The 227,454-nt window shown below is 55.7% G+C and carries 210 protein-coding genes and 1 riboswitch (1 of these 211 running past the window's edge); of the genes, 106 read left to right on the top strand and 104 right to left on the bottom strand.

Translation table 11 applies throughout. The annotated features are described in order from the left end of the window. From EUZ85_RS01575 to EUZ85_RS01560, 4 genes are all read right to left on the bottom strand, one after another. Positions 1-3,560, bottom strand: the 5' portion of a protein-coding gene (locus EUZ85_RS01575; protein WP_127974204.1) for an ATP-binding protein. 70 nt of this gene lie to the left of the window's left edge; 3,560 of the gene's 3,630 nt are visible here — the first part of the coding sequence; its start codon is at positions 3,558-3,560; the stop codon falls past the left edge of the window. A gap of 67 nt (positions 3,561-3,627) precedes the next feature. Continuing rightward, positions 3,628-4,299 (bottom strand): DUF4194 domain-containing protein, encoded by a 672-nt coding sequence (locus tag EUZ85_RS01570; protein WP_127974203.1) that lies wholly within the window; start codon positions 4,297-4,299, stop codon positions 3,628-3,630. Next, positions 4,296-5,771 carry a Wadjet anti-phage system protein JetA family protein gene (locus EUZ85_RS01565; RefSeq protein WP_127974202.1) on the bottom strand — a complete coding sequence of 492 codons (1,476 nt, stop codon included), beginning with the start codon at positions 5,769-5,771 and terminating at the stop codon, positions 4,296-4,298. The genes EUZ85_RS01570 and EUZ85_RS01565 overlap by 4 nt, the downstream gene beginning before the upstream one ends. A gap of 105 nt (positions 5,772-5,876) precedes the next feature. Continuing rightward, a complete protein-coding gene (locus EUZ85_RS01560) occupies positions 5,877-6,770 on the bottom strand; it encodes an FHA domain-containing protein (RefSeq protein WP_127974201.1) in 894 nt (297 codons plus the stop codon). Between the two features lie 179 nt (positions 6,771-6,949). On the opposite strand from EUZ85_RS01560, the gene EUZ85_RS01555 reads away from it, so the two are divergent. Next, entirely contained in the window at positions 6,950-7,807 is an 858-nt protein-coding gene (locus tag EUZ85_RS01555) for a PP2C family serine/threonine-protein phosphatase (RefSeq protein WP_241566927.1), read from the top strand. Between the two features lie 56 nt (positions 7,808-7,863). Further along, the gene (locus EUZ85_RS01550) at positions 7,864-9,678 is read left to right on the top strand and encodes a serine/threonine-protein kinase (protein WP_127974199.1); all 1,815 of its coding nucleotides are present in this window, start codon (positions 7,864-7,866) and stop codon (positions 9,676-9,678) included. Positions 9,679-9,681: 3 nt separating this feature from the next. Here EUZ85_RS01550 and EUZ85_RS01545 read toward each other — a convergent pair whose 3' ends face one another. Then, entirely contained in the window at positions 9,682-10,731 is a 1,050-nt protein-coding gene (locus EUZ85_RS01545) for a hypothetical protein (RefSeq protein WP_127974198.1), read from the bottom strand. A 281-nt stretch (positions 10,732-11,012) separates the two neighbouring features. On the opposite strand from EUZ85_RS01545, the gene EUZ85_RS01540 reads away from it, so the two are divergent. Continuing rightward, positions 11,013-12,125, top strand: a complete 1,113-nt coding sequence (locus tag EUZ85_RS01540) for a triacylglycerol lipase (protein WP_127974197.1) — start codon at positions 11,013-11,015, stop codon at positions 12,123-12,125. Positions 12,126-12,202: 77 nt separating this feature from the next. On the opposite strand, the gene EUZ85_RS01535 is transcribed toward EUZ85_RS01540, so the two are convergent. Further along, the gene (locus EUZ85_RS01535) at positions 12,203-12,484 is read right to left on the bottom strand and encodes an ACT domain-containing protein (RefSeq protein ID WP_127974196.1); all 282 of its coding nucleotides are present in this window, start codon (positions 12,482-12,484) and stop codon (positions 12,203-12,205) included. Further along, positions 12,481-14,190, bottom strand: a complete 1,710-nt coding sequence (gene ilvG / locus EUZ85_RS01530) for an acetolactate synthase 2 catalytic subunit (protein ID WP_127974195.1) — start codon at positions 14,188-14,190, stop codon at positions 12,481-12,483. The genes EUZ85_RS01535 and ilvG overlap by 4 nt, the downstream gene beginning before the upstream one ends. A 623-nt stretch (positions 14,191-14,813) precedes the next feature. On the opposite strand from ilvG, the gene EUZ85_RS01525 reads away from it, so the two are divergent. The 5 genes from EUZ85_RS01525 to bfr all read left to right on the top strand — a co-directional run bounded on the left by EUZ85_RS01525 (position 14,814) and on the right by bfr (position 18,629). After that, entirely contained in the window at positions 14,814-15,836 is a 1,023-nt protein-coding gene (locus tag EUZ85_RS01525; protein ID WP_127974194.1) for a phospholipase, read from the top strand. Between the two features lie 2 nt (positions 15,837-15,838). Further along, on the top strand, positions 15,839-17,086 hold the full coding sequence (locus EUZ85_RS01520; RefSeq protein WP_127974193.1) for a peptidyl-prolyl cis-trans isomerase: 1,248 nt from the start codon (positions 15,839-15,841) through the stop codon (positions 17,084-17,086). Then, complete coding sequence (locus EUZ85_RS01515; RefSeq protein WP_127974192.1) at positions 17,083-17,664, top strand: hypothetical protein; 582 nt, start codon at positions 17,083-17,085, stop codon at positions 17,662-17,664. Before EUZ85_RS01520 ends, EUZ85_RS01515 begins: the two co-directional genes overlap by 4 nt. A 142-nt stretch (positions 17,665-17,806) precedes the next feature. Next, positions 17,807-18,037, top strand: coding sequence for a (2Fe-2S)-binding protein (locus tag EUZ85_RS01510; RefSeq protein WP_241566926.1), 231 nt, complete (start codon positions 17,807-17,809; stop codon positions 18,035-18,037). A 112-nt stretch (positions 18,038-18,149) separates the two neighbouring features. Next, entirely contained in the window at positions 18,150-18,629 is a 480-nt protein-coding gene (bfr, locus tag EUZ85_RS01505; RefSeq protein WP_127974190.1) for a bacterioferritin, read from the top strand. Positions 18,630-18,719: 90 nt separating this feature from the next. On the opposite strand, the gene EUZ85_RS01500 is transcribed toward bfr, so the two are convergent. Then, positions 18,720-19,211, bottom strand: a complete 492-nt coding sequence (locus EUZ85_RS01500; protein WP_127974189.1) for a DUF2505 domain-containing protein — start codon at positions 19,209-19,211, stop codon at positions 18,720-18,722. A 319-nt stretch (positions 19,212-19,530) separates the two neighbouring features. Between EUZ85_RS01500 and EUZ85_RS01495 the strand changes: the two genes are divergently transcribed. Further along, positions 19,531-22,212 (top strand): site-2 protease family protein, encoded by a 2,682-nt coding sequence (locus EUZ85_RS01495; RefSeq protein WP_127974188.1) that lies wholly within the window; start codon positions 19,531-19,533, stop codon positions 22,210-22,212. 5 nt (positions 22,213-22,217) lie between these two features. Beyond that, positions 22,218-22,520 carry a peptidyl-tRNA hydrolase gene (locus EUZ85_RS01490; protein WP_127974187.1) on the top strand — a complete coding sequence of 101 codons (303 nt, stop codon included), beginning with the start codon at positions 22,218-22,220 and terminating at the stop codon, positions 22,518-22,520. A 66-nt stretch (positions 22,521-22,586) separates the two neighbouring features. Here the strand turns inward: EUZ85_RS01490 and EUZ85_RS01485 are convergent, their stop codons facing one another. Then, entirely contained in the window at positions 22,587-24,560 is a 1,974-nt protein-coding gene (locus tag EUZ85_RS01485; RefSeq protein ID WP_127974186.1) for a ribonuclease R family protein, read from the bottom strand. Positions 24,561-24,986: 426 nt separating this feature from the next. Between EUZ85_RS01485 and EUZ85_RS01480 the strand changes: the two genes are divergently transcribed. Next, positions 24,987-25,991, top strand: a complete 1,005-nt coding sequence (locus EUZ85_RS01480; RefSeq protein WP_127974185.1) for a putative solute-binding protein — start codon at positions 24,987-24,989, stop codon at positions 25,989-25,991. A gap of 1 nt (position 25,992) precedes the next feature. Here the strand turns inward: EUZ85_RS01480 and ilvE are convergent, their stop codons facing one another. Beyond that, entirely contained in the window at positions 25,993-26,877 is an 885-nt protein-coding gene (gene ilvE, locus EUZ85_RS01475; RefSeq protein WP_127974184.1) for a branched-chain-amino-acid transaminase, read from the bottom strand. A 179-nt stretch (positions 26,878-27,056) separates the two neighbouring features. Between ilvE and EUZ85_RS01470 the strand changes: the two genes are divergently transcribed. After that, complete coding sequence (locus tag EUZ85_RS01470; RefSeq protein ID WP_241566925.1) at positions 27,057-28,490, top strand: PLP-dependent aminotransferase family protein; 1,434 nt, start codon at positions 27,057-27,059, stop codon at positions 28,488-28,490. Between the two features lie 6 nt (positions 28,491-28,496). Here EUZ85_RS01470 and EUZ85_RS01465 read toward each other — a convergent pair whose 3' ends face one another. Beyond that, positions 28,497-29,102, bottom strand: coding sequence for a hypothetical protein (locus EUZ85_RS01465; protein ID WP_127974182.1), 606 nt, complete (start codon positions 29,100-29,102; stop codon positions 28,497-28,499). Positions 29,103-29,208: 106 nt separating this feature from the next. Continuing rightward, a riboswitch (cobalamin riboswitch) is annotated at positions 29,209-29,484 on the top strand. A 77-nt stretch (positions 29,485-29,561) separates the two neighbouring features. On the opposite strand from EUZ85_RS01465, the gene EUZ85_RS01460 reads away from it, so the two are divergent. The 6 genes from EUZ85_RS01460 to EUZ85_RS01435 all read left to right on the top strand — a co-directional run bounded on the left by EUZ85_RS01460 (position 29,562) and on the right by EUZ85_RS01435 (position 37,669). Then, positions 29,562-30,443, top strand: coding sequence for an ABC transporter substrate-binding protein (locus EUZ85_RS01460; RefSeq protein ID WP_241566924.1), 882 nt, complete (start codon positions 29,562-29,564; stop codon positions 30,441-30,443). After that, the gene (locus EUZ85_RS01455) at positions 30,433-31,404 is read left to right on the top strand and encodes an iron ABC transporter permease (protein ID WP_127974180.1); all 972 of its coding nucleotides are present in this window, start codon (positions 30,433-30,435) and stop codon (positions 31,402-31,404) included. Before EUZ85_RS01460 ends, EUZ85_RS01455 begins: the two co-directional genes overlap by 11 nt. Further along, on the top strand, positions 31,401-32,183 hold the full coding sequence (locus EUZ85_RS01450) for an ABC transporter ATP-binding protein (RefSeq protein WP_127974179.1): 783 nt from the start codon (positions 31,401-31,403) through the stop codon (positions 32,181-32,183). Before EUZ85_RS01455 ends, EUZ85_RS01450 begins: the two co-directional genes overlap by 4 nt. Then, positions 32,180-33,019, top strand: coding sequence for an energy transducer TonB (locus tag EUZ85_RS01445; protein ID WP_127974178.1), 840 nt, complete (start codon positions 32,180-32,182; stop codon positions 33,017-33,019). Before EUZ85_RS01450 ends, EUZ85_RS01445 begins: the two co-directional genes overlap by 4 nt. A 176-nt stretch (positions 33,020-33,195) precedes the next feature. After that, on the top strand, positions 33,196-34,212 hold the full coding sequence (locus EUZ85_RS01440) for a LacI family DNA-binding transcriptional regulator (protein ID WP_127974177.1): 1,017 nt from the start codon (positions 33,196-33,198) through the stop codon (positions 34,210-34,212). 286 nt (positions 34,213-34,498) lie between these two features. Continuing rightward, positions 34,499-37,669, top strand: a complete 3,171-nt coding sequence (locus EUZ85_RS01435) for a glycoside hydrolase family 3 protein (RefSeq protein ID WP_127974176.1) — start codon at positions 34,499-34,501, stop codon at positions 37,667-37,669. A gap of 111 nt (positions 37,670-37,780) precedes the next feature. On the opposite strand, the gene EUZ85_RS01430 is transcribed toward EUZ85_RS01435, so the two are convergent. Beyond that, positions 37,781-39,151, bottom strand: coding sequence for an MATE family efflux transporter (locus EUZ85_RS01430; protein ID WP_127974175.1), 1,371 nt, complete (start codon positions 39,149-39,151; stop codon positions 37,781-37,783). Between the two features lie 557 nt (positions 39,152-39,708). On the opposite strand from EUZ85_RS01430, the gene EUZ85_RS01425 reads away from it, so the two are divergent. The 3 genes from EUZ85_RS01425 (at position 39,709) to EUZ85_RS01415 (ending at position 43,399) form a co-directional block, all read left to right on the top strand. After that, entirely contained in the window at positions 39,709-41,934 is a 2,226-nt protein-coding gene (locus EUZ85_RS01425; protein ID WP_127974174.1) for a hypothetical protein, read from the top strand. A 100-nt stretch (positions 41,935-42,034) separates the two neighbouring features. Further along, entirely contained in the window at positions 42,035-43,153 is a 1,119-nt protein-coding gene (locus EUZ85_RS01420) for a hypothetical protein (RefSeq protein WP_127974173.1), read from the top strand. Positions 43,154-43,192: 39 nt separating this feature from the next. Beyond that, positions 43,193-43,399 (top strand): hypothetical protein, encoded by a 207-nt coding sequence (locus EUZ85_RS01415; RefSeq protein WP_127974172.1) that lies wholly within the window; start codon positions 43,193-43,195, stop codon positions 43,397-43,399. 1 nt (position 43,400) lies between these two features. Here EUZ85_RS01415 and EUZ85_RS01410 read toward each other — a convergent pair whose 3' ends face one another. The 3 genes from EUZ85_RS01410 to EUZ85_RS01400 form a co-directional block, all read right to left on the bottom strand. Next, positions 43,401-44,357, bottom strand: coding sequence for a substrate-binding domain-containing protein (locus EUZ85_RS01410; RefSeq protein WP_127974171.1), 957 nt, complete (start codon positions 44,355-44,357; stop codon positions 43,401-43,403). 106 nt (positions 44,358-44,463) lie between these two features. Beyond that, positions 44,464-45,480, bottom strand: coding sequence for a hypothetical protein (locus tag EUZ85_RS01405; protein WP_127974170.1), 1,017 nt, complete (start codon positions 45,478-45,480; stop codon positions 44,464-44,466). A gap of 62 nt (positions 45,481-45,542) precedes the next feature. After that, positions 45,543-46,526: a carbohydrate kinase family protein gene (locus EUZ85_RS01400; protein WP_127974169.1), complete on the bottom strand. Its 984-nt coding sequence runs from the start codon at positions 46,524-46,526 to the stop codon at positions 45,543-45,545. Between the two features lie 187 nt (positions 46,527-46,713). Here EUZ85_RS01400 and EUZ85_RS01395 point away from each other — a divergent pair, with 187 nt between their 5' ends. Continuing rightward, the gene (locus EUZ85_RS01395) at positions 46,714-47,001 is read left to right on the top strand and encodes a hypothetical protein (RefSeq protein WP_127974168.1); all 288 of its coding nucleotides are present in this window, start codon (positions 46,714-46,716) and stop codon (positions 46,999-47,001) included. Positions 47,002-47,087: 86 nt separating this feature from the next. Here the strand turns inward: EUZ85_RS01395 and EUZ85_RS01390 are convergent, their stop codons facing one another. Both EUZ85_RS01390 and EUZ85_RS01385 read right to left on the bottom strand, forming a co-directional pair. Beyond that, positions 47,088-47,849, bottom strand: a complete 762-nt coding sequence (locus EUZ85_RS01390; protein WP_127974167.1) for an SDR family NAD(P)-dependent oxidoreductase — start codon at positions 47,847-47,849, stop codon at positions 47,088-47,090. 11 nt (positions 47,850-47,860) lie between these two features. Beyond that, entirely contained in the window at positions 47,861-48,874 is a 1,014-nt protein-coding gene (locus tag EUZ85_RS01385) for an NADP-dependent oxidoreductase (RefSeq protein WP_127974166.1), read from the bottom strand. A 354-nt stretch (positions 48,875-49,228) separates the two neighbouring features. Between EUZ85_RS01385 and EUZ85_RS01380 the strand changes: the two genes are divergently transcribed. Continuing rightward, positions 49,229-50,002 carry an ABC transporter substrate-binding protein gene (locus EUZ85_RS01380; protein ID WP_127974165.1) on the top strand — a complete coding sequence of 258 codons (774 nt, stop codon included), beginning with the start codon at positions 49,229-49,231 and terminating at the stop codon, positions 50,000-50,002. A gap of 39 nt (positions 50,003-50,041) precedes the next feature. Here EUZ85_RS01380 and EUZ85_RS01375 read toward each other — a convergent pair whose 3' ends face one another. The 3 genes from EUZ85_RS01375 to EUZ85_RS01365 form a co-directional block, all read right to left on the bottom strand. Then, entirely contained in the window at positions 50,042-51,142 is a 1,101-nt protein-coding gene (locus EUZ85_RS01375; protein WP_127974164.1) for an acyltransferase family protein, read from the bottom strand. Positions 51,143-51,418: 276 nt separating this feature from the next. Next, entirely contained in the window at positions 51,419-52,309 is an 891-nt protein-coding gene (locus EUZ85_RS01370) for a glyoxylate/hydroxypyruvate reductase A (RefSeq protein WP_127974163.1), read from the bottom strand. A 30-nt stretch (positions 52,310-52,339) separates the two neighbouring features. Next, positions 52,340-52,753 carry a VOC family protein gene (locus tag EUZ85_RS01365; protein WP_129498704.1) on the bottom strand — a complete coding sequence of 138 codons (414 nt, stop codon included), beginning with the start codon at positions 52,751-52,753 and terminating at the stop codon, positions 52,340-52,342. Positions 52,754-52,863: 110 nt separating this feature from the next. On the opposite strand from EUZ85_RS01365, the gene EUZ85_RS01360 reads away from it, so the two are divergent. Further along, entirely contained in the window at positions 52,864-53,814 is a 951-nt protein-coding gene (locus tag EUZ85_RS01360) for a LysR substrate-binding domain-containing protein (RefSeq protein WP_168199893.1), read from the top strand. After that, a complete protein-coding gene (locus EUZ85_RS01355) occupies positions 53,814-54,290 on the top strand; it encodes a hypothetical protein (protein WP_127974160.1) in 477 nt (158 codons plus the stop codon). The genes EUZ85_RS01360 and EUZ85_RS01355 overlap by 1 nt, the downstream gene beginning before the upstream one ends. Here EUZ85_RS01355 and EUZ85_RS01350 read toward each other — a convergent pair. After that, positions 54,284-55,129, bottom strand: a complete 846-nt coding sequence (locus EUZ85_RS01350; protein WP_241566923.1) for an ABC transporter substrate-binding protein — start codon at positions 55,127-55,129, stop codon at positions 54,284-54,286. The two genes, EUZ85_RS01355 and EUZ85_RS01350, sit on opposite strands and share 7 nt — an antisense overlap. A gap of 200 nt (positions 55,130-55,329) precedes the next feature. Here EUZ85_RS01350 and EUZ85_RS01345 point away from each other — a divergent pair, with 200 nt between their 5' ends. After that, positions 55,330-55,785 (top strand): GNAT family N-acetyltransferase, encoded by a 456-nt coding sequence (locus EUZ85_RS01345; RefSeq protein ID WP_127974158.1) that lies wholly within the window; start codon positions 55,330-55,332, stop codon positions 55,783-55,785. 8 nt (positions 55,786-55,793) lie between these two features. Here the strand turns inward: EUZ85_RS01345 and EUZ85_RS01340 are convergent, their stop codons facing one another. Beyond that, complete coding sequence (locus tag EUZ85_RS01340) at positions 55,794-56,477, bottom strand: zinc ribbon domain-containing protein (protein WP_241566922.1); 684 nt, start codon at positions 56,475-56,477, stop codon at positions 55,794-55,796. A 224-nt stretch (positions 56,478-56,701) separates the two neighbouring features. Here EUZ85_RS01340 and EUZ85_RS01335 point away from each other — a divergent pair, with 224 nt between their 5' ends. Further along, on the top strand, positions 56,702-58,258 hold the full coding sequence (locus EUZ85_RS01335; RefSeq protein WP_127974156.1) for a cryptochrome/photolyase family protein: 1,557 nt from the start codon (positions 56,702-56,704) through the stop codon (positions 58,256-58,258). On the opposite strand, the gene EUZ85_RS01330 is transcribed toward EUZ85_RS01335, so the two are convergent. The 3 genes from EUZ85_RS01330 to EUZ85_RS01320 form a co-directional block, all read right to left on the bottom strand. Further along, complete coding sequence (locus EUZ85_RS01330; RefSeq protein ID WP_127974155.1) at positions 58,259-58,708, bottom strand: hypothetical protein; 450 nt, start codon at positions 58,706-58,708, stop codon at positions 58,259-58,261. 51 nt (positions 58,709-58,759) lie between these two features. Continuing rightward, positions 58,760-59,179 (bottom strand): MarR family winged helix-turn-helix transcriptional regulator, encoded by a 420-nt coding sequence (locus tag EUZ85_RS01325; protein WP_127974154.1) that lies wholly within the window; start codon positions 59,177-59,179, stop codon positions 58,760-58,762. A gap of 68 nt (positions 59,180-59,247) precedes the next feature. Continuing rightward, a complete protein-coding gene (locus EUZ85_RS01320) occupies positions 59,248-60,126 on the bottom strand; it encodes a metal-dependent hydrolase (RefSeq protein WP_127974153.1) in 879 nt (292 codons plus the stop codon). Between the two features lie 163 nt (positions 60,127-60,289). Between EUZ85_RS01320 and EUZ85_RS01315 the strand changes: the two genes are divergently transcribed. From EUZ85_RS01315 to EUZ85_RS01305, 3 genes are all read left to right on the top strand, one after another. After that, a complete protein-coding gene (locus tag EUZ85_RS01315; protein WP_127974152.1) occupies positions 60,290-61,273 on the top strand; it encodes an AraC family transcriptional regulator in 984 nt (327 codons plus the stop codon). A 72-nt stretch (positions 61,274-61,345) separates the two neighbouring features. Further along, complete coding sequence (ggt, locus tag EUZ85_RS01310; RefSeq protein ID WP_127974151.1) at positions 61,346-63,118, top strand: gamma-glutamyltransferase; 1,773 nt, start codon at positions 61,346-61,348, stop codon at positions 63,116-63,118. 178 nt (positions 63,119-63,296) lie between these two features. Continuing rightward, positions 63,297-64,913, top strand: coding sequence for an NINE protein (locus tag EUZ85_RS01305; RefSeq protein ID WP_127974150.1), 1,617 nt, complete (start codon positions 63,297-63,299; stop codon positions 64,911-64,913). A 19-nt stretch (positions 64,914-64,932) separates the two neighbouring features. Here the strand turns inward: EUZ85_RS01305 and EUZ85_RS01300 are convergent, their stop codons facing one another. Further along, positions 64,933-65,484, bottom strand: coding sequence for a TetR/AcrR family transcriptional regulator (locus EUZ85_RS01300; protein ID WP_127974149.1), 552 nt, complete (start codon positions 65,482-65,484; stop codon positions 64,933-64,935). A 131-nt stretch (positions 65,485-65,615) separates the two neighbouring features. Between EUZ85_RS01300 and EUZ85_RS01295 the strand changes: the two genes are divergently transcribed. Further along, positions 65,616-66,056 (top strand): nuclear transport factor 2 family protein, encoded by a 441-nt coding sequence (locus tag EUZ85_RS01295; protein WP_127974148.1) that lies wholly within the window; start codon positions 65,616-65,618, stop codon positions 66,054-66,056. Positions 66,057-66,059: 3 nt separating this feature from the next. Here the strand turns inward: EUZ85_RS01295 and EUZ85_RS01290 are convergent, their stop codons facing one another. After that, positions 66,060-66,986 carry an isopenicillin N synthase family oxygenase gene (locus EUZ85_RS01290; protein ID WP_127974147.1) on the bottom strand — a complete coding sequence of 309 codons (927 nt, stop codon included), beginning with the start codon at positions 66,984-66,986 and terminating at the stop codon, positions 66,060-66,062. Between the two features lie 404 nt (positions 66,987-67,390). On the opposite strand from EUZ85_RS01290, the gene EUZ85_RS01285 reads away from it, so the two are divergent. Next, a complete protein-coding gene (locus EUZ85_RS01285) occupies positions 67,391-68,185 on the top strand; it encodes a DUF4349 domain-containing protein (protein ID WP_164887413.1) in 795 nt (264 codons plus the stop codon). A 174-nt stretch (positions 68,186-68,359) separates the two neighbouring features. Further along, a complete protein-coding gene (locus EUZ85_RS01280) occupies positions 68,360-70,033 on the top strand; it encodes a glycosyl hydrolase family 8 (protein ID WP_127974145.1) in 1,674 nt (557 codons plus the stop codon). A gap of 15 nt (positions 70,034-70,048) precedes the next feature. Here the strand turns inward: EUZ85_RS01280 and EUZ85_RS01275 are convergent, their stop codons facing one another. Beyond that, positions 70,049-73,177 carry a transglycosylase domain-containing protein gene (locus EUZ85_RS01275; protein ID WP_127974144.1) on the bottom strand — a complete coding sequence of 1,043 codons (3,129 nt, stop codon included), beginning with the start codon at positions 73,175-73,177 and terminating at the stop codon, positions 70,049-70,051. Positions 73,178-73,527: 350 nt separating this feature from the next. On the opposite strand from EUZ85_RS01275, the gene EUZ85_RS01270 reads away from it, so the two are divergent. The 5 genes from EUZ85_RS01270 (at position 73,528) to EUZ85_RS01250 (ending at position 78,127) form a co-directional block, all read left to right on the top strand. Next, the gene (locus tag EUZ85_RS01270) at positions 73,528-74,691 is read left to right on the top strand and encodes a hypothetical protein (protein ID WP_127974143.1); all 1,164 of its coding nucleotides are present in this window, start codon (positions 73,528-73,530) and stop codon (positions 74,689-74,691) included. Continuing rightward, positions 74,685-75,428 carry a hypothetical protein gene (locus EUZ85_RS01265; protein ID WP_127974142.1) on the top strand — a complete coding sequence of 248 codons (744 nt, stop codon included), beginning with the start codon at positions 74,685-74,687 and terminating at the stop codon, positions 75,426-75,428. The genes EUZ85_RS01270 and EUZ85_RS01265 overlap by 7 nt, the downstream gene beginning before the upstream one ends. 124 nt (positions 75,429-75,552) lie before the next feature. Further along, entirely contained in the window at positions 75,553-76,320 is a 768-nt protein-coding gene (locus EUZ85_RS01260) for a hypothetical protein (RefSeq protein ID WP_127974141.1), read from the top strand. A gap of 166 nt (positions 76,321-76,486) precedes the next feature. Beyond that, the gene (locus EUZ85_RS01255; RefSeq protein WP_127974140.1) at positions 76,487-77,233 is read left to right on the top strand and encodes a hypothetical protein; all 747 of its coding nucleotides are present in this window, start codon (positions 76,487-76,489) and stop codon (positions 77,231-77,233) included. A 126-nt stretch (positions 77,234-77,359) separates the two neighbouring features. After that, on the top strand, positions 77,360-78,127 hold the full coding sequence (locus EUZ85_RS01250; RefSeq protein ID WP_127974139.1) for a hypothetical protein: 768 nt from the start codon (positions 77,360-77,362) through the stop codon (positions 78,125-78,127). Positions 78,128-78,226: 99 nt separating this feature from the next. Here the strand turns inward: EUZ85_RS01250 and EUZ85_RS01245 are convergent, their stop codons facing one another. Next, a complete protein-coding gene (locus tag EUZ85_RS01245) occupies positions 78,227-79,102 on the bottom strand; it encodes a LysR family transcriptional regulator (RefSeq protein WP_127974138.1) in 876 nt (291 codons plus the stop codon). 113 nt (positions 79,103-79,215) lie between these two features. Here EUZ85_RS01245 and EUZ85_RS01240 point away from each other — a divergent pair, with 113 nt between their 5' ends. From EUZ85_RS01240 to EUZ85_RS01230, 3 genes are all read left to right on the top strand, one after another. Further along, a complete protein-coding gene (locus EUZ85_RS01240; protein ID WP_127974137.1) occupies positions 79,216-80,421 on the top strand; it encodes an MFS transporter in 1,206 nt (401 codons plus the stop codon). A 65-nt stretch (positions 80,422-80,486) separates the two neighbouring features. Beyond that, positions 80,487-81,362: an ABC transporter substrate-binding protein gene (locus tag EUZ85_RS01235; RefSeq protein ID WP_127974136.1), complete on the top strand. Its 876-nt coding sequence runs from the start codon at positions 80,487-80,489 to the stop codon at positions 81,360-81,362. A gap of 271 nt (positions 81,363-81,633) precedes the next feature. Further along, entirely contained in the window at positions 81,634-82,968 is a 1,335-nt protein-coding gene (locus tag EUZ85_RS01230) for a reverse transcriptase family protein (RefSeq protein ID WP_127974135.1), read from the top strand. 22 nt (positions 82,969-82,990) lie between these two features. On the opposite strand, the gene EUZ85_RS01225 is transcribed toward EUZ85_RS01230, so the two are convergent. Together EUZ85_RS01225 and EUZ85_RS01220 are read right to left on the bottom strand one after the other, a co-directional pair. Then, on the bottom strand, positions 82,991-83,356 hold the full coding sequence (locus EUZ85_RS01225) for a thiol-disulfide oxidoreductase DCC family protein (protein WP_127974134.1): 366 nt from the start codon (positions 83,354-83,356) through the stop codon (positions 82,991-82,993). A gap of 18 nt (positions 83,357-83,374) precedes the next feature. Next, positions 83,375-83,824 (bottom strand): TerB family tellurite resistance protein, encoded by a 450-nt coding sequence (locus tag EUZ85_RS01220; RefSeq protein WP_127974133.1) that lies wholly within the window; start codon positions 83,822-83,824, stop codon positions 83,375-83,377. Positions 83,825-83,940: 116 nt separating this feature from the next. Between EUZ85_RS01220 and EUZ85_RS01215 the strand changes: the two genes are divergently transcribed. Then, entirely contained in the window at positions 83,941-84,876 is a 936-nt protein-coding gene (locus EUZ85_RS01215) for a hypothetical protein (RefSeq protein WP_127974132.1), read from the top strand. A 6-nt stretch (positions 84,877-84,882) separates the two neighbouring features. Here the strand turns inward: EUZ85_RS01215 and EUZ85_RS01210 are convergent, their stop codons facing one another. Genes EUZ85_RS01210 through EUZ85_RS01195 form a run of 4 tightly spaced genes read right to left on the bottom strand, consistent with a single transcriptional unit; the run spans position 84,883 to position 88,808 of the window. Then, positions 84,883-85,353 carry a DUF411 domain-containing protein gene (locus EUZ85_RS01210; protein WP_206617981.1) on the bottom strand — a complete coding sequence of 157 codons (471 nt, stop codon included), beginning with the start codon at positions 85,351-85,353 and terminating at the stop codon, positions 84,883-84,885. 39 nt (positions 85,354-85,392) lie between these two features. After that, positions 85,393-85,752: a cupredoxin domain-containing protein gene (locus EUZ85_RS01205; protein WP_127974131.1), complete on the bottom strand. Its 360-nt coding sequence runs from the start codon at positions 85,750-85,752 to the stop codon at positions 85,393-85,395. Beyond that, positions 85,749-88,349 carry a heavy metal translocating P-type ATPase gene (locus tag EUZ85_RS01200; RefSeq protein ID WP_127974130.1) on the bottom strand — a complete coding sequence of 867 codons (2,601 nt, stop codon included), beginning with the start codon at positions 88,347-88,349 and terminating at the stop codon, positions 85,749-85,751. Before EUZ85_RS01200 ends, EUZ85_RS01205 begins: the two co-directional genes overlap by 4 nt. Positions 88,350-88,376: 27 nt before the next feature. Further along, positions 88,377-88,808: a MerR family transcriptional regulator gene (locus EUZ85_RS01195; protein ID WP_206617980.1), complete on the bottom strand. Its 432-nt coding sequence runs from the start codon at positions 88,806-88,808 to the stop codon at positions 88,377-88,379. Between the two features lie 181 nt (positions 88,809-88,989). Here EUZ85_RS01195 and EUZ85_RS01190 point away from each other — a divergent pair, with 181 nt between their 5' ends. The 4 genes from EUZ85_RS01190 to EUZ85_RS01175 all read left to right on the top strand — a co-directional run bounded on the left by EUZ85_RS01190 (position 88,990) and on the right by EUZ85_RS01175 (position 93,116). Beyond that, entirely contained in the window at positions 88,990-89,334 is a 345-nt protein-coding gene (locus EUZ85_RS01190; protein ID WP_164887412.1) for a helix-turn-helix domain-containing protein, read from the top strand. A gap of 268 nt (positions 89,335-89,602) precedes the next feature. Continuing rightward, positions 89,603-90,118, top strand: coding sequence for a lactoylglutathione lyase family protein (locus tag EUZ85_RS01185; protein WP_127974128.1), 516 nt, complete (start codon positions 89,603-89,605; stop codon positions 90,116-90,118). A gap of 287 nt (positions 90,119-90,405) precedes the next feature. Beyond that, on the top strand, positions 90,406-92,349 hold the full coding sequence (locus tag EUZ85_RS01180) for an AGE family epimerase/isomerase (RefSeq protein WP_127974127.1): 1,944 nt from the start codon (positions 90,406-90,408) through the stop codon (positions 92,347-92,349). 65 nt (positions 92,350-92,414) lie between these two features. After that, positions 92,415-93,116, top strand: coding sequence for a DJ-1/PfpI family protein (locus EUZ85_RS01175; RefSeq protein WP_127974126.1), 702 nt, complete (start codon positions 92,415-92,417; stop codon positions 93,114-93,116). A gap of 102 nt (positions 93,117-93,218) precedes the next feature. Here the strand turns inward: EUZ85_RS01175 and EUZ85_RS01170 are convergent, their stop codons facing one another. After that, positions 93,219-94,202 (bottom strand): lipin/Ned1/Smp2 family protein, encoded by a 984-nt coding sequence (locus EUZ85_RS01170; protein WP_127974125.1) that lies wholly within the window; start codon positions 94,200-94,202, stop codon positions 93,219-93,221. A 440-nt stretch (positions 94,203-94,642) separates the two neighbouring features. On the opposite strand from EUZ85_RS01170, the gene EUZ85_RS01165 reads away from it, so the two are divergent. Together EUZ85_RS01165 and EUZ85_RS01160 are read left to right on the top strand one after the other, a co-directional pair. Then, entirely contained in the window at positions 94,643-94,969 is a 327-nt protein-coding gene (locus EUZ85_RS01165; protein WP_164887411.1) for a copper-binding protein, read from the top strand. A gap of 281 nt (positions 94,970-95,250) precedes the next feature. Next, positions 95,251-95,703 carry a hypothetical protein gene (locus EUZ85_RS01160; protein WP_127974123.1) on the top strand — a complete coding sequence of 151 codons (453 nt, stop codon included), beginning with the start codon at positions 95,251-95,253 and terminating at the stop codon, positions 95,701-95,703. A 19-nt stretch (positions 95,704-95,722) separates the two neighbouring features. On the opposite strand, the gene EUZ85_RS01155 is transcribed toward EUZ85_RS01160, so the two are convergent. Then, positions 95,723-96,700 (bottom strand): YafY family protein, encoded by a 978-nt coding sequence (locus EUZ85_RS01155; protein ID WP_127974122.1) that lies wholly within the window; start codon positions 96,698-96,700, stop codon positions 95,723-95,725. A 104-nt stretch (positions 96,701-96,804) separates the two neighbouring features. Here EUZ85_RS01155 and EUZ85_RS01150 point away from each other — a divergent pair, with 104 nt between their 5' ends. From EUZ85_RS01150 to EUZ85_RS01130, 5 genes are all read left to right on the top strand, one after another. Beyond that, positions 96,805-97,458, top strand: coding sequence for a glutathione S-transferase family protein (locus EUZ85_RS01150; RefSeq protein ID WP_127974121.1), 654 nt, complete (start codon positions 96,805-96,807; stop codon positions 97,456-97,458). Positions 97,459-97,600: 142 nt separating this feature from the next. Further along, positions 97,601-98,149, top strand: coding sequence for a 2OG-Fe(II) oxygenase (locus tag EUZ85_RS01145; protein ID WP_127974120.1), 549 nt, complete (start codon positions 97,601-97,603; stop codon positions 98,147-98,149). 33 nt (positions 98,150-98,182) lie between these two features. Next, complete coding sequence (locus tag EUZ85_RS01140; RefSeq protein WP_127974119.1) at positions 98,183-98,404, top strand: hypothetical protein; 222 nt, start codon at positions 98,183-98,185, stop codon at positions 98,402-98,404. Positions 98,405-98,426: 22 nt separating this feature from the next. After that, positions 98,427-99,242 (top strand): DUF2310 family Zn-ribbon-containing protein, encoded by an 816-nt coding sequence (locus EUZ85_RS01135; protein ID WP_127974118.1) that lies wholly within the window; start codon positions 98,427-98,429, stop codon positions 99,240-99,242. 119 nt (positions 99,243-99,361) lie between these two features. Continuing rightward, entirely contained in the window at positions 99,362-99,817 is a 456-nt protein-coding gene (locus EUZ85_RS01130) for a DUF4124 domain-containing protein (RefSeq protein WP_127974117.1), read from the top strand. A gap of 21 nt (positions 99,818-99,838) precedes the next feature. On the opposite strand, the gene EUZ85_RS01125 is transcribed toward EUZ85_RS01130, so the two are convergent. Further along, entirely contained in the window at positions 99,839-101,782 is a 1,944-nt protein-coding gene (locus tag EUZ85_RS01125) for a methyl-accepting chemotaxis protein (RefSeq protein WP_127974116.1), read from the bottom strand. Positions 101,783-101,931: 149 nt separating this feature from the next. After that, positions 101,932-102,894, bottom strand: coding sequence for an isoaspartyl peptidase/L-asparaginase family protein (locus EUZ85_RS01120; protein WP_127974115.1), 963 nt, complete (start codon positions 102,892-102,894; stop codon positions 101,932-101,934). 140 nt (positions 102,895-103,034) lie between these two features. On the opposite strand from EUZ85_RS01120, the gene EUZ85_RS01115 reads away from it, so the two are divergent. Then, positions 103,035-104,228 carry a hypothetical protein gene (locus tag EUZ85_RS01115; RefSeq protein WP_127974114.1) on the top strand — a complete coding sequence of 398 codons (1,194 nt, stop codon included), beginning with the start codon at positions 103,035-103,037 and terminating at the stop codon, positions 104,226-104,228. A gap of 136 nt (positions 104,229-104,364) precedes the next feature. On the opposite strand, the gene EUZ85_RS01110 is transcribed toward EUZ85_RS01115, so the two are convergent. Further along, positions 104,365-105,480, bottom strand: a complete 1,116-nt coding sequence (locus tag EUZ85_RS01110) for an ABC transporter substrate-binding protein (RefSeq protein WP_127974113.1) — start codon at positions 105,478-105,480, stop codon at positions 104,365-104,367. A 325-nt stretch (positions 105,481-105,805) separates the two neighbouring features. Here EUZ85_RS01110 and EUZ85_RS01105 point away from each other — a divergent pair, with 325 nt between their 5' ends. From EUZ85_RS01105 to oadA, 5 genes are all read left to right on the top strand, one after another. After that, on the top strand, positions 105,806-107,167 hold the full coding sequence (locus tag EUZ85_RS01105) for a CmpA/NrtA family ABC transporter substrate-binding protein (RefSeq protein WP_127974112.1): 1,362 nt from the start codon (positions 105,806-105,808) through the stop codon (positions 107,165-107,167). Between the two features lie 48 nt (positions 107,168-107,215). Next, positions 107,216-108,232 carry an ABC transporter permease gene (locus tag EUZ85_RS01100; RefSeq protein WP_127974111.1) on the top strand — a complete coding sequence of 339 codons (1,017 nt, stop codon included), beginning with the start codon at positions 107,216-107,218 and terminating at the stop codon, positions 108,230-108,232. A gap of 40 nt (positions 108,233-108,272) precedes the next feature. Continuing rightward, positions 108,273-109,154 (top strand): ABC transporter ATP-binding protein, encoded by an 882-nt coding sequence (locus tag EUZ85_RS01095; protein ID WP_127974110.1) that lies wholly within the window; start codon positions 108,273-108,275, stop codon positions 109,152-109,154. A gap of 202 nt (positions 109,155-109,356) precedes the next feature. Then, positions 109,357-110,772, top strand: a complete 1,416-nt coding sequence (locus EUZ85_RS01090) for an acetyl-CoA carboxylase biotin carboxylase subunit (RefSeq protein WP_206618173.1) — start codon at positions 109,357-109,359, stop codon at positions 110,770-110,772. Between the two features lie 15 nt (positions 110,773-110,787). Continuing rightward, a complete protein-coding gene (gene oadA / locus EUZ85_RS01085; protein WP_127974109.1) occupies positions 110,788-112,584 on the top strand; it encodes a sodium-extruding oxaloacetate decarboxylase subunit alpha in 1,797 nt (598 codons plus the stop codon). A gap of 103 nt (positions 112,585-112,687) precedes the next feature. Here the strand turns inward: oadA and EUZ85_RS01080 are convergent, their stop codons facing one another. After that, positions 112,688-113,749: a patatin-like phospholipase family protein gene (locus tag EUZ85_RS01080; RefSeq protein WP_127974108.1), complete on the bottom strand. Its 1,062-nt coding sequence runs from the start codon at positions 113,747-113,749 to the stop codon at positions 112,688-112,690. Between the two features lie 19 nt (positions 113,750-113,768). Beyond that, the gene (locus tag EUZ85_RS01075) at positions 113,769-114,083 is read right to left on the bottom strand and encodes a hypothetical protein (protein ID WP_127974107.1); all 315 of its coding nucleotides are present in this window, start codon (positions 114,081-114,083) and stop codon (positions 113,769-113,771) included. A 188-nt stretch (positions 114,084-114,271) separates the two neighbouring features. Between EUZ85_RS01075 and EUZ85_RS01070 the strand changes: the two genes are divergently transcribed. Beyond that, on the top strand, positions 114,272-115,324 hold the full coding sequence (locus EUZ85_RS01070; RefSeq protein WP_127974106.1) for a PLP-dependent cysteine synthase family protein: 1,053 nt from the start codon (positions 114,272-114,274) through the stop codon (positions 115,322-115,324). A 44-nt stretch (positions 115,325-115,368) separates the two neighbouring features. On the opposite strand, the gene EUZ85_RS01065 is transcribed toward EUZ85_RS01070, so the two are convergent. From EUZ85_RS01065 to EUZ85_RS01055, 3 genes are all read right to left on the bottom strand, one after another. Then, positions 115,369-116,169, bottom strand: a complete 801-nt coding sequence (locus tag EUZ85_RS01065) for a class I SAM-dependent methyltransferase (RefSeq protein ID WP_241566920.1) — start codon at positions 116,167-116,169, stop codon at positions 115,369-115,371. 269 nt (positions 116,170-116,438) lie between these two features. Beyond that, on the bottom strand, positions 116,439-118,238 hold the full coding sequence (locus tag EUZ85_RS01060) for an ATP-binding protein (protein WP_127974104.1): 1,800 nt from the start codon (positions 118,236-118,238) through the stop codon (positions 116,439-116,441). A 34-nt stretch (positions 118,239-118,272) separates the two neighbouring features. Further along, complete coding sequence (locus EUZ85_RS01055; RefSeq protein ID WP_127974103.1) at positions 118,273-118,779, bottom strand: hypothetical protein; 507 nt, start codon at positions 118,777-118,779, stop codon at positions 118,273-118,275. A gap of 368 nt (positions 118,780-119,147) precedes the next feature. Between EUZ85_RS01055 and EUZ85_RS01050 the strand changes: the two genes are divergently transcribed. The 3 genes from EUZ85_RS01050 to EUZ85_RS01040 are packed head-to-tail and all read left to right on the top strand — an operon-like array spanning position 119,148 to position 123,675. After that, positions 119,148-119,801 carry a glutathione S-transferase family protein gene (locus EUZ85_RS01050; RefSeq protein WP_127974102.1) on the top strand — a complete coding sequence of 218 codons (654 nt, stop codon included), beginning with the start codon at positions 119,148-119,150 and terminating at the stop codon, positions 119,799-119,801. A 33-nt stretch (positions 119,802-119,834) separates the two neighbouring features. Continuing rightward, positions 119,835-122,783, top strand: a complete 2,949-nt coding sequence (locus tag EUZ85_RS01045; RefSeq protein WP_127974101.1) for a hypothetical protein — start codon at positions 119,835-119,837, stop codon at positions 122,781-122,783. After that, complete coding sequence (locus EUZ85_RS01040) at positions 122,776-123,675, top strand: mechanosensitive ion channel family protein (protein WP_127974100.1); 900 nt, start codon at positions 122,776-122,778, stop codon at positions 123,673-123,675. Before EUZ85_RS01045 ends, EUZ85_RS01040 begins: the two co-directional genes overlap by 8 nt. Positions 123,676-123,900: 225 nt before the next feature. On the opposite strand, the gene EUZ85_RS01035 is transcribed toward EUZ85_RS01040, so the two are convergent. Further along, the gene (locus tag EUZ85_RS01035; protein WP_011400375.1) at positions 123,901-124,503 is read right to left on the bottom strand and encodes a hypothetical protein; all 603 of its coding nucleotides are present in this window, start codon (positions 124,501-124,503) and stop codon (positions 123,901-123,903) included. A gap of 494 nt (positions 124,504-124,997) precedes the next feature. Between EUZ85_RS01035 and EUZ85_RS01030 the strand changes: the two genes are divergently transcribed. After that, positions 124,998-126,401 carry a sodium:proline symporter gene (locus EUZ85_RS01030; protein ID WP_127974099.1) on the top strand — a complete coding sequence of 468 codons (1,404 nt, stop codon included), beginning with the start codon at positions 124,998-125,000 and terminating at the stop codon, positions 126,399-126,401. An 11-nt stretch (positions 126,402-126,412) separates the two neighbouring features. Continuing rightward, positions 126,413-127,315: a metallophosphoesterase gene (locus EUZ85_RS01025; RefSeq protein WP_127974098.1), complete on the top strand. Its 903-nt coding sequence runs from the start codon at positions 126,413-126,415 to the stop codon at positions 127,313-127,315. Here EUZ85_RS01025 and EUZ85_RS01020 read toward each other — a convergent pair. The 3 genes from EUZ85_RS01020 to EUZ85_RS01010 form a co-directional block, all read right to left on the bottom strand. Continuing rightward, entirely contained in the window at positions 127,264-128,247 is a 984-nt protein-coding gene (locus EUZ85_RS01020) for a calcium/sodium antiporter (protein WP_127974097.1), read from the bottom strand. The genes EUZ85_RS01025 and EUZ85_RS01020 overlap by 52 nt on opposite strands. A gap of 73 nt (positions 128,248-128,320) precedes the next feature. Next, positions 128,321-130,819: an EAL domain-containing protein gene (locus tag EUZ85_RS01015; RefSeq protein ID WP_127974096.1), complete on the bottom strand. Its 2,499-nt coding sequence runs from the start codon at positions 130,817-130,819 to the stop codon at positions 128,321-128,323. A gap of 3 nt (positions 130,820-130,822) precedes the next feature. Beyond that, on the bottom strand, positions 130,823-131,893 hold the full coding sequence (locus EUZ85_RS01010) for a spermidine/putrescine ABC transporter substrate-binding protein (RefSeq protein WP_127974095.1): 1,071 nt from the start codon (positions 131,891-131,893) through the stop codon (positions 130,823-130,825). A 315-nt stretch (positions 131,894-132,208) separates the two neighbouring features. On the opposite strand from EUZ85_RS01010, the gene EUZ85_RS01005 reads away from it, so the two are divergent. The 3 genes from EUZ85_RS01005 to EUZ85_RS00995 all read left to right on the top strand — a co-directional run bounded on the left by EUZ85_RS01005 (position 132,209) and on the right by EUZ85_RS00995 (position 134,387). After that, positions 132,209-132,655, top strand: a complete 447-nt coding sequence (locus EUZ85_RS01005; protein WP_127974094.1) for an AAA family ATPase — start codon at positions 132,209-132,211, stop codon at positions 132,653-132,655. Continuing rightward, positions 132,645-133,406 (top strand): tRNA(His) guanylyltransferase Thg1 family protein, encoded by a 762-nt coding sequence (locus EUZ85_RS01000; protein WP_127974093.1) that lies wholly within the window; start codon positions 132,645-132,647, stop codon positions 133,404-133,406. The genes EUZ85_RS01005 and EUZ85_RS01000 overlap by 11 nt, the downstream gene beginning before the upstream one ends. Positions 133,407-134,099: 693 nt before the next feature. Further along, entirely contained in the window at positions 134,100-134,387 is a 288-nt protein-coding gene (locus EUZ85_RS00995) for a GIY-YIG nuclease family protein (RefSeq protein WP_127974092.1), read from the top strand. 1,005 nt (positions 134,388-135,392) lie between these two features. On the opposite strand, the gene EUZ85_RS00990 is transcribed toward EUZ85_RS00995, so the two are convergent. Both EUZ85_RS00990 and EUZ85_RS00985 read right to left on the bottom strand, forming a co-directional pair. Beyond that, positions 135,393-137,018, bottom strand: a complete 1,626-nt coding sequence (locus EUZ85_RS00990) for a PKD domain-containing protein (protein WP_127974091.1) — start codon at positions 137,016-137,018, stop codon at positions 135,393-135,395. Positions 137,019-137,109: 91 nt separating this feature from the next. Then, positions 137,110-137,916 (bottom strand): hypothetical protein, encoded by an 807-nt coding sequence (locus EUZ85_RS00985; RefSeq protein ID WP_127974090.1) that lies wholly within the window; start codon positions 137,914-137,916, stop codon positions 137,110-137,112. Positions 137,917-138,272: 356 nt separating this feature from the next. On the opposite strand from EUZ85_RS00985, the gene EUZ85_RS00980 reads away from it, so the two are divergent. From EUZ85_RS00980 to EUZ85_RS00965, 4 genes are all read left to right on the top strand, one after another. Then, positions 138,273-140,435, top strand: a complete 2,163-nt coding sequence (locus EUZ85_RS00980) for a winged helix-turn-helix domain-containing protein (protein WP_127974089.1) — start codon at positions 138,273-138,275, stop codon at positions 140,433-140,435. A gap of 193 nt (positions 140,436-140,628) precedes the next feature. Then, entirely contained in the window at positions 140,629-143,286 is a 2,658-nt protein-coding gene (locus tag EUZ85_RS00975; RefSeq protein ID WP_127974088.1) for a fibronectin type III domain-containing protein, read from the top strand. Positions 143,287-143,342: 56 nt separating this feature from the next. Then, entirely contained in the window at positions 143,343-143,906 is a 564-nt protein-coding gene (locus EUZ85_RS00970) for a cohesin domain-containing protein (RefSeq protein ID WP_127974087.1), read from the top strand. 125 nt (positions 143,907-144,031) lie between these two features. After that, complete coding sequence (locus EUZ85_RS00965) at positions 144,032-145,153, top strand: HupE/UreJ family protein (RefSeq protein WP_164887410.1); 1,122 nt, start codon at positions 144,032-144,034, stop codon at positions 145,151-145,153. 108 nt (positions 145,154-145,261) lie between these two features. Here EUZ85_RS00965 and EUZ85_RS00960 read toward each other — a convergent pair whose 3' ends face one another. The 4 genes from EUZ85_RS00960 to EUZ85_RS00945 form a co-directional block, all read right to left on the bottom strand. Continuing rightward, positions 145,262-145,885, bottom strand: a complete 624-nt coding sequence (locus EUZ85_RS00960; RefSeq protein WP_127974085.1) for a DUF2799 domain-containing protein — start codon at positions 145,883-145,885, stop codon at positions 145,262-145,264. Positions 145,886-146,023: 138 nt separating this feature from the next. Then, complete coding sequence (locus tag EUZ85_RS00955; RefSeq protein ID WP_127974084.1) at positions 146,024-146,335, bottom strand: hypothetical protein; 312 nt, start codon at positions 146,333-146,335, stop codon at positions 146,024-146,026. A gap of 34 nt (positions 146,336-146,369) precedes the next feature. After that, positions 146,370-147,194: an SUMF1/EgtB/PvdO family nonheme iron enzyme gene (locus EUZ85_RS00950; RefSeq protein WP_127974083.1), complete on the bottom strand. Its 825-nt coding sequence runs from the start codon at positions 147,192-147,194 to the stop codon at positions 146,370-146,372. A 19-nt stretch (positions 147,195-147,213) separates the two neighbouring features. After that, the gene (locus EUZ85_RS00945; RefSeq protein ID WP_127974082.1) at positions 147,214-148,203 is read right to left on the bottom strand and encodes a hypothetical protein; all 990 of its coding nucleotides are present in this window, start codon (positions 148,201-148,203) and stop codon (positions 147,214-147,216) included. A gap of 225 nt (positions 148,204-148,428) precedes the next feature. Between EUZ85_RS00945 and EUZ85_RS00940 the strand changes: the two genes are divergently transcribed. The 4 genes from EUZ85_RS00940 (at position 148,429) to EUZ85_RS00925 (ending at position 152,235) form a co-directional block, all read left to right on the top strand. Further along, positions 148,429-148,917, top strand: coding sequence for a GNAT family N-acetyltransferase (locus EUZ85_RS00940; protein WP_127974081.1), 489 nt, complete (start codon positions 148,429-148,431; stop codon positions 148,915-148,917). 326 nt (positions 148,918-149,243) lie between these two features. After that, positions 149,244-150,293 (top strand): hypothetical protein, encoded by a 1,050-nt coding sequence (locus EUZ85_RS31315; protein ID WP_206617979.1) that lies wholly within the window; start codon positions 149,244-149,246, stop codon positions 150,291-150,293. A gap of 156 nt (positions 150,294-150,449) precedes the next feature. Then, positions 150,450-151,307: a hypothetical protein gene (locus tag EUZ85_RS00930; RefSeq protein WP_127974080.1), complete on the top strand. Its 858-nt coding sequence runs from the start codon at positions 150,450-150,452 to the stop codon at positions 151,305-151,307. Between the two features lie 169 nt (positions 151,308-151,476). After that, positions 151,477-152,235, top strand: a complete 759-nt coding sequence (locus tag EUZ85_RS00925) for an AraC family transcriptional regulator (protein ID WP_127974079.1) — start codon at positions 151,477-151,479, stop codon at positions 152,233-152,235. Positions 152,236-152,259: 24 nt separating this feature from the next. On the opposite strand, the gene EUZ85_RS00920 is transcribed toward EUZ85_RS00925, so the two are convergent. Continuing rightward, on the bottom strand, positions 152,260-153,135 hold the full coding sequence (locus EUZ85_RS00920) for an ABC transporter substrate-binding protein (RefSeq protein ID WP_127974078.1): 876 nt from the start codon (positions 153,133-153,135) through the stop codon (positions 152,260-152,262). A 208-nt stretch (positions 153,136-153,343) separates the two neighbouring features. Beyond that, a complete protein-coding gene (locus EUZ85_RS00915; protein ID WP_127974077.1) occupies positions 153,344-153,862 on the bottom strand; it encodes a MarR family winged helix-turn-helix transcriptional regulator in 519 nt (172 codons plus the stop codon). A gap of 98 nt (positions 153,863-153,960) precedes the next feature. On the opposite strand from EUZ85_RS00915, the gene EUZ85_RS00910 reads away from it, so the two are divergent. Then, entirely contained in the window at positions 153,961-154,827 is an 867-nt protein-coding gene (locus EUZ85_RS00910; protein WP_127974076.1) for a DMT family transporter, read from the top strand. A gap of 7 nt (positions 154,828-154,834) precedes the next feature. On the opposite strand, the gene EUZ85_RS00905 is transcribed toward EUZ85_RS00910, so the two are convergent. Beyond that, entirely contained in the window at positions 154,835-155,422 is a 588-nt protein-coding gene (locus EUZ85_RS00905; protein ID WP_127974075.1) for a GNAT family N-acetyltransferase, read from the bottom strand. A gap of 149 nt (positions 155,423-155,571) precedes the next feature. Here EUZ85_RS00905 and EUZ85_RS00900 point away from each other — a divergent pair, with 149 nt between their 5' ends. The 3 genes from EUZ85_RS00900 to EUZ85_RS00890 all read left to right on the top strand — a co-directional run bounded on the left by EUZ85_RS00900 (position 155,572) and on the right by EUZ85_RS00890 (position 157,961). Further along, entirely contained in the window at positions 155,572-156,117 is a 546-nt protein-coding gene (locus EUZ85_RS00900; protein ID WP_127974074.1) for a hypothetical protein, read from the top strand. 103 nt (positions 156,118-156,220) lie between these two features. After that, positions 156,221-157,330 carry a PQQ-dependent sugar dehydrogenase gene (locus tag EUZ85_RS00895; RefSeq protein ID WP_241566919.1) on the top strand — a complete coding sequence of 370 codons (1,110 nt, stop codon included), beginning with the start codon at positions 156,221-156,223 and terminating at the stop codon, positions 157,328-157,330. Positions 157,331-157,694: 364 nt separating this feature from the next. Continuing rightward, positions 157,695-157,961, top strand: a complete 267-nt coding sequence (locus EUZ85_RS00890; protein ID WP_011400347.1) for a hypothetical protein — start codon at positions 157,695-157,697, stop codon at positions 157,959-157,961. A gap of 134 nt (positions 157,962-158,095) precedes the next feature. Here the strand turns inward: EUZ85_RS00890 and EUZ85_RS00885 are convergent, their stop codons facing one another. The 4 genes from EUZ85_RS00885 to EUZ85_RS00870 form a co-directional block, all read right to left on the bottom strand. Beyond that, positions 158,096-159,436, bottom strand: a complete 1,341-nt coding sequence (locus tag EUZ85_RS00885) for a sigma 54-interacting transcriptional regulator (RefSeq protein ID WP_127974072.1) — start codon at positions 159,434-159,436, stop codon at positions 158,096-158,098. A 24-nt stretch (positions 159,437-159,460) separates the two neighbouring features. Continuing rightward, entirely contained in the window at positions 159,461-160,078 is a 618-nt protein-coding gene (locus EUZ85_RS00880; RefSeq protein WP_127974071.1) for a hypothetical protein, read from the bottom strand. Positions 160,079-160,093: 15 nt separating this feature from the next. Then, positions 160,094-161,533 carry a HAMP domain-containing sensor histidine kinase gene (locus tag EUZ85_RS00875; RefSeq protein WP_127974070.1) on the bottom strand — a complete coding sequence of 480 codons (1,440 nt, stop codon included), beginning with the start codon at positions 161,531-161,533 and terminating at the stop codon, positions 160,094-160,096. 115 nt (positions 161,534-161,648) lie between these two features. Then, positions 161,649-162,407, bottom strand: coding sequence for a sulfite exporter TauE/SafE family protein (locus EUZ85_RS00870; protein WP_127974069.1), 759 nt, complete (start codon positions 162,405-162,407; stop codon positions 161,649-161,651). Between the two features lie 367 nt (positions 162,408-162,774). On the opposite strand from EUZ85_RS00870, the gene EUZ85_RS00865 reads away from it, so the two are divergent. Further along, positions 162,775-163,107, top strand: a complete 333-nt coding sequence (locus EUZ85_RS00865; protein ID WP_127974068.1) for a hypothetical protein — start codon at positions 162,775-162,777, stop codon at positions 163,105-163,107. A gap of 11 nt (positions 163,108-163,118) precedes the next feature. On the opposite strand, the gene EUZ85_RS00860 is transcribed toward EUZ85_RS00865, so the two are convergent. Together EUZ85_RS00860 and EUZ85_RS00855 are read right to left on the bottom strand one after the other, a co-directional pair. After that, positions 163,119-163,865 (bottom strand): TerC family protein, encoded by a 747-nt coding sequence (locus tag EUZ85_RS00860; RefSeq protein WP_127974067.1) that lies wholly within the window; start codon positions 163,863-163,865, stop codon positions 163,119-163,121. 23 nt (positions 163,866-163,888) lie between these two features. After that, a complete protein-coding gene (locus EUZ85_RS00855) occupies positions 163,889-164,770 on the bottom strand; it encodes a DUF4922 domain-containing protein (protein ID WP_127974066.1) in 882 nt (293 codons plus the stop codon). 293 nt (positions 164,771-165,063) lie between these two features. On the opposite strand from EUZ85_RS00855, the gene EUZ85_RS00850 reads away from it, so the two are divergent. From EUZ85_RS00850 to EUZ85_RS00835, 4 genes are all read left to right on the top strand, one after another. Then, on the top strand, positions 165,064-166,278 hold the full coding sequence (locus EUZ85_RS00850; protein WP_127974065.1) for a DNA cytosine methyltransferase: 1,215 nt from the start codon (positions 165,064-165,066) through the stop codon (positions 166,276-166,278). A gap of 43 nt (positions 166,279-166,321) precedes the next feature. Continuing rightward, on the top strand, positions 166,322-166,714 hold the full coding sequence (locus EUZ85_RS00845; protein WP_127974064.1) for a very short patch repair endonuclease: 393 nt from the start codon (positions 166,322-166,324) through the stop codon (positions 166,712-166,714). Between the two features lie 142 nt (positions 166,715-166,856). Continuing rightward, a complete protein-coding gene (locus tag EUZ85_RS00840) occupies positions 166,857-168,017 on the top strand; it encodes a hypothetical protein (protein ID WP_127974063.1) in 1,161 nt (386 codons plus the stop codon). Then, complete coding sequence (locus tag EUZ85_RS00835; protein WP_127974062.1) at positions 168,011-168,745, top strand: hypothetical protein; 735 nt, start codon at positions 168,011-168,013, stop codon at positions 168,743-168,745. The genes EUZ85_RS00840 and EUZ85_RS00835 overlap by 7 nt, the downstream gene beginning before the upstream one ends. Before the next feature lie 131 nt (positions 168,746-168,876). Here EUZ85_RS00835 and EUZ85_RS00830 read toward each other — a convergent pair whose 3' ends face one another. From EUZ85_RS00830 to EUZ85_RS00815, 4 genes are all read right to left on the bottom strand, one after another. After that, entirely contained in the window at positions 168,877-169,422 is a 546-nt protein-coding gene (locus tag EUZ85_RS00830; RefSeq protein WP_127974061.1) for a hypothetical protein, read from the bottom strand. Between the two features lie 167 nt (positions 169,423-169,589). Next, on the bottom strand, positions 169,590-170,612 hold the full coding sequence (gene ansA, locus EUZ85_RS00825) for an asparaginase (protein ID WP_127974060.1): 1,023 nt from the start codon (positions 170,610-170,612) through the stop codon (positions 169,590-169,592). Beyond that, positions 170,609-171,409 (bottom strand): alpha/beta fold hydrolase, encoded by an 801-nt coding sequence (locus EUZ85_RS00820; RefSeq protein WP_127974059.1) that lies wholly within the window; start codon positions 171,407-171,409, stop codon positions 170,609-170,611. Before EUZ85_RS00820 ends, ansA begins: the two co-directional genes overlap by 4 nt. After that, the gene (locus EUZ85_RS00815) at positions 171,409-172,086 is read right to left on the bottom strand and encodes a DUF1722 domain-containing protein (protein WP_164887409.1); all 678 of its coding nucleotides are present in this window, start codon (positions 172,084-172,086) and stop codon (positions 171,409-171,411) included. Before EUZ85_RS00815 ends, EUZ85_RS00820 begins: the two co-directional genes overlap by 1 nt. 435 nt (positions 172,087-172,521) lie before the next feature. On the opposite strand from EUZ85_RS00815, the gene EUZ85_RS00810 reads away from it, so the two are divergent. Beyond that, entirely contained in the window at positions 172,522-174,870 is a 2,349-nt protein-coding gene (locus EUZ85_RS00810; RefSeq protein ID WP_127974057.1) for a molybdopterin oxidoreductase family protein, read from the top strand. A 10-nt stretch (positions 174,871-174,880) separates the two neighbouring features. On the opposite strand, the gene EUZ85_RS00805 is transcribed toward EUZ85_RS00810, so the two are convergent. The 3 genes from EUZ85_RS00805 to queC all read right to left on the bottom strand — a co-directional run bounded on the left by EUZ85_RS00805 (position 174,881) and on the right by queC (position 177,230). Next, entirely contained in the window at positions 174,881-175,804 is a 924-nt protein-coding gene (locus tag EUZ85_RS00805; RefSeq protein WP_127974056.1) for an AEC family transporter, read from the bottom strand. Positions 175,805-175,893: 89 nt separating this feature from the next. Beyond that, positions 175,894-176,547 (bottom strand): 7-carboxy-7-deazaguanine synthase, encoded by a 654-nt coding sequence (queE, locus tag EUZ85_RS00800; protein ID WP_127974055.1) that lies wholly within the window; start codon positions 176,545-176,547, stop codon positions 175,894-175,896. Continuing rightward, positions 176,535-177,230 carry a 7-cyano-7-deazaguanine synthase QueC gene (gene queC / locus EUZ85_RS00795; protein ID WP_206617978.1) on the bottom strand — a complete coding sequence of 232 codons (696 nt, stop codon included), beginning with the start codon at positions 177,228-177,230 and terminating at the stop codon, positions 176,535-176,537. The genes queE and queC overlap by 13 nt, the downstream gene beginning before the upstream one ends. Before the next feature lie 216 nt (positions 177,231-177,446). On the opposite strand from queC, the gene EUZ85_RS00790 reads away from it, so the two are divergent. Both EUZ85_RS00790 and EUZ85_RS00785 read left to right on the top strand, forming a co-directional pair. Then, entirely contained in the window at positions 177,447-178,151 is a 705-nt protein-coding gene (locus EUZ85_RS00790) for a hypothetical protein (protein WP_127974054.1), read from the top strand. A gap of 165 nt (positions 178,152-178,316) precedes the next feature. Next, positions 178,317-178,847, top strand: a complete 531-nt coding sequence (locus EUZ85_RS00785) for a hypothetical protein (RefSeq protein WP_241566918.1) — start codon at positions 178,317-178,319, stop codon at positions 178,845-178,847. A 236-nt stretch (positions 178,848-179,083) separates the two neighbouring features. Here the strand turns inward: EUZ85_RS00785 and EUZ85_RS00780 are convergent, their stop codons facing one another. After that, positions 179,084-180,010, bottom strand: coding sequence for a LysR family transcriptional regulator (locus tag EUZ85_RS00780; protein WP_127974053.1), 927 nt, complete (start codon positions 180,008-180,010; stop codon positions 179,084-179,086). Positions 180,011-180,165: 155 nt separating this feature from the next. On the opposite strand from EUZ85_RS00780, the gene EUZ85_RS00775 reads away from it, so the two are divergent. From EUZ85_RS00775 to EUZ85_RS00755, 5 genes are read left to right on the top strand one after another with little or no spacing between them, the layout of a single operon-like run. Next, a complete protein-coding gene (locus tag EUZ85_RS00775; protein ID WP_127974052.1) occupies positions 180,166-181,374 on the top strand; it encodes an acyl-CoA dehydrogenase family protein in 1,209 nt (402 codons plus the stop codon). A 15-nt stretch (positions 181,375-181,389) separates the two neighbouring features. Further along, positions 181,390-182,256 carry an SDR family oxidoreductase gene (locus EUZ85_RS00770; RefSeq protein ID WP_127974051.1) on the top strand — a complete coding sequence of 289 codons (867 nt, stop codon included), beginning with the start codon at positions 181,390-181,392 and terminating at the stop codon, positions 182,254-182,256. Positions 182,257-182,261: 5 nt separating this feature from the next. Then, positions 182,262-183,329, top strand: coding sequence for a phosphotransferase family protein (locus EUZ85_RS00765; RefSeq protein WP_127974050.1), 1,068 nt, complete (start codon positions 182,262-182,264; stop codon positions 183,327-183,329). A gap of 57 nt (positions 183,330-183,386) precedes the next feature. Beyond that, complete coding sequence (locus tag EUZ85_RS00760; RefSeq protein ID WP_127974049.1) at positions 183,387-184,085, top strand: histidine phosphatase family protein; 699 nt, start codon at positions 183,387-183,389, stop codon at positions 184,083-184,085. 27 nt (positions 184,086-184,112) lie between these two features. Next, positions 184,113-184,880, top strand: a complete 768-nt coding sequence (locus tag EUZ85_RS00755; RefSeq protein WP_127974048.1) for an SDR family oxidoreductase — start codon at positions 184,113-184,115, stop codon at positions 184,878-184,880. A 48-nt stretch (positions 184,881-184,928) separates the two neighbouring features. Here the strand turns inward: EUZ85_RS00755 and EUZ85_RS00750 are convergent, their stop codons facing one another. Together EUZ85_RS00750 and EUZ85_RS00745 are read right to left on the bottom strand one after the other, a co-directional pair. Next, complete coding sequence (locus tag EUZ85_RS00750) at positions 184,929-185,540, bottom strand: glutathione S-transferase (RefSeq protein ID WP_127974047.1); 612 nt, start codon at positions 185,538-185,540, stop codon at positions 184,929-184,931. 159 nt (positions 185,541-185,699) lie between these two features. After that, complete coding sequence (locus EUZ85_RS00745) at positions 185,700-186,410, bottom strand: choice-of-anchor N protein (protein ID WP_127974046.1); 711 nt, start codon at positions 186,408-186,410, stop codon at positions 185,700-185,702. Between the two features lie 350 nt (positions 186,411-186,760). Between EUZ85_RS00745 and EUZ85_RS00740 the strand changes: the two genes are divergently transcribed. Continuing rightward, positions 186,761-187,255: a TIGR00645 family protein gene (locus tag EUZ85_RS00740; protein WP_127974045.1), complete on the top strand. Its 495-nt coding sequence runs from the start codon at positions 186,761-186,763 to the stop codon at positions 187,253-187,255. Between the two features lie 98 nt (positions 187,256-187,353). On the opposite strand, the gene EUZ85_RS00735 is transcribed toward EUZ85_RS00740, so the two are convergent. Next, the gene (locus EUZ85_RS00735) at positions 187,354-188,655 is read right to left on the bottom strand and encodes an NAD(P)/FAD-dependent oxidoreductase (RefSeq protein ID WP_127974044.1); all 1,302 of its coding nucleotides are present in this window, start codon (positions 188,653-188,655) and stop codon (positions 187,354-187,356) included. A 520-nt stretch (positions 188,656-189,175) separates the two neighbouring features. Then, positions 189,176-189,538: a LuxR C-terminal-related transcriptional regulator gene (locus EUZ85_RS00730; RefSeq protein WP_127974043.1), complete on the bottom strand. Its 363-nt coding sequence runs from the start codon at positions 189,536-189,538 to the stop codon at positions 189,176-189,178. A 206-nt stretch (positions 189,539-189,744) separates the two neighbouring features. On the opposite strand from EUZ85_RS00730, the gene EUZ85_RS00725 reads away from it, so the two are divergent. From EUZ85_RS00725 to EUZ85_RS00715, 3 genes are all read left to right on the top strand, one after another. Further along, the gene (locus EUZ85_RS00725; RefSeq protein ID WP_127974042.1) at positions 189,745-190,659 is read left to right on the top strand and encodes a LysR family transcriptional regulator; all 915 of its coding nucleotides are present in this window, start codon (positions 189,745-189,747) and stop codon (positions 190,657-190,659) included. Between the two features lie 347 nt (positions 190,660-191,006). Further along, positions 191,007-192,509, top strand: coding sequence for an AMP-binding protein (locus EUZ85_RS00720; protein ID WP_127974041.1), 1,503 nt, complete (start codon positions 191,007-191,009; stop codon positions 192,507-192,509). Next, the gene (locus tag EUZ85_RS00715) at positions 192,506-194,050 is read left to right on the top strand and encodes an amidase (protein ID WP_127974040.1); all 1,545 of its coding nucleotides are present in this window, start codon (positions 192,506-192,508) and stop codon (positions 194,048-194,050) included. Before EUZ85_RS00720 ends, EUZ85_RS00715 begins: the two co-directional genes overlap by 4 nt. Before the next feature lie 25 nt (positions 194,051-194,075). Here the strand turns inward: EUZ85_RS00715 and EUZ85_RS00710 are convergent, their stop codons facing one another. From EUZ85_RS00710 to EUZ85_RS00660, 11 genes are all read right to left on the bottom strand, one after another. Continuing rightward, entirely contained in the window at positions 194,076-194,741 is a 666-nt protein-coding gene (locus tag EUZ85_RS00710; RefSeq protein ID WP_127974039.1) for a ChrR family anti-sigma-E factor, read from the bottom strand. Continuing rightward, the gene (locus EUZ85_RS00705) at positions 194,738-195,391 is read right to left on the bottom strand and encodes a sigma-70 family RNA polymerase sigma factor (protein ID WP_210408475.1); all 654 of its coding nucleotides are present in this window, start codon (positions 195,389-195,391) and stop codon (positions 194,738-194,740) included. The genes EUZ85_RS00710 and EUZ85_RS00705 overlap by 4 nt, the downstream gene beginning before the upstream one ends. A 92-nt stretch (positions 195,392-195,483) precedes the next feature. Continuing rightward, a complete protein-coding gene (locus tag EUZ85_RS00700) occupies positions 195,484-196,320 on the bottom strand; it encodes a LysR family transcriptional regulator (protein WP_127974038.1) in 837 nt (278 codons plus the stop codon). Positions 196,321-196,358: 38 nt separating this feature from the next. After that, a complete protein-coding gene (locus tag EUZ85_RS00695) occupies positions 196,359-197,291 on the bottom strand; it encodes an MBL fold metallo-hydrolase (protein WP_127974037.1) in 933 nt (310 codons plus the stop codon). A 118-nt stretch (positions 197,292-197,409) separates the two neighbouring features. Continuing rightward, a complete protein-coding gene (locus EUZ85_RS00690) occupies positions 197,410-198,798 on the bottom strand; it encodes an ATP-binding protein (protein ID WP_127974036.1) in 1,389 nt (462 codons plus the stop codon). Beyond that, positions 198,798-199,457: a response regulator gene (locus tag EUZ85_RS00685; protein ID WP_127974035.1), complete on the bottom strand. Its 660-nt coding sequence runs from the start codon at positions 199,455-199,457 to the stop codon at positions 198,798-198,800. Before EUZ85_RS00685 ends, EUZ85_RS00690 begins: the two co-directional genes overlap by 1 nt. Before the next feature lie 22 nt (positions 199,458-199,479). Beyond that, entirely contained in the window at positions 199,480-200,124 is a 645-nt protein-coding gene (locus EUZ85_RS00680; protein ID WP_127974034.1) for a hypothetical protein, read from the bottom strand. Positions 200,125-200,173: 49 nt separating this feature from the next. Continuing rightward, positions 200,174-200,974, bottom strand: coding sequence for an SDR family oxidoreductase (locus EUZ85_RS00675; protein WP_127974033.1), 801 nt, complete (start codon positions 200,972-200,974; stop codon positions 200,174-200,176). Continuing rightward, the gene (locus tag EUZ85_RS00670) at positions 200,964-201,656 is read right to left on the bottom strand and encodes a TenA family transcriptional regulator (protein ID WP_127974032.1); all 693 of its coding nucleotides are present in this window, start codon (positions 201,654-201,656) and stop codon (positions 200,964-200,966) included. The genes EUZ85_RS00675 and EUZ85_RS00670 overlap by 11 nt, the downstream gene beginning before the upstream one ends. After that, a complete protein-coding gene (locus tag EUZ85_RS00665) occupies positions 201,653-203,152 on the bottom strand; it encodes an AMP-binding protein (protein WP_127974031.1) in 1,500 nt (499 codons plus the stop codon). The genes EUZ85_RS00670 and EUZ85_RS00665 overlap by 4 nt, the downstream gene beginning before the upstream one ends. A 20-nt stretch (positions 203,153-203,172) precedes the next feature. Then, positions 203,173-203,829 (bottom strand): thermostable hemolysin, encoded by a 657-nt coding sequence (locus tag EUZ85_RS00660; RefSeq protein ID WP_127974030.1) that lies wholly within the window; start codon positions 203,827-203,829, stop codon positions 203,173-203,175. Positions 203,830-204,019: 190 nt separating this feature from the next. Between EUZ85_RS00660 and EUZ85_RS00655 the strand changes: the two genes are divergently transcribed. The 3 genes from EUZ85_RS00655 to EUZ85_RS00645 all read left to right on the top strand — a co-directional run bounded on the left by EUZ85_RS00655 (position 204,020) and on the right by EUZ85_RS00645 (position 206,040). After that, entirely contained in the window at positions 204,020-204,280 is a 261-nt protein-coding gene (locus EUZ85_RS00655; RefSeq protein ID WP_127974029.1) for a hypothetical protein, read from the top strand. A gap of 121 nt (positions 204,281-204,401) precedes the next feature. Continuing rightward, a complete protein-coding gene (locus EUZ85_RS00650) occupies positions 204,402-205,265 on the top strand; it encodes a DUF692 domain-containing protein (RefSeq protein ID WP_127974028.1) in 864 nt (287 codons plus the stop codon). Beyond that, the gene (locus EUZ85_RS00645; RefSeq protein WP_127974027.1) at positions 205,258-206,040 is read left to right on the top strand and encodes a DNA-binding domain-containing protein; all 783 of its coding nucleotides are present in this window, start codon (positions 205,258-205,260) and stop codon (positions 206,038-206,040) included. Before EUZ85_RS00650 ends, EUZ85_RS00645 begins: the two co-directional genes overlap by 8 nt. 65 nt (positions 206,041-206,105) lie before the next feature. Here EUZ85_RS00645 and EUZ85_RS00640 read toward each other — a convergent pair whose 3' ends face one another. The 13 genes from EUZ85_RS00640 to EUZ85_RS00580 form a co-directional block, all read right to left on the bottom strand. Continuing rightward, the gene (locus EUZ85_RS00640) at positions 206,106-206,588 is read right to left on the bottom strand and encodes a peptidylprolyl isomerase (RefSeq protein ID WP_127974026.1); all 483 of its coding nucleotides are present in this window, start codon (positions 206,586-206,588) and stop codon (positions 206,106-206,108) included. Positions 206,589-206,885: 297 nt separating this feature from the next. Beyond that, positions 206,886-207,635, bottom strand: coding sequence for an ABC transporter substrate-binding protein (locus tag EUZ85_RS00635; RefSeq protein ID WP_127974025.1), 750 nt, complete (start codon positions 207,633-207,635; stop codon positions 206,886-206,888). Positions 207,636-207,852: 217 nt separating this feature from the next. Continuing rightward, entirely contained in the window at positions 207,853-209,256 is a 1,404-nt protein-coding gene (locus EUZ85_RS00630; RefSeq protein WP_127974024.1) for a TRAP transporter large permease, read from the bottom strand. Then, on the bottom strand, positions 209,253-209,813 hold the full coding sequence (locus EUZ85_RS00625; RefSeq protein WP_127974023.1) for a TRAP transporter small permease: 561 nt from the start codon (positions 209,811-209,813) through the stop codon (positions 209,253-209,255). Before EUZ85_RS00625 ends, EUZ85_RS00630 begins: the two co-directional genes overlap by 4 nt. Positions 209,814-209,916: 103 nt before the next feature. After that, positions 209,917-210,897 carry a TRAP transporter substrate-binding protein gene (locus EUZ85_RS00620; RefSeq protein ID WP_127974022.1) on the bottom strand — a complete coding sequence of 327 codons (981 nt, stop codon included), beginning with the start codon at positions 210,895-210,897 and terminating at the stop codon, positions 209,917-209,919. A 400-nt stretch (positions 210,898-211,297) separates the two neighbouring features. Beyond that, a complete protein-coding gene (locus EUZ85_RS00615; RefSeq protein ID WP_127974021.1) occupies positions 211,298-211,486 on the bottom strand; it encodes a DUF6316 family protein in 189 nt (62 codons plus the stop codon). Positions 211,487-211,597: 111 nt separating this feature from the next. After that, on the bottom strand, positions 211,598-212,761 hold the full coding sequence (locus tag EUZ85_RS00610) for a glutathionylspermidine synthase family protein (RefSeq protein WP_127974020.1): 1,164 nt from the start codon (positions 212,759-212,761) through the stop codon (positions 211,598-211,600). 3 nt (positions 212,762-212,764) lie between these two features. Continuing rightward, on the bottom strand, positions 212,765-213,394 hold the full coding sequence (locus tag EUZ85_RS00605; protein ID WP_127974019.1) for a DUF1190 family protein: 630 nt from the start codon (positions 213,392-213,394) through the stop codon (positions 212,765-212,767). 11 nt (positions 213,395-213,405) lie between these two features. Further along, the gene (locus EUZ85_RS00600; protein WP_127974018.1) at positions 213,406-213,822 is read right to left on the bottom strand and encodes a DUF350 domain-containing protein; all 417 of its coding nucleotides are present in this window, start codon (positions 213,820-213,822) and stop codon (positions 213,406-213,408) included. A 68-nt stretch (positions 213,823-213,890) separates the two neighbouring features. Then, entirely contained in the window at positions 213,891-214,535 is a 645-nt protein-coding gene (locus tag EUZ85_RS00595) for a YjfK family protein (protein ID WP_127974017.1), read from the bottom strand. Beyond that, positions 214,528-215,574 carry a potassium channel family protein gene (locus EUZ85_RS00590; protein WP_127974016.1) on the bottom strand — a complete coding sequence of 349 codons (1,047 nt, stop codon included), beginning with the start codon at positions 215,572-215,574 and terminating at the stop codon, positions 214,528-214,530. The genes EUZ85_RS00595 and EUZ85_RS00590 overlap by 8 nt, the downstream gene beginning before the upstream one ends. Before the next feature lie 17 nt (positions 215,575-215,591). After that, positions 215,592-216,275 carry a PspA/IM30 family protein gene (locus EUZ85_RS00585; RefSeq protein WP_127974015.1) on the bottom strand — a complete coding sequence of 228 codons (684 nt, stop codon included), beginning with the start codon at positions 216,273-216,275 and terminating at the stop codon, positions 215,592-215,594. Continuing rightward, positions 216,272-216,676, bottom strand: a complete 405-nt coding sequence (locus tag EUZ85_RS00580; RefSeq protein ID WP_127974014.1) for a YjfI family protein — start codon at positions 216,674-216,676, stop codon at positions 216,272-216,274. Before EUZ85_RS00580 ends, EUZ85_RS00585 begins: the two co-directional genes overlap by 4 nt. A gap of 148 nt (positions 216,677-216,824) precedes the next feature. Between EUZ85_RS00580 and EUZ85_RS00575 the strand changes: the two genes are divergently transcribed. Further along, positions 216,825-217,115, top strand: a complete 291-nt coding sequence (locus tag EUZ85_RS00575; protein WP_241566917.1) for a DUF6471 domain-containing protein — start codon at positions 216,825-216,827, stop codon at positions 217,113-217,115. Between the two features lie 20 nt (positions 217,116-217,135). On the opposite strand, the gene EUZ85_RS00570 is transcribed toward EUZ85_RS00575, so the two are convergent. Then, entirely contained in the window at positions 217,136-217,969 is an 834-nt protein-coding gene (locus EUZ85_RS00570) for an AraC family transcriptional regulator (protein WP_127974012.1), read from the bottom strand. A gap of 150 nt (positions 217,970-218,119) precedes the next feature. Between EUZ85_RS00570 and EUZ85_RS00565 the strand changes: the two genes are divergently transcribed. Together EUZ85_RS00565 and EUZ85_RS00560 are read left to right on the top strand one after the other, a co-directional pair. Continuing rightward, positions 218,120-218,845: a class I SAM-dependent methyltransferase gene (locus EUZ85_RS00565; RefSeq protein WP_127974011.1), complete on the top strand. Its 726-nt coding sequence runs from the start codon at positions 218,120-218,122 to the stop codon at positions 218,843-218,845. A 38-nt stretch (positions 218,846-218,883) separates the two neighbouring features. Beyond that, positions 218,884-219,981 carry an EAL domain-containing protein gene (locus EUZ85_RS00560; RefSeq protein ID WP_127974010.1) on the top strand — a complete coding sequence of 366 codons (1,098 nt, stop codon included), beginning with the start codon at positions 218,884-218,886 and terminating at the stop codon, positions 219,979-219,981. Here the strand turns inward: EUZ85_RS00560 and EUZ85_RS00555 are convergent. After that, positions 219,959-223,075, bottom strand: a complete 3,117-nt coding sequence (locus tag EUZ85_RS00555; protein ID WP_127974009.1) for an efflux RND transporter permease subunit — start codon at positions 223,073-223,075, stop codon at positions 219,959-219,961. The two genes, EUZ85_RS00560 and EUZ85_RS00555, sit on opposite strands and share 23 nt — an antisense overlap. 24 nt (positions 223,076-223,099) lie before the next feature. Then, complete coding sequence (locus EUZ85_RS00550; protein ID WP_127974008.1) at positions 223,100-224,137, bottom strand: efflux RND transporter periplasmic adaptor subunit; 1,038 nt, start codon at positions 224,135-224,137, stop codon at positions 223,100-223,102. A 236-nt stretch (positions 224,138-224,373) separates the two neighbouring features. Between EUZ85_RS00550 and EUZ85_RS00545 the strand changes: the two genes are divergently transcribed. The 3 genes from EUZ85_RS00545 (at position 224,374) to EUZ85_RS00535 (ending at position 226,465) form a co-directional block, all read left to right on the top strand. Then, the gene (locus EUZ85_RS00545) at positions 224,374-224,646 is read left to right on the top strand and encodes a YiaA/YiaB family inner membrane protein (protein ID WP_127974007.1); all 273 of its coding nucleotides are present in this window, start codon (positions 224,374-224,376) and stop codon (positions 224,644-224,646) included. 63 nt (positions 224,647-224,709) lie between these two features. Next, positions 224,710-225,396: a PspA/IM30 family protein gene (locus EUZ85_RS00540; RefSeq protein WP_241566916.1), complete on the top strand. Its 687-nt coding sequence runs from the start codon at positions 224,710-224,712 to the stop codon at positions 225,394-225,396. A gap of 151 nt (positions 225,397-225,547) precedes the next feature. Then, positions 225,548-226,465: an alpha/beta fold hydrolase gene (locus EUZ85_RS00535; RefSeq protein WP_127974005.1), complete on the top strand. Its 918-nt coding sequence runs from the start codon at positions 225,548-225,550 to the stop codon at positions 226,463-226,465. Here EUZ85_RS00535 and EUZ85_RS00530 read toward each other — a convergent pair. Beyond that, positions 226,462-227,439 (bottom strand): zinc transporter ZntB, encoded by a 978-nt coding sequence (locus EUZ85_RS00530; protein ID WP_127974004.1) that lies wholly within the window; start codon positions 227,437-227,439, stop codon positions 226,462-226,464. The genes EUZ85_RS00535 and EUZ85_RS00530 overlap by 4 nt on opposite strands. Positions 227,440-227,454 lie beyond the last annotated feature (15 nt).

Here is a 227,454-nt window from a genome sequence, read left to right as displayed (position 1 = left end):
TCGGCGATTTTTTCCTGATTGCATTTTTGCCTGTCCACCAGAACGCGGGTTTGTAGTTCACCAACCGGGCGGGTGGTGGGGCATTTGGTGAACACGAATTGGTTGCTGATCAGGTCCATGAAGGGGCCGGATTTGCTGGTTGGCATAATGAATACCAGCTGCAGGCCCAGGGTCTGGGTCAGATAATTGATGACCTCGCGGGAGCGTGTTTCGTCCATTTTCGAGAAGGCTTCGTCCACCAGCACCATGCGCAGATGGCTGTCGCCCTCGTTGAAGCGGAATGCGGAGGTGATCGCCGCTGAGCGGATGATGTAAGCCGGGGTCTCCAACTGGCCGCCGCTGCCGGTGCCATACTGAGACAGCGGAATCGGCTGCTTGCCCTGCGGCTCCTTGTAGATCTCGTAATTGCGGTAGTTGCGATAATCCGAGATGCGTTCAAGTTCCCGCATCGCTTTTTGCTCGTCGTCGGACAGCAACATCGCCATCATGCGATCGCGCACTTGCGAGGCTTTCTTCGACAACTCTGCGTCAAACAGCGTCGCGCCTTCGCCGAGATTGGGCAGGGCGATGATTTCCTTGAAGAAATCCCAGTATTCCTTGAATTCCGGCACCCAGGTCCAGTCGAAGCGGAAGGATTCGCGATCGGCGCCGAAACGATGGTGCTCCAGCTCGCGGTTCATGTCCTCCAGGATCTTCTTGCCGTCATTGATGGCCTGATAGATGGCGTGGCAGAGATGGGTGACGAAAGTGTTGTTGAACGCCAGTTTCAACTGCGTCAGCTTCTCTTGTTTCTCCACCAGAATGTTGTTTTTCAGGCGGTTGCGAATTTTGTCGATTTCCCGGCTGACTTCACAAATGCGGCTGAAGAAGGCGCGGTTGTGCATCTGGTCATAGTCAGGCAGATAGGCGATCTGATCCAGCGGATTGCTCGTCTGGTTGTGCTCAATCAGTTTGTTCTCGAACTGTCGCGCCAGGCTTTCGATATTGGATTGAGTATCCTGCAACTCCAGATGCAGCTGATCGGAACGGATGCTTTCCGCACATTGATCCGCTTCCTGCAGACGCGCTTCGCTATCGAAATTCGGCCACAGGGACACAATTGAGCGCAGAGACTCTTCTTTCTCGTCCTGCTTGGTTTCCGAAGCGTCTTTACGTTCGCTGAGCGCTTTACAGAGATCCGCCTTCTGCGCCAGCTCGGTTTGCAGACTGCCTTCCCGCTTAAGAAGGACTTCAATACGCTGCTTGAGTTCTTTGTCCTGTTGCTTGAGCTGCTCCAGCTCTTGCTCCAGTTGTTCGAAGTCGGCCAGGTCGAGATGGGCCAAGCGATCTTCCGCTTCGCGCAGCTCCCGGTGAATGTCGAGCATGGCTTTCAGGCGATCGGCGTAGGACAGCGGCTTGATCTGATCCGCGGCGCGCAACAGATTGGACAATTCCTGCCACTGCTCGCTGGCGCGTTGGTGTTCGATGCGGATTTGCTGCAGCTCTTCTCTCTTTGCATCCAGAGCGCGTTCCCGCGCCTCCTGGCCAAATACCAGCTCACTGTCGGCCACATCGCAACGGAACATGCTGTAAGAGCCGGAGCCCAGGCCGTTAGCGGTGACGCCGCGACGGGTCATCCGCAACTCTTCCTCCGAACGCACCCGCAGTACGTTGCCGTAGCTGGCGGTAATGTAGTAGCGCGCGGTGGCGTGGCTGAACTCCATGACGTGGATAATGGAATCTTTGTCCAGATTCATGCGCTCGCAATCGCGGCGGGCTTTCTCGCCCTGGATCACGCGCGCCTGTCCGCCGCCTTTCAGGGAGCGCAGGATGCGGGTGGCGCGAGCTTCGTATTCCGGCTCCACCAGAATCGAGAAGCGGCCGCCGCCGACATAGCCTTCGATGGCGTTTTGCCATTTGGGGTCTTTGATCTCAACGTAATCGCAGAGCACTCGGGGGTCAGCCTCGGGGCATTCCCTGCGAATTGCTTCTAACGCTGTCTTCACGTGGTAAGGATAAGTGACCTGACGCGTCTCCAGGCTTTCGATTTCCGCCTGTTTCTGATGGCGCTGCTGCTCCAGTTTCTGATTCAGGCTTTCGCGCCGGTGCAGGGCGCGACTGACCTGGTCGCGCAAGCTGACGCCGTCGGCGCTGATTTCTCCATCGTGCCACTGGCGCTGCCATTGATTGGCTTTCTGCTGAATTAATAACGCCTGATCGAGGTGGCTTTCGAGTGGGGATATATCCACCCAGTCGCGTCCCAGCAGGGCGGCGAAATCCACCTGTCCGTGCTGTTTCAGTTGGCTGAACTCCAGGGCCCCCGCCCAGACATCCTTGTGCCCCAGACGCGGTACGTCATCCAGGATATTCTGGTTTTTCATCAGGCTGATGATGTTATTGGTCGCCTGGAAGATGGAATCCAGACGATGATTCTGCTCCAGCAGCCCCGGCGCCTGTTCATGCAGGGCGCGGCCATTGGCGGCGATCAGTTTCTCCAGCTCATCTTTCTGCTGTAGCGGCTGATGGCCCATGCGTTTGGCGGTCAGCTCCAGCAAACGGCCCTCGATTTGATCATGCCGGGCTTCCAGCGTATCACGTTCCTGCTGGTTGGAGACTTTCTCATCCTGCAAGGACTTTTGCTGCTTCTTGGCGGTGAGATAGGCTTCCTGGTCCGTCAGATACTGGTGGCGCGCGGCGACATATTGCCAGACGTTCAAATCGATCCAGCGTTGAATATAGCTCTCGCCATAGCCCGTAACGTCGCTGAGAATGCGAATGGCGTTCTTGAGGCGGGACGCGTCGCTCTCCATACCGTGGATGGTTTTGAGCAGATCGGAGACGGAGCGGATCGCTTCGCCTAAGTCTTTCTTTTCCAGGATTTCATTGGCGACGAAATCATTGATGCTTTTCACCGGCTTATAGGCCATGAAACGGGAGAATGCGCGTGCGGCGTTCATCGCCTCCCGCTCGGGCACCTCATGGGATTTGCCGCGCAGAATGCCGTAAAGGCGTTTTAGATAACCTTTCTTGGTATCGTATTTCTCCACTTCAAATTTCTTGCGCAGGCGCGCCACGATCTTGTCCATGGGCATGACGAATTTGTCGCCGCTGGCGTCTTCGCCCTGCAGATCGGACAGGCTGATTTCCGCCCCGGGTAATATCAGGAAGAACAGGTCGTCCTGGCGCGCCACCCGCTGGGAGCCGGCCTGATCGATGTGGGCGCGGCAACAGATAATGGCGGTGAAGGGCTCGGCGGACTCGCCCGTCGTTGGGTGAAAACAGGCGGCGATATAGCCTTCGGTAGGCTCCAGACGGGCGAAACTGCCATCGTCGCAACCGAGCACATAGGAAGACAGCGTACGCACCTGCTTGCCGCCGCGACCCCGTTGCGTGGTTTCATCCTGGCCCGGGTTATAGGTGAACAGGTAATCGTGGGCGGCGGTCATCACTGTTTGAATGGCGTCCGCCGACGTGGTTTTACCGGACCCGTTGCCCCCGGAAAGCAGGTTGATAGGGCCGAAATCGAATTCGCTGTTGGGGATGTTGCCCCAGTTAACGTAGATGCATTTCTTTAGAAACATGGTGCTCTCAAATCACTGATGATGGACGCCGCCTTATTTATACCGTCCCGGTGTCAACTTCCGCCTGTTAGCTTTCTTCCGGGGACGCCGCTGCGTCTTCCTGTTGCGCCTCTTCTCCCCGCAACGCAGACAGCGCTTCATCGCTGACGAAGTTGACGATTTGCGGGCGGATGCGGACCCAGCTTTCGCCGCTTTCCAGGGTGTCTTCCTGGCTGAATTGCAACAGACGCAACTGGCGCAGACGCTTCAGCAGCTGGCGGCGTTCCGTCAGATTCTCTGGCAGGGAGCGTTGCAGCAGGTTCTTCATGGCGATGGACAGCGCCTCAAAGCTGAGCGTGACGCCGCCCTGGTCGTCCACCTGGCCCTCTCGCAGGGCTTTGTCATACTGGCTGCGTAATACCAGAATCAAGGCGATTTCCTGCTGGTTCAGGCGCGCGCGCAGGCCAGTGTTGAACGGCTGATCCACCTCATCGTCGAGACCTGGCGCCTCCGCTCCTGGCGGATATGCGCGGATATATTGAAACTGACGGTCATGCAGCAGACGCACGCCGAGCACGGACAGATAATCGTCCACCAGCTTGTCGATACGCAGGTAACGATCATACAAAGTTTGTTCTATGAGGCTTTCATCGCGGCAGATGATGCTGTAATCCAGCAGACGCAGCACCAGCTCGCTGAAGTCCGTTAACTGAAGTCCTTCAGAGGACAGTTCATTTTCAAGGCATTGACTCAGAATCATAAGGTGTCTTGCATCGCTTTTTTCGGTCGTACTTCGATGATGAAATCATCCGCCTGCAGTAAATATTCATTGCTGACCAGATCGCCAGTCGGCTCTACCACGAACTCATATTCGCTGGAGAGTCCTGACACGGAGCCCAGCTCCACGGCATGCATCGCCGCCAACAGATCGGGAGCGGCGTTAATGGGCAGATGTTTGGTCTGGATGCGCTGGCCGCCCCGTAGCGCCTGAATCAGATACTGGCGGGTACGGTCGTCATTGATGACGAATGCCTGATCCAGCGCGTGCTGTATAAACAACTCTTTGCGAGCGCCCTGATCCAGCGGCTCATCGTTAAGCACCCGGCTGTCCACGGTAATTTTACGGCGACCTTCGCGCAGGCTGATCTGTTTGGGGTCAATCAAGCCGACATTGAGGTTAGCCATCAGGGCTCCTGCGCGCTCCAGACGCGCCTGTTGCTCCTCCGCCGGCAGCTCGGTCAGCTCCTGGCAAATCTGCACCATGTCATTATGGCGCTGGCTGGCCAGATAGCTCATTTGACGAATAATGATGTCCGCGCGTCGTGTGAAGTTACGCAGCGCGCTGCGCAGGGCCGGCAACATGATGTCGCAAGCGTTGGTGAGTCGGATTTCTATATTGTCCAACAACAGCCAGAGCAGGGATTGCCCCTCCACCACGCGGTCCGGAAGCAGTCGACGCAGCTCGCTTTCCGCGTGCGCTTTGGTCTCTTTGGGAAGTCTGCGAATCTGACGCACCTGGGACATGATCTCGTCCCGGTGTTTCTCCACGGAGTCCGCCGACAGACGCACGGATAGATCCGGCTGGAAGCGTTTGTCCATGAAGTCGAAGAATTCATCGCTGGCCCGTTTGATCAGCGCGGTGATCTCTATTTCTTTCACCAATTGGCGCTTGCGATCTTCCAACTCGGTAATAATGTCGGTGAAGTCGCTGATGATACGCTCGGAATATTCATAGGCGTCCAGCAGATCGTGGACTTCGCCAGCTTCAATAAACGCCCGCAGCGCATTACGGGTATTGCGGGTGTTGCGGTGACGAGTGCGCACCGAGGCTCCGCTGAGCTCTACAAAGGGCTGGGTGAACAAACGCCCTTTACGGCTGAAGTGGTAGCTGGACTGTAGCGTGACCTCGTCCACCTGTACTTCCAGCCAGCCGTAGTCGATCAACGTATTGAGAATCCACAAGGCCTTGTCGCGATCCGTACGGAAACGCCCTTCGGTTTCGCTGTCTTCATCGGTTTCCAGCTCCGGTGCGCGAGTCAGGGCGGTTTGGAAGATCTCCACCATCTGCTCACGCTTAAGGGCGTGTCCATAGTCCGCCATGCTGCTGTAGAAACGTTGATACAGCAAACGCAGGCATTCCACGATCATTTCGCGGTATTTGCTGGTCAGCGGACGAAAGAACTGCGGGCAGTCTGTGGAAAAGAACTGCTGAAAATGGTCTGGATTCGACATCAGTAACGGCTGTGCAGGTTGTTCTGGGGCGACCGCCTATTATAGGGACAAGGTGGAGGAAATCCCATGAGCAAAATGTAACAGGGAATCCCCCGACCGGTATCCTTACCGGAGCAGGAAAAAGGCTGACAGAGCGCCGAACACCACGGCGAAACCAATGACGGTGTAAAGCAGATAGCCGCTTTTGGACTCCGCCTTAACCGCGACTTCATGAGCGGGAGCGGGTTTCTCTTGCGCCGGTTTTCTGGCGGCTTTGGGGGGCGCGGCGGGGCGCATTGGGCGTGGCTGCGGATTATTGGCGATGGTTTCTTCGCCGGTTGGCGCGGGAGAGGGCGTCTGCGCGACGGCGTCTGGACGCACGATGGTGCGGTCGCCGTCATCCTCGGGTCCGGTCACGGTAAAGGTGACGACGTCAAATCGCAGGCGATCGCCTCGTTTGGCGCGCCCCTGGGTAATGCGCTCGCCGTTCAGGTAAGTACCGTTGGTGGAACCTAAATCCTTGACCAACATATAATTTCCCGCCACAGTCAACTGGGCGTGCTGACGCGACAAATGGGAAACCGGCACGGTGATGTCGCACTGTTCGTCACGGCCGATGATGACCGTATCTTCGATTGGATAAAACGACTGCTTGGCCCAACTGGCGTTGGTTTGCAGGCCCCATTCATTATGGGCGATGCTTTGCGGCGCTTCGTGTTTCGGTTTATGCTCGGCTCCGGGATGCACCACTTTAAAGTGAGCTTTTCCCAGTTGGATGGTATCGTTTTCGTTGATTTTTACGGCTTTTTGCACCTTTTTACCGTTAACGCCCACGATATAGTCGGGGCTGAGGTTCAGCAGATACAGCTGTTCCTCCTGCAAACGTATCTCGGCATGAAAGTCCTGGATGTCCGGCTGGTTGAGAATCAGGTTGTTGGAAGAATGCTTACCTATTTTCAGGCGCGGTTCTACCAGCCAGATGCTCTCCCGGCTTCCATCGGTGAATTGCAGTTTCAGCATGCTGCTAGGGGCCTCGTTAAGCTCACACTTGTGGAAATGACTACTGAATTAAGGTTCTGCCGGTCAGAAGGCGCTTTAACACTTTAGAGTATAGTCAAGGAAACTAAACTGAAAACCCATCTATACTAAAGAAATATACTTTTTTAATCCCCATGAATCAGGGACTTGGAAATCTTTTAATGCAAGTAGGTTTCGCAACTCATACCGGCCGGCGGCAGCAAAATCAGGATAATGGATTAGTAGACGAATCGACAAGTCTCTATGCCGTCGCCGACGGCGTTGGAGGGGGCGACAGTGGGGAAGTCGCCAGCGCGAGCGTGTGCCAGTCCATGCAAAGAGCGGTGCACGCCGGACATCCATTGGAGCAGGCGATTCTGCTCGCTCATCAATCCCTGTTAGGCGACGACATCAGTGGCGAGCGCGGCTACGCGGCCTCCACCGTTGTGGCGTTGCATGCGCATTCCGATGAAATGGAAGTCGCCTGGGTGGGCGACAGTCGCGTGTATCTGTTGCGGGACGACCTCATCATGCAGATGACGGAAGATCATTCCGTCGCACAGCGCAGCACCGGACTATCGGAAGAAGAAGCGGCGCGCATTCGGCATGTGCTCACCCAGGCGGTGGGCGCGGCGGGTGAGAGTGGGTTGCATGTTGACGCCTATCGCGTGCCCCGTCAGGCGGGGGATGTCTGGCTGATGTGCAGTGATGGTCTGCATGGCGTGGTGTCCGAGGAGCGGATACAGGAGGTGTTGGCGCGTCGCGGTAACTCGCAGAGTAAAGCAGATGAGCTGGTGGAAATCGCACTGACCAATGGCGCTGATGACAACGTTACCGTGCTGGTGGTGACCGATAAAGACGGCGCGCCGCATAGCAAGGCCACTCCCAAACGCGACTTGTCCGGTGAAAAAACCCGACCCATGCCGCCTTTCGCCGAGCCGAACGCATCACAATCCGCCTCGGGACGGCCTTGGCGTTACATGGCTTTAGGCGGCATACTGGCCGCATTACTGTTTTTGGCGCTGGCGTTCGCTCTTTAACGCACAGGAGAAATCCGGCGACGGATTAATGCATCTAATTCGGAAAAGATAACTACATGGCGTGGCAGGGATACAAAGTTCTCAGCAAGCTGGGCGAGGGCGGCATGGCGACTGTATACAAAGCCTTGCAAGAGTCGCTGCAACGTCCTGTCGCCATAAAAATACTGTCCGCCAACCTGAAAGATCACCCTGAGATTCTGGAGCGCTTCGAAAAAGAATCTCTCATCATTGCGCAACTGAATCATCCTCATATCATCCATGTCATCGATAAGGGCGTTACCGGCAAGGGGCGTCCTTATTTCGTCATGGAGTATGTGGAAGGCATGACCCTTGAGGATGCAATCAACCGCGGCAAGCTCGACTTTTCCCGCAAAATGGATGTGCTGGTGCAGTTGTGCAAGGCGTTGGCGTACGCGCACAAGAACGGCGTAATCCACCGCGATATCAAGCCCTCCAATATTCTCATCGACAATGATTGGCAGGCGCGGGTGCTGGATTTTGGCATCGCGCATTTCTACGACTCGTCCAGTAAACAGAAAACCCTGCATACCGAAACCAGCAACATTATGGGCACGTCCGCCTATATGGCGCCGGAACAGCATAAGTCGGCGGACGCCGCCTCGGTGCAGAGCGATATCTATGCGCTGGGCATCCTCATGTATGAGTTGTTCACAGGAGTCTGTCCGCAGGGAGAAATTCCGCCGCCGCGCAAATTTGAGCCGGAATTGGCGCCGGCCTTGAACTCGCTAATCATGCGCTGTCTGGAAAAAGATCCATCGGAGCGGCCGGCTTCCGCAGACGAGGTGAAAAACGGGTTGCTGCATATTCTGCAAGGCGGCCATCTCAGCAAGGCCCAGAAGGCGCGGGCGCTATCCAACAGCGAAGCGATAGAGTCCAAGTTTTCCCTGTTGGACGTGCTGAAGGAAGATCGTCATAGCTCCGTCTATCTATACGAAGATCAGGGCAAGCAGAAGCTGCTGATCATGAAGAAGCTGCCGGGGGACACGCCAGGAATCAAGGAGCACAAGCTACTGGCGCGGCTCAATCATCCCAATATCTGCAAGATTCTTGCGGTATCGAAGGTGGATAAAGGTTACGTTATCGTGACGGAGTATCTTCCTGGCGGCTCCATGGCGGAACAAATGCTGGCTCCATTACCGGCGGTGAAGGTGGTGGAGTGGGCGGAGCAAATCGCGGAAGGGCTGGCGTTCGCCCACCGCAACCGAATTGTGCACGGCAATTTGCGCCCCAGTAATCTGTTATTGGATGAAGAAGGCGTCATCAAGCTCACGGATTTTGGCTTGCGGGCTCACTATACCGATTCAGACGAGCCGAACTGGTATGAAAATGCCGACGCCCAGGGCATTCTCGGCGACATGTTCGCGCTGGGCGCTATCTGCTATCACGCGTTGACCGGGCAACCGCCGGTGATTCGCGGACAGCGTCTGGTGCGCAGTAAGAGATTTACCGAGCTCCATAACCGGCTACAGGAATTGATTACCCGGCTGTTGGAAACGCGTCCGGAAAAACGCTATCCCTCGCTGGAAGTGGCCATGGCGGATATTCGCGGGGTGTTGAAAAGCCTGCGCGCGCAAACGGCGGCCAAGCAGACGGAGGCGATCAAAAAACATGTGTCTCAGGTCGCCAAGAAAGAGCGTCGCTATCGTCCGCCGGTTCGCTGGGGGCGAGTGATTTTCTTTATGCTGGTGGTTGGCGTCGCGGTGGAAGAATACTTCTGGGGGTACGGGTATCGTTATCTCAAACCTTACATTGACCCCTATCTGCAGCAGATGCAGGAATCCGACGCCTGGATCGAATGGTCGGAGAAAGCCAAGGAAGTCGGCCGCAAAACCAATCAGATTGATTGGTGATTCTTAGTTGATTCCGTATTGTTGTGAGCTCTCGAAACGAAAGTAGCCGCTGGCTTCTTCCGCGGCGATGATATCCGCTTCGTTGCCGAAGTACCTACGCTGTAACGCTTGAATGCGCGCAGGGTCTTCAGTCAGCGCCTGCCGTTGCGTCATATAGGCGTCGCCGTTCGCTCTCCGTGCGTCCCGGGTTTTATCCAAATCCTCCCAACGGGTCAGCGCCGCCTCATCCATTCCCAGTTCTTTGCGTAAATGGCGTAGCTGCGAATAGCGTTGCTCTGGGGGCATGGCCCGCAATTGTTTCTGCACAGAGGATAGACTCAGAAAGCGGTCGGTCAACTCCTGCTTCTTATTGGTGATGAGGTGTTCGGCTTTTTCGGGGAAGCTGGCCAGGATTTGTTGTTTATATTGCGCAATTTTCTCTTCCACAGGAGCGGAAGACTGCTCCAGGTCGGCCAGGCGATCTTGAAACTGCTCGGCCTGCCACTGATCTTTCCAGATCTCGTAGGCTCGCTCGCCAAACAGCGCTTCACGTTTTTGCCAGAGGCGCGTGCGCTTTTCCGCGTCGCTCAGGGACATCAGAGCGTAGCGTTCTGTATTCATCCACTCGGTATACGTTTCCAGAGCGGCGAAGGTCTGCATCAACGTATCCTGCAGGTCAGGAAAGGCGGCGCCGATCAGAATAGCCAGTTGTTCACGCCAGTTATCCGGATAGCGGCTTTGTACGAAACGCATCAACTTTTCCAGCACCTGGACCTGAACTTTCGGATGCTGGATATGCGCCCCGAAGGTGCGTTGTAAATATCCGATTAGTTCCTCTTCTTCCAGATTACGTTGGGCGAGGGCGTCCAGAGTTGACGTCGCAGTCTGAGCGGCAGGCGTGGGTTGCTGCGCTGGAGTCAAAGCAGAGATTGGCGCAGGCGGCGTTTGTTGTATCGCGTCGTCGCTGGAGTACCGGCCATGCCAAAACACGACGGCGGATATGAGAACTAATGCGAAGCCGCCGGTTATCAGGACAGCGTTTCGACGTGAAGGAGTGGTTGTTATTTTTGTCATGCTTGGGATTGTTATTGTTTACTCGGAGCGAATGCAAGCCTGTCGGCGCCGCAACAATTGCGGGTTAAGTTTTAATGGGAAAAATTGTCGGCGCCATCACACATTCGGGGGATGGTACAACTGAACTGTGCTTCATATTATGATTTACTCTAATGTCGCTGAGCGGAGTTCCTCCACGTAACCTGCATTGGCGCCGGCGTAGAACAAAAATAAAAAACCGAATTACGATCAAAAGAGTCGTATTACCTCGTTACAACAAAAACAAAATGAGGACTGAAAACATGAAACCAATGCTCAAGGCCGTTCCGGCGGCGCTTGTCTGCGCTTCGTTGGTCTGCGCGCCGGCTGCTCAGGCCCGGGACGCAGATAAAACCAAGTACCCCATCGTCTTCGCTCACGGCATGGCCGGGTTCAACAATATCCTGGGACTGGATTACTGGGGCGACGATTTCGGCACTTATGTGCTCGATCCCTGCGATAAATTTCTAGAAATCGCCTGCAACGGCGACATCAACGACAATCAACAAAGTTACGTTTCCGCCGTCCAGCCTTTCCATAGCTCCGAAGTTCGCGGCAAGCAACTCGCGGATAATATTGAAAGCTATATGGCCACCACTGGAAACCGTTACGTCAATCTGGTGTCCCATTCTCAAGGCGGGGTAGACAGTCGTAAGGCGGCGCGCGTTCTATACGAACGTAAAGGCTACCGGGTGGTGAAGACCCACGTCAGCGTTTCTTCTCCACACAGGGGCTCTCCCGTCGCCAAATTTATACTCGACAATTTCCGCGACTCCATCGTGGAAGTGCTGGCCAACTTCTACGGCAACGTAGTATACGCGTCCGGCAACGACGCGGTGGCGGGCGCCAAGCAGCTGGTGTATGACGATTATGAAGCGGATGGCGTCACCACTGGCATGAAGGCGTTCAACCAGAATTATCCCGCCAGCGGCGCTTATATCGAACATGCGGCGTCGGTGATGACGGCGCAAAGCGGACTTAACGTGAACCCGGCGTTATGGCTGGTGTCGGAAGGCCTGTTCAATATTGACGGCAACGGCTATTGCCTGGACGATTGTAATAACGACGGCGCCGCCGGGCAGGGCGACGGCAACGCTAATCAACGGGATGACGATGGTCTGGTTGGCATCAACTCTCAGCAACAAGGGGAGCGGTTGCAATATTACGAGCGTTGGGGATCGTTGGACTCCATTTATGCGCAGCCGGCGTTCGGCTATGTCAGCGACCTGAACCGACCCAGCGAATTGCAGTCCACGTCTCTCTCATACGTGCTGAATCAGGATCATATCGACGTCATTGGCGTCGGCCCTGACACCTTCGATGAAATGGAGTTCTACGCGGCGATCACGGACTACATCGCCGATCGCGGGCATTAAGCCTATTAAGGAAGGAGCGGCGGGACGCCGCGGCGATGGGGGAGCGGGAAACTCCACCCATCGCCTGCCGGGACGCCTCAGGCGCAAGCTAATTCAGGCGTTGAGGCCTGAGTGGATGGATTGAGCGCCTTTAGCGTTTTCACATCCAGTAGCTTTTGCAATTGTCGCAGTAGCGTTTCCGGTGGACGCGAACCGGAAACGATCAGTTGCGCCTCGTAGACATCCGCCAATCGCTGCAGTCGCAGATCCTCCACCTGAAATCCGCGTACGCGCACCACTCGCATAACGCGTTCAAGAGCGCCAGGCTGACTGGATATTTGGCATTCAAAAATAGTTTGCGGATGTCGTGGGGAGGTCATGCGGCTCTTCCTTTTTGCTGATTGGCGATAGTGGGCGCCGGAGCGTTCTCCAGCATATTGGCGTTTGCTTCGCCGGGTTTAACGATCGGCCATACGTTGGTCTCTTCTTCGATGTGTACGTGCAGCAACATTGGTCCTGGGTAGGCGAGCAGCGTTTCGATACTGCGACGCATCTGGCAGCGCTTGCTGATGGTCATGGCGGGAATGCCAAAGGCTTTGGCGATAGCGCTGAAATCCGGGTTATCAGAGAGGTCCACCTCACTGTAACGACCGGCGTAGAACAGCTCTTGTTGCTGGCGCACCATGCCCAGGCGTTGGTTGTCCAGAATGATGAGCTTAATCGGCAGCCCATAACGCTGGATGGTGGCGAGCTCCTGCATATTCATCATGAAAGAGCCGTCGCCGGACACGTTGATGACCGGTGCGCCAGGTTTTGCGAATTGCGCTCCCATGGCGGCGGGAAGACCGTATCCCATGGTTCCGAGTCCGCCACTGGACAGATGCTGGCGCGGGTGGTTGAAGTCGAAATATTGCGCCACCCACATCTGATGTTGCCCTACGTCGCAGCTGATAATGGCTTCGGGTGGCGTTACTTTGTCCATGGTGGCGATAAAATCCGGACCCTGAATTGGTGCCGGATCATCCTCATTTGAAGCGGCGGCGAACCCATTGCTGCTCTTGCTCGCCATACATTGCTCGCGCCACTCCGCTATCTCCAAAGGTTGGCGCAGCCCGCGCAGAATTTCCCGCATATCGCCCAGCAGCACACAGTCGGCGCGTTTTATTTTGCCGATCTCGCTGTGATCGCAGTCAATGTGAATAATGCGCGCATTGGGCGCGAAGGCTCCGGGCTTGCCTGTCGCACGGTCGTCAAAGCGGGCGCCGATAACGATGAGCAGGTCGCACTGCTCCACTGCCTCGTTGGCGGCTCTGGAGCCGTGCATGCCCAGCATTCCCAGATTGAGCGGATTACGTTTGCCGGGATTGCCGATGCCTTTCAATGTCACCACCTGCGGAATACCAGTGGCGTCCGCGAAATGACGGTAGCTGGTCACTGCTTTGGCGAGCATGACGCCGCCGCCGCTATAAATCAGCGGACGTTTGGCGGCCTTGATCATTTTACGGGCCTGTCCCAACGGATTGTCCCAGTCCGTCAGTTCTCCTGCGCTGCTTTCTGTGGGCAGGGATGCTGGCGCGGGCGTAGAGTCCAGCTCTTCCAGCAATACGTCTTTGGGGATATCCAGCCATACTGGGCCGGGACGGCCGGACATGGCCAATGCAATGGCCTCGTCCATGATACGCGGCAGGTCGTTGGCGTCTTCCACCAGATATGAGTGTTTTACTACGCCTAAAGTCATACCCAGAATGTCGCTCTCCTGGAAGGCGTCTGTGCCGATCAGAGCGCGCGGCACTTGCCCGGTTATCACCAGCATGGGAATGGAGTCCATGTAAGCGTTAGCCACCCCAGTGATCAGGTTGGTGGCGCCGGGACCGGAGGTGGCGAGACAGACGCCAAGGCGGCCTGAGGAGCGGGCGTAGCCGTCGGCGGCGAGGGCGGCGGCTTGTTCGTGACGGCAGAGGACATGTTTGACATCGGCGTCGAGGAGTGCGTCATACAGGGGCATGATGCAGCCCCCTGGATACCCGAAAATGGTGTCAACGGAGTGCTTCGTCAACTTCTCGATAATACATTGTGCGCCGTTCATATCCTCTTTTCCCGTCAGTGGCCGCTTGCTGCGGGGGCCATAAAAAAACCCCCGGTTCTTGCGAAGCGGGGGTTTTTCGAAGTCTTACTTTGCTAGTTCCGACTCGTAAACGCCAACCCCCGCGAAGGTACGACGACCACCGCGACGACAATTAGGTTGACGATTAGAATCAGGGCTTGCTTCATATGTTTGCTAAATTCGTACTTTAAATTTGACTGTTGTCAGAAATCTTGAATGCTTTTTGACCTGGAGATCAGGTCTGAAAAATATAGACGCTGCCTTTTCAGAAGGCAACCCCCTTTTTGCAAGTTATTTTTTTCACCTTCCATTGGCGCCCTTAACGAACCCAGTCAGTTGCTGGCGCGGCTTAGGTTTTTCGATACGTACTTTTTGTCGCGTTCACCTGTTTGGGTGATTGTAACCCTGGTCATATTTTATTCTCCTAACGGCGTTCAGAGAATGCCGCAGAAAATGTCCTGGTTAAGCGGGTCGGTCCCTTACGCCAGGATTGACGGGCGATGACGAAAAAGCGCTCTCATCTTTTTCGTTACAACCTTTCTGTAACACGCAGTAGTTAGAGTTTCCTTGCACAAACACGATAAAAAATAAGGAGATGACTGTTCATGGGAAATAAAAATCTGATTTTGGCCGGCGTTATCCTTGCTTCTCTTGGGGTTCAACCTGCTCTGGCTTTCAAACAGGAAACCCACAAGCGCTTCGTTATCGACGCCGTCGAATTCATGCGGACGCATCCTGACATCACCAACTACGCCAAACTGGAAGCGGTGGCCGCTGCAGCGGGAATCAGCGTCACCCAGATGGCGGATATGATTGGTCAGGGCGCCTACGACGTGGATGACTTCGAAGACACCTTTCTATGTGGCGCGGTGACCGGCGATTGCGTGCTGGCGCCGGTATGGGGTCTAGGCTCCAGCATCGTCAACTACACCTCTTACTGGCACTTCCAGAACCACACCCGTGGCGCGGACGCCCATGGCAACGACATTGGGGGCTATGACTATTCCAAGCTGAGCGTGAAGGGGGATGTCGATAACATGGCGGCGTCCTGGCTGAAGGGCGATCACCTTGATGACGGCGCGGGCGGTCAGACTGGATGGTTCGGGGCGGAAGACTCCGAATACAAGAGCTATCAGGTTACCGAGGCCAACTATCGGCAGGGCAGTTACTCCACCTACAGCATGTACAAGGATTTTGAGAACATTCCCTTTCAGCCCATCGATAATCTGGGGCAATACTGGTACAGCGCATTCTGGGCGCAGCCTACGATTCAGACGCTGGGATTCACCCTGCACACCACGGATTTATTGCAGCCGCACCATACCTGGACCACCTCCGCATTGAACCATTCTGGCTGGGAGGCCTGGGTGCGAGATTACTACGACTCGGAGAACCTGAATGATGACGCCTTAGTGGAGCAGGCTCTGGCTGACTTCCCCACATTAAGCGCTAACTCTGCGGAAATTCGTCCCTTGCTGACCAAGGGCGGTGAAATTTCTTACTCCATGGGCGGCGTGGTGTTGTCTTCCACAGACCACTCGGATCGGCTGGCTGTGGCGAAAATCGTGGTGCCCCACGCTATCGCCATGACCGTGCACATTCTCAATCACGCCATGAACCGGTTCTGATCATGCGCGGGGCATTCCAGGTCCTGGCGTTGGCCCTTTGCCTGCTGTGCGCAGGCGGGGCCTCCGCTTCCGTCTACTTGTCGGTGGATGACACCAGCCTGTCGCGCGAGGCATTTGATGCGTTGTATCAGCAGGCGAGCCAGCTTCGCAAAATGGATAGCAAAACCTTTGCTGACGAGTTAGTCGACGCCTTGCTGATGTATCGTTGGGCACAAGGAGAACTCCCTGAAGAGCAATGGCGGGGGACTGAAATTGGCTACGCCTATGGATGGCACATCCGTCGCCAGTTGGATCGGACGTTGGCCAAGCTGTATCCCAAGTGGCCAGCATCGGAATTGATGCGGCAGTACTCCAAACCCGGCGTGCAGGCGCAGGAGGCGTTGACCTCGATCGCCGCCCAGTCGATTCTGGGTTACCAACTGACGCCGGCGCAACGGGACAGGGCCGCCTCTCTGGTGCTTGCCCGTATGGCCTTTCCAGACCAGCAGGACGTGACGCTGACATTGCTGGAAGTATACGAGGGACAGTCCATACAGGGTAAAAAGGCGCTGATGGAAGGCGACGTCAAACTCTTGAGTATGGAAATGCTTTCCTGGAAGCAGCATCAACTGCGCCTATGGTGGCTGAGTCACGAAGGTGGCGTTAAGAAGGATGCGATTGACGATCTTAGGCGGACAATCGAGGCGCATTACTTTTATCCCAAGATCCTCAACGCATTGGGCGTGATTAAACGTAATCATGGCGATAATCCCGGGCTGATCAAGTTCAGAGAGCAGGTCAGCGCAGCGCAGATCAAAAGTTACTATCAGCGACATCAGGAAGACTTTCGTTTTCTGGCGAAGGTCAAGGTGCGCGGCGTGATTTATGGCGATGAGACCGCAGCGCGGCTCGCCCGCCAACAGATTGTGAAAGGCGCTTCCTGGACGGACCTAAAAGCGCCATCCCATCCCGCCAACTTGCCGTTAGACGCGGAAGGCTGGCTGCATAAGGATGCGGTTAAACCCACAGACTGGCTGGCGTCATTGGCTTTCGCCACCCCGCCGGGAGACGTCAGCGAAGTCATTCGTTCTCCGGCAGGCGATTGGGTGATCCTGCAAGTGAGCGGCCGCAAGTACGACTATTATCCCGCCGACAGCGAGACGGTGCGTTACCTTGCCACCGATGTGCTGGCGATTCAGCAGGCGGTGGCGGCCTACAGTGAGCTGATCAACCATCTGCGTCGGCAGGCGAGTCTGCAAAGTAAGGTATGAACCGGAAGTTGTGGCGACGTGGCTGGATCGTGTCGGCGGTCTTCTGCGCCGGCTGTGTTGCGATAGGATATTTCTTTCTCACCAGCACTGACGCGCTTAAGGACGCGGTCCCGCTTTCATCCAGTCCTGTCGCGGCTCCGACTGCTGAGCTTCCGTCGCCTACATCTGCGGCGCCAGCAGGTTCGTCAAAGCAAGCCGTCACTCAGGAAGAAAACCTCCCTCAATTAGATGAAGACGAGGCATACCCGGAGCTGCCTACGGATATTGAGGCGTTGGCGTCGTTGTCCGCCTCCATTGAAAACGGGGATCGGCGCGCTCCTCCCATCACCAGGCGTGCGCCGGAAAAAATGCCGGATGCGGAAACCCTGGCGGATCATGAAGCCTATGCCCGCCTGGAAGCGCAGCAGCATCAGCGAGTGCTCAATAACTTCCGCTCCGCCGCCCGGGACAAGGCGGATGAATTGGAGCGCTTGATCGCCGAAGGCCGCGCCCGCGGCGTCGCCCCCGAACTGTTACAAGAGGCGGAAGCCAAGCGCGACGCGCTATTGGGAGCTATCCATATGATTAATCAGGAATAATTTTTCATAACGATTTTGCTGCGCTACAGCTCAGGAAATTTTGGTTACAGTTCGACAAAGAAACTATTAAAAACATTATTGACAATCATTCTCATTAGCATTAACTTTCTTCACAGACTGCTAATAAATGAGAGAGATTTTCATGTACGTATGTCTTTGCAACGGAATTACCGATCACTCCATTCGCGAAGAAGTCGCGAAAGGCGCTCAACATCTGCGTGATGTGGTGCGTTCGTTGGGATTGGCGAAAGACTGCGCCCGCTGTGTGGAAGCCGCTCGTGAAGTATTTGACGAGGCTAAATCTCAATACGATCTCTCTATGGCGGAGCAACTGGCCTACGCAGCTGATATTCCTACCCTGACCGCCGCCTGAAAATTCGATTGTACTTTCCTTCCCGTTACAACTAACCTTAAGGGTTGAGTTGGTAACCCCTTGTTTTTATGGGGTTATTGCAATTGAGAATCATTCTGACGGGAGCGCTGTGATGAAGGGCGATAAGAAGGTTATCGAACACCTCAACCAGATTTTGGCTAATGAACTGATTGCGATTAATCAGTATTTTCTACATGCGCGCATGTATAAAAACTGGGGCCTGACGGCTCTGGGCAAGAAAGAATATGAAGAATCCATTGATGAAATGAAGCATGCCGATCAATTGATCGAGCGGATTCTGTTTCTGGACGGCATTCCCAATCTGCAAAAACTGGGCAAGCTGATGATCGGCGAAACCCCGAAAGAGATGTTGGAATGCGACCTCAAGCTGGAATTGAAAGCCATTCCGGATTTGCGTGAAGCGATCGCCTATTGCGAGCAAGTGCGCGATTACATCAGTCGCGAGGTTCTGGAAAACATTTTGGAATCGGAAGAAGAGCACGTCGATTGGCTGGAGACTCAGCTGGATCTGATGGAGCGTGTGGGGATGGAAAACTATCTGCAAAAGCAGATGTCCGACGCCGAATCCTGACAGACCTTCTTTTGCATCGCTCCGGCGCCGGCCGCCCTTGGGCTGGCCGGCTGCCTGAAACCTCCCTGTTTCTCTTCGCTTTTCAGCTTTTTACAGGTTAGCCCTTAGATAATCCGCCACAAAAGCGAATTCGTTCTGCATGGCTTCCTGGGATTTTGCGGCGACAAATTCCGCTAATTTCTTGCCTACCAGCGGCACACGACACTCGAAGTTCAGCGTGACTTCATGAACGCTGCCTTCCCCTTCCGCATACAAACGCATTTCGCCATTGATGGAAACAGGGACGCCCTGGATATCCACCTTCACCTGCGCATGGTATTCGCCGGCATTCTCTCGCCAGTGCTCCTCCTGCGTCACCCGGTTCCATTCGGAGATGAACTTTTTCAACATTGCCGGGGCTTCTGCGGGCACCTCGCGAACTATTTTCAAGTCCAGCGCTGAGTCAGTCTGTTCGCATTGTCGGATATCAATATTGCGGGAACCGAGAAAGCGTTGCTTTTCTTCAATGTGGTGGGGAGCGCCAATAGCGCTGAAAACGTTGGCTGCTTTGTAAGGGAAATGCTGCTGCCCTTTTACGATCATCCCTAGCTCCTGTTGTGATTATGATTATGAGGGTCGGTCTTGTCTTTATTGTTAATCGCGTCAGCCGCACAGCGAAGCGCGGCAAGGCCCGGAAACCATAGCAGCATGGCGGAAAAGCTGGCAATAAGCGGCGGCGCTGAATGTAGTCTGAGTCTCAAATTGGACATTTGTCCGGGTATTGACGGAATTTAAGTGTAATAGCGGCCAATTTGGGTATAATTGCGCGATTTTTAAGCGTTCAGCCGTTGATTTTACTGCGTTGCTGGCGACACCTTCCGACTTAAGAGCGTACTGGTAGTTTTTGTAGCGGTTGCGGTAAATGTCCTATCTGTTTGGTTTCCTGTTATTTGTCATTTTCATCCGGGTTCTGGCGCGCAGCTCCGCCATACTTCAGATAATGAAACGCAGGGTGAGGCTGGAAACTTCATATGTTGCTGTCGCCAAGGGGGAAGTAGAGGAGGCTTATCAGCGTATTCTAGCGCCTGCGTTCAAGGAACTGTCCGAGCTTGGATTTGTGGATTTTTGTTGGTTCCGCGGTTGTGAGGCGTCCCGTAAAGATGACCTGGAAGCCTTTTTTTGCTTCATGTATCACCCAGAGCAGCGGACTTACGCCAAGCTTGTCTCACATACTGAACTGACCGCAGTACGGGAGACCCAATGCTCTTTTATGACGTTCTTCAATAATGGCGAAACATTCGAGACGGTAAATGGCTACAAGCATCGCATCTTGTCGGATGTCGCCAACTACCACATTGAAGATCCTTATGTAGCAGACCTTGCAGAACACTGGAACTTGCACTTGCAACGCTTAGGGCGTACTTCCGCCGAGCGACTGGAAAAGACGCCGGAAGCCATCGGCGCATCCGGCAACGCCTATTTTGCCGGTTATAGAGAGGCGTTATTGGCGCAGGGGGTCTTGAAACCAGTTGTGACGGATGCGCAGCGGGCGCAATTTACTCTTAAAGGCGCGTTGCGCTTGCAGAAGGCGGCGCAGGCAGGTTCAGTGCGGATGGCGGAAGTCGTGAATAAGGCGTCAGCATCAACGCCTACGCTGGACTACCAAGTACTTTCCCACCTTCGTAATGACGCTATGTCGGCCAGCAGGGAGTCAATGGGAAGGTTGGGGAAGGCGCTGCTTCTATTGGTTTCATTGGGCGTACTTACGCTGAGCTTTGGCTTCAAACTGGATATTTTCCCTCTGCTCATACTGGTCGGCGTAGTGTTTCTGCACGAGCTGGGACACCTGCTGGCGATGATGGTCTGCGGCTATCGCGATTTGCAGATACTGTTCATTCCCTTTGTCGGCGGTGTCCGAGTCGATAAGGGGCGCATTTCGAGTTGGCGAAAAATCATTGTGTACCTAATGGGTCCGGCGCCGGGACTCATACTGGGGATTGGCCTCTGTTTTCACCTGCCGTCAGACGCTCCTGTCTGGATGACCTCGGCGGCATTTATTTTGATTGTGTTGAACTACTTTAATCTGGCGCCGATTCAACCGTTGGACGGTGGGCATCTTTGGAGTCTGCTTTTGTTCCGGCGCAGGCCTGTGATACAGCTTACTTTTTTCTGCCTCAGCATTCTGGCGATTGCAGCCTTCTCCTGGTGGGCGAAAGAGGCAGTGTTTGGCGTCATCGCCTTGCTTTGGGTGTTTCTGTTACCGAATCAATGGCGACAGGCGAGACTTTTTTCTCATCTCCGTCGACACTACCCGAGGCTGCTGGAAAGCAATCGCGCTGAGCAGCTGGCGGCCGTCTATGAGGGAATGAAAACGCTAAAGCTGCCTTGGCGCAAAACAGTCGCTTATCAGCAGGTGAATACCCTGATGCGGAGCTTCCGGGACCGGCCGCCGCGAGCCTGGGAGTTTCTGTTTGGAATGACGCTTTATCTGGCCTTGGTGATTGGCGCCCCCGCAGCGCTGACGCAGACCCGGTATGGCGACGCCCTGCAGGATATTGTCGCACCCTGGCTGGCCAAGAAAGGCATGAACTGGGACGGACAGATCGCCAACGCCAAGAATCCCCGAGAACGTCTGAGTCTGTTGATCGCCGCCGGGGACTACTACTTCTATTCCGGCGATGACGCCATGGCCGAGAAATATTATGACCTGGCGCTGAAAGAGACGGAAAGAAAGGGCATCAGCCCGGAAGAGAAAATAAAAGTTCTTTATCAATTGGCGCAGGCCCTGTTCATGAACACCAATGATAAAGAATCCGTATCCATCGCCTATTTGCAGGAAGCCTTGCGGCTCTACCAAAAAGAGCGCATCCAGAACGGCGAGTTGATTCCTGATATTTATGAGCTGCTGGTGGAATGTTATTTATTCCAATCTGATTACATGTCAGCCCTTAAGAACATTGACGGCGCCTTCGCCAACAGCGATATCCGTCGTAACGAGCAGCGAGTGGCGCAACTGTACATGTTGAAGGGCAATGCGCTTTCGGAACTGCATCGTGTGGTGGAAGCGGAGCGCGCCTATATTCAGGGCATTAAGGCGTCCAAGTCCGTGGATTTCAAGCGCACGGTGGAATTGCGGTTATTGGAGTTCTACCTGAATGAGGACCTGAACGACGCCGCCATCAAGCGTCTGGAATCTCTTTTATATGGTCCCAAGGCCTTTACCGGGTATACCGACGGGATCAGCTACAACCTTAATCTGCGTCTGGCCTGGGCCTACTACAGCAAAGAACGCTATATCGACGCGGAGATTACGCTGCGGTCGTTGCTGGTGGACATGACTGACGCCGGTTTGGGGGATGTCTCATTGCTGCCCGCGCTGGAGCTGCTGCATATCGTACAAAGCGCCCATGACCCCTGGCAGGCCGCCGGCACCCGCATCTGGATAGAGCAAATCGCGGAAAACACGCTGGATCTGGCGCCGGACGCCTATATCGATTCGTTGCGCGAACAGCTTCACTTTATTCCTAAAAGCAGTCGCTACCGTCGCAAACTGGCGGAGGCGGGGCTAACCAGCTTTGGCGTGAAAAACGCCTCGGAAACCTGATCGCCATGAAAATGTATATCCTGATTAAAGACACAATTCCTTCCGGGTATGCAATGGTGGCTGCGGCCCATGCCTCGCTCGCCGCCTATTTGAAGTTTCAGGATACGGCTGAAGTAAGAGAGTGGTTATCGGGCCCTTTCTATAAAACCCTCTGCAAGGTGAACGAAAAGCAGTTCGAGAAAGCCAAAACTTTCGCAGAGCATGTGGTGATTACGGAGTCCGCTCTGGAAGGTCAGGAAGTGGCGCTTGCGTTTAAACCGAGGGAAGAGTGGCCAAAGGACTTTAAGTTTTATCCTCTGTACCGATAAGCCATTGCTTTGAACAGATGAGGCGGGAACCGCCGCAACGCCAACTGGCGCTGCGGCGATGTACGATTATTGCTCGGCTTGCGGTTCTTCCGCCGTAACGGGCTGCGCTACCGGGGCAGGCTCCGCCAGTTCCATCTGAATCAGTTTTTTCTCCATGTCGACCGCAGTGATGGTGACCTTCACCGGCTGCTCCAGACGGAATTGGCGATGCTCGCCAGTGTGCTGGAAGTAAGTGCCGTCGAAGCGGAACTTCTCTTGTAAGGCGCCCAGATTCACCATGCCTTCAATGCCATTCTCATCCAGACGCGCCTGGAATCCAGAGCCAGTCGTGTGCTGCACCACGCCATCAAAGGTCTTGCCGATCAGCGTCTGAGCGTATTCGCATTTCAGCCAGGTCTCAGACTCGTTCACGGCGCTACGGCCGGCGCGCAGAGACTCCTGCAATTGCTGGATGGCTTTGTCGTTCAATGTGTGCGGCTTCTGACTCTTCAGTACGCCTTTGATCTGGCGATGAATGCTCAGGTCCACATACTTGCGAATCGGGGACGTGAAAGTTGTGTAGTGAGGCAGTCCCATGCCGAAATGAGGGCAGGGCTGGTCAGACAGCGCGCCACGCGCCAGCAGGCGGTTAGCGATAGCTTTCACGGGTACTTCCGGCGGATTGGCGTCCAGGAAGTCCATGAATTTCTTGAAGCCTTCCCACGTATGCAGGTTGCTGCAATCGTAGTCGGAGATCTGCTCGGAGACGATTTGTTTGATCTGATCCAGACGCTCAGGACGGAATCCACTGTGAGAAGTGTACAGAGAACGCTCGGTATTCTGCTTCAGGAAATCCGCCGCACAGCGATTGGAGGCGACCATCGCTTCTTCTACGATGGAGTGAGCCACGCTGTTGATCTTGCGATAGATGTTTTTGACCTTGCCGTTCTCATCCAGCTCCAACTGATAGTCCGGGCGGTCTTCATTCACCAGCGCATGCTCGCGGCGATGGCTGGCCAGGGCCGTTCTGACGTCATTCAGAGCCTGCAAGGTCGCGCCCTGGGCATGGGCGCTGGCGTCGCCGGAGGTTAACGCGGCGGCGACGTCTTCATAAGCCAGATTGGCGGCGCAACGAATGGCGGCTTCTTCAATGGTGTAAGAGGAAATAGCGCCATCAGCGTCGATCTGCATAGTGCAAACCAGAGCCAGACGGTCTTCGCCGGACTTTAGTGAACAGAAGTGATTGGCCAGTTTGGCCGGCAACATGGGCAATGTGCGATCGGCGAAGTAGAAAGAACTGCCCAGACGTTGCGCATATTTGTCGATGTCGCCGCCTTCCGGGATCAGTGAAGACGGGTCGGCGATGGCAGCCAGCAACTCCCAGCCTCCTTCAGGCTTGGCGGTGGCGAACAGGGCGTCGTCCATATCCTGAGTGCTGGCGGCGTCGATCGTGACGAACGGCGTTTCCCGCAGATCTTTACGCTTTTCCAGCTCAGCGGCGACTTGCTTCTGCAGTTCCGCTTCATTGATGGAGGCGCGGTTGTGGGCCTGCAGATTGTACTTGGCCAGCATGTAATTAACTTCCAGGCCGGATGCGCCGGGCTTGCCGATGATTTTCACCACCTCGGCCTGTGGCTTACCTTCAGGGAAGGGATGCTGCAAGACGCGACACAGAACCAGATCGTTGACGTGCGCTTGCTGGCGCTTCTTCGGAGGGATGAAAATCCAACGGTTCATGCCCATCAGGTCGGGCTCTACGAAGTGCCCTTGGCCACGGGTGAAATAACGGCCGACGAAATACTTCAGCTCACTTCTCATGTGTTGCACGACTTTGGCGACGTCGCGGCCTTTGTCGTCCTGGCTGACTTCCACCAGAATTCGGTCGCCCGGAAATACTTTCTGCATTTCGTCCGGGTTCAGGAAGCACTCTCTGCCGTCATCCAACACAGCAAACCCAAAACGCCCCGGACTGCCTTTCACCGTTCCTTCAAAACGGTTATTGGCGATACGCAGGTCTTGTTTGAACTGTTTCAATTGGGTTAAGGCATCGGAATTTAACATGGAAAAGTGGTCACTCGTGATGATTGCTGAAAGGGAAAGCTGATCGTTACCGCTGGTTGTCCGGGCTTACATCGAAGGAGGGTCATATTACCCCGAATGCCCGCGTGGTTCTAGCCGCGATAGCGCATAAATCATGCTTTCAGCCGGGCGGAATAAGGCCTGGGGCCGGTTTTACAAGTAAATTTTGACGCGGCTCACGGGATATTGCCCCAAACTGGGGCGAAACTTTGCTTCTCCCTGAATATCGCGGAAACGTGCTCTCTGAGGCATTAAGACGCGTTAGTTTGTCATATATTCCGCGATAGTCGGACCGGACTGGAAACCCATCGACGCTGCGGCGGGTGGGCCTTTTCGGCTGACTCAGACAGGGACGACCGATGTACAAGGAAAACCTCAATACCAATAACAATAATGGAGATTCACACCATGACAGCATGCCTTCGTCGTGCGTTGCTGGGGCTATTCCTGGGCGTCGCCGCACTCACCGCGCAAGCGGCTGAGCAACGCAGCTATTGCGTTTTTGACCCTCTCGGGGCCGCCGGCCCTGTGTATAACCTGATGAAAGCCACTCGTATCCAGGCCCTGAACTGGGGCTATGATCTGGAATTGAATGCTTACACCGACGAAAAAATCGCAGCTGACGACTTTCGCGCGGGCCAATGTGACGCGGTATTACTGACGGACGTCAGGGCGCGGGACTTCAACCGCTTTACGGGAACCCTGGTGGCGCTGGGCGCGATTCCGGGATACGGTGAGCTGAAGACGATTCTGCAGACGCTGGCGCAGCCGAAGGCCGCCAAACTGATGACCAGTGGCGATTTTGAAGTCGCCGGGCTGCTGCCCGCGGGCGCAGTGTATGTGCTGGTGCGGGATCGCCGCGTTAACAGCGTGCAGACGATTCAGGGCAAGAAAATCGCTGCCTTTGATTATGATCCTGCGGCGGTGACCATGGTGCGCCATGTGGGCGGCTCCGTAGTGGGCGCCACGCCCTCCAGCTTCGCCGGTAAGTTCAATAACGGCAGCGTCGATGTCGCCTATGCTCCCGCGATCGCCTATCAGCCTTTGGAGCTATATAAGGGCGTAGAGCCGGATGGGGGCGTGTATTCATATAGTTTTGCGCAGATGACCTATCAGGTGCTGGTGCGGAAAGATCGCTTCAAGGCGGATTTCGCCCAGAAAGCGCGAGAGCATTTCCAGGGACGCTTTGATGAGCTGATGGAGATGGTGCGTAAGGCGGAGGCGGAAATACCCGCGAAAGTATGGATACATCCCAATCAGGAGGAGGCCACCGGGTTTAACAATATGCTCAAAGAAGTGCGCATTGCATTGAAGCAGGATGGGGCTTATGACCCCAAGGCCCTGCAACTCATGCTGAAGGTGCGGTGTCATAGTGACCCCGCCAACGCCGAATGCGTTGACGGGCGCGAGTGATTTAAGCGCCGCACTCCTGAGCAATCAAGGCGGCGAAAGCCTGGCGCAGGCGTTGTAGAACCTCGCCGGGCGATGTGCGGAGGGGACGTCCGTCCACCTCCGCGACGGATAAGAGCCCTGCGCCGCTGCCGGTCAGGAAGCATTCATCCGCCGTATACAGATCGTAAGGGGTGAGCGTGCGCTCACTGACAGGAATGTTGCTGGCCTGAGCCAGCTCCATGATTACCGAGCGGGTTACTCCCGCCAGCGCGCCGTCGCTGGTTGGAGGCGTCAGCAAGCGTCCATGGCGGACGATAAACAGGTTTTCCGCTGAGGCTTCCGCCACCTGACCGCGTTCGTTCAGCAACAAGGCTTCATCAGCGCCGGCGACATTGGCTTCCATGCGCGCCAGGATCGAGGTCAGGTAGTTGAGGCTTTTCACTCTGGGGTCCAGTCCCGCCCCTACGGTGCGACGTACGCTGGCGATGATCAGTTTGAGCCCTTTCTCCTGCGCCTCGCTGGAGGCCATGCTGAGCTGATCCGCCAGAATGAACACATTCGGCGTGGCGCAGTTACGCGGATTCAAGCCCAGGTTGCCGGGGCCACGGGTGACCACCAGCCGCAGATAACCGCTCTCGCCGCCATAACGGCTTATCAACGCGCTGACTCCCTCGCGTAAGGCGTTGGCGTCATAAGGAAGGGTGATTCCCAGGGCGGCGGCGGAGTCCTGCAGACGCTGCAGATGTCGCTCTATGCGAAAGGGCGTACGTTGATAGAAGCGCAGCCCCTCAAAGACCCCGTCCCCATACAACAGACCGTGATCGTAGACGGAAATCGCCGCTTCCGCTGCGGGAACAATGGCTCCGTTCAGCCAGCAATACGGGATAGGGGAGGCGGCGGCTTGCATAGTCTTTCTCCTGCTTTATCAGGTTGAGGGGGAAAACAGCAACAATAAACAGACAGAGGATTGCGATATAGGCCAAGAAAAATTTATATATATCGATACAGTTTCGCCTTTTGGCTTGCTGTACTGGTATATCGATGAAGAACTGTACTTGTTTGCGTATGAGTGAGGCGGCGACCGGCATGAGCAAAAAGCGATACGAGGAAGTGGCTGACGCTGTGGCGGGACGTATCCGTCAGGGTATGTACGCGGTGGGAGAGCGTATACCGGGCACCCGGGATTTGGTGGAGCACTTCAGCGTCAGCGTGTCCACCATCATGGCGGCGCAACGTCTGCTAGAGAGGCAGGGTTGGGTGGAGGCGCGGCCGCGATCCGGTTATTACGTGCGCCGTCGCAATCAGAATGGTTTGGCCGAACTGGAGGCGGCGTTGCCCAAGGTGACCGGATTTGAAGGCGCGCCCACCCTGGTGGACACGCAGCAGACCATCATGAGTCTGGTGCAGGCGACCCAATCGTCCAAGGGTATGAATTTCGCCATGGCGGCGCCGGCGACGCAGTTTTTGCCGGCGGCGGCGATGGAAAAAGCGTTCCGGGCCGCGTTGCGCGGGCCCAGTGAAGACATTGAAGCGTATAGTTTTCCTCCTGGCGCGTTGCGTTTGCGTGAGGCCATTGCGCAACGCATGAAGGACGCCTGGTGCGATCTGGAGCCAGACGACATTCTCATCACTAATGGATGCCATGAAGCACTGACTCTGGCGTTGAGGGCGGTGACGCAGCCCGGAGATGTGGTGGCGGTGGAGTCGCCTACTTACTTTGGGTTGTTGCAAGTCATTGATGCGCTTGGACTAAAGGCGCTGGAAATTCCCGCCGACCCGAAAAGCGGGCTCAGCCTGGAGGCGCTGCAACTGGCGTTGGAGCTGTGGCCGGTCAAAGCCTGCGTGGCCATGCCCAACTTTAGCAATCCTCTTGGATGTCTGATGCCGGATGAGCGCAAGGAACAGTTGGTGCGCTTGCTGGAAGTCCGAGGCGTTCCTTTGATCGAAAATGATATCTACGGCGAGCTGGGCTTTTCCGGCCTGCGTCCGCGCGCGGCGAAGAGTTATGACCGTGCCGGCGGCGTGCTGTATTGCTCGTCGTTTTCCAAATCAATCGCCCCCGGTTTGCGGGTGGGATGGATGGCTCCAGGGCGCTGGCGGACGCGGGTCGGTTACCTGAAATTCGCCAGCACCCTGGCCTGCCCAAGCTTGCCGCAGATGGCGGTGGCGCATTATCTGGCGCAAGCGGATTTCGACCGCCATCTGCGGCGTATGCGCCATGAGTTCGCGGTGCATGTGGAGCGCATGACGACGGCGGTGCTGCGGTATTTTCCCGCAGGCGTACGGGTATCGCAGCCGGCGGGTGGGTTTGTATTGTGGGTGGAGCTGGAGGAGGACTGCGATACGGTTGCGTTGTATCGCAAAGCGCTGGCCGCTGGCGTGAGCATTGCGCCGGGAACTCTGTTCAGCGGCGACGGCGACAAGTACAGACATTGCCTGCGGCTCAATTGCGCGGCGCCCTGGACGGCGGAGGCGGAAGACGCGATCCGCCAGTTGGGCGTTTGGCTGCGCGCGGGCTAAGCGAGATTACCAGCCGAAGCTGAACGTGGGATCAATGAAGAACATGACGCCGCTATAACAGGCGAGCATCAGAAAGCTGCTGATAAAGCCGTGAAAAGCGGTCTTGTAGCCGGCTTCTTCGTCCTTCTTGAAAAGAAAGCGATAACCTGCGAAACAGCTCAAACCAATCACAAACAGCGCTACCAGGGCGAAGCCGCCGTTGATCACCTGCATATTGATGATGAAATTCTCTCGCGCCGTAACAGCCGCCGGCGCTTCGTCCGGATACAGGATAAAAGAGCCCGGCAGCAATGGGTGGGCGGTGGCTTCAATGGTGTAACGATAGAAAGGCCAGAAGCGTCCGCAGCGGGCGAGCAGGCGATCGCCTTCCTGAGCGCTGACCACGGCGCTGGCGGCGAATAGCGGGCCGCCGCAAAGATCGAACTCCTTTTTCACCTCTTCCCGGCTGTGCAGTTCGACACTGCGTTCGATGCTCACCGGCGACCAGCCGGTCAGATTGAAGACGGTATATTCCAACAGGCTCAAGCCATAGGCCAGTCCAGCATACATGAACACGAGGAACAGCAGACGTTTCAGAATGAGTCCATGGCGGGACAAGGGCGCGTCGGTCATACAGTCTTATTCTTGTCGGTAATTACGGGAGCGTAAAACTGACACAATCTTGCAGACAGGTCCAGCGCCCCTCAGCGGCTTTCTGGACTTAAAATGACCAATTCACGATAATGTGGGCCGCAATGGTTCCAGTTGCTCAAAGTTCGATCATTTTCGATGAGAGCAGGATTAAATGGGAATCCGGTGAGCGCGACTTTATGCGCGTTCGATCAGCCGGAGCTGTCCCCGCAACTGTGAGCGAAGAGTTCGTCCCGGATAACGCCGCCCCTCCTTATCGCGACGTTATCAAAGGCCACTGGGTGGAGATCGTCTCCATGTTGGGAAGGCGGGACAGGACTACGAAACGCAAGCCAGGAGACCTGCCATTGTTTGACTCCCATTCGGAGCCTGTTTTATCCGACCGTAAACGGGGAATTTACGCCGGATTCGCACCTCGCATCGATTCAAGGCGGCATCTGCATGTTGGTTAAGGCTTTTCGGGCCCTGGGATTGCTATCAGCGTTTACTTTCACACTTTCCGTCAACGCGGGCGATGTTCGCGCGGCTGAGCCGACGGTCATGTCGGTCAACCAGTGCGTTGATCAAATGATGGGGTATCTCGCCCCGGAAAATCTGGTGTCGGTCACCTGGCTCAGTCATCAGCCCTCTGAGCTGGAAATTGCGTCGACGTTGCGTGAGATTCCCGCCAATTTTGGTTTTATCGAGCAAGTGCTGGAACTCCGGCCGGATATCGTGATGGCGGGTCAGTATGGCGCGTCTTCGCTTAAGCCGCTGGTGCGGAAGTTCAATATGCGTTGGGTGGAGATTCCCTTACCGCAATCCCTCGATGATTTGGCGTCAAGCTGGAGCCTTATGGGGGAAGCCGTTCGCAAACCCGGGCAGGCTGCGGCGATTGTAAGCGAGCTGAGGGCCTATTTCGCCAGGGTTCACGAACGTATAGCGGACAAGCAAGTCAGGGCGCTGATTCTGAACGCCAATGGCTGGATAGCTGGCGAGGGTAATTTCCAGGACGCCTTTCTGGACGCCATCGGCGTGATTAATGTGGCGAGCGAGCAGGGCGTGCAAGGTTGGGGGCAAGTGGATCTGGAGACGCTGGTGCGCTGGCGGCCGGATTTATTGCTCATGGTCAGCAACAGCTATGACAGCGAGGCGTTGGCGACGAATTGGGTGGAGCATCCTTTATTGAAGCGCCGTCCTTCCCGTTTCGAACCTTTGTATATCCCCGCTGACTGGCTCTCCTGTGGAACGCCCGCCATGACGCTGGCGGCCCAAAAAGTAGCGGATCATATACTGACGCAAGAGCGTAAAGCGTCCGGGTCGGAGACTGCGGATGACTTATAACCGTTTGCTCCTGATTCTGAGTGTGACGCTGGCCTTTTTGATCGGTTTGTCTCTTTGCACCGGCCGGGTCACCGGGGTGAGCTGGCCGGGGTGGGATCTGGAAACCCAATTGATTCTATGGGAAATCCGGCTGCCGCGGACACTATTGGCGCTGCTATGTGGAACGGTATTGGCGCTATCCGGCGCCGTGTTGCAGGGACTGCTACGCAATCCGCTGGCGGACGCCGGCGTACTGGGGGTTTCCTCCACGGCGGCCCTAAGTTCGGTGTGCGCCATCTACTTTGGCTTTTCAGCGAGCGGACTGTTTACGCCAGTGGCGGGCATTATCGGCGCCATGCTGGGACTGCTGGCGCTGGTAATGATCGTGGGATCGGAAGCGGGCATCGTGATGATCATTCTCGCCGGCGCCGCCATTAATTCGTTCAGTTCAGCGCTGACGGCGCTGGCTTTGAATATGGCGCCGAATCCTTTCGCGGTGCAGGACATTCTATTCTGGCTGATGGGGTCATTCGAACACCGCACCCTGCAGCACTTTTACTTGGCGGCGCCGCCTGCGTTGTTGGGGATGGCGTTGCTGTTCAGTGTGTCGCGCTCACTGGATGTTCTGTCGCTGGGAGAAAACACCGCCCGCTCCATGGGCGTACGTCTGCAGAAAGTACAATGGGTGGCCGGCCTGGGGGTGGCGTTGGCGGTGGGCGCCAGCGTGGCGGTGAGCGGCGTAATTGGCTTCGTGGGGCTGGTGGTGCCTCACATGCTGCGACCGTTTACCGAGTGGCGGCCCGGCCGATTACTGCTTCCCAGCGCCTTGGCGGGCGGGAGCCTGATGTTGTTGACTGATATTGCCGTGCGCTGTCTGCCGCCAGGGCCGGAGTTGCGAGTCGGCGTCATTACGGCGTTGTTGGGCGGGCCGTTTTTCCTGTGGCTGCTGCGCCATCTGCGTAAAGCGGAGGCGTTGGTATGAGCGCCGCGCTGAGCCTGGAGCTAAGCGGATTGCAGGTAGGCTATCCCGGCGCTCCGGTCCTATCTGATGTCAGCTTTCACCTGCCATCCGGACAACTGACGGCGATACTGGGCAGCAACGGCGCCGGCAAGTCCACCCTGTTGAAAACCATTGTTGGACTGATTCCCAAGCTATCCGGCGCTATGCGGCTGCAGGATCAGGATCTGTGCGAGATGGCGCCGAAGCAGCGGGCGCAGCATATTTCATATCTGGATCAGGACACCGATTGTCATTGGCCTTTGAGCGTGGAAACCCTGGTCGGTCTGGGTCGCTTTCCAGCGCAGACCCATCGCAGCAAATTAAGCGCGCAAGATCAGGCTCTGATTCAGAACGCCATGCGGCAAGCGGATGTCACGCATCTGGCGCAGCGCACGGTCACCCGTCTATCCGGCGGCGAGCGCGCCAGGGTGATGCTGGCGCGGGCGCTGGCGGTGGACGCTCCCGTATTGATGGCGGATGAGCCGGTGGCGGGTCTGGACCCTCAGCACCAGATTCAGGTGATGAGCCATTTGCAGGATTGGGCTGGAAGTGGCCGGATCGGCGTTGTAGTGCTGCACGATTTGACCCTGGCGCTACGGTTTTGCGGACAAGCGATGCTGGCGATGCCGGATGGAACCCTGGTGGCGGGCGACACAAACGAGGTCTTGAGCGATGAGCGCATCCAGCAGGCGTTCGGCGTCTCGGTGGTGCGGGGGCGCCATGAGGAACAGCCTTATCTGTTGCCCTGGAGTCTGAAGTGAGCACGGACGTCGCCAGCGCTAAATACCCGCCATTATTATGGATGGCCTTGGTCGCTTCCCTGGCGGCGCATGTAGCGTTGATGCTGTATTTCAATTCGCCCCAACCCACTAAAAATCGACTTACATCGACCACAATGACCGTAGCCATCCAGGCTCCGGCGGCGCCAACGCCAGTTTCCACGGCGCCGGCGCAGGCTCAACCTGCGGTATCGAAGCCGACCCCGCAGCCGGTTCTACAACCTGCGCCGCAACCTCAACCCGTTGATACTCCAGAACCCGTTTCTCCGCAGCCCAAAATGGCGGCCAAGCGGGTGGAGACGCCGGTCCCCAAGCCCAAACCGGTTCCGGCAAGCAAGCCTGTCGTACAGGAGAAGACGCCTAAACCAACGCAGGCGGCGCACAAAACTGTTCCGCAATCTATCCCACAAACCACAACGGCGAAGCCGCAGGTCACGCCTGCTGTGAACAAGCCGGCTCAGGCGACTCCGCCGACGCCAGCGTCGCTGGAGCCCGCGCCAGTCCTGGCTGTTGCGCCTGTGTCTGCGCCAGTGGCGGTCAGTGCGCCATCGGTATCCAGATATCAGTTGGGCGAAGCCAATACGCCCAAACCCGAATACCCCGGCCTCGCCACCCGCCGCGGCTGGCAGGGCACCGTCATGGTGGAGCTGTTGGTGGACGCCTTTGGCAATCCCGTGAAAGTCTCCCTCAAGCGCTCCAGCGGCTACACCGTGCTCGACAAGCAGGCGCTGAAAACCCTCTCCGGCTGGCGTCTGGCGGCGGCGGATGGCGTCGATCGGGAGACCATCGTGGTGCCGGTGGTGTTTCGTCTGAATTGACAAATTTCCCATACTGTCGCATAACTTCCTGCAGACTCCCGTTGTGGCTATGCCTGCAGGCGCGGGCTGCAAGGGAGCTTGTTAGGCTTATCGCCTAGTTGACATGCATTGCCCGCTTCTCCCATGATGGCCGGCTCTGAAAGCGTTTCCCCTTAAGCAAGGTGCCCGTCCTCCGAATGATTACAATAAAAGAAGTCTCCGACCGTGCGAAGGTCTCGATATCCACAGTCTCCCGTGTGATTAACAACACGGCTCCCGTTAAGGAAAGCACCCGTAAGCGGGTATTTAAAGCCATGAAGGATCTGGGGTATCGGCCCAATTCATTCGCTCAGGGACTGGTCACCAACCGTTCCAATAATATCGGTCTGGTGGTGACGGATCTGCTTGGCGTATTCTTCGGCCCGCTGATTTCAAGTCTGGAGCGCGCTTTGCGCGAATCCGGCTATAACCTCATCATTTCCGTAGAGAATTACTCGTCCGACGAGATCAAGGAAACCATCGACATGCTGGCTGGCCGCCGTTGCGACGCCATCATTTTGTTTCCGTACTGCCTGACGGATGAAGAGTTGATCGCTCTGAAAGAGAAGTCGCCGCCGTTGGTGCTGCTGAACCGCTATGTACCTGAACTGGCGGGTGAATGCGTCATCGTCGATAACGAGCAGGGCAGTCATCTGGTGGTGGAGTATCTGGCGTCCATAGGACACCGTCGCATTGCCTGTATCAGTGGACCGTTAGGAAATGAGGAAGGACGCGCGCGTCTTTCCGGCTATCGTCGTTCGCTGGAAAACCTGGGGATGCGCTATGACAAGGATCTGGTGGTGGAAGGCGACTTCACTGTGGAAGGCGGTTATGTGGCGACTCAACGCCTGCTGAAGCGCAGCCGTGACTTCACCGCCATATTCGCCTGCAACGATCAGATGGCTGCTGGCGCTATGAAGGCGTTGCGCGAAGCCAAGCTGAGCGTTCCTGAAGAGATATCCCTGGTTGGCTTCGATGACGTGGAATACGCATCGCTGCTGTATCCGGCCCTGACCACGGTGCGTCAGCCGGTGAACGCCATGGGTAAACGCGCTGCGGCGTTGGCGATTCAATCCATTCAGGGCGAACGCCGGACGCAGCCGGCTCCCATGTTTGAGCCGGAACTGGTGTTGCGCGACTCCGTCGCCCCTCCCAAAAACACCTCAGCAACTTAAAACCTCCCTTCGGCGTTATTGCGTTCTATTGACAATAACGCCCGAATTAGGGCAATTTATGAAATCGCTTTCATCATGGCGCAAGCTGTTTTGCGGTGAATTTATCGCATAGCGTCGAAAAAGCCGGCCAATACCCTGGTTTTCGTTAGTAATCGTCCGTTGTTCAGGTCGGGATACTCAGCAAACTATCACGTATCGGGAAATTTAGTCGGGTTTATTAGTTTTAAAATGAAAGCGCTTTCATAATGTTTCGGTCCACTATCGCTAAATATAAAAAGGTGACCACATGTACGTATCCAGACGCCTCAAGTTGAAGGCGCTGTCGACCATGATGATTGTCGCGGCGCTGACGGCATGCAGCAGTGATTCCAACGATAACGACGGTAAAGATGGGCCGGGAACGCCTGATCCGGTAGCCGGCGTTGATTACATCAATACCTTCAGCGACTGGCCTGCTATCCAAAGCGCCATCGCCAAAGACCCGCAAATAGAAGCCAGGATCGCCGACATCATGGCGACCATGTCCCTGGAAGAAAAAGTCGGACAGATGATTCAGCCGGAGCTGCAGCATCTGACCCCGGAAGAAGTAAAGCAATACCATATTGGCTCCGTGCTGAACGGCGGCGGTTCCTGGCCGGGAACGAAGAAACACGCGACGGTGCAGGAATGGCTGGATATCGCCGATGCGTTGTGGGAAGCCTCCATGGATGAGAGCGACGGCAACGCCGCTATTCCCATTATCTGGGGGACGGACGCGGTGCACGGTCACAGCAACCTGGTGGGCGCGACCCTGTTTCCCCATAACATTGGCCTGGGCGCGGCGCGAGACTCAGATCTGATTCGCAGAATCGGCGCGGCGACGGCGGAAGAAGTGGCGGTGACCGGCATTGACTGGACTTTTGCTCCTACTCTGGCGGTGGTGCGGGATGATCGCTGGGGACGCACCTACGAAGGTTACTCCGAGGACGGCGAGATTATCTTTAATTACGGCGCCGCTATGGTGGAAGGCCTGCAGGGTAATTTCGATCAGTCGCACGTGGTGGCCACCGCCAAGCACTTTATTGGCGATGGCGGCACGGACAAGGGGAATGATCAAGGCGACAATCTGGCGGACCAGAACACGCTGATCAACCTGCATGGGCAGGGCTACTATTCAGCGCTGCGCGCCGGCGCTCAGACCGTGATGGCGTCTTTCAACAGCTGGCAGGGCGAAAAGCTGCACGGCAGAAAGGACCTGCTGACCGATGTGCTGAAAGGCAAGATGGGTTTTGATGGCCTGATTGTGTCCGACTGGAACGGCATTGGACAGGTCGACGGCTGTACGGAAAGCAACTGTCCGCAAGCGGTCAACGCGGGCATTGATTTGTTCATGGTTCCATACAAAACCGATTGGAAGGCGTTCTACCAAAACACCATCGATTCCGTAAACGCCGGCGCTATCGAGATGTCGCGCATCGATGACGCCGTGGTGCGTATCCTGCGGGTTAAACTGCGCGCAGGCCTGTTTGATAAGCCCAAGCCTTCCCAGCGCGCTCTGGCGGGGAAAGTGGAAGTACTGGGCTCCGACGGGCACAGGGAGCTGGCGCGGGAAGCAGTGCGTAAGTCGCTGGTGCTGTTGAAGAATAAAAACGGCATCCTGCCTCTGAGCCGGGACGCCCGGATTCTGGTGGCGGGCAAATCCGCGGACAGCCTGTCCAATCAAAGCGGCGGCTGGACCATCTCCTGGCAGGGAACCGGTCTCAATGAAGCGGAGGACTTTCCCGGCGCGACGACAATCCTGAAAGGTATCCAGGGCGTCGCATCCAATGTGACTTATGACGCTGACGGCGGCGACGCTAACCCGAACCTGCATGACGTGGCGATTGTGGTGATTGGAGAAACGCCCTATGCGGAAGGCGTCGGCGATCTTGAAGGCGCCAAGACGCTGGAGCACGCACGCAATTATGCGCAGGATCTGGCGGTGTTGGAAACCATCCGTAACGCGGGTGTGCCGGTGGTGACGGTCTTCCTGTCCGGGCGTCCGTTGTATGTGAATAAAGAGCTGAACCGCTCCAACGCCTTTGTCGCCGCCTGGTTGCCGGGCAGCGAAGGTGAGGGCGTAGCGGATGTGCTGTTCGCCAAAGCGGATGGCGGCGTCAACAACGACTTCGTTGGTAAGCTGTCTTACTCCTGGCCAAACTCACCCTGTCATGCGCCGCTGAATAAAGGCGACGCCAGTGACGCGCTGTTCGCCTATGGTTATGGGCTGAGCTATCAGGATACCGACAGTCTGGGCGACGATCTGAGCGAGGCAAGCCAGGCCTTTGGCTGCGATCAGAGCGATCCCGGCGACGGTGGAACCACCAACGTGAATCTTGATCTGTTCACCAGCGGACAGAATCAGGGCGACTGGATTATGCGCATCGGCGGTCCCTCCAACTGGGGCGGAACGCCTGTCAGCATGGACCCGGCGGTGACCACGGCGCTGGAAGGAAATGAAGTGAGCGTCTCCACCGAAGACGGCGCTATTCAGTTCAGCGCCAAGCGGGTGAAATGGACGGATGTGGGCCAGATCTACATGCAGGCGTCGGAGGACAACAAAGGCAAGGATCTGACGCCTTATTACAATTCCAAAACGTCGGTGAAGTTCCGGGTGAAAGTGAATGAAGCGCCTGCTGGCGACGTCAATCTCTCGCTGCATTGCGTCTACCCCTGTCTGGGCGAAGTCGCGGTTGGCGACTTCATGCGCGGTCTGCCGGTGGGTGAGTGGACGGAAGTAAGCATTCCATTCCAGTGCTTTGTGGACGACGGCCTCGACTTCAGCAACGTTAATACGCCCTTCCTGCTTTACTCTGGCGGCGCGATGGATCTGTCTTTGGAAAATATCCGCTGGGAGCCGAACACCGCCGCGGACACGCCGGATTGCAGCAGCTTCGCTCAGGAAAATGTCGCGCTGACGGACACCACGGACGTTTATACAGATGGCGTGACGGATACGGAGTTGTTCGCCCAACCCGGCGTGTGGGCGGTCTCCTCCTGGGACCCCTACCAGGAAGACGCCAGCTTCGTGACTCTCGACGCGGCGCTTGCTGACGGCGCGGGAACTGTGGTGGACGCGCAATACGGCGCTCCGGCGGCGGAGCATGTGGCGAAAGGCGTGGTGCTGTTCAAGTCCGCCAAGCCACTCAACGTTTCCGCCCTGAGCAAGCTCACCTTTGATGTCAAAGTCATCGATTTCGCCGCTTCTACCGGGTTGATGGCGAAAGTGAATTGCGGCGCCGACTGCGGCACGGGCGATATCGCGATTCTGGACAGTTCCGCCGCGCTGAATGTCTGGCATCCGGTGGAGATCAACTTTGCGGACTATGATGGCCTTAACACCGCAGAAGTGACGTCGGTTCTGGAGATTCTGCCAGTGTGGGACTCAGAAATGCGCAATGTGCATTTCCAGGTGGATAACGTACGACTGGTGAAGTAAGCCCTGCGCAGTCATTTACTTGATATGACTGTCTGAGCAAGACGCGACAGGGATGCGCGCGCCATGAAAAAAGCCCGGTTTCCCGGGCTTTTCTTTATCAAGAGAGGCGCATCAGGCTGGAGCTTCCGCCAGGCCGCCTTCGTCAGCGTCGTGGCGGATGCCTTTGCTGCGCCACTTGCCGGTGCGCCAGCGCCACAGATTGATGATCGCCCGCAGGGATTCATCCACGACAAAGCACATCCACACGCCCAGCATGCCGTAGCCCATATCGAGCCCGACCCAGAACACGAAAGGGATCACCGCCCACATGAAGATCATGCTGTTGACGGCGGAGAAGCGGGCGTCGCCCACCCCTTTCAGGCCCATGCCGGCGATAATGTTCACCGCTCTGGCCGGTTCCATGATGATGCAGGCCGCCAGCATCCACTTGCTCAGTTCGATAATCTGCTGGTTATCTGTGAACAGGGTCAACAGGCTGTCGTAGATCCATACAAACATCAGCATGTTGATGAAAGCGAAGCCGGAGGCGTAGGCCACTGATTTCCAGAAGATGCGGTTCACCTCTTTGAAGTTTTCAGCGCCCATGAAGTGCGCCATCAGAATCTGGCTGCCGGCGCCCAGGGCGAAGGCGAAGGTGATTTCCACCACCAGCACCCGCAACACATAGGTGTTGGCGCCCATGGCCTCCAGCCCCAGACTGATTACCGCCATGGATACAACTATCTGCTGCACGGTGTAGCTGAACGGCTCCATCGCCGACGGAATGCCGATTTTCAGAATCGGACGCATTACGCGGCGAATCGGGCCGGACATACCTTTGAAGCGGAAACGGATCTTCATCGGGCCATGCACTACCCACATCACCAGCAGCGCGCCCACGGCGAAGGAAATCGACGTCGCCATGGCGATGCCCAATAACCCCATCTTGGGCAGCCCGAACCATCCCAGGAAGAACGCTGCGTTCAAAACCACATTGAGCGCGTTGGTGACCAGCGCGGTGGCCATGTTCCAGTGTGTCATGCCCCGGGACGCCAGAATGGAGGCGTAGGAGAAACGCACAGCGATGCAGAAGAAGCTGAACGACACTGCCAGAAGATAAGTCTCTGAATGTGCGTTCAACTCCGGCGTCATGCCCAGCCACAAGCCGACGCGGTCGGCGTAAATGAAGCTGACGATAAACATCAGCAGCCCAAGCAGACTGCTGATGCCGATATTCGCCATATAGGCCGGCAGGATATGCTGCGTTTGCTTCGCGCCCATGTATTGCGAAGCGACGCTGGTGCCTGCGGTGGTGAACATCGGGATGATGAAGAACCCCAGCAATAACACTGGCAATAGCACGCCAACCGTGGCGGCGACTTCATCTGAGATACGACTGAGGAAATAGGCGTCGGCGAGAAACACCAGACCGCCGGTTATTTCTTCAATAAAGATTGGCCATGAAAGCACCCACAGGTTGTGGGACCTTAATTCGTGGTTCATTGATTGTATACCCTGGCTATAAGCCTACAACTGGCCTGCGGCGCATAAAGAGCGCAATCCCGGTGCTAAACGGGAATATTCGAAGACCTATTTGTTTCTGTCAGAAAAATATCAGTAAGGGCGTCGCTGATGATGCGCGTTACACGCAATGCGCCTGAGCGCGATCAATATCAGCCGGCCTGGAGCGTTCTTCGTCAGGCGACGAGAGGAATGTTTTCAGTTTGCATGGTCACCAGGCCTCCATTGGGGTTGGAGTTGAAGAGGGCTGGTCAATATACACCCGAGATCAAAAAATGCCAATAGCGCTAAACACTTACGCAGGGGCTTAAAAACTGGTAACAACTGGGTCTCAAAAACTGGTAACAAATAGTCACGAATTATCCCGCCAGCCGGGCGTTCCGTCAGGTCTGCTGTGCTTTACTTAAATACTGCGCCCTATGCGAATTTGGCTCGGAGACAGATTCGACCTGGTCAATTGGAAGGGGGATTCCGGCGCTGGCGCAGGCGGAAGTTAAACGAAAAAATTCACAGGCTACGGCTATCGCTAGGAGGAAAGCATGTCCAAATTCGATAGGTTCAAAAACAATCTGACGCCTCTCATGCTGGCGATCGCTCTGACTGCATGTGGCGGCGGCGGAGGCGGCGGTGATGACGACGGCGGCGGCTCGCCAAGCGTCACACTGAGCGGCGCGGCTTCCAAAGGCATTATCATCGGCGGCCTTGTGCGCGCTTATCCGGTGATCAATGGCGCGGTGGACACCTCCAACGTCTTGGGTCAAACCACGACAGGATCAGATGGAACTTACAATTTGACATTGAGTTCCGGTTACAGCGGGCCTGTGGTCGTGCGCATAACGCCAACGACCGGCACGCTGATGCGTTGTGACCTCAGCGGAGGATGCGGAAGCGGCGTGGCCTTTGGGCAGGATTATGCTCTGACGGACAGCGGCTTTGCGCTGAATGCAGTCGTTCCCTCGGGTTCGTCGAATATATCGGTCAATATAACGGTGCTGACTGATGTCGCTACCCAGGTGGCGCTGAAAGATATCACCATGGGCGGCGCCACCAGCGCGTCTGAAATCCAGGCGGCGGTGACGGCGGCGAATTCGAAGGTGGCGAATCGTTTTGGCGTGGCGGGTGATCTGACCCAAATCGATGTGGTGGACATCACCAATCCGACGGCGGTGGCCGCCGCCGGCCAGGGCGGGGTCAAATACAACACGTTGAGCGCGGCCATCGTGCAGGCGGTGCAGGGAGACTCTCCTGGACTCAGTATTGAGCAGGCGGTAGCGGCCTTTGCGTCAGACTACGCTGATGGCGGCATCGCGGACAAAGCGGACACTGATGGAACAAATACGACGCTACAGGAAATTCTGGCGAGTACCCTGGATATTCTGAACGCCGCCGTGGCGGCGGATACATCTGGACAATTGGACCTGGGCGGTCTCATTACTATCATCGCCGCCGAAGAGAGCGATGCACAGACCAACGGCTCCACTGATGAATCCGAAGGCGAGCCCAGCGATACCGCTAACGCGACGGAATTGGCGCAGGCCAAGGCCATGGTGCAGGAGATTCGCAAACTGGGAACCGGCATGCTGTTGAGCAGTGAAGATCGGGTGTCAATGGAGGCGTTCGCAGACCAGATCGCCGCCGCTACCTTCGCTACGGATGACAATCTGGCGGAAGTGCTGGACGTCATGGCGATCGCACTGGAGCAAATCGCGGCGTCATACATGGCCTTTGCGGAAGATGGCTCAACCGATGGCTCTCCAATCGTGACCGTCAATATTGTGAGCGGCGGCGCGTCATTTACGGTAAACACCACGATTGAAGGCGTCGCCGTGTCGCTGACCGCCACGGACCTCTCCACCATCAATGTGGGCGATGAAGTGGAAACGCCGATTTCCGGCGGCACAAACACCACCCAGGCAATCAGCGCGCAAGTGAATTTCTCTATTCAGGGCGCTGTGGAGTCCAGCGCGGTGTCTCTTAGCGTGAACAACGACAGTAACGTAATGGCCACTTTGTCCTACACCAGTGACGAAGACGAAACCACTAATAGCGGTACATCTACTACCGTGCAGGATGAGGACTTCGATCTCAGCAACCTGTCATTGGGGCTGAATGTAACCTTGGCTGAGAAGGGAGTAGGGAATCCGGTTTCTTTCACTGGGGTGATGAGTGCGACCTTATCGGCGTTCTCTGCGGATATCGACGAGACCGATACCCAGACCAGCAGCACCTATGAAGAGACCTGGATGGAAAGTTACACAGCGGGAATGTTCGCGATGACGTTGAGCGGTCAGTTCAGTAACGCCACAGACTCATTTTTCGCATCGCTGGCGCTGAATGCGAACGCCACGGGCGTGACTCTTAACTGCGAGGGCTCTATGTCAGGCGGAACATCCTCAGAAACCTGCACGGATGAGAACGGATCAGCCTACGTGGACGCTGACGCCACCCTCATATTCAACGTGACGGTCAATGGCGTTGCAGACACCATCAGCGTGAAATTGATCGTGGATCGCACCGGCCTGGAATCCGGGCAGGCGACACTGGAACTGAAGTATGGCGGCGTAACGTTGAATGCGGCTATCGACTCCGTCGCGCAGACACTTACCGTCACCAACCAGGACGGCGTCACACTGTCCGTGGCGGAAGACTCCGATGGCAAGGCCATCGGATCCATCACTAACAACGGAACCCAATACGCCACCATTTCCGAAGTCAGCGGCGTGGTGTTGGTGCGTTTCAGCGATGGTGACTTTGAATCGTTTTAAACTAAGCTGAATACAGTATGCGAAACCTAAAGGGAGGCTTGTCCTCCCTTTTTAACGCATGGCGCTTGCGAAACGAATCACTAAAAACGGAATCTGGCTTTTGTCTGATTATGGAAAACAGGTAAGGCGTATTACGCAGATTGGCGCGCTAGGCTGCTCGATTGTCTGTGCGGAGATAGCTGCGGCGAGCGATGACGGATGGCGGCTGTATACGGAGGTGGAAAGCTTTTCCTACAGCAATGCAGCGCCGATTTATCAGATCGCCCATGACCTGAAAGGCGATCCCGTAGCGCGGGGCGATGTAGCGTACACGCATGATCATATCGAGATTGGCGCCGAATATCGCAACCTCAGCCTGTCCATTGTCGAACGTTACGACTATCACCTTGAATTCAGTCCCGACGCGGCGGAGCTGATATACCTCTATAACAATGACCTGCCTCATGAAAGCGACGCCCACTATGACCTTTACCTGGCGGCGAACCAGATGCGTGCGAAAGGCGTTAAGCTGGGTTACCGGTTTGCATTGACGGAGGCCTTCAACGTCAAGTTGGCCTTTTCCTACTTGCGCGCAGATGAGCTGACTGAGGGCTATTTGCGCGGCTATCTGGATACGCCGGACGCCTCGCCCACAGGCGAATTGGAGCTGGATTACGCCTATACGGAAGACCACCTGCTGGACCGACCGCCGGAAAACGTCAGCGGCGATGGGTTTGCGGTAGATCTATATCTGCATTGGCGACCTCATCCGCAATGGGAGGCGCGACTGGCGCTGGAGGATGCTGTCAATCGCATATACTGGGATCGCGCGACGGCGACGGTCGCCCGCGCCACCTCCGACACGATTGATTATGATGAAGACGGCGCTTTGGACGTGTCACCGGCGTTGAGCGGTAATGAAGGCTATCGCGATCATGTGCAGGCGTTGCCGTTGCGAGGGTTTTTATGGAGTGAATACCATCTGAACGATGCAGTCAGTCTGGGCGCCGGCTGGCGGCGTTACGATAAGACTGACCTGGGGCTTGTAGGGGCAGACTACCGTTTCAATGATAGGCTGACGCTGGGAGGTCGCTATTATTGCAACGCGGACGCCCTCAATCTCAACCTGCAGATCTACGACCTGTATCTTGGCGTGACTATGGATCGTCTGCAGTGGAAGCAGGCCAAGACCTTAGGGCTGAGTCTGTGGTGGAGTTATCGTTTCGGTGGCGCCAGATAGGATTTAATGAGAGCTTTGAGTTGTGATCAGGAGTGGTTCATGCTTTCCAGACTGGTCAGCCGCGCCTATCGGCTCAGGCTGTGCGGCGTGTTGCTGTTTTTATTGTATCTACTTAATCTTGCGTTGCCTGAGGAGGCGACTCAGTCGCCGCCAGGATGGTTGATTGCGCTGTATATTTTCGGTTGCTCGATATCAATGGTGTTCGCCATGGATCTGTTTCGCTGGTTTCAGGGCGACCGTGATTAATTCAGGGCTTGGGCAGCGGCTGCAGCAGTTTGACGCCAGTGTCGGTGAACGCTGGGATGGGCTTTCCTTTGATCAGATCCAATGCCCTCTGCACCGCCAGATAGCCCATGTATTCTGGATTCTGCACCACCAGATTACTGATTTCTCCCGCATACATGGCCGCTTCCAATTCTTCCGTCTGATCGAAACCGATGAAGCCAAACCGCTTTGATGCGCCCGATTGCCGAATCGCCACCAGGGCGCCAATAGTGGTGGATTCATTGGGCGTAAACAGGCCGTCGATGGTTGGCAATTCTTTCAGCAACCGCAACATTTCGCTGCGTGAGGCGCCGCGATCATCGCCTACATACGGAGCGGCGGCGATGCGGATCATGTCGTACTCCATGAGTACGTCCAGAAACCCCTGTTCCCGCTGATCCGTTGAGGAGTTGCCCGCTCGCAGGCGGAGCAGGACCACATTGCGCTTTTCGCTCAAATCGAGGGTGCTGAGCAGCGCGCGGGCGGCCAGTTGGCCGGCGGCGTAATTGTCGGTGGCCACCAGTCCTTGATGGGCGTCGCCGGCGAGATCAGAGTCCACCACCAGCACGGGAATATTCTTGGCGCGGTACTGAGCCACACTGGACCCCAGATCCTCGGCGGAGTTGGGCGCCAGAATCAGGGCGTCCGGCGGCGCTTGGCTGAGGTGGTAAGACAGGATCTGTATTTGCCCTGCAATGTCGCCATCATCCTTGGTGCTACGGTGAAGCAGAGTGACCCCAGCCTCGTCCGCGGCTTTTTGAGCGCCTTGGTAAACCTGTCGCCAGTAGGCGTTGCTCTCGCCTTTTAGCACAAGCAAAAGTTTGGGTTGGTGGACGTCAGCCTGGGATAACGGACAGGCGATGAGCCACACTAACGCCAGCAGAGCGGCGCAAACACGGAAATATCGGACAGCTCCGGGCGAACGGAGTACGGAAGGCATAAATCTGGTCGGTTTGCTGGATTTATTTACTTTAAGTTTAGACGGGCTTTCGCAATAGCCAATGAAAAAGGGCGGCAGCGCCGCCCTTAACCGTCGGCAAATGGAATTATCTGCGGCTCATTTGCTCAGTAAAGGCGTATTCCCGGGACTGGGTTTCAATCAGATCCTGCACCAGGGCCAGAACCACCGCGATGGCTTTTTCCACGCCGGAATTGTGTTGGGACAGCTGCTGTTTGATCTCTTCGTCGGCGTCGTGATAACCCAGAGTGGGTCGACGCACCGGATGCTCGCCGAGAAACAGGGCGTGACGCAGGCGATACAGTTCTTTGAAGCAATCCGCCGACTCCGGCGGGCGACCCAGCACCAGACTGACCCGTTCGCGCAGATGCTGCATGTCCTCGTCGTTGCGGGCGCCTATCAGCATTTCCAGCTGGTTTGCGACCAGCATGGCGGTGCGGGCGCCGTAACGATAGCGTTGCTGGGCGATTTTCAGCATATCCACCAGTACTTTGTTGGCGGTGGAAATCGCTGTATTACGGTGGCTGGTTCCCAGCATTTCGAACCAGTCCCAGACCTTCTCGAAATTTAACTGGCCGATGCGCGGCCAGCCGTGATCCACGGCGCTTTGATTGGCGTCATAGAACGCTTTGGAATCAAAGTCCTGCGCCTCGAAACGGTGCGCCTGCTCGCCGAGGAATCGGGTCGCCAGGAGCTGACAAGAGCCCGGCAAGGCGATGTTCATACCCAGCATCAGTTGTTGAATGAATACGCTGGCGGTGTGATAAATGGAGTAGGGCGCGGTCAGGTCGTTACGGGCCGCCACCTTCAGGCTCAGCGTGGCGCTCAGGCTGACGCTGCTGTCTTCGGCGTGCTTGCGGCGATAGTGATTGAAACTGCCGGAGCTGTCCTTGGCTTGTTGCAGGGCGCGAACCATGTCTGACGCATCCAGAGAAATATCGTATTCGCCGAGCTTGCCGCGATAGGGGTCTTCCACTTTGAAAGGACGATCCTTGAAGAAACCGTCAATCTGACGCCATAAGTCGATGCACAACGCCGTCTCTTGTTCGCCGCCGCTGGGAACCGCGTTTTTGACTTCCAATTGAATCGTTTCTGTGCTTTGCATTAAAGAGGCTCCACTGTCGTGCTGTGCGCTGTCGGGCGCGTCATTCGGACGCCGCCGGCGAGTTATAAATTCAGTGTTTCAATATCTCTACGGGTTCTGGCTGCAATATCCCGTAGCTCCGCTAATGGTAACAGCTTTTCCTTGGCGCCTTTATGTTGCAGGACAGATTCCGAATTGGTCATGGCGTAGTGGAGAGCTGTGGCGGTATTCTCGCCGAGAATAATAGCTGCGGTAAAGGTTGCGGCGAAGGCGTCGCCGGCGCCGGTGGTCTCCACTACCTGCAGGTCGGGCAGGGGGCGCGCATAATACAAATGCTCGCGATCATAGACATATGCCCCTTCTGCGCCGTCAGTGATGGCGAAAATGGCCGGCGGCAGCTTCGCCAGTTCTGGAATCAGGTCGGGAACCGATGGCGACTTGAAGAAGTTGAGACCGAGGAATTTACAGGCCTCTTCTTTATTCATGACCAGAATTTCCACCCGATCGATCAACTTCGACAACTTGGCGTAACCCAGCTCCGCCTGATAGTTACTGGGATTGAAGGCCAGTTTGAAGCCGTTGCCGGCGACCAGATCGCAGACGGTCTGGAAACTTTGCTCCAGCATGCTTGAAAGATATACCCAGCGGGTCTGAAAAGGCTGAATATCCGCCGCCTCAAGATGATCGTTAGCGCCTTTGTAAGCGAGAATGGAGCGATCATCCTTGATGCTGTTAAGGATGACGGAAAAGCCGGTCTGTCCGCCCCGGGCGCCTAAGAAACTGATATGTTCCTCGTGCAGTTTATTCAGTACGAAATCGCCATTGGCGTCATCGCCGATTTTGCCCAGGAAGCCGGTATTCAGTCCCAGTCTGGAGAACGCCACCGCGGTATTGGTGCCGCCGCCGCCAGTAGTGGTTCTGAGCTCTTTGATTAAAAGTTTACTACCTAACGGAAAAGCGATGAGTTCGGAATGTGTGGTGCGCGTGTCGATGCGGATCAGCTCGGAATCCGTGTCGGCGAAGTGATCTACGGTGGCGCTGCCGATGGTGACAACATCAAATGTCATAGGCAATATCCTTAATTATTGTTAGCGGAGTTTCGGAATATTACTAGGATAGCTCTAGCTAACGCTATCTTGCTGACCCAAGTCAAGTGCATGGACGACATCGTTTTTCTGCCTTGGATCAAACTCCCTGTGATACCAAAGAGTATAGTATTTCCGCATGTGGAATAACCTTCGGAGGAGCGGAGCGATGCATGAATTTGAACTGGCGTGCGGGGTCGATGGACTGAGCGATTTTCTCGACGCTTTGGGCGGGCAACTGGATGAACCGCTGGCGCAGGATAAGATCGCGCTGGCGTTAGCGGCCCTGGCGCAACTGGGCGATGGGGAAGAAGAGGACATCGAGTTTGATCTGCGCTATCAGGACGCTGTCACCCCGGTCATCATTAAAGCGGCGGTGACCCATAATGTCGGTCCGCGGCTGGTGTTCGCCACGCCCTCTGAGCCCCTATTCGAGGCGGCGCGCCGATTGGCGTAACCGCCTTCGTCAATATCTGTCAACCTCCGGCGTCGCTCGTCACGCTGACGAACGACGCCGGAATAATCGTGGAGGAGCATGAAGCTTCAGGCGGTCAATCCGCCATCCAGCGCCACCGCCTGTCCAGTCATGAAACTGGATTCATCTGAACATAGCCAGGCGATCATACGTCCTATTTCCGCTGGCTCGCCCAACCGTTGCATCGGATTGGCGCGCACAACCTTAAGCGCCTTCTTCTCATCCATCGCCTGCAGCGCGCGTTGCACCATCGGCGTGTTGATAAAGCTGGGACAGACCGCGTTGATGCGAATGCCGGAGCTGGCGTATTCGACCGCGGCGGACTTGCTCAACCCCACCACGCCGAACTTGCTGGCGGAGTACGGCGCGAGCGACGGCGCGCTGCGCAGACCGGCGATAGAGGCGAGGTTGATGATGCGCCCGTCGCGGCGGGGCAGCATGCATTTGATCTGCTCACGCATACACAGGAACACGCCCTTCAGGTTGATGTCGATCACCTGATCCCAGGTAGCCTCGTCGATATCCGCCAACCTAGCGTTGACGTGCTCCACGCCAGCGCTGTTGACGGCGCAATCGAGCCTGCCGCAGACTTCGATCACGAAAGCGTGTAAATGGGCGACCTGCTCCGCCTGAGTCACATCGGCGGGACAGAAATGCGCCCGACCGCCCTGGTCGCGAATCAACGCGGCGACGGCGTCGCCTTGTTCCGCATTGATGTCGGACAAAACCACTTCCGCCCCCAACTGCGCCAGCAGGAGAGCGGTCTCCTTACCAATACCGGAAGCGGCGCCGGTGATCAGAATCACCTTGTCCTGCAGATCGTAAGCCATATCCGCGCTCCTTAGTTATCCGCTACCTTCAGCACCAGCTTGCCGAAGTTGTCGCCGCTGAACAGCATCATCAGCGTGTTGGGGAAGTTCTCAATGCCTTCCACCACATGCTCTTTGGCTTTTAGTTTGCCGGCGGACATCCATCCAGCCATTTCCATCGCCGCCTTGCCGTAATGTTTGCTGTTGTCGAACACCACAATGCCTTCCATGCGGGCGCGGTTGACCAGTAAGGACAGATAGTTGGATGGACCTTTCACCGGTTTGGTGTTGTTGTATTGGGAAATGGCGCCGCAAATGACAATGCGCGCATGCAGATTGATGCGGGCGAGCACGGCATCCAGGATATCGCCGCCGACATTATCGAAGAAAACGTCGACGCCGTTGGGACATTCCCGCTTCAGGCCGGCCATGACGTCTTCGTTTTTGTAATCCACCACGCCGTCAAAACCGAGTTCCTCGGTCAGATAGCGGCACTTTTCAGCACCGCCGGCGATGCCCACCACTCGACAGCCTTTGATCTTGGCTATCTGACCGACGACGCCGCCCACCGCGCCTGCGGCGCCGGACACTACTACGGTCTCGCCCTCTTGCGGCTTGCCGGTGTCCAACAGGCCGAAATAGGCGGTCATGCCGGGCATGCCGAGCACGCCCAGATAGCGTGGAGCCGGAGCGATGCGCGTATCGACTTTGTGCAGTTCTTTGCCGTTGCAAATAGCGTATTGCTGGACGCCCAGTGTTCCCACCACCATGTCTCCCGGACTGAAGCCATCGTGGTTGGAGGCGATAACTTCGCCGACGGCGCCGGCGCGCATAACGTCGCCAATTTGCACCGGCGCGATGTAGGACTTGCCTTCGTTGAGCCAGCCGCGCATGGCGGGATCAAGAGACACGTATTGAATTTTCACCAGTACTTCATCAGCGCCTGGCTGCGCGACAGGTTTCTCGCAGAATTCCCAGGTATCGTCGCCGGGTTCGCCCACTGGTCGCTTGGCCAGACGATATTGCTTATTAAGCAGTTCGCTCATGGATGTATTACCTTTATTGTTGATTGCGTCTACTGTGTTTCAGATAGCCTTTTGGATTTTTCAGCGTCGCACATGGCGTTGAGGAATAACACTGGCGTATATGACATAAAATAGGTTGTTTTAGCCATATCTTTGCCTGTAAACGGCGTCCTGGGGATAGGGCGTCGACGTTTGTTCGCTTCTGGTCTGGCAAGCCGTGAAGGCTGCGGAACCTTAATCCATAAGGGGTTAAAAAGCGGCGCGCAGGGGCATAGAATGGGTCAGGTTCAGGTCTAACACTCCCGGTCCGGATACCGCTTCAAACAAGACAATCCCACGCCGGGGCAGCGCTTTCAGCTACAAGGGATACCGCTGATGATGACGAAAATTTCTGCTCTGATCAGACTTTCCGTTCGCCTCGCTTTGCTGTGTTTCGCTTTGGCGGGCGCCTGCCGCGCCGCGGACGACTTAAATATGATGACGGAGGACTACGCTCCGCTGAACTTTGCTGAGAACGGGCGTCTGCAAGGCGTATCTGTGGATCTGATGGAAGAAATGCTGCAGATCGCCGGCTATTCGCAAACCCGCGCCGACATATTGTTGATGCCCTGGGCGCGGGCCTACACCCACGTGCAGCAAAGCCGCAATGCGGTGCTGTTCGCCATGACCCGTACAGAGCATCGCGATGGTCTGTTCAAGTGGGTTGGTCCGATTATCCCTTCTCATATCGTGATTACCGCTCGTCGCGACAAATCCCTGCGCGTCTCCTCCCTGCAGGATTTGAAGACGCTGCGCATTGCCACTGTGCGCGATGATATCGGCGAGCAGTTGTTACTCAATAACGGCGTGCCTGACAGCGCGTTACGGCGCACTTCCAGCCCTCAGGTGGCCTTGGCCATGCTGAGCCTTGGACAGGTGGACGCCTGGGCATACGGCAGGCTTGGCGCAGCCTGGTATATCAAGCAGATGAAACTGAAACCGACTGACTACGAAGAGATCTTTACCCTGAAAGATTCAGATCAGTATTTCGCGTTCAGCCTGCAGACGCCGGATGACGTGGTGCAGCGTTTTCAGCAGGCGCTGGATCAGCTGAAAAACAACGGACGTCATCAGGCCATTGTGAACCAATATGTGGAAGGGGCGTTGTAAGTCGGCCCGATGCGTTCGCCGCACCGGGCCTATTCGTTTTTAACGCTTCAACACCAGAGTGGAGAGGCGCGCCGCCCGCACATGGAAATCCGGTGCGGTATAAAGGAAGACGCCTGGGCCGCGATTGGTGAGACGCCAGACGAACAGAGACAGCGCGGTGACGCCCAGGGTCGCCAGGGTGGGGTACAGCGCGTACCAGCCGGTGACTGCTGCACTGCTGTCGAATACGCCGGCTTTGATCAGCGCCGGCGCCAGCCAGACCCCCGCCATTTCAATAAATATCCGATGCAGCACATAAATCTGCAGCGTGTTCTTGCCCATCCAGCGCAACATTTTGAAATCCGCAATGGACTGTGTGAACGCGAACCCCATGACGCTGATGCTCACTAGCAGCAAGCTGGTGAACAGGAAGTGCTCCCAATGCAGCAGTTTCAAACTCAAGGCAGCCAGTCCAAACACCGCCAGAAGGCCGATGCTGCGCAGACTGATGCGGCTGAGCAGGGAAAACAGATGGCGTCCGTAGAAACAGCCCAGCCCGTAAAATACGCCATTGGCGATGATGCTTTTGGTGGGCCAGTCATGGACAAAGGTTTGCCCGATAAAATGCCCCATCAGCAAAACCAGCATCGCCAGCGGCCAGCGACTGGACAACAGTTTGCAGATGGCGAAATACCAGGGCAGGGCGTAGAGATACCAAAGGCTGCTGGAGCCGGTCAGGGTCAGGGAGATGAACTCCGCCGGATTGGAGGAGTACAGTGCGTTGGTGACTTCCGTCAGTTGTTTTTCAGATCCCCCGGCCCAGTTGACCAGAGTGACGCCCAGCCATTGCAGCGCGCCCCAAAGCACAAAAAGGTAGGCTAGATTATAGATACGCTTCTGCGCCACATCGCTCCAACGATACTGGGTGACAGCGCGATGCACCAGAAAGCCGGAGATCATAAAAAACAGCGGCATGCGCAACGGCGCCAGATAGATGCTCACCAAATGGTGAAAATGTTCAAACTTGACGGCGGCGGAGCTTAACTCAACTCCGGGCAAAGCATAGGAAGTAATAATGACGTGGTGAAGCACCACCAGCAAAATACAAACGCCCTTCGCCGTATCAATCCAGTCGATGTTGGTTTTGGCTTGGTTCGCCATGGTCTAACCCTTATCCATTGGTGGCGGTAAAAGTGTAAAGTCCCGGAAGATAACAAAAAACTTTTACCCTGCATACCGCGTACCAACAGGCGCTGTCTGGCAAGTGAGTGAGCGCACGCTTTTTGTTGTTTTAACAAGACAAAAAGTCGTGTTTTGATGGTGAAAAATAGCCCTGAAATGAAGCGGACTAACCAAGCGGCGCTTCGTTATGAAGCGCGAAGTGAAAGCAGTGAAGAGGCGGCAGGAAGAATGACTGCGAGAGCGCCAATACGAAGCTCAGGCAAGTTCTCGCTCCCGCAGAATATCCATAACTTCCCGCAACGCCGGTTCGATTTGGGTGGGCGCGCTTTGATGGGGCGTCACCCAGACTTTCGGATGGCTCCATAATGGGTGAGCGGCGGGCAGAGGTTCCTGTTGGAATACATCCATCATGGCCCCGCGTAAATGGCCGCTGTCCAGGTGCTCCAGAAGCGCGCTTTCATCCGTCACCGCGCCGCGGGACAGGCAAACTACGGCGGCCCCTTGCGGCAGGCGGGAGAGACGATCCATGTTCAGGAAGCCCTCCGTCGCTGCATTATGAGGCAGCATGTTGATCAGAATGTCGCATTGCCCCAGAAACTCATTCAACGCGTCTTCGCCGGCATAGGCGTTCACACCGGACAGGGTTTTGCGGCTGCGCGACCAGCCTGACGTCGGATAACCCAGACTATGCAGATATTGCGCGACTGCGCCGCCTAGGCTGCCCTGTCCCAGTACGCCTATTCGCGTGTCCTGGTTTGAGCGGTAAGAGCTGTGCGTCAGCCAGTTTTTTTCCTGTTGCGCCTGACGAAACTGGTCGAAATTACGTTGAAAGTGCAGGACGGCGTAGGTGGCGTACTCTGACATCGCCTGACGCATGCCGGCGTCCCGCATACGCTCTACGGGGGTTCCCGCTGGCAGGCGTAATTGTCGAGCCAGGCCGTCAATGCCCGCCCCCAGACCGATGACCAGTTTCAGGTTACTTGCCTGTGTCCAGTCCGTCAGGGCAGGACGCCAGATAAGCAGAACATCGATTTCTTCTATAGCGACGTCTTCCGGCGCCAGCAGCCGGAATTCCGGGCTGATGGTTTGCGCGGCTCGCCGCCACTCCTGCAGGTCGAACGCGCCGCTGTGAAACACGATGTTCATGAGAGTCTCCGGGGTCGTTTGGAAACGGGATCAGGTTCTGAAAATATCTGCGTCGCTGTTGAAGTATTTAAACTCCAGCACATTGCCGGACGGGTCGCTAACGAAAAACGTGCCTTGTTCACCCGGTTCGCCGACGAAGCGGACCTTGGGCGGCAGCAGAAAGGTGTCGCAGCGTTCGGTGATGCGATCGCGCACTTTTTCCCATTCGCTTTTATCCAGAATAACGCCGAAATGCGGTACGCGAATGCTGTCTCCGTCCACCGCGTTGCGGCCGGCGTCTTCCTGGGGGCTTTCCACGAGATGGGCGGTAATCTGATGGCCGAAGAAGTCAAAATCGATCCAGCGTTCCGCAGTGCGACCGATAGCGCAGCCGAAACGATCCACATAAAAGGCGCGGGCGGCGTCCAGATTCGTCACGGGAAAGGCCAGATGAAACGGCCGCATACATACCTCCTGAAATAAGTGATAATTGAGCTGTGTGCAATTATCACTGTGAAATTAACGATTAAAAAGCGATATTAACTCAATTTGGTTGAGATTTTCTCATTATGCGAATGCTGCCTCCCCTAAACGCGGTGCGCACGTTTGAATGCGCCGCCCGGCACCTCAGTTTCACCAAGGCCGCAGAAGAACTCTGTGTGACGCCCGGCGCCGTGAGCCGCGCTATCGCCGGGTTGGAGGAGCGTCTGCAGACGCCGTTGTTCAGTCAGCACAAACGCCGTCTGCAACTCACCGCCGCCGGACGCGCCTATCTGTTTCATGTCACACAAGCGCTGGACCGCCTGTCTCTGGGTACGGATGAGTTGCTGCAACATCGGGGCGAGGGCGGTTTGCTGACGATCGGCGCGTTGCCGACGTTAGGCTCCCGCTGGTTGATTCCCAAGCTGCAGGACTTTCAGCAGCGTTATCCCAATATCTCCGTCGAAGTGAAGACGACGCCCTCTGATTTCTCCAAGGCGTTCACCGAACTGGACCTGAATGAGCATGGGCTGGATGTGGCGCTGTATATCGGTCAGGGCGACTGGTCCGGCGTGCGGCGGCATAAACTGTTCCAGGAGCGGTTGCTGCCGGTGGCGGCGCCATCGCTAAGGGAGGAGCTGGAGGCCTTGGGGCGGGGCGAAGCTGATCCTGGTCGCCTGCTGTTGCACTCCACTCGGCCTCATGTGTGGGCGCACTGGTTCGAGGCGCAGGGATTTGATTTCACTACGCCGACTTGGCGCGCCCGCTTTGAACATTACTACATGGTGATCGAGGCGGCTGTGCATGGACTGGGCGTCGCTTTGCTGCCGGAAGTGCTGGTGGCGCAGGAACTGTGCTCCGGCGCACTGTTGGCGTTGAATGAAAGGGACTTGCCGCAAGCGGAAAATTACTATTTATTGCATCACCCGGCGCGCAGTGAAGAAAATAAAATCCGCGCGTTCCGGGACTGGTTGATGCGGACGGAAGGCGTGAGAGAAACCCCCGTCTTAAAGGGCAAGCCTGCCGATGTGGAAAAGGATAATTGATGAAAAACATAGCGCTAAAAGTATTTAAGGTGTTGCTGGGCTTACTGTGTATTCTCCCTACGACGATGATGTATATCTTTGGGGTTTCATTAGTGTTCTGGCATTCGGCACGGGGTGAACAGGGGCTGGATTTCGGCATTATGATCTTTTTCGCAGCGACCGGTCTCGCGTTACTGTCATTAGCATGGTTATGGATACGGCGCCCAGGTTATGTTCTGAGAAGTGTTCCGATATGGATATGGCTGGGTTTGATTGCTGGAAATGGTGTTGTTATTTATATGCTTGGCGACACTGGCGGGCGGTCTTATCAACACTCCCCGGTTGGTCGGCTCATGATGGGTGACTTTGACGTGCTGGTAGGGTTCTGGGTCGTGGGCGGCGGACCCGCACTGTTCTCATGGTATTTGCTGTATAAGGTATACAGGCAAGGCGTGCGTCTATCTTCACAGGGGAATCCGGCGACCCCTTCTCAATGAGCGGGAATCAGTCGGCGGCTTTCCAGTTCCCCTTCGTACTCCAGGACTTCCCGGAAGCCGTGACGGGTATAAATATCCTGTAGGGTTCCGTCTTTTTTGAGCTGCTTCAAACCAGCGTTAAAGGCGGCCTGTTGGTCTTCATAGTCGCGCGCTTTTTTGGAAAACACCACATACAGGAATTTGACCTCCAGGGGCGGCTCCAGAAAACGGAGGTCGCGCAGGTATTGCGGGTAGTTTTTTTCCAGCAGGTAGCGGGCGACGAATTTGTCGATGAAGATAAGCTGCACCCGATTGTAGTAGAGGCGCTGCAAATTAGTGAGGTCGTCGACGACGTCTTCCTTGTACAGAAAGGACGCGCTGTCAAAGGCGTCAGTATTGATATAGCCGCGCACCACGCCGAATTTATACTGAGACAGCGCCTGTAGCGCCTCAAGCTGATTTCTTCTGGGGTCTACGCTGAACTGAATGTCGCTATCGTTGCGCACATAAAAGCCTACCGGGCCGCCGAGAAAGGGATCGGAATAAACGAAATCCTCCAGACGGGAGGAGGAATAATATTCCGGGAACAGCGCGTCCATTTCCCCTCGTTCGGTCATATCCAGCGCCCGCGCCCAGGGCAGAAATTTGACGCTGGGCGTGTAGCCGCCGCGTTTGAACGCTTCCGTCACCAGTTCGTAGACGAATCCAAAATTACGCATCTCCTCGCCGACATAGGGCTCCCAGTTGAGTGTGGCCAATATAGTCGTCGGTCGCTGCGCCGTCATGGCGGAAGGGGAAGGGAACAGCAGGAGGGACAGCGTCAGCACGGCGATCGCGCGGCGCGCTGATCCTGATTGCAAAGGGAGCCGTATCCAGTGAAAACGCCGTATCATCGGATATCCGTCATGGTGTTTTGATTTACGGGTGCGTGTTAAAGCTTAGGTGAGTCCGCCGTATTTGGCCAAAATCAGCGTTTCCCGTCGTCTGCGTCGGTGTGAGAAGACCGGACGGCGAGCAGCGGCCATCCGATCGGCTATGCTTGTTTGAGAGGTAGTAAACGATGAATGTAGTATTGCGACCGGCCACGGCGGCTGACGCCGATACCGTGACTGATATCATGCTGGCGTCGCGAAAGAAGTTTCTGGCTTATGCTCCTATGGCCCACTCGGAACGGGAAGTTCGTGGTTGGGTGCGATATCTCCTGCTTCCCCGCGAGTCGGTGACGCTCGCCGTGGCGGATGAGCGCATCGCTGGATTTCTCTCGTTGGACAAAAGCGACCGCCTGACCTGGCTGACTCAGTTTTATCTCGCCCCTGACTATGTCGGACGCGGCATCGGCTCCCAGCTGTTGACCCATGCGTTGTCGCTGGCGTCGAAGCCGGTCAGACTGCATTGTTTTCAGCAAAATCAGGACGCCCGGCGCTTCTACGAACGCCATGGGTTTGTCCCGGTGCGCTTTACTGACGGCTCCGGCAATGAAGAACGCTGTCCAGACGTACTTTATGAATTGGCGTAGCTGCGGCGTTATTCCTGTTCGCGCATCAGAAGAAACTGGCTGTACAGCACCACGCCGCCCCAGATGATCGCCGCAATCATGATCAATGAACCCAATAAGTGGGCGCCTTGGGCGATGCCATGATCGAAGCGCAGCAGTCCGGTTTCCGTGAGCAGGTATTCCCAGTCATGGAAACCGTAAGGGGAAGAATGGCCGAAGTTGCCGCCCAGCAATGGCAGTTGGCCCGCCCGCGCGTCGTTGATGTAGGGCGCCAGGTCGAGAAAGTTTTCTCCGAACCACCAGGCGCACACGGCGGCTCCAAAGGTGTTGTGATGTTTGAACAGCAGGACGCCAAAACAGATGGCGGGCATGATCAACTGGCCCAGACTGCCTCCCAGGGAAGCGATGAACTGTCCCAAGGGGCGAAAAATCACATGCCCGGCTTCGTGAAAAGGCAGATTAATCAGGTGAAGAAAGGATTCGCCCGCTGCATTGGATGCGATGGAGGAAGTCATCAACCACAGTCCCCAGAGCGCCAGCGCCGCCAGCAGCAACGCGCGTCCGCCGACGGAAATGGGATCGGGAGAGGCGTCGCCGGGATATAGCAAAATTTCCCGCCAGGAAACTTTCTCTTCAACTTCTTCTGTTTCCTGCTCGGGTTCCTGCGCTGGATGTGGGCTGTCATGGGCCTGTTGCGGCGGGTGATATTTCAAATATTTTGCGAAAACAATGCCGCAGCTTTCGCAGTCGACGTTGCTATCCCTCTGTTCAAAACCGCATTTGGGACATTTCATATACTGGCGTGATCTTTTCGTAAATAGGTTTTGAGATTCTAGGTCAGCAGAGATCCGAAGCAAGCGCCAGGGCGTAATCATGACAACCCGTTCGCAACACATTGGCGAAGGGGAATTATCGTCCAAGACAAGTAGAGTGCATCATGCCCGCCCATGTTCATACGCTGAGGTTGTTGCTCGGCGATCAGCTCAACGCCGCCCACCGTTGGTTCCGGGAAACAGATCCGGGCGTACTTTACGTGATCGCGGAGCTGCCTCAGGAAGTCGGTTATGTCGTGCATCATGTGCAGAAAGTCTGCGCCTTCTTCGCCGCCATGAAATCGTTCGCCGACGCGTTACGGAAAGCCGGTCATGAAGTGTTACATCTGACCCTGGATGACACGCAGGAGTTCGCCGACCTGCCAGCGTTGTTAAATCATCTGTGCGAACGCCATCAAGTACGCCGCTTCGAATACCAGCGTCCAGATGAATACCGCCTGTTGCAGCAGATGGAACAGCTTAAGTTAGGGGAGAGAATTGACATCGCGCAGGTCGATACGGAGCATTTTCTGCTGCCTTTTGCGGAGATATCCGACCACTTTGTGCGCGGCGAGCACCTCACCATGGAGAACTTCTATCGGCGTATGCGCAAGCGCTTCGACATTCTGATGCTGGACGGGGCGCCCTTAGGTGGAAAGTGGAATTTCGACAGCGAAAATCGCAACAAAATCAAAGCAGAGCAGTTGGCGGAAATTCCCGATCCCCTGTGCTTCGACAACGATGTCAGCGTTATTCTCGAACGTCTGCGGCGACATGGGGTGAAGGCCTTCGGCGTCGCCCATGAGCGCTTGCTGTGGCCGGTGACGCGACGCCAGGCGCTGCAATTGCTGCAACACTTTTGCGAACGATGTCTGCCCCAGTTTGGTCGCTTTCAGGACGCCATGACTGACGCCGTGGAGACGCAATGGAGTTTGTATCACTCCCGGCTGTCATTTGCCTTGAATACCAAAATGCTGCATCCCATGCAGGTGATCCGCGCGGCGCTGGAGCGCTATGAACAGTCCGACGGGGCCATTACATTGCCGCAGATTGAAGGCTTTGTGCGGCAGATTCTCGGTTGGCGTGAATATGTGCGCGGCGTGTACTGGGCGAATATGCCGGAATACATGCAGAGCAACGCGCTTGGCGCAGGAAGACGCCTTCCCGGTTACTTCTGGGACGGCGACACCCAGATGCGCTGCGTCAGCAAGGTGGTGGGACAGTCGCTGCAATACGCCTACGCCCATCATATTCAACGTCTGATGGTGACAGGCAACTTCTGTCTGTTGACCGGGATCGATCCGGACCAGGTGGATCAGTGGTATCTGGGCGTCTACGTGGACGCCATCGAATGGGTGGAAGCCCCCAACACCCGAGGCATGAGCCAGTTCGACGACGGCGGTCTGATCGCCACCAAGCCCTACGTCAGCGGCGGCGCCTATATTCAGCGCATGAGCGATTACTGCAAGGGTTGCCGCTACGACGTCAAAGCCAAGACCGGCGCTAACCCCTGTCCGTTCAACAGCCTGTATTGGCGCTTTATTGAGCGACATCGGGAACGGCTTCAGCACAACCCCCGGCTCGCCATGATCTACCGGACCTGGGAGCGTTTCACGCAGGAGCAGAGACATGAGATCCTGGCGCAGGCGGAGGATTATCTGGAGCGGATCGAATCCCTCTGATCAGGCGGCGGGTCGGCTGCGGCGGAACGGTTTCTTAACGGCCACCACTACCAGGGCCAGTATCAGCAGCACGTTGAACGCGCCGAACACCGCTTCCCGCAGCATGGCGTGGTCGAAGACCTGATTGGCGCCGTTGACGGTCTCAAGTGATAGCAGAATGGCCGGGTACACCATCAGCTGAGCGTTCAGCGCAATCAGAACGAAGCCGCCGACTTTGATCCACAACCAGGTCGCTTTGGGCTTTCCTGATAACAGAATGCCGCTGAGGCCAGCGAGCCACATCGCCGGCAGAGTCAGCCAGGCCGTGCCGGCGGCGACCCACTCACGGTTCAGCGTCAGAGCGTGTAAGTCATTTTCCGGCAGGACTGCCCCGAAGAAGATATAGGCGGCGATGCTGCCAAAGAACACGGCGATCGACAGTAGATGAACGGTTTTTAGTAAAGTTCTCACAAACAGACTTCTTTTTTGTTAGTGCGCTAACTATATGGATAAAAAAACGCCCTACGACATGTTTTTCAAAACGCGCCGCAAGTAGTCTTTGAATTGGGAAGCTTCTTCGGGGGTGAACGTATGCAACGCTCGCGCATTGATGTCCTGGGCCAGAATCGGCAACTCGCCCATTAACTCAACGCCCTTGGCGCTGATATGTATCCGATAAGCGCGTTGATCGCTTGCGTCAGGGACTTTCAGAATCAGCCCCTTGGCGTCCAGCCGACGGATGATGCCCGACATGGTGGGGCGATCGAAAAACAGCGATTTTCCCAGCTCGCTGATTTTCTGCCCGTCGTTTTGTCGCAATCGGGCCAGCACTGACCACTGGCCCGGTGTCAGATCATAGGGACGCAACGCCGTCTCCAGAGCGAATTTCATCTCCCCGGCGGCCTTGTTGAGCAGAAAACCCAGGCTGTCATCTAATTTCATAGCGCAGTATGTTAGTGCGCTAACAGTATCTCTGCAAGTAGAAGTTTAAATAGAGCCTTGCAGAGAGCTCAGGCCGCCTCCGTCGGGCGCTCATTATTGTTGAGCCAGCGCGCCACTTCCTCTCTGTCATCCACTTCCCAGGGATGGAAATCGCGACGTAAATAGCGCAGAAACTGAGGCAATGACTGGCGTAGCACGCCGGGTTTGCCCCACAGAAAATTCAGTCCGTGCAGCCAGGTTTTCAGATCCCAGAATTTACCCTCTGTTTTCAGCATGGAGCAGGTGTTGAGAAAGGTGAAGCGGAAGAACTGGAAGGTGACGATCCAGAACGCCACGAAGCGCATGCGATAGAGGCCGACCTGACTTTGATACACATCGAAAGCCACGGATTTATGCTCGATTTCCTCCACCGCATGCCAGCGCCATAACGCCTGCATGGTGGGGCTGGCGCCCGCCATCCAATCAGGATTCTTCAATACGCCGTGAGCTAATACGGCGGTGTAATGTTCGGCGGCGCAGGTTCCCGCCAGACGGCGACTGCGTTTGAATCCGCCGACAAACTCCATGTGTTTGTGAAAGCGGGCGTTCATTTTGTCCAGGTTATAGCCGCGTTGCGCCAGCGCGTCGTTGTAGCGGGCGTGTTCCCGGCTATGCATGCCTTCCTGACCGATAAACCCCCGAATGTGCTGCTGTAGCTGGGGATCTTTCACATTTTTGCGGTAGTCGCGCACGGCCTTGATAAACAAATGCTCGCCCTCGGGAAATTGCAGGGAGAGCGCATTGAAAAAAGCGGTTTTAAATGCGTCGCCGCCATGCCAGAGCGTGCTGAGTTCGGCGTCCACGTCGAAGCTCAGATTGCGCGGCTCTACGTTAATCTCCGGCGGCGTGCGGCTGTCGCCCTCTCCTGCGGCGGGGTGGCGTTCTGCGGTGCTGTGTTCCATTGTCATGACGGCGTCTCCCGTTGACCCAAGTGATCTGATTACAATCTATAACTAGGCGCGGCTCGCAAACAGGTTGCGGCCCATCGAATAGCGGGTCATTCTTTGTCACAACGACAGACTCGGCGCCGGACGCCGCCAACAACAATAAACCTGAGCGGATAAAGCTGTCATGAGAGGTCATTACGTTGCAGCGTTGATCGACTTGTTAGTGGAGCGAGGCGTCGATCGCGCGGAGTTTTTGCAGGATTGCCAGTTACAGGAAGACGAACTCAATGCGGACACCCTGATCGACCAACGGCGCCTGGAGCGGGTGACCCGCCTGGCGGCGGAGCGGGTGCAGGAGACCGGCATTGGTCTGCTGGTGGGGCGACGTCTGAATATCAACACCCATGGCGCGCTCGGTTACGCCGCCATGGCCAGCGCCAGCTATGAACAGGCGTTGCAGCTACTGGTGAAGTTCTACAGCGTGCAGGCGCCCAAAGCGTATTTTGAATTGCGGACTTGCGACGGCTGTTACGAGCTGGCCTGCGAGTCCAGTTTTACGCTGCCGGAGCGGCCCTGGGTGACTACGGAATTTCTGATCAGCAGCATCTACACTTCCACGGAATTTCTCCTGAGCGGACGCATGCAGGGTGTGGAAATTCACCTCAGTTACGCAGAGCCGCCTCACGTGGCGTTGTATCGTGAGATCTTTCAGGCGCCGGTGCGTTTTCAGCAGGCGTTTACCGGTATCCTCATTCCGTTCAGCGTGGCGCGGCAGCCGCTGCCCTCGGCGGACCCCATGGCGGCGAGCCTGTTCACCAAACGCTGTGAGTCCATCCAGCATGACGAGCGGGATGAACAACTGCCGCGACGGGTGAAGGAAATGCTGTACGCCGGCGCAGGAGAATTTCCTAGCCAGACCGAGCTCGCCTCGCGATTGCACATGAGCGTGAGCACCTTGCACCGTAAATTGGCTGAGCAGGGCGCAACCTACAAAGCGCTGTTGGCGGAGGTGAAAAAAGAACTGGCGCTGCAGCACCTGCGGGACAGCCGTCTGACGGTGGATGAAATCGCGCAGTTACTGGGCTTCAGCGACGCTTCCAATTTCCGCCGCGCCTTCGTCGGCTGGACCGGCGAGACGCCCAGTGAATTTCGCAAACGATGCTTGTAGGCGCTTGTTATTACTGGCATGTTATTGGCGTACAAGAACGGCATTGTCCATTCACCAATAAGGAATGTTGTTATGCTAAGCGAAACAAAAAAAATAACTGACGCTCGACCTTTTTGCTTCAAGTCTCTCGTATCCATTCTTTCGAAACCTTTCCTACTCACCCTGACCCTGGCGGTCGCGGCGCCCACCAACGCCGAATTCATTCTGGAGGGAGACCGTAGCGTTCCCACAGAAGCGCATCACGGCATGGTGGCCACCAGCCATACTCTGGCGACGGAAGAAGCATTGAAGGTGCTGAAAAACGGCGGCAACGCCATCGACGCAGCAGTGACCGCCGCCTTCGCTCTGGCGGTGACGCAACCCCGTTCCGGCAATATTGGCGGCGGCGGCTTCATGCTGATCTCCTCGGAAAGCCGCAATGAAGTAATCGCCATCGATTACCGGGAGAAAGCGCCAGCGGCCGCCTCCAGAGATATGTACCTGGACAAGAACGGTGAGGCGGACAGCAATCTGAGTCGCTTCTCACACAAAGCCGCGGGCGTGCCCGGCACGGTGGCGGGATTGGCGTTGGCCCTGGAAAAATACGGTACGATCTCGCTGCAGGATGCGTTGGCTCCAGCAATCCGACTGGCGGAAGAAGGTTTTATCGTCACGCCCCGCTTCAGTCATGGCGTGAAAGACAGCGCGGAAAGACTGCGTAAATGGGACTCCTCCCGTAAAGTGTTTTTCAAACAGGACGGTTCTTTTTATGAACCCGGCGACCGCTTTATTCAGAAAGATCTGGCGGCGACCCTGAAGCGCATTTCCGAGAAAGGCGTTAAAGGTTTCTATGAGGGCGAAACCGCCAAACTGATTGTGGAAGAAATGAAGCGCGGCGGCGGACTGATTACGCTGGAAGACCTGAAGAGCTATCAGCCGGTCATGCGCGAGCCCGTTCACGGGACCTACCGGGGCTTTGATATTTATTCCATGAGCCCGCCCAGCTCCGGCGGCATTCATGTGATTCAGATTCTGAACATTCTGGAAGGCTACCCAATCGGCTATCTCGGACACAATTCCGCACAAACGATTCACCTGATGGCGGAAGCCATGAAGCGCGCCTATGCAGACCGCTCCAAGTACCTGGGCGACCCCGATTTTGTGGAAGTGCCGCAGAAAGGGCTGATGTCCAAAGACTACGCGGCGAAACAGCGCAAGGACATTCCCATGAACCGCGCCACGCCCAGCGCTACGCTGGCGCCGGACAACCCCTTGCCTTATGAAAGCAATGAGACCACCCATTTCTCCGTCGCCGACAACAAGGGCAATGCGGTGTCCACCACCTACACCATCAACTTCAGCTACGGATCGCATATCGTGGTCGATGGCGCGGGCTTCCTGTTGAACAACGAAATGGACGACTTCAGCGCCAAACCGGGCGTGCCCAACGCGTATGGTCTGCTGGGCGGCGAGGCTAACAAGATCGAAGGCAAGAAGCGCATGCTCAGCTCTATGTCGCCCACAATCGTGAAAAACAAAGGCAAGAACTTCCTGATTACCGGCAGCCCCGGCGGCTCCCGCATCATCACCACGACCTTGCAGGTGATCATGAATGTCATCGACCACCACCTGAATATTCAGGCGGCGGTGAATGCGCCCCGTATTCACCACCAGTGGTCGCCGGATGAGATTCGCGTGGAGGAAGGCCTCAGCCCCGATACCGTGAAGCTGCTGGAAGGAATGGGGCATGCGGTGAATCAGAAGGCGGCGATGGGCGCCAGCCAGAGCATTCTCATTGACGAAAACGGCGTGTTTTTCGGCGCCGCCGACCCTCGTCGCAGCACCTCATCCGCCATGGGTTTTTGACCCTTCGGGCTTTTAAACTATCCTTACATCCTAGTACTATGCGCCGCTTTTTCTTAACGGAGAAGCGGACGCTTCTCCCATCTCAGTTTTGACCACCACGTCGTAGAACGAACTCAGGATGGTCGTATAATAGCGTAGTATCAATCACTTAGCGGCTGTAAGGCTGACAGGAATAGTCGTGTCTGAATTAAAATTCGATGTTGTTTTATTGGGGCAGTGCCAACAGGGCATGAACCCAGATGATGTAATAAACAAACTGGCCGCCTTGTTCAGGACGGATGTGGACAAGGTGGAAAAAATGATGGTGAAGAGCCGTCATGTGATCAAGAAAGGCGTTGATGGCGCAACCGCCAAAAAATATAAAACGGCGATAGAGCAAGCCGGCGGCGTGTGTGAACTGGTCAAAAGCGCTGCGGCGCCGGTGCAGAAAGAGCCGTCCGTGCGCGCAGCGCCTGCGCCGAAGCCTGCCGCCGCCAAGTCCGTTGAACCGATAAGAGCGACGGCCAATGATGCGGTGGCCAACGCCTACCGTGCGCCTGTTGCGCCGGTAGTGAAAGATCAAATCGTTTATTGTCGTCAGTGCGGCGCGCATATAGCCGCTTCCTTGACGGAGTGTCCTCATTGTCACGCCAAACAGGCGTCCACCAGCGCCAAGAGCAAGGTGACGGCGGGGCTGCTGGCGTTTTTCCTGGGTGGACTGGGCGTGCACCGGTTCTATCTGGGTCAATGGTGGGGCATCTTCTATATGTTGTTCTGGTTTACCTGGATTCCCAGCATAGTGTCGTTGATTGAGGCGATCGTCTTTTTTACGTCGTCGGAAGACAGATGGCAGGAAAAATACGGTCAGGTTCGCGGCGGCGGTGCGGCTATGATTGTCGCGGCGGTTGTCGGGTTATTTGTAATGGTGGCCTTTATCGGCATCCTGGCGGCGGTAGCGATCCCCGCTTATCAAGACTACATAGCGCGGTCTCAAGTCCAGACCTCTATGCCGTTTGTGAAGGAAAACCAGGACAAAGTCAGCGCTTTTATCCAGCGTACGGGCTTTTATCCCAACCAGAACCTGGATGCGGGGTTGCCTGAGGATCTGCGCGATAAAGTCGCCAGTATTCAGCTGCAACAAAACGCCCGCATGGTAGTGACCTACGACATCAAGAGCCTGCGTGAAAACAACACCATCGACTGGATTCCCGCAGAAAGAAACGGTCAGATTGAATGGTCCTGTATGGAAGGCTCCATGCCGGATCAATACCGCCCGACTATATGTCGGGGCGGAAGCCACACCAGCAGCGGAGACCGGCGCGTCTCCGCCGCGTCGGAGGCATTGGACACTGTGCTGCGCAGCGCTGACGGACGTGTGTCCCTCAGCGTGCCCGGACGCTGGAAGAAAATGGATGACCTGAATGAAGAAGCGTCTCTGGGAGTCGGCAATTTGTTTGATGACGCCTATGCGCTGATTCTGGAAGAGTCCCGCGTTGATTTTGAAGACGGCTATACATTGACGGACTATTCCGAACTCATTGTGTCCCTGATGCAGGAATCTCTGGAAAATCCCCGCACGCTGGGAGAGTGGAGCCCGGTTGAAATCAATGGCCTGCCTGCGCGCCAAGTGGCGCTGACCGGCTCGACCGGAGGCGTCAAAGTGACCTACCTGATCACCACTGTGATGGGCGACGCGCACTTTTACCAAGTGCTGGGCTGGACGCTGGCGTCCCGCTACGACAGCAAAAGCGAGGTGCTGCAAGCCGTCGCGGCCAGCTTCAAGGAGCGCAAGAATAGCGGCCCGGTGGCCAACTGACGCAGTCGGACTTCTCGACTCAGGCGCGCAATATTGCCGCGCACAAAGCCCGCGCCGTCTGGGCGTAATCCGCGTCGCCAAAGCACTGGGCGCGAATAATAGCGCCGTCGATCAGCACACCAATCTGCCGCGCCAGACTTTCATCCTCCACGCCTGCCTCTTTCAGCCACTGGGCGACTTTCTCATCCATATCCTGCTTATGTCGCCGCGCCAGCTCCCGTTCCGGTTCCTGAGCGTCATAGATTTCCGCCGTCACATTTAAAAACGCGCAGCCGCGAAACTCAGGATCGTCGAACCATTCCCGTAAGGCATCGAAGATGCCCAGCACCCGCTCTTTACCTGGAGCGTTGAGCGCTTCCACTCTGTTGGTGAACCATTGCATCCAGCGTTGGTGACGCTCCTGCAATGCATCCATCACCACATCCTGCTTGCTAGGGAAATGCTTGTAGAAGGTGCGTTTGGCCACCTCGGATTCCTGAATCACCTGATCCACCTGAGTGGCGCGAAGCCCTTGCCGATAAAACAGGCGGTAGGCGCTTTCGATAATTTTTTCTCGTGCTGAAACTTTCATAATCAATCACTTAGACAATAGGTAGACGATACTGTCTACTTTCTGATTGCAAAGGTAGACTGGTTTGTCTACTCTCTTCTGCGTAAGTAGACAATATAGTCTACTTTTGGACGAAAATAGAGAGGCAATTCATGTTTATTGAAAGAGACGGCAAGCAGATTCCAGTTCCACCTTTTACCGAAGCGTCCGCTCGCGCCAAGGTCAAAATGGCGGAAGACGCTTGGAATACCTGTAGTCCAGAGGTTGTTGCATTGGGATATACGGAGGATTCGCAGTGGCGTAATCGCGCAGAATTTTTCCAGGGGCGCGAGCGCATACGGGAGTTCTTGACCCATAAATGGGAGCGGGAAACCCGTTACAAACTGATGAAGGAGTTATGGTGCTATCAGGACAACCGCATTTCCGTGCGGTTTGAGTATGAATGGTATGACGCGGACGCGGAGCAATGGATGCGCACCCATGGGAATGAGCATTGGGAGTTCAACGAAGAAGGACTGATGGCGCGGCGCGATATGAGCGCCAATGATTACGTCATCAATCCTTCAGAGCTGCGTTACGCAGTGGCTGGCTGAGAGTTACTTCTTCAGCAGACCGATCTGGCGCAGACGCTCAACCAGATAGTCGTGAGACAGAATAGGTTCGTCGCGCACCGGATTCTCTTCGGTGACGCACTGCGGCAGAGCGGTCAGCCACACATCCGGGTTGGGATGCACGAAGAATGGAATCGAGTAACGGCTGTGTCTGGAGGCTTCGCCTTTGGGATTCACCACACGGTGAGTGGTGGAAGGCAGTACGTGGTTGGTCATGCGCTGCAGCATGTCGCCGACGTTACAGATGATAGTGCCTTCGATCATGGAGATCGGCGTCCATTCGCCCTTTTTGCTCAACACTTCCAGACCTTCCTGCTCGGAACCGACCAGCAGGGTGATCAGGTTGATGTCTTCGTGAGCGGCGGCGCGCACGTTAGGCAGGGAATCATCATTGATCGGCGGATAGTGCAGGGGACGCAGAATGCTGTTGCCGAAGTTGATTTTCTCACGGAAGAAGCTTTCGTCTTCGCCCAGGAATAACGCGAAGGCGGACAACATGCGGTTGGACAGGTTATCCAGGGCTTGATACAGCTCCAGCATAGCGGACTTGAAGTCCGGCAGTTCTTCCGGCCATACGTTGGGGATCAATTGCTCATAAGGCGGCTCGCCTTGCACTTCCCGGCCCACATGCCAGAACTCTTTCAGGTCGACAACGGCGGCGTCTTTGGCGATTTCTGTGCCGAACGGGGTGTAACCGCGTGCGCCGTAGTTATCCAGGAAGTATTTTTTCTTCACCTCTTCCGGCAATGCGAAGAATTTCTCCGCGGCGCGCAGGGCGTTGAAGATAGTTTCTTTAGGTACGCCGTGTCCGGTAATTCCCGCAAAGCCCCATTCTTTATATGCGGCCCCTAGATCGGCCAAAAACGCCTGCCGGTCTGAGTCAAACCGGGAAATATCGAGAACTGGTATCATAAAAAAACCCTTCTGTTTAACTGTTATTGTTAGCGGGAGTGTAATAGAAAACTCGACCATTTGGTTAAGAAATTTAAAACTGCCGCTTAAAACTTGCGATGCGTCAAACCCGGCGCGCAGGAATGCGGCGGCGGTGAAAACACCCGCCCCACTGGAGCGGGCCGCCAGGGTGACGGACAAATCGGGGGCGCAATTTTAAGCGTCCGCCTGTGGATTTACTAACACTTCTTGAGCAATTGTCCTTAAGATAACCGCGGCCGTTAAGATTCAAACATCAGGGAGGATTCGGTTATCGTGGAACGCCACGCCCTCCCTGCTGATCAGGCATGCGCAGAAATTAGCGCTATCCGCCGAGCGGCCTTTGTTTTCGTCCGTCCTCCCTGTTCCAGAAGGAAATGATTTCCATGCAGAAACCAATTTTGCGCCGCTTTATGTGGGCGATACTCATGCTGACCCTGGCCGCCTGTAGCCCCACTGATTACCCGGGGCGGATGCAAGGCGATGCGTCTTTGCGGGCGGAGTCCGCCCAGCGTGAATCCAACCCCTACCTGGCTTATGAACACTCTGTTCGCGCGCGTCTGCAAGAAGACAAGATCGCCGCTACGCATCAACAAATCATGGACGCCTGCGCGGCGGACCGGGAAAACCACTGCACGCTGCTCGACGCCGATCTGAACCGGGAATACGCTCGCGCCAGTCTGCGTTTACGCATCAAACCCGCCGGCGTGAAGCCGATTCTGCAACAACTGGCGCAGGCGGGTGATGTGACGCAGGTGAATACCCATGTGGAGGATCTGGCGGCGGCCATTGTCGATGCGGAAAAGCAGGTTGAGATGCTGACCAGCTATCGCGATCGTCTGCTGGAACTGGAGAAGCGTTCCGCCGACAACATCGATTCACTGATCAAAATCGCCTCGCAACTGGCGCAGACCCAGGCGGAACTGGAGCAGGCCATGGGCGATAACGCCTACCTGCTGCAGCGGGTGAACATGGATATCCTCAACATCTCTTTCGATGCGGAACATAATGAGTCGTTCTGGAATCCCATCAGTCGCTCGTTGTCCTCCTTCTCGGAAGACCTGTCGGAAGCCATCTCCGAAGTTATCACCGCCTGCGCCTACCTGCTGCCATGGCTGGTGATGCTGAGCCTTCTGTTCTTCCCTCTGCGGTTTATCTGGCGCAAGTTGCGTCGGCGTTAGCCGGGCTGAGAAATAGCGTTCAGTTCAATTTTGGCGCTCTTTAATGCAAGAGCGCCTACTCCGAATCCCCTGTCGGAATACGCCGGTATTTACTCCATTCGGGTGATCGTTTGGGAACGATTCCCATCCTAGACTCGGGCGATAACCTGAAAAAACGAGTAAAGGAAGCGGACCATGATGCCTGATACATTTCGAATCGCGCCTTTGGCGGCGCGGGTGATTCTTCTCTCTGGATTAGCCTTGAGCGCGCAGACGGCGCTCGCCAGTTGCGCGGACTCGACGGCGAAAACAACCATCGCTGCGGCGGATGCGGTTTGTCAGGAATCTCTGGCGCAGCAGGCGCAGGCGGCGCGGCCATTTCCTCAGGCGCTTGAGTTCGCCGGCAAAATCAAACCCGATCATGTCTCTCAGACGCAGATGAATGCGAAGGTCGCCCAGTTTTATGACTACTGGAAAAGCGCCTATGTGAAGCCGTCCAACGGCAATACGCCTGGCGGCGGCTATTACGTCAATATGAAAGGCACCGGCGGAGACGGCAACGAGATCACCACCTCGGAGGCGCATGGCTACGGCATGATGCTGTTTGCTCTCATGGCTGGACATGACAGCGAGGCGAAGCAGTATTTCGACGGCATGTACAACATGTACGACAAGCATCGCTCCACGCTCAACAACCATTTAATGTCATGGGTCATCGACGCCAGCGAGAACACGAGCAAGGATTCTGACTCCGCCTCCGATGGAGATATGGACATCGCCTATGCGCTATTGCTGGCGCATTATCAATGGGGCTCTGACGGCGCCATTAATTATCTGCAACAGGCCAAGCGCATCATTAATAACGGTTTGAAAGGGGATGACGTGCATAGCTCCTCCAAGCGCACCATGCTGGGGGACTGGGATGACAATCAGTGGACCACCCGTTCGTCGGACTGGATGACGGACCACATGCACGCCTATCAGCAGGCCACTGGCGACGCCTTCTGGGGGGAAGCGGCGGACACCGTCTATGGGATTATCGACAAGATGACCAAGAACTACGCCAGCGCCACCGGGCTGATGTCGGACTTTGTTATCGACAGCAATCCCCGGCCGGCGCCGCCCAACTTTCTGGAAGCGGATACGGACGACGACTTCTCCTGGAACGCCTGTCGCTATCCCTTGCGCATCGCCATTGACGCAGCGCACTTTGGCGACAGCCGCGCCAGCGCCGCCATGAACAAACTAATGCAATGGGCGATCAACGCCACTGGCGGTAACCCGGGGAGCGTCATGGCCGGTTACAAGCTCAATGGCGAGCCTTTAGTGGGATATTCCGCTATGGCCTTCACTGCGCCGATGGTGGCGGCGGCTTCCGTTACCGGGCATCAGAGCTTCCTCAATCAGGGCTGGGATCTGATCAGCGGCAATCGCTCCGACTATTACTCCGACTCCATCAATCTGCTGTCCATGCTGTTTATCTCCGGTAACTGGTGGTCGCCAGTAGAAGGCGGCGGAGATGACGGTGGCGACGATGGAGGCGATGACGGGGATGATGGCGATAATGGCGGAGACGATGGTGGGGATGATGGAAGCGACGATGGCGGCGATCAGGACAACCCTGCGCAAACCACCTTGCGTAAAACCGATGATTGGGGCGACGGCTACTGCGCAGATGTACGCGTCTTTAATACCAGCGACAGCGACTTGATCTGGTCCGTGTCCGTTCCTATCGAAGGTCAGGCCTACACCGTGTGGAGCGCGAACTGGAGCCAGCAGGGCGATGCGCTGAACGCGTCCGGCGTGCATTGGAACCGGGAGTTGGGGCCACAGGAAAGCACGGCGTTTGGTTTCTGCGCCAATCGTTGATCGACCGCCTGAAGGCTATAACGGCGGAAGCATATCCACTTCCGCCTGCGCCAGTTCCTGATGCGGCTTGACGGTGTCGATGCACAGGGTCACGTCGCCAGGGGTGAGATAGGGCTCCAGAATCGGCGCCATGCCGCGCAGTACCTGCACCGGCAGCGCGGAGGTGAAATGAAAGTCGCTGGAAGCCTTGCCCGGCACATAGGCGGTAAGCGTGCCGAAATGATTACTTCCCAGATAGAACACAAAGGTGGCGGTGCGATTGAGCGCTGTGCCGCCGCTGCGACGTCCGTTATCAGAGATAGTGAAGATGCGGTTGTCGCCGGTGCCGGTCTTGCCGCCCAACGCCAGCATGCGACCATCGGGCAGCACGAAACCGCCTTGCAGGCGCCGCGCCGTGCCAGCCTCAACCACGTCTGACAACGCATCTCGCAATGCCGCCGCGACATACGGGTCCATAACTCGATCAGCGGTGGTGCGATAGTGCCGCAATTTCACCTCATAAGGCGTGTCCGCAGCGAAATGCAACTGATCCAGACGGAAGGTGGGCAGGCGCAGGCCATCGTTGAGGATGATGCCCATCAATTCCGACAGGGCGGCGGGACGGTCGCCGGAACTGCCCAGCGCGGAGGCCAGCGAGGGCACAAGATGGTCGAAAGGATACCCCAGACGACGCCAGCGCTGATGCAGGTTGGCGAAAGCTTCCACTTCGAGCATGGTGCGGATGCGCGAGTCCTGCGCATTCTTGGCGCGGGTGCGGAATAGCCAGCCATACACTTCCTGGCGACGTTCGCGACTGGCGGCGGAGAGTTCGGCGAACTCCGCCTGCGGATGTTTTTGTAAATACGCCAGCAACCACAATTCCAACGGATGCGCTTCGGCGATATAGGCCTGATCCGGAAGGCTGAAGGCGCCGGGGGCATAGCGTTCGAACAGCGTTTCCATGCGTTCATCGCTGATTCTGTCCTGAGGTAGTCGCTGCGCCAGAAAACTCTCGAAAGTACGCAGGTCCGAATAAGGGAAGATATAGCGATGCGCGGCCGCCAGCCGCACTGGATTCAAGCGCAGACGATCCAGAAATATATCCAGTTGTTCCTCGCTGCTTTTGCCCTGATAAGCGCTCCAGAAACGTTGCAGAAAGATCAGTCCCTCGCGGTCGGCGAAGCGCGCCAGATATTCATGGCGACGGGGATCGTTGGGGTCTCCCAGTAATTGCCGGCTGTCCTGCTGGTTGGCGTTGACTTCATGGCGCACCAGATCCTGCAACAGACGCACGAAGGGCAGGTTGATGGACTCTCGCAGGGACTCTCGCACGGTGGGAAAGCGGTGATTATCCTGGCGGCTGAAGTTGCGAAAGGTATGAACTCCGCCGCCAGTAAAGAAGATCTCTTCCGGATTGGCGGAGTAACGTCTGTCCAGCGCCGCCTGCAGCATGGGCGGCAGAGATTTGTCTTCCGCCTGGATCAGATACTCCAGCGCCCAGGCGGTAATGGGATCGTGGGATGCCTTGGCGGTCCGGCGCAGGACTTCTTCGTCCTCGGCGGCGTAAGTCAGGTGCAAAGTGGCGACCAATTCCAGATAGCTGGCCAGCACTCTCAGCTTGGCGGTGGAGCCCAGCTCCAGCTTGCTGCCTTCGTTAATGTCGAAGGGCTGTCCGGTGTTGTCGGTTTGCACCCGCACCCGGTTACCGGTGGCGGAGCGCTCGAACAGGGTGAAACTGTAGTACACCTCTCGCGCTTGACCCTCAGACAGCAAACGCGGTCCAACCAGCCCGGTAGCCTTGGCGAACTCAGGATCGCTAAGACCGCGCAGGTAGGCGGACACCTGATGCTGCAGACTGCCCTGCAAGGTCGAGGAGGCGGTGAGATCGGTGCGATCCAGGTCGTACAGGGATAGATTGAACATGCGCGCCAGACGCAGGCGCGCCACATTGACGCCTTTGTCCGCATCCACAGGCGTCACCACTCGGGCTTCCGTGAAGTCGCGGTAGCGCGTGCGCTGTCCCAGGGCTGCGTCCCGCAACGGCGCGCCGATCTCGCCGCCATTGGTCATCAGGCGCAGATAGCTGTCAGTGAGATTCTCCAGGTCAGCGCGGCCCTGCATCAGATAATAAGAAGGGCGTCGGTGTGCGATCATCAGCGACAATATGCGGCGCAGCGTCTGCGCCTGCTTTTCCAGCAGCTCGCCTTCCGCGCCGTTCATGTTGAGCAGATGGTTGACCTCTACAAAATCCGCTCCGAACCAGACCCACAAACCGTCGCCGACGCCGTGTACTTCACCCTGTCCGGGCGCGGCGGCCAGCGGAACAGTATTAAGGTAGGACAGCACCAGATTCTTGCGCGCGGACAGCGTCTCCGGCCCGGCCTGATAAGCGCGCACGCTGGCGGACAGCATCTGCAGCAGCTTGTCGCGAGGGGAGGAGGTCAGTCCTTCGGCGGAATGGCGATACTTTTCCATCTGCGTGGCCAGAGTACTACCCCCCATGGAAGCGAAATCCCCGCCCAATGTGTTGCCAATACGCACAACGGCGGCCTTGCTGAAGCGCCCCCAGTCCACTGCGGGATTGATCAGCGGGTGCTCCGTATCCAGCAGGTTGCGATTCTCAATAAACAACAACGTGCTCGCCACCAGCGGCGGCACGGATTCGAAGTCGTCATAAATGCGTTGCGGGTAACGGTTGCGGTACATCACGTCCCCGCGACAGTCGAGAATATCCAGTCCCGCCTGTGATTTCTCCCGATAGGGTGGGAACAGCCCGTGTGAGGTGTACTCCATCAAGGCGGGAGAGAAACTGGCCTGGGATTTTACCTCCCAGCTTTGCTGATTCAGTTGCTGCAGAAAGTCCGGCAGAGCTACATACCCCAAACGCTTATCAAACGGTCCCTGGTCCGGATAGCGCACCGCCTCCGCAGGCCCCGCAGTGAGGCTGTAGTTCAGTTGACCGGCGTAACGCGAAAACAAGCGCGCCTGAAACCGGGAAGTGTGACTTTCAAAGTAAAAAAGGAGGGTTCCCACGACCAGAATAAGCGCGGTAATGCGCAGCAACACCCTCTTCAACCCCGCCCCTTGCTCATTTTCGTCAAAAGAGGGCAGAGAATCCGGCTGGGACTCGGAATCAGGGAGATGAATATGCGAAAACACGCCCATCTTTGAACCGAACGCAAGTGCTGTTGCTGATTGTGACGACGACAAGGACTGTCATAGATCTGCGCCGTATTACTACTCCCCGGCGGGCCTACGCCTTCACTCTCAGTATAGTCCACCGCCCCCCGGCGCGTAGGGGCGGTAACGAAATTTTACGGATTGGGATTTGGGGATGGCGATAGTGTTTCAGTGGATATTCGCGAACAGCTAATTGTGGGAGATAATTCGCTTTTTGTTGTATGACTGTGCTGGGTATTACTCTGTCAGCTTATTGGCCTCGGCCAAGTGGATAATGGTTTGGCGGGGGAATATTGCTAGGATTGTTGCTTTTATAGCCAGCTCAGGAAAGCGCCATGCAAGAAAGCAACATCCCCGAACACCACCAGCTAATTCCATTGGAAAACCCTACCAATGGCTGGGGGCCCCGCCAAAATACTACGGGAAAAAGACTCTTCATTACTAAAGAGGCCAATATCTTTCTAAGAAACCTTAACACCTACCAACAAACGGAAGTTTACCGGGCCATATCAAAGCTTGTTTCAGACGGTGGATATGGGCAGGCCAGCAGTGGATTTAAGTTAAAGCCAATGTTCATGCGCTCAAAAACCGACGGCATTGCGGCGGCGGGCAACCTTAATCTGGTTTACAGCGTCAACTCAGACAAGATCATAATTAGCTCTATCGGGATCAACGAAAAGGTAGTCGGTAGCAGGCGTTTTAGGTGGCAGGAAAAGCCTGGGTTGTACGAAATTCCAAGGGTATCTAATACTCGATATCATGAACATTCGGATAGTGCCGATATACTGGCATTACCAAGGTCGTGGGGAGGTCCAACTCCTGTAGTGGAGGTCAAAACTGACCATGCTGCTGTGAACGGGATGCTTAATGACTTGGAAAAGGCCACTTGGTTAATGGGGGTGCATCTTGATACGGCATACTGGGATGACCAGTTTCAAGACTACACTCTATTCCATAACCCATCGCAAGGAGTGGTTCTGGATTTGTTTGAGTGCATGAAAGATAAAATAGGCTCATCTAAAGTCTGTGATCAATTGGTGGCAGTGTTGTTGGACTGTCAGAGAAAAGGCCGGAAAATCAAGTGGGTCTGCCATAGCCAAGGCGGAATAATTTTTACTCGTGCAGTTGAAAAGATAAATAACATGGGGATTCGCTTGGATGGACAGCAAGTAGCTGTTCATTCTGGCGGAAACAATAAGGACCGGGCGAAAGAAGCTTTTGCACAAGCTGGGATTAACGTTGTTGATATGGACCGAGACAGCCCATTTGACTTGGTCCCAAACCTGGCGGGAAATAATGATTGGTCATGGTCTACGACTAAGCGCTGCTTGAGATTTAGTTTATATGTGTTTGGTATTGGCGACCGGCCAATGCAGACCAGTCCCCACACGTTGCCATATTTAAGTCAGGAATGCAGTATTAGACATTTACAGTTGTGCGGCCGCGATAGAGCGGCGGCTCGAGTTATTAAAGAACAGAGCAGGTTAAGTGGATGCTAAAAAATTTGTTAGCCCCTGCGCTTACAGGGAAGGGCCCTGATTACTCTCGCCTCTCCGAAAAGGAGTGTCGAATAGGCGACTATGTATTAGGCTATAAGTTGCCAGGAAACCTTGGGTTAAAAGGCGTAAGAAGACCAAATTTTCCTTTAATGGTAAATCTTCAGCCAGAGCTTTTTGATCAATCGTCATATAAACAGACATTCAATAGATCATATATCCAGGTTCAATGCGAGTCATGGGAGTACCGTGGGTTTATTCTTCAAGGAAATTTTGGACGTTTATGTAGTTTGGCGTTAAACATAGACGTTAATCGTGCTGAACCTCATACGACAATAAAGACAGGAAATTTAGAAAGCCTGAAAAGCTACTTAGAAAATGACTTTTCTCGCTACTATGAATCAGAGGGCGGAATAAACTGGAAAGCTAGGCAAAAGTTTAAAGACGATGCCTTCACGAAAGGGGAAGTGCCGGATCACTATCTAGTAACCCTGCCTGAAAGCTATGATATCGAAAATATTAATGACGCTTCATGGCTGTCTTATCAGATAGGTCCAGAAGGTCGTGCGGGATACCGTTACACATATTATTGGGCGTATCCAGTAAGTGAAAATTTTTACCTTACTGTGTCTTTCTGGATGCTCTTTGAACATGGTGATATCAAGGAATTAAGACGAGAACGTATGGTTGAAGATGCAGGCCGTATCATGTCCATGGTGAAGCTGAGTAAAGGGCGATGATGCCCACTCCAAATGCCTGATTATCGCTGAAGAGATTGCTCTTGTGCTGTCAGGTGATCCTATCTGTAATCAATGTTTGCACTCTACTCAAGTACGTATCTCCTATACAGGAACCCGCCATATTATGATCAGGCAATTGGTGAGGCCCCTATTAACAGGAAAAGGGCCGAACTTTTCAAAGCTAACTACTAAGGAGTGTGGCATTGGTGACTACAGATTGCGATATAAGCTTCCCGGCAACATCATAAAAATTGGAACTGCCGATACTCAGACTCCATCAAGAGTTAACTTGCAAGCTGATCTATTTGAGTCATATAGCCCAAAGAAGCTTTTTAACCGTACCTTTGTGCGAATGGATTTCGAGTGGTGGGCTTATAGAGGAATTTTCTTGCAGGGCGATTCAGGGCTGATTAGTAAGATGAGTTTGCATCTTGACGTCAATCAAGCAGAATCTCACACGCCACTTTTTAAAGAGAAACTTGATAGTTTGGAGTCGTATCTTAAAAAGGACTACTGGGAATATTACGAAACAGAAGAAAATAAGGATGGAGAGCCTGGGGCTAATTGGCAGCAGCGTTATAATTTTGAAAATCCTGACGAAGTTAGAGCTAAGGGATATATACCCCTTGGGAGGTTAGAGTTAGTGACGCACTTGCCAGAAATATACCACAGAGAGGCTATTAATGGACTTGAATGGCTTCACTATTGCATTAGAGGTGAAGGCGTCGGGCGGGGACAAAGTTATTATTGGGCTTATCCACTGAGCGATAACTATTACTTAACACTCAACTTTCGGGTTTCTTCAGAGATTGGCAACAAAGAACTGAGATATCAGCGTATGTACGAAGATGCTAAACGTATTATGTCAATGGTTGAGCTACATAAAGAGTAACAACAGTACCGACCCCACACCCAATCAGAAGGTGTGCGGGGCTTTATTATTGATTTGCTCTTCTTCTGGAAAGTTAATGACTGCATAGGCGATCGCCATAATTACAGTTGTGCGGTCGCGATAGAGCGGCGGCTCGAGTTATTAAAGAACAGAGCAGGTTAAGTGGATGCTAAAAAATTTGTTAGCCCCCGCACTGACAGGGAAGGGGCCAGACTATGCAAGCTTGACTAAAAAGGAGTGTGGCGTAGGCAACTACTGGCTGAGTTTCAAGTTGCCTGGAAATATGTATATGCCGGGAAAACAAGACTCCCCATTTCCGGCTCAACTAAATTTAAGAGCGGATATGTTTGATCCCCACAGCAAGCAAACGTTTAACAGAACGTATGTTACTGTAGGGTTTGGATGGTGGTGCTATAAAGGCTTTATTTTACAGGGGGCTTTTGGAAAGCTTTGCCAATTAAGCATGCGTGTGGAAGTCAATAAGGCTGAAAATCATACTGTAATTAGGGCCAGCGATCTTGATAGCTTGGAATCCTATCTAATAAAAGACTTCTGGGATTTCTACGAGTCAGAGGAACGGGCGGGGATTAATTGGAAAGCGCGACAGAGGTTTAAGGGGGACGCGTTTACAAAGGGTGAAGTTCCGCCCCAATACCTTGTTCATCTACCAGAGAAGTATGACAGGGAAACTATTAATGGCGTTGATTGGCTAGCATACCATCTCGGTCCTGAAGGTCGTGCAGGCCATCGCTACAGTTATTATTGGGCATATCCTTTAAATGACTCATATTACTTAACCATTGGCTTTAAAATGAGCTTTGAAGTTGGAGATCCGAAAGAACTAAGGCGGGAGCGTATGGCTGAAGACGCCTGCCGCATCATGTCCATGGTGGAGCTGAGTAAAGGGCGATGATGCCCACTCCGAATATGTCGCAAATGCCTGATTGGTGCTGGAGAGATTGCTCTTGTGCTATCAGGTGATCCTATCTGTTTACACTCTACTTAGAGACGTATTTCCGATAAATGAACCCGCCTTATTATGATTAAACAAATGGCGAGGCCGCTTTTTACTGGTAAAGGGCCGAACTTTTCAGAGCTGAGCGCAAAGGAGTGCGGAGTTGGTGACTACCAATTACGGTATAAGCTGCCGGGGAATACTATTGATATTGGTATGCCTGACGCTCCAGTTCCATCTAGGGTTAATTTAAACGCAGATCTATTTGATTCGTATGACCCCAAGAAGCTATATAACCGTACTTTCGTTCAAATGGAGTTCGAGTGGTGGGCTTACAGAGGGCTATTTTTCCAGGGAGATTCTGGGCTGCTAAGCAAGATGAGCTTGCATGTCGACGTTAACCGAATAAATCATCATTCACCACTTCGTGGAAGTGATCTCGAAAGTCTGGAGACTTATCTGAGAGAGGACTATTGGGATTACTATGAAGCAGAAAAAAATATCGATGGAGTACCAGGAAGCAACTGGCAGAAGCGATATGATTTCGATAACCCTGACGAGGTAAGAGCTAAGGGTTACATCCCTGTCAGGAGATTGGTGTTAGTCCTTTTACCAGAAATCTACGTTAAGGAACGGATCAATGGTATTGAGTGGTTACACTACTGCATTGATGGAGAGGGTATTGCTGGCGCCAGCATTACATATTACTGGGCCTATCCATTGACCGATGGCTATTACCTTACATTTAGCTTTCGGACGACGACTGAGTTGGGCCGCAATGAACAGAGATATCAGCGAATGCTCGAAGACGCTAAGCAAATCATGTCCATGGTGGAGCTACATAAAGAGTAACAACAGTACCGACCCCACATCCAATCAGAAGGTGTGCGGGGCTTTATTATTGATTTGCTTCTCTTTTGAGAAGTTAATGACTGCATAGACCATCTCTACTCAACGCCCACTATGCTCCAATAAAAACTCCACAAAGGCCTGGTTGGCTCGGGAGAGGTAGCCGTTGCGGCGCCAGGCGATGCTGAGGTCGAGCCAGATGGGGGTATCGAAGGGGATGGTGACGAGGCTTTCGTTTTCCTCCACTACCATTCCCAGCAGGGTGGAGATGCCGAAGCCTTGTTTGATGATGGATTTGATCAATGGCAGCAGGTTGGTTTCGAAACCGATGTTGGGGGTGACGCCGGCGGCTTTGGCGAGTCTGTCGACTACTTTGCGGTGAAAATAGCCTTCCTTGAACATCACCAGCTCCTCCTGGAAAAACTGTTCCGGCGTAACGCTTTCCTGTTTAGCGAACGGGTGTTCCTGGGACACGGTCACCAGCATTTGCTCTCTTAGAAAAGGGCGCGCTTCCAACTCCTCCGGCACAAATTCCGCCACGATGACGCCCAAATCCAGTTCCCCTTGCTCCAGCATTTGCTGCAAGCGCCAAGTGCCGCCTTCGATCACCGATAGATTCAGCGTGGGATAACGATGGCGAAAAGCCATCAGTATCGGTGGGAAGTAAAAAGACCCCAACATGCTGGGCACTCCCACGCGCACCTCGCCGCGGGTCAGGCCTTTCAACTCGCTCATCTCCAGCGCGGCGTCGTCCGCGGCTCTTAGTATCTTTTCCGCATGGCGATACAGAATCGCGCCCTCGTCAGTGAGGGATATGCGGCGGTCGTTACGGTGCAGTAGCGTTAGCGTCAGCTCCGTCTCCAGTTTACGCAGCGCCATACTGACCGCCGGTTGCGCGACTCCAAGGGATTCGGCGGCGCGGGTGAAACTGCCGAGGCGGGCGACTTCGTAAAAGTAGCGCAGGCTTTTAATATCCATAAGGGATCGTTATTAACTGTATAAGCAGCATATATTTTATTGATGATAACTGTAGCTCTATAGTGATCCTGCATCCAGCTTCATTTCAGGAAAGGCGGTTGAGGAGCAGTAGTATGATCGAATCGGGCGGCAGACAATTCTGGTTGGCGACATTGGCGCTGTGTATCGGTTCCTTCATGACGTTCGCCAACGTCTACATTACCCAGCCACTGCTGCCGATGATCGCCGACGCTTTCGATCTGACCGTGTTGGAAGCCAACGGCAGCTTCACTATCACCACGCTGATGTTGGGGTTGTCACTACTCATATACGGGCCGCTTTCTGACGCTGTTGGCCGCAAGCCCATCATGCTCATTTCTTTAGTCGGCGCTACAGCGTGCACCTTGCTGCTGACGCAGGTTGAATCCTATTCCGCCCTGGTCGCGCTACGCGCCGCGCAGGGGTTTTTCCTCGGTGGCTTACCGGCGGTGGCCATCGCTTACATGGGCGATGAGTTTTCTCCCAAGGCGTTGCTGTTCGCCGTGGGTTTGTATATCGGCGGCAACAGCCTGGGCGGCATCGGGGGACGTTTGATAGGCGGTTTTGTCGGTGAAGCGTTTTCCTGGCGGTCCGCCTTTGTGGCGATGACCATTGTCAGCGTTCTGTGTCTGATCGTATTCGCTCTGATGCTGCCCAACTCACGCGGCTTCAACCGTAAACCGCTGCGGCCGCGGCAGATGCTGGCGGATCTGGGCGGACATCTGCGCAATCCCATATTGCTCACCTGTTACCTGATCGGCGGTCTGAACTTCTTCATTTTCATCAACCAGTACAGCTACATTATTTTCGTGCTGGAAGACGCCCCATTTAACCTGTCCGCCCAGTATCTGGGGCTGTTGTTTCTGACTTATCTGGCCGGTACGGTGGGATCGTCTCTATCTGGCAAGATCGCGTTAAAAATCCCGCAGCCCCTGTGCATTGCTCTGGGTGTGGCTATTTTGATGAGCGGAACCCTGCTGACGTTGGCGCAAACGCTGCCGACGATCATTGTGGGGCTGTTGATTAACAGCTTCGGTTTTTTCCTGGCGCATTCCTCCGCCAGCAGTCTGGTTAATCGTAGCGCCCGCGGCGCCAAAGCCAGCGCCTCTTCTCTGTATCTGGTGTTTTATTACCTCGGCGCCAGCAGCGGCGGTTTTTACCTGCATCCATTCTGGAGCGCCATGGGCTGGGACGGCGTGGTGCTGGGGTCCATGCTGGTGCTGACCGGCGTATTGGGCGCCGCCATCTGGTTATATCGTCGGGAATGCGAACCAGTTGGAGAACCTGACGTCTGCGTGTGATGCCTTCCTCTTTTGTCTATGCTTAACTATGGGGATTTTTAGTCTAGCCGGACGGGGAAAAGTTTGTGCGTACATTACGTTGGGCGGTGGCGTCCGCGTTACTGTTGATGACGCTCGCGGCGGCGGCGGAGACCTTAGTGGTGCGATATCCGCGGCCAGAGGCGGATGTGGATAAGCGGACTGAGTATCCGCTGAAGCTGCTTGAGCTCGCGTTTCAGAAAATGAAAGTCGACTACAGCCTGGTTCCCACCGATCAGTTGATGAATCAGGGGCGCGCTCTGCAATTGCTGCGCTCCGGCTCCAACCTGGACGTGGTCTGGAGTATGACTTCGGAGGAACGCGAGAAGGAATTGCTGCCAGTGCGCATTCCTATCTACAAAGGCCTGATCGGCTGGCGTATCTTTCTGATCAACGAAAGCGACGTGGAGCGCCTCAGCCGTCCTATGACGGCCCAGGATATGAAACAGTTTCTGATGGTGCAGGGCCACGACTGGCCGGATGCGAAAATCCTGCAGATGAACGGCTACAAAGTGCTGGGCACACCCAACTACGAAACCATCTTCGATATGCTGGCGCGCCGCCGTGTGGACCTGTTTCCCCGCTCCATCGTGGAAATCTGGGCGGAACTGGAGAATCATCGGGATATAGGGCTCGCCATCGAGCAAACCAAGTTACTGCGCTATCCCACCGCCTTTTACTACTTTGTCGCCCCGGATAACAAAGAACTGGAGGCGCTGATCGAAGAAGGTCTGTTGCGCGCCCTGGCGGACGGCTCCTTCGATGATATGTTTTTCTACTATCACGGCGAGCTGCTTAACAAAGCCAAGCTGGCGCACCGCCAAGTATATATGCTGACCAACCCTATTCTGCCTGAACGAACCCCTCTGCATCGCGAAGGACTCTGGTATCAGGGCTACGAGGACTCGCCACGGGTGCGCTGACTCCTGGCCTCGCGCTTCCGGCGTTGACAAGGGCGTTTGTTGTCCTCTACCTTGCACTGCGACGACGCTTCAAGCGAGCGTGATCCGGAACCGGCGCGACCGGGCCTGATCCGTTGCTCCGGGGCTACCCCGGGGTTACATGTTGACTACGCATATCGCCGTCCATACCGCCCTACGCCAAGGCGTAGAACGGTATCGACCACGGGAGGAGGGTTGGAGCGTCGTCCCCTTTCTATTTTTCTGCCTCTGACATTCTCCAGGGATATTGGCGATGAGATATGACCGCTGGCTGGCCGCCCGTCTCGCCGACGCCTACCAATCCGGCGCGCCGATAGCGCGGGAGATGCAACAGCGCGCTGCTATGGCGCTGGGAGAGCAGCCGGCCTGGTTGGCGCCGTTGACGCGTCGTATGTGGAGGCGATTTCAGCAAGTCTGGGAAACTACCTCCGCCCATACTCTGACTGAAGCTATTCTGGCTGACCGGGGCTTTCAACGAGGCCTTGCATTGTCTTCCCGCCCGATTCAAGTGCGACGCATATTTTTGCCTCCGCCTCAGGAGCTTGCGCCGGACAGTCTGGCGGCGCGATATCGTTTACCAGCGCTGCGTTGCGCTGGCGACCTCATGCACTGGCTGCGGCTGACTCCAGAGGATCTGGACTGGCTGACGCAAGCTCGCGGCGCTCCAAGCGGGGCGTCTTCCGCGTTAGGGCATTACATCTATCGCTGGCTGGATAAACCCCGTGGCGGAGCCAGATTGCTGGAAGCGCCCAAGCCTTGGTTGAAGACCATACAGCGTCGTATTCATCAGGAGATTCTCGCTCCGTTACCCCTGCACGAGGCCGTTCACGGCTTTCGCGCGCAACGCTCCAGCCTGACTCACGCTCGCATCCATATCGGTCAGACATTGTTGCTCAAGTTTGATCTCAAGGACTTCTTTCCGTCGGTGAGTTATGCGCAGATTTATCGCGCGTTCCGGCGGCTGGGATACGGTCATCAGGTTGCGCGTCTGCTCAGTAAGCTGTGCTCACATGTCACGCCTGATGAGATATTGCGGCAGCCCTTGGCCGGCTATCTGGAGCGCGGCAATGAGTTATTCCGTCGCGCCCATTTGCCTCAGGGCGCGCCTACGTCACCAGCGTTGGCCAACCTCGCCGCCGCTCACCTGGATCGGCGCCTGAGTGCGCTGGCTGACAGTATGGGGCGGCGTTACAGTCGATACGCCGATGATGTCGTTTTATCGGGACCGAGGATGAGTCCCGGCGCGATAGCGCGCTTACAAGCCTTGGTCGGCGCTATCGCATTGGAAGAAGGCTTCGTTTTGAACACGCGCAAAAGCGCGGTGATCGGGCAGGGTGCGCGTCAGCAGGTAGGAGGCTTGGTGGTGAACGCCAAGGCCAATATCCCGCGCAAGGACTACGATGAGCTGAAAGCGGTGCTGCACAATTGCCTGCGCTTCGGCCCCGACGGGCAAAACCGCCAGGGACATGGGGATTGGGCGGCGCATCTGAGAGGGAAAATCGCCTATATGGCAGGGATCAATCCAGAAAAAGGGCGTAAGTTGCTGGCGCTGTATCAACGTATTGTCTGGCCGCAGGAATCCGTCTGAGCGTTGTCTCTAGCGCCAAAGTTTAAGCACGTCCGCTTTTCTGCAGGCGTTGCATAACGCTGCGGCGATACCAGCGGGACAGCCAGCCTTTCAAGCCGGGCAGGCTCAACAGCCAGGCCAGAGGGCGCAGCAGCAGGGTGCGGCGCATGAGCAGGATATAGGCGTCCAATTCCCGATGCACGTCACCGTTCTCATCACGCACGTGTAGTTCCGTCAGGGCGGCGTGAGGGTCGATGCCTTCCTGGCGCAGATCGTCATCGCGGCCGGTGATATCGAGCCAGCACACCTCGGCGGCGCGACCTCCCGCCAGCTTCTCGTAATTGCGACGGTCGCGAACGCAGCGGGGGCAGGCTCCGTCGTAGTAAACCGTCAATTTAGGTTGGGTCATATTTCCCTCCCGTGCGGCTCAGGCTTGCTCTTGCGCCTCCATTTTAGCGCGAATGAACTCCGCATGAGGTACGTAGATCAACTCCGACGCCCGCCGGACGAAATGCTCCTCGTACTTGTCCAGCTGTCCATCGGCGAAGGCGACGCGCCACAGGTTAAGAATGATGCTGTATTTATCCTGAGGCGAGCAGATTTCGTTGATGTGCGAGGTGAACTCATACAGGGAGGTGGCGCTCTCCGCCTCTTTGGCGGCGGCTTCCATCAACTCCGTTAACTCGGCGCCGTCCACGTTGAAGGTCTGGCGCACGTATTTCTCCACCACCTGCAGCTCCGCGTTATCCACTTGCTGATCGACTCTGGCCAGCTGAATCAACAGGGCGGCGGTGACCCGCTCCAACGCGGGCTGCTTGATTGGCGTGCGCGCATCAGCGGCCAGTTCCTGAAAGATCGCCTGTAACTTTTTCAGCATGAATACTCCCATGATATGATGTGACGTTTTCAGCCGTCGGGCGTCTCTCGACTTGCTCCTGACGGAATTCATACCATCATTAACTGATGGATTCTCCGCTAACAACAGGCAAGGCTATGAGTTCAGGGATACTACGCGGAGCTGTCATCGTCGCGGCCATATCTATGATGTATGGTTGCGGAGGCGATGAATCAACCGCGCAGCCGCCGAAGATTCCGGAAAAAGGAATTGCGGCGCTGGTGCAGGCGAACTTACCGGCTTCCGGCGCGCAGGCGCAGGTGGGGGCGGTAATTTTCAAGGATAGCGTACGGCAGCCCTTGGTGGGCGGCGATGTGATTGTCGCCGAGAGCGCCATCGACAAGGTGCGCCTGAATGCGCTGGAAAACCTCAGCGGCGACTACCAGGGGCTCCTGGATGTGGCGTCTGAGTTCGACACCGTTTATTTCAGCGTGGAATATGATGTAGCTGCGGCGCAGGACAAGAGCTGGTTCACCTCCGGTCTGCCTGATGTCAGCGCTCGCCCCGGTGAGTTAGTGGGCCTGACCACTTCGATCGAATTTCCTCCCGCGATTCATTTGGCTTCTCCCGCCGCGCAGATGGATTACGCCTCGCGCAGCGACCGTATTGCGTTGCAGTGGGCGCCGCTGGGCGAAGACGATCAGATCCGTTACACCGTGCGCGGCCGCTGCGACTATAGCAACGGCCGTCGGCAGTATTACACCCGCTCGGAAGTACTGGGACGCGAAGACGGCGCTGGCGCGGCGGAAGGCTATGCGGAAATCAAAGTAGGGGACATCATCGCTTCACAGGACGGCGCCGAAAGCGGCTTCCTCGCCGATATGAGCGCGCGTCTGGTCGGCGCGGTGGTGGATGCGCTGACGTTTGGCTCCCCCGAAGTGGACATGCGCAACGGCGAGCTGCAGTCCTGCGAGTTTGATTTGTCGCTGTTGCGCGAACGTATTTCCACGCCCGCGCAGCCTTTCGACGGCGGGCGCATCATCGCCAGCCGCAGCGACACCGTGCGGCTGTATTATCATCCCGTCGGCGAGTGACGCGGTTTATTCGTAGTGACTGTAAGGGACGGCGCCGCCGTCTTTGCTCACCAGCAATACGTCAAACTTGGCTTTAACGCCGGGAACCTCCATGCCGGGTACGTTTTCCCCGGCTGGCATCCCTGGAACGCTGAGGCCTAAGGCGTCGGGCTTTTCCTGCAATAAGCGCTGAATGTCCGCCGCCGGCACATGGCCCTCGATCAGATAGCCGTTGACGAACGCGGTATGACAGGAGGCGAGCTGCGGCGCCAGCCCCGCCTGTTGTTTCACTGGCGACACATCACGGGTTTCATGCACAGTGACATCGAAGCCAGCGGCTTTGACGTGATCGACCCATACCTTGCAACACCCGCAGGTCGGCGACTTGTATACCGTCATTTCTTCCGCTGTGGCCTGTTGCGCGCCGGCGAATCCAGCGCTCAGCGCCAGCAGGACGCCGCTCAGGCGGCGCGGCAAGGCGGCTATGTTTGAGATCATGATTGGCTCCTTGTGGCTCATGCTATTTATCGCTGGCGATCAGACAACTTTCAGCGATCCCTGGTACATATTCATCTGACAATTAAATTTATAGACGCCTTTTTCCTGCGTTTGGATGCGGATGTCCTTGGCGTGCCCGACCGGCAGCTCCTCGCTGATATTCAGGCCGTCGAAAATCACCATGGCGGCGCAGGGGCTGGGGTCTTTGCGCAGGAAGCGCAGCGTGACGCTTTCCCCGGCGGGTATCTCTATATGATTGGGGCTGTAGACGCCGTCCGCGACCGTGATTTCAATGGCGCCGCCGGCGCTGCGCGCCGCGTTTTGCGGCCGCCACAGCCAGAACCAGTAGATCACGAAAGCAATGGCCCCCAGGCCGAGCAGATTGACTAGAATACTCATGCCGCTTTCTCCTCTTGTTTATGCTGTGCGCTGCTTTTGAACAGGCGCAGGCGATTGGCGTTGCTGACGACAGTGACGGATGACATGGACATGGCGGCGCCGGCCAGCACCGGGCTCATCAGCACGCCCAGTACGGGGTAAAGCAACCCGGCTGCGACAGGAATGCCCAGCGCGTTATAGACAAATGCGCCGAACAGGTTCTGTTTGATATTGCGCACGGTGGCGCGGGAAACCTCAATGGCGTCGGCGAGACCATGCAGGGAGCCGCGCATCAGGGTGATGTCAGCGCTCTCTATGGCCACGTCCGTACCGGTGCCGATAGCGAAGCCCACGTCCGCCTCGGCCAGCGCCGGAGCGTCGTTGACGCCGTCGCCCACCATGCCCACCAGTTCGCCCTGCGCGGCTTTCTGGCGCAGGTCGCGAATCACTCGCGCTTTATCTTCCGGCAACACTTCGGCGATAACTTCATCGACGCCCACCTGTTTGGCGATAGCCTCGGCGGAGCGTTTTACGTCGCCGGTCAGCATGATGACGCGCAGGCCGCGTTCGCGCAGCCGGGCGATGGCCTCACGGGAATCGGACTTGATCTTGTCCGCCACGGCGATGACCCCCGCCAGTGCGCCATCTGTCGCCATAAACAGCGGCGTGGCCGCCTGTTCCGCCAGTTTGTCCGCCGCCTCTGTGAGAGGACCGGCGTCAATGTGATTGGTCTCCATCCAGCGGCGATTGCCGAGCAGCACGGTGACGCCATCAATAACGCCGGTCACACCCTGACCGGACTCGCTTTGGAAGTCGACGGGGTCGCTCAAGGTCAGGGACTGTTCGCGAGCAGATTCCACAATGGCCATACCCAGGGGGTGCTCGGAGGCTTTCTCCAGACTGGCGGCCAGGCGCAACAGTTCAGTTTGATCGCGTCCGTCGACCGCCTGAATCTCCAATACGGAGGGTTTGCCTTCAGTAATGGTGCCGGTTTTATCCAGCACCAGAGTGGCCAGCTCACCCGCCTGTTGCAGCGCCCCGCCGTTGCGGATCAACACGCCAGCCTCCGCCGCCTTGCCGACGCCGACCATCACCGACATGGGCGTCGCCAGTCCCAGTGCGCAGGGACAGGCGATGATCAACACGGTGGTCGCCGCCACCAGCATATGCGCGATTCGTGGATCGGGACCAAAGTTAAACCAGGCAAGGGCGGCGATGACGGCGATGATCAGCACCACCGGTACGAATACGGCGGAAATTTTGTCCGCCAGTCGCCCCAGCGGCGGTTTGGCGTTCTGAGCTTTCTTCACCATGGCGATGATCTGCGCCAGCGCTGTGTCCTTGCCGACTTTCACCGCGACATAGGTCATCGAGCCGGTTTTGTTGAGCGCGCCGGCGGATACCTTGTCCCCCTGTTTTTTCTCTACGGGAATGGGTTCGCCGGTCAGCATGGATTCATCCACCAGACTTTTACCGTCGCGCACTTCGCCGTCCACCGCGATTTTTTCGCCGGGGCGCACGCGCAGGAGGTCGCCTTTACGGACGTTCTCAATGGGAATGTCTTTCTCGTCGCCGTCGCGAATGACGCGGGCGGTTTTTGGCTGTAAATCCAGCAGGCGTTTGATGGCCTGGGAGGTTTTGCCGCGTGCGCGAACTTCCAGCGCCAGACCCAGGTTGATCAACCCGATGATCATGGCGGACGCCTCAAAGTAGACATGCCGCGCCATTTCCGGCACAGCCTGGGGCAAAGCCGCCACCGCCATGGAGTATAGCCAGGCGGCGCCAGTGCCGGTGGCGATCAGGGTGTCCATGTTGGCCGAATGATTCTTGAAGGCTTTCCAGGCGCCGGTGTAGAAGTGGCCGCCGGATTTCGCCATCACTGCCAAGGTGATCAGGCCGACCGCCAGCCAGGCGAACTGGCTGAGTCCCGTCTGCACCATCATTTCCCCACCTAACAGTCCCCAGGCCATCAAGGGGACGCCCAGGCCCAGAGCCAGCCACATATTTTGCAGCAACTGTTTGTAGTAGACCTGTTCCGCCTTCTCCTTGGCTTCCTGATCGGCGGCGTCATCCGTCGCCAGGGTGGCGCCGTATCCGGCCTGCTCTACCGCCTGGATCAACGCGTCCGTGTCCGCATCGCCTTCCACGGCGGCGGTGCGGTCGGCGAAGTTCATGGCGGCGCTGGCGACGCCGGGGACGTTCTGCAACGCCTGTTCGATTTTACTGACGCAGGCGGCGCACTTGGCGCCGGTGATATTTAATTGGATGGCGCCAGTCTGACTTTTCGATGGCTGTGAAGCGTCTTGAGGCGCGGCGTCCTGTTCAGACACGGTGTCTGGTTCCGCTGCGCTGAGTTCGCAATGGCCGCCAGCGGCGTTCTCTTCGTTCTGTTTGTCTTCTTTGAGTTCCGCCGGATAGCCCAATTGGCGAATCGCCTCCAACGCAGCGGGGATATCCACGGCGGCGTCGATAGAAACCGTTTGTTGTTGCAGATCCACCGACACCTTGTCGGCATCGGTCAGAGGAGCCAGCGCGTGCTTGATTTTTTTCACGCAGCTTTGGCAACCGGCGCCTTGGATCGCGATAAGAGCGCCTTGTTCCGATAGTGCCTGGTTCATGTCAGCCTCCGTTATCAGAGTCTCGTGTTATAAGTTGGATTCTTGTTCCCAATATTCGATCAGTCGGCAGATGGTATGGCCGTTGGGATCGCCGTCAGGCATGTGCTCCCAGGCGCTCATCGCCTCCTGCATGCGGACTTTGAGCTGAGAGAGTTCGGCGATCTGGCGTTCCACTTCAGCGAACTTTTCCTCAAATAAGCGTCGCACCATGGGACAGGGAGAATGATGGTCCTCCGCCTGCGCCATGATCTGATTGATCTCTTTCACGCTGAAACCCAATTGCCGCGCCTTTTTGGCGAAGATCAGCTTTTGCAGGTCGTCCCGGTCATAGAGCTGGTAACCATTGTCCGGATCGCGCTTGGGCTTTAACAGGCCCTGCTTGGTGTAGAAGCGCACGGTGTCTGCGGTTACGCCGCTGCGTTTCGCCATCTCGCTGACTTTCAGTTGTAAACCCGTCATGTCCGGCATCTCCTCTTGTCTGCGTCGATGAATTTAAGCTTAGTGTAAAACCTGGGAGTAACACATAGGTCAAGGGGGAGGAGAAAATGAATGAAAAGCGCCTGCTCTGGGAGGATGTGATCGCGCTAACCCTGTATTACCATTCAGCTTTTGGTTACCGACAGAGTTCGCCGAGGGGCGCATGTATACCTGGAATGACAAACCCTATCGATGCCCGGTGGAGATCGCCTTTGCGGCGGTGGGCGGTAAATGGAAGTGCCTGATACTGTGGCATCTGCATTTGGGCAAAATGCGGTTCAAGGAACTGGAGCGGATTGTGCCCGGAGTCAGTCAGAAAATGTTGACGCAACAACTCAAGGAAATGGAGCGCGACGGCCTCATTGTGAAGACGGTGTTCCCGGAAATTCCCCCCAAGGTGGAGTATGAGCTGACGGAGCGTGGTCACAGCATCTTTCCCATTCTGGAGCAGATGCATGAATGGGCCATTGCGCAGTTTGACCTGAAAAAATCTGCGGAAGAGGAATAGTTCTCTCCCGTTTGCGCATAAGCCAGCAGGGACCTGGGCTTAACGGCGATACTGCCCGTTCTGTGCAGTGAAAAAGCATGCGAAAGCGGGGGTGCTTACCAAAAAGTGCCTACTTGATCAGCCACTTACCCCTCCCTATGATGCTTTCAGATCACAGTCGCTCTGTGATAATGCAAAGAGAAAAAGTTCGGCCGACTTGTTTTTCTGCTTCTCATTTCTATGTGAAATGCGCCTGCTGGCGCGAGCAACAAAACATTGAGGTCAACAGATGGAAAAAAGATATCCAAGAGCCTTTTCCCACATCGGAATATCCGTTCCCGACATTGCCAAAGCCCTGGACTTCTATCAAAAAGCGCTGGGCTGGTACGTCATCATGGACGTCACGGAAGTAAAGGAAGAGAAGGACACCGCTATTGGCGCCATGTGCATTGATGTATTTGGCGAAGGCTGGGGCTCCTTCAAAATCGCCCACCTGTCCACCAGCGACAGCATTGGCGTCGAGCTGTTCGAATTCCCGCAGAACAAGACGACCCGACACGAGTTCAATCCCTACCAGACTGGCGTATTCCACTTCTGCGTGCAGGACCCGGATGTAGAAGGGCTGGCGCAACGCATCGTCGAATTGGGCGGCAAGCAAAGAATGCCAATCCGGGAATATTTTCCGGGTGAAAAGCCTTACCGGATGGTCTACATGGAAGACCCGTTCGGCAACATCGTGGAAATTTATTCGCACTCCTACGAGCTGCACTACAGCGCGGGAGCCTATCAGAATAAATCCGCGTAACGGGCCACGGCTCTGACGCCCGGGTGTAAGCCCGGAAGAACAATAGCGACGCGTTGCGCCGGTCGGTGGCGAAGCGCGTTGTCCTCACAGACTTATTTCTGCGTTGTAAGCAATTCATATCTTCAGACAAGCGCCTGCGTGGGTGCGCAGACAGGGGGATAAAGCCGGTTAAGCCGGCGAAAACAGGCAGTTTTCAGGCGCTTCCAGGGAGATGGAGCGATAGGGATTTTTGTTTATAACACATTGGTAGTTGTTGACGTTAAACGAAAAGAAAACGAAAGAATAATATGTTTAAGAAGAAGATACTGGCCTGCGTTGTTACTGCTTCACTCTCTACATTAGTCTCCATCTCCGGTTCCGTCGCGGCGGCGAATGAGCCGCAGGCTGCAAACGCAGCAGCCCCGACGGCGTCTATGGCGGAACGTACTGGATTCACCTTTTCCGATCTGGTCGCCGGTTATGTGACCGGATATGACCGCGCTCACAGGACCTTCACTCTAAAAACCCGCAATGGTCATGAGCTGTCTGTGAAAATCGGCGATAACGCTTATGCGGAGTTTGTGCATAATCTGGGCGAAGAATTCAGGAACGCCACGGATAAGCTGGACGTCATGCTGACCCAGGGGCGCTATGTGTACGCTTATGGCGTGTTCTACCCTCAGGACGGCCAATACGGCCTGGAGACGATCCATCTGGTTTTCCCCACAACTCAGGATAACCAGTACGTCTTTGAACAAAGCGACTGGTGGAGCCGTCAAATCAGTGAGTTGGCGGACTTCTACCTGCAGGCGGAGTTCGGCGACGGTCCGATCGATTACACACGCTATCGCACCAACCTGTCTCTTGAAGGGGATAAACTGGGTGACGGCATTCAGGAAGCCGCTACCTTATCGCGCCTGATATACGGTTTCGCCACCGCGTACATGATGACGGGGGAGGACCGCTACTGGGAGGCGGCGCAGAAGGGAACAGCGTACCTGCGCGCCAACTTTCAGGTGAACAAGGGCGAGCAGTTCTATTGGCTGCATGCGTTGGACGTTAATGGCAAAAGCGGCGTTGAAACCTTTGCGGGCTCGCGTTTTTCCGACGATTACAACGCCATTCCCTGTTACGAGCAGATCTATGATCTGGCCGGACTGGTGCAGACCTATCGTATTACTGGCGACAGCGCCATTCTGCAGGATGTAGAGAAAACCCTGGCGTTATTTGAAAACCGCTATCGCGACCAGAGCGCCCAAGGCGGGTATTTCTCCCACATCGACGCCTCTACTTTGAGTCCTAATGCGGAGTCATTGGGCGATAACCGCAGTAAGAAGAATTGGAACTCTGTGGGCGACCACGCGCCGGCCTATCTGATTAATCTGTGGCTGGCCACGGGTAAGACGGAATATGCGGACTTTCTGGAAGATACCTTCGACACTATCGCTGCTCGGTTCCCCAGCGATACAGAGAGTCCCTTCGTCAACGAGCGATTCTTCGCGGACTGGTCCGTGGACGCCGGTTACAAATGGCAGCAGGACCGGGCGGTTATTGGGCATGACCTGAAAATCGCCTGGAACCTGATGCGCATGAACAATCTGCGTCCGAAGGTGGCCTATTCCGAGCTGGCGCAAACTCTGGGCGACGCCATGCCGAAATACGGCGCGGATTTACAGCGCGGAGGCTGGTACGACGTGGTGGAGCGCAAGCTCAGCGATGGTCAGAGTCAGCACCGCTTCGCTTTCCATGATCGCAAGGCGTGGTGGCAGCAGGAACAGGGCATCCTGGCCTATCAGATTCTGGCGGGCGTGACCGGCAATCCTGACTATCTGCAACTGGCGCGGGAATCCTCCGCTTTCTACAACGCCTGGTTTCTGGATCGCGCGGACGGCGGGGTTTACTTCAACGTGCTGGCTGGCGGCCAGCCCTATGTGGAAGGCATGGAGCGCAGCAAAGGCAGCCACTCCATGGCGGGATATCACGCCTTTGAATTGGCCTATCTGTCGGCGGTTTACAACAAGCTGCTGATCCTAAAGCAACCCATGGATCTTTACTTCAAGCCGCAGGCGAACGGTTTTTCCGGTAACTTGTTGCGAGTGGAGCCGGACATTCTGCCCAAAGGCAGTGTGAAGATCGACAAAGTATGGGTGAATGGCGAGCTTTATCAGGACTTCGATCCGGAGAACCTGACGGTGACGCTGCCCCGCGAACGTCAGGAGCTGAAAGTCAAAGTCAGACTGACCCCTGCCTGATTGTCTATGCGGACGCCCTGATGAGAGGGCGTCCGCTACCAGATTGGATGTAAAGGAATTAACCCATGTATTTAAGATCGATGACCCTACTACTGGCGGCGCTGACGCTGCTCGCCTCGCTTTTTTCTTCCGCTTCTTCTGTGAAAATCCCGCAAGTCACGGTACAGACGCCGCCGGTGACGGGGGAGTACAAGGGCAAAATCGGGGTGCTGGTGGAAGAACATTTCGATGAAACCGAGTTGGTGGCGTTTCAGCAGTATTTCCCCGCTCATGGCTATGAAGTGGTGTTCATGTCCTACCTGTGGGGACAGCCTGAGCTGACCTTCAATGGCAATGATCATCAACGTCAGGTAGTAGTGAAGACCGATATCACTCAGGTGGATCTGTCGCAATATGCGGGCGTTATCCTCATTGGCGGTTATGCCATGGATCGCCTGCGCTACGAAACCGAGTTGAGCGACGATGGCGTTTCCCGCGCCCCGGCGGTGGCGTTTTTGCGTCAAGTCATTGCCACCAATCGCATAAAAATTGGCGCTATTTGTCATTCGCTATGGCTGTTCACGGCGGACCCGACTTTACTGCAGGGACGCAAGGTCACCGCTGCGCATAATATTGTCGCCGATGTCCGTAACGCTGGCGGGATATTGCAGGTAGAGAATAACCAGGCGGTGGACACCTTCGTGGACGGCAATCTGATTACCGGCAAGCATCCGGCGGTGGTGGACGCTTTTATGGAAACGTTTTTGCGGGAGCTGGACAAGTCCTGACGTTGCCTGTGGTAGAGGGAGAAGAATTTCCGTTTCCACCCTGATCAGATGAAAACAGGGAAACAAAGGCTTCCCTGTTTATTGCCGCTTTAGCAGTGTTGATTATCGCCACTCGCAGCCGGCGGCGGGAGTTTCCGTCACAACGGTGGAGTAGTGATAGGTGTAATCGCCATCAACCGCCTGCGTCCCTTCTTGACCAGCTTCCGGCCCGATGATGTAAGTCTCGGACTTGGACAGGCCGGCGTCGGCGTAGGCTGCGATATCGGAGGCGGCGTTGCCGTAGGCGCGTACGATATCCAATTGCACGTCGTTCAGCAGGTGACGAATGTAGGCGGTTTTATAAGCCTGAGTCTGCGGGCTGGCCGGGTTTTCCGCGTTGCTGTCCGTGCGCAGATGCCATTGGAACAGGCCTTTGGTGTTGAACCAGTTGCGGGTGGTTTTGGCCATCCAGTACTGGCGACCGGTGAGATACACTACCTGATAGCCTTTCTCCACATAGTCCCATACTACCTCCGCCGCGTAGTTGTGCATTTCCGCGGTATCCGTGCCCAGGTAGTCGTCGATGGCTTCGAAGTCGTTCAGGGTCAGCGTGCCGTCGATATCGAAGAGTACGGTTTTACGGCCGGGTTGCACCACGGTCAGGTAACCGGATGCTTCAGTATGATCGCCTTCCACCACCATACGTACGACATAGTCGCCCTCAGGCTTGTTGAGGTTGACGTAAATCTTGCCATCGCTATTGGTGCGATGTTCTCCCAGATACTCCCAACCGGACATACCGGTTCCGTAGACGTAGACATGTATGTCCTCGTCCTCAAGGTCTTTATGGAACAGGGCGGAGTAGTCGAATTTCCCCACCATGGTGGCGGAATCGCCGGCTTTGACGATCTGGTCGTGGACCATATGGAACGGCTTATTCAAAGAAGCGAGCAGACGGTTACCCCAATGGTGAAACGACTTCTGCGCCGGCTTCTGCAGTCCTGGAGCATGCAGCACGCTGTCGTAGTCAGGGCAATATTCAGCGTTAGCGGTCAGACTGAGTGAGGCGGCGAGCAACCCGCCAGCCAGAAAAGAGAGTTTATGCATGATTTTAAAGAGTCCTTTTTTAATTATTGTTCAATGAGGCGTCCCCATTTCATCCTGTTCAGTAAACGGGGTGTGAACGCGGCCTTAATTATTCACAGCAATATGAAAAACTGGTTAAAACCGTCAGGAAATTGTGCATGTGGAAGAGGGAGGGGAGTATCCCTAATAAAGCCTATATCTGACGGGGTTTGGGATATATTGTGGGGCAGGGGAGATTGATAAAGGAATTATGAAAGAGCTATCTGATTGGAGGCTTCTCTGTCGGCTCGGACTTATGCCCGATTGCAACCGACTGTGGGACTTTTGTAGAGTTTGTTGCATATGCGCATCAGGTCGCGATTTCTTCCAGGAATTCAACTAGAGTTGGATGTTGAGAAGGTATATATTCACAGCTACATGATATGGGAAAGCCGGAATACACTTCCCGGAGGGTATTAAAGATGTCAACAACGCGAACTGTTAAAACTGCCATAGGTGCTATGTTTTTTGCATTATCTGGAGCAGTGTTCTCAGCAGATAAGGCGCATTTCGCTGAAGGTAGCGGCTATGTGAAAAGCGTCAACGCTGTGGATAGCAGGGTGTCTATTTCGCATAACTCTATGCCTGAGATTGGTTTGCGCACTCAAACGTCTTCCTTCCACGTTACCAGCAACGTACCTCTGGATGGCATTTTTGAAGGAAAAAAAGTCTTCTTTAAATTAAATATCAGAGAAGACGGTGACTACGAAGTTGTTGAAATGAACGATGGCAGTGGTAAAGGTACATAATTATTAACATGGCAATGATATTGGCATGTTAATCACCAGGCGCATGGACGCGCCTGCGCGGCGTTAAGCCGCGGGAGACAGGGCCTGACCTGTGCAGGCCCTGTCGTTGCAGACAAATAGAAGGAAGCTATTTGTCTGCCGGATTAATAATACGGAACATTAGCGCCTCGCTAGGTTCTTCTTAATGTGTAGCGAGGCGTTTTGTCTGGTTTCTTCATTCCGCAATTAGTTAGGCGATAGGCCTTTGGAAGGGCTATCGGTAATATCTCTTCTTTCCCTTCATGATCACAATAGGCTCTATTCCCAGAGAAAAGGCCTGTGAGGACTTTCCTTTTCTCGCGCAACATTATCGTGGACGACGGAAGGCGATTAAGGCCTTCACTCATCTGGCGCCGGATTATGTATTCTGGATTTATCCGGATGGGGATTTATTCGACGCCAAAGACTCACACAAGAACAACACGCCGAAGGGCTTCAAACATATTTTGTTGGATGAGCCGGATTACGGCGGTTTTTTACGTGGTCGAGTGGCCAGTAATTACGGTCCGCAGATTATTGTGGTGTATTGCAGAGAGGAAGCTCTGGCGAGCGATCCGATCAAGATTCGCCAGTTCCTTAACGGTGTGGCGCAGCTTCCCATTCCGCTGCAGCAGACTATCTTAGTCGTTAGCGACAATGCGGCTATTTACGGGACGCTGGCTGATATTCACCAACGCGCCCGTGACCTTGGATAACGCTAAGCAGGTGCGAGACCTATTGGCGCTTCTTCGCCGCATACAACTGCGCCATCTCTTCCGCGATACTCGCCATCTTTTCCCGTAACTCCGGTGGCCCCAGCACTTCCAGCTCAGCGCCGAACCGCAAGAGTTCCACACAAGCCTGACGCAGAGCGCCGACGGGCAGCGTGGCTTTGCGCCAGCCTTGAGCGTCTGGAGTCGGGTCTAACGTGGTGGCGGCGCGTACATAGGGTGAGTTGAGCGCGTCCATCATCCAGACGCCTTTTTCGGACAGGCGCACTTCAGCGACGTAGGTGTGCAGCTCCTCTTCCAGTCGGAGAGTATTGGCGCGCCAATAATCGGCCAGATCGAATTCAGCTGGGCGTTCAAAACGGGTCTCCGAAATGGCCAGATCCAGTATGCGAGAAATGCGATAGGTGCGGAGATCGCCATCGACTTGCGCCACCAGATACCAGGAACCGCTTTTCAGGACGACCCCAAGGGGCTCCGCGTGACGTTGCTTTTCTCCTTTCCAGCTCTGGTAGCGCATTTCGATCGCTCGATGTTCCCAGACTGCCTGGGTGATGTCCCGGAGGTGATCCGGGTGTTCTGACTCCGCGAACCAGGCGGGGGCGTCAAGATGAAACCGGGATTGCATGCGCTCCGCGCCGGAACGCATTTCCTGGGGCAGGGCAGCCAGCAGTTTCGTCTGTGCGGCGGAAACGGCGGCGCCCAGGCCCATATCGGTGGCGGGGCCGGATAATCCGGTCAGGAACAGGGCTTCCGCCTCTTGCGACGACAGTCCGTTGAGCCGGGTGCGGTAGCCGTCCAAAAGACGGTATCCGCCTTCGGCGCCCCGTTCGCTATAAACGGGAATGCCCAGTGCGCTCAAGGTCTCTATGTCGCGGTAGACCGTGCGCAGGGACACGCCGCACTCCTTCGCCAGCACCGGCGCCGTGGTCTGTCCGCGGGCTTGAAGGGTCATAAGGATGTTCAGGAGACGGCTGGCGCGCATAAATAACCTGCTGCGAACTTTTTATTTTAAACCTGACAAAAGTTGACAGGTATGAGGTCGTATTATGCCACTGAGTTTATTTTCCAACCAAAAGGATATGCGTCATGGCTTCTGATTTGAAAATCACGTTGTTTCACTGTCCCCAAACCCGCTCCACCGGCTCCATGGTATTGTTGGAGGAGCTGGAGGCGGATTATGAGGTGAAACTGATCAACATCCGCAATGGCGATAACCGCCGAGAAGACTATTTGCGGGTGAATCCCTTGGGCAAAGTGCCTGCACTGCAGCATGGCGATGCGCTGATCACGGAACAGGTGGCGATTTTTCTTTATCTGGCGGACTTGTTTCCTCAGGCGGGTCTGGCCCCGGCGTTGACTGATCCGCTGCGCGGGCCTTATTTGCGCTGGATGGTGTATTACGCCAGTTGTTTTGAGCCGGCGGTGGTGGACAAAGCGCTGCAAAGAGAGCCCGCGCCTCGGGACACCAGTCCCTATGCGGATTATGACGTCATGTTGAACGCTGTCGTCGAGCGTATCGCCAGTGGCCCCTATATTCTGGGCGAAAAGTTCTCGGCGGCGGATGTATTGTGGGGAATGGCTTTCCATTGGTGTACCCAGTTTGGATTGGTTGCGCGCACGGAGGTGATCGACGCTTATATCAAACGCGTCACCAGTCGCCGCAGTTTCAGTGAAGTGCTGGCCAAAGACGCAGAGATAGCGGCGCAATTGCAGGCGAAAGTGGAAGCATCAGCAGACTGATTTCCCCTTCTTATTTCTCATCCTATCGCCGCCCCTCGTGGGCGGCTTATGCGTATGGCTTTCCCTGTCCGCCAAAGGATAATACAGACTCCTACCGCCCATTTGGGCATTCGCCGCGTAGTCATAGGAGTGAGTTGGCGACATGAAAAAAATCGAATACGGCGCAGGCGTTTTCGCCATCCAAGGGTTTCTAACAAGCCAGGAATGCGACGCTTATATTTCTGACAGTGAAGCGATGGGATACGACGAAGCGGAAATTCAAACCGCGCGCGGATCGCAGATGTACAAAGATATTCGCAATAATGATCGCGTGATTTTTGACGACGCTGTCATGGCGAATAATATCTTCAATCGAATCAAAGCCATGCTGCCGCAGGAAGTTGACGGCTGGGAACTGATCGGCTTGAACGAGCGCCTGCGCTTCTATCGCTATGAACCTGGCCAGTACTTTAAATGGCATCGCGACGGCTCCTACGCCCGCAACGAAAAAGAAGCGAGTCTGCTGTCATTCCTGATCTTTCTGAATGAAGACTACGAAGGCGGAGAAATCGCTTTCCGCTGGGACAAAATCAAACCCGAAAAAGGCTCCGTGGTAGTATTTCCCCATGCCACGATGCATCAAGGCTCCACCGTTGAAAGCGGCGTTAAATATGTGCTGCGCACGGATGTGATGTACCGGGAAATGGCGTAGCCTTCTTACTCTCTAAATTTATGCGGTATTCAGATGGAAGATCTGTTAGTCCTTTTCCTTAAGCTGCTGGGCTTCATAGCGCAAGGCGTGTTCTTTTTCGTGATGGAATTTCTGATCAAAGGCCCCGGGTATCTGATTCATCGACTGTTCGCCGGTAAACATGCCGACCTGGACGGATTATTTGCGATCGTGTTTGGGATATTGTTCTGGGTTGTCGTGGGATTTGGGGCGTATTTTATATACAGCTTGGTCTGAGTTCAGGGATTGGGGATAAGCATTGATTCTACATAAAGTAACCTTTGGTTCGCTGGTTAATGATGATAAAGATGAGGCGCTGGAGTTGGCGTTCAGCTTTCTCTCTACGCTTGCGCATAATGGGCAAGTAAATGTAGATGATTATGTCTGCGCAGTTCAGCAGGGGCTTGTTTGCGCATATGTTAATACGCTTGGACCCAGCGCCACGGAGCTGAGGTTCTATAACCGTTATGGCTTGAGGTCATTGGAAGAGCTTAAAGGGTATTTCGGCGGTGAACCGGTTTGGGAAACGTTGGAGGATAACGCGGCAAAGACAGAAGCCTCATGGAAAGGCGCCCCATTCCTGTACCTGCATACGCTCGAAAATGACGGCGAGTCGCCGTTATATCGGGGCGACAATGGAGAAAATATCACCCTGTATACCGTTCCTTGTGACGCAGATGAGCGTGAGCAGGCTTATTTCTGGCAACGGGATTGCCGTCAGTGCGATTCAATGTGGATGAGGTCCGCCGTGCTTGAGTCAGAAACCTATAAGGAACTTGCTGACGCCAAAAGCGCGCTGACCATAGCTGGGAAAGAGGTGTGTCGGATCATTGAAGCCGCCACTGGCGTACCTACATACTACTTTCTCTTTCGGTATTGGGGCCGGCGCAAAAATGAGGAAAAACGTCGGTGTCCAGGGTGCGGTGGAGATTGGCGGACAGGTCATTCTATTGAGGGGGGCAGCGACCTCTGGTTATTCCCCTACCAATGCGAACCCTGCAGACTGGTCGCCAGCCATGCATTAGCGGACGATGATGAGCGGCGCGCCTCAATTGGCGAGTGGAAAGGCGATTAGTAGCCGCCGGCTGGCGTGAATTTCCGCCTTTATTTGTATCCTGGGATTGATGGTCTATTCTGGTTATTTTGTAAGGCTGCTCGTTAGGAGTGGCGTGGGCTGAGTATTTGGAGTTGGAAATGCGGAAGTTGGCGGTGGTTTTCTTGTTATTGCCAGGGATGGCTGAAGCGGGTATTTACAAGTGTACGGATGCGTCGGGCAATATGACGTTTTCGGATCGTCCCTGCCCGGGGCAGAAGCAGGAGCAAATCAAAAAGGATGCGGCGCCCGTCGCTACGGACGATGAAGGTTCGGCGTCAGGGGAAGCGCTGGGATCGGATTTCTGCTCTAAATCCATCAGCAATGGCAAGGACTGGCTGTCGAGCATGCGAGATGTCGCCAGGAAAAACCTGAACTCCGGCCACATGACGCAGGCGCAATACGATGAGGGCATGCCTGAGTTGAAGCGCATTGAAGGCAAGCTAACCCAGCGCGAGTGTTCGCAGGCGCAAGGCAAACAACGTCAGTTCTTCGAGTGTCTCAATGACGCGTCCAATCACATCGCCCAGTGCATGAGCACGTATCGGCCCTATTAGTCCCTTAGAAAACGTCGGGCGCTACACCACAAATTCAGATACCTGCCGTCGCAAATCCGACACGGACTGCTGAATGCTGGCTCCGGCTTGGGCGGATTCGGCGGCGGACTGCTGTGTGCGCTCCGACGCGTCGGCGATATTGACGATATTGCGGTTGATCTCCTCCGCGACGCCGCTTTGCTCCTCCGCCATGGAAGCGATCTCAGTGGTGCGATCGTACAGACCAATCACTAACTGGTTGATGTTCTCCAGACTGCTGTCAGACTCGGTGAACGCCTCGCTGGAGCGCTTGGCCCGTTCTGACGCGGCGCTGATGGAACGTACGGCGCTTTGACTGCCGGTTTGCAGGCTGTCTATGCGGTTTTGAATCTCTGTGGTGGACTGCTGGGTTTTATTGGCGAGAGTGCGCACTTCATCCGCCACCACCGCGAAACCGCGCCCGCTGTCTCCCGCCCGCGCAGCCTCGATGGCGGCGTTAAGCGCGAGCAGGTTGGTTTGTTCGGCGATGGTGCGTATCACCAGCAATACGGAGCCGATTTCTTTGCTGTGAGAGTCGAGTTGATTGACGACTTCTTCCGCATTGCTCATCTCCGTTTGCAGCGAATGCAACATATTGCGCAGATTATGCGAGATAGAGCCGGACTTCTTGGTTTCCGACTTGATGTGGTCGACATCATTGGCCACCAGCTGCACATGCTCCGCCACATGATGAATGCTGCTGGACATTTCTGAGATGGCGGAAGAGATCTGTTCAATTTCCTGCTTTTGATGCGCCACGGCTTCATCGGCGTGCTGGGTGTTCTGCTTTAATTCATCAGATTGCGACGAAGCCAGTTCCGCGGATTTATTGACGTTCAACACGATTTTCTGTATCCGCTCGATAAAGACGTTGAGGCCTTTGCCCACATCGGCGATTTCGTCATTGCCCTGAATCCTCACCCGTTGCGTCAGGTCCGCTTCACCTTCGGCGATGTTCCAGATGGCTTTGCTCAGCACATCCACCTTCAACACTACCCGTACGCCCAGCACCAGGGATATCAGCACGACCAAAATAACTCCTGCTGCAAGAGAGGCCGTGGTCAGACTGCCAATTAACGACTCCGCTCCCTCGCGAATTTGTAGAACGGCAGAGGAAATGGACTCGTCCGTTTGCGTTTCGGTGTTTTTCAGAGACAGTCGCAGCGCCTCTGACACGCGTGACAATTCACTGCCGAGGACATTGGCCACCGCCACTTTGCTCTGGTTGGTAAGATCTGAGAACTGGCCTTTCAGGCGCTCCATCTGACCGTCGATGCGGGAAGTGCTGACGCCAACCACGAACTGGCCGATCACCGCTCCCTGTGGCGCAATGTCCGTACGAATGACAACGATGCCGGGATCTTTCTCCGCCGCATCGATGACTTTGGCCAGCGAGCCTTTGCCTTCGCCCTGTTTGATCAACTCCTGCACTTTCTCATCGGTGCGGTCGACATAGCGGGTCAACTGCTCGGGTTCCTGACCGAAGAAGCCATAAAAGCCGGCGAACACGATAGAGTCGCTGTTATCCACCAACTGCGCCAGGCGCGTCAATTCAGGCGTGTCCCGGTCCCAGATAGCGGGCGGGGCGATAGCGGCGACGATGCCGGTGAGGTTTTTAACCCCTTCATCCAGGGTCTGTCGCAGATTCTGGGCGATATCCTTGCGCTGATTCTCCAACTGCGCGCCCAGCTTACTCTGTAGCTGCTGCTGGGCGTTGTCGGACATGGTCTGTAATTGTGTGGCGACGGTGCTTTCAGCCGCGCTCAATTCAGTGCTGACCTTCTGGCGGCTGTCACGCAGGCCGGACTCGACCTCTTTGACCAGATTGTTTAACTGAAATTGTCCGAGCAGAATATTGGCGACAATCTGCAGCGCCACCGCAACGCACAACACGATAAGCACCGGCCGCAACAGCCGGGTGGTGAAAAAACGCAGCAATTTAGGCATAGACATCCCCAGAAAGTACTGACAAACGGCGCAAAGCCCCCTCGCGTCCTGACGGAAGAGAAGAGGGCTTTTGTCAAAAACCTTCTTTAAGAATAGTCTATCCCACTGTTTTGGCTAAAAATAATGCTAAATCTTAGCGGCTATGGCCGTTAAGCCTTACTGGGGCGCACCGCGTCGTCACCGTAGATGCCGGTGAAAACCTCGCCATCGCCTTCGCTCCAGCCCCGATACATGCCTTCCGTATTAAAATTCAACACCACTGCGCCGGTATGGTCGATGGCGATCAGTCCGCCTTCGCCGCCTCTGGGCTGTAACTCCTCGAACAATACCTGGTGCGCGCACTGCTGTAGCGATTCGCCCAGATAACGATAACGGGCGCACACCTCATGCGCCACCACATGGCGGATAAAATATTCGCCATGTCCGGTGGTGGAGACGGCGCAACTGCGATTGTCGGCGTAAGCGCCGCAGCCGATCAGTGGAGAGTCGCCCACACGGCCGTACTTTTTATTGGTCATGCCGCCAGTGGACGTGGCGGCGGCCAGGTTGCCGGCCTGATCAAAGGCGACAGCGCCCACGGTGCCGAATTTATAGTCCTCTGCGCCCGGCTCCAGGCTGGGCTTGGCTTTATCCTGGGCCTGACGCCACTGGCTATGGCGCATGGGGGTGCCGAACCAGGAGTTTTCCACCTGGGGCAATCCCATGGCCTTGGCGAAACGGTCAGCGCCTTCACCCGCCAACAGGACATGTTCGGACTTATTCATGACCGCGCGGGCCACGGTCACAGGATTTGGGCTGTTGCGGATGCCCGCCACGGCGCCGGCTTTCAGGGTGGCTCCGTCCATGATGGAGGCGTCCAGTTCATGGTCGCCATCGTAGTTGTAGACGGAGCCTTTGCCGGCGTTGAACCACTCGCTGTTCTCCAACTCGCGCACCGCCGCCTCGACGGCGTCCAGGCTGGTTCCTCCCTGGGCTAATATCTGTTTGCCCGCCATGACCGCTTGCCGCAGGGCGGCGTGTACTTCGTTCTCCTGGTCCTCTGTGAGCATTCCTTTGGACAGGGTCCCCGCTCCTCCATGAATGGCGATCGCGTATCGATTCGGCTGCGTCATAAAAGTTTCCTGGTTTTCTTGATGAAATACTGCTGGCGCCTGGGGTTTTCCCCAGTTATCGCCCCAGGCGGGGCTTGTTTAACTGGAGCGTTTCAACAGCAGATCAATATTCCAATTTTCCAGTCAGGGGATCAATCATCATGTTATGCGTTTGTCGGTCGACCCTATTTATTCACGCCTGGCGCAGCACGCCGATTTTGGCGCTGGCGATTATCGCCGTCTCTGTATTGGCGTCGTCGCCTGCACGCGCCGCCGACGGGCTGGCGGATGTTTATCAACGTATCGAGGCCATACGCATCAGCCGGGCGCTCTGTAACGAGGCGAAGTTGTCTGTGGTGAGCGAAGTGACTTACCAGCAGTGGGCGGAGCGCAATCAGGTTGCGCAGGTGGAGGCCGTGGTGCGTCGTCGCGCTGAGGACAACCCGAAAGCGGGCTATCTTCTGGAGACCGCCAAACTCAAAATGCGCCGCTCTCTGGAAAGTAAGATGCCGCGACTATGTAAGGCGATGGCGGAAGCCATCGCCAGCGATGAATTCAATCCGGTCCGCAATAATCCGGATTTTTATCGAACGTTGAAGACTTCTCCACACCATGCCGACGCTGCAAAGGCGGCTCCCAGTTCATCCCGGAACCAAGGCGATAAACCTGCGGTGAAGGTGTCCCTTATTTCCGCTGAGATGGATAAGTACCTGAAACAGGGGAGCGGCCCGGATTGGGATGAGGTGGAGAAGGTAGTGCTGATCTCCTCGACAAACGGCTTCAGCCTGATATTTAAACCTCAGATTCTGTTCAGTAACGGCGATCTGTATCGTGATTTCGACCTGGCGTTGGAAGACCTGGATGTAACAGCTTCCCGGCGCGTCCGGCCCAGAGCCTGGGGTACTTGGAAGGAGCAGGGCGATACCTACATTTTTAGTATTCCCGGAGACGATCCCAGGGAGGTTCCCCAAGTTTATCCAGTATGGCCTGCAGACAAGAACGCGAAACTGGATGGAACCTGGAAAGCCGGTTCAACCATGATCATGCCCAGCGCTGAAATGGGCATGATGGATGTCATCGCCTCAGCGCAAACCATCACTTTCACCCGTGACGGACGTTTTGAACTGAACCGGTCTTCCGGCGGCTCTGTGGCGTCTGCAGGCGCGGGCGTCTCCACCTACGCCAACGCTGGCGCCGCCGGGAAATATCGCCTGAGCGAATACGCGCTCACCCTGCAGTTCGATGATGGGCGCACCGAGCGCGTCAGCTTCTATCATTTCGACAGCAAGGGAGGCAAATCCTCCACCGTGGCGGGTATCGCTGGCGTCACCTTTATCAAACAGGATGACGATTAATCAGGCAGACAAATAGCTTCCTTCTATTTGTCTGCAACGACAGGGCCTGCACATGTCAGGCCCTGTCTCCCGCGGCTTAACGCCGCGCAGGCGCGTCCATGCGCCTGATGATCAACATGCCAATATCATTGCCATGTTAATAATTGCTCGTTAGCGCCATTTGTTCAATTACGGATTCAAGGGAAAAGTTGTAGGCCGAGATGGTTGGGTTCAAGGCAAGGGAATAGCGGGAGAAGTCGACTTTGCGCAGGGTCTGTGGATAGTCTTCCAGGCGCTTCAGCACGGCGATGATCTTGCCGGCGTTGCGGTGATTGGCCAGCAGCAGAGGGGTATGAAACACGCTGGTGGCCACCGGGCGGGGCTTACCCTGTAAATGATCGAAGGCCAGGATGACCGCCCAGGCCCCTTCGACATAGTGGCCGCCGGCGGTGATCGTGAGCGCGCCTTCGCTTACCTGGCGCAGAGAGGTCGGGTTGATGTCATAGGAATTGACCCAGACATCCCGGCCCGGCGTGCGCTGGTATTTCTCTAACGCGGCCAGGACGCCTACAGTCGTGCGATAGTTGGCGGACCAAATGGCGTTGGTGTCAGGAAAGCGCTCCAGCAGCCCCATCGTGCGACTTTCCGCATCTTCGGCGCTCCAGTCTGTGTACACCACCTGATTAAGCGTGACGTCGTCGAATAAGCCTACCGCCGTGCGCAACCCTTTCTCCCGGGCGATGGCCGGGCCATCGGCGGCGAAGCCATTGATGGCGATCATATTGACCCGGCGTCCGGGAGCGTTGGCTCTGACATTACGAATCAGCGCGACAGTGACGGCGGTGGCGGAGCCGATATCGTCCGGCAGCAGTTGGGCGATCCAGTGTTCGAAGCGCTGCTTGGGACTCCCCAGCGTGTCGGCGGCCTCTCCTTCGAGGCCGCTGTTATAGAGCACGCAAATCACCGGCGAGCTTTCACAGAGGGGGATGAAGGCTTCCGCCGTCTGCAGAAAGTTCGGAAAAATAATGGCGTCGAACTTACGCCGCTCTTTCAGCAAGCGTTCGAACTGCCGCAGCATCAAATGGCGGTCGGCGTCGCCGTCCAGCACATGCAGCTCCACATCCAGGTCTTCCGCAGCGCTTTGCGCAAACAACGCCACCCGGTTCCAAAACGGAGTGTCGTTGGGAATCAACAGGGCGAAGCGATATTGCGCAGCATTTGCTGCGCAGCAATAAAACAGCAGAGCGACCCATAACGACGCGCCTCTGACCACAGATGCCTCTCAGTTTATGTAATTCATGCAGTTCTTGCCGTTCAAGCAGTTCGAGAAAGGAATATGACAAAGTATCGCTTACCTGTGAGGAAAAGCCAAAGTGATGGGGCGAGCGGGGTGGTCAATGTTCACTCAAATGGTGCGATACGCGCCGGACATAGTGCATGGTGTTGGGATAACTTGGTGCGTCAGGTGATTTTCGCCAGCGCCAAAAAAGTGCGTCGTTAAGATGACTGAATGTCAACATAATGATTTAAAAGATAAAAATCCGCCAATGGTATGAATGTTGGATTGATGTGGTCAGTTCTTAACCTCGGAGCGGACCATGAAAGTCACGATAACGCTAAAGAATCTGGTGAAGGGGATTGTCCTGTCCTGTTGCGTAAGCGGCGCTTTTGCAGCGGAGCCGGAGAAGGAAGATTTGAAGTTTGGTTTCATCAAGTTAACCGATATGGCGCCATTGGCGATTGCGCGGGAAAAGGGATTTTTTGAAGACGAAGGTTTGTACGTGGAACTGGAGGCTCAGGCCAACTGGAAAGTACTGCTGGACCGGGTGATCACCGGAGAGTTGGACGGCGCGCACATGCTGGCGGGGCAACCGCTGGGCGCCACTATCGGCTTTGGCACTCAGGCGCACATTATTACCGCGTTCAGCATGGACCTGAACGGCAATGGCATCACCATGTCCAACGATGTCTGGCGGGAGATGAAAAAGCATATCCCGATGGAGAACGGCAAGCCGGTGCATCCTATCAAGGCGGATTACCTCAAGCCGGTTCTGGAGAAGTACCGGAACGAAGGCAAATCCTTCAAGATGGGCATGGTGTTTCCCGTCTCCACCCATAACTATGAACTGCGATACTGGCTGGCGGCGGGCGGAATTCATCCCGGTTACTACGCGCCGCATAAGGGCGACATCACTGGTCAGATCAAAGCCGACGCTTTTCTATCCGTGACGCCGCCGCCGCAGATGCCGTCCACTTTGGAGGCGGGCACGATCTTCGGCTACTGCGTGGGAGAACCCTGGAATCAGCAGGCGGTCTTCAAAGGCATTGGCGTGCCGGTCATCACCGATTACGAGCTGTGGAAAAATAATCCTGAGAAAGTGTTTGGCGTTTCCAAAGCCTGGGCGGATAAATATCCCAATACCCATATCGCCGTGGTGAAAGCGATGATTCGCGCCGCCAAATGGCTGGATGAAAACAACAACGCCAATCGCCCCGAGGCGGTGAAAATCCTGTCCCAGTCCAATTACGTCGGCGCGGACTATGAGGTAATCGCCAACTCCATGACCGGCGCGTTTGAGTACGAAAAAGGCGATAAGCGCGCTCTGCCGGACTTCAACGTGTTCTTCCGCTATCACGCCACTTATCCCTACTACTCCGACGCCATCTGGTATCTCACCCAGATGCGTCGTTGGGGGCAGATTCCCGCAGCCAAGCCTGACAGCTGGTATATGGAAACCGCGAAGCAGGTCTATCGCCCGGATATATACCGCAAAGCGGCGGAAGCATTGATCGCGGAAGGCAAGATGGCGAAATCCGACTTTCCCGACTTCGCCAGTGAAGACGGGTTCCGTCCGCCGCAGTCCGAGTTTATTGATGGCGTCACCTACGATGGTCGCCAACCTAATGCTTATCTCGCGCGCTTCAGCATCGGTCTGAAAGGCGACGAGACAGTGGAATAACGGCTCTGCGTCGGGCGCGCCCGACGCCTTTGGCGTGAGGACGGATAAATGATGGCTCAACTCTCTCAACGGCTGGAAAGCGCGGCTTGGCTGGCGCCCTGGGTGCGGTTGCTGAAAGGGGAAAATCCCCGTGAGCAGCTCTCTGCAATTGTGCGGGGCGTTGGCGTGCCGCTACTGGCTTTTCTATTGTTTCTGGGCGTCTGGGACGCGGCGGCGTCGCGCATTCAGACCTCGTTGGGGGCTGTGCCGGGGCCGGCGCAAGTCTGGGAACAGGCGCAGGGACTATGGCTGGAGCACCGACAAGAGCGGGCAAAGGCGAAAGCGTTCTATCAACGTCAGGAAGAGCGCAACGCGAAAAAGCTGGCGCAGGACCCTGCCGCGGAAGTGAAGTGGCGTTCCTACAACGGACGTCCGACCTATCTGGATCAGATTGTCACCAGCCTCTATACCGTCTTCGTGGGCTTCAGTCTGGCGGTGCTGATCGCCGTGCCGGTTGGCGTCGTGTGTGGGTTAAGCAAGACCATGTACGCGGCGGTGAATCCACTGATTCAGATCTTCAAGCCGGTGTCGCCACTGGCCTGGCTGCCGTTGGTGACCATGGTGGTGAGCGCGGTGTACGTCACCGATGATCCGTTGCTGGAGAAATCGTTCATCAACTCCGCCATCACCGTCACCCTGTGCTGCATGTGGCCGACCTTGGTCAACACCATCGTGGGCGTGTCCGGATTGGACAAGGACCTGAACAATGTCAGTCTGGTGCTGCGCCTGTCCTGGATGACCAAGGTGCGCAAAGTGGTGCTGCCGTTCGCCGTGCCGATGATCTTCACCGGCATGCGCTTGTCATTGGGTGTGGGCTGGATGGTGCTGATCGCCGCCGAAATGCTGGCGCAGAATCCGGGGCTCGGCAAATTCGTGTGGGATGAGTTTCAGAACGGCAGCTCCAATTCCTTGGGGCGCATCATGGTGGAGGTGTTCACCATCGGCTTTATCGGCTTTGCGCTGGACCGCGTCATGCTGGCCATACAGCGTCGCATCGCCTGGGATAAAACAGCGGACATACGCTGAACAAATTGAACCTGTGAGCTTTAATCAAGAGGAGTCGCCTATGTCCGCTGAACATTTGTTGATCGACCATGTCAGCATAGAATTCGATACGCCAAAAGGGAAATTCAAAGCCCTGGATCGGGTCAATCTGCGCATTGCGAAAGGGGAATTTGTTTCCCTGATTGGGCATTCGGGATGCGGTAAGTCCACGGTGCTCAATATCATCGCTGGGCTGTTGCAGGCCACGGAAGGCGGCATCGTGCTGGACGGCAGGGAAGTAAACGAGCCGGGGCCGGAGAGGGCGGTGGTGTTTCAGAACCATTCCCTGTTGCCCTGGCTGACCGCTTATGAAAACGTGGAGCTGGCGGTGCGTCAGGTATTTCGCGGCAAAAAGAACAAGCGGGAAATGAAGGAGTGGATCGAGCACAATCTGCGTCTGGCGCATATGGATCACGCCATGCACAAGAAGCCGTCAGAAATTTCCGGCGGCATGAAGCAGCGGGTCGGCATCGCCCGCGCTTTGGCGATGGAGCCCTCGGTGCTGCTGATGGATGAGCCTTTCGGCGCGCTGGACGCGTTAACCCGGGCGCATTTGCAGGACTCTTTGATGGAAATCCAGAATGCGCTTAACAACACGGTCGTCATGATCACTCACGACGTGGATGAAGCGGTGCTGCTGTCCGATCGCATCGTTATGATGACCAACGGGCCGGCGGCGACCATTGGCGAAGTGCTGCCTGTAGACCTGCCGCGTCCGCGCGATCGGCTGGCGCTGGCGGATGACAGCCGCTATAACCACTTAAGGGCCGAAGTGTTGCGTTTCCTGCATGAGCGGCGCGGGGATAAAACAGCGCCCTCTGTGGAAGAGGACTCCAGTACAGTGATTGAAAACGGCGCGAAAAAGCCTTCTCAATCGCCGCGAAAGGCGCAAGAAGCGGCCTGATCAGGCCGCTCAGAGAGTCGATTAATAAACTTTATCGACACAATGACGTTACTTTTCTTCACAGACATACGTATTTCCCGCTAGACTTATCGCCGGCTAAATGACTCTCATTTAGTCACTAAAGAAAAGAAGAGGGATAATTCCAGTGCCTGTAACTTCTACATCATCACAACCACAATCATCATCGAGACCCAGGCTGTCGATCAAAAAAGTATTGATAGCCAACCGCGGCGAGATCGCGGTGCGGGTCGCCCGCGCCTGTCGCGAACTGGGCATTCGATCTGTTGCGATCTATTCGGAAGCAGACCGTTACGCCTTGCACGTGAAGAAAGCGGACGAGTCCCATTGCCTGGGGTCCGATCCGTTGCAGGGCTATCTCAACCCGCATCAGATCGTGAATCTGGCGGTGGAGACAGGCTGTGACGCGCTGCATCCGGGCTATGGATTTCTCTCCGAAAACGCTGAGCTGGCGGAAATCTGCGCCCAGCGGGGGGTGAAATTTATTGGTCCGAGCGCCGACGTCATTCGACAAATGGGCGATAAAACCGAGGCTCGCAACAGCGCCAAGCGCGCCAGCGTGCCTGTGACTCCCGGCAGCGAAGGCAACCTGAGGGATCTGGAGCACGCGGTGGAAGTCGCCGCGGGCTTAGGCTACCCGGTCATGCTGAAAGCCACCTCCGGCGGCGGCGGACGCGGCATTCGCCGCTGTAACGACGAGAAAGACCTGCGCAGCAACTATCAACGGGTTATTTCTGAAGCCACCAAGGCGTTTGGCCGTGCGGAAGTGTTCCTGGAAAAGTGCATCGTCGACCCGCGTCATATCGAGGTGCAGGTGTTGGCGGACGCTCATGGCGGCGTCGTGCATCTGTACGAGCGGGATTGCTCCATTCAGCGCCGTAATCAGAAACTGATCGAATTGGCGCCCTCGCCGCAGCTCTCCAACGAACAGCGCCACTATGTGGGCGAACTGGCGGTGAAAGTCGCCAGGGAAGTGGGTTACGAAAATGCGGGGACGGTGGAGTTTCTGCTCGATCATGACGGCAGCTTCTACTTCATGGAGATGAACACCCGGGTGCAGGTGGAGCACACTATCACCGAGCAAATCACCGGCATCGACATTGTCAAAACCCAGATCCGCATCGCCGCAGGCGAGCCCCTGCCTTTCCTGCAGGCGGACATCAGCTATCGCGGTTTCGCCGCCCAGTTCCGCATCAACGCGGAAGACCCGAAAAACGGCTTTCTGCCCAGCTTCGGACGCATCAGCCGCTACTACTCTCCCGGCGGCCCGGGCGTACGGACCGATGCGGCGATTTATACCGGTTACACCATTCCTCCTTACTACGATTCCATGTGCGCCAAGCTTATCGTCTGGAATCTGACCTGGGAGGACATGCTGGAGCGCGCCGAGCGGGCGTTGGAGGATATGCAGATTTACGGGATTCGTACGACGATCCCCTATTATCGCGAGATTCTCCGGCATCCCGAGTTCCGCGCGGGAGACTTCAATACCGGTTTCGTCGAAGCCCATCCTGAACTGATCAACTATTCCATCAAACGTCGGCCGGAATCGCTGGCCGCCGCGCTCGCAGCGGCGGTCGCCGCGCAGGCGGGCATGTAAGGGAGCGAATTAAGTATGAGTAAGAAAATAAACATCACTGACGTCATCCTGCGCGACGGCCACCAGTCGCTGATCGCCACCCGCATGCGCACGGAAGATATGCTGCCGGTGGCGGAAAAACTCGACAAAGCCGGTTACTGGTCTCTGGAAGTATGGGGCGGCGCCACGTTCGACGCCTGCGTGCGCTTCCTGAAGGAAGACCCCTGGGAGAGACTGCGTCAACTGCGTAAAGCCATTCCCAACACGCGTCTGCAGATGCTGCTGCGCGGTCAGAACCTGTTGGGCTACCGACACTACTCCGATGACGTGGTGACGGCGTTTGTGGAAAAGGCCGCCAGCAATGGCATCGACGTATTCCGCATCTTCGACGCCCTCAATGACGTGCGCAACCTGGAAACCGCCATTGCGGCGGTGAAGAAAACCGGCAAGCACGCTCAAGGCACGATCTGCTACACCACCAGCCCGGTGCATACTGTCGAGGCGTTCGTGGACCAGGCCAAGCGTATGGCGGATATGGGCGCGGACAGCATCGCCATCAAAGACATGGCGGGTCTGCTGACGCCGCAAGTGACTTTCGATCTGGTCAGCGCGCTTAAGCAGTCCTTGAAACTGCCGATCTTCCTGCATTCCCACTACACCTCGGGTATGGCGTCCATGTGCCAGTTGAAGGCGGTGGAAGCGGGCGTGGATCATCTCGACACCTGTATTTCCTCCTTCGCCGGCGGCACCAGCCATCCGCCCACGGAAACCATTGCGGCGACCTTGAAAGCGGCGGGCTACGAAACCGGTCTGGATATGAAAATTCTGGGCGAGGTGGCGGCGCATTTCCGTGAAGTGCGCAAGAAGTACCATCAGTTTGAAAGCGAATACAACGGCGTCGACACCAGTGTGCTGATCAATCAGGTGCCTGGCGGCATGATGTCCAACCTGGCCAACCAGTTGAAAGAGCAGGGCGCGCTGGATCGCATTCGCGACGTGTTCGCCGAAATTCCACGGGTGCGCGAAGACCTCGGCTATCCGCCGCTGGTGACGCCGACCTCCCAGATCGTGGGAACTCAGGCGGTGCTTAACGTCATTACCGGCAAGCGTTACGAAACCATCACCAACGAAGTGAAGCGCTATCTGCAGGGCTGGTACGGTCAGGCGCCGGCGCCGGTGAATCAGGAGTTGCAGAAGCAGGCAATTGGCAAGGAAGACGTGATCGACTGTCGTCCCGCAGACCTGTTGCAGCCGGAGTTGCACAAGCTGAAAGAAGAAGTGGGCGATCTGGCGGAGTCGGATGAAGACATGCTGACATACGCTATGTTCCCGGAAGTGGCCAAGCCCTTCCTGCAAGGGCGCAAAGCGGGCACTCTCAAGCCGGAGCCGTTGCAGCCGAAGGCGGACGCCAAGGCGGCGGGCGTGGCGACCGAGTTCAAGATCACTGTTCACGGCGAAACCTACGACATTCATGTCACGGGCGTCAGCCCCGGCAGCGAGAGCGAGCGTCGTTTCTACATGACGGTGGACGGCGAGCCGGAAGAGATCATGATCGAATCCACCGGCGCTTATACGCCGGCTGAAGGCGGCGGCAAGCGTCAGCGTGCTTCCGCGCCCGGTCATATCACTACCGCCATGCCCGGCAACATTGTCGATGTGCTGGTCAAGGAAGGTCAGACCGTGGCCGTTGGCGACGCAGTGTTGATTATCGAAGCCATGAAGATGGAAACCGAGATCAAAGTCGGCGTCGCAGGCGTGGTGAAAGGCGTTTTCGCCAAGAAAGGCGACCGCGTCACGCCGGGAGAAATCCTGGTGGATATCGAGACCGCCTGATCCCGCCTGTCAGGCATTCACCATCGTCGTCCCTGAGGGGGCGGCGGTGGTTTCCCCTCGTTTAGCCTATCCTCTCCGTTTCCTTGCAATTAAGTTCCTGTGGTCAGGGCTGGAAGGGCTGAATGTCGTCCAGGCCTTTGCCGGTGGCGACCATTTCGTGCAGGGCGTCCGCCATGCGCTCGCCTTCCTGCAACACTGTGCGCCAGTATTTGAGGCGGCTGTCCGCATCCAGATGCTTGAAATCATTACGATCGGATATTTTGCCGTAGGGGAGTTTCGCCACCAGATCCCTGGACGGCGCCAGCATCAACACGTTGTCATAATGGCGGGGATCGACGCGTCGATAAGGCAGCTTTTTATCCAGCCATCCTGGCGTTACCTGCTGACTGAAGTGCGGGTAAAGGACCAGCCCCTGGCTTTGGTTAAAAGGCAGATCAAAGTGGTAATCCAGAATGCCGCCGTCACGGTAAACGCCTTTGGGGGCGTCCGTAATGCCGGATACGCCGGAGAGTACCAGCGGTATTGCGCCTGACGCCATTAGCGCCTGCTCCAGATTCTGCGCATGGAGAGGAGCGGTGCGGGTCGGCAGATCCTTTAACTGCAACGCCGGTTCGGCGCCGGTGTGGAACAGCACACGCTCGAAGAACAATCCCAGCGCTCGCCGACTCAGCGTATTGGCCCCGGCCGCCAGCGCCAGACCGAATAACTGCAGCCAGACTTTTTCCGAAGCGGCGGGACCGCGGCAACGGTCCGCCAGAATATGCGTGCGTATACTAGGGTGAGCGGCGACTTCCGCTGCGCCATTGGCGCCCAGCGTGGTTTGCACCATCAGCCTGGCTTTGGCGGTGATCTCCGCCACGTCGGGTTTGTCGGAGTAGCGTTCCTGGGAATAATGCTCCGCCAGCCGGGTGATCGCCGCCACCGGATCGTTCTGGGCGAAGCAGGCCATGCGCCAGGCGCCGGCGGAAGAGCCGAGGGTGTGCAGCGGCGTACTGCGATCTTTGAAAAACTCACCGGACAGATACTTGTCCAGCCCGAACAGGATGAACCATTTGGGTCCGCCGGATGCTCCGGCCAGCAGATTGAAGTCATTCGCTTTCAGACCGCGATTGCGGATGTGTTGCAAGGCCTTTGGGCCGGCGATCAGAGTGAGGGCGGATGACATGGCGGGCTCCCGTGAAACGTCAGTGGGGCATCATGCCAAAGCAGAGGAAGAGCGACAAGCGTATAGACGCCAGGAAAAAGGGTGGGAGACCGGCGTTGCGACCGGCTCCCGGGTTGGCGGTTAAGCCGATGCCGTCCCTGGCGACGAAATACTTTTCGCTCCACAGCGCCTGAGCACACGACTTTCCGGTTCCCGACGACATCTGGGGATAACGCGCGCGCTGCCAATCGCCACGCACGTAGGCGCGCAACGGGAACTGGCCGGAAAATTGCTGCAGGATTTGGGAGGGCGCGAATGCTACAGAAAGCCCCCGGTATTTACAAGGAAATCCCATCCGTCGCAGCGGTTAAAATGTCAGCGTTTGTAACCGAATGTAAGATAACGGAACGACTCACCTGCTCTGGTATATGTTTAATAAGGTCTGGACAAAAAGACCCGACAAATTGAGTAGTGGGTTTAATAGCTGAAGGCTATATACTTATAACTCTGAAAACTAACCATAGAACTAAGAGGTAATCGGGCATGAGTTGGGTCAGTGAGGCGATTCAGAAGATTGAGGCGGATTTCCAACGTTCGGCGGACACGCATTTGATCAAGGTCGATCTGCCCTGCATTCCAGATATTCATCTCTATTTGAAAGACGAGTCCACCCATCCCACCGGCAGCCTGAAACATCGTCTGGCGCGCTCCCTGTTTTTATATGGGCTGTGCAACGGCTGGATTCGCGAGGGAACGACAATCATAGAAGCGTCTTCCGGTAGCACGGCAGTGTCCGAAGCCTATTTCGCCCGCTTGCTGGGACTGCCTTTCATCGCGGTGGTGCCGGCGTCCACCTCGCAGCAGAAGCTGGATCAGATCACGTTTTACGGCGGCAAATGCCATAAGGTCAGCACCGGCAGTATTTATGACGAAGCGGAGCGACTGGCGCGGGAAGTCGATGGCCATTATATGGATCAGTTCACTTACGCGGAGCGGGCGACGGACTGGCGCGGCAACAACAATATCGCCGAATCCATCTTCCAGCAGATGCGGGCGGAGCCTTTTCCTATTCCCACCTGGATTGTGATGAGCGCGGGCACTGGCGGCACCTCCGCCACCATCGGGCGCTATCTGCGCTATCAGCAGCATGCGACGCAGCTGTGTGTGGCGGACCCGGAAAACTCGGTGTTCTACGATTACTACCAGACCCGCGATGCCTCCCTGACCCTGGCGCAGCCCTCCTGCATTGAAGGCATCGGCCGTCCGCGGGTGGAGCCGTCCTTTATCGCCGGTATTGTGGACCGCATGATCAAAGTGCCGGATGCGGCCTCCATGGCGTCGCTGCGCTGGCTGCAGCATTTATTGAATCGCCGCTGCGGCGGCTCCACGGGGACCAATCTATACGCCACCGTGCAGTTGCTGGCGGAAATGCGCGCCCGGGGCGAATCCGGTTCAGTCGTCAGTATGATCTGCGACGGCGGCGAGCGTTACCTGGATACTTACTACAATCCTCAATGGCTGCAGGACAAAGGCTTCAACACGGCGCCCTATGAAGAGCAACTCAAGCGTTTTGAATGCAGCGGTGAGTTGAACTGAGCGTCGTCCGCCGCAGTGAGTGCGGCGGTTCTCGACATCATCGACTAGTTCGTGCAGACGGTGTCGTTGACCTGCACAGACGCGGCTCCCAGACTGAGGAACTTGTCGCTGATCACGTTCGGGCGGCGGAATGCGATGTGCAATTCTTCGCTGAGCGATTCCAGATAAAAGCCGTGAGTCTGCAGTACGTGCTGCAGACTGCGTCGGGTATGAAACGCCATGTGCGCGTTGCGCGGACAGGCGTACCACCAATCCACCCCCTGCATTTCAATATCTCTGGGCTGCAACAGCGTGCTCAGTAACAGCGCGCCGTTCGGCGCCACCAACGAACATAACTCTTTAAACAGATGATGCTGATCGCTGACATGCTCCACCACTTCGAAGGTGGTGACCAAGTTGTAAATCCGGGAAGGCTTTTTACAGTTGGCGTGATGGTGAGGGTCGTACGTGGCGCAATCACTGAAGCCCTGATGACGCAACAGACGCTCCAGATGCCCTTCGCCACCGCCGAAGTCCAGCAGGGATTCATCCCTTAGATCATCGCCCAAAGCGCGGGTCAGGAATTGCGACAGGCGGGCTGCTCGCTCGCCGGCGAAGGGCGGATCGGCTTTCAGGTATTCGCTGTTGTACACCTGCCGCTCGAAGTCCGCATCGCTCCAATCGTCGAAATAGGGCGTGAACATGAAGCCGCACTCGCGGCAACGGTAGTAATCGACTTGAATGAGGGACGGGGGGAAGACCCGGCGGCCTTCAAAATGATCACTGCCGGATTTGTTGAAGTCCGTGGCGCCCATATATTTCACACCGCCCAGGCAGATCCTGCAGGCGTGTACTGCTTTGTCCATAATCGCATCCATTTCTATGCTTATTAGTATCGTCGGCGCTGCCGGAGCGCATCCGACCGACGCCGTCCTGAACCCTTTTTCTTTTTTGATGGCCTACCCGCACAGCAAGCGTCGCCGCGCGCACGCCAGCCGTGCGGGGCTGCGCCAGCGTGAATAGACCTATGCTGTTAATATAAAACGAAAAGCCGTGAAATATCCAAGTTTCGTTGGACACAGAGCGACGCGATGACGAAAAGCAGGTGGGAATGTAGCTGGAGGGCCAGGCGCGTCTAGTGCGCCTGTGGTCGACCGAGGTATTTGAAGATAGTGGATTTCATCTGCTCCACGTCGATGGGCTTAAGGATGAACTCCTGAAATTTAAGGCCGAGCCGACTGGCTTCCTGGCTGCCGTTCACATTGGCGGTGACGGCGACGATAGGGATGTCGGCGAGTTCCGGATCTTCCTGAAAGCGGGAGCAGACATCCAGTCCGGAAGTGGTGGGCAGGTTGAGATCCAACAGCACCAGTTGCGGACGGTAAGTGCGGGCCATGGCGATGCCTTGCTCGCCATTGTTGGTGGTCAGCAACTGGATGTTGCGCATACTGGCGAACAGACTCTCCATCAAGCGGATGTTGGAGTAGTTGTCTTCGATATAGAGCACCGTGGCTTTGGGCGCGGCGAGGATTTCCAAATCCGGCGGACGCGGCGACACGGCTTTGACGGCGCTGCGGTCCTGGGCTTTGACCACATCGAGAATCGGGAATTTCACCCAGAACAGACTGCCTTGGCCTTCTTTTGATTTGAAGCCGATTTGCCCGTTCATCAATAACACCAGTTGCTGACTGAGGGCGAGACCAATGCCGGTGCCTTCGATGGCCATATCCTGAGCCAGGCGCTCGAAGGGTTTGAATACTTTATGGTGATCTTTCTTGTGAATGCCGATGCCGTTGTCCGCCACGCTCAGGCACAGCATGCCGCTGCGGCTTTCGTGCTCCAGCTCGATCTTGACCCAGCCGCCTTTGCGATTGTACTTGATGGCGTTGGTAAGGAAGTTGGTCAACACCTGAACCATGCGGGTGCGATCCACCTTGATCAGATAATCCAGACGCACTTCCGGTTCATAGACGCTGATGTTGTTCATCATCGCCATGGAGCGGATCATGGACACGGACTCATTGACCAGAGACTGTACCGAACAGGGCTCGATACTGATGCTGAGCTGGCCGCTCTCGATCTTGGACAGATCCATGATGTCGTTGATGAGCGATAGCAGGTGTTCACTGGCTTTGTAGATTTCGTCAATGTTCTGCATCTGTTCCCGGGACAGATTGCGGCTTTCCATCTGCATGAGCTGGGCGAATCCCATGACCGCATTCAGCGGCGTGCGCAGTTCGTGGCTCATGTTGGATAGGAAACGGCTCTTGGCGTCGCTGTTGGCTTCCGCCCGACGGCGATGGAAATCCGCTTCGACCTTGGCCTGCTTGGCCAGATACATCAGCCAGTACAGAGAAATGAAACCGATCAATACGGTCACCGCCAACACAGACAGCAGTACTTCCGCATAGAAGAAGATATTGGCCAGTTCGTCTCGTTTGGCTACACGCAGCGTCACCTGTTCCTGATGGGCGATCAGCGTCAGTTCATGGGCGATGCGGCGGGTTTCGTCGAGCTTGTCGATCAGTTCGGGGAGTATCGGGTCGGGGTCATTGACGGCGTTGTCGAATAAAGGCGACAGGGCTTCGATCTGGTAAGTGACGGAGGTCATCAAAGCCTGAGTTTTTGGCAGGAGGCTGATGGCCTCGCGAAACTCGCCTTTCTTGAACAGGTCGGTGCGGCTGAGCAGCACCGAGTAACGGATATCCAGATCTTCCGGCAGGTGGTCGCCATGCTGCAGCGCATGGGCGATGATCAGCATATTCATCACTTCCACTTCGATCTGATGAATAGACCAATACAAATCGTCCTTCGCGACTCGCACCTCCAACGCACCTTCGCGTAACGTGACTATGGTGGCGGTAACGGCGATGGCGAGTATGACTGTGGCGGCGGCTAATACAACACCGAGAATCGACCGAATTCGCTTTACCAAAAATATCTACTCTGAAAATGACGCGTTATGCGGGTTACTCAACTTTTATCTGAACAAGTTGCCATATACAACGTTGAAAGAAAATTTCATTTTTGGTTTCGGGGACAAGGTCGAAGGGATAGATGACGAAAACCGGACCTTTTTCCCTGATGTTTAACGTTTCTCCATCTATACGCGTGGCCAGCACGACATCATAGGTTTGAAAATCCTGAATCGGGATGTTGGTGGCGTAGTCGTTCAGAGCGATGGCTTTGACCTTGCCGCCCTGCGCTCCCACCAGTTTCATCAGATCACGCGCCAGCGGGCCGGAAAATGTCTTCGGCGCATCAAACCAGGGCGTACTGGTCTTGATACTGTGCTGGGGCAGTTGATCGAGCATAGCCAGATCGAATTTCGCTACGTTCCTACCGTTAGTGTTGGCGATTTTACCGCTGACGGTAAGCACGGCCCTTCCCTGTGGCGCATTGAGTCCCTCTGCGAGGGCGGGGGCGCAAATCAATCCCAGCCCGAATACTACCAAAATAAGACGCAGTGCTTTCATGACGCCCTCAAATGACCATTTCCTTCATAAAAATAACCGACAAGCATGAGCTTTGAATGACGGACAGGCAAATTTTTTTCGGGCTTTGGACCTCGAATTCTCCCTGCGGAAACGCCTCGGAAGCATGCTGCAGCCGTTCAAGGAACAGTTGTAATTAAATAATAATAGACGGATTCGCATTAAATGCTGAGTCAGTTTCTTATCCGGCCCCATAAATTGACAGAAAAGCGGCCGTTTTCATAGTTCGCCTGCGTAAAAAGATTTTTCCGGCCAAACACGCGCAACTCTATGAAATTAATACTTCTTTCACTCGCCATCTAGGATTGCCGGATAATTTGATCTAAAGTTGTCCAGTCAAAGGAGGACTTATGCAAACTGAACTTACTCTCGTTATTGGCAATAAGAATTACTCGTCGTGGTCTTTACGCGCGTGGCTGCCATTGAAGCGCAGCGGGCTGGCGTTTTCAGAGGTGTTTGTCCCCCTGATGACGCCGGGTTACAAAGAAAAACTGTTGGAATACTCACCGGCTGGAAAAGTGCCGGCGCTGTTGCTTGATGGTCGTCCGATATGGGACTCGTTGGCCATCGCCGAATGGGTGGCGGAACAGAAGCCTGAATTCTGGCCCCGGGACTCCCTGGATCGGGCGTGGGCCCGCGCTGTGACCGCGGAAATGCACTCTGGTTTTCCTGGTGTGCGCGGCGCCATGCCGATGAACTGTCGCGCAAGCGGCCGTCGGGTGGAATTGGATGAGGCGACTCGGGAAGAAGTCGCGCGTATTTGCGAAATCTGGACCCAGTGTCGGGAGGCCTTCGCGAACCGCGGTCCCTGGTTGTTTGGAGAATGGAGTATTGCTGACGCCTTCTACGCGCCGGTGACGTCCCGTTTCCGTACCTATGGAGTTGAAGTCAACGCGGTTTGCGCAGGCTATATTGAAACGACCTGGAGCGATTCGTTAATGCAGGAGTGGCTGACCCATGCCCAGCAGGAAACGCAAGTCATCGAAAAAGGGGAAGTGGGATAACCCCCTCCTGTCTGCGGACGTAATCGAAATTTGATGTCTTCGATGCGCACCTTTCTTTCCGTAGCGTGCGGCGCCAGCCGCCGCTGCGGCGTTCCTGTTCCTGCCGTCTTATTGTCGCGATGGCGCTGGGCCCTGATTGGGCTTTTTGCGTTGTTGGCGATGCATCAACCTGCTCTCGCCCGCGATCCCTGCGACGCCATTTCCCTGTTGGAGCAACAATGGCGCGTGCGTCTGGCGGAGTCGCAACGTGATCTGGCCTCTTTCGCCGCTTTGCGACGGGGCGAGGTGGAGCCTGGATTTCAACTATCGCATTTAACGCCGGTGGCGCTGGATGATGATTCCGCCGTAGCGGATTACCTGCAAGTGCTGCGCTCCGACGGCTATCTGCCTATCTCACCGTCGGGGCTGGATCAGTGCGCGCGCCTGCTCAAACCGATGCAGGCGCTGCAGGCGGAGCTGATCGCTCAATTAGCCCAATTGCGGGAAGCGCGGCTGACGTTGCTTACTCAATCCGCGGATATCCGATGGGCGTTGCAGCGCCTGCTGTTGAAGCTAGAGCGCCTGCAACCGTTGACGGCGGAACTGGCGCAACGCCAGGCGGCGTCGCAAAACGTTGGTCCTGACGCGGCGGTAGCGAGCCCGACACCCTCTGCGCCGGAGACCGGTAAAACCACAACCGACGCGGAAGCCCAGGCCGAAGCGGTGCGACGCACCGCCGCCGTGGAGCGTCTGGCGGTGATAAGTCAGCGCACGCAGACATTGCTGGCGGAATTGGCTGCGCATTTATATGTAGACGCTGCGTCCGGGAGCCTGGACGACTTGTGGCCGCAGATCCTGGCGCTGAGCGGCAATCCCGTGCGGGAGCTGGCGATGCGGCTTCCGGATTTGCAAGCGCGGCCCCAGGCGCTGGCTGAAGCTATAGAGTCTCTGCGGGTGCAGGCGACTTATCTGCGCAATCACCGCATTGCGGACGATGGCGTGAGAGCGGCGTTGCGTACCTGGCGTGAACCGCAGCGGGAATGGACAGGATTGCGGCAGGAGTTGGTCATGCTGCCGGAAATGACCCTGAATGCGTTGATCGGCCCCGTGATGGAAGAATACACACTGGCCCGTGAACGCCAGGAACAAATAACGCTGTTGTCGCTGTGGTCGTTGCAGGTGATTCTGCTGGCCCTGGCCGCCTGGTTGATGGCGCGCGCGGCGGCCTGGTCAACGCAGGCGTTGTCGCAGTTGCAGCGACGACTGTTGCGACTGCTGGGGCAGACCGCCGCCATGCGGCTGGTCAACGGTCTGTTTTGGGTGCTGAAGCCCAATGCGCCCTGGCTGATGATCTGGTGGCTGTCCGTCACTCTCAGCAATTTGTCTCCTTCTCATTGGTATCTGTTTCATCTGCTGCGCCCCCTGGGTGTGGCTTACGCGCTGTTTCGCGGCATCCGGGTCATGAGCGAGTGGCTGTTTTCCCGCATGTATGGGCAAAGCGGCGTTTTCGTTACTCAGCAAACCGGCGAACTGCTGCGGGCTGAGGCGGGACGTCTGGCGGTCAGCGCTGTGGTGTGCTGGGCGTTGCGGGAAATGGCGTTAGCCACAGGAGGCGGATACGTTTATTTCATCGTACAGAGCGCCGTGATTCTGTATCTGTGGTGTCTGGCGGTACTGTCGTTGCGTCGTCATGGCGACGTCTGCCACAAGTTTATCTGCCGGTTGAGTACAGTGAACTCGCGCGAGTCCTGCTCCCTTCTGCTGGATCGTCTCTGGATCATTCCCTGGTGGCCGCTGCTGTTCATCGTCGCGCAGGGTTGGGATCTGTTACTGCGCTTGCATCAACTGCTGGGACAGTTCGACGCCTACCGCTCTCTCAGCGTACGCATTCTGCGCCTGCATCTGGAAACCGCCACCAGCGCGGAGACGGAGGAAGAAAATGCGGAAACGGATGAATATCAGGCCCGCTCTTATCGTTACTGGATGTTGGACCGCCCTCGCGAGGAGCAGGCGGTGATTGCTCATGACGCGCTATTGGCGACATTGACCAAACCAGCGGCCGACTGGGCGGAGAAGCCGGGCGAGGACAATATGCTGTTGCTGGTGGGCGAGCACGGCAGCGGCAAGACTTCTCTGGTTAGCCAGTTTGAGAAAAATTGGGATAAGACGCCGGTGCGTTTTCTCAGCGCGCCGCCGAAGCTGACATCCGTGGAGGCGGTGACGGCCTTTCTCGCCGAGTCTGCGGCCGCCGGCGCCGAGCGAAAGGAGGAGGACGCGCCGGCTGCGCAGAAAAAAGTCGTGATTGTCGATCAGGCGGAAAACTTTTTACTGGCGCAGGTCGGGACATTGGATGGCGTCAAAGTCTTCCTGCAGCATCTCAATGACGCTTCTCCAGACACATTCTGGATTGTCGTCATGCATGCGCCGACCTGGCGTTATCTCAGCCGAGTCTTCCAGCGTCATCATCAGTTTTCCACGATCATCGCTATGCCCAAGTGGAGTCCTACAGATATTCGTAAGCTGCTGTTGTCCCGTCATCATGCCTCACACCGACGCTTGCGTTACGATGAATTGTTACTGTCGGCGCTGGCGGGAACGGAGTCTGCGTCCTTCAAAGCCGCTGACACCCGCGTCTTCAACCTGATGTGGGAACTGAGCGCGGGCAATCCATTGACCGCGTTGCATCTGTGGCTGGAATCCGCCCGTTTCGATCACCGCACGGTGGAGATCGGCATTCCCCAGCGTGTGGCGACCTCCGTGTTGAACGCTTTGCAGGACGATGAGTGCTTTATGCTGGCGGCGGTGATCCAGCATGAGAATCTCACCCCGCAGGAAATCGCCGCGGCCACCACCCTGCCGTTGGCGATGGTGCGGCAGACGCTGAAATCCGGCTGCGCGGCGGGTATTTTGTGGGGGGATGAGAAAGACAGATATCGCGTGCATGCGCTCTGGTATCCGGCTTTAACCACTTACCTGGGCAGGAAGAATATTCTGCATGGATAACCAATCAGTCGAAAACCTGTTGCAACTGGGTGGGCTGTTCGAGCCCGGCAAAATCGCGCTGCTGGCCCTGGGTATTTTCATCCTCTGGGGCGTTAACCGGGCGGCCCGGCATCTCTCCGACAGCCTGATGGACAAGCTGCCCAGCCAGCGTTTCCTGACCTTGCAGGTGATCACCTTATTCAGCTTTATCTGGTACATCGGCGGAACCTATTGGTTGCTGGTCACAGTAATCGAACCGCCGAAAGAATTTCTGCTGGCCATAGGCGGCAGCGCCGTGGTGGCCATTGGCTTTGCGCTGAAGGACATCGCCGCGTCCATGATCGCCGGCATTATGTTGTTGTTTGACCGACCTTTTCAGGTTGGGGACCGGGTGGCGTTCGGCGACGACTACGGTGAGATTGTCAGCATTGGACTGCGTTCCGTGCGTCTGCGCACGCTGGACGACAACATGGTGACGATTCCCAACTCCCGCTTTATTACTGAGACGGTTTCCAGCGGCAACACTGGCGCGTTGGACATGATGGTGGTGACGGAGTTTTATCTGTCGCTTGATGCGGACCTGGAGCTGGCGCAAAACCTGGTTTATGAAGTGCTGGCCACCAGCCGCTTCATTTTTCTGAAGAAGCCGATTAGTTGCGTCATGACGGAAGTGGCGCTGGCGGATCGTCTGGCGGTGCGCCTGACGGCCAAGGCTTATGTATTGGACGTTCGCTTCGAGAAGGCGTTCCAAAGCGATGTGGTGATGCGGGTTGAGCGCCAGTTCCGCGCCCATCATATCGCCCGTCCACAGCGGGACGGCGCACGTGAAAGCGAAGCCGGGCGTAACGCCGTCGCATCCGCGCCAATACCGAACACGTCTTATCAACCGCCTGAGGCGCCCGTCGCAGACTAAGCGCAATGGCCGCAACGAGGCGACCAGCGTTAAGCTTTGTCACTGGCGGTGATAAAGAGGTTGGTGCGGAGCAAAGCCCGGCGTGTTTCCAACCGCCGGTCAGGCTTGGCTGCGTGTCGGGCGCAAAGGTCCTCCTGGACGGCTGCCCCGCCTGTGCCTGGCGGTATGTGCGGGAAACGCCGCAATGCAGTTGCGGCGCGCCACATCAGTTACGGAAAACTGGGATCAGCGTTTGAACCAGCCTGAAATCTGATCCAGCCAACCTTTTTCGTTGGCGGCTTTCTCAGGCGAATCCTCTCGGTCCAAATGCATGGCGGTCGCTTCCGACAGACCCGGGGGAAGGTCATATTTCTCCTTGTAGGCGTCGATGCACATCAGCATCTTGCCATAAGCCTCCGAATCCTCGGTTATGCCCCGTAATTCGCAGATGCGTTTCACGGATAGCTCGAACGCTTTCTCAAAGCCATGCTTGTCCACCGATACCGATTTAAACAACGGCTTCCGCCCAGGAAGCTTCACCCGTAGTTTAAATTCCGTGGCGGGCTTGCGGCCCTCCCGATGCCGGGTTTGCAATTGCAACCCGAGGATGGTGCCATCCTCGTGGATCAATGTATCGCCTTTCAACATCATGAGCTGACGAACGGCGGACTGCCATTGTTCCAACCGCTGATCGATTTCCTTCGCCTCTTTCATCGCCCTTTTCATGGCTGATTTCGAGGCCCCTTCAACCCGCACGTAGCGTTGTTGCTCGCGCCCGTTGATGGCGCGGGTAATTCGCAGGTAGGTACGAGTGCTGTCGCTGCTGTCTTTGAAAACGGTAATGCCCATATCAATTCACTTTGCTTGAGGAATGAGGAGCTTTATCAAGCTGATTTCGTATAACGAATTCAGAACTGGATAGTTTTCGAAGAATTGAATATCAATACGCTAAAGCGGTGGTATTGGATCAACCTTGGCAACTATCTATCAGATAACGCTTCCCAGTCCATACAATCTCCCTAAAGATGTTGATACCAAACCGAGGGGCGCCACAAATGATACCGCTCCGATAAGTCCTTGTTCGGATCTTCATTCATAACGCACGATTACTGCTGGTGATCGGCGGCGCGGAATGCGCCTGACCCACTATAAGAGACGACTACAATAACGTCACACCTATCAATATAACCACACTCCGTGATTTTTCAAATAGGCTTCATGAGTACATATGTAAATAATGTCTATTCGTTCGAAATCAAGCTAATTTTAGAAAGTTAAGGAAACTTTAATGCAAATAATTGGTCCTATATTCGCATGTAATTACAGGCCTGTAGGGGTGTTTCATGGCAGCGACGTTTTTGCCAGCGTTTGTGGCGATCATCGCCATTTTCAGTATTTTTCTCTCGCCGCGCGCAAAAAGTGACGGCGCTTTCTTCAAAGGCCTCTCACCGGATGGCCGCCAACCCAGCTTAATAACGCTGATATTTTCACAGGTCACCACCTGGATATTCGCCAGATCCCTGATGAATGCGGCGATCCTGGGATATTACTATGGCCTGTGGGGCGCATTGGCCTACGCGGCCTATTACCTTTCTTTTCTGACTGGCGCGGCCATTATCGACAGTCTGCGATTTCGTCACGGTTGCGACAGCGTTCAGGAATTTTTACGGTTGCGCTTCGGTGGCGCAGGCGCCTCTTGTTATAACCTGGTGATTGCAATTCGTTTGGTCAGCGAAGTATTCGCCAATTTATTAGTGATCGGCATTCTCTTCGGCTCCGATGGCAGCCATGCCTATGTGATCGCCATTCTCGGATTTTCCGCCATTACGCTTCTGTATTCAGCATTGGGCGGCCTGCACGCCTCTTTGCGTACGGATGTCTTTCAGATGGGCGTCTTTTTGGTTGTGCTTGCTGCGCTGATAGCGATAGCCCTCACTGCGGACGACTTTAGTTTCGCGACCCTGTTGTTCAAACCCTTCGTCATTGACGACCCTGGTCCTGTCCTGCTGGCGGTGGCGCTGTTGCAGATATGGAGTTATCCCATGCATGACCCGGTCATGATGGACCGCGGCTTTCTGGCGGACCGGCAAACCACGCGGAAGAGCTTTGTTCATGCCGCCTGGATCAGCAGTCTGTGCATTACCTTGTTCGGGTGTCTGGGCGTATTCGCCGGCGCGCAGGCGCTGCAGGGCGAAGACATGAACGCGGCGCTGACCCGATTGCTGGGGGAAACGCCGATGCTGATATTCAGCGCCGCGCTGGTGGTGTCCGCGATGTCTACATTGGATTCCACGCTGGCCAGCTCCGCCAAGCTGGCGGCGGTGGATATGGCTTTGTTGCGGCCAACGCTGGCTAACGGCCGCGTCGCGATGGCGTTGTTCATGGCGGCCGGTTTGCTGTGCGTCTTCTTCGGCGGCAAGGACCTGTTCGCCGCCGTGGCGGTGAGCGGAACCGCTTCCATGTATCTGACTCCCGTGGTGTTTTTCTCTTTGTGGCGCGATTGGCGTGATGTGCCGCTATGGAGCTATTTAACCAGCTTCTGCGTGGCGGTAGGGGGCGCGGCGCTGTATTTCACCGAGTCGTCCGGATATAGCAACCTGATTGAGCCGCTTTTCGGCGTTAGTCACAAATACAGCAAACTGTTGCTGATTTCCCTGGTCGTGATGGCGGTGGGATGCGCCGCTTTTTGGGTGGGGGCGCGCTTTCCGTTTCGTTCGCCCCGGACGCCGCAACCGGTGCTGGAGTGAAGGCGGATCTCATGACCTTGATGCAAAAGACGCTTGATCTCGGAACCTTCGATGACGCTGTCATGGTGTTTGGCGGTCCCTACGGCAACCTTCAGGCGACCCTGGCGTTGCGCAAGCAGGCGGAGGCGTTGGGCCTCACCCCGGATCGAATCATTTGCACCGGGGATGTCGCCGCCTATTGCGCAGAGCCGCAGGAGGTGGTGGAGGCTTTGCGCGACTGGGGCGTGCAGGTGTTGATGGGAAACTGCGAGGAGTCGCTGGCTGAAGACGCCGCCGATTGCGGGTGCGGATTCACCGCCGGCAGTCAGTGCGCGGTGCTGTCGGAAGACTGGTACAGCTACTGTCGACAGGCTTTGTCCGCGGAGGCCAGGGCCTGGATGGGGGCTTTGCCCCGTCGTATCCGGTTTCAATTTGGGCCCTGGCGCGCAGCGGTGATACATGGCGGCGCCGAGGTTCTGAATCGATTTATCTTCGCCTCCACCGCCATTGGGACCAAGCGGGAGGAAGTGGCGCACTGCAATGCGGATCTGATGATCGCCGGCCATTGCGGCATTCCCTTCACCCAGGCGATTAATGGCGCGATCTGGCATAACCCGGGCGTCATCGGCATGCCCGCCAATGATGGCTCCCCGGATGTGTGGTGGGCGTTGCTGAGGTTGGATAGCGAGGGACGCCTGCGTATTCGCCACCATCGCCTGAGTTACGATTATCGCCTCGCTCAGGAGAGGATGCGCCGCAGCGGTCTCGATAATGGCTACGCCAGCGCGCTGTCCAGCGGATTATGGCCCAGTATGGACGTGCTGCCTCCTGCGGAGCGCGCGCAGCAAGGCGCACTTCTCTCTTTTCCCGAGGAACTGGTGTTTCAGGCGAGAGACGCCTGCGACAGCGCCGACTGCACTAACCAGATTGTGTAGGCGGCGTAACAGGCGATCAGCAAACCGCCTTTGGTGCGGTTGATCAGCCCCTGGTTAGCGCGGCTATAACAGAATGCGAACAGGGTGATAGTGAGGAACCCCATGACAGGGAAATCCCGATAGAGAATATCCGACTCCGTGGTCAATGGGTGGATAGCGCCGGCGATGCCGATAACCGTCAATGTGTTGAACAGGTTGGAGCCGATGACGTTGCCCAGGGCGATATCGTGCTCTCCCTTGCGGGTGGCGGCGATGGCGGAGGCCAGCTCCGGCAGCGAGGTGCCGATGGCGACGATGGTCAGGCCGATAATCAGATCGCTGACGCCGAAGAATGAGGCGGTCTCCACCGCGCCCCACACCAACATGCGGGAACTGGCGGTGAGCAGCACCAGACCCACCACGAGCCAGAACAGCGCCATTTTCAGGCTCATATGATCCTGTTCGTATTCCGATTCCAGCTCGCCCACCAGCGCGTCCCCATCTCCCTTTAGCCCGGTCATGATCGACCAGCCCATCACTACCACGAAAATACCGAGCAGGATGAAGGCGTCGGTTCTGCTCAGGTGTTTATCCAGCAACAGCAAGATAGCGACAGCGCTGACGCCGATCAGGATGGGTAGCTCTCGTCGTACGATGCCGGACTTAACGGCGATAGGGCTTAACAGGGCGGTGACGCCGAGGATCAGAGCGATATTGGTGATGTTGGAGCCGACGGCGTTACCCAGCGCCAGACCGGGACTGCCCTCCAGCGCCGCCAGGGCGGACACCACCATTTCCGGCGCCGAGGTGCCGAAGCCGACGACGACCATGCCGATCAACAGCGCGGGCATGCCGGCGTGTTTGGCGGTGGCGGCGGCGCCGTCCACAAAACGGTCCGCGCTCCAGAGCAGGACGATTAACCCGACGAAAATAGCGGCTGCGGCGATCAGCATAGGCTCCTCAATGCGGCGTTAACGTTGAGGGCCGTAATCTATCAGATACTTAGCGCCAGCCCAAGGGGAGGCGTCAGGGGCGCCAGCTCGACTCCACTTGGGTATGTTGGCGCAGAAAATCGCGCATGCCGTCTGCTGGTAGCGGCTTGGCGACATAGTAGCCCTGGATCAGATCGCAGCGATGCAGACTGAGGAAATCCAGTTGCGTGCGTTCTTCCACGCCTTCCGCCACCACCTCGATACTGAGCTCTTTGGCCAGCGCCAGAATCGCCTTGATGATCGCCCGACCCTGGCTGTCGTGATTGATTTTGTCGACGAAGGATTTGTCGATTTTGAGCTGGTCGATGGGCAGGTCGCGCAGAGACGCGAGCGAGGAGTAGCCGGTGCCGAAGTCGTCCATAGAGATGCTTACTCCCAGGTTCTTCAGCGCGTTCAGTTTGTCTACGCCCACTTTGCCGGACTGCATCATGGCGGTCTCGGTGATTTCCATGTCCAGGCAGTCCGGGTTCAGGCCGCTTCGGGCCAGCGCCTCCCGGGTGACAGCGACGATATCGGTGGCGCTGCCGAACTGCAGCGCGGAAATATTTACTGACATGCGGATTTCATCCAGGCCCTCGGCCTGCCATTGCCGGCACTGGCGGCAGGCCTCCTTCAACACCCAACTGCCGATTTCTATGATCTGTCCGGTTTCCTCCGCAATAGGAATAAATTCCGCCGGGGAGACAAAGCCGCGCTCAGGATGACGCCAGCGCAACAGCGCTTCGCAGCCAGTCACGTTACCCGCCAGCGCGGACACCTGAGGTTGATAGTACAGCTCGAACTGTCCTTTCTGCAGGGCGCTGCGAATGTCGGTGATAATCTGGTGGCGCTCCACCGCCATCTGGTTCATTTTCGTGTCGAAATACTCGAACCCATTACGGCCCTGGCGCTTGGAGTGGTACATGGCGATATCCGCACACTTCAGCAACTCATGGGCGTCTTTGCCATCTTCCGGATAGACGGCGATGCCCACGGAAGCCCCCAGCAGGAAGCTGTGGGATTCAATGATAAACGGCGCCTGCATGGCGTCCAGCAACCGCTTGACAATGTTGGAGATATCCATGGGTGAGTGGAGATGGTTGACCACGATAGCGAATTCGTCGCCGCCGATGCGCGACATCTTGGTCGCCTCCATGGCCTCATGTTGCGCGGACATATCCGCCACCAGATCCTCGGCGCGCAAGACGTTGTGCAGGCGTTGGGAAATTTCCTTCAGCACCAGGTCGCCGGCTTCATGGCCAAGTGAGTCATTAACGTCCTTGAAACCGTCGATGTCGATGTACAGCAGGCCAAGGCGGAAATTATGCCGCGCCGCTTCGGTAATGGCGCGATGCAGGAACGCGCCGAACGTATGCCGGTTGGCCAGCCCGGTCAGGCTGTCGTGATAGGCGATGAAAGTCAGTTTGGACGCCGTGGCGCGCAGGTTGCCGTCCATGTTCTTGAAGGCTCTGGCCAGTTCGCCGATTTCATCCCGCCGTCGCAGGGTGGACTGAAAATCCCGCGCGGCTTCCGGCGGGGTTTCCGCATGGCTTTCGCCCAGTATCTGCGCCAGCTGGGTGACCCGGGAAATCGGCTTGATTAGCTGTCCGTGCACTACGCTGAATATCAGCGCACTGGTAATTACTATGAGCACCAGGGTCAGCCAGGCGACTTGATTAGCCAGATAGAAGGCGTTTTCCTTGAGCTCGCTCATCGGCCAGACGCCGACAATACGCAAGTCGGGCAGCACTTCCTTTTGTAAGGTCAGATAGTAATTGCCGGGCTCGCCAATAACGACCGCCGCCCCGTCTTCAGAGGGAGGGGGCAGATGCTTGAATATTTCGCGGTAGCCAGAATGATGCGCTCCATCTTCCGGCAGATAAGGCGTTCCTGATGCGTCGACCAGCATTACGTGGCCGTGCTTGCCGATATGGGTGGACTGAATGTTTCTGGCGATATCGTCCAGGCGGCTGGCGATCACCAGACTGCCGGCGCGATCGCTTTCATCAATGGTTCTCCAGTCCGTGAAAGTGGATAGCGAAATAGACGCCCCCACCAGAAGCAACGGCGCCCCTGAGACAGCGCGAATGACGCAGGTCTTTTCTTTTTCAGGCTGACCCCTGTCCGCGTTGATCCAGGCCTGCGTTATGGCGTCGGCGTTGTCTTTGAATGCGGCCTGGGGAAGGCTGGTTTGCGGCTTGCCGTCAGTATCCAGTATCCGCATATCAATGTATTCAGGGAAAATTTCCTGATAAGAACGAAACAGCTCCAGCACGGGGCGATAAAACAGGAAGAAGCGCTGTTCCTCGTCGTCAGTCATGAAGTACTGACGGATCAGATTTGATTTGGAGATCAGGCGCAGATTGCCCTGTGCGACATCGACCCGGCGTTGCAGGTTCGCCTGGGCTACATTCAGCTGGTCCACCAGTTGATCATTCACCTGCTCCAGAAAGTTTTCCGACTGGCGGTGATACAGCAGCAGTCCCGCGACGATCAGTGGCAACATGATCAATGGCAGCAGCATCAATGTAATTCGGGTTTTCAGTTTGAACATGCGTTACTGAGACGTGATGGTGACGAAGTCTGCGATCACTCTCCGCATCGTCGAGGCGGGAAGGCGCTCTAATTGCTCAAAGCGCGCAAGGCTCTTGGCGGAGGGATAAATCACGGGGTTATTAAGAAAACTTTTGGGCAGTCGCTGCTCCGCTCCGATATTGGCGGTGGCGAAAAAGATGCTCTGTGTATTGCGGGCGTTGATCTCCGGATCGTGAATAAAGTTGATGAGCTGCAACGCGAGATTCTTGTTGTTGGATTTAGTCAGGACGGCGATGGAATCCAGCCACAGGCCGCTGCCTTCCATGGGGTAGACAAAGTCGATGTTGGCGTTGCGCTGCATCAGGTTCAAAGCGTCGCCGTTGTAGGCCATCGCCATCCACACTTCGCCGCTGAACAAGTCTGCGCCTTCGCCGGCCAGGGGGTTGCGGTAGGCGCGAACGTAAGGACGCTGTTTGCGCAACAGTTCCGCGGCGGCGCTCAGTTCGTCTTCGTCAACGGAGTTGACGGAATACCCCAACGACTTCAACGCCATACTGAAAGCCGTCGTGGCGGTGTTGATGACCAGGATTTTGCCCTTCAGCGCCTCCACTGGGCGAAACAGGTCCATCCATGAGGTCGGCGGTCGCGGCGCCAGATCCTTGCGATAGATAATGCCGATGCTGCCCCAGGCGTAGGGAACGGTCTGCAGCTCCTGCGGGAGATCCTGTTTTTTCAGGGGGTAGCGTACGTATCTCAGGTTGGGCAGGTCGGATTTGCGGAAAGTTTCCAGCCAGCCTTTGGCGTGATAGGGCTCGCGCATCAACTCATCAAAGACCAGCAGGTCGAACCCGGCCCCGCCGGTGTTGGCCATGATCAGATCGCGTTCGTCATCGTCCTCATAATAGACCTGTCGCACTTTGACCTTGTATTTGGCCTCAAAGGCCTCGATCACCTCGGGAGCCATGTAATCTTCCCAGGTGAGAATCACCAAAGTATCCTCCGCAACGGCCGTCGCACTGGCCGCAATGCCTGATAACACGAGGCATAAAGTGAGCGCGAGGCCGCCTCTTAACAAGGGCGTGAAAATACGCATGCTGATTCCTGAAAGTCCCCGTCAGGTCCGCCGTAAACCCGGGAATGGCGGGCGCTGGTGTTTTTCTTGGTTATAGTGAGTATAGATGAGTCCGTGAAGATGGCGTCGGCGTGCGATCTTTTTTCATGGAAGGGCGAAGGCATTCTGGCTGACATGTCTCACCAAATCAGTAAGATAGGCGCTTTGTGATGGCGGTTTGAGGTGTTAAGGGAGGGACATGATCGCGAAGCGATGCCGCGGCGGATGAAGAATCGTAAGTCTTGCCGATGCGATCACGATATGTCCGCCTGATGCGGACAAAAAACAGGAGGAAGCGTGCAGGGTGTGATTTTTATTGGGTTGCAGGCGAGTGGAAAGTCCTCGTTTTATCTGCAGCAGTTTTACAGGACGCATCTGCGTCTGAATATGGATATGTTGAAGACCCGGCGACGGGAGAACATCCTGCTTAGCGCATGCATTGAAGCCAAACAGTCGGTGGTCATCGACAATACCAACCCGACCCGGGAAGGGCGCGGCAAGTATATCGACCTGTTTCGGCGTGGACGTTTCAGCGTGGCGGGTTATTACTTCAGCTCCTCTTTGGCGGACTGTATGGCTCGCAATAGCGGCAGAGAAGGCAAGGAGCGAATTCCCGATGCCGGACTGCGCAGCGTTTACGCAAAGATGGAATTGCCGGAATACGCGGAAGGGTTTGACGCGCTGTATTACGTCCGGCTCGACGATGGTGAATTTATAGTGGAAGAGTGGCGCAGTGAAATTTAACGATCTCGATAAAAAGATGCGGGTATATGAGACCGCCCATGATTTTTGCGTGTTGCCTGGCATGTACATAGTGGCGCGCATTGACGGCAGGGGATTCACCAAGCTGACCAAGGAAGCGCACGACTTTGAAGCGCCTTTTGATGTGCGTTTTCGGGACATGATGGTGGCGACAGTGGACCATCTGATGAACAGCGGATTCAACATTGTTTATGGCTACACGCAAAGCGATGAAATTTCGCTTTTGTTTCACCCTGACGACAACAGCTTCAACCGCAAGGAGCGCAAACTCAACTCCCTGCTGGCCGGAGAAGCCAGCGCTAAATTCAGTCTGATGCTGGGAGACATCGGCGCGTTTGACTGCCGTATCTGCCAACTGCCGAATCCGCGTCTGGTGGTGGATTACTTTCGCTGGCGTAACGAAGACGCCCATCGCAATGCGTTGAACGCCCACTGCTACTGGGCCATGCGCAAAGAGGGCGTAGACCCGGAAACCGCCACGGCGAGATTGAGCAAAGTCTCCATCGCCAATAAAAACGAACACCTGTTTCAAAAAGGCGTTAACTTCAATGAACTGCCCAATTGGCAAAAGCGCGGCGTGGGAATGTACTGGGAACAATACGAGAAGGAAGCCCTCAACCCAAAGACCGGCGAGACCGTAACGGCTATGCGTAAGCGACTCAAAGTCGACTACGAACTGCCTATGAAAGATAAGTACAGCGCATTTATCGAAACGGTGATCCTGCAACAATAGAGAACCCGGACGTGCTGCTTGCTCGCAGTGATCCGGACAAGCCTGGGACGAGCTGGGATATTGGGTAGTGCTGGGATATTGGGTAGTGCTTGTTTGTTGGAGGGTGACGCTCTGGGAAGTCCTTCGACAGGCTCAGGACGAACGGGGTATGGCAGGTGAGTTTGGAATTTTGCGGTGGTTTGTGAATTTATGGTGAGACGCTCTGGGAAGTCCTTCGACAGGCTCAGGACGAACGGGGTATGGCAGGTGAGTTTGGAATTTTGCGGTGGTTTGTGAATTTATGGTGAGACGCTCAGGGAAGTCCTTCGACAGGCTCAGGACGAACGGGGTATGGCAGGTGAGTTTGGAATTTTGCGGTGGTTTGTGAATTTATGGTGTGACGCTCAGGGAAGTCCTCCGACGGGTTCAGGACGAACGGGATATGGCAGGTGAGTTTGGGATTATGTGGTGGTTTGTGAATTTATGGTGTGGCGCTTTGGGAGGTCCTTAGACAGGCTCAGGACGAACGGGGTATGGCAGAGCAAGAGGGATAGATATGATGAAAGGATACCATTCGGAATGTTGTGAGGCGCTTCCCCCTAGAACCCCGCCCATTTTATTAGTAATACTTGCTGTCGCCCTAATGATCCACCGTTCGTCCTGAGCTTGTCGAAGGACTTTCCAGAGCGATGAATATCAAAAAGGAGTTTGAGATTGAGTTTTTTCACCTACATCCTGAAGTGTGCGGATAACAGTTATTACACCGGACACACGGAGAATCTTGAAGCGCGTATTTACCAACATAATCAGGGTGTGTTTCCTGATTGCTATACGTTTAACCGTAGACCTTTGACGCTGGTTTATTCTCAAATGTTTGCGACGCGTGAAGAAGCCTTGGCCTCAGAGAGACAGATCAAGGGATGGGGTCGGGCGAAGAAGGAAGCGTTGATTAATGGTGATTGGGAGGCGGTGGTGCGTTTGTCCAAGTCCAGGGATAAATAGTATTGGTGGTCGCTCTGGAAAGTCCTTCGACAGGCTCAGGACGAACGGGGTGTGGCTGGGAGTGTAGGATTATTCTTTTGGGCCTTGGAATTGTATTTGTGGTGCTCTGGGAGGTCCTTCGACAAGCTCAGGACGAACGGTGCATCATGAGGATTCAACAGTGTATTGCTATGACGAAAGGGATTGGGATCTTCAAAAGGAGTGCGTCGGGATATTTGGAGGTTACTCCGCTCCTCCAGACTTTACCCAATATAACTCCGTCCACACCAATATCCAGCTTGTCGACCTCACAGAGCCCTCCAGTATCCACCGTTCATCCTGAGCCTGTCGAAGGACCTCACAGAGCCATACTATCCAGTATCCTGAGCCGTTCATGGACCTCACAGAGCCTGTCGTTCATCCCGAGCCTGTCAAGGGGCCCACTGAGGCATGTTATCCAGTATCCGCCGTTCATCCTGAGCTGTCGAAGGACCTCACAGAGCAATGCTATCCAGTACCCACCGTTCATCCCGAGCCTGTCGAAGGGGCCCACTGAGCCATGCTATCCAGTACCCACCGTTCATCCCGAGCCTGTCGAAGGACCTCACAGAGCCATGCTATCCAGTATCCACCGTTCGTCCTGAGCTATCGAAGGACCTCACTGAGCCATGTTATCCAGTATCCGCCGTTCGTCCTGAGCTTGTCGAAGGACCTCACAGAGCAATGCTATCCAGTATCCACCGCTCGCCCTGAGCCTGTCGAAGGACCTCACAGAGCCATACTATCCAATATCCACCGTTCGTCCTGAGCCTGTCGAAGGACCTCATAGAGCCATGTTATCCAGTATCCGCCGTTCATCCTGAGCCTGTCGAAGGGTCCCACTGAGCCATGTTATCCAGTATCCGCCGTTCGCCCTGAGCCTGTCGAAGGACTTTCCAGAGCGTCTCATTAAAAGAACGCCGCCAGCGCTGTATCGAACAGACTGGCGGTGTTGTTACGAGTGGTACGAGCTATTCAGCGCCCATCTCACCATTCATCATCGTCAATAATCACCGGTACTTCCGTATAAGCGCCGCCTTTTTGGGTGACGCGGACCACGTAGTAGCCGTTGACGCTGTAGTTGTGGGAGACGGTTTGTTGTGAGCCCAGGTTATTGAGGGCCACACGGGTTCCGTCGCCCCAGTCTACGGTGTAGTCGCGGGGATGTCTGGAGACGATGTCGCTGACGCAGCTGCGGATGGAGACCGGCAGGTTGACCTTGGTCGGAACAGCTGTGTCGTAGGCGGGACGCAGTTCCGGGGACAGGGCGGTGCTATAGGGATTCAGGAAGTCGAAGAAAACCAGCCCGGTGCGCCAGATCTGCCAGTATTGCGGACGCAGAATATAGGCGCCGAATACCTTAGCTTCAGCGGTCAGGCCGAAGCGAAAATCCACGGTTCCCAGTGCGGCGTTGACCGTTTCGCGAACGCCGTTGTTGTCGCCATCGCCACAGAGGTTGCCGTAGTAGCCGAACAGCTCAATGGGGAAAGACGGTTTGGCTCCGACTTGTGCATACAGGAACCACTCGCCGTAGACGATGCCTTTCGCCGCCACTTGCAGATAGGGCTCCAGGTTGATCTTGGCGCTGATTTCCGCGCCCAGACTGTTGCGCAGGTCGCCGCTCAGATTCTGGTGATGCGCGCTGTTCTTGGTGCAGGAATGGGTGGTGCAGGTGTAGTCAAAATCACCCTTGTAACGGAGGGGTTTCACTGCGGCGATCTTGCCGGTGGCTTGTACCTGAATATTGCCGGTGCCTACTTCGATAGGCAGCTTCAGTTTCACCAGGACAGGAACCGGGCCGACAAAGAACACGGTTTCCATCAGCTTGGGTTCGGCGATTTCCCAGTTGAGGTTGCCGAAGTCGTGCTTGGCCACGCCGGTCAGGCTGAACTCCCCGGAGACGTCGTAGTTGGACTTGGCCACCACATGACGCACTTTGAACTTATAGGGGATGCAGAATTTGCGCTTGTACTTGTAATGCAACTCCAGGCGCACGTCGGCGTCCACGTTCATATTGCCTGCGAAATCAATGTAGGCGTTGTCTTGACCAAAACGTTTATTGTGGCTGAACGTCTTGTCGATGCTCTTATCGAAGGACTTACTTTTATCCTTCCAGCCGCCGCATCCGAACAGACGTGCGGAGCGCGCGCCTAAAGGACTCTCGTCTGTATCAGGCTGCAGGCCGAATTCATCCATATAGAGCTGCGCTTCCGCCTGGGAGGTCAGGTTGGCGCCGCGGCGGTCGATGATCCAGGCGTCGAAGGTGTCGGCGAAGGGGCGATCCTCACCTGTGCGGTTGGCGGTGAGCCAGTTGCCGTTATCCTCGCGGATTTCCTGCTCCAGCTCCTCTTTTTCCGCCTGCGGCAATCCGCCGTACAAATAGGCGTTTTCAACGCCTTCGCTGCTGTGGATATAGTAAAGCTCGACGTTGCGGGACAGGCCCTGATCGTCGGTAGTGGTGATCTGTTTAAGTTCGAATCCGTCGCCGGATATCAGAACGGTTTCGTTGACGCTCGTCTCAGCGCTAGCCGCGCCGGAGATCAGGAAAGACAATGCAAAACCGGCGACCGCAAGCTTTTTGCAAAAGCCGGCCAGGGAACGGTGTGCGGACATAATGAATTCCTTTGGGAAGTTCGGGCGCGACAAGGCGCGCCCGTACGGGGTAATGGCTAATTGTCTGGTTGACTGGCGCTAGCGCCTTAGATCACCAGGGACCGTCCGGATCGCACTCGCCGTTACAGGTGTCCTTGTCGGCGATGGTTTTCGCCGTGCCGCCGCTTTGCACCGCCAGCGACTTCAGCTGACTGATTTCATCCGTGGGCATGGTGCGCGCCAGGGAGCTGCGCTCCATATCCGACACCGCCAGCATTTCTTCCAGATTACCCAGTTCAACCAGATCTTTGTCGGCTCTGGCCGCACGCAGTCCCACGTTGCCGCTGACAAGAATATCCACGTCGAACTGGATGACAGGGTTAGCCAGGATCTTCGGCTTCACCTTGTTGTCCACATAGTTGGCGCCGCCGCATGTGCCGGACGCGTTCTCGCCCGCATCAGTGACGATGGTCATCATCAGTTTGTCGCCGTCAGCGTAGAGGCTGCGCAGAGAGTCGGCGCTTTCACACAGGGCATCCCCCAGGGCGGTGTTGCCGGAGCAGGAGACGCCGCTCAGGTCGGAACGAAGCTTATTGAGGAATGTGTTCCACTGGGTGCTGCCAACCGGAAGTACGGACGCTACATGCTGATAACCGCCGCTGATGGAGCGCAGTGAACCGCGGCCGTCGAACACGCGGATGTCCAGATAATCGCCGTTGAATCTGCTGACGAAGGAAGCGGCCTTGGAGACCATCAACGTCTTGCCGAATTCACAACGACTGGCGCCGTCCCAACGTGGGGAAGCCATCGAACCGGTTTTATCGAATAAGAGCACACCGCGGGTATCCGCCGCTGCGGTTCCCGCCATGGAGCCTAGTAGCGCGGCGCCGCAAAGAACGCCCAAAGTTAACTTTTTCATGAAGTTTCCTTTTCCTATATGCCGTAAAAATTGTTGTTGTATCTGCGCCCTTGAGACGCCCGCTCAAACTAATGATTCGTCGCTGTGAAAACCTGAAAAAGTTTTGTAAACGCAAGGAAAAAACCTGAAATTTTTGTTGAATTTACGGTTATCGCGGGGGAGCGAAGCGCTGGCGATAGCCAAAAGAAGTAAGCGGTAGCGCAAAAAATACTGATAGAATGGCGCGTTCCAGCCACGGCGTTGGAAAGAGGCCCGCTACATCAAATAATGACTGGCGCCAAGTCATCACGGCGACTGTCCGCCGATAATCAACCAGTGGACCTCAGCGTAGAAAAGGAATAACAAGGAAATGGAAAATGGACGGCAAAGGGACGGACTTGGAAGTCGCTTCTCCTATTCTGCATACGCGCGGTAAAGAAGCCTTTGACGACGCGGTGGAAGAATACAACATCGCCGGCGTCTGGTTATTCAACCCTCGCAATCAAACTATCGCCCGGGCCGATGGCCTGGTTCATCAGGTGCGCGCAAAAACCTGCGACGTGCTTGTTTTATTGATTCGACACCACGACCGGGTGGTGACGACGGAAGAGTTTTTCGATCAGGTATGGGAAGGACGTTTCGTGGGTGAGAACGTCCTTAAGCGCAGTATTTTCGAACTGCGCCATATTTTCGAGGATAAATCCCGCGACTACATCGCCACTGCGCCCAAGCGCGGTTATCGGCTGAAAGCGGCGGTGGCGCGAGTGCGTCCCGATCCCCCAGAGCCACAACCACAAATCCAGCCCCAACCGCCATCTAAGCCGGAGACGACGGTTCCGCTCGCCCCTGTCAGCGCCGAGGCGGAACAGGCGCAGCCCGATGTCAGGGTTTCGCCTGCGCCAATCGATATAGAGCCTTCCAGTCCGATTCGTTCCCGCTTTGATTTCAAGCGTCTGGTCGTTGGCGGTTTCTTTTTATTTCTGCTGATCTGGGGAATGGCGCAGAAGCAGGCGTTGCGACAAGCGCAGGATGAGAATCTGCAACTTCAGAACGGCTCAGCGCAAATGAGCCGTTTCATGCTGGATATGCTGGCGCGTTACAAAACCACGGGCAGTCGTCATGAAAGCGCGCTGAAAGCAATGCTCGACGAAGAGCGCCCCCGCATTGACCAACGTAAACTGTCTCCGGCGGAACGCCTGCGACAGTTACGTTTCCTCGCTGCCTGTTATCTGGCCGGCGGGCATTACGCTGACGCGCGTATGGTATTGGATCAAAGCGTCAGAATGGGGGAGGAGATTCATGGTAAGGACGCCGAAGAAGTGATTCGCATAAAGTTCGCGCTGGTGGAAACCCTGGTGGCGATGAACGAAAGACAGGCGGCGTACGACACGGCGCGTTATACCCTGGACCTCATCCGATCTGCGCACGAATCGGATAAAGAGCTGCTGGGAAGTGGATATTACTGGATGGCCATGGCGCAGCTGGAGTGCATCTATCCCTATTGCGATCGCCCAAAAGCGTTGGCGTCCGGGAAACAGAATGCAGAGATGGCCATCGCCCTGTTTTCTGAGAGCCTTGGCGCGGACGCTACGGAGACCGGCGACGCGCTTTGGCTACTGAACTGGTTCGTCAGGGACAGTGCGCGCAAGGTGGAAATCAGTCGCCGCGCCTTAGACATCTATCTGAGCAATCTGGGGGAACTGGACGAGAAAACCGCCGCGGCTTATGCGGAACTCAGTCGCACCCTCGCCACCTGGGGCGGCGACCTGGAGTCCGGAGAGCGCTACATGCTGAAAGCTCTCGCGATACGGCAGAAGTTATACCCCGAAAATCATTACCAAGTGGGCAAAACCTATCGCTATCTGGGCGAACAGTACATGTTCATGAACCAGCCCGAGCTTGCCGCTGGATATTTCGCCAAAGCCTCTACAGTGATCGGCGCAGTGAAAGGCGCCGGCGACCCGGAAAACCTGGAGGCGCTGATGTGGCTGGCGAAGGCCTATTTGTACAGAGATAAGTTGACTCTGGCGGAGAGCGCTATCGCGCAGGCGATGGATATTATCGGCACCCATCAGATCACGCCGCCCTATTATCTGCTGCAGGAAATGAAAGCGGTGGAGATGCGGGTGAAATCGGAAACGCTGGCGCGAGAAAGCAGTCTGGATGAACTGATGGCGGACATTAAACTCAATCGCATGCTGGGACTGCAGGCGAAAAATACCTTCGCCACGGCGGTGGTGGAGCATGAGTACCAGACCCTGTTGTTACGCAAGGAGCCCGGTTGGCTGGACGAAACGCGCTACATGGACACCTTCAATCTGTTTTTGGATGATTACCTGCGTTTGAATCGTTATTTCGTGAGGCCGGATCTGCAGTTTGTCGCCGCCCGCAGCATGCGCTTGTGTCGACGGAAAAGCGAGGCGTTGTGCGGCAGCGTGAGAGACGCTCTGCAACGCCGCAACCTGGAGGCGCCGGAGCAAATCGTCGCTCACTCTGACTCGGCGGAGCTGGTGAGAACCAGTGTAGTCGAATCCTTTTGAATTCATAAAACTGTCGCACAAGCGTCACTTAACTGACCTTAAGTTGAAACGCGCTCCCTCTCTAATAGCCGGGATTTTTCATTTCAAAACATCAAATTCCGAAAAAACAGGCTGATTCCCTTCCAGCGACTACACTGTCCCGGAGGTGAAGCGGAAGTCGCCTGCACAATACGGCAACGAGGGGGAGGGAAACATGCAACCCAGTCATCACAGGTTTGCTGCGGCATGCCTGGCGTTTTTATTGGCGCTGCTCGCTGGAGCGGCGTCGGCGGAAATCAAACCTTATCTGCAAAGTCCGACGGACACATCAATCTGGATTTCGTGGAAGACCGCGTCCGGCTCCGAGTCGAAGGTCGAATACGGCGTCGCGGCGGATCGTCTGGACCAAAGCGCCAACGGCGGCGTGCAGTCGTTAAGCTCGGACTACCAGTATCACGGCGTGCAATTACAGGGGCTGCAGGCGGATACGCTGTATTACTATCGGGTGAAAACCGGCTCGGAAATTTCCGCGGTGTACCGCTTTAAAACCCAGCCGGCGCGGGGCGATGGTTCCGGCCACTACCGCATTCTGGTCATGGGCGACCATCAGATCCGCAACGAGAACCGCTATGAACAGCTGGTGAAAGCGGCGAAAGCCAAACTGGAAAACAAATACGCTGAGCCGATTGAAGAAGCCGTTAACCTGATTCTCAATGACGGTGATCAGGTGGATGTTGGTACGCTGGATCACTACGCCAACCTGCACTTCGCGCAATCCGCAGCGATTTCTCCGAATGTGCCCATCATGACCACCGTGGGCAACCATGAATACTATTATGATGGCGACCTCAACAACTATCGCGCCCACTTTTTCTACGACGGTCTGAGTTATCAGGGCATTTCCGGCGCGCCCAACGAAAGCTACTACGCCTATCAAGTGGGGCGGCTGGTGGTCATTCACATGAACAGCATGAAGGCGGACGCCGTGCAGCAGAACTGGTTGACCCAGGTGGTCGCCGCTGCGGATGCAGACGCCAGCGTGGACTGGATTATCAGCATTATTCACCACCCCTATCAGGCGGAGCAGTACATTGGCGACATCTCCCATCCGCTGCGCGACGCCTGGATGGCGATTCTGTCCAGCTCGCAAAAACATGTGCTTAATATTGGCGGACACCATCACCTGTACGCCCGCGGTCAGACCCGGGAGTGGCCGTCCTATCACATGATTTCCGGCGGCACCGCCTGGGATCAGTATTGGGGGCAGTCCACGGAGCAGGATTTCGACGACGTGCAGAAAACCATCGCCAATTGGGCATGGCAAGTCATCGACCTTGATCTGCCGGCGCGGGAAATGACGGTGGAAACCTATGCGGAAGCGCATCCGTTGCTATACAAAACCAAAGGTTTTCATTACAACAGCCGGCTTATCGACTCCTTCCACCGCAAACTGGATTTGCAACAGCCTTATCAGCCGAGCATCGCCACGGAAGTGAAAGGGCCTGTCAGCCTGCCTTTCGTCTTTAACAGCTCGCCTTTCAGCAGCGGCGAGCCGGAAGAGATGAACAGCACCCAGTTTCAGATCGCCGCCGATGCAGGTTTCAACGATCTGAAAATCGATAAAATCCGTGATTTTGAAAATATCTTCGGAGACACCGGCGCGCCGGAATATGAGCCGGTGGATATCCACGCGGGGGTGGATATTCTGGCTTGGGAAATTCCCGTCAATGGCCTGCCCAATGGCGACTACTACATCCGCGTGCGCCATCGCGATAAAAACATCCTCTGGTCAGACTGGTCCGAAGCCAAGGCGTTTACTGTCTCCGGCAGCACCGATGGCGAGCCGGGTCTCAGCGTCAGCAAGGACAAATATCAGAGCGGCGAAGATGTGGTGGCGCACCATCAGAATGGCTACGGCAACCCAAAAGACTGGGTGGGCGTGTATAAAAAAGGCCAGGTTCCCGGCGCCGTGCGCGCCACCAAATGGTCCTACGTGAACGCTCCGACCGGCAGCGTTACATTCAGCGGCCTTGCCGACGGCGAGTACTTTGTAGGTTTCTTCGAGAACGACGGCTATTCGGAAATGGCGGAGCGCGCTTATTTCTACATCGGTCCGGTGGCGGAGCTGTCCATGACGGACACGGAATACGATGAAGGAGAAACGGCGACAGTCAGCTGGAGCGGCTCCAGCGGCGGCGCCAAGGACTGGATCGGTGTATATCGCGTGGGCGAAGTTCCCGGTCAACAGTCTTCCAGCGTATGGAAATATGCGCCAGAAACCGCAGGAACCGTGGACTTTTCCGGTCTGGCTAAAGGCTATTACTTCGCCGCTTTCTTTATCAACGACGGTTATACCGAAGCCTCTAACCGGGTTTATTTCTCGGTCGGCGATCGTATTGCGGAACTGAGACTGTTGAAAACCCACTTTGAGTCCGGTGAGGACATCGTCGCCAACTTCAGCGGCGGTCCCGGCGTCGCCAAGGATTACATCGGCATTTTCGAGAAGGGCGCCGTGCCGGGTCAGACTGGCAGCGAGTTGGTGGCGTATTTGTATTTTGACGGCGCCGCCAGCGGCAGCGTCACCTTTACCGATAATTTACCTGACGGCGAGTATTTTATGGCCATGTACACCAACGACTCCTACACCGAAGTCTCCAATCGGGTGACTTTCAGTGTCGGCGAAGCGGCGGTGGCGGGAGATCTGAACGGTGATGGCGTTGCGGACAGCGCCGACCGGGATCTGCTGCGCAGCATGTTCGGAAAATGCGATGGCGACGCTGGGTATCAGACGGACGCGGACTACGACGGAGACGGCTGCATTGGTCGTCAGGATTACCGGTTGTGGTACGCGATGTTCAAGAGCGGGGGCTGAGGCCCCGGCTCCTCCGGTTTCGATAGCTTTTACTATTCAGTAGTCAGGAGTACTCCATGAAGTTGTTGCATTTTTTCGCTGTGATTCTGCTTGCCCTGTCGGCTTCCGCGCGGGCCTCATACATTTCCTTCCAGGTGTCGACGGACCATATTGTGGTGGGCGATGCGTTCTATGTGGACGTCATCCTGGAGAAACCGTTTGACGGCCTGTTCGATGGCGATGAGCTATTGGCGTTTGGCTTTAATCTTGGCTATGACGCCGGTGTGCTCCAGCTTGTCGACAGTACAGTGGGATTTCCTTGGGACGATGATTCCGCGCTGTTTCCCGGGATTGATGTGGCGGGGTCCGCATTTCCCGGCGTGACGGACGACAGCGGCGCTGGCCTGCTGCTGGCGCGCTTGAGCTTCAGCGCCGTCGCAGCAGGACTGTCCCAGTTGAGCCTGTTTGGCGATAGCGCCGCGAATCCGGATCTGGGGCTGTTGTATTTGTCGGGAAGCGATGTGATCAATGCGCGCAAGGACATGCGCATCTACTCCGTGCCGCAGCCTGCTTCAATGTGGATGTTGGCGTTGGGAGGCTTGGGACTGCTGGTGAGAAGGAAAGCCGCCGGCGTCCGCTAACAGGGAAATCATGGCGTCTGCCGCCGTAGATGCGGCGGCGGGGCCTGAATACTGAAGGAAACCAGCCGTAGGCGTTTATTATGCTAAGGAAAATAATAATCTCAGTCAGTTTGTGGATGCTGTCTATGACGGCGTCCGCGCATTTAAGCGGATTCACCGACACCTCTATTCAGATCGCAGAGCCGGGCGTAAAGGTCATTTACACGCTGCCCAGCGATAATCTGCTGGAACTGGATCCCAATGTAGACATGCGTGTGGCGCCGCCAGAGGATTACACCACGCAGGTCGCCGCCGGCTGGTTCGTGGCGGCGGGCAAGCGCGCCTGTTTTTTGCAGGACCGCAAGGCGAAGTCGTTACCGGAAATCGACTCCTACCAATACACCCTGACCTACCAGTGCCCGCAGGGCATGGAGGCGGTCAGCATCCGCTACGAGCTTTTCAATGAACAGTGGCGCGGCCATCAGAATTATGTGCGGGTGTTTATGGCGGACAACCGCATGCGCATGCGTTTCACCTTTGATCGACAGAAACTCGATCTGCCCGTGGCGCAACTGCTGCGGGAATGGGGCGCGCGTCTGACGCCGGACTTCCTGGCCATGGACCCGCATCGACGCCTGGATGTGGAAGGCTGGGAGAATCCGCTGGCGAATGATCAGGAAACCGCAGCGCAAAGCGGCGTTATCGATCCTGCGTTCCTGTGGGTGGGCATGGAGCACATCTGGCAGGGAGCGGATCATATTCTGTTTCTGTTGTGTCTGCTCCTGGCGCCGGCTTCTTTGGGGCGCATCCTGCTATGGGCAACCTCGTTCACTCTGGCGCACTCGATTACCCTGGCGCTTTCCGCATTTGATGTCATCTCCATCCCGCCCTCCGTGACAGAGCCTCTGATCGCCCTCACCATCGTTTTTCTGGGGCTGGAGAATCTGTATTACCTGGCGCGGCAAAATCGCGCAGACGTGGACTGGGGCAAGGTATATCGCAATCGCTGGTGGGTGATCTTCTGTTTTGGTTTGATTCACGGCGTGGGCTTCAGCTATCTGCTGCGGGAACTGAGTTCCGGGGAGGGCGTCTGGGGCCGGCTGCTTATGTTCAACCTGGGCGTGGAGATAGGGCAGGTGGCGATTATCGCGCTGTTGCTGATACCGGCTTACGCCATGTTTAAGTGGCGTCATGGCCTGAAGCTCGGCGGCGTTTCCTCGTTATTGACCAGTCTGGTGGGACTGATCTGGCTGGCGCAACGGATTTAGATCGACTGACACCCTCTGTATTTGATAAATCACGGCAATAAAAAAGGGCGTCACAAAGACGCCCTTGTTCAGTCGGAGCAAATCAATGGATGATTCGCCAGGAACGGCTTAGGGTTTCATCCAGGGTTGTTCGACAATAATACTGTCTATCACACTTCGGTATTCCCGTATCTTCGCATCCAGGTGACGCAGCTCGTAATTCAGGTCATCCCGATGGTTTTCCAGCTCGCGCATCTGCTTCAGCAAGTCGCGGCGCTTCTGTGCGTCGCCGGAGCCGTTGACTAATTCGTTCTCAATGGCGTCAATTTTATCGCGGTTCTTATCCAAATCTTTCTCGGCGGATGTGCGCATGCCTTCCGAGTCCTTGATTTCCTTCTCCATATAACGGACAAATTGCCCGCTTTCCACGGCGCGCATAAATACCGGCTCAAGATCTGGCGGACATTGGCCTTTGTAGGTATTGCCGCCGCGACCCAGGTCAAAACCATTCTGCGGCTTGCAGTAATTGCGGGCGCCGTCGTCAAAACCGGCGCGATAAGCGTCCAGGTCAGGCGAAACATTGTAATCCGAGCAGGCCTCTCTATGCTGCGAGAGGTAAGTGGCTGAACGGCCGGCTACGCCGTCTTCATAACCGATAACGCGCCAGTCTGCGTTGCGGCATTCGTTTTCGTTCATGGTGGCGCATGCGGAAAGATTCAGCAGCGCAGCTACGACAAAAATGCGTCTGACCATTTGTTAAATCCCAAACTTCTGAAAAACAAGGCGGTTGCAGACAGCAAGTCATGCAACCCTGAGGATAGAGATAATTTTAGTTGATAATCGGCGGTGTTGCTGTCAATGACTGTAACGAACTGTGAGCAGTCGGCGACATCAGTGGTGATCTCGACGCCTGACTACCACCATTTTTCCGTACAACATAGCGCCGAGGGCGACGCATCCGCTGAGAAAGGAGGCCAGCGCCAGAGGAATCTGGTGAGGTCCGGAACCGAGCGCAAGATTCGCCAGACTGGGAATCAACAAACCCAGCAGGCCGGCGATATGTAGCCAGGCCATCTGTGACGTGAGGCGGAACCAGCAGCCGCAATTCGGGCATTTGCGCTCTACATTCACTCCACTGCGATGCGTCTGGATAAACTGTCTGGCTGAAAACGCTCTTTTACAGCGGGGGCAGGTGGTTTTCATTGTTGCGCTCCTGTTGAGAGGGTTGTCGCACCGGTCAGGGGATTTCTCGCAAAACCCTGAAACCGATGGTTCTGACTCGCTCTTCCGGCTCGACGCCGGCTCTGATGGACGGTTGCACATAAGGACTGGTGTTCATCCAGGTCCCGCCTTTCACCACCCTGGCGTTACAGTCGCCGTCCATTCTGGGCGCCATGCTTTCCCCCGCGCCCTCATGACTGTCGTGATAGCAGTCCAGCGTCCATTCCGCCACGTTGCTGGAGACATCGTACAGACCGTAAGGGTTAGCGCTGAAGCGCCCTACCGGTCCTGGATGGAACAACGCGGTCCCAGAAGGACAGCCGTCGATGTCTTTATCGCAATGATCGACGCCCTGAATATAGTCGTCACCCCACCAGTAGTGGGTTTGCGTTCCGCCACGAGCGGCGTATTCCCACTCCGCTTCACTGGGCAGGCGGTAGCGGTGTCCACTTTGTTCGCTCAACCAGTCCGTGTAGGCGACGGCGTCATCCCAACTGACGTTGATGACTGGTTGCTCGCCGCGGCCCCAGCCTTCATCCGAAGGTAAGGTGCGGTGCGTCGCCAGGGCGAAGCGGTCGTAGTCCGCGAATGTCACTTCGGTGGCGCTAATTGCGTATGAATGTTGCGCCACGACTTCATGACGAGGTCCCTCGTCGGTGGAGACGCCACTGGGCTGGTCGCCGACTACGCCGACGCCCGCGGGTACGATGACCAATTGAGGGGCTTCGCTACCGTCCCTGAGTGAGTCCTGCAGCCAGGGCGGAGCGCTCTTTGCGGTCATTTGGGAGCACCCCGTCGCTAACGCAAGCAGGGCGCAACCGGTCCAAGTGATTGCGCGCATCGTTTGCCTTCCTGTCTGTTTATTTTTGCCCGAAACCAATAATGAAGCCGATGCCGCCCTGCGCTGCGGTCATTGCGCCGGCGCTGCTTCCGTTGACCGTAATGGCGGAGCCCAGCAGTTCCAGGAACTTGGTGCGCATCAGAATCTGCACCTGGGTCTGGGTATACACTTTCACCGCCTTGCTGCCGTCGTCGAGCATTCTGGCGCCGCTGAGAATTTCCTTGAGCAGCTTGCGGCTTTTCAACAGCTCGGGATGTTCAAACTTCAGCAGCTCTTCCGCCAGACGTTTTCTGCTGGCGCGAGACAGTTGTTGGTACATCTTCAAGAGGTTGCCGCTACCAATGCCTTTGTTGGACAGGAAGCGATAGAGGATAGCCTGATTCCCCAGTGTTTTGGCGACGTCGGCGATCTGAATGACATCCAGGGCGATCATAAGCGCGCCGAATTCTGGGGACTCGTCCAGCCACTCATTGTAGTGAGCGTTGCCGCGCACCACGTTGGTCGTGCGTCCGATAGCGACACCGCACTGGAAGGTGGCGGCGCTGGTGGCGGCCATGGTCAGCGGCATGGCCGCCCAGGCTGCGCCTGCGGACACTGTGCCGCCGCCGGCTTCACCAACCACCAGTATCCAGCCGATGGCTGCGCCGGCGCAGCTCAGGCCTGCGTTGGTGAGTTCTTTGCCGAGACTGGACTTGGCCGTCGCCACGACTTCTTCCTTACTGGCTTTGGGCGGAAGCTGAACTTCCCGAATGTAGACAGTTTTGCCATCAGCGCGGCAGCTTTGGCGCAGCACTCTGACGTCAAATAAGGGAGGCGGATTTAATGGATCGCCGCCGACGACAAAGGTAACGGGACGCAGTGCGATGAAGGTGACGCCTGCGCCGTAAAATTCATCCGTGGCGTCAAGCGCCAGATAAAGTTGAGCGAGTTTAGAGTCTGGAAAATAGCGTCTGACCTTACTTTCGGTGGAGTCAACGAAGAGAGAATTCGTCATATTTGCAGCGCCCATATAAAACTCCTTGCGTTCTTGCATGAACTAAAATCGCAGGCGTTAGGGAGAGCCTGCGAGGAACTTCGAATTTGATGACAAACGAACTGAAAGCGTTAATCTGCGTGAAAACCCGTCAATATTGAGCTGTTTTTATTAAGATTTCGGGACGTCATGGCGGCTGTCGCTTGAAATCCCCGGCGGCGCCCCGATTACCCTAAGAGATAAAAACAATGAGGTCCGGCTATGTTGCAAGTACTTCCCTATGAGTCGCGCCATCAAAGCGGCGTCCTGTCCTTAATCGTCAATATTCAGCGCAATGAGTTCGGTGTGTCGATTACAGCGGAAGAACAGCCTGACCTGATGGATATTGAGGACTATTACCAGTCCGGCGCCGGCAATTTCTGGGTGGCCATGGACGTGGAGCAGGACCTTGTGGTCGGCACGGTGTCGCTGCTGGACATTGGCGCAGGGCAGGGCGCATTGCGCAAGATGTTCGTGCATAAGGACTATCGAGGCGGCCAAATGGGTGTGGCGGCGAAGTTACTGCAAACCCTGGTGCAATGGTGTGAAGAGAAAAAAGTGCATGAAATTTTCCTGGGGACTACACCGCAATTTCTCGCTGCTCACCGCTTCTACGAAAAAAACAGATTTACTGAAGTTTCCCCCGCAGATCTTCCGCAAAGCTTTCCCGTTATGGCGGTGGACAAAAAGTTTTATAAACGACAAGTCTAACCGGCGAAGCCTGCGGACGTAGGCCAATTTTCCACCAGTTTTACCCCCCGGTCTATCCCTGGATTATGAAAATGTCATGATTTACATGGGGTTGTGGCCTTTCTACGATTACCCTGCAGCTTAACGGCAGTCTTAAACCAAGCTGTAAACATCTTCCCGAATCCAACAGTTGAATGTGTGTAGGCGCGGTTTGATCCGCGTTTTGGTTGTCCTCTGTGAGCTGCATCGCCGTCCCCAGGATGTGAGAGGGATTGGCCAAGCCTGATGCGCCGCCATGGGAAGTGGAACGCTCGGTCTTTCAGGTTAAATTAACGTCGAGGTTTTAAATGATAAGGAGAAATCGTTTCCTTAAGTATTGCGCCGCCTTGTTGCTGCTGTCTTCGGCAGCCGGCGTCATGGCGGATGTGGATGAACAGTATCTGCGGGACAGCGGTGAAGAAATCAGAGGCTTATATGGTCGCCATGTCCAGTCTCAGATCTACGTCGATCAACAGGCGTGCGGGGAACCCAGTCCCAGCGCGGTAGCCTGTTCCCCTAATCGCATCAGTGTCGGCACTCGTTTCATGAGCGGTCAGGAGAGCCAGTACGGCCAGTATGTGGCCAAGTCTATTCTGGCGCACGAGTGGGGACACACTATCCAATTCACCAAGAACATCCGTTTACAAGCGCCTTATATGGAATTGCAGGCGGATTGCTTCGCTGGAAACTTCGATAAATATGCGGAATCCGACTTAGGCTACGCCTCTTTCATTGAAAACGCCGTGCGCTCAGCGCGCGACGCCGCTGACTACTCCGAACACGGCACGCCGCAACAGCGCGAAAGCTATACCCGTGAGGGCTATCAGAAGCGTGAGGAAGGCTGTTTCGCCATTAGCGGCGATCCCGGTGGGGACGACGGCGGTGATGATGGTGGAGATGACGGCGGCGATGACGGCGATTGCCCACCCTGGATCTGCGACGGCGGAGACGATGGTGGCGATGATGGCGGTGACGACGGCGGCGATGACGGAGACTGCCCGCCCTGGATCTGCGACGGCGGAGACGACGGCGGCGATGACGGAGACTGCCCACCCTGGATTTGCGATGGCGGAGACGACGGTGGCGATGATGGCGGTGACGACGGCGGCGATGACGGAGACTGTCCACCCTGGATCTGCGACGGCGGTGACGATGGAGGCGATGACGGTGGCGACGACGGCCATTGCCCGCCCTGGTTATGCGGCGATGGCGGCGACGATCACGGTATCCCCTGTCCTGAGTGGTTGTGCGGCGGAGACGGCGGCACGATTCCTTGTCCGCCCTGGTTGTGCGGTGGTGGAAGCAACGGGAGCGTTCCCGGCTGCCCGCCCTGGATCTGCGGACGCTTCGATCACTGAGACAGTCAGCCCGGCTTTGAGCCGGGCATGCTGAGACGCAACGTTTACCCGGACCCCAGTCCGGCGACCCTGGGCTTGGGGGCGTCGGGCTGAAGGCCCGGGACCATGCGTAAACCTAACCAATCGCAACCTGACAACAGGTGATGGAGAGGAGCAATGATAGGGAAGAAAACCTTATTCGCCCTGAGCGGCGGTATGTTGGCCGTCGGCGCAGCGGTGCTCGCCACTGATAACAGTTTTACTCAGGGATGGCTGGCGGCGGAGACTGGTGCGGTCGCCCGATCTGAAGTTGAACAGAAGGCGGCGGTAAAGTCCGCAGCGGCCGATGCAGCAGCGAAGACAGACGAGGATTCACTGGCGGATGCGACAATGGACGCAACGGCGTTCAGTCCGACAGTCGCAAATGGCGCGTCGACGGCGCAGTCCGGCGCAGATAAAGACGCGAAAAAAGCCGACAAAGCGGACAAAGCCGATGTGGAAGACCCGGCGGCGGAAATGAGTCTGGCGGAGCGCTATCCCAAACAGTGGCTTGAAGACATGGGATACCTCATTCCACCAGAACTGCACAGCTACGATCTCACTACGCTGGAATCTCTGGCGACGCAGGGCGACACCAACGCCATGGTGCATTTGGGAGAGCGCTATCTGTACTTCATCAAAGACAATCCCAGACACCCAGACTTCCGTAAAGATGTGAATTATCCCGCGCTGGCGAAAAGCTACTTTGGCGAAGCGCTGAAAAGGGGACATAAGCACGCTGCGGCGATTCTGTCCGAAGCTTATTTCTCCGAAGACCGGATGGTTGAAGCCTATGCCTGGAACATAGTGGCGGAAAAGCTGGGAGACCAGCTCAGCGTTGACTGGTTCCGCAGCACAGACAAATACCAGACCCTGTCGGATGAGCAAAAAGCGCAGGCGGATCTGATGGCCAAGCTTTACGAAAAGCAGCTTAAGGATCGCAATCAGGAGTTGGGCGGCGAATCTCTCTTCAACGAGGGGACCGCAGCGGGATGACATCGTTAAAGGCCGGCTCCGTTCTGCGCCTTGGCTTAGGGCCTATGTGGAAAGAGCCGGCCGCCTGTTGATGCGTTGCCGGGTGAAGCTGTCGGAGTACGTCGTTGGCTTGTTAAAGAAGTAGGTGTTTTTTTATGTTTGAATCAGAGCAGGTCGCGGCGCAATTATTATGACTGTATCTTCGCCGTTGAAAGTGTCGCGTCTGGCTGCCGAGGCGGATCAATCCCGCGATCTGCATACCCATTCCGATGGGCAGTTGTATTGGTTGGAGCAGGGCGCGATTCTCTGTCGCAGCGATCGCTATCACTGGCTGACCGCTCCTCGACAACTGAGCTGGATTCCCCCAGGTTGTCAGCATGGCGCCCGGCCTCTATCGATGGTGAGAGGGACGCTGCTGCTTCTGCGGGAGGATCTGGCGTCCGCCTTGCCGCAAGAGCCAGTGACCCTGGAGCCGCATCGATTGCTGGAAGCGACGCTGCTCAGACTGATTGAGTTGTGTACTGAATCAGACTGGCTGGAGCGGCATGAGCACTTATTACAGGTGTTTCTGTATGAGGCGAGAGAGGCGACGCCTTTACGGCAACGACTGCCAATGCCTTATGACACCAGGCTGCTGCGCATGGCGAATACGCTGTGGCGGGCTCCCGAAAGCAATCCTGGTCTGGACGCACTGGCGCTGGAATTTGGTTTCAGCCGGCGTACTTTGACCCGTAAATTCATGCAGGAAACCGGCATGTCGCTTAGTCAATGGACGCAACACGCCAAACTCCTGCGCGCCCTGGAACTACTGGCGGCGAATGAGTCCGTCAGCAGTGCGGCGTTTGCGGTGGGCTATCAAAGCGTCAGCACCTTCTGCGCGGTGTTCAAGCAGGTGTTCGGCATGTCGCCAGGGGACTACAAACGGCGCTTTCTGAGTCGTGAGAAATAATCAGGACATCCTTGTCGCTTTTGATCAGGCGTCTTCCGGCTTGAACCAAAGCTCTTTCCTTTGCAGAGGCGTGTCCGCCGGCAGCATGGGGTTGTCGAGATAGATGATGCGGCGTTGTCTGATATGGGCGCGGGCGATGTCGTCGCCAAAACGACGCTGGAAAATTTTATCGAAGCTGCCGTCGGCGATTAATTTATTGAGGCCGTCTTCCACTCGTTGCGCCAGACGCTCGTTGTCCTTTGACATAAAGAAGTAATAGGGCCAGGGATAATACAGCAGAATGTCTTCTTCTATTTTCAGATTAGGGTAATCTTTTTGATGGGCCGTCAGTTCGTCAAAGGCTTCGTTGATGCCTCTGGGAAATAAGTCGTAACGGTTGCGCGCCAATTTGGTAAATAAATCATTGTATTGAAACACGCCCAGCACTTTTACCTTGTTGTGTTTGTAAACGGCGACATCTCCCCAGTCCTCTCCTTGCCCGACTTTCAGAGCCCGTAGCGCATCCAGTGACTCTACATCGCGCAGTTTCTTCTGCCCTTTATCCGTCACCAGACTGATGCGATAACCGAGAATGCCTTTGCGTAACGGAATACGTATGGCGCGCAGACGAGCTTCCTTTTCGATGCTGGTGGAGCTCCAGGCGATGTTGACCAAACGGTTCTTTTCCGTCTCCGACAGCGTTCTGGATTCGATCAGGTCCGCCTTGGTGGCGCGTAATTCATAAGGGCCATATTCCTCCGTAGTGGCTTCCAGCGCGGACTTTAGCAGTTCCAGCACATCGTGAAACCGTAAGTCGATTTTAGGGTGAACATACACATCCGTGGCGACGGCGTGTGAAGACGGTAAGGTGGTGGCGACGGTTAATATCGCCATAAACAAGACGTAAGCGAGCTTGTGCATAACAGCGCTCCCAATGGACTTTTTATTTTATTGGGCAAGGAAGTGGGTAGTATCTTGCAGGTCAGTTTATTATTTGATCACAAAATTAGAATAAATATTCTCTTTGGTCAATAAAAAAGAAAATTTGTTTTATTTTGATGTGTTGAGATGGGGGCGTTGAGAATAGATAGCGACGCAGCCCGGATAAGCTGCGTCTTGCAGGACAGGATTATTGCTTGTTTTCGATGGTGACCAGCCATTTGCGCAGTAGACCGGCTAGCTGCTCCTGATCGTCCCCTTCCAGCTGCTTGAGAAGCTCCCACTCAGTTTCCACGTGACTTTCCACCGCCTTGTCGATCAGCTCCATTCCCGCGTCAGTGAGCGCGACGATGACGCTGCGACGGTCGCTTTCATCGGGTTGGCGCTGTATCAGTTGTTTGCGTTCCAGCTTGTCCAGACGGTTGGTCATGGCGCCGGAGGAGAGCATCGCCGCGGTATAGAGCTGTGTGGGCGTAAGGCGATAGGGTGCGCCTGAGCGGCGTAATGTGGCGAGCACATCGAACTCATCAATCGAGAGTCCATAGCCAGCCAGCGTTTCCTTGATCGTTTGGTGAGTGAATGCGTGTATCCGGTGTAAGCGTCCAAAAATACCCATAGGCTGGGCCTGCAGGTCGGGTTTTTCGGTTTTCCACTGCCGCAGTATAGCGTCAACATGGTCTTTTTGATCGTTCTGATTATTTTTCTTCATATAAAGATACTTGACGTTAAGCTAGTTAAAGAGGAATATCTCCACATAAAGATATCACGTTAGAAACGAGCGTAAACAGAAAACTTGAAGGAATTGTTGTGTATTGGTTGCTTGGCGTACTCGCCCCTGCCGTATGGGGCACCACTTATGTCGTCACTCAGGCTTGGTTGCAGGATCTCGGCCCCTTGTGGGTCTCCGTATTGAGAGCATTGCCCGCCGGGTTATTGTTGATGTGTCTGGATCTGAAATCCCTGCGTCATATGGACCTGCGTCGCAGCGCCATTTTAGGCGCGTTGAACATCAGCGTATTTTTCTTTTTCCTGTTCACTGCGGCGCTTCGGTTACCCAGCGGCGTGGCGGGCACGTTGATGGCGCTGACGCCGCTGACCACGCTGCTGTTTCTATGGTGGTGGCAACGACAGGCGCCGAATCCCATTCAGCTGTTGTGCGCTTTCGGCGGCTTGATCGGCGTGGGAGTGGTGATATTCCAGCCTTCTTCTCAAGTTGATCCCGTTGGCGTCGCCGCTTCTTTTGGCGCGGTTGTCAGCCTGACGGTGGGCACGTTCCTGGCCAAGAAATGGTCTCCGCCCAAAGGTATTCTGGCGTTTACCGGATTACAGTTGTTTCTCGGCGGGATGGTGTTATTGCCTTTGGCCTTTTTACTGGAGGGACCCATGCCGACGCTGAACCGTGAAGCGATGCTGGGACTGCTGTGGGTGGATCTGGTGAATACCGCGTTGGGCTATCTCGCCTGGTTTATCGCGATGCGTCGTCTGCCTGTAAGCGCTCTAAGCTTCCTGGCGCTGCTGAGTCCGGTCAGTGCGGTAATCAGCGGACGTCTGGTGCTGGAGGAATGGTTTACGCCTGCGCAGTATGCGGGGATCGCGATGGTGCTGCTCAGCGTGACGCTGGCGCAGTTCGCCAAGGCCAAACCTCAGCCGAAGATGGCGCAACAAACTTCCTAAGGAGGCGTCAGGCTCCCGGTCGCAGCCAGAAAATCATCGGTTTAGAGCTGGCTGCGCTGTCTCCAATATCTTTCCAGGAATACTGGGTGACCATATTGGGATACTTGATGTAGCCCCGTTTCACCCAGAATAAATCCATCGGGCGATAGCCCGGTGGACGCATAGGGTGGTCGAGAGGACGATCCACGGTGCAAAACGCAGTGACGGTATAGCCCAGCTCCTTGGCGAAAGACTCCCGCTCATCGAAAAAGCAGTGCCCCAATCCCTGTCCGCGAAACTCCGGCTCCAGCACGGATTCTCCAAAATAAAACACATTACCGGCAGAAATATGGCGATCCCGGAAGGGTTGCTGGAACTCTTCATCCGCATCGCTTAGGGGCAATCCGGTGGATACGCCGATTACCCTGTTTCCTTCCTGCGCCAGCACAAACAGGCTGTTGGCGGAGTCGGCGTAGTTGGCCAGATAGCTCCTCTCGTACTCCATATCTCCATCGTAAAGATAAGGAAACTCCCGGAATATCCTGATGCGCAGTTTGGCGAGTTCGTCCAGCCAGGGATGAATGGCGGCTCCGGCGACACGGGTAATTTTTGACATAGCTATGCCTCTTATGGTGGTTGAACGCCTGCTGTTATTCCAATTGGTTGCAAGCGCCGCAAGTATATTGCCAGTTAATCTAATCCTAGGCTGGTTAAACGGCGTACACTAATACTGAGTGTAAATTTTTTCAGCGAAGGAGGTCTTCGATGAAAAGGCTTTATTATCTGACGCCCACGTTGCAAAGCGCAGAAAGAGTGTCTGAAAGTCTGCATGAGCATGGCGTTACTGACTGGCATTTTCATATCCTCAGCAAGGACGAGGCGGGTTTGACCCGTAGACGTCTGCATTCCGCGAACGTGCTGCACAAGCTTGATCTGATTCATTCCATGGAGAGAGGCTTGCTATGCGGCGGTCTGTTGGGCGGAAGTTTTGTCATTACCGCAATGATATTCAGTGAGTTGGGGGACTTGGCCCCGCCTGCCGTATGGATTGCGCTGTTGGTGTTTTGCGTGCTGGCTGGCACCTGGATTGGCGGCATGGCGGGCGTCAACATGGAAAATTATAAAATTCGTCGTTTCCATGACGCCATTGATAAAGGCATGCATCTGTTGATGATTGACGTGCCGAAAGAAGACGAGGCTGTCGTAAAAACGTTATTGGCTCAGCAGCATCCTGACGCTGTCGAGCAAGGCGAAGATTCAACGATTATCAATCCTTTTACGTCGGAAGACGGCAAAGTTCATATCGTTTGACGCCCATCACCGGCGGTGAGTACAGCGCCGCCATCCTACACAGGCGGGAAGCAGGTTTTCCCGCCTTCGTATCATTGAGCCCGGTTTAGACATTGAGGGTGGAATGAAAGGATTGGCTTCCAGCGTCATTCGCGGACTGATGTTCATCGCGTTATTGACGTCGCAAAGCGCTGATGGCGCAGATAAGTTCAAGGTCGAGACAGTGTTGCAGTATCTGGATCAGCCATGGAGCATGGCGTTCCTTCCCGATGGCGGCCTGCTTGTCACCCAGAAAACCGGCGATTTGTTACACATAAACCTCAAGCAGCAAAACTTCACCGTAGTGAAGGGAACGCCTGAGTCCGTGGTTCATGGGCAGGGCGGTTTGCTGGACGTCATGCTGCACCCTGACTTTGATACGAACCAATGGGTCTACCTGACGTTCACGCAGAAAAAGTCGGACGGATATACCACTGCGCTGGCGCGAGGGCGGCTGCAGGGCGATAAGCTGACGGGAACAAAAGTCCTGCTCAGCGCTCGCGCAGTGAGCGGCGAGGGCAGACATTTTGGATCGCGGTTGGCGTTTGATGACCAGGGCTTTTTATACATGACCATCGGCGACCGGGGAGATCGTCGTAATGCGCAGAACCTGCAATCCCATGCTGGCAAAGTCCTGCGTTTGACGGAGGACGGGGCGGCGGCTCTGGGGAATCCTTTTTTGAATCGTGCTGACGCATTGCCGGAAATATTCTCTTATGGCCATCGTAATCCCCAGGGTCTGACATACGACTCGGTCAGTCAGCGTTTATGGCTGCATGAACATGGCCCCAAAGGTGGAGATGAAGTCAATCTGATACAAGCTGGAAAAAATTACGGTTGGCCTTTGGTCACCTATGGGAAGGAATACTGGGGAGGAACCATTTCTGCGCAGACGGAAGCGTCTGGCGTGGAAAAACCTGTCTGGTATTGGGACCCGTCTATAGCGCCGTCGGGCATGGCGGTTTACCGGGGAGATCTGTTTCCTGATTGGCGTGGGGATCTATTGGTCGGCGCGCTCAAGTTTCAACTGCTGGCCCGGGTGGAAATGAAGGAGACGCGGGCGCAAAAGGAAGAACGCTCTTTGCAGGAGCGTAAGTCGCGTATCCGGGACGTCAGAGTCGGGCCGGATGGCGCCGTCTATGTGTTGACTGACGGGAGCAACGCGGAGTTGCTAAGGCTATCACCCGCCGATTAGACCGCTTCTGCAAGCAGGCTTTGTCGCTGATAGCAGACATGTAACTATTTGATATTTATATATTTATTTTTACCTGTGAATCACCCTGTCGCCGATCAGAGACAGAAATCCCTTGTCTTGCGCACCCAAAATCCGGCCTTAGGTCATCCTTTGTTTGTATCCTTTTGATAATAAATAACTTTTCTGAGTTGGCGCCGATATTGTTATTTATCTCTTCGAGGGGAAGCTGAAGTGGCCGACGCCGGATCGCTGGACGCGAAAGATCGCGGCAAACAGGCCGAAGGCTTCAATTCACCGCCAATGAAAAGCGCACTCCGGAGAGAGCGCGCGATATACCACATAAAGTGAAAGAGGAAAGTTTACCATGAAGAAGATTGTTGCCTTTGCATTAGCATCTGTTCTGGCTGGCCCTGTTCTGGCTGAAGATACCCAGACTACAGACATGATGGAATCTGAAGCCGAGTTTGTCGCATTAGATGCTGACAAAAATGGTTCAATCTCCCAAGAAGAAGCTGCAGCAGACGCTGGTCTGGCGCAAAGCTTCGCTAAAGCAGACGCTGACCAAGACGGCGCTGTAAGCAAGGACGAGTTCGTCCTGTACACTGGCGAAGCTACTGCAGCTGGTCAGTAATTGACCCACCCGGCGCTTTATGCGCCGGTGACACGTTCTTTACTACCTAAAGAACTGTCTTCCTAGCCCTGTTGATGTCGTTTTGAACTCTAGATGAGTTGCCGGCCCCTTCGCAGCGTTCCAGTTCGGCGGAATTAGCTGTTCTTGAAGGCGGCCGGATCTATTTCATACTTAGCCAATAGTTTGTAGAAATCCGTTCTGTTCCTCTGGGCCAGTCTGGCCGCCTGACTAACGCTTCCTTCCGTAATTGACAGCACTTTGGTGAGATAGCCCCGCTCAAAGGTCGCCCGCGCTTCGTTGAAAGAGGGCAGCTCCGGCGCACGATTAGCCAACGCCTGTTTAACCAGCGCTGCGCTGATAATGGGGTTGGTGGTCAGCGCAATCGTCTGCTCTACAACATTCACCAGCTGGCGGATATTGCCGGGCCATTTGGCTTCGCATAGTAACGCCATGGCTTCCGGGGCTATGCCTTTCACAAATCCATTACGCTGATCTTTGCGCGTTGACAGGATATGTTTCACCAGGGCGGGAATGTCTTCCGCGCGCTCTTCCAGAGGAGGGAGCGCGAAGTTGACCACATTCAGGCGGTAGTACAAGTCCTCGCGGAACTCGTTCTCCTCCATGGCCTTTTCCAGATCGCGGTGCGTCGCCGACAAGATTCGCACATCCACCGCTTCGTTTTCCACGGAGCCCAGAGAACGAATCTGTTTTTCCTGAATGGCGCGCAACAGCTTCACCTGAAGAGACAGCGGCATGTCGCCTATCTCATCCAGAAACAGTGTGCCGCCGGAGGCGGACCGGAACAGTCCGGGATAGTCTTTGACGGCGCCGGTAAACGCCCCTTTGGTGTGGCCGAATAACTCTGATTCCAGCAACTGTTCCGGCAGGGCGCCGCAGTTGATGGTGACAAAGGGTTTGTTGGCGCGGGGGCTGGCCTTGTGAACCGCTCTGGCCAGCAACTCTTTTCCGGTGCCGCTGGGACCGGTAATAAGAATGTTGACGTTGGTTTGCGCCGCCATTTTGGCCTGGTCAAGCAACTGCTGCATGCGACTGCTGGTGCTGATGATTTCTTCGCACCAGGATTCGGACATGTGATGCTGAGTCTGGGACAGCGCCGCTTCAATGGTGTTGAGCAGCTGTTCCTTTTCAATTGGCTTGGGCAGGAAGCCGAACACCCCTTTTTGCGTGGCGGCTACCGCCTCGGGGATAGTGCCGTGCGCAGTGATGATAATCACCGGCAGACTGGCGTTGATCGTCTGCACGCGTTCGAACAGGCCGATGCCATCGATCTCGTCCATGCGCAGATCAGTGATCAGCAGATTGAATTTGTTTTGCTGCAGTTGCTTCAGCGCTTCCGTGGCGGATTCAACCGCATACACGTCATAGCCCGCAGACTCCAGTCGGATCGATAGTAAACGCAGCAGGCTGCTATCGTCGTCAACTAACAGGATTCTCGGTTTGGCGGGATTTTTCATAGGCTCGACTGATTCTTGTCTGATTTAATACTGGTCCTGCGTCTCTTTCTTCTCCGTGAGATTCTGCTCGATGTTGGTCAGCGCCTCAATCTTCTTGCGCAATTGATCGACCTGACGTTCGAGACGTGCGTTTTCCCTTCTTAACTGGCTGGTGGATGAAACGCCTTCGAGACGGAACTTCAACTCGGACCTCAGCCAACGCACATAATCGTTGGGAACAGCGTCTTCCGACTCCGGCATGGTGTCGATAAGCAGCATGGCTTTACGCCAATTATCGGGACCGCCAGGCAAGGCGGCGAGTAAGGTGGCGCGTTGCAGGTGTACTTTCCAGACGGGAATACTGTCCTGAGGAATCACCAGCAGGCTTTCCAGGGCCAACAGTCTGGCTGAACGCTCTTCCTGGCTTAAATGCTCTCCGGTGAGGTAGTAATCCAGCCAGTTATACTCGGGGCTTGCTTCCTGTGACTCCGCCACTGCCGCATCCGTCTCTTGAACCGGCGCATCGACAATCTCTAACTGCTGGATTCCGGGTTGGCTGGCGGGGCGATTATCAACTTTGCCCCCACGCTCCCAGTCCATCGGCCACTGGACACAGGCCGACAGCGATAAGCTCAATGGTAAGAGGTAGAAGTAGCGTTTCATAAGTAGTGAATGTTCCTATATTGCGCTGACGACTGTCCGCGGCAGATAAATGGCGAAACTGACCAACTGTCCAGTCGTGGTCAGCAGCTTGAGCTCGCCTCCCTGAGTCTGTATGCAGTCACGCGCCACAGACAAACCGATACCCGACCCTTTCACTGCGCCGCTGCGTTTGACCGAACCCTGGTAAAAAGGTTCGAAAATGCGGCTGCGTTCTGCTTCCGGGATCGGCGCGCCCGTGTTGGTGACGCGCAATATAAAGTGATCGTCTTCTATATTCCACTCCAGCCAGATGCGACCCTCGCTGGCGCCGTAGGCGATAGCGTTGGAAATCAGGTTGTCCAGGGCGGAGTGCAACCGCGGACGCTCTGCGGTCAGCGTAAGTTGCGGACCGCCGACGCAGATAATCTGGCGCTTGTGCGTCAGCGACAGCCAATGCAGGTGCAGAAGCTCTTCGACCAGGGCGGACATATCAAAGGTCATTTTTTGCGCTTGACCGGAAAAATTCAAGCGATTGAAACTTAACAGGTTCTCAATTAACTGCTGCAACGCGCGGCCGTTTTCATTCACGAGATGGAGCACTTCACGCTGACCGTGGGATATCTGTCCCACCACCTCTTCCTGTAACAAGGCCACCCCTTCACGAATACTCGCCAGAGGAGTCTTTAATTCATGAGATACATGTCGCAGGAACTGCTGCTTCTGATCTTCGACTTGAGATAAGCGTTCCTGCAATGAATTCAGTTCTTCAGCCAGTTGCACCAGCTCTTGTGGACCAAATAACTCGATGGGCTTTTGGCGTCCGATGCTGAGTGTGCGAATTGCTGTTTTGAGTTGTCTGACGGGCCGCACGATGAGATAGGTGAACAAGACAATCAGGGCGAGAGTCACCGGCGCCAGCACCAGCGAGGATTGAATCACGTTTTCTCGCGCCTGGGCGGCGGCTCGACCCAGCTCATGCAGCTTATCCTCGGAAAAGGTGCGGGCCTGCAGGATCAAGCGGTCGGCGGAGCGTTGCAAAGAAGAGAACTCCGCCATTTCCTTGGTCAAAGCCGGGCTGTTGGGCTTCTCTTTCTCCAGTTTGGTTTGCAGATCCCGTTGCTGCTCTTTGACTTCCGCCAGCAAGGCCTGGGCTTCGGGAGTGCCCAGCAATTGCGCTATTTCAGTCAGCGGCGCCAGGAATTGTTCCGAGGCGGACTTGAACAGGTCCACCAGCGCTTTATCACCAATGACCATGTACTGACGCGCGACCCTCTCCATATCGATCAAAGAGGCTTTGGCGTTGCGGCCATTCTGCGCCATGGCGACGGAATCTTCGGTCACTGCGCGACTATCCAGCGCCAATGTCTGTAACGAGACGGTAGTGTGGTACAGCAACAGCCCCAATGGCGCGACCACTGTCATCAGGGAAATAAGCACCAATTGCCAGACTGCTTGGGGTTGAAGACGCTTGAACATGATTTTCCGGAAAATGCGCGGCGGGGCCGACAGATGTAGACGTGCAATCGGCAGCCTACCGTTAAGCCGCTGTACTGTCTAGCGTTGCTACCGCGGTTTAATCTTGCGTTTAGAATCAGAGCGCAATCGTTTTCAGGCTGGACAGGGTAATGCTGACGCCGATAAGCAGGAGCCCGATAAACACCATGCGGCGCAACTGCGCATCCGCCAGAGGCAGGTGATAACGTTTCGCCGCCAGCGTGCTCAGCCATACAACCGGCAATCCCGCCAACCACAGCCACCAGGACTCCGGCGAAATACTTTGTAGCGTCAGAGCCAGGGTGACCCGAAGAATGGAAGAGGTAAAGAACATCGCCTGTAGCGTGCTGCGGATAGCATCCAGGGACAGAGGCTGGCGAAACATCAGGAAAGCCGCTGGCGGGCCGAAAGTGGAGAAAAGCCCGCCCATCACGCCAGCCAGTGCGCCAGTGGCGGCGAAGGTTGCGTTATGACTGGGCTGAGGCGACGCATGGGGCTTGAAGGCGATAAACAGGCTGCTGACCGCTAGCGCAATACCGAGCGTCAATTGAATATAGGCGCTATAGGCCTGCGCATGCTCCAGCAGCCAGACGCCGGCGGCGATACCGGGGACAGCGGCGCTCAGGCACCAGAATAACGCGCGCCATTGCACATGATGAGTCATACCCTTCAGGGCGGTGCTGGTATTGGTCAGACTGAGTAAACTGATCGCCAGCGTGAGTGTTTTAAGGTCAGACAAGCCTAATAAGGTGCACCCGCCAAGAAACACCAGGCCAAACCCGAAACCCACCCAGGTTTGAATGGCGGCGGCGCCAGCGAGAATCACAAATATCAGCGACCAGTCAATGAAAGCCATAACCTCAACAACCTGCGTAAGGAAGAGGGGGATGACCGGCCAGGTCTGAAACAAGTGCGTGGAGCCACCCTTCGTGTGTGATGAAGAGCTGCGACTGGGCCGGTGACGACCTTTGCGGGGAGCCCGCAAGAATGCCGCAGAATAGCGCAAAATCTGGCGAAGGGTCTAAGTAAATGCGCAATCGGGGTGCACATTATAAGTGTTAGTACTTATAATGCTTTCCGGCAATAAGGCGACAGTCTGTCTTGTTGGGTCTGTCGAGCGAGATGAGGCGTGTCCTCAGCATCCTCGGGCCAGGATTGGCTTGTCGCTTGCTTAATATTGCCGTCGAAAGATGTAGGAAGTACCAACGCTATCAGGAGGAAGCATGGTCTATACAAAGGAAGCGATCGACTTACTTCAACTACTCAGACGCAGGTTTCGTGACGAGGACATCGGTCTTTTGCATCTGAATGATCCAGAAGCATTGGAGCATGTGATCGTCTGGGCGCAGCGATCAACCAGCGGAGAAACCAAAGATCTGGCCTTTAAACTGGCGCAGATCGCTGATATGCCGCTCAGCCGTCGCGACCTCGAACGGGCTCCGGGCGAATTGAGCCGGCGTCTGTACCGGGGTCAGGAAATTCTGGTGGAGCGCAAATCCAAAGAAGATGGAAATGAGCGCCCGGTGCGGATGTATCGGGGGCAGGTGGTCGCCTGACCCTTTATGGCTTAATCGGCGTTGTCAGTGGCGATAGCCTGACGACGCCGCAGATTTTTCCTGCGTTTCAGATTTAACATTTCCACCGTCACTGAGAACGCCATGGCGAAATAGACATAACCCCTGGGAATATGGAAATCCAGCCCTTCGCCAAGCAAGGCGACGCCAACCAGTATCAGAAAGCTTAACGCCAGCATCTTGAGGGTGGGGTGTGTGTCGACAAACTCTCCCACTGGCTTGGCCGCCACCATCATGATCAACACAGATAAAATAATCGCTGCGACCATCACAGGGATGTGATCCACCATACCGACGGCGGTGATCACGGAATCCAGGCTGAACACCATATCGAGAATGGCTATTTGCGCTAGGGTGGCGACAAAACCGGCTGACTTGGCTGGCTTGTCCGGTTCATCGGCGTCGCTCTCCAGATCATGGTGAATCTCATGGGTGCTCTTTGTCAGCAGAAATAGCCCGCCGCCGATAAGGATGAGGTCGCGGCCGGATATTTCCTGACCCAGCAAGGTGAAAAGCGGAGCGGTCAGCGTCATGATCCAGGTGAGGGACAGCAGCAAAAGCAGACGGGTGATCATCGCCAGACCCAGCCCAGCAATGCGGGCTTTGTCTCGCTGGTGCGCCGGCAATCGCCCTACCAATATGGAAATAAACACGATGTTATCGACGCCCAGCACAATTTCCAGTGCTGTAAGCGTCGCCAGGGCGATCCAGGCTTGCGGGTCCAACATCCATTCAAACACCAGTCTGCTCCTTGTCGATAAGGTTAGTCAGGAGGAAAAGCGGCCTCCCGCAGCGCGTTCATGGGACCCGCCTCTTTTATTATGACGAGTTGTTCTTCCTTTCCGCACAACAAAGCGCCGACAAATCCGAGAGCGTTTATGGATATTCCCTGAAAGCGCTCGTTACGGCGAGGAACCAGCATCATCCAGCGGCGGGTGGCCAGTAGATTATAAGGCGCGGGCGGTATATCGGGCGTGGCGGCCAGGCCCAGTTCCCGCAGCCATTGGCGGTAAGTTGCGTGCAATGCGGTCGGCTCAGGAAGCGCATCAGAGAAGCGCATGAACCTGTGGCGAAATGGCAGCGAGACTTCAGCCTTGGGCGACGACGCCAGAAAAGCATCCAACGGCGTTTTGTTATCTTCTAAGGAGGAGGACAGCGGCAACGGAATCGTCTGCAAGTGTTTGTGTCTTTGGCTTGCCCCCGCCAGTTTGCCGCCGTTGAAGAACACCAGACCATCCACCTCCTGCAACGACCAATGCAGCGCTTGCATGTCAGACAGGCTGAGCGCTTCGCTTTGTTCTTCGAATTGGGTGGTCACCATCAAAAAGTGATTAGGCAATACGTTGAACTTGTTGAGGAGACAGACGTAACCATCGTTAATGTGTCCTACGTATAGTGCTTCGTCGTAAGGCAGAAACGGATTGACGGCGGTTTTGGGTGCGGAACCGCCGTCCTGCAGGGTGGCGTTGGCGTTTTTACGTTCTAGGTTTGTCAGCAGCCGCAGAACGAAAGGGACGCCTTCATTTGGATAGATTTCCTCTCGCGTGGGAAGGGAAACCAGTGCGCCGCTGGCATGGGCGCTTTCTGAAACCTTCCGCAGCCGTTCGGGCAGTGCTCCGGGCGTTAGCGTGATCTTGCTCGACATGGTCGGCGATGACTCCGTTGCTATTAATCTGGCGGACAACGAGAGCCCTTCTAATCGTCTGTAATGAAGCGGCTCGCGTATGTCAGGCACTGTCTTCAGCGGATTGTCGCCGCGCAGTGGTGTTCGGGGATACTGCAATTATTGAAAGGCAGCCCATAGCAAATAGCAACTGCTAAGGCGCTGATTAACAAGATGGTCATCCAACAAACTGACTTGTCCAGAGCGATAGGCCTTGGCTATCAGGCGTGTTTCCCCTAATCTTTCCGGGTTTTCCCTCAAAGCAGTCCAGAATAATGAGCGATAAGACGTTTATAGAATTTTTCGCAGGCATTGGTTTGATGCACGCCGGATTAGTGGGAACTGGTTGGCGATGCGAGTACGCCAACGATATCGATCCCAAGAAATACCATATGTATCGCGATCGCTTTGGCGACGCCCGCTACTATCACATCGGCGATGTCTGGGAGACCGACGAGGTTGTGGAGCGGATCGAGCAGACTCCCTTGTTGGCGACGGCCTCTTTCCCCTGCGTAGACCTGTCATTGGCAGGCAAGCGCAGTGGTTTGTCCGGAGACGAATCCGGCACGTTTTATGGTTTTGCTGCGGCGTTAAGGGGGCTGAAGGAAAAAGGCCGTCAGCCCAAGATGGTGCTGATCGAGAATGTCATGGGGTTCCTGACCGCCAACAAAGGGCGGGATTTTCAGGCGGCCTGTCAGGAATTGGCGGATCTGGGCTACTGGATCGACGCCTTCTCTGTGGACGCCAAGCATTTCGTACCGCAAAGCCGTCCACGGATATTCATTCTTGGCTGTCTGCAGGAAGCGCTGCCGGATGGCCACAGCCTGAAACCTGACGATGTGGTCGGCGTCGCCGATTCGGAATGGCGTCGCCGTATCGACGCTCAGGATGGGATACGTCCCAAGAGTGTCAGAGCGGCTTTATTGGGCATGAACTTACCCACCGGTCTGTTCTGCCAGGACGTTAAAGACCTGCCGCCGGTCAAGACGAATCTGAGGGATGTAATCGATGTTGACGCGGGCGAATGGTGGGAGCCGGAGCAGGTCAAGAAACACTGGAATGAGATGAGCGCAGGGCACCAGAATGTGCTGAGTGAGCTGAAACGTCAGGATGAATTCAGTGTCGGAGGCATGTATCGCCGGGTGCGTAATGGCGAATCAAGAACGGAAATCCGCACGGATGGTATTGCAGGTTGTTTGCGTACGCCGAGAGGGGGCAGCAGTCGGCAAATGGTGTTTGTCGCGGGCAAGGGAAAATTGAAGATGCGTTGGATGTCTCCAGTCGAATATGCGCGACTGCAAGGCGCGTCGGACTTTCCCATCAGCGTGGGCGTCAATCAGGCGTTGTTCGGTTTTGGCGATGCGGTATGCGTGCCGGCTATTGAGTGGATCGCCCGTCATTGCCTGGAACCGATATATCACACGTTGGCGTTGCGGGAGAGCCGTAAGGAGAGTATTCAGGCGGACTTGTTCGCCTCCAGTACTGCCTGACGCAGGACCCGGATTCAGCTGAGGGAGCGGGGTGGCGAGCGATATGAAGCGAAGCGAAATCATGGCGGCGGTGAAGTCGAAAGACACTACTCCCGAGCTGAAAGTGCGCAAACTGCTCCACTCCCTGGGTTACCGCTACCGGCTGCATGCGGGTGATCTGCCCTGTAAGCCGGATATTGTCTTTCGATCCCGCAAAAAAGTGATCTTCATCCATGGCTGCTTCTGGCACGGGCACCCCTGTAAGCGCGGCGCCCGCATGCCAAAGACCAATGCGGAGTACTGGGTCAAGAAAATCGGTCGCAACATCGAGCGCGATCGACGCGGCTATGAAGCGCTACATAATCTGGGATGGCGTTGCCTTGTATTGTGGGAGTGTGAATTGAAGGATGAGGAAGCGTTGCAAGCCACTTTACAGGCGTTTCTGAAAGAAGATTAGCGGCATTTGTATATAACTCTCTAATTTACAACTTCCCTAGGGTATACCCCATCAGCCCAAAGACCTCGGGCGCTTAGACGATGGTTATTTACTGTCCACTAACTAGAATTATTGCCTTTCTGGTTATTACAAGGACAGTATCATGCAGGAACGGACTCTGCCTCCCTCTCATCAACTTATCCCGTTGGAATATCCTCAGACTGGCTGGAGCCTGCGCAGAAAGCGTCATGGCAAGCAGGTGTTCATCACTCGTGAAGCAAACCAGTTTCTACTCAATTTGAACGACTATCAGAAAAATGAAGTCTATCGCGCCCTATCCAAAATCGTCGCCGAAGGCGGTTATGGACTCTCCAGCGGCGGCCTGAAAACCCGGCCCATGGCCATGCGCTCAAAGACCGACGCCATCGCAGCGGCGGGGATCCTTAATCTGGTCTACTCCGTGAACTCAGAGAAGATAGTGGTTAATGCGATTGGGTTGAATAAGAGTGTGCTGGGATCAATGCCCGTGGCTTCTAAGGAGCGTGCGGCTTTATATGAAATCAATAGAAAGACGAGTGTTCGATACAGTGAGACGTCTTCCACTTCTGACATTGAGAAGCTGGAGGGAGCCTGGGGAAGGCCCAAAGTTGTGGTGGAGGTAAATACAGATCATGCTGCGGTAAATGGAATGCAGAATGACCTCGAGAAAGCGCGCTGGTTAATGGGAGTACATGTAGATACGGCGTATTGGGGAGATAACTTGAATCGGTACACATTATTCCATAACCCGACAGTTGGTTTTGTTCAGGATGTATTCGAATGTATTCAGGACAAAGTTGGAGCATCTAAAATAGCCAGACAACTCGCCTCTATTCTCGTGGACTGTCAAAGGAAAGGGCGTAAGGTGAAGTGGGTTTGCCATAGCCAGGGTGGAATAATATTTACTCGCGCGGTGGAGCTAGTGAATGGTATGGGAGTTACGTTAGAAGGACAAAAAGTTGCGATACACGCTGGCGGGAACAAAAAGCAAAGAGCGAAAGACGCATTTGTAATGGCCGGACTGGAGATTGTCGATATTGATCGGGATAGCCCTTTTGATTTTGTTCCTAATTTAGCTGGTGGTAACAACTGGTCATGGTCTTCTCTTCGCCGCTGTTATAAGTTCGCGAGAATGATAATAAGCAGCAATAATCCAATGGAAACCAGTCCGCATACACTTCCTTTTCTTAGTTTGGAGTGCAGCATTAGGCTCCTCCAAATGAATGGATATGAGAAGAAGGCGAAAATGGTCATTCAGGAGCAGAGCAGGTTAGGGCAATGTTAAGTAAAAGGCTTGCATCATTTTTTTCCGGCGGCGGGCCAGATTTTTCTAAACTCACGGAAAATGACTGTGGGGTTGGAAAATACAGGATAGGTTACAAACTGCCAGGGAGTGCTATTGATTTAAATCGCAGGAAGGAGCCATTTCTCTCTTGTGTGAATTTGCAACTGGATTTGTTTAATTCCTATCTTCAAGAAGATTACAATCGGCAATGTGTGAGAGTGGGCTTTGAATGGTGGGCGTATAGAGGCCCCTTTTTTCAGGGCTACTTTGGTCTTCTTGGGAAGCTCAGCATGTATATTGATGTGAATCGAACGAATTTCGAATCTCAAGTTAAGCAAGATGATTTACAAAGCTTGGCGGACTATTTGAAGAAGGATTACTGGGACTACTACGAAGGAGATAAAGGAGTTAACTGGGAAAGTCGCCAGGAGTTTAAAGATGATATTTTTACCAATGGAGACACTCCTTCTCAATATTTAGTAAAACTTCCTGATGAATATCGAGTCGAGCGAATAAATGACATAGATTGGCTGACTTATTCATTAGTTGGAGAAGGAACAACAGGGTCTCACGCCAGTTTTTATTGGGGATATCCAATAAGCCCTAACTACTATATTACTGTTGGTTTCAGAGCTAGACCCGAGCTTGGAAAAAAAACTATACGGCTGGCACGCATGCTAGCCGACGCCAAAAAAATCATGTCGATGGTGGAGTTGCGTAAGGAGTGAGTTTTTTCGTTGCCGCCAGTTAAATCCTGAATGACCTGAGAGTTCAGGTCATTCAGGCTATCCGCTGCACTTACGTTTCTGATTTTATGTCGTGATACCGGGTCTACGCCGGCTTATGGAGATCGTTAACCTCAGGCTGCGCCTAAAGCGGCGTGTTGAGATCGGCATTGCTCTGAGCCGCTGGACCAGTGATAAGTCATCTGCAGAATACGCGCGTCGCCGCTGGCGCGGTGACGAGGCAGTCCCAGCATTTGTTCGACTCTGGCGCGGGTCGCGCCCCAAACTGATTTCTGCGTTTCCGACATCAGCATGCTGAGCGGCTCTACTTTAAATTCCATCGGTACGCCAGCTTCTGCGAACAGCAGAGACAACCAGGCGAAATCCTGTCCCCAGGCGTCGCTATAGATGGTTTGCCCAGCTAATTGGGCGTTAAGATCCCGGGCCACGTCCCGTACATCTTTACCCCGGGCGGCCAAGGTCTGTCGGCTGACGCCGTGAGCCTGTTGGGCGCTTTCATCCCAATCCGTCCAGGTAGGTTGTGGTTTGATCAAACTGCAATAAGAAAATCCATCCGCGCGAATAAAACCTACTTCAATGGGGTAGCTGCCCCGGCCGGAGCCAGAGGCTTCCACATCAATAATCGCAGGCAAGCTAGCTTTTGGTTGGTTTTGAGCCATGTCAACCTCGCGTTGAGTTAATGGTGAGGCTTGATGTACTTCTTCTTATTTTGCTCGGGCCCTTAGGTCCAACGTTTGATACGTGGATCTACGTACCCGCTGTTGAGTGTGCAAGCATGTGTCAAAACCGGACTTTACGCAAGCTATTCTTTATCTATCTGATTTTATTAAGATTTCTTTGTCGTAATTTCTCCGGCGCGAGGCTTGCTCATTGCCGTCCGCATTTCGTCACTGCTTAGGCCCAGGGCGCACAAATGATGCAGTTTGGCGAAGGCCGCTTCCACGGTCATATCTCCGCCTCCCAACAGGCCGGTCTTCGCCAGCTCCGAGCCGGCGGCGTAACTACCCAGATTGACACTGCCGGAAGTGCACTGGGTCAGGCTCGTTAGGACCACGCCGCGTTTATGGGCTTGCTCCAGCGCTTGCAGGAAGGGCTTATCGAGACTGGGTCCGTTGCCGACGCCGTAGGTGCGTAATATCAGCGCGCGGCAGGGCGTCTGCGTCATCGCCTCGATGACTTCCGCTTCAATCCCTGGATACAACGACAATACGCGTACCTGGGCGAAGTTATAATCCGGCAGCTCGAAACGGATCTTATCGGGAACAGGCAGTAGCGCGTGTTGATTCAGCTCAATATAGATGCCGACATCGGCGAGATGGGGATAATTAGGGCTGGCGAATGCTTCAAAACCCGTGGCGAGCAATTTGCTGCTCCGGTTACCTCGCAACAAGACTCCGTTAAAGTACAGGCAAACCTCAGGAATACTGTAGGAGCTGGCGAGTTCAATTGCGGTCACCAGATTGGTCTGGGCGTCGTTGCGCAGTTCGCTGAGGGGAATTTGAGAGCCGGTGACGATGACGGGTTTGGTCAGATCCCGTAACAGGAAGGACAACGCCGAGGCGGTGTAAGCCATAGTATCGGTGCCGTGTAAAACGACGAAGCCGTCGTAATCGTCATAGCGGTCGCTGATGTCTTTGGCGATGCGGGCCCATTCCGGCGGTCTGATGTTGCTGCTGTCAATGGGGTCTGGATATTCGAAGAGGTCGTAATCCGGCATGTCCATGGACAGGCGCGGAGGAATCTTTTCATCGATCAGCTTTTGCAGGCCGCTGACGGCCACATAGCCTTGCGGGGAGCGCACCATGCCAATGGTGCCGCCGGTGTAGATGATGAATATGCGTTTGCTCATTCGGAATCCTCGTTCATCAGGAAGCGTTCAGCCACGCGAGCGAAGAGTTCCGGCTTCTCCGCGTGCAGCCAGTGTCCCGTATGCGGAATGACCCGCAAGCCTGCTGCGGGAAACAAACGCGCTATATGCTCACGATGCTTAGGCTGGATGTAGTCGGAGTTTCCACCCTTGACAAACAAGACGGGTCCGGTGAAAGGCTGCTGTGCATCCTGGCCCGCCATGATATTCATGTAATTCTGCTGAATAGCCGGTAAATTCATGCGCCAGGAAAAGCGTCCGTCTACGCCTTTCTGCAGGTTTTTCAGCAAAAACTGACGCACCGGCAATTCCGGCACGTAGGGTTTGACCAGCTCGTCGGCCTCCTGTCGGGAGGATAACGACGCAGGGTCCAGAGCCGTGAGTCCGGCGAGGATTTCTTTGTGATGAGGTGGATAGGCGACTGGCGCAATGTCCGCCACGATCAGTTTCTCAACGCGCTGAGGGTATTCCAGCGCAATCTGCATGGCGGTCTTGCCGCCCATGGAGTGTCCCAGCAGGTGGGCTTTGGCGATGCCTGCATTGTCCATGTAGCGGATGACGTCCGCCGCCATGAGGGAGTAGTCCATCATCTGCGCATGAGGCGAGCGGCCGTGATTGCGCATGTCCAGGGAGTGAATGACAAAGTTATCGGCAAGCAATCGGGCGATGCCGCCCAGATTTTCCATAGAGCCGAACAGGCCGTGGATCAAAACAAGGGGCGTTTTGTCTCCAGCAGGTTCCTGAGTGTTTCCCTGAACGCGATGATGCAACTGCAGCATTAATGTTTACCTTCAAATAACCAACACCAATAGGCGAGTTCGCCCAAAGCCGTGGAGTTTAGCAGATAGGCGGACTGATGTTTGCCCGCCAGCAGCTGAATCTCCCGGAATACGGTTGGAAGAGGGGTATTGTCCGGCTTGAGCTGGGAAAACTGGGAAATATAGCCCCACATATGCCAGACCGCGTTGCGTAAACCTCCGAGAGGAGGCGGCACGCGCAGGGCGGCGACCAGTTCTTCCGCCAGATCGCCCAAGGCGATTTCCCGGGCGGCGACGGCGCGGCCAAGGGACTGATACATGCCTTGATTACGCGCCATGACCGAGTATTTATGCTGCGCCCACAGGGCCTGATCGTTGCGAGGACTGGGAAGACGCGCGCCGGCTTCCGCTTGCGGCCATTGCTCCTCCACTGGCATGCCGGGGCGAGCGGGCCAGATCAAGGATTCACCTGAGGCGTGAATATAGGGAAGGGTGCTGTTCTGCCGCAGATTAATCTCGCTGACCACCAGGTTATACATGGTCATCAATGCGTCCACGTGTCCCCGCCACGACTTCAGATGGGGATCCTGCTGGATTTTTTCCGGTTTCCTGATGGCTCCCTGCAGCATATTTAGCTGGTGCTGCAGCTGAGGTAGGCTGAGGTAGCCTGGATCGATGTCAAAAAGAAATTGTGGCATAGGGTTCGCCAGATGGCCTCTTGTTCGGTTGGTTGTCTCGTTCTCAATAGTCGTTTTTCTTATGAGTCCGTCATTTACAGCGCCAGACGCCCAAAATAACGTTTTGCAAAGGCAAAATGTAGACGCATGTGCAGCAAAGAACGACATTAATTTCCGCACTATGTGAAAAAAGTATTGCTGTTGCGATGTGAAAGCGCTGTGGTCTCGCGGTTCGGCCTAAAAAATGTCTTATTCGGCCATTGGTCTGTTGCGTGGCGGACTTTTATGATGGTTTTTACGCCGTGTTGCGGCGCATACTCTGAAGCATCGGGACCTGAGCGGTAAATATGAAAAAAAGGTTAGACAAAAAGTAACAGCTTGACGCTGCTGGCGTCAGCCAAAAAGCTTTGGTACCCGATCTGGATATAACAATACCAAGAAGAGCGAGGTCTGCGCATGACTGTGAATACTGGCGCCGAACAAGAATCCCGGCGACTCCATTTTAGAAATTGCACGCTGTGCGAAGCCATGTGCGGCCTGCGCATCGAAACCCATGGCGACGAAGTGGTCAGCATCAAAGGCGACGCCGAGGACCCCTTCAGCGAGGGGTTTATCTGCCCCAAAGCCGTGGCGCTGCAGGATCTTCAGAATGATCCAGACCGCTTGCGCCAACCATTACGTCGCACTGCTGATGGTTGGGAGGAAATTTCCTGGAGCGAAGCCCTGGATTATACCGCGCAGCGTCTGATCCAAGTGCGTGAGGAGCATGGACGCAATGCGTTGGGGGTCTACTTGGGGAACCCCAACGTGCATGACCATGGCAATACTCTTTTCATTCTGCCATTCCTGCGCGCATTAGCCACCAGGAAGCGTTTTTCCGCCACGTCCCTCGACCAGCTTCCGCATATGCTGGCCAATCTCACTATGTTTGGAAATCAGGGGCTGTTTCCAGTTCCTGACATAGATCGTTGCGACCTTTTCGTCTGCATTGGCGGCAATCCTCTGGCGTCCAATGGCAGCCTGATGAGCGCAGGCGGCGTTGAGCGCAGACTCAAGGCCATTCGCGAGCGTGGAGGCAAAGTCGTCACCATTGATCCGCGTAAGGCGGAAACAGCGAAAGTGGCGGATGAACATATCTTTATCAGACCTGGGACGGATGTGTTGCTGTTGCTGGCTATTATCAACGTCCTGTTTGATGAGGATCTGGTCAATCTGGGCCATCTCGCCGACATCACTGAGGATGTAGAGCTACTCAGGTTGGCGGGAGAAGCTTATCCCGCCGAACGCGTCGCGCAAGCGACAGGCGTTGCGGCGGACGACATTAGGAAGCTGGCCAGAGAGCTTGCGCAGACCCGTCAGGCGGTTTTATACGGGCGGATGGGCGTCAGCGTGCAACGCTATGGCGGCTTATGCGTCTGGTTGATTTACTGCATCAATATATTGACTGGCCACCTGGATCGTCGCGGCGGCCTGATGTTTACCCAGCCCGCCATTGACCTTCCCGCCATCGGCGCGATGTCCGGACATAAAGGGCATTTTGATCGCTACCGCAGCAGTGTGCGCGGTTTGCCTGAATTTGGCGGCGAACTACCGGCGGCGACACTGGCGGAAGAGATCCTGACCGAGGGGCCTGAGCAGATTAAAGCCATGGTGGTGGTGGCGGGTAATCCAGTGTTGTCTTCACCCAATGGCGGACGGCTGGACGCAGCGTTCGAGTCCCTGGAGTTTATGGTGAGTATTGATATGTACATCACCGAAACCTCCCGTCATGCGGATATTATTCTCCCGCCCGCTGGCCCCTTGCAACGTAGCCATATCGATATCGTGTTCGCCACGCTGGCGGTGCGCAACACCGTGAAATACTCGCCGCCGCTGTTTCCCAAAGAGGACAACGAGCTGCACGACTGGGAGATATTTCTGGAGTTGTCGCGGCGTTTGAGCAGTCGCGATTTGCGTTCGTCTATCGAAGCGGAAATCAAGTACAAGCTGCTTAAACGCCTGGGACCAGATGGTCTGGCGGATATCTATCTGCAGCTGGGTCCCTATGGCCGCGACCTGCCGGCGTCGGTGCGCTGGTCCGGTTATCTGGAGAGAGCTTTGCAGGCGCTGCATCCCGGACATCCGCTGCGACAGCTCTGGAAACAGGGCCCCTTGAGCGATGAAAATCGCGATCTGCCGAAAGGGCTCTCGATCAAGACATTGCTACAACATCCGCATGGTGTGGACCTGGGACCGCTGCGTCCTTGCTTGCCGCAGCGACTGTTCACCAAGGACAAACGCATTAACCTGGCTCCGAAGATATATCTCAGTGACTTGTCCCGGGTGAAAGCGTTACTGAATGAAAGCGGGGACGACGCGTTGCTGTTGATCGGGCGTCGCCATGTCCGCTCTAACAATTCCTGGCTGCACAATAGTCATCGTCTGGTGAAGGGAAAAAATCGATGCACGCTGCTGATGCATCCTCGCGACGCCAGTCGCTACGGAGTGCGTGATGGCGAAGATGCGGAAGTGCGCTCTCGGGTGGGCGTTGTAGTTCTTCCTGTAGAGGTGACGGAAGATATTATGCCCGGCGTGGTCAGCATTCCCCATGGGTGGGGACATAAGCGCAGCGGCGTTAACTGGAGCACAGCCAGTGCTCATGGGGGCGTCAGTGTAAACGACCTGACTGACGAACTATGGATTGATCCGCTATCCGGCAATGCGGCGCTGAATGGCGTTCCCGTAACAGTGAAGTCCGCAACTGGTCGCAAAGGCAAAAGCCGAAGCGCTGGCGCGCAGAAGCAGGGCGGCTCGGTGGCGGTTTAGCTCAACCCCATCACAGCAGCGCCGCAGTCAGCAGGGATAGCGCCAGCGGCATGGTGACCATGGCCATCAGCGTTTGCGCGCTGATGATGCCCGCCATGAGTGGCGCATCGCCGCCTAGCTGGCGCGCCAGGATGTAGGAGGCTGTCGCAGTCGGCAGGCAGCCAAGTACGGCGAACACCGCGACATTGAGCGGTGGCAGCTGCAACGCCAACGCGCTGCCGACGAATATGAGCGGGAACAAACCCAGCTTGAAGGCGCTGCTGATCATGAGCGAGCTACCGGCGCCCTTCAGGTTGCGCAAGTCCAGAGCCGCGCCAACGCACAGCAAACCCAACGGCAGCGCCATATTGCCCACCAGTTTTAATACTTGGTTGACGGCGTCTGGAAAACCAATCCCCAGACTGTTGAAGGTCAGACCCGCCAGGCTCCCCAGTATCAGTGGGTTGGTGACGATCGCTTTACCCACGCCGCGCCAGCCGGGCGCTGATTGCTCCACATAAAGCGCGAAGGCTCCAATGCACAGCACATTGATCAGGGGGATCATAATGGACATGGACAACGCCGCCAGCGCCAGCCCCTGATCGCCCTGCAACGCCTGCACGGCGGCCAATCCCACATAGGAGTTGAAGCGTACGGCGCCTTGATAAACGGACGTGAAACGAGAGCCTGACCACCGCCGCCAGTGCTGTATCGCCAACATCAAGGCGGATGCAATAACAAACGCCAATAGAATCGCCAGGAATAAACGATCCAGCATCAGTCCGTCCCGTTTGGCGTAGGTGAGCTTATCCACCAGCATCATCGGAAACAGGAAGTAATAAAGAAACTTTTCCGCCGGCGGCCAGAAGCTGTCGCCGGGAAAGTTAAGGCGGCGCATGCCGTACCCGATAAGGATAAGTATAAAAACAGGAATGAGGGCGGCGCTGACCTGCATAGTTAGGCGTCCGTTAGCGTGTCGAAAATGAATATTGTCGGAACTGTCCGCCCTGTTGATCTATACGCAGTAATGGCTAATCGGCGGAATCAGTCGATACCTAATATTTTGTGGAGCTGCACGCTCAAGCGCCATTTTGGGTAGCGCATGCAAAAATCCATCGCCAGCTTGGTATTGTGAATCTTGCGCTCATCTTCGCCTTCTAACGCCAACGGGTTGGCCATGGGAGACAAATAATAGCGTCCGGCGCGAATATCATCGAAGCGTTCCGGCGGCGCTTCTGGTTGCGGATAGACCAGCTTAAGCTCGTCGCACTCTTTTATCACCACTTCTGCGCGGCCTTTGGGACTGACGCATAACCAATCGATGCCGGCGGGAGCGGGCAGGGTGCCGTTGGTTTCCACAGCGACTTCGAAGCCCCTGGCGTGGAATGCTTCGACCAACGGCTCATCCAGTTGCAACAGGGGTTCACCGCCAGTGCAGACGACAAAGCGCTCGGCTTCTTCCTGCGGCCAGAATGACAGAATACGTTCCGCCAGTTCCTCCGCCGTCGCGAACTTGCCGCCATTCTGGCCGTCCACGCCAACGAAGTCTGTATCACAAAAATTGCAGACAGCGCCGGCGCGGTCCTTTTCACGTCCCGTCCACAAGTTGCATTTGCTGAAGCGGCAGAACACGGCGGGGCGTCCTTGGTGCGCCCCTTCCCCTTGCAGGGTGTAGAAAATTTCTTTTACCCGGTACATACAGACTCATACGCCACAGGATCAACCGCATCATTCTTTTCAAAGGCTTCCAGACGCTCGACGCAGGAACCGCACTTGCCGCAGGCTTTTTCGCGGCCGTTGTAGCAAGTCCAGGTTTGTCCGTAATCCAGACCCAACGCCAGACCTCGGCGCAGAATTTCGATTTTCGTTTCGTACAGGTACGGGGCGCGAACTTCAACCGGCTCATAGTTGGCCAGTTTGGAAGCTTCACTCATGATTTCCACGAACGCCGGACGGCAGTCCGGGTAGATGGCGTGGTCGCCGCCATGGGCGCCGTAATAGACAGCTTCGGCTTTGAGTGACACGGCATAGCCAATCGCCAGAGACAGCAGAATCATATTGCGATTGGGTACAACGGTGGACTTCATGTTCTCTTCTTCATAATGCCCTTCCGGCACCTGAATATCGTCAGTCAGAGAAGAACCGGCCAGTAGAGAATTGATGGCGGTAATGTCGATGATCTTATGGGCGACGTTCAGGCTTTCACATACTTGTCTGGCGCAGACCAGCTCCTTGCTGTGTCGTTGCCCATAGTTGAAGGAGAGGGCGAAAACTTCTTTACCTTCCGCCACTAACTCGTTGAGAAGAGTGAATGAGTCCATACCGCCGGAGAAAATGGCGACGGCGCGATTTGGAATAAGGGACGTATCAGACTGATTCATTGCCTACCGCTTGTGAGAGAACAAAAGCGCATTATACCGCGGGCTATAGTGGCTGTCGTCCGTTCATGCCCTGATCCGGACATTGGAAAAGCGGCAATTTGGAGAAAATCTGCTATACAGAAAAGAAGGGCCGGCGTCCCGTGATGCGCCGCGTCCTGGCGTCGTGTCATCGCGATCTCCGCTCCCGGGCGAGAGAAGTACCAAGGGGGAACGCCTATGAGTCCGGTTCAGCTAGCCCTATTGGGTCAGATCTTCGCAGTCGTACTCTGCCTGATCGCCGCTCTGGCGATGCTTGGATTGGGCGCAGAAAGAATGCGCCGTCAGCCGATCAAAATCAAAACGGAAGAAAAGCGGCGTCGCCGTCAGGGCGGCATGTTTATCATCGGCGCGTTAGTCTGGGGCGGACTGGCTTATTTGCAGACGCCAGAGCGCAGCAACTGGGAGATGGCGGCGCAAGCAGAGGATTGGCCCAGTCTGCTCAATATGATGCCCGCCGCTGCGGCAGGCATACCTCCCGAGTTCAGCAATCCCTCCACCGAAGACAATGCGTTAATCACCGCGCGGGTCGCCAGCCTGGCGGAGGAGATGCTGTTGTTCCCGGATAATCCTGATTTCGTCAGCCTGCGCAACTATCTCGCCAGTGAGTTGGTGCAGTCTGAGAAATTTGACCGTTATCCCGATCCGGTGCTGATCGATCTCTCCAGCCGTGCAGACAAGGCCGCCATCAAGTACATCGCGGATGAGCGCCCTGGAATACTTACGGTCATTTACTATACCTCCGGCGCTAAAGATCAGAGTATGCTTGTCTACTGGCCTGAAGTAGCCGGCGACCAAATAATATACACGCCCATATCGGGAGCGTCGGCTAAAGCCGCAGTCATTCTGCTGGAAAAGGAACTTGCTGACGCGGGAGCGGGATAGGCGCTCCGCCGTGTTTAAGATCGACGTCCTCCACATCGGTCCGTTCGCCACAAGGCGCGTTGTTGAAGTGGCCGGTATTTGCGCCCCGTCTTGCGACAGGGGATCGTGGCGGATACGACGCCGCACAGAGGATGCCGTGAGGAGTATGTGAAAAACGAACCGAATATGTCTTTTGAGACAATGGCTTCGCAGATAGAAGCATTACAACAACAACCCTGCTTTATCGATTTTGAAGCATCGAGTTTGGATCTGATTTGCAGTTATCCGATTGAAGTAGGCGTTTGTCTGCCGGATGGCGCCATTCATAGTTGGCTGCTGCGTCCCGCCCCGTTGTGGACGGATTGGTCTGAAGACGCCTGCGCCATTCATGGCATCTCTCGCCAGCAACTGCAGCAGGAAGGCGTCAATGTCGTCGATGTGGCGCATGCGCTCAACGAATTGCTTCCCGAACATGTCTATTGCGACGCCTGGACCTTTGACAGCTTTTGGCTGCATCGTCTGTTCCGGGCCGCCAAGTTACAACCCGCCTTTAAACTGGAATCCATCGCCGCACTTCTGGCTCCGCAACAGGTAAACAACTGGGCGGAGACGCGTCGTCGCGCTATTGAGACATTAGGCGTGGAAACTCACCGCGCCGCCAACGACGCGCAGATTCTCTACACAACCTGGAAAATGGTCATCGAACAAGGCTTGTGATCTGAGTGCAGGCGCAAAAAAAGCGGGAGACTGCTTGCGCCTGCAGTAACCCGCTCAGGAGAGCACTTTTGTGCCTACATTAAGGAAATGCAAGAGGGTATGGAGTGCGTTGGGAGTCCAACGTTCCCGTGTCTTCTAAACCCTACAATTGACACGCTAAAAAGTATGGTTCAGCCCCCCTGCTTTTACTGTAGGTGAATACCGAGGCCCTTATTTCCCTAGGCCTGACGTTAGATTTAGCCTGCCTCAACCGCTTGTAATCCTTGCGCCAAAGCCTTTTGTGTTTGCTCTCGCAACCAGATGTGCGCGGGCTCGCGATCCGTGGATCTGTGCCAGTAGAGATAAGTCTCCAACGGGTTCAGCGTCAGTGGAAAAGGCATGACCTGCAAAGGGATCTTTTGCGTTAGGCGCCGCGCAACCTGCTCCGGCGCGCAGAGGATCAAATCGCTGTTGGCCGCCGTCAACGCCGCGCCGTAAAAGTTAGGGGTTCGCAGTCCCAATTTGCGCTGCAGGCCGTGCCGGGATAACTGGATGTCTTCATATCCGGGTCCATGTTCGCGGGAGGAAACCTGCACGTGGGGCCAACGCAACATTTCCGCCAGATTCCATTCTCCAGCCAAGGCGGGATGGTCTTTGCGCAACAGACAGGCCAAACGATCTTCAAACAGTTTTTCATGACAAATGCTGTCGTCGTGACTGATAAGCACGTCCGCCGCCAGATCAATGCGGCCGCTGGCCAGATCATGCAGGATTTGCTCGCGGGGCGAACGTAGACAGTTAAATACCACTTTCGGGGCGATCACCCGGCAATTCTTGATCAGCGCCGGCAACAGCAGCACATCGAACAAGTCCCTCACGCACAGTCTGAAACTGGTTTCCAATTGCGCAGGGGCGAACTCCTGACTTTGTTGCAGGCCGCGTTGTAACTGATTCAGCGCCTGCCTCACCGTACCGATTAATTGATGGGCGTAAGGGGTTGGCGTCATGCCGCGGGATGAGCGGATGAACAGCTCGTCGCCAAGCGCTTCCCGCAGACGATTGAGAGCATGACTCACGGCTGGCTGGGTCAAATGCAACACTTCCGATGCGCGAGTGATGCCGCCTTCACTATAGATAGCGTCGAACACCACAAACAGATTCAGGTCGATGCGGCTAATATGCATGATTTTTATATTTATATATTTCTATTATTCATTTGTTTAATTATATGGTGGTGACTATGGTTTAGCCATTAACCCAAGCGCTTCCAGCGCGACTGGCGATATGCACTACTGAAACATTCGTCTTTACTGGCCAAACTCTGATTTTGAGGTGAGCAATGGAATTCGATCATTCACCGCGCGCCGCGGACTACATTCAGCGAGTTCGCGACTTTATCCGCGACCGGGTCTTGCCTGCAGAGAGAGAGTATTACGCTCATCTGGCGGAGCCAGGACAGACCTGGACCCAACCGCCGATTATGGAAACCTTAAAAGCGGAAGCGAAACGGGAAGGCTTGTGGAACCTGTTTCTACCGGAAGAGGAATACGGCCCTGGACTCAGCACGCTGGAGTATGCGCCGTTGGCCGAGGAAATGGGGTGGTCGTTTATTGCGCCTGAAGTCTTCAACTGCAACGCGCCGGATACCGGCAACATGGAGGTATTGGCGCGCTATGGTTCCCGCGAGCAGCAGGACGCCTGGCTGAAGCCTCTGCTGGCGGGAGAGATTCGCTCCGCGTTCGCCATGACGGAAAAGGATATCGCTTCTTCCGATGCCACCAATATGCAGGCGACTATTGTTGTTGAAGGGGATGAGGTGGTGGTGAATGGCCGCAAATGGTGGACTTCCAACGCCGGCCATCCCCGTTGTGAGTTTTTTATCTTTATGGGCGTTACTGACCCCGAGGCCGACCGTCACCAACGTCACTCGATGGTCATCGTGCCTCGCAATACGCCGGGTGTGAAGGTGAAGCGCATGCTGCCGGTATTTGGTCAGTTAGATGAACCATACGGTCATGGCGAAGTCCATTTCGAAAATGCGCGCGTCCCCTTAGGCAATGTCATCGCTGGTCCCGGACGAGGGTTTGAAATCGCCCAGGGTCGGTTGGGGCCGGGTCGCATTCACCACTGCATGCGGGCTATTGGCGCAGCGGAGAGGGCGTTACAACTTATGTGTGAGCGGTCATTGAGCCGCGTCGCTTTCGGTAAGCCTCTGGCGAAGCTGGGAGGGAACGCAGACATTATCGCCAACGCGCGTATGGATATTGAAATGGCCCGCCTGCTGACGCTGCAGGCTGCGTATAAAATTGATAAATACGGGGTGTTTGCGGCGATGAGCGAGATCTCGCAAATCAAGGTTGTCGCGCCGAGTTTGTGTCAGCGTATTGTCGATCAGGCGATTCAGATGCACGGCGGCGCCGGCGTCTCAGACGACTTTCCACTGACGGCGCTGTTTGGGTATGCGCGAGTGCTGCGTTTGGCGGACGGGCCTGACGAAGTGCATCGGGCTTTGATTGCCAAATACGAACTTAAGAAATACCAACGATAGACCAGAGGAGGGGATATGCATCGATTTCCAGAAAAGCGCGTTGCGATAACCGGCGCCGCCAGTGGATTGGGACTGGCCACTGCACGGCATTTTCTCAGCCGGGGTTGGCGGGTGGCGTTTGCGGACGTGCAGGACGACACCGGAAACGCCATCGTTGCGTCGCTGGGTTTGCCAGAAAACCGCGCCTTTTATCAACATGTAGACGTCACCAAGGTGCGGGATATTCAAGCGTGGCGACGCAAAATTGTAGAGCTGTGGGGCGGCCTGGATATTCTGGTCAATAACGCCGGCGTAGCCGCCCATGGCGGAATTGACGAAGCGCCGCTGGAAGACTGGGAATGGGTGATCGATATTGACCTCATGGGCGTGGTGCGTGGCTGCAAAGAATTCGCGCCGTTGTTCAAACGGCAGCGCTCCGGCCAAATCGTTAATATCGCCTCCATGGCGGGGCTGGTGCATGCCCCGGAAATGGGCTCGTATAACGCCGCCAAAGCTGGCGTCGTGGCGCTTTGTGAAACCCTGGTTGGCGAGTTGTCGCCCTTTGGCGTTGGCGTCAATGTCGTCTGTCCTGGCTTTTTCTCGACCGGACTGGCGAGTACGGCGCGCTCTCCGAATCCGAAACTCAAAGAGACCATGGAAAAGCTGTTCGCAGGCTCCAAGCTGAGCGCGGCGGATGTGGCGGAACGTTTGTATGACGGTGTGGAGAAGCAGCATTTCTACATCTTGCCTCACGCCAATTACCGGCTGTTGTGGTGGTTAAAAAGATACGCGCCCGCAGTCTACCTGCGCAGCATGAAGACCCTGGGACGTCGCCTTTTGGCGAAGCGACAGGACAATGATGAGAGCGTGGAAACGACGGAAAAGGGGCGAGCAGTAGGATGAGTGCGATGACATTTGCTGACAGCGCGGGTGCGGTTCGCGCAGGTGAAGAACTCAACGCAGCGGCGATAGACGCTTTTCTCAAGCAGCATCTGTCGGGACTGTCTGGCGAACTGCGGATTCAGCAGTTTCCCGGCGGCGCCTCCAATCTGACTTATTTGCTGCAATATCCCGGTCAGGAATTTGTTTTGCGCCGCCCGCCCTTTGGGCGCAAGGCGAAATCCGCTCATGATATGGGACGCGAATACAAAGTGATGCAGGGTTTGCGGGGGATATACCCCTATGTGCCTGCGATGGTGGCGTTTTGTGAGGATGAGAATGTTATCGGCGGCGAATTCTACGTCATGGAGCGTCTCAAGGGTGTCATCCTGCGTGGCGATCCGCCAGCGGGAATGCCGTTCAGTGAAGCGGATCAGCGCGCACTGTGCCATAACATGGTGGATCGACTGGCTGAGCTGCATCAGGCGGACTGGGAGAGCACGCCCCTGAAAGCGTTATTGAAGGAAGGCGACTACGTCGAGAGGCAGATTGATGGCTGGTGTGATCGCTATCGACGCGCCAGGACGGAGGACGCGCCGGACTTCGAAGAAGTGATGGCCTGGTTGCAGCAGCAAAAGCCGAAGCAGATACGACAATGCCTGGTGCATAACGACTATCGCTTTGACAATCTGGTTTTGGACGCCGATAACCTGATGAACATTATCGGCGTGCTGGACTGGGAAATGGCCACCATTGGCGATCCGTTGATGGACTTGGGCAATAGTCTGGCGTACTGGGTGCAACGGGATGACCCGGCCCCCTTGCATATGCTGCGGCGTCAACCCACGCACTTGCCGGGGATGATGAGTCGTGCGGAAATTGTCGACTATTACCTGCAGCGAGCCAATCTGAGTATTCCCAGCTTTGATTTTTATGAGGTGTACGGCATGTTCCGATTGGTCGTCATCATTCAGCAGATCTATTACCGCTTCCACCATGGCCAGACGCAGGACAAACGTTTCGCCAGCTTTATTCAGGCAGTGAAATATCTGGACGGCTATCTAAGGGACAAAATCCATGCGTCCTCTTTGTCCTGATTGGGGTTACATAGTCGTGCTCGGGCTTGTACTCGATATTACAAGTGAGCGCGGTTAATGGGCGCGGTCTATTTAATTCGCCATGGGCAAGCCAGTTTTGGCGATAACGATTACGACAGGTTGTCTGAACTCGGGCGCCTTCAGGCGCAGAGGCTGGGAACATTCCTGGTTGAAAAAGGTCTGCGTCTGGATGCGTGGCGAAGCGGTTTGCTGATGCGTCAGATAGACACCGCATCCATAGCGCTCAACGCGATGGGCGCAGAGGCGGAAGTCCTTCGCAGCCATGGCTTCAATGAGTTCGACCATGTGGCTGTATTAGCCAAAGTGTTGCCTGAACTGGCGCAGCGGGATGCGGATGCTGCGGCCTTTGTGAGCGGAAAGATCGACCGTCGGCGCAGCTTTCAGAAAGTGTTTGAAAAGGTGATTGCCGCCTGGCTGGAAAAAGACTCATGGGAGGACATGGATTCCTGGTCGACATTCAGCGATAGAGCTGCTCAGACATTTGAAGCCACACTGGAGGAAGTCGGCGGCGGCCGCAATATCGCCATCGTGACTTCTGGCGGCGTCATTACCGCGATACTGCAGAAAGTGCTTGGCCTGTCTTCAGCTGCGGCGTTCAGCATGAACTGGTCTATTGTGAACGCCTCCATCACCAAAATCATGTATAGCGGCGGCGGGCGTCGCTCGCTGGCTTATTTCAATAATTACAGTTATTTGCAGTGCGGCAGGGATCGCAGTTATGTCACCTGGCGCTGAACTGATGCGAACATAAAGGGCCTGATTATGCATAAAGACTTATTTCAACTGACGGGACAGATTGCGCTGGTCACTGGCGCCAGCCGCGGGATCGGTGAATCCATCGCCAGGACATTGGCGCAATATGGGGCGCACGTAATTGTGTCCAGTCGCAAAATAGAAGGCTGTGAATCTGTGGCTCAGTCGATTCGCGACCAGGGCGGTTCTGCTGAGGCGATTGCCTGTCATATTGGCGAGATGGAGCAAATATCCTCACTCTTCGAGCAGATAAAAGAAAAGCACGGCAAGCTGGATATCCTGATTAACAACGCGGCCACCAACCCGTATTTCGGACATGTGCTGGAAACGGATCTGGGCGTATTTCAAAAGACCGTTGATGTGAACATCCGTGGTTACTTCTTTATGTCAGTGGAAGCCGGCAAACTCATGCGCGCGCAGAAGAGCGGCAAGATTGTGAATGTGGCGTCGGTCAACGGCGTCATTCCTGGTCACTTTCAAGGCATCTATTCCATCACCAAAGCTGCGGTCATCAGCATGACTAAAACTTTCGCCAAGGAGTGCGCAGGCCTGGGGATTCGAGTGAATGCGTTGCTGCCTGGGGGCACAGACACCAAATTTGCATCTGCGCTTACGCAGAATGAAGCAATACGTAAACAGTTGCTGCAGCATGTGCCGATGAATCGCATCGCAGAACCCACGGAAATGGCTGGCGCCGTGCTGTATCTGGTGAGCGACGCAGCGTCCTATACGACAGGGTCTGTGCTGGCGGTGGACGGCGGTTACCTGATTTCGTAAACCGCATGGGACGTAACGCCAAGTCGCTGCGTCCCATGGATTGCTGATTCAGGACTCTGGTGGTTGTGTCTGAATGAAGGAGTCGCGCTTGAACAAACGGTCCACATAGTCCGCAAGGTGCGGGTGGTTATTGCGCCATCCAGAATCGCCGAAGCGGAAATCATACCAGCCCACTACACTGCCAATGGCGATGTCCGCCAGTGTGAGGTGGTCTTCATATACCCAATGCTTACCGACAGTGGCCTTTTCCAAGGCGGCCAGGCCGCGCTCTACTTTCTGCTCCTGACGGGTGATCCATTCCGGGCCTTGTCGCTCAGTTGGGCGCTTTTTCTCCAGAAAGATGGCGATGGCCGCTTCGCAAACGCCGTCCGCCAGCGCTTCCAACTGGCGTACTCTGACTGCGTCGATAGACTTGATTGGAATCAGGCGATGGCGGGTTTCCAGAGTCTCGATATATTCGGCGATAACCGGCGAATCAAACCAGATCTCGCCATGTTCGTCGATTAATACGGGGACTTTGCCCAATGGGTTGAATTTCGGTACGGATGTATCCGCATTCCAGGGAATCTCTTCCAGCAGGGAAAACGGAAGCCCCTTTTCCAATAATTGTATGCGGATCTTCCTGACAAAAGGACTGGTAAGTGAACCGATGAGCTGCATGTGCTGTCTCCGTTAACAACTCCCTATCGTTGAGGTCTTCTATAGTCAATAACTTAGACGGCTGACGTCAACTGTTTTTGTTCACTGTAAAAAATGCTGACGCTGAAACGAAAAACGCCGGCGGATGCCGGCGTTTGCATGTCATTAGTCTTCGCGCTATCAGGCTGAACGGCGACGGAAAACCAGTAATCCGGCTATTGCGATGCCGAATAACGCCAAGCTCGCAGGCTCAGGGACTTCCCGGCGGTTGTAGCTGCCGTCATGAGAGAACGGCGCGAATGCTACTATCGGTTTTTTCAAGTCGAAGTCCAGCGCGTACAGGTCAAAGTGCAGCCCGGTCCCGGTAAAGCCGGAAACATCGAAGTCAAAGGCGTTGTAATACAGGTAGTCGCCGGAGCCGCCGTACAGAGCGAAACCATCGGGATCGTCCTGCACGTTGTAAGGCGTGGCTTTATTACCTGTGTCGAAGGAGAAGTCGACTTCGTAGTAATAAGTGTCGTAAATACCGTGTCCTGGCAGATCAGTGCTGCTGGAGACAGCTTCGACCGGCGGGGTGCCGTAAGTCATATCGTCGGTAATATCAATGGTGATGCCATTGACGACAATGCTGCCTAAGTCAGTCGGCGTCGACAGTTTTGGCGTGACGGCGATGCTAAGGCGGAAATCAAATAAACCAGCGTCAACGATACCTGTATCGGCTAAGGCATAAAGTGTAAAGGCGGTGGCGCTGGTTACCGAATCCTCGGAGGCCATGTCATAGGTTCCATCTTCAATTCCAATTTGCAACGCCGGAAGAGCGAATGCTCCAGCTGAGGCGAGCATGGCAGATGAAAAGACAAACGCTTTGAGTGAGGTTGTTGTTTGTTTCATGACTCTTGAGCCTGTACTGCGAGTGTGGTTAATGACAGGGTGGACTACACCAGATAACAGGCAATTACCTCGCCATACTAAAAGTTAATGAATATGGTCAGGTACTTGGTGAGTTACGTGATGTTACAAAGACATTGTTAATGTAAATTTTTGTGACACATGTCGAAAATTGAATGGCGTTAATTTGACAGGTTCGATCCATAAGGCTCTGGGATACAAGGGCGTGAGGGATGAACTTATCGCAAGGTTCACTGTAAATTGCTTGTTTTTGCTATGCTGAGCCCCCATCAAGCGGGAAGTTATTCCATTACGACACTTTTTCTCAATCTTGTACGACTTAGGCGGAGATCATGGAGCGTTTTATTGAAAATTTGATGTATTCAGCGCGCTGGATACTGGCCCCGATTTATCTGGGCTTAAGCCTGGCCTTGTTAGCGTTGGGCGTGAAGTTCTTCCAGGAGATCTTCCATGTAATGCCGGTGATCTTCTCCATGAAAGAAGCGGATCTGGTGCTCGTGGTGCTGTCGCTGATTGATTTGGCTCTGGTTGGCGGCTTGCTCGTAATGGTGATGTTCAGCGGCTATGAAAACTTTGTCTCACAGTTGGATATCGCCGAAGGGCAGGAAAAACTGAGCTGGCTGGGTAAAGTGGATTCCGGCACGCTGAAAAACAAAGTGGCGGCGTCTATTGTCGCTATTTCTTCCATTCATCTGCTGAAAATATTCATGAATGCGGAGAATGTGGAGGAAACCTATTTGCTTTGGTACGTGATCATCCACATGACTTTTGTTGTGTCCGCGTTCTGCATGGGATATCTGGACAAGATCACCCGCAAGGAACACTAACGTTCATAGTGGCTGGGCGTAGATGCCTGCAAGCTAAGCGAAATACGGTTATGGCGGATAAAACCGGGGCCTTTGAGCCCCGGTTTTTCGTTGGCGTCTTAGTGTAGCTTGAGACGTGGCCGAATGATCTTGTTGATGCGCGCGGAAAACATGATCAACGCGGTTTTGATATAGCCATGCAAAGCGATTTGATGCAGGCGATACAGGGAAATGTAAACGAAGCGCGCGATGCGTCCCTCGATCATCATGGACTTGCCTGTCAGATTCCCCATCAAATTACCGACAGTGGAGTAGCGGCTTAGCGACACCAAAGAACCGTGATCCTTATAGATATAGGATTTTACCGGCTTGTTGGCCAACAGGTGGCGCAGGTTAACATAAACATGGCTGGCCATCTGATGGGCGGACTGCGCCCGCGGCGGTACTTTGGAGCCGTCCGGCTGGGGACAGCTGGCGCAGTCGCCGATAGCGAAGATGCGGTCGTCTTTGGTTGACTGCAGGCTGGGTAACACCTCGACCTGATTGTTGCGGGTGGTTTCCAGTCCGTCGATGCCCTGGAGAAAATCCGGGGCTTTGACGCCCGCCGCCCAAACGCGCATGTCGGCGGTGATGAACTCGCCGTCGCCGGTTTCGAAGCCTTTATCCGTGACCTTGGTGACTTTGGTGTTGGTCTTGATGGCTATGTTCAGCTTGCCCAGTTCTTCGACCACCGCGTTGGAGATGCGCGTCGGCAGGACGGGCAAGACTCTGGGACCGGCTTCGATGATGGTCACTTTCAGATTCTGGGGGCCTAACTTCAGACCGTAAGCGCCGAGCAGCGCAGTGGTGTTGTGCAGCTCTGCGGCCAGTTCCACGCCTGTGGCGCCGGCGCCGACAATACCTATTTCCAATACAACCGGCTTACCTTCCGACGCCTGACTGCTGAGGCGCAGGTAAGTGTTGATGAGATTCTTGTGGAACAGGTCGGCTTGTTTGCGGCTGTCGAGGAACGCGCAGTACTCGGCGGCGCCTGGCGTGCCGAAGTCATTGGTCTGGCTGCCGAGGGCCAGCACCAGATAGTCATAAGCGAGCGTGCGTTCAGGACTGATTTCATCGCCCCTCGCGTCATGCATGGGCGCCAGGCTTATCGTGCGCGCCTGGCGATCCAGACTGTGCATTTTGCCGAGGTGGAAGGTGAAGCCGTGGAAGAAAGCGTGGGAACGATAGCTGATTTCGTCGATGCCGGAATCCATGGAGCCAGTGGCGACTTCATGTAGTAACGGCTTCCATAAGTGGGTGGGGTTGCAATCCACAAGGTGGACCTCCGCCCGCTTCTTCTTCCCGAGCGCATTGCCCAGGCGGGTGACCAGCTCCAGCCCCCCTGCGCCGCCGCCGACGACGACTATTTTAGGTATGCTCATAAAACAACTCCCCGAAATAGCTAGGGATTATAAGACGAAATACCCAGGAAATCCCGGCTACGGTAAAGAAAATCCGCTGACTTGCATATGGGGGAGTTGAGATGGAGTCTGTCTTGGGCTTCCGCCCTGAATGGCCAAAAAAGGGAGGGCCTTTTGTCCGCCTGGATCCAGCGGGCGCGCCCTCCAAAAAGCAGGCCTGTAAAACGTACGTCTCGGCGTCGGGTGAATCAGGGTCGGTCCATCACCTTCAGGAATCATGCTGAGACGTCCATTGGCGGCCGGCTTGCGTTGAATCAGCGTTGCAACCGAGAGCGGCTCTTTTGGAGCCTGTCGCCCTGAATGCGCCGGCGAAATCGGTCCGCCGCCTTGATCAGGACGCCTTAACGCTGCGTTTTCCCTCGAGTGCGGCAGTCTAGGGAGAAATGCGCCCCCCTGCATCCGTATAGGATACGGACCTGGGAGGGGCGCCCTGACGGGAGCTTATTCTTGTTTTGTCCCTTGGCGGGGCGTACCGGTGGGGTTATCCGGTAGCCTGCAACGGCTGATCCTGATGGTTCGACTGATACTCTGTGATGTAACTGCCTCCCATCAATACGAGCGGAATGTGCAGTTTGTTACGTATCAGCAAGTCAAAGAACTTGATTTTGTTAGTGATGGAAAACTTGTTTTTGATGTTTTCCCGGTAAGTCTCCACCGTTCGTGGCGACAAACCCAGCACCTGGCTGCTTTCTTTCGCGGATAAACCGCATAGCCAGAGTCCGATGGTCTGCGCTTCTCGGATGGAAATTGGAACGCCGCTCAGCCGCGCTAGCGACGGCAGCAGATCGTCTTCCGCAGGCGCGCTGCGGTACACAGTGGGGAGGTCATTTCCTTTTGTAACCATGGTAAGCACTTTTACGTCCTATCCTTACATCCATTACTGTTTAACATGTCCCTTTTTGGCGCGGTCCTTGATCGGGAATCATTCCCTATCTGCGCCCAGCGAGTGCTCTATTGTTATCTTATGACGCTAACTGATTAAAAAATAATGATTAATTTTCATTTTGTGTTGCCGTAAAGTAATCATGTTGTATTAAAGGGAAATTTTACATGACTAGGGAACAGCTACGCATATTCGCCGCAGTGGTGAGCGAAGGCGGGTTCAGGGCGGCGGCCAAAAAATTCTACCGCAGCCAATCCGCGATAAGCAAAACCATACGTGCGCTGGAGGAGGAAATTGGCTTCCTGTTGTTTCAGCGCGACCGATACCGCCCGAAACTGACCGAGAAAGGGGAAGCCTTCTCCGGAAAAGTGAACGAACTTCTGGTGAAATTCTCCGATCTTGACTCCTACACTCGCGAACTGGCCATGGGATACGAGCCCGTCATCCGCGTCGCCGTCAATCACATATGTCCATTGGAGAAAGTGTTGCCGTCTCTGCGCGAGTGCGCCGCGCGCTACGCCAATACTCAGGTGGATTTCTACATTGAAACCCTGGAAGGCGCCATGCAGCGTTTGCAGGAGAACCACGCTGACATCGCCATCACGTATCAGGAGCGCGTGCACGCCTCGCTGGAAGCCGCACCGTTCAGCCAGATTGTCTTGAAAGTCGTGGCCACGCCGGATTATCTCGACAACCTGCTGCGCTGCGACAATGGCGAACCAGATCTCTGCCGAAGCACCCAGATAGTGGTGGAGGACAGCGCCATCAAGCGCCTGGATGAGCGCTATCTGCTGGTGGATAACGGCGGTAAGTGGGCGGTTAACGACCACAATCTGAAAAAGCGCATGATCCTGGCCGGTCTGGGCTGGGGGCGTCTGCCTTTGCATGAAATCAAAGATGAGCTGGCCCAGGGCAAGCTGCTGCCGGTGCCCCATATTCCCTGTGACGCCACTGAAAAAGTCGATCTTTATGTGCTGCGCAAATTGGAGAAGCCTCACGGTCCCGCTGTGCGCTTCTTATGGGAAAGTCTCACCCGGGCGACGCAAAGAGTTGGCGCGGCTGAGCCGGTCGCGGCTATTTGAGGGAAATATGCCGGCAATGTCGGGGAAAGTATAAGCATCTTCCCTGATAACCGTAATAATCGCGGATACTGACCTATTGGGCCTGCTGCTAAGTTCTGCTGCGCACTCCGGCCCGCCGTCCATGATCAGGGCCGCTCATCAAGTCGGCAGGACGGCGCGCAACAGATTGTTGCCGCGCATCTATGGTCATGACCGCGTCCGGGACCATATTCCAGGGAAACGTAAGTAAAGGAAGATGTTATGGACGCTGAAAGAGCTGTCGCCAGCGCGCTCTTACGGTTATCGCCGCCATTCGACTCAGCGCGCGCAAGCGCTGGGTATGGCGCCACTGTGGAGGAACGCTGCTTATGAGCACTCTGCAGTATTTGGAAAATATCCAGGGCGATGCGTTGATCACCGCTCGCGAACGTATGAGTTTCGCGAAACTCCGTCAGGAGGCGGATGCGCTTGTCGTCCGTCTGAAAAGCTACTCGATTCGTCGTGTGGGCATCCTGGGCGCCAATGACGTCGCCTGGATTGTCGCCGACCTGGCCGCCGCCCGCGCGGGCGCTCTGTGCGCACCGCTACCCCCGACGCTCAGCGATGAGCAGTTACGTCATGCTATCCGCCAGGCGGGTCTCGAAGCGGTTATCTGCTTTGACGCCGGCGGCGTGCGTCTCCGCAAATTATGGCCGGAAAGCCGTCTATTGCAGGTCGGCGGTCATCAGCTGGCTTTGACCGGTTTATACAGCGATCCCATGGCGGACGTGGACCGGGTCGCTTTTCATGTGGATGACGAGGACATGCTGCGTGGCGTATGCCTGAACCGTCAGACGCTGGACGCCGTGTCCGCGTCGGTGTGCGCCAGCGCCAAGCTCACCGCGCAAGATCGCCATTTTTGTCTATTGCCGCTGACCTCGCTGGCGGAGCGGGTGGCCGGAACCGGCGCCGCCCTGGCGATGGGCGCGGCGACGATCATGCTTCCCGCCGAACAGTGTGGATTCGGCTCCACTGTCTTTAATCCGGCGGAACTCTATCGCAGCCTGGTGGATTATCGCGCCTCCACCCTGCTGATCACCCCGGAACTATTAAAACCCCTGCTCAGTTATATGCAGTCCCGTTCCCTGACTCTGGACGCCATGCGTCATGTGACCCTGATCGGCGCTCCCGCATCCAGGCGTCTGATTAATGCGGCGCGGCGCCAGGGCGCGCCGGTATATGCGGGGTACTGCTTGAACGAAGCTGGCTCGATGGTGTGTTTGAGTACGCCCAGGGCGTATAAGCCAGGCTCTGTGGGAAAACCTTTACCGCACTCGCGGGTGCGTATCAGTGAAGAGGGAGAAGTCATGGTGGGCGGGGCGCTGAGCCTCGGTTACCTGGGCGGCGAGCCGCGTCGCCCCAATGCACAATGGAACAGCGGAGACCTGGGATATATGGACAACGAAGGATTTTTATTTATACGCGGGCGCAAAAAAGATGTGCTGGTGACCGCTGAGGGACGCAGAATCTCCCCGGACTGGATCGAAGCGGAGCTGACCGGAGATCCACAGATCCGGCAGGCGGCGGTATTCGGCGCGGGAAAGTCCAATCTGGTGGCGGTGATCGTAGCGGAAGATGCGGATGAGCTGACCGCCATTGTGGAAAGGGTAAATCGTCGTTTGCCGGAGTTTGCGCAGATCAAGGCGGTGGTTGGCGCAACTCAGGCGTTCAATGTAGCCAATGGATTGCTGCATTCGTCGGGACGTAAAAATCGCGAGGCCATCCAGCAAACCTATCAAGAAGATATCGACGCGGTGTATGAGTTGCTCGAAGCCACTAAACGCATGGCCTCGCCGAAGGAGGACAGCAAGGCAGGGGAGGCGCTGTCTTGATCCCGTTTCCCGAATATGAAAAGTATGACGCCATCGGTTTGGCGGAGCTGGCGCGCTCTGGAGAAATGAGCCCCGACGAACTGCTGGAGGCGGCGATCACCCGCATTGAGTCCCGCAACCCGTTGGTGAACGCGGTGATCAATAAACTCTATGATCAGGCCAGAGCGCAACTTAACCAGTTGCAGCCGCAACAGCCTTTGTATGGCGCGCCGTTTTTGCTGCAGGACCTGAATGCGGAAGTGCGCAAGACGCCGACCTCCGCCGGCTCGCGCCTGTTTTGCTCACGTCCGGTATTTCATGACTGTGAACTGGTGCAGCGTTATCGACGCGCAGGACTGGTGATCGCCGGCAAGACCAATACAGCGGAATTGGGGCTGGCGGTGACTACGGAGCCGCAACTCTTTGGCGCCTCTCGCAATCCCTGGGATTTGAGCCGGTCGCCGGGGGGCTCCAGCGGCGGCGCTGCAGCGGCGGTGGCGGTGGGCATGACTCCGGTTGCGCATGCGGTGGATATTGGCGGCTCTCTGCGTGCGCCGGCGGTGTCCTGCGGTCTGTTTGGCTTCAAACCCTCCAGAGGACGGGAACCGGAAGGGCTCACTTGGGGGCGGAGGCTGCAGGGTATGGCGGTGGACCATGTGATCTCCCGCAGCGTACGCGACAGCGCCATGCTGTTAAGTGTGAGCGCGGGACTGGAGAATACCGAGCAATGCTATCGCCGGGCGCTGACGGGACCGCGTCGTCCCTTGCGCATCGCCATTTGCGAAAAGCCGTTCTTCAGCGCCACGCTGAATAATGACAGCCTGCTGGCGCTGGATCGCGCCGCCATGGTCTGCGAGGACATGGGCCATGAGGTGATCCAGCATACGCTGAGCCTGGATGAAGAAGAGCTTACGCAGGCCTACCTGACTATCGTGGCGGGAGAAACCGCGCAGATGGTGCGGCAGGTCAGCCCCAGCGGTCGACCGCGTCGAGGCGACCTGGAGTTGGCGACGCATCTGTTGTTCAACTTGGGACTGAGCAAGACCGCTGCGGAATTCGCCTGGGCGACCCAGGTGATGAATCAGGCGGGGCGCAGGCTGGAAGCCTTGTTCCAGCAGTTTGACGTATTGCTCACCCCAGCCATGGCCGGACCGCCGATGCGTCTTGGCGAGCTAGCCCATTCCCAGCAGGAGAAACTGCTACTGGAGCTGGCGCGCAGTTTTCCGATGACGCCACTGTTGAATCTGTTGGCGCAGAATATTCGCGCCAGAAGCTTTTCTCTGACTCCATTCTCTCCTTTGTTCAATATGGGCGGCCAGCCCGCCATGATGTTGCCGGTATGGTGGAATCAGGATGACCTGCCCATTGGCGTGCAGTTTGCCGCGGGCATTGGTCAGGAGCGCCTTCTGTTCAGTCTGGCGGCGCAGATGGAACGCGCCTTGCCCTGGTTCCAGCGACGGCCGCCGCTGGCGGAGCCGCCTAACATGACGTCAGCCGCGCATCTGGCGTGGCGCAAAACGGCGGGTTATGACTGGGGAGGACGGATAGCGGCGGAGGGGTGATCCCTCGCCGCCGCATGAGTGTCGGTTAACTGGCGGGCGCGTTCAGATCCGGCATGAACAGCCGTCTAAAGCGTTCGATCCAGCGACCGATGGGGCCGGCCAGACACACCGGCGCGTCCAGATAAGCAAGGCAGATGCAGTCCTCGTTTTCCAGAGCGCGGGGGCGATGGCGTTGATCCCCGCTGCGAATGACGAAGTCGCCTTCTTCATACACGCCCAATTCGTCGGAAAACCCTCCCTGCAGCACGACGGTCACCTCCTGGCCATAGTGCGCGTGCAGAGGCGCGCGGCCGCCAGCGGAGATCTTTTGCAGACTAAGGCGTTGCCGGCCTTTGCGTGAAACTTCCAGCACGTACTCGTACACTTTGAACCACTGTTTGCGCCAGCTTACGGCGTTCAGGCCATCTGGCAGCCAGCGCTGTAGCAGGTCTTCCACGGGCTTTTGCGGCGCTGCTGGCGCGCTTTCTTCCAGATCAATACGCAGCATGATGCGTTCGAATAACGCTTCGCTGAGGTCTTCCTGGGGCAATTGCTGCAGCATTTCCCCGCCCAGTGCACTGAGGCGCTGGATGTTGGCGCGACAGCGAGGGCAGTACTGCAGATGAACGGCGACGCACAAAGCCAGATGCGTCGAGGCGCAACCTGCGGCGTATTCCATCATAATGTCATCACTGGGGTGATGTTGACTCATACTGCTTTTTCCCGTTCCTGCAAAATCACCTTCAGTTTCTGCAGAGCCAGACGGACCCTGCTTTTCACGGTGCCCAGCGGCAGACTGAGCTCTTCAGCCACCCGCTGATGAGACTTGTCTTCCAGATAGACTTTGGCGATGACGTCTCGTTGTTCTTGCGGCAGATCCCCCAGCGACTGACGAATATTGCGCACAATGACGGCCTGCTGAAACGCGCCGGTGGGCTCATCGGAGCCTGGCAGGCTCCACAGATAGTCTGTTTCCACCTGGGTTTCCTGGCTGGAGCGTCCCAGTTTACGCAGCAGGTCGATACGCGCATTACGGGCGATGGCGAACAGCCAAGTGGAAGCCGCGGCCTTTTCGCGGTCGAACTGGGCGGCGCGCCGCCATACGTTGACCATGACTTCCTGCACCAGTTCCTCTGCGTGCTCCAGCATGCCCTGTTTGATGGCGTATGCCTTCACTTTGGGGGCGAACGCCTGGAACAGTTGACGGAACGCATCCCGGTCCCGCTGTGCGGCTACCGCTTCTATCAGGGGCGCCAGGACATCTCTAGAGGATGCGGAGTCCTCGCCCGCATCCGGGTCCTGTTGGTTAGGGTCCATCTTTCGATTAATCGGTAGCACTATGACGTTGTTACTTACCTGCATAGCGTAGCAGCTCCAAAATAAACCGGGCAAATAATGTTCTAATTACGCTGCTACTGAGGTTTTGGATCAGTTCAATTGGGGGGCGCTCAAATTCAGTCGAACAGAGGAAGTAGCGCGTCCTTTATTTCCGTGCGAAGCAGAGGAGACCAAGCGAGCCCCAGTTCCCGTTTGATGTCCGGGAATCCTTCAATCTGCGACAGAGGGATGGCGATGACCCCGTCAGGCGTGCTGGCGTCGATCCCCTGAGGCGCCAGACAGGCGCCGACGCCGGCGGCGACCAGAGCCAGGGCCCACTCTTCATTGTCGGTGCGTGCGGTGATGGCGAAATCCAGTTGATGCCGCTCTGCGAAGGCGCGCCATTGTCCGGACAGGTCACAGAAGGAGCGCTCCACCAATCCAATGCCGTTCAGGTCGCTGACGCCAAGCTGGTTCCGCAGGGACAATGGATGATTGGCGGGCAGCAACAGACAGTACTCATCCCGCCAGAGGGGACTGAAGTGGTAGTTTTCCGGGCAGTGGTCGCGGCTCACGATGCGAATATCGGTATTTTCCTCGCCGCGCAGCAGTTCCAGCTGCATCCGGGATTGCAGCGGCGCCAGACGCGCCAGCAACGCTTTGACGCGCTCCAGGCTGACCACCAGGTCCAGACCGATACGCAGCGGCGGTAACGGCGCACTTTGCTGAAAATGTTTCACCAGGGCGTCGCTTTGCGCCAATAAACGGCGGGCCATATGGTGCAATTCACGACCGGCGCGGGTAGTGCGCACGCCCTTTTTGCCCCGTTCCAGCAACAGCGTATCCAATTCACTTTCCAGCTTACTGACCGCCAGGGAAATGGACGGTTGCGCCACATGACACTGTTCCGCCGCCGCCGTGATGCTGCCAGTCTCCACCGCGGCGACGTAATAACGCAAGGCTCTCAAATCCATGCTGGCTCCGTTGATAGAAAGTTAACCCGTTGATCTCTTTACTGTTGCACAGAGAACTCAGGGTAATGGGGCAGGCCGGCGGCGATCCATTCATCATGCGCCGGCACAATGGTCAGATCTGGCTCCTGCTCTTGCAAGGCGTGTAGCTGCGCCACCATGCGCTCCGTCAGGCTGTCGTCATCATTGAGACTGGCCAGCCAGCGCACAAATCCGGGACGAGGGCTGTTATCCTGAACCCCTTTCAGGGTCCAGGTGGCGTCGCCGATAAAGAAATACCGGGTCTGCGCGTTCAGAGTCAAATACAACCCTAACTGACCGCGGGTATGACCGGGAATCTCCACCAAGACGACAGAACCGTCGCCGTAAACATCCAGACTGCGCTCGAAACCTTTGAACTCAGTGTCCTCCAGCATCAGGAAACGCAAGTCGGTATTCGCTCCCTCCAGTTGTGAATGCAGAAAGGCCGGCGGCTTGCCTTGCAAGGCGGCATCGTACTCCTTTTGCTGCACCCAGATGGGAACGCCGGGGAAATCCACCACGCCGCTGGCGTGATCCCAGTGCAAATGGGACAGTACGATCGCTTTCAGGTTATTGGCGTCATAAGCGTTCGCCGCCAACTGGTCGGCGACAGGGACGCCTTTCTCGTAAGCGAATAATGAGCGCGCCCACCAGGGATTTACCTCAAACTGAGCATCCACCTGGCGTCCCAGACCGGTGTCGTAAAGCAAGTCGCCGTCCGGGTGGTGAATAAACACCGCGCCATGGGATAGCTTGCGTCGGGTGAACCAGCTGCCGCTGGCCACCACCATGGCTTCCTGGGCGCCGCTGGAGGCTCCGGTTTCGATGTAAGAAAAACTAATCCCCTCGGCGCGCCCGGATGGCGCAATCAGGATTTGTAATACCATGGCCGCCGCGATCGCTTGCAGGCGGCTGACGAAAACTTTGCGTGAGTGAGGACTCCAGAGCGTCATGTCTTATTCCTGTGGGTGGGTGTCCCTGCAGAATAAGACAGACGTTTTTATAGTTAAAATATAGTGTTTCTATACAAAAACAATAAAAACTATATGGATAAAGCGCGCGAGATCGTGATCAGGGGAACGAAACCTGTACGCGCAGTCCGGGTTGCTGGTCCTGCCGGCCGTCCAAGGAAATGCGCGCCTGGTGCAGATCTGCAATGCGTTGGCAGATGGAGAGGCCCAGTCCGCTGCCGATCTCATTTTGCTGCTTGCCGCGGTGAAATCGCTCCATCGCCTGCTGACGCTGCTCTGGGGGAATGCCGGGCCCCTGATCTTCTATCACCAGGGTTTTATCCTTCACTTGCAGGGTGATCTGCGAGTCTTTGGGCGAATAGCGCAAGGCGTTGTCCACCAGATTACGCAGCAAGATGCTCAGTGCGGCGGGATTGCCCTGAATCGGCGCGCAGGCGTCCACATTGAATTCAGCGCGGATATTCTTTTCTTCTATCAAGGGCTGTGATTCCCGCAGGATATCCTGGCACAGCATATCTATCTGCACAGGCTGGGCGTCGCTGAGGGCGCGCTCGTGGTCGAGACGGCTAAGCTGCAACAACTGCTCCACCATGTGAATCAGACGATCCAGTCCGCGCAGGGCTTTGCGCAGGCAGTCGGAAACCGGCTCGGATTGCGCCATTTCCTGGGCGTTCTGCAAATGCACTTTCACCCCGGCGAGGGGAGTGCGTAGTTCATGGGCTGCATCGGCGGTGAACTGGCGTTCACGGTCCGACGTGGCCTGCAGACGCTGGAACAGATCGTTGATGGCGTCCACCAGGATGGCGAGTTCCGAGGGATAATTGGCGTCATCCAGGACTTGCAGGTTGGCGTAGTCCCGCTGCTTCAGCTCCTTGGAGATGGTGGAGAGAGGCTTCAAAGCCCGCGTGACCGCCCAGCTGACGCCTAGCAGAATAATGGGAATCAGCAGTAGCGACGGCCAGATCACGTGCTCGGCGATTTCCTCCGTCAGCTCGCTGCGCACGTCTTCCTGCTGCGCTACCTGAATCCAGATGCGCAGATTTTCATCGAATAAAGTAAAGGTGCGCCATGACTCGCCATCGACTTTGTCGGAGTTGAAGCCCGCCTGATGCCGGGTGAAGCCCTGTGAGGCGGATTTGGTCTGAATCAGCAGCTTGCCGCTCTCGCTCCAGACCTGAAACGCCAGCTTCTTCTCATATTTATGGCCCAGCGGCGTGTATTCCTCGCCATCGCTCAAGCCCGCTTCTTCCCTCTCGTCGATGGCGTAGTCTTCATACACCAGAGCGTCTTGCAGGTGATCCAGGTTGGTCCGCTTCATCTGGCTGGCCAGCAGGCTTTGCAGCATGCGGGCCATTTGCGCCAGCTCGGCGTCGAACAGCTCTTCCACCTGTTCCTGGGAATCGTGGTAATTGGCCAGGGCGGTGAACAGACCGCCCAGACAGATAATGGCGATCAGTGAAATCAGCAGAAAACGTTTGATGGAGCGCATTATTCCTTCTCGATCATGTAACCCATGCCGCGAACGGTTTTAATCAGGTCGGCGTTGAGTTTTTTGCGCAGGTTGTGAATATGGACTTCCATGGTGTTGCTGGACACATCGTCGGACCAGCCGTAGACAAGCTCTTCCAACTGGTCTTTGGACAGCACCCTGCCGCGATGGGAGGCCAGCTCATACAGGAGCGCATATTCCCGGCGCGACAAACGCACTTCCTCGTTGTTTTTATACACTTGATAGGAAGAGGGCAGAATGCGGATATTGGCGATCTGGATTTCCGGATGCGCATTACCTGAGCCGCGTCGACTCAGCGCGCGCAAACGGGCCTTGAGTTCGCTCACATCAAAAGGCTTCAAGAGGTAATCGTCGGCCCCGGCGTCGAGGCCTTTGACGCGATCTTGCACCTGGTCACGGGCGCTGAGAATCAGAACCGGTATCTCATCGCCGCGATCACGCAGGCGCTTCAGGACAGTGAGTCCGTCGATATCAGGCAATCCCAGGTCCAGGATGACGAGATTGAATTGCTCCAGCTTCAGAGCGTGAAGAGCGGCCTCGCCAGAGGCCACCCAGTCCACCGTATTGGCCTGTTGGGTCAAACTGGTTTGGATGCCGTCGGCCAGTAACTCGTCATCCTCCACCAATAAAATGCGCATTGCGCTACATCATGCTCCGTGTTTATTTCATTTTTTTCAGCAGCGCCTGGATTTCACCGCGACGTCCGGCGTCGGCGACTTGGCGGTCAGGGCGCGGCGTCGCCTGCAATGCCTTTTCAAGGTATAGCTTAGCTTGTTTAAGATCGCCTTGCTCTCGCAGATAGTCTCCGTAGAAGAAGTTGGCGTCAATACCATCTGGGTTGATTTCCAGGCCTTTGCGCAACAGTTTGCCGGCTTCCTTGTCGTCGCCGAAGCTGAGCGGCCAGCCTGGGACCTGGTAATACAGTGCGCCAAGACTGGTGTAAGCGGAGCCGCCGAAGGCGTTGGCGTTGAGGGCCATGGCCTTTTCGAAGCAGTCCCGGGCCTCTTTCACCAGGGATAGCGCCTTGAGTCCGCCTTTGGCGCCGGCATAGGTGCTGGTGATGACGCCTTTCCAGATCCACACATTAGGATCTTCGGGATGTGCGTCCACCGCCTGATCCGCCTGACCTTTCAGGTTCTGATAACCTTTCTCCTGCTCTTTGGCGTCAACTTCATAGCGAACGTGCGCCCAGCCGTGATAAAGGTCTTTGACGTAGCCCGCGACCTCTTCCGCATGCGCGGAGGCGGCTCCCAGGGACATGGCTCCGGCTACGATCAGTGCGCGGGCGAAAAGTGTGTATGACATAAAAATTCTCCTCTATTGTTCGGACGCTATGACGTTGTGAGCCATTGGTTCAGGCGTTCTGACGCGCCAGATATTTGCGAATAATGGGAAGCTGCTTGCTGATGGAAGCCGCTACCAGGGCTGGAAATAAGGCGTTGAGACGCACGAACAGTTTTTCCGGCCAGCCCAGGTAAACCCGTGGAGAGCGTCGAATGATGGCGGCGCAGATTTGCTCCGCGACCCAGTCCGGCTCGTCCATGTGGTTGCCCAGCTCCGCATTCATGGACTCGACGGCGGAGCTGTTGATGGCGGTGCGGGTGGCGCGGGGCGCGACGTACAGCACCTGCATTGGCGAGTCCGCCAGCTCACGCTGCAGGGCCTCGCTGAAACCGCGCATGGCGAATTTGCTCGCGCAATAGGCGGCGAAACCGGGATAGCCTATGGAGCCGAACGTAGAGCCGATATTGACGATCGTGCCCTGCTGAATGCGCAACAGCGGCAGCAGACGTTGGGTCAGCAGCATGGGGCCGGTGACGTTGGCTTCCATCAGGGTGCGGATGCGTTCCGGGCTTTGGTCTTCAAACTCATTGAAATCGCTCACGCCAGCGTTGTTGATGAGCATATTCACTTTGGGCTCCCGCGCCGCCTCTTGAGCGACGATGGAAATTCCCGCCTCCAGACTGATATCCGCCACGATGCTGCGGCAGCGGCCGCCGTTGGCCAGAATGCGCGCCTGCAGCTTTTGCAGTTTGTCTGCGTTTCTACCTGTGATGACAAGCGCGGCGCCCTGATTGGCGAGCCGCAACGCCAGAGCTTCGCCAATGCCGCCAGTGGCGCCGGTGAGCAGAATGGTTTTATCTTTAAGCTGCATGGTGACTCTCCTGATTAAGCGCCTCGCGCTCATGGTTTCGAGGCAAAGCGCGGAAGACGGCGCCGTACAGTTCATAAAAGACCTTGCTGGCGTGGATGATGGCCTGCTGGTCTTCATGGCGCTCGATTTTGTTCATCAGGTTTTCGAAAAAGCAGATGTGGTCCTGATCCAAACTGCCGTGGGAGAACAGGTAACTAAACGCCTGATTAGGCAGTCCCAGCGTTTTCTGAATGATTTCGCCAGCCTGTGTGGCGGTCGTGACGCTGGTGCCTTCCAGCACGTGCACCATGCCGAAGAAGCCCAGCGGGTTAACCCGCATGACGGTGTCATAAGCGTACGCCACCATCAGTTCCGTGGTCAGATGCGGACGACTGCGTCGCACCTCTTCCTTGTCACCGCCGCAAACGGCGATGTCGTTCAGAATCCACTCTTGATGACCGCACTCTTCCTCAATGTATTCCGCCACCGCTTCCCGCAGCCATTCGTAGTGCTCCGGCAGACGCCCGCCGCAACTCATCAACAGGGGCACGGTGTGTTTGACGTGGTGGTAGGCCTGAGTCAGGAACGCGACGTACTGACTCAGTGTAATTTCACCGCGCAGCGCATCCTGGATAATCGGGCTGGATAGCAGTCGGTTACGTTCCTGTTGGGTTTCCGCCTGCAGACGTTGGTAAAAGCTCATGGCATGCTCCTGGTGAAAGGCTGGGAAGATTGAAATAAATCGTTGAGACGGTCCTTGTGCCTGGCGGCGATGGCGCATCTGCGCACCCGGCCGTTGGCGGTAAGTTGACCATTGGCGACGCTGAAGGGGGCGTCGCTGATAATGATGCTGCGCACCTGGGCGTAATCCGGCAGGCGCTGGTTAACCTGCGCCACCGCCTGCATCAACAGGTCATGGCCGATGTCAGGTCTGGCGGGCGTTACTACTGCGACATTGAAAGGTTCGCCATCGCCGAATACAGCGGCCTGGGCGATACAGGGGGCGGACAATAGCTCGCTTTCCACCCATTCCGGCGACAGGTTGCGGCCAAATGCGGTGACGATCAGGTTCTTCTTTCTGCCTTCGAGATAAAGGTAACCCTCCGCGTCCAGTCTTCCGATATCCCCTGTGTGAACCGCTTCCGAGGACTGGAGCGGCTCTCCCAGATAGCCGCAGTAAGCGGCGCCGGCGACGATAATTTCTCCGTCGTCGGCGAAGGACAGACTGACGTGGGACAAGGGCTTGCCAACGCTGCCGGGGCGTGACGCCGAAGGGCGGTTGAGGCTGACCACGGAGGCGCATTCGGACAAACCGTAACCCTCGTACACAGGGACGCCCAGTTGCGTCGCCTGGGCGTGCAGGACTGGCGATACTTTGGCGCCGCCGACGGCGACGAATTGCAGTTTCTCCAGACGCAGTTGGCCGCCTGCGATGAGAAACAACATCGCCTTCAGCAACTCCGGCGTGAGGATCAGCGTTTGCGGATTCCAGCGTTGCAGCGTCTGCGCCCACTGCGTCAGATCCAGGCCGCTGGAGCCGCTCAGCCCCAGGTTGGCCAGACTGGGAGAGATAACTCTGCCGCCTTTATATAGCGCGACATACACCCCCGCGATATTTTCCAGCAGGGTGGCTAACGGCAGCGTACACAAGTGACCGATGGGCTCATCGATTTCAACCGCTTCCGCCAGACTCAGCATTACTGACTCCAGTGCGGCGGCGCTTAAACGGGCGCCTTTGGGCTGACCAGTGGAGCCGGAGGTGTAAGTGACTTTGATGATATCTTCGGCGGTCTCTTGAGCAGGCGATTTAGTGTGGGTCGCTATGGCGTAAAGGCCCAGGTCCGCATCCAGGACTGCCGCGTCCACAGCTGGCGGTTGAGCTGACTGTGCGATCACCATTTCAATGGCGGCGTCGTTGAGCAAGTGCTCCCGCTGAGTAGCCGAGAAAAACAGAGGCACGGGGATCAGCGTGACGCCAGCGTGTAAACAGGCCAGATCGGCGCAGATCCAGGCAGGTCCATTGTCCGCCTCCAACGCCAGACGGCGAACGTCCATCTCTCGCAGTTTGCGGGACAGATTTTCTACCGTGCGCCATAGCGTCTCATAAGTCAGCGTCCCCTGTTCATTCTCCACTGCGATCTGGGCGGGCGTGATCCGCGCGTGTTCGCGCAGGCGTTGTATTAAGGCGTTTGCAGTCATGCAAGCTCTCCCTGCGTTAGTTAGTCTTCATGTTCCGGTTGTGGACAGCGCTCCAATACCTTCGCCATCACCGGGTTGCTGATCAGGTGGTGGATGCCGTGTGGAATGGATATGGCCATCACGGTGGGGGATTTGTCGTAGTAGCTGCCCCAACCGGCGGCGTCCTGGCTTAAGGCTTCCGGCTTCGCTTTGGCGAGTTCGATCATGGGCAGGTCAAAGCGGCGGAAACTGTTCAACAGTTCTGGAATAACGGTCAGGGTCAGCCACTGATATTTGCGTTCGGAAAAGTAGCGGCCCAGCACCAGAATCAGGCGGCGCAACGCCCCTTGGGTCGTGGACGCCAGATTGCCGACTTCGATAATCCCGTTGCGCGAACAGGGTGCGCCCTGAATCCGCGCCAGAACCTGTTCGATGGGCGCATCCAGATATTGCTCCAGAAACAGCGGGCGGGATTGGGCGCTTTGATAACCCAGGACGGAGATCAGCGTGTCCCGCTCATAGCAGAGAACAAAATTTTCCATGAAGTAACGGATGTTGGCGCCGTACTCCTGATCGAAACGTTGACGGATGAATGATTCGGCGACAGCGCGCGAACGATGTCCCGGTCCGACATGGATATAACGATTGTCGATAGCCGTTGTCGCCTCAGGGGCGGGAAGTGTGTCCGGTTGCTGCATAAAGCCTCCTCGTGGATGTCTCTATGCAGGTTAATTTGGCAAGCTTAAGGAACCCTTAAGTAAAAAATATTTTTCTCGGAGTTTGAGAACCCGTGAACTTTTCATAAACGGCCCGGTCAAATCAATCGTTGTCGCAAAACTGGGACGACAAAAAATTCTCAATCACTATTTTCTGCTTAAGGATACTCTTATGAACCAATCACAAAAGAAACTGACTGGCGCTGCTCTGGCTATCGCTGCTGCGGGATTTTTCGGTACTGCCGCACTGACTTCCACCACTGCAGTCGCTGCCGAAGCACAGGTTCACTGCTGGGGCGTCAACAGCTGCGCCGGTCACAATGACTGTAAAACCGCTAACAACGATTGCAAAGGCATGGGCAGCTGTCAGGGCCAAGGCTTCCTGAGCATGACTGCGGACGAGTGCTCAGCAAAAGGCGGCACAGTTAAGTAATCACGGGCGCCTGTTGACCGTTGATATGCGCTGGTCCGGCGGTGACGCCGGACGCGCCTTTTCAGGAAAACGGTCTATATTGTTTTCGACTTTTCATTTCATCACGACGCATTGAATCTCTATGAATACCCGTCCCGCTTTTTCCGGTTTTGGTCTAGGGCTCAGGCCCGATTACTACACCCATATTCTGGAAACCAGACCGCAGGTGGACTGGTTTGAGATCATCAGCGAGAACTACATGGTTGAGGGCGGCAAACCGCTGTATTTCCTTGACCGTATTCGTGAAAACTATCCTCTGGCGATGCATGGCGTGTCCCTGTCCATCGGCTCAACCGCCGCGTTGGATATGGGTTATTTAACTCGCCTGAAAACCTTAATCGAGCGGGTGAATCCGCTGTGGGTGTCCGACCATCTATGTTGGACCGGCCTCAGCGCCCATAATTCCCATGATCTGCTGCCATTGCCTTATAACGCCGAGAGCGTGCGTCATGTGGCGGAGCGGGTAAAGCAGGTGCAATCGTTTTTAGGGCGTCGTATCGTCCTGGAAAACTTATCCAGCTATGTGAATTTCAGTGAGTCCGACATGACGGAGTGGGAGTTTGTCGCCGCCGTCGCCGAGGAAGCGGACTGCTGGCTGTTGCTGGACATCAATAACATTTACGTGAGCGCGCGCAATCATCAGTTTGACGCGCTGACCTATATGAACGGCATTCCCCAGGATCGGGTGATTCAGTTTCATATCGCCGGGCACTCTGATTATGGCGACTACATCGTTGATACTCATGACGCTCCGGTGGCGGACCCGGTATGGGAGCTCTATCGGCTGGCAGTGCGCCGTTTCGGTAAGGTTTCGGCGATGATCGAGCGGGATGACAAAATGCCCGAGTTTTCAGAGCTTATGGGCGAGTTAGCGACCCTACGCCGTATTGCGGAAGCGGAGTTCCCTCAACTGGACGCAGTACGGAGCGAGGCGGCCTATGTCTGATTTGTCTCGCCTGCAACACGACTTCCTGACGGCGATTAGCGCGCAGGAGGGCGGCTCAGTGGATTCTGCCCTGTGCGCAGGGCCATTAAGCGCGGCGCAACGTATCGAGATTTATCGCAACGCGTATTTCACCCGGCTGATTGGCGTGTTGTCGGAAGACTACCCGGCTGTACGCGGATTATTGGGCGATGAGGCATTCAAACAAATGAGTCGCGATTATATTATTCAGCATCCATCCTCAAATACTTCGGTGCGCTGGTTCGGTGAGGCGGCGCCGGATTATCTTGCCCGTACGGAACCTTATAGCCGCCACGGCGTGCTGGCTGAACTGGCGGAATGGGAGCGCTTGTTGCGTCTTATGTTTGACGCCGGCGACGCGCAGCCCATAGACATGACGGCGTTTCAGTCGATTGCGCCAGACGCCTGGCCGACCTTGCGCTTTGATTTTATCCCGGCGCTGACGCTGCATCGCCATCTCTTCAATACAGCGTCGATCTGGAAAGCGTTGAAAGAAGAGCTTACGCCGCCGGAACCCCGGGCTTTGGAGCAAGAGGAAACCTGGCTGGTGTGGCGCTCGGAATGGGTGACCTTGTTTCGTTCCCTGGCGGTGGATGAAGCCGCCGCCATTACAGCCGTTAGTGAAGGCGCTAACTTCGCTGACTTGTGTGAACTGTTGTGGGAGTGGCATGGCGACGGGGCGGCGCAAAGAGCGGCGCAGTTGTTACAGACCTGGACGCAGGCTGGGTTGCTGCAGGGACTTGCGCAAGAGGCGTGAGACGTCCCAGAAATAAGAAAGGCGACCGAGGTCGCCTTTCTTATTTCTGGGAAGGGATTAACCACTTAGTGGTGGTGTCCGCCCTCGCCGTGAACGTGGCCGTGAGACATTTCTTCTTCAGTCGGCTCACGCATTTCCATAACTTCCACGTCAAAATGCAGAGTTTGGCCCGCCAGAGGGTGGTTGGCGTCGATGGTGGCGGTGTCGTCGGACACTTCCATTACCACGATGACGCGCGCGCCGCCGGCAGTCTGTGCATGGAACTGCATGCCAGGCTCAACTTTCTCTACGCCTTCGAAAGCTTCCAACGGAACGACCTGAACCAGTTCAGCCGAGTATTCGCCGTAAGCGTCGGCAGGGTCGACCGATACTTTTTTCTTGTCGCCAGCGGACAGTTCACGCAGGGCGTTTTCCAGTCCCGGGATAATGTTCTGCGCGCCTTCCAGATAGGCCAATGGCTCGCCGCCGACGGAGCTGTCGATCACTTCGCCGTCGTCGTTAGTCAAAGTGTAGTGAATGCTCACAACCCGGGGTTTGATATCAGACATAAAAGCACCTTTAAGGTTTGGTGAGGTGGTTGAGCACGCCGCCGTGGGCGTTCCCTCGTGTGTTTCCGCCTCGTTATCGTAAAACTCAATCGGACCGGGTTTAAAAGCGCAGATAGGCAACTGGCGTTAAAACAAGGGAACGATATTCAGAGTTAAGTTGGAGCGGTCCCATTGTCAAAAGGGGACCGCCTGCCGTACCCGCCAGTCTAGTGAGGTTATGCCCAGTTCTCAAGGGCCGCCGGACAATCCGCGGAGGATAGATTGCGACAGGCGCTGAGGCGTTTGCAGCAGCGCCGCTTACATAGATGATTCCAACTGATATTTATCCAGAACCTTCTGGGCTTCGCCATCTTTATATAGCTGCCGCAGAGTCTTATTGAACTTGTTGATCACTTTGCGCGACGTATGGCCCTTCACAAAGCCGACATAATAGTTAATCGACTTATGGTTCCAGGCGAAGCGAATATTCTTGAGGCCCAACTGACGCAAAATCTCAAAGCCGACATCGCGGTTGGAGTAAACCGAGTCCACTTTTTTATCGCTCAGCATTCGGAAAGACACCAGATCGTCTTTCGCCAGAACGATTTTCATCGTGGGCATGGCGGTGCCAATAGTCTCTAGTGTTTTGGAGGTGTTGGAGGGGCCGAAGACGCCAACCTGATGCTCAGAAAAGTTATATAGCGTCGAGTACTGCCGGGTGTCGCTTTCGCTAACAAAGAAACCGTAACTGGTTTTCAGGATGGGCAGGGAATAATGCAGCCATTCGCTGCGCTGCTCGTTCCATCCAATAACATAGAGGCCGTCCACCTGCTTTTCCTTGGCCTGTTGCTGGGCGATCGTCCAGTCCAGCAAGTTGAACTCGCATTGGATCTCGGAGGATTTACAGATGAGTTTTACCAGCTCTGTGCCTGGACCGGCGACTTCGCCTTTTTCGAGATAAGTGAAAGGTCTGAAATCCTGCGTGTTGAAGATCAGCTTGTCTTCAGCGGACGCCAGCGTCGCCGCTCCCATGCACAGAGCGGTTAGGGCTGCAGTTAGGATTTTCATTATTGCCTCCGGGTGTGTGAATATTGCTTGTTATTATTTCATGTTATTCCCGATGGTTGTATTTCCTTGTTTTATATAATTATTTGTTATGTTTTTCTGTCTCGTCAGTCAGCAAAAAAGGGGGTAGTGGGACCTACCCCTGAATATCCGCGAGAGTCTGCGGATGTTTGCGAATCTCGTTACGCGTTCTCTAACGCCTCCGTTATCGATGCGCCGTTTAGTTGTATCCCTGCAGCTTGTCGATATATTCCGGCAGGAACAGAGAGATCTGCGGCACGTACGTAATCAAAATCAGGAAGCCCAGGAGGAGGCCCAGCCAGGGCAGGGCGGCGCGAATAACCCAACCGATGGAGCGATTGGTGATGCCCGCCGTCACAAATAAGTTTAGTCCTACTGGCGGCGTTAGCATGCCTATTTCCATATTCACCACCATAATAATGCCAAGGTGTATCGGGTCGATGCCCAGTTGGGTGGCGATAGGGAACAGAATCGGCGCCATGATCAGCAGAATGGCGGAAGGCTCCATGAAGTTGCCCGCCATCAGCAGCAGAATATTCACCACGATCAAGAAGCCCCAGGCCGGCAAGCCCCACTCTACGATGGTCGCGGCGATGGCTTGTGGAATGCCTTCGGAAGTCAACACATGGGCGAACAGCATGGCGTTGGCGATGATGAACAACAGCATCAGACTGACCTTGGCTGCATCCAGCACCACATGACGCACTTCTTGATTTACTACTGACTTAGGCAGCGCCAAAGCGCACTGCAGGGTGTTGCGAATTACTGCGCTGGGAATGGCTTCCCCCTGGTTACGCCAGGCGACGTTTTTCAGGGGGCCGATATCGCGATAGCCGATCACGGCGATCAGGTAAGCGTATACCGCCGCCACCGCCGCCGCTTCCGTCGGACTGGCGACGCCGCCGTAAATAGAGCCCAGCACGATCACGATCAGCATGAGTCCGCCCATAGCGACAACGCCTGTTTTCACCAGCGTTTTAACGCCCGGGAACGGCTGCGAGGGCAGTTTCTTGATACGGGCGGCGATATAGATGGCGATCATCAGAATGCCGCCCATCATCAGGCCGGGAATCAAACCCGCCATGAACATGCGCGCTGCGGAGACTTCCGTCGCCGCAGCGTAGACCAGCATGACGATGGAAGGCGGGATCAGAATTCCCAGTGTGCCGGCGTTAGCGATAAGACCGGCGCCGAAACTTTGCGGATAGCCCGCACGCACCATGCCGGCGATGACGATGGAGCCGATCGCCGCCACCGTGGCCGGTGAGGAACCGGACACTGCTGCGAACAGCATGCAGGCCATGACCGACGCCATACCCAGGCCGCCGCGAATATGGCCCACGCTGCTGACGGCGAAATCAATCAGACGGCGCGCCACGCCGCCGGTGGAGAGAAACGCCGAAGACAGAATAAAAAACGGAATCGCCAACAACGTATAGTGGCTGGAGGTCGCCTCAAACATCTTCAATGCAATGGAGGCGAGCGACGTGTCCGGGGCGAAAAATAAAATCGTGACGATACTGGACAGGCCCAACGCCACGGCGATCGGCATGCCCATCAGCATGCAAGTGAACAGCAGGATGAATAATACGGCGGCGGTCATGAGCGGTTACCTTGCGCTGGAGAGGAGGAGTCCGCCGTCTCATCGGCGAGATGCATGCTTTCCTTGGCTTCATCCACGAACTCAAAGCCGTTGGATTTACCAGTGATGATTCCCCACAGCAACTGCAGAAAACGAATAGCCAGCAGGATGAATCCAATAAACAGAATGCTTTGCGCGACCCAGCGAGGCACAGGAATATCGCTCAGCTCAATGCCGATCTTGTACATCTTGGCGAGATAGATCCAGCCGCCGTACAGGAACAGTCCGCAATAGACCAGACACATCACCACCGTGAGGGCGGCCACCGCGCGGCGCGGACCGCTGGGCAGCAGTTTTACGAAAGCATCCACGCCAATGTGCGCGTTCACCCTGACGCCGTAGGAAGCGCCGAACAACACCATCCAGGCGCCCAAATACAGGGTGGCCTCTTCCGCCCACAACAGGCCGGTGTTGAAAAAGAAACGAAGCATGGTTTCCGAGAACACCAGCAGGGTCATGGACACCAACAACAGACACAGAACGCTTTCTTCAAAGCGATGGACGATTCGACCAAACATGATGGGACCTAATTCTGGTTATTGTACGGCTTAAAACGGTTCTACAGCTCGAATAACAAAAGTATAGGAGCAACCTGGCGGTTGCTCCTTTTCTCCGAGAGGGTTATTGATTGGAGGCTTCAGCGGCTTTGATCAGGTCTGCGCCGATTTCCTTCTCGAACTTCTTCCAGACGGGTTTCATGGCGTCAACCCACTGCTTGCGCTCTTCAGGCGTCAGGGACGATACCTTGGTGCGACGGGATGCGATGATGGCTTCTTTATCGCTGTTGTCTTTCTCTGCGGCGATGCTGTTGCCGTAGGCGATGGACTCGTCCAGGCTCTTCTTGATGGTGTCGCGCACGTCGTCAGGCAGATCCATCCAGAACTCTTTAGAGGTTACCACCAGGTAGTCCAGCAGACCGTGGTTGGATTCGGTGATGTGATCCTGAACTTCATAGAACTTCTTGGAGTAAATATTGGACCAAGTGTTTTCCTGGCCATCGATCGCGTTGGTTTGCAGCAACGTGAACACTTCAGAGAACGGCTTTTTCACCGGAACCGCTTTGACGGCTTCGAACTGCGCAGCCAGTACATCGGAAGTCTGAATACGGAATTTCTTGCCGGCGATGTCAGCAGGAACGCGAATAGGGGCGTTAGCGGACAGTTGCTTCATGCCGTTATGCAGGTAACCCAGGCCAACCAGCCCTTTACGCTCCAGCGCGGACAGCAGTTCCTGACCGGCGGGGCCATTCTGGAAGCGTTCTACCGCCGCCATATCCTGAAACAGGAAAGGCAGATCGAACACTTGCAGTTTCTTGGTGTAGTTGTCGAACTTGGACAGGGAAGGCGCGGCCAATTGCACGTCGCCCAGCAGCATAGCTTCCAATACGTTGTCGTCGCCGAACAACTGGGAGTTGGGGAAGACTTTTACTTCAACTTTGCCGGGCAGGCGTTCTTCCACCAATTGCTTGAATTTAATCGCCATCTGTCCTTTGGGCGTGTTTTCCGCCACAACGTGGGAAAACTTGATCTGGATGGGAGCAGCGAAAACAGAGAAAGACAGCGTAGCGCCAACAAGGGCGGTCAGGAGTTTTTTGAAACGCATGTTATACCTCGCATGTTGTTTTTGTTGGGGTTAGGCGAAAGCCATAGTCGATTACATAAGAGCAACCTCCGGGCCAATTTCTGCATTAACGTGAAATTTTAGTAATAACAGTGTGTTACTGAGACTTGTCGGAAAAGCGGGATTTTTAAATGGGTGGAAATCCACCCATTTAGCTGGTCGGCGGTGGGCGGGAATCCGCATATTTTTCTCCGGTGGAATTGTGGATACCCTGTCGGCGAGGAAGTCTGGAGTTTTAAATCCTGGCGAAGTGAGCTCTGGAACGGGAAAAACTGGTGAAGTTCTGCAGTTATTGCTAATCGCGCAAATCACTGCAGAACTTGATGATGGGAACGATTGGATTTATTGATGGAAATATAAATAAGTGGGCGGGGCGGCCCCATTAATCGGCGGCGTTCAGATAACTGAGGTAGGCGGATAAGCCTTTCTGCGCCTGCTCTCGCTTATCGTAAGGACCAAGGGGAATTTGCTCGCGAGTCATGTAATACCACTGACCGTCCTGCTCATAAAAGCGCTCCCTGCGCTGGTGATGTAAAACCTGCTCGTCATTGTTACGTTGGATTCTCGTCATAAACTACTCCGTTAGAATCTTTTGGTACAGATTTACAAAACGGGCTGCAGTTTAATCAATGGGCGGTCAGATAGTAATCAGTCTATCCCCACAGAGACTGTGAGACATCTCTCACAGAATCACATGGGGCAGATAACGGGAAAGGTCCTGCGTCACCAGGGCTTTATCCTCTCTGACTGAGATCCCCGCCGGTTGATCGTTCACCAGCCAGGAGCCGATCAGCGTGTAGTTCTCACCGAACTTGGGGAGAGGATGGTAGGCCTGAAAGATAAAGCCTTCTTCGCCATAAGGGCCGTCTGTATCGAAGAGTATTTCGCCGTCGCGATACAGAGCCACATTGGCGCCTTCGCGGGAGAAAATCGGTTTTTTCACCAAATCCACCCCTGGCGCATGCTTGACGTCATCTTCGAAATAGGCCGGCAGCAAATTAGGGTGATTCGGGAACATTTTCCACAGCATCGGCAGTAGCGCTTTGTTGGACAGCACAGACTTCCACAAAGGCTCAATCCAGCGCGTGGGGTTCTGCAGAATCAACGGCGCGAATTCTTCCCGTTGCATGAACTCCCAGGGATACAGTTTGAACATCAGCTCAATCACCCGGTCATCCAGGTCGGTGAACTCGCCGTGCTCACCCTGTCCTATATCGTCGATATAGATAAAGCGGTTGGGGATGCCGGCTTCTGCGGCGCAATCCTGCAGATACTGAATGGTTCCGCGATCTTCTTCAGTGTCTTTGCAGCAACTGAAGTAGAAATCCGGTCCATCGGTCTGCGCATAGATTTCGGCGAGCCTGCGAACCAGCTTTTCCTGCAGGGAATTGAACTGGTCGCAGGCGCGGGGTAAGCGTCCACTGCGCACGCTCTCCTCCAGCCACAACCATTGCCAGAAACCGGATTCATACAGACTGGTAGGCGTATCGGCGTTGTTTTCATACAACTTGGCGGGGTTGCGGCCGTCGTAGGCGAAGTCCAGGCGCGAATACAGACTGGGCTGTTGGTCGCGCCAGGAAGCGCGCACGGCTTCCCAGAACATTTCAGGGATACTGAACTTCCGCAACAGGCGCTCGTCCTCCACCACACGGTCGACCACTTCCAGACACATTTGGTGGATGTCCGCCGTGGGATCCTCGAGCCCGGTTTCTATCTGTTCCAGAGAGAACTGATAGTAAGCGCTCTCATCCCAATAGGCCTCGCCATGCATGGTATGAAACAGGAAGCCGTATTCATGGGCGAGATCACGCCAATGGGTCCGCTCCTGGATCGGTATGCGCAGCATAGCTTAACCGCCCCAGCTGCTTCTTGAACTGGAGCTGGACTTGGAAGAGCTGCTCCAGGAAGACTTGGCGTTCACTGTCGAGCCGAAGCCGCCGCGGGAAATGGTCCGCGTCACCGCTGGTTTGGGTTGGAACGCTTTGTTGTCCACCGTGACTTTGCGGTTGTAGGTGCTGCCGTAGCGATAGCCGTCGGAGGTCACCCAGCTGCCGTAAAACGGGGAGCCGCGATAGTAGGAGGTGAACACCGGCTGGTAATCGTAACGGCGGTTCGAGTCCAGAATCTTGGCGAACATGAAACCGGCCATGGCGGGCATGAACCAGCTCTGGCCTGAACTGCCCTGATAGCTGGTGCAGGCGTTGGCGCCGAACTCCGCTTCGCAGTCCCGCATGGACATATATTTGGGCGCGGTCTCATTCGCCCGTTTCAGCGCTTGCTGGTAAGCCGCTTCACATTCTGAGGCATAGCTTGGGTTTTCGTTAATGCACTCGCTCATGTCTTTATAAACCTGAGCTTCGCGGGTATCCGAGCAGGCGGTGAGCGTGACGCCGGCGACAGCGACAGTGATGGGCCGCAGCAGAAAGCTCTGGCCGTTCTTCTTCATCCTGTCGAGATTAATTTCTTTCGTACGCTTCATTCCACTGCTCCTTAGTAGGTCATGCAAGCCGCGTTCAGGATGCCGACCGCCACGGAAAATCCGCCCAGTACGATGCCTGCGGACACTTCACCGTCGGTAATGCGCTGCACAATTTTAGGCATGAAGATGAAGCGAATGATGGCGAATGCAATTATCTGGGCAATCAATGCAACCGCCGCCCAGACCCAGAAGTCCAGCAGGGATACGGAGTTAGAGGCGGCTCCGGCGAGTGCGATGGAAAAGCCAATCACGGCGCCGATAAGGCCTGTTGCGGCGGCGACGCTTTTACCTTCTTTGACCAGTTTCCACTCGTCGTGAGGCGTAACCAGGGTATACAGGAATTTGAACACCAACAGCAGGACTAATGAGGAAGAAAAGTAAATCGCAAAATTCGTTAGGCCTAACAGCGAATGTGCGATAGCGTCCATGGACAGCTCCTTCTTTAATAATTATGAGGTATTGTGGGTTGAGGAGGATAAATGCGGGGGCGCCGCATTTATCCGATGATAACGATATCCGCTGGCCGCAGATTAATGCCGGTGGACAGCACCAGACAGCGGTCGGCGCGGTTATCGATGATTTTTTCTTCGCCGCAGACCAAGAGAAACTCGTCCAGGTCCTCATTCACGGATCTTTCATACAGCATGGCGAACTGATCTGTTTCAGTGACTTCGCCGGCTTCGGTCGTGGTTTTTTCCGTCATGGCCACAGGGGGAGATGACTCTCCGACGCTTTCCCAAACACGTTGAAAGCGATGGCCTTCGATACTGTATTCAGGCTGGCTGATCTGGGAGTTGATCAACATATCCCAGTCTGCTTGACTGCCAACGGCGCGGGTCTCGTAATAGTACCAGAGCTTGACGTCTTCAATATGGTTTTCAGTCATGCCGCCGTTCAACACCACCTGAATAAAGCCGTCGTCGTCGGTGTAGAAGCGCAGCAGGGTGCTGCTGGCGTCCAACTGCACTTGACCTACCGCCTGAATTAACTGGGTTTTGGCTGCGCCTTCGAAAATCACGGAAGGCTCTATCAGTCTTAGTCTGAGTTGGTCGAGTTCGAATGCGCCGCCGAGGCGTAAGCCCATGATTTCCGGTGCGGAAGGGGACTTAGGTTCATCTTTTTTGAAAAACTTGCTAAACACAGAGTTTCTCCCAATCAAGTCCATCGATGCGTTCGTCCGCGATGTAGTAAATCGTGGTTCCCGGCGCAACCGTATGGCTCATAGGTGGATTCAAAGTAACGGCCCCTTTGCCGTCGCCGACGGCAATCAGGATCGCATCATAACGTTCTTTTAGCGGCAGAAACAAATCCCGCAGCGGGACGCTATTGGCTTCAGCCGGGTATTTTATGGAGTACTGCGTCATGCCGTCCTGCACGTTCAGCAGGTCCTGATGCAGCGCGCTGGAGCCGGGGTGCATGGCGGACTTCGCCAGCAACTCCACGTCCACTGACGGCGTGCATTCTATGTTGGGGCAATGAACTTTCAACAGGCGGCTCAGATTGTCGTCGTTGAAATAGGCGATCATGTGAGCGTCTTTGTTGCGACTGGAGCAATAAAGGGCTGCAGTCATGGTGACGTCGTCTTCTGGAGCATCGATGATAATAGTGGAGGCGCGCTCCAGGCAGGCCATGCTCATTTGTTCGTCGTTGTTGTAGCTTTCAACTCTGACGAAGCCGATCTCTTCCGGCATCGGGTTTTCGATATCGGCTTTGGCGCACAACACCACCGGACGGGTCTCCTCACTGCCCAATTGTTCGCGCAACAGGAGCCGGATCAAGTGAAGCGTGCGTCTTTCGTTCCAGCCGATGACGAGAATATGATTGTCGCAATCAAGTTGTTTCAAACCTTTCACTCCCTTTTTCCAGTGGTAGGAGGCGAATACGGCGACTCTGCCTACGAATAACGCGAATAAACTCAGACCGAATGGAATGATGAATATGGAGACGGCGAGCTTTCCGCCGGTGGTTTGTGGAGAAAAGTCTCCATATCCGACAGTGGATGCGGTGACGACGAGCCAATAAGCAAAATCCGGCAGAGACAGTAAATCCGTCTCGCCGGACAAATAAAGAAAGAAATAACTCAGTCCCACGTAGGAAAGCAATGCGATGGCGACTCCTTGCCATCGCAGCTCCATAAAGTGTCGGATAAAGATTCTCTTTATCTTATTTATTATTAGCATCAGACGAACTCTTAAACTCAGTTTCCTCCGAGTATACGCGCCAGTTCGTCATCTGCGTTAGCGTTGGAGCCGTTAATGCCAGCCGCCTTCAGTTTTGCGTCCAGGGAATCGCCGCTTTCTTCTGAAGCCAGCTCTTCCGCTGCATCCAGTTCGGCCGAACGTTGGGTCTGGCGGTTTTGAATGCGTTGCAGCGATTCCGCAGCCGTTTTCATTTTGCTGTTGGCGCCCATGTGACGGGAAGACACAGCTACTTGCGCTTTTTGTACGGACTCAGTCGCTTTCACCATGTCGATTTGCTGCTCCATGCGACGCAGGTTGGACTTGGCTTGTGAAATATTGCGACGCAGCGTCTGTTCAGATTGATTGAACTGATCCACGTATTTCTGCTCAGCGTCCATTTGGTCGCGTAGCTCAACCACTTTTTGCGCACATTCCAGCGCCAGGTTGCGGTCGCTGTCCGCTGCTTTGCGGGCATGACTTTCATATTCGGCGATAGACGCTTTCAGGCTCGCCACTTTCTGGTCGGCCAGCTTTCTTTTCGCCATGATCTGGGTCAGTGCGTGATCGGATTTACGCAATTCTTCTTTGGCTTCACGGATTTCCTGGTCCAGAATGCGCAGCGCTTGACTGTCCACAACCGCTTCCGCCGCTTCGTTGGCTCCGCCCTTGATGGCGGTCACTAATTTTTTCCAAACGCTCATAATTCAACTCCGTTAACAAGATGGTTCTGGTACGCGTCCAAAAACGCCTCAACGTTTTGGAACAACATATCAACCTCGATCAGGATGCTTTCTTCTTTGGATTGGGCCGACAGGGCGCCGAAAGCCATGTAGTAGTCCTCGCCTTCCACATTGGTGATGCCAATGGTGGTGAGAGGGAATATTTGATGCGTCTTCAAAATGTCTTCATTAAGAAGGGCGCAATCTTTGACTTGGCCTTTTGCAAACAGCAGAGACTCGACAATAATTTGTTCGCCGCTGATCGCGAGATAGGCGTCGATGCCGTCACTATTAGTAATGCACAGGCAGGTCGCTTCTCTGGTGACTGCGTAGTCATCGCGTTGACTCAAAAGGCTTTCCAGCTTTAAGAGATCCCAGCTCATTTTGTTCTCCTATTAATTTTTACCCCAATTGAAGGCTTGTAGAAAAATGTACACGAAGATTTTTATTTGCACAAACTTTTTTTTGCTCTATAGTAAATTTTAACTCATAAACGTAAAGTATTTTTTACATAAAGAAGAAATGGACGCCATGGAAAATGAAACCAAACCGTCAATGAACTCCTGGAGAGAACTGGCTTCGCGCATCATTAAATTCGAAATGGCCAAACGTGGCGTTAAGTATAGCGACCTTAGCGACAGACTGGCCCGAATCGGCACCCAGCAGAGTGCGGATAATCTCCGCAACAAGATTAATAAAGGGATTCTCGGCGCAGATTTGTTTCTGCAGATCATTCTGGTGCTGAATGTGAGGAAGCTGGCGCGAGAAGAATTAATGGACATCCTTAATGACCTCGGCGTGAACCACTCTGATCTGGAATAGACTCCATGGCCTTGGTCCCACTAAACCGTCTCCTCCGTACGATGATTGGCTCTGACCTGCTTGCGCCAGGCGGCGGGTGTGGAGCCATAGTGCTTTTTAAACTGCCTGATGAAATGGGTGACGTCGCCCCATCCCACACTGACGGCGATTTTCTCTACTGATTCCCCCGTGTGCGCCAGCTTCAGGCTGGCCGCCTGCAACTTGTTGCGGGTAATCCACTCTCCGACGGAAAAGCCCGTAGACTTCTTGACCGCTGCGGCGACATGAGCCGGCGTGCGATGTACCGCTGCGGCGACATCCTGCAAAGATATCTTCTCCAGACAGTGGCTTTGAATATATTCCAGCGCCCGCGTTGTCAGACTGTCCGTAAGTGGCGCCGCGCTTGGCGCATCCGTCCGCATGGCGCGATTAACTTCCGATAAGATCAACAGCAGCAGACAGCGCGTGACAATGCCGGTTTCTGGCGTGTTGCGCTGACATTCCTCGCGCAGATCCGCAAAAAGAAACAGCAAACGCTCCCGCCTTGCGGGTTCTACGGTGATCATGGGCGGCATGCCCGAGCGGACCCGTTTGAAAGGGGACATCAAGGGGTGGGTTTCATCGATATCCAGGCAACCGGCGCAGAAACCCAGCCACCAGGCTTCCAAGTTGTCCGCCGACAGTAAGCGGTGAGGCATGCCGGCAGGAACCAGAGTGACGACTCCCGCGCCCAGAGTAATGTCATCGCCGTGCCTGATGCGGGCGTTGCCATCCAGAATAAGGGATAAAACGTGTTCGGCGTGTGACGCCTCTTCACTGTGTTCGTTAAAGCTCATGACGCCGTGTTCGACAGCGATGGGTTGTGTTGCGTGCATGGGACGAATATAGCCGATTTATGTTTTTCCAGCGTAGTTTATCCAGCAATAAATCTAAATATCAGCCGATTTATTCCCATGTTCCGCTCTGCATCGAGGCGCTTGCGGCGTTTAACATCATTCGAGTGTTCAACCAAGGGATAAGCGAATATGTCGGAGAGCAATCATCATCAACCTGAATGGGATGAGGCGGTCACGCGCTGGTATTGTGAAAACTACAGTGAGTGGCCAAGCAACGAGTTTGTGGTGGAGGCGGCGGACTTAAAGCCGGATAGCTGCGTACTGGATATTGGTTGCGGCGGCGGGCAGGCGTTACGGTTGGCCTCCGCGGTGGTGACGAGGGGGCGTCTGGTGGGCGTAGAACCCACTCCGTTGATGCTGCAATTCGCCAAGGAACATAAGGGTAACGCCGCATCGATTGAGTATCTGGCGGGCGCAGCGGAATCACTCCCGTTGGCGAATGCCTCCATAGATATCGCCTGGGCGGTGAATACCCTGCATCATTGGCGCGATATACCGGCGGGGCTGACTGAGGCTGCGCGCGTAATCCGCCCAGGTGGGCGGTTGATCCTTGCAGAGGATGCAGACGTGACAGACCGTTCCGCTTTGAGTGAGGAAGCGCTGCAAAGCGCCCTGGAGCAAGCGGGATTTACGGACTTTAGAACTGTCCCTACTCAGGGGGGGAAGTGCTTTGTCACCTTTACCAATGTTACAGGCGACAGGGCTGAGCGCCTTTCATACCGGGCTTTCGGGGATAATGGCGACTGTCGGGCGGTTTACACTGTTTCACCATTATCTCCTTTACTAATAGGGATTATGGGCCACAATTATGATAATCGCGTTCAAGCATTTCGCCCGGGGAGGTCGTGTACGTGAATCCGCTCGGAAGCCTGTTGTTTGTGAGGTAAACACCGGTGACACGTTGGTATCTGGAATGTTATTCAGGCCAGGGTAATCAATTAAAGCGTCTACCGGTCAGGGAGTTTCCGTTTGTTGTCGGTCGCAGTGACAACGTCAGTTTCACCATAGACGCCACCGACGTATCCCGGCAGCACGCAGAGTTCCATCAAGAGGAAGGGCAGCTGTTTGTCCGCGATTTGTCCTCCACCAACGGCACTTTCGTTAATCACTGTCGCATCAATCAAGTGACCCCGGTTTGCAGCGGAGACGTCATCCATTTCGCTCACATCGAAGCGCGTGTGGTGGATGAAGAAGACCGTCCGCCCACACCCACGGAGTCCACCTATTCCACCATGGTGATGCAAGGCGACCTGTCGCAGCGCATACCCTTGGGCGCTAGAGACCTGAAGGAACTGATCGCTCAAACGCTGGTGAACGCCGTCTTTCAACCTATCGTCGACATCAAGGGCAAAGCGGTCGCCTACGAGCTGTTGGGAAGAGGCGCGCATCCGAATCTGTTGCCCAGTCCGGGGCCGTTGTTCAACATTGCTGAGAGTGTTGATATGGCGGTGGAACTCAGCGAGCTGTTCCGCGTAATCGGCATTAAAGACGCCGCCGATCATAAACTGAAACTGCCGTTGTTTGTGAACACCCACCCGCAAGAGTTATTGGATGGTCCACGTTTGCTGGCCACACTGGAGCACGTGCGCAAGACCCATCCCAATGTGGAGCTGGTGTTAGAGATTCATGAGCAGGCGGTCACTAATTTTATGGTGATTCAGGCCCTCGCCAAAGAAATCCGTACGATGGGAATTGGTCTGGCTTATGACGATTTCGGCGCTGGTCAGGCGCGTCTGGTTGAATTGGCGGAAGCCCCGCCGGATGTAGTGAAGTTTGATATCGCGCTGATTCGCAATATTCACAAATCGCCTCAGCGTCAGGAGTTGTTGGAGCTGTTGGTGTCCATGGTGCACAAGATGGGAGTGAAGGCGCTGGCGGAAGGCGTCGGCTCCAAAGAAGAGGCGGTGGTTTGCCAGCGCATGAATTTCGATCTTATCCAGGGATTTGCCTTCGGTTACCCCATGCCCATCACTGAGTGGCTGAATAAGTAGTCATTGCTTGCCCATCCCGTTGATTGTCCTGCGTATCGTGCGTGGTTTTGACCTGTCTGCCGGAACCTTCAAACAGGCGATACAGAACTGGCACCACAAATAACGTCAGCAATGTTGAAGTGGTGAGTCCGCCAATAATTGTCCAGCCCATGGGCGCCCACATCGATGATCCGGTGAGAGTCAGGGGAAGAAGCCCTCCAATCGTGGTCAGCGACGTTAATAAGATTGGAATCAAGCGAGTTCGGGCGGATAGCGTCATCGCCTCGCTGACATCCGCGCCTTCCGCGCGAATCTGGTTGGCGTAATCCACCAGAATAATAGAATTGTTGACGACTATGCCTACCAGTGAGGTGAGTCCTACAAAGGCGGTGAACGAGAAGGTATTGCCCGTTAAATAGAGGCCCAGAATCGCCCCGATAATGGCGAAGGGCAAGGCGGCGAAAATGATCAACGGCTGTGAGAAAGAGCGGAACTGCATCACCAGTACGGCGAAGATGCCGATGATCGCTACCAGCAAAGCCTTCGCCATGCCGCCGAATGACTCCTTGCGGTTTTCCTGCTCGCCGCCCACGGTATAGTGCACGCCTTGTGGCCAGGAGTAAGCGTCCAGTTTGTCGACGATCGCGTTGGTAACGGCCTCGGTCTGATACCCGGGTTTGACGTCCGCAGTCACCATCGCCATACGCTCCAGGTTATAGTGCTGGAACTTGGGTACGGCAGTTTCCAGCTCAACATCTGCGACCTGAATGAGCGGCGTCAGCACGCCTTCCGCGTTGGCGACCATCATGCGCTGAAACTGATCCAGCTCAGGCTCTGCGCGCTCTCGGGCGGTGACGATAATCGGATAGTCTTCCCCTTCGTCATCCCGCAACGAACCCACATTCAGCCCCACCAGACCTCCACGTACGGTGCGGTCGATGGCGTCCAGACTGACATGATGAAACGCCGCTTTGTCGCGGTTGATGTTGACGCGAAGATCCACCTTGTGGCGACTGATAGGAGCGTCCACGTTAATGGCCCCGTCTGCATTGGCGATGATGTCGCTGACATCCTGAGCCGCCTGTCGCAGATGTTCTATATTGTCTCCGGTGACGCGAATGGTGATGGGCGCCTGCACGGGCGGACCTTGATGAAACTCCTTAAAGCGCACCTGAGCGTCAGCGAATGTCTTGTAGTGTTCACGCTGCTCGCTCACCCACTGCTCAATCTCTTGGTATGGCCGAGGAGTCAGCTGCACCAGTAACTGTGCGTAATTGGGCTGCTGTTTGCTGTCCATGGTGTTGTAGTAAACCCGTGGATTACTTTTACCGATATTCGTGGCGACGGCGCTGACGCCAGGCTGCTCCATCAGGTTTTGCTCTATTTCCTGGGCGGCTTTGCGAGTGGATTCGAAGGTGGAGCCCTCTGGTGTTTCTACGTTCACCAGAATCATAGATTTCTCCGCTTTGGGAAACAGACTCACTCCCACATGACCGAACAGAGACATGGCTCCCGCCAGAAACAGCACGGAAACAACCAACACCAGCCATGGCCGGCGCAGACTCCACGCCAGACCGCGAGCGTAAGGCCCGTCTGCGAAGTTTGTCAGTGAGAGCAATAACCACCCCGGCGCGGAGGAGGTTGCGCCGCTTTTGAGAAAGCGACTGGCGAGAAGCGGCGTTATGGTCAGGGCGATCAGCAGGGAGGCGGCCAGCGTCAGGATGACAGTAACAGGCATTGAGCGAATAAATGTACCGGAGCCGCTCTGCAGTAACAGGATCGGCAGAAACGCCAGCACGGTGGTGACGGTGCCGCTGACTACCGCCCAACCCACTTGTGAAGTCCCTTTAATGGCGGCGTCCTCCCGGCTGTCGCCCTGGCGCAGATAACGCTCCACGTTTTCCGTGACGACGATGGCGTTGTCCACCAGCAAACCGAGAGCGATCACCAGCCCAACGATGGACATTTGCTGTAAACCAAAGCCGGTCAGGTCCAGCCATCCCAATCCGATGAGGATGGAAAAAGGGATCGCCAGTACGATAACGAAAGCAGCGCGCGCGCCCAGAGACGTCAGTACTACAACGGCGACCAACAACAGGCCCTGCCAAAGGTTTTCGAAGAAGCCGTCGACCCGTTCGTTGACGCTCACGCTCTGATCATGGGCGAGATACGTCTGGAAAGTTTCCGGCAGCTCTTCAGAGAAGGCGGTGAGCGTGCTTTTCACGCCCGCCATGACATCGAAAATATTGCTGCCTTTACGCTGCACTACAGTAATGAAAACGGCGGGCTCGCCTTGATAGCGGGCGCTGTAGGTGGGCGCGCCGTCTTGCAGGCGGATATCCGCCAAGTCTCCAATATAAACTGCATGATCGTCGCGCGTGCGGACGACGGTGCGGGCCAGCGTCGTAATGTCTTTATAATCGCCACTGGTGCGAACGTTGAAACGACGGTCGTCGCCGTTGACGTATCCGCCGGGCAGATTTTGCGCTGCTCTGCGCACCCCTTCCGCCAGTTCGTCCAGTGACACGCCATGACGCCGCAACAATACCCAATCCGCTTTCACCTGCACTTCCAGATTCGCCAGCCCTTTTACGTCAACGCGTTTGACGCCTGGGACTCTTTCCAGACGGGTCTCCAAACGCTCCGCATAGTATTTGAACTCTTTGGTAGACGCAGAGTTGGAAACCAGCGCGATCTGCAGAATATTGACATCCGCTGGCGATAATTTTTCCGTGTTCAGACGGGCAAGATCAGGGGGTAACTCGCTGCGAATGCTTTGGATGGCCCCGACGACATCCTCAAACTTGTCCTCCGGGTCGCTGCCGTACAAAAACTCCGTGCGCACCAGCACCAAGCCGTCTTCGATCTCCGTGTAAACCGACTTCAGATCCTCCAATTCGTTGATGGCGTCTTCAATGGGATCGACCACCAGGCGCTCCATGTCCACGGGCGTCGCGCCAGGATACAGAACGGTGGTGAGAGTGGTGGGGAAGTCGAATTGTGGATCTTCAGAACGCGGCATGGTGAGAAAGGAAACCAGGCCGAGGCCAAGCAAAAGTAACACGGCGACCCAGGCGAAGGCGTGGTTGCGAATCGCTAATTCCGGCAGGCGCATGGCGGGATACTCCGGTTAGATAAGTCAGGGATTGGAAGCAAGCGCGACAGGCGTCGCCAGCATGCCTTCCACCAGCCCGGTGGCGCCGCGAGTGACCAGTGTTTCCCCCGCCTTCAGGCCATGGGCCACAGCGACCTGAGACGCGGAAAAGTCACGCAATACGATACGGCGGCGGTGAGCGCGATTATTGGCGTCCAGTACGAAAACCTCCGCATTTTTACCACCGGCGCTGATGATGGCGCTAAGCGGTATCATCACCAATTGCTCCTCCGCTTTGGGCGTCAGCGTCACGCGCGCAACCATGCCCGATAACAGTCGCGTCTCATGGGGATGCAGACGCACTTCCACTTCGAAAACACCGCTGCCAGGACTGGCTTTCGCTGCGGTTTCGTAAACGTCCCCACTCAGGGCCTGACCGGGATAAGCGTCCAAGCGCACCTCCGCCTTGTCTCCCTCTCTTAGACGCACGATTTCTTTGTCGCTGACGCCAACGCGAATAACCCATCCCGCATTTTCCTGAGCGAAGACAAATGCGGGGCGCTGCGCGCTCACCAGTTCATTGGGCTCAATCAGACGGCGCAGCACGACGCCATCGCTGGGAGCGAGAATTTCAGAATGCTTGAAATTGAATTGGGCGACTTTGAGACGGGCGCTCGCCACGCGCAAGGCGGTTTCGGCGGATTGCACCTGCTCCAGCGGGGCGACCTTGCTGCCGTACAGCTTATTGAATCGCTCCAGATTGCGGCGGGCGTCGTCACGGTAAGCCTCCGCCTGCGCCACTTCCGCGGCGATTTCCTCTCTGTCGAGGATGGCGATTTGCTCCCCTGCACGCACTCTCTGACCCTCTTTCACGGCGATTTTCGCCACGATCCCCGGTGTTTTAAAGGACAGCGTTTGTTCCGATTGATTGGCGAGGACGCCGCTGGTTTCTATGGGGAGGGTATAGGTTTCCAGACGAACGGTTTCCGTATGCACAACAGGCTCGTCTGCGGCGGCCACAGGCGTAACGCCATAGATCAGCGTCGCCAGAGAGAAGGTCACGGCATGGTAAAGAGGGCGCATGGAGGTGATCCTTGTTTATGTTTTATGTGTAAACATTTTAGGTTTGCAAAATATTCAGTGTCAACATTTGGGTGAGTGAAGGTGTGATATCTGGATCAGGAGTGCTGTTTTTTAACGAAGGTATCGAATCGCGATACTTGGAGGCGGTCATTCAGCACCCATTCAGATTTAGATTCAAAAATAGCGGGGGCGTCAGCAGAGTGAGCGGGACATCGGATCACACAGAGAGACAACTCATGACAGTTGAAGAAATACAGAGTAACTCCAAAGGTTGGTTGTTTTACGTGAAGTCTTCTTTCGTCATCGCGCTGGCTGCGGTGGCCGCCGGCATCTTTTTCATGCCAGTGGATTTGCTAATCAAAGGTTATTTCAGCATCAGTACGCTGTTTCTCATCAGCTCGACTATCACGCTGTCTAAAACCATGCGCGATGAACATGAATCCCATCGCCTTATCCACAAGATCAATGAAGCCAGAACCAACCAAATGCTGCGGGACTATGCCGAGTAACCGGATGCAAGCAGGCCGCAACCCGTCCGCCAGAGACGACTTATGAATCACGAGGTGCTTTATATGTTTTACGTACAAAAAATGATGACCGCCGTACGCGGCGCCACGCGTGAGAGCGCGGAGCGGGTGGTGGACGCGAACGCTATCCGCATCTTTGAACAGGAAATCTATGAATGCGAGTGCGCCATGGGGCAGGCCAAACACGATCTGGCCCGGGTCATGGCGGAAAAAATGCGCTTGGAGCGCGGTATCGCCCGTCGCGCCAGATATCTGGCGGAAAAGGAAACGCAAGCCGGTCAGGCGCTGGAAAAGGGATTGGAGGATCTGGCTCATGAACTCGCCACTGTCATTGCGGACCAGGAAAAAACGCTGGCGGATGAGCGCAAGGCGTCGGAAAAGCTGGGAGAGCATGAGAGAAAGTTACGCCTGAGTCTGCAATCCGCAGCCCAGAGTATTCAAAACTATCGACGTGAGCTGCGCATGGTGCAGGCCACGCAGAGCACGCAGCAAGCGACGGCTTCCTTGGCCGTTCGCGCCAATTCCATGGGATCGCGCATCAGCGATATGCAGGATTCCCTGCAGCGCATTCGAGACCGTCAGGAGCGCTTCGATGATATGAAACACGCCATGGAGCAGCTGGATGAAGGGCTGAATGACGACGGTCTGGAGGATAAGTTGCGAAAAGCGGGCATTGGACCCAGAACCGAGGCGGACGCCGTGCTGGATCGCATTCGTAAAAAATCAGCCTGACAGTGGGTGACATCAACAGTAATGAACCGCGCATTTTGCGCGGTTTTTTGCGTTAAAACTTGGAAAGTTAATCAATTACCCTTAATTTCCCGTATATGATTGCCTGACCTTTAATGAAGGCTGAGACAGCGGCTTTACGATTGTACGGACCATGACCCACGCGTATTACCACCCCCGGGAGCAGTACCTCAAGGTAAACTCCATTCAGATTTGTTACGAAGAACTGGGCGATCCTGATGGCGAGCCAATGTTGCTCATCATGGGACTCGCCTGTCAGATGACGGCCTGGCCGCCGGAGTTTCTGGAGCCCCTGGTTGAAGCGGGCTATCGTCTGATCCGGCTTGATAACCGGGATATCGGCCATTCCTCAGAAATCGAGTGCCCCCATCGGGTTCCGGTGCCGGTGGACTTTGTGCGCTCCAAGCTGGGGTTGCCGGTCACAGCTTCCTATACTCTTTACGACATGGCGGATGACGCCATTGCGTTGCTCGATGCATTGAAGATTGAACGCGCCCATCTGGTGGGCGTCTCCATGGGAGGAATGATTTCGCAGATTGTCGCGGCGCGGCAGCCGCAGCGGATCAAGTCTCTGACTTTGATGATGACTTCCAACAATAGCCCCAAACAACCCATGCCTGATCTCGGCACGCTATGGCGCATAAACGGCGGCGGCGTGCGCGGACACCACCAGGAAGCCGCGCTGAGACGAGGCGTCGCGTTCTGGGAAACGGTGCAAAGTCCGTCCTTCCCAACGCCGAAAGAACGTATTCTGCAGCGCATCGCCAGAGATTATCAGCGTAGCTATCGCCCCAAAGGCATTGTTCGGCAGATGCGTGCGATACTCGCCACCGGCAGTCTGGAAAAGCTGGCGCGAAGCATCACCATGCCTACGCTGATTTTGCATGGCTCAGCGGACCCATTGATGAAACCCAGGAATGGGCAGATGCTGAAACAAAGCATCGCCCACGCCAGGTTAGAGATGATCCCCGGTTGGGGGCATGATCTGCCGCTGCCTTTATTGCCGAAACTGGCCCAAAAAGTCATCGAACATGCGCGATCTGTCGGCTAAATCCAGCCTTTCTTGCGTAGATAGACGATCTCCAGTACCAGTAGGAGTCCCAACAGGGCGGAGAATAACCAGAACGCATTGCCGTCATCCACGCCCGGCATGCCGCCGATATTGATGCCGAACAGGCCGGTGAGCAGGCCCAGCGGCAGGGATACTGCGGCGACAATGGAGAGCAGATACAGGTGACGGTTCAGGCGGTCATTCATGGCCGCCGCCAGCTCATCCTTAATGACCTGAGAGCGCTCGCGGATGGCGTCCAGATCCTCCACGTAGCGGGTCAGCCAGTCCATCACTTCCGTCAGTCTGCGCTTGTCGTTGGCGCTGATCCAATACAGTTCCGAAGTTTGCAGCCGGGCGATTACATCCCGCTGCGGCGAGATATAGCGCCGGAACACAATCGCCCGTTTGCGGGTCGAAATAATGGATTCGCGAATGGATTCGTCCTGAGACACCAGCACCCGGTCTTCCAGATCGTCAGTGGTTTCGTTCAGTGTGGTGACGGCGCTTTGCATGTGGTCATAAAGCTCCACGCACATTTCCGTGAGCCATTCGCCGGCGCCGCAAGGCCCCATATTCTGTTCCAGCTTTTCGATAATATCCGCCGTCGCCTTCAGTTGCCGGCGCCCGGCGCTGATGACGCCGTATTCGGTGATCCAGGCGCGCAGCGACACCATGTCTTCCGGCTCCGCCCCCTGGTTCAGGTTGACGCCGCGCAGAATGATCAACACCCCCTCATTCAGCTCCATCATCCGGGGACGGGTTTCGTCGGCCATCAGCGCCTCGGCGATGATCCAGTCCAGGCCGAGCTGGTTTTCCAGTAAATTAAGCGCGCCCGGATTCAACACATTGATGTGTAACCACGTCAGGCGGGATTTGTCCTGCGCCGCCTCGGCGGCTCCTTCCACGGGGATGGGCGTGGCGCTGCCGCCGCCGTCCAGTTGAAATGCGTGAATAATAGGATGGGAGTCAGTCACCGTCTCTTCCTTCCT

Origin of the sequence: Hahella sp. KA22, assembly GCF_004135205.1 — a bacterium.
Classification (GTDB): domain Bacteria; phylum Pseudomonadota; class Gammaproteobacteria; order Pseudomonadales; family Oleiphilaceae; genus Hahella.
The sequence above is the reverse complement of the archived record's forward strand: the minus strand, read 5'-3'. Positions and strand labels throughout refer to the sequence as shown.

What these genes read in the sequence shown, in the direction of transcription:
- EUZ85_RS01570 (WP_127974203.1), bottom strand. Translation starts at nt 4,299, where the DNA reads ATGATTCTGAGTCAATGCCTTGAAAATGAACTGTCCTCTGAAGGACTT.
- EUZ85_RS01565 (WP_127974202.1), bottom strand. Translation starts at nt 5,771, where the DNA reads ATGTCGAATCCAGACCATTTTCAGCAGTTCTTTTCCACAGACTGCCCG.
- EUZ85_RS01560 (WP_127974201.1), bottom strand. Translation starts at nt 6,770, where the DNA reads ATGCTGAAACTGCAATTCACCGATGGAAGCCGGGAGAGCATCTGGCTG.
- EUZ85_RS01555 (WP_241566927.1), top strand. Translation starts at nt 6,950, where the DNA reads ATGCAAGTAGGTTTCGCAACTCATACCGGCCGGCGGCAGCAAAATCAG.
- EUZ85_RS01550 (WP_127974199.1), top strand. Translation starts at nt 7,864, where the DNA reads ATGGCGTGGCAGGGATACAAAGTTCTCAGCAAGCTGGGCGAGGGCGGC.
- EUZ85_RS01545 (WP_127974198.1), bottom strand. Translation starts at nt 10,731, where the DNA reads ATGACAAAAATAACAACCACTCCTTCACGTCGAAACGCTGTCCTGATA.
- EUZ85_RS01540 (WP_127974197.1), top strand. Translation starts at nt 11,013, where the DNA reads ATGAAACCAATGCTCAAGGCCGTTCCGGCGGCGCTTGTCTGCGCTTCG.
- EUZ85_RS01535 (WP_127974196.1), bottom strand. Translation starts at nt 12,484, where the DNA reads ATGACCTCCCCACGACATCCGCAAACTATTTTTGAATGCCAAATATCC.
- ilvG (WP_127974195.1), bottom strand. Translation starts at nt 14,190, where the DNA reads ATGAACGGCGCACAATGTATTATCGAGAAGTTGACGAAGCACTCCGTT.
- EUZ85_RS01525 (WP_127974194.1), top strand. Translation starts at nt 14,814, where the DNA reads ATGGGAAATAAAAATCTGATTTTGGCCGGCGTTATCCTTGCTTCTCTT.
- EUZ85_RS01520 (WP_127974193.1), top strand. Translation starts at nt 15,839, where the DNA reads ATGCGCGGGGCATTCCAGGTCCTGGCGTTGGCCCTTTGCCTGCTGTGC.
- EUZ85_RS01515 (WP_127974192.1), top strand. Translation starts at nt 17,083, where the DNA reads ATGAACCGGAAGTTGTGGCGACGTGGCTGGATCGTGTCGGCGGTCTTC.
- EUZ85_RS01510 (WP_241566926.1), top strand. Translation starts at nt 17,807, where the DNA reads ATGTACGTATGTCTTTGCAACGGAATTACCGATCACTCCATTCGCGAA.
- bfr (WP_127974190.1), top strand. Translation starts at nt 18,150, where the DNA reads ATGAAGGGCGATAAGAAGGTTATCGAACACCTCAACCAGATTTTGGCT.
- EUZ85_RS01500 (WP_127974189.1), bottom strand. Translation starts at nt 19,211, where the DNA reads ATGATCGTAAAAGGGCAGCAGCATTTCCCTTACAAAGCAGCCAACGTT.
- EUZ85_RS01495 (WP_127974188.1), top strand. Translation starts at nt 19,531, where the DNA reads ATGTCCTATCTGTTTGGTTTCCTGTTATTTGTCATTTTCATCCGGGTT.
- EUZ85_RS01490 (WP_127974187.1), top strand. Translation starts at nt 22,218, where the DNA reads ATGAAAATGTATATCCTGATTAAAGACACAATTCCTTCCGGGTATGCA.
- EUZ85_RS01485 (WP_127974186.1), bottom strand. Translation starts at nt 24,560, where the DNA reads ATGTTAAATTCCGATGCCTTAACCCAATTGAAACAGTTCAAACAAGAC.
- EUZ85_RS01480 (WP_127974185.1), top strand. Translation starts at nt 24,987, where the DNA reads ATGACAGCATGCCTTCGTCGTGCGTTGCTGGGGCTATTCCTGGGCGTC.
- ilvE (WP_127974184.1), bottom strand. Translation starts at nt 26,877, where the DNA reads ATGCAAGCCGCCGCCTCCCCTATCCCGTATTGCTGGCTGAACGGAGCC.
- EUZ85_RS01470 (WP_241566925.1), top strand. Translation starts at nt 27,057, where the DNA reads ATGAGCAAAAAGCGATACGAGGAAGTGGCTGACGCTGTGGCGGGACGT.
- EUZ85_RS01465 (WP_127974182.1), bottom strand. Translation starts at nt 29,102, where the DNA reads ATGACCGACGCGCCCTTGTCCCGCCATGGACTCATTCTGAAACGTCTG.
- EUZ85_RS01460 (WP_241566924.1), top strand. Translation starts at nt 29,562, where the DNA reads ATGTTGGTTAAGGCTTTTCGGGCCCTGGGATTGCTATCAGCGTTTACT.
- EUZ85_RS01455 (WP_127974180.1), top strand. Translation starts at nt 30,433, where the DNA reads ATGACTTATAACCGTTTGCTCCTGATTCTGAGTGTGACGCTGGCCTTT.
- EUZ85_RS01450 (WP_127974179.1), top strand. Translation starts at nt 31,401, where the DNA reads ATGAGCGCCGCGCTGAGCCTGGAGCTAAGCGGATTGCAGGTAGGCTAT.
- EUZ85_RS01440 (WP_127974177.1), top strand. Translation starts at nt 33,196, where the DNA reads ATGATTACAATAAAAGAAGTCTCCGACCGTGCGAAGGTCTCGATATCC.
- EUZ85_RS01435 (WP_127974176.1), top strand. Translation starts at nt 34,499, where the DNA reads ATGTACGTATCCAGACGCCTCAAGTTGAAGGCGCTGTCGACCATGATG.
- EUZ85_RS01430 (WP_127974175.1), bottom strand. Translation starts at nt 39,151, where the DNA reads ATGAACCACGAATTAAGGTCCCACAACCTGTGGGTGCTTTCATGGCCA.
- EUZ85_RS01425 (WP_127974174.1), top strand. Translation starts at nt 39,709, where the DNA reads ATGTCCAAATTCGATAGGTTCAAAAACAATCTGACGCCTCTCATGCTG.
- EUZ85_RS01415 (WP_127974172.1), top strand. Translation starts at nt 43,193, where the DNA reads ATGCTTTCCAGACTGGTCAGCCGCGCCTATCGGCTCAGGCTGTGCGGC.
- EUZ85_RS01410 (WP_127974171.1), bottom strand. Translation starts at nt 44,357, where the DNA reads ATGCCTTCCGTACTCCGTTCGCCCGGAGCTGTCCGATATTTCCGTGTT.
- EUZ85_RS01405 (WP_127974170.1), bottom strand. Translation starts at nt 45,480, where the DNA reads ATGCAAAGCACAGAAACGATTCAATTGGAAGTCAAAAACGCGGTTCCC.
- EUZ85_RS01400 (WP_127974169.1), bottom strand. Translation starts at nt 46,526, where the DNA reads ATGACATTTGATGTTGTCACCATCGGCAGCGCCACCGTAGATCACTTC.
- EUZ85_RS01395 (WP_127974168.1), top strand. Translation starts at nt 46,714, where the DNA reads ATGCATGAATTTGAACTGGCGTGCGGGGTCGATGGACTGAGCGATTTT.
- EUZ85_RS01390 (WP_127974167.1), bottom strand. Translation starts at nt 47,849, where the DNA reads ATGGCTTACGATCTGCAGGACAAGGTGATTCTGATCACCGGCGCCGCT.
- EUZ85_RS01385 (WP_127974166.1), bottom strand. Translation starts at nt 48,874, where the DNA reads ATGAGCGAACTGCTTAATAAGCAATATCGTCTGGCCAAGCGACCAGTG.
- EUZ85_RS01380 (WP_127974165.1), top strand. Translation starts at nt 49,229, where the DNA reads ATGATGACGAAAATTTCTGCTCTGATCAGACTTTCCGTTCGCCTCGCT.
- EUZ85_RS01375 (WP_127974164.1), bottom strand. Translation starts at nt 51,142, where the DNA reads ATGGCGAACCAAGCCAAAACCAACATCGACTGGATTGATACGGCGAAG.
- EUZ85_RS01370 (WP_127974163.1), bottom strand. Translation starts at nt 52,309, where the DNA reads ATGAACATCGTGTTTCACAGCGGCGCGTTCGACCTGCAGGAGTGGCGG.
- EUZ85_RS01365 (WP_129498704.1), bottom strand. Translation starts at nt 52,753, where the DNA reads ATGCGGCCGTTTCATCTGGCCTTTCCCGTGACGAATCTGGACGCCGCC.
- EUZ85_RS01360 (WP_168199893.1), top strand. Translation starts at nt 52,864, where the DNA reads ATGCTGCCTCCCCTAAACGCGGTGCGCACGTTTGAATGCGCCGCCCGG.
- EUZ85_RS01355 (WP_127974160.1), top strand. Translation starts at nt 53,814, where the DNA reads ATGAAAAACATAGCGCTAAAAGTATTTAAGGTGTTGCTGGGCTTACTG.
- EUZ85_RS01345 (WP_127974158.1), top strand. Translation starts at nt 55,330, where the DNA reads ATGAATGTAGTATTGCGACCGGCCACGGCGGCTGACGCCGATACCGTG.
- EUZ85_RS01335 (WP_127974156.1), top strand. Translation starts at nt 56,702, where the DNA reads ATGCCCGCCCATGTTCATACGCTGAGGTTGTTGCTCGGCGATCAGCTC.
- EUZ85_RS01325 (WP_127974154.1), bottom strand. Translation starts at nt 59,179, where the DNA reads ATGAAATTAGATGACAGCCTGGGTTTTCTGCTCAACAAGGCCGCCGGG.
- EUZ85_RS01320 (WP_127974153.1), bottom strand. Translation starts at nt 60,126, where the DNA reads ATGACAATGGAACACAGCACCGCAGAACGCCACCCCGCCGCAGGAGAG.
- EUZ85_RS01315 (WP_127974152.1), top strand. Translation starts at nt 60,290, where the DNA reads ATGAGAGGTCATTACGTTGCAGCGTTGATCGACTTGTTAGTGGAGCGA.
- ggt (WP_127974151.1), top strand. Translation starts at nt 61,346, where the DNA reads ATGCTAAGCGAAACAAAAAAAATAACTGACGCTCGACCTTTTTGCTTC.
- EUZ85_RS01300 (WP_127974149.1), bottom strand. Translation starts at nt 65,484, where the DNA reads ATGAAAGTTTCAGCACGAGAAAAAATTATCGAAAGCGCCTACCGCCTG.
- EUZ85_RS01295 (WP_127974148.1), top strand. Translation starts at nt 65,616, where the DNA reads ATGTTTATTGAAAGAGACGGCAAGCAGATTCCAGTTCCACCTTTTACC.
- EUZ85_RS01290 (WP_127974147.1), bottom strand. Translation starts at nt 66,986, where the DNA reads ATGATACCAGTTCTCGATATTTCCCGGTTTGACTCAGACCGGCAGGCG.
- EUZ85_RS01285 (WP_164887413.1), top strand. Translation starts at nt 67,391, where the DNA reads ATGCAGAAACCAATTTTGCGCCGCTTTATGTGGGCGATACTCATGCTG.
- EUZ85_RS01280 (WP_127974145.1), top strand. Translation starts at nt 68,360, where the DNA reads ATGATGCCTGATACATTTCGAATCGCGCCTTTGGCGGCGCGGGTGATT.
- EUZ85_RS01275 (WP_127974144.1), bottom strand. Translation starts at nt 73,177, where the DNA reads ATGGGCGTGTTTTCGCATATTCATCTCCCTGATTCCGAGTCCCAGCCG.
- EUZ85_RS01270 (WP_127974143.1), top strand. Translation starts at nt 73,528, where the DNA reads ATGCAAGAAAGCAACATCCCCGAACACCACCAGCTAATTCCATTGGAA.
- EUZ85_RS01265 (WP_127974142.1), top strand. Translation starts at nt 74,685, where the DNA reads ATGCTAAAAAATTTGTTAGCCCCTGCGCTTACAGGGAAGGGCCCTGAT.
- EUZ85_RS01260 (WP_127974141.1), top strand. Translation starts at nt 75,553, where the DNA reads ATGATCAGGCAATTGGTGAGGCCCCTATTAACAGGAAAAGGGCCGAAC.
- EUZ85_RS01255 (WP_127974140.1), top strand. Translation starts at nt 76,487, where the DNA reads ATGCTAAAAAATTTGTTAGCCCCCGCACTGACAGGGAAGGGGCCAGAC.
- EUZ85_RS01250 (WP_127974139.1), top strand. Translation starts at nt 77,360, where the DNA reads ATGATTAAACAAATGGCGAGGCCGCTTTTTACTGGTAAAGGGCCGAAC.
- EUZ85_RS01245 (WP_127974138.1), bottom strand. Translation starts at nt 79,102, where the DNA reads ATGGATATTAAAAGCCTGCGCTACTTTTACGAAGTCGCCCGCCTCGGC.
- EUZ85_RS01240 (WP_127974137.1), top strand. Translation starts at nt 79,216, where the DNA reads ATGATCGAATCGGGCGGCAGACAATTCTGGTTGGCGACATTGGCGCTG.
- EUZ85_RS01230 (WP_127974135.1), top strand. Translation starts at nt 81,634, where the DNA reads ATGAGATATGACCGCTGGCTGGCCGCCCGTCTCGCCGACGCCTACCAA.
- EUZ85_RS01225 (WP_127974134.1), bottom strand. Translation starts at nt 83,356, where the DNA reads ATGACCCAACCTAAATTGACGGTTTACTACGACGGAGCCTGCCCCCGC.
- EUZ85_RS01220 (WP_127974133.1), bottom strand. Translation starts at nt 83,824, where the DNA reads ATGCTGAAAAAGTTACAGGCGATCTTTCAGGAACTGGCCGCTGATGCG.
- EUZ85_RS01215 (WP_127974132.1), top strand. Translation starts at nt 83,941, where the DNA reads ATGAGTTCAGGGATACTACGCGGAGCTGTCATCGTCGCGGCCATATCT.
- EUZ85_RS01210 (WP_206617981.1), bottom strand. Translation starts at nt 85,353, where the DNA reads ATGATCTCAAACATAGCCGCCTTGCCGCGCCGCCTGAGCGGCGTCCTG.
- EUZ85_RS01205 (WP_127974131.1), bottom strand. Translation starts at nt 85,752, where the DNA reads ATGAGTATTCTAGTCAATCTGCTCGGCCTGGGGGCCATTGCTTTCGTG.
- EUZ85_RS01200 (WP_127974130.1), bottom strand. Translation starts at nt 88,349, where the DNA reads ATGAACCAGGCACTATCGGAACAAGGCGCTCTTATCGCGATCCAAGGC.
- EUZ85_RS01195 (WP_206617980.1), bottom strand. Translation starts at nt 88,808, where the DNA reads ATGACGGGTTTACAACTGAAAGTCAGCGAGATGGCGAAACGCAGCGGC.
- EUZ85_RS01190 (WP_164887412.1), top strand. Translation starts at nt 88,990, where the DNA reads ATGTATACCTGGAATGACAAACCCTATCGATGCCCGGTGGAGATCGCC.
- EUZ85_RS01185 (WP_127974128.1), top strand. Translation starts at nt 89,603, where the DNA reads ATGGAAAAAAGATATCCAAGAGCCTTTTCCCACATCGGAATATCCGTT.
- EUZ85_RS01180 (WP_127974127.1), top strand. Translation starts at nt 90,406, where the DNA reads ATGTTTAAGAAGAAGATACTGGCCTGCGTTGTTACTGCTTCACTCTCT.
- EUZ85_RS01175 (WP_127974126.1), top strand. Translation starts at nt 92,415, where the DNA reads ATGTATTTAAGATCGATGACCCTACTACTGGCGGCGCTGACGCTGCTC.
- EUZ85_RS01170 (WP_127974125.1), bottom strand. Translation starts at nt 94,202, where the DNA reads ATGCATAAACTCTCTTTTCTGGCTGGCGGGTTGCTCGCCGCCTCACTC.
- EUZ85_RS01165 (WP_164887411.1), top strand. Translation starts at nt 94,643, where the DNA reads ATGTCAACAACGCGAACTGTTAAAACTGCCATAGGTGCTATGTTTTTT.
- EUZ85_RS01160 (WP_127974123.1), top strand. Translation starts at nt 95,251, where the DNA reads ATGATCACAATAGGCTCTATTCCCAGAGAAAAGGCCTGTGAGGACTTT.
- EUZ85_RS01155 (WP_127974122.1), bottom strand. Translation starts at nt 96,700, where the DNA reads ATGCGCGCCAGCCGTCTCCTGAACATCCTTATGACCCTTCAAGCCCGC.
- EUZ85_RS01150 (WP_127974121.1), top strand. Translation starts at nt 96,805, where the DNA reads ATGGCTTCTGATTTGAAAATCACGTTGTTTCACTGTCCCCAAACCCGC.
- EUZ85_RS01145 (WP_127974120.1), top strand. Translation starts at nt 97,601, where the DNA reads ATGAAAAAAATCGAATACGGCGCAGGCGTTTTCGCCATCCAAGGGTTT.
- EUZ85_RS01140 (WP_127974119.1), top strand. Translation starts at nt 98,183, where the DNA reads ATGGAAGATCTGTTAGTCCTTTTCCTTAAGCTGCTGGGCTTCATAGCG.
- EUZ85_RS01130 (WP_127974117.1), top strand. Translation starts at nt 99,362, where the DNA reads ATGCGGAAGTTGGCGGTGGTTTTCTTGTTATTGCCAGGGATGGCTGAA.
- EUZ85_RS01125 (WP_127974116.1), bottom strand. Translation starts at nt 101,782, where the DNA reads ATGCCTAAATTGCTGCGTTTTTTCACCACCCGGCTGTTGCGGCCGGTG.
- EUZ85_RS01120 (WP_127974115.1), bottom strand. Translation starts at nt 102,894, where the DNA reads ATGACGCAGCCGAATCGATACGCGATCGCCATTCATGGAGGAGCGGGG.
- EUZ85_RS01115 (WP_127974114.1), top strand. Translation starts at nt 103,035, where the DNA reads ATGTTATGCGTTTGTCGGTCGACCCTATTTATTCACGCCTGGCGCAGC.
- EUZ85_RS01105 (WP_127974112.1), top strand. Translation starts at nt 105,806, where the DNA reads ATGAAAGTCACGATAACGCTAAAGAATCTGGTGAAGGGGATTGTCCTG.
- EUZ85_RS01100 (WP_127974111.1), top strand. Translation starts at nt 107,216, where the DNA reads ATGATGGCTCAACTCTCTCAACGGCTGGAAAGCGCGGCTTGGCTGGCG.
- EUZ85_RS01095 (WP_127974110.1), top strand. Translation starts at nt 108,273, where the DNA reads ATGTCCGCTGAACATTTGTTGATCGACCATGTCAGCATAGAATTCGAT.
- oadA (WP_127974109.1), top strand. Translation starts at nt 110,788, where the DNA reads ATGAGTAAGAAAATAAACATCACTGACGTCATCCTGCGCGACGGCCAC.
- EUZ85_RS01080 (WP_127974108.1), bottom strand. Translation starts at nt 113,749, where the DNA reads ATGTCATCCGCCCTCACTCTGATCGCCGGCCCAAAGGCCTTGCAACAC.
- EUZ85_RS01075 (WP_127974107.1), bottom strand. Translation starts at nt 114,083, where the DNA reads ATGGGATTTCCTTGTAAATACCGGGGGCTTTCTGTAGCATTCGCGCCC.
- EUZ85_RS01070 (WP_127974106.1), top strand. Translation starts at nt 114,272, where the DNA reads ATGAGTTGGGTCAGTGAGGCGATTCAGAAGATTGAGGCGGATTTCCAA.
- EUZ85_RS01065 (WP_241566920.1), bottom strand. Translation starts at nt 116,169, where the DNA reads ATGGACAAAGCAGTACACGCCTGCAGGATCTGCCTGGGCGGTGTGAAA.
- EUZ85_RS01055 (WP_127974103.1), bottom strand. Translation starts at nt 118,779, where the DNA reads ATGAAAGCACTGCGTCTTATTTTGGTAGTATTCGGGCTGGGATTGATT.
- EUZ85_RS01050 (WP_127974102.1), top strand. Translation starts at nt 119,148, where the DNA reads ATGCAAACTGAACTTACTCTCGTTATTGGCAATAAGAATTACTCGTCG.
- EUZ85_RS01045 (WP_127974101.1), top strand. Translation starts at nt 119,835, where the DNA reads ATGTCTTCGATGCGCACCTTTCTTTCCGTAGCGTGCGGCGCCAGCCGC.
- EUZ85_RS01040 (WP_127974100.1), top strand. Translation starts at nt 122,776, where the DNA reads ATGGATAACCAATCAGTCGAAAACCTGTTGCAACTGGGTGGGCTGTTC.
- EUZ85_RS01035 (WP_011400375.1), bottom strand. Translation starts at nt 124,503, where the DNA reads ATGGGCATTACCGTTTTCAAAGACAGCAGCGACAGCACTCGTACCTAC.
- EUZ85_RS01030 (WP_127974099.1), top strand. Translation starts at nt 124,998, where the DNA reads ATGGCAGCGACGTTTTTGCCAGCGTTTGTGGCGATCATCGCCATTTTC.
- EUZ85_RS01025 (WP_127974098.1), top strand. Translation starts at nt 126,413, where the DNA reads ATGACCTTGATGCAAAAGACGCTTGATCTCGGAACCTTCGATGACGCT.
- EUZ85_RS01020 (WP_127974097.1), bottom strand. Translation starts at nt 128,247, where the DNA reads ATGCTGATCGCCGCAGCCGCTATTTTCGTCGGGTTAATCGTCCTGCTC.
- EUZ85_RS01015 (WP_127974096.1), bottom strand. Translation starts at nt 130,819, where the DNA reads ATGTTCAAACTGAAAACCCGAATTACATTGATGCTGCTGCCATTGATC.
- EUZ85_RS01010 (WP_127974095.1), bottom strand. Translation starts at nt 131,893, where the DNA reads ATGCGTATTTTCACGCCCTTGTTAAGAGGCGGCCTCGCGCTCACTTTA.
- EUZ85_RS00990 (WP_127974091.1), bottom strand. Translation starts at nt 137,018, where the DNA reads ATGTCCGCACACCGTTCCCTGGCCGGCTTTTGCAAAAAGCTTGCGGTC.
- EUZ85_RS00985 (WP_127974090.1), bottom strand. Translation starts at nt 137,916, where the DNA reads ATGAAAAAGTTAACTTTGGGCGTTCTTTGCGGCGCCGCGCTACTAGGC.
- EUZ85_RS00980 (WP_127974089.1), top strand. Translation starts at nt 138,273, where the DNA reads ATGGACGGCAAAGGGACGGACTTGGAAGTCGCTTCTCCTATTCTGCAT.
- EUZ85_RS00975 (WP_127974088.1), top strand. Translation starts at nt 140,629, where the DNA reads ATGCAACCCAGTCATCACAGGTTTGCTGCGGCATGCCTGGCGTTTTTA.
- EUZ85_RS00970 (WP_127974087.1), top strand. Translation starts at nt 143,343, where the DNA reads ATGAAGTTGTTGCATTTTTTCGCTGTGATTCTGCTTGCCCTGTCGGCT.
- EUZ85_RS00965 (WP_164887410.1), top strand. Translation starts at nt 144,032, where the DNA reads ATGACGGCGTCCGCGCATTTAAGCGGATTCACCGACACCTCTATTCAG.
- EUZ85_RS00960 (WP_127974085.1), bottom strand. Translation starts at nt 145,885, where the DNA reads ATGGTCAGACGCATTTTTGTCGTAGCTGCGCTGCTGAATCTTTCCGCA.
- EUZ85_RS00955 (WP_127974084.1), bottom strand. Translation starts at nt 146,335, where the DNA reads ATGAAAACCACCTGCCCCCGCTGTAAAAGAGCGTTTTCAGCCAGACAG.
- EUZ85_RS00950 (WP_127974083.1), bottom strand. Translation starts at nt 147,194, where the DNA reads ATGCGCGCAATCACTTGGACCGGTTGCGCCCTGCTTGCGTTAGCGACG.
- EUZ85_RS00945 (WP_127974082.1), bottom strand. Translation starts at nt 148,203, where the DNA reads ATGGGCGCTGCAAATATGACGAATTCTCTCTTCGTTGACTCCACCGAA.
- EUZ85_RS00940 (WP_127974081.1), top strand. Translation starts at nt 148,429, where the DNA reads ATGTTGCAAGTACTTCCCTATGAGTCGCGCCATCAAAGCGGCGTCCTG.
- EUZ85_RS31315 (WP_206617979.1), top strand. Translation starts at nt 149,244, where the DNA reads ATGATAAGGAGAAATCGTTTCCTTAAGTATTGCGCCGCCTTGTTGCTG.
- EUZ85_RS00930 (WP_127974080.1), top strand. Translation starts at nt 150,450, where the DNA reads ATGATAGGGAAGAAAACCTTATTCGCCCTGAGCGGCGGTATGTTGGCC.
- EUZ85_RS00925 (WP_127974079.1), top strand. Translation starts at nt 151,477, where the DNA reads ATGACTGTATCTTCGCCGTTGAAAGTGTCGCGTCTGGCTGCCGAGGCG.
- EUZ85_RS00920 (WP_127974078.1), bottom strand. Translation starts at nt 153,135, where the DNA reads ATGCACAAGCTCGCTTACGTCTTGTTTATGGCGATATTAACCGTCGCC.
- EUZ85_RS00915 (WP_127974077.1), bottom strand. Translation starts at nt 153,862, where the DNA reads ATGAAGAAAAATAATCAGAACGATCAAAAAGACCATGTTGACGCTATA.
- EUZ85_RS00905 (WP_127974075.1), bottom strand. Translation starts at nt 155,422, where the DNA reads ATGTCAAAAATTACCCGTGTCGCCGGAGCCGCCATTCATCCCTGGCTG.
- EUZ85_RS00900 (WP_127974074.1), top strand. Translation starts at nt 155,572, where the DNA reads ATGAAAAGGCTTTATTATCTGACGCCCACGTTGCAAAGCGCAGAAAGA.
- EUZ85_RS00895 (WP_241566919.1), top strand. Translation starts at nt 156,221, where the DNA reads ATGAAAGGATTGGCTTCCAGCGTCATTCGCGGACTGATGTTCATCGCG.
- EUZ85_RS00890 (WP_011400347.1), top strand. Translation starts at nt 157,695, where the DNA reads ATGAAGAAGATTGTTGCCTTTGCATTAGCATCTGTTCTGGCTGGCCCT.
- EUZ85_RS00885 (WP_127974072.1), bottom strand. Translation starts at nt 159,436, where the DNA reads ATGAAAAATCCCGCCAAACCGAGAATCCTGTTAGTTGACGACGATAGC.
- EUZ85_RS00880 (WP_127974071.1), bottom strand. Translation starts at nt 160,078, where the DNA reads ATGAAACGCTACTTCTACCTCTTACCATTGAGCTTATCGCTGTCGGCC.
- EUZ85_RS00875 (WP_127974070.1), bottom strand. Translation starts at nt 161,533, where the DNA reads ATGTTCAAGCGTCTTCAACCCCAAGCAGTCTGGCAATTGGTGCTTATT.
- EUZ85_RS00870 (WP_127974069.1), bottom strand. Translation starts at nt 162,407, where the DNA reads ATGGCTTTCATTGACTGGTCGCTGATATTTGTGATTCTCGCTGGCGCC.
- EUZ85_RS00865 (WP_127974068.1), top strand. Translation starts at nt 162,775, where the DNA reads ATGGTCTATACAAAGGAAGCGATCGACTTACTTCAACTACTCAGACGC.
- EUZ85_RS00855 (WP_127974066.1), bottom strand. Translation starts at nt 164,770, where the DNA reads ATGTCGAGCAAGATCACGCTAACGCCCGGAGCACTGCCCGAACGGCTG.
- EUZ85_RS00850 (WP_127974065.1), top strand. Translation starts at nt 165,064, where the DNA reads ATGAGCGATAAGACGTTTATAGAATTTTTCGCAGGCATTGGTTTGATG.
- EUZ85_RS00845 (WP_127974064.1), top strand. Translation starts at nt 166,322, where the DNA reads ATGAAGCGAAGCGAAATCATGGCGGCGGTGAAGTCGAAAGACACTACT.
- EUZ85_RS00840 (WP_127974063.1), top strand. Translation starts at nt 166,857, where the DNA reads ATGCAGGAACGGACTCTGCCTCCCTCTCATCAACTTATCCCGTTGGAA.
- EUZ85_RS00835 (WP_127974062.1), top strand. Translation starts at nt 168,011, where the DNA reads ATGTTAAGTAAAAGGCTTGCATCATTTTTTTCCGGCGGCGGGCCAGAT.
- EUZ85_RS00830 (WP_127974061.1), bottom strand. Translation starts at nt 169,422, where the DNA reads ATGGCTCAAAACCAACCAAAAGCTAGCTTGCCTGCGATTATTGATGTG.
- ansA (WP_127974060.1), bottom strand. Translation starts at nt 170,612, where the DNA reads ATGAGCAAACGCATATTCATCATCTACACCGGCGGCACCATTGGCATG.
- EUZ85_RS00820 (WP_127974059.1), bottom strand. Translation starts at nt 171,409, where the DNA reads ATGCTGCAGTTGCATCATCGCGTTCAGGGAAACACTCAGGAACCTGCT.
- EUZ85_RS00815 (WP_164887409.1), bottom strand. Translation starts at nt 172,086, where the DNA reads ATGCCACAATTTCTTTTTGACATCGATCCAGGCTACCTCAGCCTACCT.
- EUZ85_RS00810 (WP_127974057.1), top strand. Translation starts at nt 172,522, where the DNA reads ATGACTGTGAATACTGGCGCCGAACAAGAATCCCGGCGACTCCATTTT.
- EUZ85_RS00805 (WP_127974056.1), bottom strand. Translation starts at nt 175,804, where the DNA reads ATGCAGGTCAGCGCCGCCCTCATTCCTGTTTTTATACTTATCCTTATC.
- queE (WP_127974055.1), bottom strand. Translation starts at nt 176,547, where the DNA reads ATGTACCGGGTAAAAGAAATTTTCTACACCCTGCAAGGGGAAGGGGCG.
- queC (WP_206617978.1), bottom strand. Translation starts at nt 177,230, where the DNA reads ATGAATCAGTCTGATACGTCCCTTATTCCAAATCGCGCCGTCGCCATT.
- EUZ85_RS00790 (WP_127974054.1), top strand. Translation starts at nt 177,447, where the DNA reads ATGAGTCCGGTTCAGCTAGCCCTATTGGGTCAGATCTTCGCAGTCGTA.
- EUZ85_RS00785 (WP_241566918.1), top strand. Translation starts at nt 178,317, where the DNA reads ATGTCTTTTGAGACAATGGCTTCGCAGATAGAAGCATTACAACAACAA.
- EUZ85_RS00780 (WP_127974053.1), bottom strand. Translation starts at nt 180,010, where the DNA reads ATGCATATTAGCCGCATCGACCTGAATCTGTTTGTGGTGTTCGACGCT.
- EUZ85_RS00775 (WP_127974052.1), top strand. Translation starts at nt 180,166, where the DNA reads ATGGAATTCGATCATTCACCGCGCGCCGCGGACTACATTCAGCGAGTT.
- EUZ85_RS00770 (WP_127974051.1), top strand. Translation starts at nt 181,390, where the DNA reads ATGCATCGATTTCCAGAAAAGCGCGTTGCGATAACCGGCGCCGCCAGT.
- EUZ85_RS00765 (WP_127974050.1), top strand. Translation starts at nt 182,262, where the DNA reads ATGACATTTGCTGACAGCGCGGGTGCGGTTCGCGCAGGTGAAGAACTC.
- EUZ85_RS00760 (WP_127974049.1), top strand. Translation starts at nt 183,387, where the DNA reads ATGGGCGCGGTCTATTTAATTCGCCATGGGCAAGCCAGTTTTGGCGAT.
- EUZ85_RS00755 (WP_127974048.1), top strand. Translation starts at nt 184,113, where the DNA reads ATGCATAAAGACTTATTTCAACTGACGGGACAGATTGCGCTGGTCACT.
- EUZ85_RS00750 (WP_127974047.1), bottom strand. Translation starts at nt 185,540, where the DNA reads ATGCAGCTCATCGGTTCACTTACCAGTCCTTTTGTCAGGAAGATCCGC.
- EUZ85_RS00745 (WP_127974046.1), bottom strand. Translation starts at nt 186,410, where the DNA reads ATGAAACAAACAACAACCTCACTCAAAGCGTTTGTCTTTTCATCTGCC.
- EUZ85_RS00740 (WP_127974045.1), top strand. Translation starts at nt 186,761, where the DNA reads ATGGAGCGTTTTATTGAAAATTTGATGTATTCAGCGCGCTGGATACTG.
- EUZ85_RS00735 (WP_127974044.1), bottom strand. Translation starts at nt 188,655, where the DNA reads ATGAGCATACCTAAAATAGTCGTCGTCGGCGGCGGCGCAGGGGGGCTG.
- EUZ85_RS00730 (WP_127974043.1), bottom strand. Translation starts at nt 189,538, where the DNA reads ATGGTTACAAAAGGAAATGACCTCCCCACTGTGTACCGCAGCGCGCCT.
- EUZ85_RS00725 (WP_127974042.1), top strand. Translation starts at nt 189,745, where the DNA reads ATGACTAGGGAACAGCTACGCATATTCGCCGCAGTGGTGAGCGAAGGC.
- EUZ85_RS00720 (WP_127974041.1), top strand. Translation starts at nt 191,007, where the DNA reads ATGAGCACTCTGCAGTATTTGGAAAATATCCAGGGCGATGCGTTGATC.
- EUZ85_RS00710 (WP_127974039.1), bottom strand. Translation starts at nt 194,741, where the DNA reads ATGAGTCAACATCACCCCAGTGATGACATTATGATGGAATACGCCGCA.
- EUZ85_RS00705 (WP_210408475.1), bottom strand. Translation starts at nt 195,391, where the DNA reads ATGCAGGTAAGTAACAACGTCATAGTGCTACCGATTAATCGAAAGATG.
- EUZ85_RS00700 (WP_127974038.1), bottom strand. Translation starts at nt 196,320, where the DNA reads ATGGATTTGAGAGCCTTGCGTTATTACGTCGCCGCGGTGGAGACTGGC.
- EUZ85_RS00695 (WP_127974037.1), bottom strand. Translation starts at nt 197,291, where the DNA reads ATGACGCTCTGGAGTCCTCACTCACGCAAAGTTTTCGTCAGCCGCCTG.
- EUZ85_RS00690 (WP_127974036.1), bottom strand. Translation starts at nt 198,798, where the DNA reads ATGCGCTCCATCAAACGTTTTCTGCTGATTTCACTGATCGCCATTATC.
- EUZ85_RS00685 (WP_127974035.1), bottom strand. Translation starts at nt 199,457, where the DNA reads ATGCGCATTTTATTGGTGGAGGATGACGAGTTACTGGCCGACGGCATC.
- EUZ85_RS00680 (WP_127974034.1), bottom strand. Translation starts at nt 200,124, where the DNA reads ATGTCATACACACTTTTCGCCCGCGCACTGATCGTAGCCGGAGCCATG.
- EUZ85_RS00675 (WP_127974033.1), bottom strand. Translation starts at nt 200,974, where the DNA reads ATGCAGCTTAAAGATAAAACCATTCTGCTCACCGGCGCCACTGGCGGC.
- EUZ85_RS00670 (WP_127974032.1), bottom strand. Translation starts at nt 201,656, where the DNA reads ATGAGCTTTTACCAACGTCTGCAGGCGGAAACCCAACAGGAACGTAAC.
- EUZ85_RS00665 (WP_127974031.1), bottom strand. Translation starts at nt 203,152, where the DNA reads ATGACTGCAAACGCCTTAATACAACGCCTGCGCGAACACGCGCGGATC.
- EUZ85_RS00660 (WP_127974030.1), bottom strand. Translation starts at nt 203,829, where the DNA reads ATGCAGCAACCGGACACACTTCCCGCCCCTGAGGCGACAACGGCTATC.
- EUZ85_RS00655 (WP_127974029.1), top strand. Translation starts at nt 204,020, where the DNA reads ATGAACCAATCACAAAAGAAACTGACTGGCGCTGCTCTGGCTATCGCT.
- EUZ85_RS00650 (WP_127974028.1), top strand. Translation starts at nt 204,402, where the DNA reads ATGAATACCCGTCCCGCTTTTTCCGGTTTTGGTCTAGGGCTCAGGCCC.
- EUZ85_RS00645 (WP_127974027.1), top strand. Translation starts at nt 205,258, where the DNA reads ATGTCTGATTTGTCTCGCCTGCAACACGACTTCCTGACGGCGATTAGC.
- EUZ85_RS00640 (WP_127974026.1), bottom strand. Translation starts at nt 206,588, where the DNA reads ATGTCTGATATCAAACCCCGGGTTGTGAGCATTCACTACACTTTGACT.
- EUZ85_RS00635 (WP_127974025.1), bottom strand. Translation starts at nt 207,635, where the DNA reads ATGAAAATCCTAACTGCAGCCCTAACCGCTCTGTGCATGGGAGCGGCG.
- EUZ85_RS00630 (WP_127974024.1), bottom strand. Translation starts at nt 209,256, where the DNA reads ATGACCGCCGCCGTATTATTCATCCTGCTGTTCACTTGCATGCTGATG.
- EUZ85_RS00625 (WP_127974023.1), bottom strand. Translation starts at nt 209,813, where the DNA reads ATGTTTGGTCGAATCGTCCATCGCTTTGAAGAAAGCGTTCTGTGTCTG.
- EUZ85_RS00620 (WP_127974022.1), bottom strand. Translation starts at nt 210,897, where the DNA reads ATGCGTTTCAAAAAACTCCTGACCGCCCTTGTTGGCGCTACGCTGTCT.
- EUZ85_RS00615 (WP_127974021.1), bottom strand. Translation starts at nt 211,486, where the DNA reads ATGACGAGAATCCAACGTAACAATGACGAGCAGGTTTTACATCACCAG.
- EUZ85_RS00610 (WP_127974020.1), bottom strand. Translation starts at nt 212,761, where the DNA reads ATGCTGCGCATACCGATCCAGGAGCGGACCCATTGGCGTGATCTCGCC.
- EUZ85_RS00605 (WP_127974019.1), bottom strand. Translation starts at nt 213,394, where the DNA reads ATGAAGCGTACGAAAGAAATTAATCTCGACAGGATGAAGAAGAACGGC.
- EUZ85_RS00600 (WP_127974018.1), bottom strand. Translation starts at nt 213,822, where the DNA reads ATGGACGCTATCGCACATTCGCTGTTAGGCCTAACGAATTTTGCGATT.
- EUZ85_RS00590 (WP_127974016.1), bottom strand. Translation starts at nt 215,574, where the DNA reads ATGCTAATAATAAATAAGATAAAGAGAATCTTTATCCGACACTTTATG.
- EUZ85_RS00585 (WP_127974015.1), bottom strand. Translation starts at nt 216,275, where the DNA reads ATGAGCGTTTGGAAAAAATTAGTGACCGCCATCAAGGGCGGAGCCAAC.
- EUZ85_RS00580 (WP_127974014.1), bottom strand. Translation starts at nt 216,676, where the DNA reads ATGAGCTGGGATCTCTTAAAGCTGGAAAGCCTTTTGAGTCAACGCGAT.
- EUZ85_RS00575 (WP_241566917.1), top strand. Translation starts at nt 216,825, where the DNA reads ATGGAAAATGAAACCAAACCGTCAATGAACTCCTGGAGAGAACTGGCT.
- EUZ85_RS00570 (WP_127974012.1), bottom strand. Translation starts at nt 217,969, where the DNA reads ATGCACGCAACACAACCCATCGCTGTCGAACACGGCGTCATGAGCTTT.
- EUZ85_RS00565 (WP_127974011.1), top strand. Translation starts at nt 218,120, where the DNA reads ATGTCGGAGAGCAATCATCATCAACCTGAATGGGATGAGGCGGTCACG.
- EUZ85_RS00555 (WP_127974009.1), bottom strand. Translation starts at nt 223,075, where the DNA reads ATGCGCCTGCCGGAATTAGCGATTCGCAACCACGCCTTCGCCTGGGTC.
- EUZ85_RS00550 (WP_127974008.1), bottom strand. Translation starts at nt 224,137, where the DNA reads ATGCGCCCTCTTTACCATGCCGTGACCTTCTCTCTGGCGACGCTGATC.
- EUZ85_RS00545 (WP_127974007.1), top strand. Translation starts at nt 224,374, where the DNA reads ATGACAGTTGAAGAAATACAGAGTAACTCCAAAGGTTGGTTGTTTTAC.
- EUZ85_RS00540 (WP_241566916.1), top strand. Translation starts at nt 224,710, where the DNA reads ATGTTTTACGTACAAAAAATGATGACCGCCGTACGCGGCGCCACGCGT.
- EUZ85_RS00535 (WP_127974005.1), top strand. Translation starts at nt 225,548, where the DNA reads ATGACCCACGCGTATTACCACCCCCGGGAGCAGTACCTCAAGGTAAAC.